Annotated in this window: 204 protein-coding genes, 5 tRNA genes, 1 other RNA gene, 2 pseudogenes and 1 riboswitch (1 of these 213 only partly in view); of the genes and pseudogenes, 99 read left to right on the forward strand and 113 right to left on the reverse strand. The window is 59.2% G+C overall.

The genetic code is table 11. The annotated features are described in order from the left end of the window. Nucleotides 1-857: the beginning of an ABC transporter transmembrane domain-containing protein gene (locus tag BMS17_RS05215; RefSeq protein ID WP_077430570.1), read on the reverse strand. Its footprint begins 922 nt before the window's first position; only the first 857 of its 1,779 coding nucleotides appear in the window; the start codon lies at nucleotides 855-857; its stop codon lies off the left edge, out of view. A gap of 252 nt (nucleotides 858-1,109) precedes the next feature. On the opposite strand from BMS17_RS05215, the gene BMS17_RS05220 reads away from it, so the two are divergent. Continuing rightward, complete coding sequence (locus BMS17_RS05220; protein ID WP_046027000.1) at nucleotides 1,110-1,289, forward strand: PA1571 family protein; 180 nt, start codon at nucleotides 1,110-1,112, stop codon at nucleotides 1,287-1,289. Nucleotides 1,290-1,455: 166 nt separating this feature from the next. Here the strand turns inward: BMS17_RS05220 and pdxB are convergent, their stop codons facing one another. Beyond that, complete coding sequence (gene pdxB, locus BMS17_RS05225; RefSeq protein ID WP_077430571.1) at nucleotides 1,456-2,598, reverse strand: 4-phosphoerythronate dehydrogenase PdxB; 1,143 nt, start codon at nucleotides 2,596-2,598, stop codon at nucleotides 1,456-1,458. 324 nt (nucleotides 2,599-2,922) lie between these two features. On the opposite strand from pdxB, the gene BMS17_RS05230 reads away from it, so the two are divergent. Then, entirely contained in the window at nucleotides 2,923-4,332 is a 1,410-nt protein-coding gene (locus tag BMS17_RS05230) for an MATE family efflux transporter (protein ID WP_046027002.1), read from the forward strand. A 48-nt stretch (nucleotides 4,333-4,380) separates the two neighbouring features. On the opposite strand, the gene tusA is transcribed toward BMS17_RS05230, so the two are convergent. Continuing rightward, nucleotides 4,381-4,632, reverse strand: a complete 252-nt coding sequence (gene tusA, locus BMS17_RS05235; protein ID WP_046027146.1) for a sulfurtransferase TusA — start codon at nucleotides 4,630-4,632, stop codon at nucleotides 4,381-4,383. 208 nt (nucleotides 4,633-4,840) lie between these two features. Next, entirely contained in the window at nucleotides 4,841-5,914 is a 1,074-nt protein-coding gene (gene rlmM / locus BMS17_RS05240) for a 23S rRNA (cytidine(2498)-2'-O)-methyltransferase RlmM (protein WP_046027003.1), read from the reverse strand. Between the two features lie 222 nt (nucleotides 5,915-6,136). Here rlmM and acnA point away from each other — a divergent pair, with 222 nt between their 5' ends. The 3 genes from acnA (at nucleotide 6,137) to BMS17_RS05255 (ending at nucleotide 11,482) form a co-directional block, all read left to right on the forward strand. Further along, complete coding sequence (acnA, locus tag BMS17_RS05245) at nucleotides 6,137-8,878, forward strand: aconitate hydratase AcnA (protein WP_077430572.1); 2,742 nt, start codon at nucleotides 6,137-6,139, stop codon at nucleotides 8,876-8,878. A gap of 143 nt (nucleotides 8,879-9,021) precedes the next feature. Next, nucleotides 9,022-9,813 (forward strand): CPBP family intramembrane glutamic endopeptidase, encoded by a 792-nt coding sequence (locus tag BMS17_RS05250; RefSeq protein WP_077430573.1) that lies wholly within the window; start codon nucleotides 9,022-9,024, stop codon nucleotides 9,811-9,813. A 103-nt stretch (nucleotides 9,814-9,916) separates the two neighbouring features. Beyond that, complete coding sequence (locus BMS17_RS05255) at nucleotides 9,917-11,482, forward strand: PAS domain-containing methyl-accepting chemotaxis protein (protein WP_046027006.1); 1,566 nt, start codon at nucleotides 9,917-9,919, stop codon at nucleotides 11,480-11,482. A 204-nt stretch (nucleotides 11,483-11,686) separates the two neighbouring features. On the opposite strand, the gene BMS17_RS05260 is transcribed toward BMS17_RS05255, so the two are convergent. Next, a complete protein-coding gene (locus tag BMS17_RS05260; protein WP_046027008.1) occupies nucleotides 11,687-12,364 on the reverse strand; it encodes an alpha/beta fold hydrolase in 678 nt (225 codons plus the stop codon). A gap of 97 nt (nucleotides 12,365-12,461) precedes the next feature. Between BMS17_RS05260 and ccoN (BMS17_RS05265) the strand changes: the two genes are divergently transcribed. The 8 genes from ccoN (BMS17_RS05265) (at nucleotide 12,462) to ccoP (BMS17_RS05300) (ending at nucleotide 19,363) form a co-directional block, all read left to right on the forward strand. Further along, nucleotides 12,462-13,886, forward strand: coding sequence for a cytochrome-c oxidase, cbb3-type subunit I (ccoN, locus tag BMS17_RS05265; protein ID WP_046027009.1), 1,425 nt, complete (start codon nucleotides 12,462-12,464; stop codon nucleotides 13,884-13,886). A 10-nt stretch (nucleotides 13,887-13,896) separates the two neighbouring features. Continuing rightward, nucleotides 13,897-14,505 (forward strand): cytochrome-c oxidase, cbb3-type subunit II, encoded by a 609-nt coding sequence (ccoO, locus tag BMS17_RS05270; protein WP_077430574.1) that lies wholly within the window; start codon nucleotides 13,897-13,899, stop codon nucleotides 14,503-14,505. 3 nt (nucleotides 14,506-14,508) lie between these two features. Continuing rightward, a complete protein-coding gene (locus BMS17_RS05275; protein WP_077430575.1) occupies nucleotides 14,509-14,709 on the forward strand; it encodes a cbb3-type cytochrome c oxidase subunit 3 in 201 nt (66 codons plus the stop codon). Further along, nucleotides 14,706-15,659 carry a cytochrome-c oxidase, cbb3-type subunit III gene (gene ccoP / locus BMS17_RS05280; RefSeq protein ID WP_046027012.1) on the forward strand — a complete coding sequence of 318 codons (954 nt, stop codon included), beginning with the start codon at nucleotides 14,706-14,708 and terminating at the stop codon, nucleotides 15,657-15,659. Before BMS17_RS05275 ends, ccoP (BMS17_RS05280) begins: the two co-directional genes overlap by 4 nt. A 482-nt stretch (nucleotides 15,660-16,141) precedes the next feature. After that, nucleotides 16,142-17,584, forward strand: a complete 1,443-nt coding sequence (gene ccoN, locus BMS17_RS05285) for a cytochrome-c oxidase, cbb3-type subunit I (protein WP_046027013.1) — start codon at nucleotides 16,142-16,144, stop codon at nucleotides 17,582-17,584. Continuing rightward, a complete protein-coding gene (gene ccoO, locus BMS17_RS05290) occupies nucleotides 17,584-18,192 on the forward strand; it encodes a cytochrome-c oxidase, cbb3-type subunit II (RefSeq protein ID WP_027921709.1) in 609 nt (202 codons plus the stop codon). The genes ccoN (BMS17_RS05285) and ccoO (BMS17_RS05290) overlap by 1 nt, the downstream gene beginning before the upstream one ends. 5 nt (nucleotides 18,193-18,197) lie before the next feature. Beyond that, nucleotides 18,198-18,383 (forward strand): CcoQ/FixQ family Cbb3-type cytochrome c oxidase assembly chaperone, encoded by a 186-nt coding sequence (locus BMS17_RS05295; protein WP_003175465.1) that lies wholly within the window; start codon nucleotides 18,198-18,200, stop codon nucleotides 18,381-18,383. Further along, entirely contained in the window at nucleotides 18,380-19,363 is a 984-nt protein-coding gene (ccoP, locus tag BMS17_RS05300) for a cytochrome-c oxidase, cbb3-type subunit III (RefSeq protein ID WP_046027014.1), read from the forward strand. Before BMS17_RS05295 ends, ccoP (BMS17_RS05300) begins: the two co-directional genes overlap by 4 nt. A gap of 82 nt (nucleotides 19,364-19,445) precedes the next feature. Here the strand turns inward: ccoP (BMS17_RS05300) and BMS17_RS05305 are convergent, their stop codons facing one another. Then, nucleotides 19,446-20,435, reverse strand: coding sequence for a metallophosphoesterase (locus BMS17_RS05305; protein ID WP_046027015.1), 990 nt, complete (start codon nucleotides 20,433-20,435; stop codon nucleotides 19,446-19,448). 464 nt (nucleotides 20,436-20,899) lie between these two features. On the opposite strand from BMS17_RS05305, the gene ccoG reads away from it, so the two are divergent. The 8 genes from ccoG to BMS17_RS05345 all read left to right on the forward strand — a co-directional run bounded on the left by ccoG (nucleotide 20,900) and on the right by BMS17_RS05345 (nucleotide 29,500). Then, on the forward strand, nucleotides 20,900-22,315 hold the full coding sequence (ccoG, locus tag BMS17_RS05310; RefSeq protein ID WP_046027016.1) for a cytochrome c oxidase accessory protein CcoG: 1,416 nt from the start codon (nucleotides 20,900-20,902) through the stop codon (nucleotides 22,313-22,315). 11 nt (nucleotides 22,316-22,326) lie between these two features. Next, on the forward strand, nucleotides 22,327-22,866 hold the full coding sequence (locus tag BMS17_RS05315) for a FixH family protein (RefSeq protein WP_046027017.1): 540 nt from the start codon (nucleotides 22,327-22,329) through the stop codon (nucleotides 22,864-22,866). 127 nt (nucleotides 22,867-22,993) lie between these two features. After that, nucleotides 22,994-25,444, forward strand: coding sequence for a heavy metal translocating P-type ATPase (locus BMS17_RS05320; RefSeq protein ID WP_077430576.1), 2,451 nt, complete (start codon nucleotides 22,994-22,996; stop codon nucleotides 25,442-25,444). 24 nt (nucleotides 25,445-25,468) lie between these two features. Beyond that, nucleotides 25,469-25,687, forward strand: a complete 219-nt coding sequence (gene ccoS, locus BMS17_RS05325) for a cbb3-type cytochrome oxidase assembly protein CcoS (RefSeq protein ID WP_027921715.1) — start codon at nucleotides 25,469-25,471, stop codon at nucleotides 25,685-25,687. Next, nucleotides 25,680-26,363: a sulfite exporter TauE/SafE family protein gene (locus BMS17_RS05330; RefSeq protein WP_046027019.1), complete on the forward strand. Its 684-nt coding sequence runs from the start codon at nucleotides 25,680-25,682 to the stop codon at nucleotides 26,361-26,363. Before ccoS ends, BMS17_RS05330 begins: the two co-directional genes overlap by 8 nt. 253 nt (nucleotides 26,364-26,616) lie before the next feature. After that, a complete protein-coding gene (hemN, locus tag BMS17_RS05335) occupies nucleotides 26,617-27,999 on the forward strand; it encodes an oxygen-independent coproporphyrinogen III oxidase (RefSeq protein ID WP_046027149.1) in 1,383 nt (460 codons plus the stop codon). Between the two features lie 138 nt (nucleotides 28,000-28,137). After that, nucleotides 28,138-28,872 carry a fumarate/nitrate reduction transcriptional regulator Fnr gene (fnr, locus tag BMS17_RS05340; protein ID WP_046027020.1) on the forward strand — a complete coding sequence of 245 codons (735 nt, stop codon included), beginning with the start codon at nucleotides 28,138-28,140 and terminating at the stop codon, nucleotides 28,870-28,872. Nucleotides 28,873-28,951: 79 nt separating this feature from the next. Further along, entirely contained in the window at nucleotides 28,952-29,500 is a 549-nt protein-coding gene (locus tag BMS17_RS05345) for an adenine phosphoribosyltransferase (RefSeq protein WP_077432169.1), read from the forward strand. 137 nt (nucleotides 29,501-29,637) lie between these two features. Here BMS17_RS05345 and BMS17_RS05350 read toward each other — a convergent pair whose 3' ends face one another. From BMS17_RS05350 to dnaX, 5 genes are all read right to left on the reverse strand, one after another. Then, nucleotides 29,638-30,786, reverse strand: a complete 1,149-nt coding sequence (locus tag BMS17_RS05350; RefSeq protein ID WP_077430577.1) for an acyl-CoA dehydrogenase family protein — start codon at nucleotides 30,784-30,786, stop codon at nucleotides 29,638-29,640. A gap of 183 nt (nucleotides 30,787-30,969) precedes the next feature. Beyond that, a complete protein-coding gene (gene recR, locus BMS17_RS05355) occupies nucleotides 30,970-31,572 on the reverse strand; it encodes a recombination mediator RecR (RefSeq protein WP_046027022.1) in 603 nt (200 codons plus the stop codon). A 65-nt stretch (nucleotides 31,573-31,637) separates the two neighbouring features. Further along, nucleotides 31,638-32,672 (reverse strand): NADP-dependent oxidoreductase, encoded by a 1,035-nt coding sequence (locus BMS17_RS05360; protein WP_046027023.1) that lies wholly within the window; start codon nucleotides 32,670-32,672, stop codon nucleotides 31,638-31,640. 261 nt (nucleotides 32,673-32,933) lie between these two features. Then, complete coding sequence (locus BMS17_RS05365; protein WP_027921723.1) at nucleotides 32,934-33,272, reverse strand: YbaB/EbfC family nucleoid-associated protein; 339 nt, start codon at nucleotides 33,270-33,272, stop codon at nucleotides 32,934-32,936. A 67-nt stretch (nucleotides 33,273-33,339) separates the two neighbouring features. Then, the gene (dnaX, locus tag BMS17_RS05370) at nucleotides 33,340-35,430 is read right to left on the reverse strand and encodes a DNA polymerase III subunit gamma/tau (RefSeq protein ID WP_077430578.1); all 2,091 of its coding nucleotides are present in this window, start codon (nucleotides 35,428-35,430) and stop codon (nucleotides 33,340-33,342) included. Nucleotides 35,431-35,573: 143 nt separating this feature from the next. On the opposite strand from dnaX, the gene BMS17_RS05375 reads away from it, so the two are divergent. Beyond that, nucleotides 35,574-36,320 carry an ABC transporter substrate-binding protein gene (locus BMS17_RS05375; RefSeq protein ID WP_046027025.1) on the forward strand — a complete coding sequence of 249 codons (747 nt, stop codon included), beginning with the start codon at nucleotides 35,574-35,576 and terminating at the stop codon, nucleotides 36,318-36,320. 123 nt (nucleotides 36,321-36,443) lie between these two features. On the opposite strand, the gene BMS17_RS05380 is transcribed toward BMS17_RS05375, so the two are convergent. After that, entirely contained in the window at nucleotides 36,444-38,141 is a 1,698-nt protein-coding gene (locus BMS17_RS05380; protein ID WP_077430579.1) for a bifunctional diguanylate cyclase/phosphodiesterase, read from the reverse strand. Nucleotides 38,142-38,443: 302 nt separating this feature from the next. Here BMS17_RS05380 and BMS17_RS05385 point away from each other — a divergent pair, with 302 nt between their 5' ends. Next, complete coding sequence (locus BMS17_RS05385) at nucleotides 38,444-38,758, forward strand: helix-turn-helix domain-containing protein (RefSeq protein WP_046027027.1); 315 nt, start codon at nucleotides 38,444-38,446, stop codon at nucleotides 38,756-38,758. A gap of 183 nt (nucleotides 38,759-38,941) precedes the next feature. Here the strand turns inward: BMS17_RS05385 and ffs are convergent. From ffs to BMS17_RS05415, 6 genes are all read right to left on the reverse strand, one after another. After that, an RNA gene (ffs, locus tag BMS17_RS05390) (signal recognition particle sRNA small type) lies at nucleotides 38,942-39,038 on the reverse strand. Between the two features lie 306 nt (nucleotides 39,039-39,344). Beyond that, on the reverse strand, nucleotides 39,345-40,511 hold the full coding sequence (locus BMS17_RS05395; RefSeq protein WP_046027028.1) for a putative zinc-binding metallopeptidase: 1,167 nt from the start codon (nucleotides 40,509-40,511) through the stop codon (nucleotides 39,345-39,347). Between the two features lie 154 nt (nucleotides 40,512-40,665). After that, on the reverse strand, nucleotides 40,666-43,023 hold the full coding sequence (gene ligA / locus BMS17_RS05400; protein ID WP_046027029.1) for an NAD-dependent DNA ligase LigA: 2,358 nt from the start codon (nucleotides 43,021-43,023) through the stop codon (nucleotides 40,666-40,668). A 166-nt stretch (nucleotides 43,024-43,189) separates the two neighbouring features. Further along, entirely contained in the window at nucleotides 43,190-44,044 is an 855-nt protein-coding gene (gene zipA / locus BMS17_RS05405; RefSeq protein ID WP_077430580.1) for a cell division protein ZipA, read from the reverse strand. 258 nt (nucleotides 44,045-44,302) lie between these two features. Then, complete coding sequence (gene smc, locus BMS17_RS05410; RefSeq protein WP_046027031.1) at nucleotides 44,303-47,791, reverse strand: chromosome segregation protein SMC; 3,489 nt, start codon at nucleotides 47,789-47,791, stop codon at nucleotides 44,303-44,305. A gap of 2 nt (nucleotides 47,792-47,793) precedes the next feature. Then, nucleotides 47,794-48,453, reverse strand: a complete 660-nt coding sequence (locus BMS17_RS05415; RefSeq protein ID WP_046027032.1) for a GntR family transcriptional regulator — start codon at nucleotides 48,451-48,453, stop codon at nucleotides 47,794-47,796. A gap of 265 nt (nucleotides 48,454-48,718) precedes the next feature. Between BMS17_RS05415 and xdhA the strand changes: the two genes are divergently transcribed. From xdhA to guaD, 4 genes are all read left to right on the forward strand, one after another. Beyond that, complete coding sequence (xdhA, locus tag BMS17_RS05420; protein ID WP_077430581.1) at nucleotides 48,719-50,173, forward strand: xanthine dehydrogenase small subunit; 1,455 nt, start codon at nucleotides 48,719-48,721, stop codon at nucleotides 50,171-50,173. Continuing rightward, the gene (gene xdhB / locus BMS17_RS05425; RefSeq protein ID WP_046027034.1) at nucleotides 50,166-52,565 is read left to right on the forward strand and encodes a xanthine dehydrogenase molybdopterin binding subunit; all 2,400 of its coding nucleotides are present in this window, start codon (nucleotides 50,166-50,168) and stop codon (nucleotides 52,563-52,565) included. The genes xdhA and xdhB overlap by 8 nt, the downstream gene beginning before the upstream one ends. Before the next feature lie 118 nt (nucleotides 52,566-52,683). Further along, nucleotides 52,684-53,529, forward strand: coding sequence for a xanthine dehydrogenase accessory protein XdhC (gene xdhC, locus BMS17_RS05430; RefSeq protein WP_046027035.1), 846 nt, complete (start codon nucleotides 52,684-52,686; stop codon nucleotides 53,527-53,529). Nucleotides 53,530-53,553: 24 nt separating this feature from the next. Beyond that, nucleotides 53,554-54,858, forward strand: a complete 1,305-nt coding sequence (gene guaD / locus BMS17_RS05435; protein WP_077430582.1) for a guanine deaminase — start codon at nucleotides 53,554-53,556, stop codon at nucleotides 54,856-54,858. Between the two features lie 177 nt (nucleotides 54,859-55,035). Here guaD and BMS17_RS05440 read toward each other — a convergent pair whose 3' ends face one another. After that, nucleotides 55,036-55,800, reverse strand: a complete 765-nt coding sequence (locus BMS17_RS05440; protein WP_077430583.1) for a GntR family transcriptional regulator — start codon at nucleotides 55,798-55,800, stop codon at nucleotides 55,036-55,038. A gap of 390 nt (nucleotides 55,801-56,190) precedes the next feature. Between BMS17_RS05440 and BMS17_RS05445 the strand changes: the two genes are divergently transcribed. Beyond that, nucleotides 56,191-57,381: a benzoate/H(+) symporter BenE family transporter gene (locus BMS17_RS05445; protein WP_046027038.1), complete on the forward strand. Its 1,191-nt coding sequence runs from the start codon at nucleotides 56,191-56,193 to the stop codon at nucleotides 57,379-57,381. A gap of 156 nt (nucleotides 57,382-57,537) precedes the next feature. On the opposite strand, the gene BMS17_RS05450 is transcribed toward BMS17_RS05445, so the two are convergent. Continuing rightward, entirely contained in the window at nucleotides 57,538-57,882 is a 345-nt protein-coding gene (locus tag BMS17_RS05450) for a YggL family protein (protein ID WP_007971486.1), read from the reverse strand. Between the two features lie 235 nt (nucleotides 57,883-58,117). Between BMS17_RS05450 and dacB the strand changes: the two genes are divergently transcribed. Then, nucleotides 58,118-59,578, forward strand: coding sequence for a D-alanyl-D-alanine carboxypeptidase/D-alanyl-D-alanine-endopeptidase (dacB, locus tag BMS17_RS05455; RefSeq protein ID WP_046027039.1), 1,461 nt, complete (start codon nucleotides 58,118-58,120; stop codon nucleotides 59,576-59,578). A 142-nt stretch (nucleotides 59,579-59,720) separates the two neighbouring features. Here the strand turns inward: dacB and BMS17_RS05460 are convergent, their stop codons facing one another. Beyond that, nucleotides 59,721-62,120, reverse strand: a complete 2,400-nt coding sequence (locus BMS17_RS05460; RefSeq protein WP_077430584.1) for a GGDEF domain-containing protein — start codon at nucleotides 62,118-62,120, stop codon at nucleotides 59,721-59,723. A gap of 142 nt (nucleotides 62,121-62,262) precedes the next feature. Beyond that, a complete protein-coding gene (gene rlmKL / locus BMS17_RS05465; RefSeq protein ID WP_046027041.1) occupies nucleotides 62,263-64,533 on the reverse strand; it encodes a bifunctional 23S rRNA (guanine(2069)-N(7))-methyltransferase RlmK/23S rRNA (guanine(2445)-N(2))-methyltransferase RlmL in 2,271 nt (756 codons plus the stop codon). Nucleotides 64,534-65,062: 529 nt separating this feature from the next. Between rlmKL and rmf the strand changes: the two genes are divergently transcribed. After that, nucleotides 65,063-65,278 carry a ribosome modulation factor gene (gene rmf / locus BMS17_RS05470; RefSeq protein WP_003223300.1) on the forward strand — a complete coding sequence of 72 codons (216 nt, stop codon included), beginning with the start codon at nucleotides 65,063-65,065 and terminating at the stop codon, nucleotides 65,276-65,278. A 292-nt stretch (nucleotides 65,279-65,570) separates the two neighbouring features. On the opposite strand, the gene BMS17_RS05475 is transcribed toward rmf, so the two are convergent. Next, entirely contained in the window at nucleotides 65,571-66,590 is a 1,020-nt protein-coding gene (locus BMS17_RS05475; protein WP_046027042.1) for a quinone-dependent dihydroorotate dehydrogenase, read from the reverse strand. Between the two features lie 229 nt (nucleotides 66,591-66,819). Here BMS17_RS05475 and BMS17_RS05480 point away from each other — a divergent pair, with 229 nt between their 5' ends. The 8 genes from BMS17_RS05480 (at nucleotide 66,820) to cobA (ending at nucleotide 78,599) form a co-directional block, all read left to right on the forward strand. Beyond that, nucleotides 66,820-68,031 (forward strand): CmpA/NrtA family ABC transporter substrate-binding protein, encoded by a 1,212-nt coding sequence (locus BMS17_RS05480; protein WP_077430585.1) that lies wholly within the window; start codon nucleotides 66,820-66,822, stop codon nucleotides 68,029-68,031. A gap of 15 nt (nucleotides 68,032-68,046) precedes the next feature. Beyond that, entirely contained in the window at nucleotides 68,047-68,622 is a 576-nt protein-coding gene (locus tag BMS17_RS05485) for an ANTAR domain-containing response regulator (protein WP_046027044.1), read from the forward strand. Nucleotides 68,623-68,991: 369 nt separating this feature from the next. Further along, a complete protein-coding gene (locus BMS17_RS05490; RefSeq protein ID WP_046027045.1) occupies nucleotides 68,992-70,203 on the forward strand; it encodes a NarK/NasA family nitrate transporter in 1,212 nt (403 codons plus the stop codon). 7 nt (nucleotides 70,204-70,210) lie between these two features. Further along, the gene (locus tag BMS17_RS05495; RefSeq protein WP_077430586.1) at nucleotides 70,211-71,881 is read left to right on the forward strand and encodes a bifunctional protein-serine/threonine kinase/phosphatase; all 1,671 of its coding nucleotides are present in this window, start codon (nucleotides 70,211-70,213) and stop codon (nucleotides 71,879-71,881) included. 452 nt (nucleotides 71,882-72,333) lie between these two features. Beyond that, on the forward strand, nucleotides 72,334-74,787 hold the full coding sequence (nirB, locus tag BMS17_RS05500) for a nitrite reductase large subunit NirB (RefSeq protein ID WP_077430587.1): 2,454 nt from the start codon (nucleotides 72,334-72,336) through the stop codon (nucleotides 74,785-74,787). Next, a complete protein-coding gene (nirD, locus tag BMS17_RS05505; protein ID WP_077430588.1) occupies nucleotides 74,784-75,101 on the forward strand; it encodes a nitrite reductase small subunit NirD in 318 nt (105 codons plus the stop codon). The genes nirB and nirD overlap by 4 nt, the downstream gene beginning before the upstream one ends. Then, a complete protein-coding gene (locus tag BMS17_RS05510) occupies nucleotides 75,101-77,818 on the forward strand; it encodes a nitrate reductase (RefSeq protein WP_077430589.1) in 2,718 nt (905 codons plus the stop codon). Before nirD ends, BMS17_RS05510 begins: the two co-directional genes overlap by 1 nt. A gap of 10 nt (nucleotides 77,819-77,828) precedes the next feature. After that, on the forward strand, nucleotides 77,829-78,599 hold the full coding sequence (gene cobA / locus BMS17_RS05515; RefSeq protein ID WP_046027050.1) for a uroporphyrinogen-III C-methyltransferase: 771 nt from the start codon (nucleotides 77,829-77,831) through the stop codon (nucleotides 78,597-78,599). Nucleotides 78,600-78,669: 70 nt separating this feature from the next. On the opposite strand, the gene BMS17_RS05520 is transcribed toward cobA, so the two are convergent. The 8 genes from BMS17_RS05520 to ppsA all read right to left on the reverse strand — a co-directional run bounded on the left by BMS17_RS05520 (nucleotide 78,670) and on the right by ppsA (nucleotide 86,859). After that, nucleotides 78,670-79,713, reverse strand: coding sequence for an OmpA family protein (locus BMS17_RS05520; RefSeq protein WP_046027051.1), 1,044 nt, complete (start codon nucleotides 79,711-79,713; stop codon nucleotides 78,670-78,672). Nucleotides 79,714-79,820: 107 nt separating this feature from the next. Then, nucleotides 79,821-80,411, reverse strand: coding sequence for an RNA polymerase sigma factor SigX (gene sigX, locus BMS17_RS05525; RefSeq protein WP_010456518.1), 591 nt, complete (start codon nucleotides 80,409-80,411; stop codon nucleotides 79,821-79,823). An 87-nt stretch (nucleotides 80,412-80,498) separates the two neighbouring features. Continuing rightward, a complete protein-coding gene (locus BMS17_RS05530; protein ID WP_008048604.1) occupies nucleotides 80,499-81,323 on the reverse strand; it encodes a mechanosensitive ion channel domain-containing protein in 825 nt (274 codons plus the stop codon). A 2-nt stretch (nucleotides 81,324-81,325) separates the two neighbouring features. Then, nucleotides 81,326-81,574 (reverse strand): hypothetical protein, encoded by a 249-nt coding sequence (locus BMS17_RS05535; protein WP_046027052.1) that lies wholly within the window; start codon nucleotides 81,572-81,574, stop codon nucleotides 81,326-81,328. Nucleotides 81,575-81,637: 63 nt separating this feature from the next. Further along, a complete protein-coding gene (locus BMS17_RS05540) occupies nucleotides 81,638-82,633 on the reverse strand; it encodes a zinc transporter ZntB (protein WP_046027053.1) in 996 nt (331 codons plus the stop codon). Nucleotides 82,634-82,657: 24 nt separating this feature from the next. Further along, the gene (rraA, locus tag BMS17_RS05545) at nucleotides 82,658-83,149 is read right to left on the reverse strand and encodes a ribonuclease E activity regulator RraA (protein ID WP_046027054.1); all 492 of its coding nucleotides are present in this window, start codon (nucleotides 83,147-83,149) and stop codon (nucleotides 82,658-82,660) included. A gap of 149 nt (nucleotides 83,150-83,298) precedes the next feature. Next, entirely contained in the window at nucleotides 83,299-84,288 is a 990-nt protein-coding gene (locus BMS17_RS05550) for an alpha/beta fold hydrolase (RefSeq protein ID WP_046027055.1), read from the reverse strand. A gap of 195 nt (nucleotides 84,289-84,483) precedes the next feature. Then, nucleotides 84,484-86,859 (reverse strand): phosphoenolpyruvate synthase, encoded by a 2,376-nt coding sequence (gene ppsA, locus BMS17_RS05555; RefSeq protein WP_046027056.1) that lies wholly within the window; start codon nucleotides 86,857-86,859, stop codon nucleotides 84,484-84,486. A gap of 174 nt (nucleotides 86,860-87,033) precedes the next feature. Here ppsA and BMS17_RS05560 point away from each other — a divergent pair, with 174 nt between their 5' ends. Further along, on the forward strand, nucleotides 87,034-87,852 hold the full coding sequence (locus BMS17_RS05560) for a pyruvate, water dikinase regulatory protein (protein ID WP_046027057.1): 819 nt from the start codon (nucleotides 87,034-87,036) through the stop codon (nucleotides 87,850-87,852). 113 nt (nucleotides 87,853-87,965) lie between these two features. Here BMS17_RS05560 and BMS17_RS05565 read toward each other — a convergent pair whose 3' ends face one another. Then, nucleotides 87,966-89,375: a PLP-dependent aminotransferase family protein gene (locus BMS17_RS05565; RefSeq protein WP_077430590.1), complete on the reverse strand. Its 1,410-nt coding sequence runs from the start codon at nucleotides 89,373-89,375 to the stop codon at nucleotides 87,966-87,968. 137 nt (nucleotides 89,376-89,512) lie between these two features. Between BMS17_RS05565 and BMS17_RS05570 the strand changes: the two genes are divergently transcribed. Next, a complete protein-coding gene (locus BMS17_RS05570) occupies nucleotides 89,513-90,397 on the forward strand; it encodes a DMT family transporter (protein WP_175649010.1) in 885 nt (294 codons plus the stop codon). Here BMS17_RS05570 and prpD read toward each other — a convergent pair. The 6 genes from prpD to BMS17_RS05600 all read right to left on the reverse strand — a co-directional run bounded on the left by prpD (nucleotide 90,390) and on the right by BMS17_RS05600 (nucleotide 99,026). Then, a complete protein-coding gene (gene prpD, locus BMS17_RS05575; RefSeq protein ID WP_077430591.1) occupies nucleotides 90,390-91,874 on the reverse strand; it encodes a 2-methylcitrate dehydratase in 1,485 nt (494 codons plus the stop codon). The two genes, BMS17_RS05570 and prpD, sit on opposite strands and share 8 nt — an antisense overlap. Before the next feature lie 202 nt (nucleotides 91,875-92,076). After that, complete coding sequence (gene prpF / locus BMS17_RS05580) at nucleotides 92,077-93,267, reverse strand: 2-methylaconitate cis-trans isomerase PrpF (RefSeq protein WP_077430592.1); 1,191 nt, start codon at nucleotides 93,265-93,267, stop codon at nucleotides 92,077-92,079. A gap of 66 nt (nucleotides 93,268-93,333) precedes the next feature. Next, nucleotides 93,334-95,928, reverse strand: a complete 2,595-nt coding sequence (gene acnD, locus BMS17_RS05585) for a Fe/S-dependent 2-methylisocitrate dehydratase AcnD (RefSeq protein ID WP_077430593.1) — start codon at nucleotides 95,926-95,928, stop codon at nucleotides 93,334-93,336. Between the two features lie 184 nt (nucleotides 95,929-96,112). Further along, nucleotides 96,113-97,240 carry a 2-methylcitrate synthase gene (prpC, locus tag BMS17_RS05590; protein ID WP_077430594.1) on the reverse strand — a complete coding sequence of 376 codons (1,128 nt, stop codon included), beginning with the start codon at nucleotides 97,238-97,240 and terminating at the stop codon, nucleotides 96,113-96,115. Nucleotides 97,241-97,422: 182 nt separating this feature from the next. Continuing rightward, nucleotides 97,423-98,313, reverse strand: coding sequence for a methylisocitrate lyase (prpB, locus tag BMS17_RS05595; protein WP_027922545.1), 891 nt, complete (start codon nucleotides 98,311-98,313; stop codon nucleotides 97,423-97,425). Further along, complete coding sequence (locus BMS17_RS05600) at nucleotides 98,310-99,026, reverse strand: GntR family transcriptional regulator (RefSeq protein WP_371916721.1); 717 nt, start codon at nucleotides 99,024-99,026, stop codon at nucleotides 98,310-98,312. The genes prpB and BMS17_RS05600 overlap by 4 nt, the downstream gene beginning before the upstream one ends. Before the next feature lie 301 nt (nucleotides 99,027-99,327). On the opposite strand from BMS17_RS05600, the gene BMS17_RS05605 reads away from it, so the two are divergent. The 4 genes from BMS17_RS05605 to pabB all read left to right on the forward strand — a co-directional run bounded on the left by BMS17_RS05605 (nucleotide 99,328) and on the right by pabB (nucleotide 103,954). Beyond that, nucleotides 99,328-99,864 (forward strand): ATP-dependent zinc protease, encoded by a 537-nt coding sequence (locus tag BMS17_RS05605; protein WP_046027065.1) that lies wholly within the window; start codon nucleotides 99,328-99,330, stop codon nucleotides 99,862-99,864. Between the two features lie 5 nt (nucleotides 99,865-99,869). Next, nucleotides 99,870-101,405 (forward strand): inactive transglutaminase family protein, encoded by a 1,536-nt coding sequence (locus BMS17_RS05610; protein ID WP_046027066.1) that lies wholly within the window; start codon nucleotides 99,870-99,872, stop codon nucleotides 101,403-101,405. After that, nucleotides 101,405-102,391 carry an alpha-L-glutamate ligase-like protein gene (locus BMS17_RS05615; protein ID WP_046027067.1) on the forward strand — a complete coding sequence of 329 codons (987 nt, stop codon included), beginning with the start codon at nucleotides 101,405-101,407 and terminating at the stop codon, nucleotides 102,389-102,391. The genes BMS17_RS05610 and BMS17_RS05615 overlap by 1 nt, the downstream gene beginning before the upstream one ends. Nucleotides 102,392-102,616: 225 nt before the next feature. After that, a complete protein-coding gene (gene pabB, locus BMS17_RS05620; RefSeq protein WP_046027068.1) occupies nucleotides 102,617-103,954 on the forward strand; it encodes an aminodeoxychorismate synthase component I in 1,338 nt (445 codons plus the stop codon). A 126-nt stretch (nucleotides 103,955-104,080) separates the two neighbouring features. On the opposite strand, the gene thrH is transcribed toward pabB, so the two are convergent. Further along, nucleotides 104,081-104,698, reverse strand: a complete 618-nt coding sequence (gene thrH, locus BMS17_RS05625; protein ID WP_033055708.1) for a bifunctional phosphoserine phosphatase/homoserine phosphotransferase ThrH — start codon at nucleotides 104,696-104,698, stop codon at nucleotides 104,081-104,083. Between the two features lie 173 nt (nucleotides 104,699-104,871). On the opposite strand from thrH, the gene BMS17_RS05630 reads away from it, so the two are divergent. Next, complete coding sequence (locus BMS17_RS05630; RefSeq protein ID WP_077430595.1) at nucleotides 104,872-105,612, forward strand: phosphoadenylyl-sulfate reductase; 741 nt, start codon at nucleotides 104,872-104,874, stop codon at nucleotides 105,610-105,612. A gap of 134 nt (nucleotides 105,613-105,746) precedes the next feature. Here the strand turns inward: BMS17_RS05630 and BMS17_RS05635 are convergent, their stop codons facing one another. Next, complete coding sequence (locus tag BMS17_RS05635) at nucleotides 105,747-106,670, reverse strand: LysR family transcriptional regulator (protein WP_077430596.1); 924 nt, start codon at nucleotides 106,668-106,670, stop codon at nucleotides 105,747-105,749. Nucleotides 106,671-106,795: 125 nt separating this feature from the next. Here BMS17_RS05635 and BMS17_RS05640 point away from each other — a divergent pair, with 125 nt between their 5' ends. Beyond that, a complete protein-coding gene (locus BMS17_RS05640; protein ID WP_046027070.1) occupies nucleotides 106,796-107,542 on the forward strand; it encodes a 3-oxoacyl-ACP reductase family protein in 747 nt (248 codons plus the stop codon). Nucleotides 107,543-107,611: 69 nt separating this feature from the next. On the opposite strand, the gene BMS17_RS05645 is transcribed toward BMS17_RS05640, so the two are convergent. Then, the gene (locus BMS17_RS05645) at nucleotides 107,612-108,307 is read right to left on the reverse strand and encodes an HAD-IA family hydrolase (RefSeq protein ID WP_046027071.1); all 696 of its coding nucleotides are present in this window, start codon (nucleotides 108,305-108,307) and stop codon (nucleotides 107,612-107,614) included. A gap of 251 nt (nucleotides 108,308-108,558) precedes the next feature. On the opposite strand from BMS17_RS05645, the gene BMS17_RS05650 reads away from it, so the two are divergent. Next, nucleotides 108,559-113,415, forward strand: a complete 4,857-nt coding sequence (locus BMS17_RS05650) for an RHS repeat-associated core domain-containing protein (RefSeq protein WP_077430597.1) — start codon at nucleotides 108,559-108,561, stop codon at nucleotides 113,413-113,415. Then, the gene (locus tag BMS17_RS05655; protein WP_046027073.1) at nucleotides 113,412-113,807 is read left to right on the forward strand and encodes a hypothetical protein; all 396 of its coding nucleotides are present in this window, start codon (nucleotides 113,412-113,414) and stop codon (nucleotides 113,805-113,807) included. The genes BMS17_RS05650 and BMS17_RS05655 overlap by 4 nt, the downstream gene beginning before the upstream one ends. A gap of 759 nt (nucleotides 113,808-114,566) precedes the next feature. Here BMS17_RS05655 and BMS17_RS05665 read toward each other — a convergent pair. From BMS17_RS05665 to BMS17_RS05695, 7 genes are all read right to left on the reverse strand, one after another. After that, nucleotides 114,567-114,779, reverse strand: a complete 213-nt coding sequence (locus BMS17_RS05665) for a hypothetical protein (protein WP_046027074.1) — start codon at nucleotides 114,777-114,779, stop codon at nucleotides 114,567-114,569. A 105-nt stretch (nucleotides 114,780-114,884) separates the two neighbouring features. Then, a complete protein-coding gene (locus BMS17_RS05670) occupies nucleotides 114,885-115,070 on the reverse strand; it encodes a hypothetical protein (RefSeq protein ID WP_046027075.1) in 186 nt (61 codons plus the stop codon). A gap of 123 nt (nucleotides 115,071-115,193) precedes the next feature. After that, the gene (locus BMS17_RS05675; RefSeq protein WP_046027076.1) at nucleotides 115,194-115,661 is read right to left on the reverse strand and encodes a glycine zipper domain-containing protein; all 468 of its coding nucleotides are present in this window, start codon (nucleotides 115,659-115,661) and stop codon (nucleotides 115,194-115,196) included. A 112-nt stretch (nucleotides 115,662-115,773) separates the two neighbouring features. Continuing rightward, nucleotides 115,774-116,145 carry a bacteriocin gene (locus BMS17_RS05680; RefSeq protein WP_046027077.1) on the reverse strand — a complete coding sequence of 124 codons (372 nt, stop codon included), beginning with the start codon at nucleotides 116,143-116,145 and terminating at the stop codon, nucleotides 115,774-115,776. 333 nt (nucleotides 116,146-116,478) lie between these two features. Beyond that, entirely contained in the window at nucleotides 116,479-116,667 is a 189-nt protein-coding gene (locus tag BMS17_RS05685) for a hypothetical protein (RefSeq protein WP_046027150.1), read from the reverse strand. Between the two features lie 144 nt (nucleotides 116,668-116,811). Beyond that, nucleotides 116,812-117,132, reverse strand: a complete 321-nt coding sequence (locus BMS17_RS05690) for a YbjQ family protein (RefSeq protein WP_046027078.1) — start codon at nucleotides 117,130-117,132, stop codon at nucleotides 116,812-116,814. Nucleotides 117,133-117,249: 117 nt separating this feature from the next. Continuing rightward, nucleotides 117,250-117,861, reverse strand: a complete 612-nt coding sequence (locus BMS17_RS05695; protein WP_077430598.1) for a hypothetical protein — start codon at nucleotides 117,859-117,861, stop codon at nucleotides 117,250-117,252. Between the two features lie 286 nt (nucleotides 117,862-118,147). Between BMS17_RS05695 and BMS17_RS30605 the strand changes: the two genes are divergently transcribed. Further along, on the forward strand, nucleotides 118,148-118,369 hold the full coding sequence (locus tag BMS17_RS30605) for a short-chain dehydrogenase (protein WP_077430599.1): 222 nt from the start codon (nucleotides 118,148-118,150) through the stop codon (nucleotides 118,367-118,369). Between the two features lie 259 nt (nucleotides 118,370-118,628). Here the strand turns inward: BMS17_RS30605 and BMS17_RS05705 are convergent, their stop codons facing one another. Together BMS17_RS05705 and BMS17_RS05710 are read right to left on the reverse strand one after the other, a co-directional pair. Beyond that, entirely contained in the window at nucleotides 118,629-119,015 is a 387-nt protein-coding gene (locus BMS17_RS05705; RefSeq protein ID WP_046027079.1) for a Rap1a/Tai family immunity protein, read from the reverse strand. A gap of 251 nt (nucleotides 119,016-119,266) precedes the next feature. Then, nucleotides 119,267-119,356: transfer RNA gene (locus BMS17_RS05710), tRNA-Ser, on the reverse strand. Nucleotides 119,357-119,664: 308 nt separating this feature from the next. Between BMS17_RS05710 and BMS17_RS05715 the strand changes: the two genes are divergently transcribed. From BMS17_RS05715 to BMS17_RS05725, 3 genes are all read left to right on the forward strand, one after another. Further along, entirely contained in the window at nucleotides 119,665-120,354 is a 690-nt protein-coding gene (locus BMS17_RS05715) for a crotonase/enoyl-CoA hydratase family protein (RefSeq protein WP_077430600.1), read from the forward strand. 215 nt (nucleotides 120,355-120,569) lie between these two features. Beyond that, nucleotides 120,570-121,292 carry a 1-acyl-sn-glycerol-3-phosphate acyltransferase gene (locus tag BMS17_RS05720; protein ID WP_046027081.1) on the forward strand — a complete coding sequence of 241 codons (723 nt, stop codon included), beginning with the start codon at nucleotides 120,570-120,572 and terminating at the stop codon, nucleotides 121,290-121,292. Nucleotides 121,293-121,439: 147 nt separating this feature from the next. Next, nucleotides 121,440-122,411 carry a magnesium and cobalt transport protein CorA gene (locus BMS17_RS05725; RefSeq protein ID WP_046027082.1) on the forward strand — a complete coding sequence of 324 codons (972 nt, stop codon included), beginning with the start codon at nucleotides 121,440-121,442 and terminating at the stop codon, nucleotides 122,409-122,411. 83 nt (nucleotides 122,412-122,494) lie between these two features. On the opposite strand, the gene BMS17_RS05730 is transcribed toward BMS17_RS05725, so the two are convergent. From BMS17_RS05730 to BMS17_RS05740, 3 genes are all read right to left on the reverse strand, one after another. After that, nucleotides 122,495-123,217: an amidotransferase gene (locus BMS17_RS05730; protein ID WP_046027083.1), complete on the reverse strand. Its 723-nt coding sequence runs from the start codon at nucleotides 123,215-123,217 to the stop codon at nucleotides 122,495-122,497. Nucleotides 123,218-123,312: 95 nt separating this feature from the next. Then, nucleotides 123,313-125,457 (reverse strand): 3-hydroxyacyl-CoA dehydrogenase NAD-binding domain-containing protein, encoded by a 2,145-nt coding sequence (locus BMS17_RS05735; RefSeq protein WP_077430601.1) that lies wholly within the window; start codon nucleotides 125,455-125,457, stop codon nucleotides 123,313-123,315. Nucleotides 125,458-125,485: 28 nt separating this feature from the next. Continuing rightward, entirely contained in the window at nucleotides 125,486-126,691 is a 1,206-nt protein-coding gene (locus tag BMS17_RS05740; protein WP_077430602.1) for an acetyl-CoA C-acetyltransferase, read from the reverse strand. Between the two features lie 580 nt (nucleotides 126,692-127,271). On the opposite strand from BMS17_RS05740, the gene BMS17_RS05745 reads away from it, so the two are divergent. After that, nucleotides 127,272-128,093: a cytochrome c gene (locus BMS17_RS05745; protein ID WP_077430603.1), complete on the forward strand. Its 822-nt coding sequence runs from the start codon at nucleotides 127,272-127,274 to the stop codon at nucleotides 128,091-128,093. Between the two features lie 122 nt (nucleotides 128,094-128,215). Here BMS17_RS05745 and BMS17_RS05750 read toward each other — a convergent pair whose 3' ends face one another. The 10 genes from BMS17_RS05750 to BMS17_RS05795 all read right to left on the reverse strand — a co-directional run bounded on the left by BMS17_RS05750 (nucleotide 128,216) and on the right by BMS17_RS05795 (nucleotide 137,241). Beyond that, on the reverse strand, nucleotides 128,216-129,025 hold the full coding sequence (locus tag BMS17_RS05750) for a transglutaminase family protein (RefSeq protein WP_046027087.1): 810 nt from the start codon (nucleotides 129,023-129,025) through the stop codon (nucleotides 128,216-128,218). Beyond that, nucleotides 129,022-129,972, reverse strand: coding sequence for an alpha-E domain-containing protein (locus BMS17_RS05755; protein ID WP_046027088.1), 951 nt, complete (start codon nucleotides 129,970-129,972; stop codon nucleotides 129,022-129,024). The genes BMS17_RS05750 and BMS17_RS05755 overlap by 4 nt, the downstream gene beginning before the upstream one ends. Nucleotides 129,973-129,984: 12 nt before the next feature. Next, a complete protein-coding gene (locus BMS17_RS05760) occupies nucleotides 129,985-131,394 on the reverse strand; it encodes a circularly permuted type 2 ATP-grasp protein (RefSeq protein WP_077430604.1) in 1,410 nt (469 codons plus the stop codon). 396 nt (nucleotides 131,395-131,790) lie between these two features. Continuing rightward, nucleotides 131,791-132,132: a ribonuclease E inhibitor RraB gene (locus BMS17_RS05765; protein ID WP_027922513.1), complete on the reverse strand. Its 342-nt coding sequence runs from the start codon at nucleotides 132,130-132,132 to the stop codon at nucleotides 131,791-131,793. 213 nt (nucleotides 132,133-132,345) lie between these two features. Further along, on the reverse strand, nucleotides 132,346-132,579 hold the full coding sequence (locus BMS17_RS05770; RefSeq protein WP_046027089.1) for a hypothetical protein: 234 nt from the start codon (nucleotides 132,577-132,579) through the stop codon (nucleotides 132,346-132,348). Between the two features lie 160 nt (nucleotides 132,580-132,739). Then, nucleotides 132,740-133,615 (reverse strand): polyamine aminopropyltransferase, encoded by an 876-nt coding sequence (gene speE / locus BMS17_RS05775; protein WP_046027090.1) that lies wholly within the window; start codon nucleotides 133,613-133,615, stop codon nucleotides 132,740-132,742. Between the two features lie 262 nt (nucleotides 133,616-133,877). Next, the gene (locus BMS17_RS05780; protein WP_046027091.1) at nucleotides 133,878-134,069 is read right to left on the reverse strand and encodes a PLDc N-terminal domain-containing protein; all 192 of its coding nucleotides are present in this window, start codon (nucleotides 134,067-134,069) and stop codon (nucleotides 133,878-133,880) included. Nucleotides 134,070-134,151: 82 nt separating this feature from the next. Then, the gene (locus BMS17_RS05785) at nucleotides 134,152-134,682 is read right to left on the reverse strand and encodes a hypothetical protein (RefSeq protein WP_046027092.1); all 531 of its coding nucleotides are present in this window, start codon (nucleotides 134,680-134,682) and stop codon (nucleotides 134,152-134,154) included. A gap of 105 nt (nucleotides 134,683-134,787) precedes the next feature. Next, complete coding sequence (locus BMS17_RS05790; RefSeq protein WP_046027093.1) at nucleotides 134,788-135,306, reverse strand: ankyrin repeat domain-containing protein; 519 nt, start codon at nucleotides 135,304-135,306, stop codon at nucleotides 134,788-134,790. A 96-nt stretch (nucleotides 135,307-135,402) separates the two neighbouring features. Next, nucleotides 135,403-137,241, reverse strand: coding sequence for a long-chain-acyl-CoA synthetase (locus tag BMS17_RS05795; RefSeq protein ID WP_077430605.1), 1,839 nt, complete (start codon nucleotides 137,239-137,241; stop codon nucleotides 135,403-135,405). Between the two features lie 340 nt (nucleotides 137,242-137,581). On the opposite strand from BMS17_RS05795, the gene BMS17_RS30890 reads away from it, so the two are divergent. Continuing rightward, on the forward strand, nucleotides 137,582-137,860 hold the full coding sequence (locus BMS17_RS30890) for a DUF3509 domain-containing protein (RefSeq protein ID WP_046027152.1): 279 nt from the start codon (nucleotides 137,582-137,584) through the stop codon (nucleotides 137,858-137,860). A gap of 206 nt (nucleotides 137,861-138,066) precedes the next feature. Here BMS17_RS30890 and mtnC read toward each other — a convergent pair whose 3' ends face one another. Genes mtnC through aroC form a run of 5 tightly spaced genes read right to left on the reverse strand, consistent with a single transcriptional unit; the run spans nucleotide 138,067 to nucleotide 142,201 of the window. Beyond that, entirely contained in the window at nucleotides 138,067-138,750 is a 684-nt protein-coding gene (gene mtnC, locus BMS17_RS05805; RefSeq protein ID WP_077430606.1) for an acireductone synthase, read from the reverse strand. 4 nt (nucleotides 138,751-138,754) lie between these two features. Beyond that, entirely contained in the window at nucleotides 138,755-139,300 is a 546-nt protein-coding gene (locus tag BMS17_RS05810) for an acireductone dioxygenase (protein WP_077430607.1), read from the reverse strand. A gap of 12 nt (nucleotides 139,301-139,312) precedes the next feature. Continuing rightward, on the reverse strand, nucleotides 139,313-139,933 hold the full coding sequence (locus tag BMS17_RS05815; RefSeq protein ID WP_046027097.1) for a methylthioribulose 1-phosphate dehydratase: 621 nt from the start codon (nucleotides 139,931-139,933) through the stop codon (nucleotides 139,313-139,315). Further along, complete coding sequence (locus tag BMS17_RS05820; protein WP_175648952.1) at nucleotides 139,930-141,081, reverse strand: MFS transporter; 1,152 nt, start codon at nucleotides 141,079-141,081, stop codon at nucleotides 139,930-139,932. The genes BMS17_RS05815 and BMS17_RS05820 overlap by 4 nt, the downstream gene beginning before the upstream one ends. Before the next feature lie 28 nt (nucleotides 141,082-141,109). Then, a complete protein-coding gene (gene aroC, locus BMS17_RS05825; RefSeq protein WP_046027098.1) occupies nucleotides 141,110-142,201 on the reverse strand; it encodes a chorismate synthase in 1,092 nt (363 codons plus the stop codon). 84 nt (nucleotides 142,202-142,285) lie between these two features. Between aroC and BMS17_RS05830 the strand changes: the two are divergent. Both BMS17_RS05830 and BMS17_RS05835 read left to right on the forward strand, forming a co-directional pair. Continuing rightward, nucleotides 142,286-143,285 (forward strand): annotated as a pseudogene (locus BMS17_RS05830) (alpha/beta hydrolase). Nucleotides 143,286-143,380: 95 nt separating this feature from the next. Further along, complete coding sequence (locus BMS17_RS05835; protein WP_046027100.1) at nucleotides 143,381-144,172, forward strand: hypothetical protein; 792 nt, start codon at nucleotides 143,381-143,383, stop codon at nucleotides 144,170-144,172. 127 nt (nucleotides 144,173-144,299) lie between these two features. On the opposite strand, the gene prmB is transcribed toward BMS17_RS05835, so the two are convergent. Then, a complete protein-coding gene (gene prmB / locus BMS17_RS05840; RefSeq protein WP_046027101.1) occupies nucleotides 144,300-145,208 on the reverse strand; it encodes a 50S ribosomal protein L3 N(5)-glutamine methyltransferase in 909 nt (302 codons plus the stop codon). A gap of 239 nt (nucleotides 145,209-145,447) precedes the next feature. Here prmB and BMS17_RS05845 point away from each other — a divergent pair, with 239 nt between their 5' ends. The 5 genes from BMS17_RS05845 (at nucleotide 145,448) to BMS17_RS05865 (ending at nucleotide 148,221) form a co-directional block, all read left to right on the forward strand. Further along, nucleotides 145,448-146,038, forward strand: a complete 591-nt coding sequence (locus BMS17_RS05845) for a cysteine hydrolase family protein (protein ID WP_046027102.1) — start codon at nucleotides 145,448-145,450, stop codon at nucleotides 146,036-146,038. 131 nt (nucleotides 146,039-146,169) lie between these two features. Then, complete coding sequence (locus tag BMS17_RS05850) at nucleotides 146,170-146,490, forward strand: hypothetical protein (RefSeq protein WP_046027103.1); 321 nt, start codon at nucleotides 146,170-146,172, stop codon at nucleotides 146,488-146,490. 74 nt (nucleotides 146,491-146,564) lie between these two features. Next, nucleotides 146,565-147,122, forward strand: coding sequence for a Smr/MutS family protein (locus tag BMS17_RS05855; RefSeq protein WP_046027104.1), 558 nt, complete (start codon nucleotides 146,565-146,567; stop codon nucleotides 147,120-147,122). 77 nt (nucleotides 147,123-147,199) lie between these two features. Then, a complete protein-coding gene (gene folE, locus BMS17_RS05860) occupies nucleotides 147,200-147,745 on the forward strand; it encodes a GTP cyclohydrolase I FolE (RefSeq protein WP_003204506.1) in 546 nt (181 codons plus the stop codon). Nucleotides 147,746-147,849: 104 nt separating this feature from the next. Continuing rightward, a complete protein-coding gene (locus BMS17_RS05865; protein WP_046027105.1) occupies nucleotides 147,850-148,221 on the forward strand; it encodes a glutathione S-transferase N-terminal domain-containing protein in 372 nt (123 codons plus the stop codon). A 63-nt stretch (nucleotides 148,222-148,284) separates the two neighbouring features. Here the strand turns inward: BMS17_RS05865 and BMS17_RS05870 are convergent, their stop codons facing one another. Then, the gene (locus BMS17_RS05870; RefSeq protein WP_046027106.1) at nucleotides 148,285-149,451 is read right to left on the reverse strand and encodes a PLP-dependent aminotransferase family protein; all 1,167 of its coding nucleotides are present in this window, start codon (nucleotides 149,449-149,451) and stop codon (nucleotides 148,285-148,287) included. Between the two features lie 82 nt (nucleotides 149,452-149,533). Between BMS17_RS05870 and BMS17_RS05875 the strand changes: the two genes are divergently transcribed. Then, nucleotides 149,534-149,980, forward strand: coding sequence for a MarR family winged helix-turn-helix transcriptional regulator (locus BMS17_RS05875; protein ID WP_046027107.1), 447 nt, complete (start codon nucleotides 149,534-149,536; stop codon nucleotides 149,978-149,980). A gap of 312 nt (nucleotides 149,981-150,292) precedes the next feature. On the opposite strand, the pseudogene BMS17_RS05880 reads toward BMS17_RS05875, so the two are convergent. Further along, a pseudogene (locus tag BMS17_RS05880) lies at nucleotides 150,293-151,058 on the reverse strand (IS110 family transposase). A 312-nt stretch (nucleotides 151,059-151,370) separates the two neighbouring features. Here BMS17_RS05880 and BMS17_RS05885 point away from each other — a divergent pair. Both BMS17_RS05885 and BMS17_RS05890 read left to right on the forward strand, forming a co-directional pair. Next, on the forward strand, nucleotides 151,371-152,720 hold the full coding sequence (locus BMS17_RS05885; protein WP_077430608.1) for an NCS2 family permease: 1,350 nt from the start codon (nucleotides 151,371-151,373) through the stop codon (nucleotides 152,718-152,720). Between the two features lie 63 nt (nucleotides 152,721-152,783). Next, nucleotides 152,784-153,410, forward strand: coding sequence for a LysE family translocator (locus tag BMS17_RS05890; protein ID WP_077430609.1), 627 nt, complete (start codon nucleotides 152,784-152,786; stop codon nucleotides 153,408-153,410). Between the two features lie 193 nt (nucleotides 153,411-153,603). Here BMS17_RS05890 and uraH read toward each other — a convergent pair whose 3' ends face one another. Beyond that, a complete protein-coding gene (gene uraH / locus BMS17_RS05895; RefSeq protein WP_046027110.1) occupies nucleotides 153,604-153,957 on the reverse strand; it encodes a hydroxyisourate hydrolase in 354 nt (117 codons plus the stop codon). Between the two features lie 422 nt (nucleotides 153,958-154,379). Between uraH and puuE the strand changes: the two genes are divergently transcribed. The 8 genes from puuE to BMS17_RS05935 all read left to right on the forward strand — a co-directional run bounded on the left by puuE (nucleotide 154,380) and on the right by BMS17_RS05935 (nucleotide 162,421). Next, on the forward strand, nucleotides 154,380-155,306 hold the full coding sequence (puuE, locus tag BMS17_RS05900) for an allantoinase PuuE (protein ID WP_046027111.1): 927 nt from the start codon (nucleotides 154,380-154,382) through the stop codon (nucleotides 155,304-155,306). Then, nucleotides 155,303-155,818 (forward strand): 2-oxo-4-hydroxy-4-carboxy-5-ureidoimidazoline decarboxylase, encoded by a 516-nt coding sequence (gene uraD / locus BMS17_RS05905; RefSeq protein ID WP_077430610.1) that lies wholly within the window; start codon nucleotides 155,303-155,305, stop codon nucleotides 155,816-155,818. The genes puuE and uraD overlap by 4 nt, the downstream gene beginning before the upstream one ends. An 89-nt stretch (nucleotides 155,819-155,907) precedes the next feature. Beyond that, nucleotides 155,908-156,903: an allantoicase gene (alc, locus tag BMS17_RS05910; protein ID WP_046027113.1), complete on the forward strand. Its 996-nt coding sequence runs from the start codon at nucleotides 155,908-155,910 to the stop codon at nucleotides 156,901-156,903. Nucleotides 156,904-157,031: 128 nt separating this feature from the next. Beyond that, nucleotides 157,032-157,535, forward strand: coding sequence for an ureidoglycolate lyase (locus BMS17_RS05915; protein WP_008146154.1), 504 nt, complete (start codon nucleotides 157,032-157,034; stop codon nucleotides 157,533-157,535). Nucleotides 157,536-157,585: 50 nt separating this feature from the next. After that, complete coding sequence (locus tag BMS17_RS05920) at nucleotides 157,586-158,887, forward strand: urate hydroxylase PuuD (RefSeq protein ID WP_077430611.1); 1,302 nt, start codon at nucleotides 157,586-157,588, stop codon at nucleotides 158,885-158,887. A 138-nt stretch (nucleotides 158,888-159,025) separates the two neighbouring features. Then, entirely contained in the window at nucleotides 159,026-160,384 is a 1,359-nt protein-coding gene (locus BMS17_RS05925) for a nucleobase:cation symporter-2 family protein (RefSeq protein ID WP_046027115.1), read from the forward strand. An 88-nt stretch (nucleotides 160,385-160,472) separates the two neighbouring features. Continuing rightward, nucleotides 160,473-161,258 carry an outer membrane protein OmpK gene (locus BMS17_RS05930; RefSeq protein WP_046027116.1) on the forward strand — a complete coding sequence of 262 codons (786 nt, stop codon included), beginning with the start codon at nucleotides 160,473-160,475 and terminating at the stop codon, nucleotides 161,256-161,258. A gap of 377 nt (nucleotides 161,259-161,635) precedes the next feature. Further along, nucleotides 161,636-162,421 carry an outer membrane protein OmpK gene (locus BMS17_RS05935; protein WP_046027117.1) on the forward strand — a complete coding sequence of 262 codons (786 nt, stop codon included), beginning with the start codon at nucleotides 161,636-161,638 and terminating at the stop codon, nucleotides 162,419-162,421. A gap of 140 nt (nucleotides 162,422-162,561) precedes the next feature. Here the strand turns inward: BMS17_RS05935 and BMS17_RS05940 are convergent, their stop codons facing one another. Both BMS17_RS05940 and BMS17_RS05945 read right to left on the reverse strand, forming a co-directional pair. Further along, complete coding sequence (locus BMS17_RS05940) at nucleotides 162,562-163,734, reverse strand: patatin-like phospholipase family protein (RefSeq protein WP_077430612.1); 1,173 nt, start codon at nucleotides 163,732-163,734, stop codon at nucleotides 162,562-162,564. Between the two features lie 35 nt (nucleotides 163,735-163,769). Further along, the gene (locus tag BMS17_RS05945; protein WP_046027119.1) at nucleotides 163,770-164,702 is read right to left on the reverse strand and encodes a lipid A biosynthesis lauroyl acyltransferase; all 933 of its coding nucleotides are present in this window, start codon (nucleotides 164,700-164,702) and stop codon (nucleotides 163,770-163,772) included. A gap of 118 nt (nucleotides 164,703-164,820) precedes the next feature. Between BMS17_RS05945 and minC the strand changes: the two genes are divergently transcribed. The 7 genes from minC (at nucleotide 164,821) to BMS17_RS05975 (ending at nucleotide 171,718) form a co-directional block, all read left to right on the forward strand. Then, nucleotides 164,821-165,558, forward strand: coding sequence for a septum site-determining protein MinC (minC, locus tag BMS17_RS05950; protein WP_046027154.1), 738 nt, complete (start codon nucleotides 164,821-164,823; stop codon nucleotides 165,556-165,558). 201 nt (nucleotides 165,559-165,759) lie between these two features. Then, nucleotides 165,760-166,572 (forward strand): septum site-determining protein MinD, encoded by an 813-nt coding sequence (minD, locus tag BMS17_RS05955; RefSeq protein WP_046027120.1) that lies wholly within the window; start codon nucleotides 165,760-165,762, stop codon nucleotides 166,570-166,572. After that, the gene (gene minE / locus BMS17_RS05960; protein WP_007944431.1) at nucleotides 166,572-166,826 is read left to right on the forward strand and encodes a cell division topological specificity factor MinE; all 255 of its coding nucleotides are present in this window, start codon (nucleotides 166,572-166,574) and stop codon (nucleotides 166,824-166,826) included. Before minD ends, minE begins: the two co-directional genes overlap by 1 nt. Nucleotides 166,827-167,007: 181 nt before the next feature. Then, the gene (locus tag BMS17_RS05965) at nucleotides 167,008-167,643 is read left to right on the forward strand and encodes an RluA family pseudouridine synthase (RefSeq protein ID WP_077430613.1); all 636 of its coding nucleotides are present in this window, start codon (nucleotides 167,008-167,010) and stop codon (nucleotides 167,641-167,643) included. A gap of 189 nt (nucleotides 167,644-167,832) precedes the next feature. Beyond that, the gene (locus BMS17_RS05970; RefSeq protein WP_077430614.1) at nucleotides 167,833-169,122 is read left to right on the forward strand and encodes a M18 family aminopeptidase; all 1,290 of its coding nucleotides are present in this window, start codon (nucleotides 167,833-167,835) and stop codon (nucleotides 169,120-169,122) included. A gap of 159 nt (nucleotides 169,123-169,281) precedes the next feature. Then, nucleotides 169,282-169,458 carry a hypothetical protein gene (locus BMS17_RS30320; RefSeq protein ID WP_175648953.1) on the forward strand — a complete coding sequence of 59 codons (177 nt, stop codon included), beginning with the start codon at nucleotides 169,282-169,284 and terminating at the stop codon, nucleotides 169,456-169,458. 76 nt (nucleotides 169,459-169,534) lie between these two features. Beyond that, a complete protein-coding gene (locus tag BMS17_RS05975) occupies nucleotides 169,535-171,718 on the forward strand; it encodes a mechanosensitive ion channel family protein (protein WP_077430615.1) in 2,184 nt (727 codons plus the stop codon). On the opposite strand, the gene BMS17_RS05980 is transcribed toward BMS17_RS05975, so the two are convergent. Continuing rightward, nucleotides 171,694-172,407 (reverse strand): UTRA domain-containing protein, encoded by a 714-nt coding sequence (locus tag BMS17_RS05980; RefSeq protein WP_077430616.1) that lies wholly within the window; start codon nucleotides 172,405-172,407, stop codon nucleotides 171,694-171,696. The genes BMS17_RS05975 and BMS17_RS05980 overlap by 25 nt on opposite strands. A 361-nt stretch (nucleotides 172,408-172,768) precedes the next feature. Between BMS17_RS05980 and BMS17_RS05985 the strand changes: the two genes are divergently transcribed. The 6 genes from BMS17_RS05985 (at nucleotide 172,769) to BMS17_RS06010 (ending at nucleotide 178,143) form a co-directional block, all read left to right on the forward strand. Next, nucleotides 172,769-173,833 (forward strand): ABC transporter substrate-binding protein, encoded by a 1,065-nt coding sequence (locus BMS17_RS05985; protein ID WP_077430617.1) that lies wholly within the window; start codon nucleotides 172,769-172,771, stop codon nucleotides 173,831-173,833. Nucleotides 173,834-174,018: 185 nt separating this feature from the next. After that, nucleotides 174,019-174,825 carry an alkaline phosphatase family protein gene (locus tag BMS17_RS05990; RefSeq protein ID WP_046027126.1) on the forward strand — a complete coding sequence of 269 codons (807 nt, stop codon included), beginning with the start codon at nucleotides 174,019-174,021 and terminating at the stop codon, nucleotides 174,823-174,825. Next, nucleotides 174,822-175,667 (forward strand): ABC transporter permease subunit, encoded by an 846-nt coding sequence (locus tag BMS17_RS05995; RefSeq protein WP_077430618.1) that lies wholly within the window; start codon nucleotides 174,822-174,824, stop codon nucleotides 175,665-175,667. Before BMS17_RS05990 ends, BMS17_RS05995 begins: the two co-directional genes overlap by 4 nt. Further along, a complete protein-coding gene (locus BMS17_RS06000) occupies nucleotides 175,654-176,454 on the forward strand; it encodes an ABC transporter permease (protein ID WP_046027128.1) in 801 nt (266 codons plus the stop codon). Before BMS17_RS05995 ends, BMS17_RS06000 begins: the two co-directional genes overlap by 14 nt. Then, nucleotides 176,451-177,455 (forward strand): ABC transporter ATP-binding protein, encoded by a 1,005-nt coding sequence (locus BMS17_RS06005; protein ID WP_046027129.1) that lies wholly within the window; start codon nucleotides 176,451-176,453, stop codon nucleotides 177,453-177,455. Before BMS17_RS06000 ends, BMS17_RS06005 begins: the two co-directional genes overlap by 4 nt. A 34-nt stretch (nucleotides 177,456-177,489) precedes the next feature. Further along, nucleotides 177,490-178,143, forward strand: coding sequence for an HAD family phosphatase (locus BMS17_RS06010; protein ID WP_046027130.1), 654 nt, complete (start codon nucleotides 177,490-177,492; stop codon nucleotides 178,141-178,143). Between the two features lie 114 nt (nucleotides 178,144-178,257). Here the strand turns inward: BMS17_RS06010 and BMS17_RS06015 are convergent, their stop codons facing one another. Further along, nucleotides 178,258-179,220: a zinc-binding dehydrogenase gene (locus tag BMS17_RS06015; protein ID WP_046027131.1), complete on the reverse strand. Its 963-nt coding sequence runs from the start codon at nucleotides 179,218-179,220 to the stop codon at nucleotides 178,258-178,260. A 139-nt stretch (nucleotides 179,221-179,359) separates the two neighbouring features. On the opposite strand from BMS17_RS06015, the gene BMS17_RS06020 reads away from it, so the two are divergent. Together BMS17_RS06020 and BMS17_RS06025 are read left to right on the forward strand one after the other, a co-directional pair. After that, on the forward strand, nucleotides 179,360-181,441 hold the full coding sequence (locus BMS17_RS06020) for a carboxy terminal-processing peptidase (RefSeq protein ID WP_175649011.1): 2,082 nt from the start codon (nucleotides 179,360-179,362) through the stop codon (nucleotides 181,439-181,441). 146 nt (nucleotides 181,442-181,587) lie between these two features. Then, nucleotides 181,588-183,378: a bifunctional diguanylate cyclase/phosphodiesterase gene (locus BMS17_RS06025; protein ID WP_046027133.1), complete on the forward strand. Its 1,791-nt coding sequence runs from the start codon at nucleotides 181,588-181,590 to the stop codon at nucleotides 183,376-183,378. A 165-nt stretch (nucleotides 183,379-183,543) separates the two neighbouring features. Here the strand turns inward: BMS17_RS06025 and BMS17_RS06030 are convergent, their stop codons facing one another. From BMS17_RS06030 to BMS17_RS06090, 13 genes are all read right to left on the reverse strand, one after another. Next, complete coding sequence (locus BMS17_RS06030; protein WP_077430619.1) at nucleotides 183,544-183,861, reverse strand: hypothetical protein; 318 nt, start codon at nucleotides 183,859-183,861, stop codon at nucleotides 183,544-183,546. A 357-nt stretch (nucleotides 183,862-184,218) separates the two neighbouring features. After that, entirely contained in the window at nucleotides 184,219-184,635 is a 417-nt protein-coding gene (locus tag BMS17_RS06035) for a hypothetical protein (RefSeq protein WP_046033389.1), read from the reverse strand. A gap of 9 nt (nucleotides 184,636-184,644) precedes the next feature. Continuing rightward, a complete protein-coding gene (locus tag BMS17_RS06040) occupies nucleotides 184,645-185,664 on the reverse strand; it encodes an RHS repeat-associated core domain-containing protein (protein ID WP_077430620.1) in 1,020 nt (339 codons plus the stop codon). A gap of 20 nt (nucleotides 185,665-185,684) precedes the next feature. Continuing rightward, nucleotides 185,685-186,002: a hypothetical protein gene (locus BMS17_RS06045; RefSeq protein ID WP_077430621.1), complete on the reverse strand. Its 318-nt coding sequence runs from the start codon at nucleotides 186,000-186,002 to the stop codon at nucleotides 185,685-185,687. A gap of 576 nt (nucleotides 186,003-186,578) precedes the next feature. Next, nucleotides 186,579-187,004, reverse strand: coding sequence for a hypothetical protein (locus BMS17_RS06050; RefSeq protein WP_256577144.1), 426 nt, complete (start codon nucleotides 187,002-187,004; stop codon nucleotides 186,579-186,581). Nucleotides 187,005-187,291: 287 nt separating this feature from the next. After that, nucleotides 187,292-187,666: a hypothetical protein gene (locus BMS17_RS06055; RefSeq protein ID WP_077430622.1), complete on the reverse strand. Its 375-nt coding sequence runs from the start codon at nucleotides 187,664-187,666 to the stop codon at nucleotides 187,292-187,294. Between the two features lie 43 nt (nucleotides 187,667-187,709). Further along, nucleotides 187,710-188,129, reverse strand: a complete 420-nt coding sequence (locus BMS17_RS06060; RefSeq protein WP_077430623.1) for a hypothetical protein — start codon at nucleotides 188,127-188,129, stop codon at nucleotides 187,710-187,712. Continuing rightward, on the reverse strand, nucleotides 188,126-192,793 hold the full coding sequence (locus BMS17_RS06065) for an RHS repeat-associated core domain-containing protein (RefSeq protein ID WP_077430624.1): 4,668 nt from the start codon (nucleotides 192,791-192,793) through the stop codon (nucleotides 188,126-188,128). Before BMS17_RS06065 ends, BMS17_RS06060 begins: the two co-directional genes overlap by 4 nt. Nucleotides 192,794-192,985: 192 nt before the next feature. Continuing rightward, nucleotides 192,986-193,393, reverse strand: a complete 408-nt coding sequence (locus BMS17_RS06070; protein WP_046032938.1) for a sel1 repeat family protein — start codon at nucleotides 193,391-193,393, stop codon at nucleotides 192,986-192,988. Continuing rightward, complete coding sequence (locus tag BMS17_RS06075; protein ID WP_007898892.1) at nucleotides 193,394-193,765, reverse strand: hypothetical protein; 372 nt, start codon at nucleotides 193,763-193,765, stop codon at nucleotides 193,394-193,396. Further along, a complete protein-coding gene (locus BMS17_RS06080; RefSeq protein WP_046032946.1) occupies nucleotides 193,762-194,103 on the reverse strand; it encodes a helix-turn-helix domain-containing protein in 342 nt (113 codons plus the stop codon). The genes BMS17_RS06075 and BMS17_RS06080 overlap by 4 nt, the downstream gene beginning before the upstream one ends. Nucleotides 194,104-194,217: 114 nt before the next feature. Further along, the gene (locus BMS17_RS06085; protein WP_046032937.1) at nucleotides 194,218-194,673 is read right to left on the reverse strand and encodes a YkvA family protein; all 456 of its coding nucleotides are present in this window, start codon (nucleotides 194,671-194,673) and stop codon (nucleotides 194,218-194,220) included. A 294-nt stretch (nucleotides 194,674-194,967) separates the two neighbouring features. Beyond that, entirely contained in the window at nucleotides 194,968-195,681 is a 714-nt protein-coding gene (locus BMS17_RS06090; RefSeq protein WP_008060887.1) for an FKBP-type peptidyl-prolyl cis-trans isomerase, read from the reverse strand. Between the two features lie 267 nt (nucleotides 195,682-195,948). Between BMS17_RS06090 and BMS17_RS06095 the strand changes: the two genes are divergently transcribed. After that, the gene (locus tag BMS17_RS06095; RefSeq protein WP_077430625.1) at nucleotides 195,949-197,757 is read left to right on the forward strand and encodes a di-heme-cytochrome C peroxidase; all 1,809 of its coding nucleotides are present in this window, start codon (nucleotides 195,949-195,951) and stop codon (nucleotides 197,755-197,757) included. Then, nucleotides 197,754-198,887 (forward strand): catalase family protein, encoded by a 1,134-nt coding sequence (locus BMS17_RS06100; protein ID WP_046032935.1) that lies wholly within the window; start codon nucleotides 197,754-197,756, stop codon nucleotides 198,885-198,887. The genes BMS17_RS06095 and BMS17_RS06100 overlap by 4 nt, the downstream gene beginning before the upstream one ends. A gap of 145 nt (nucleotides 198,888-199,032) precedes the next feature. Here the strand turns inward: BMS17_RS06100 and BMS17_RS06105 are convergent. From BMS17_RS06105 to BMS17_RS06120, 4 genes are all read right to left on the reverse strand, one after another. Next, nucleotides 199,033-199,109 (reverse strand) — tRNA-Asp (locus tag BMS17_RS06105). Between the two features lie 18 nt (nucleotides 199,110-199,127). Then, nucleotides 199,128-199,203: transfer RNA gene (locus BMS17_RS06110), tRNA-Val, on the reverse strand. Between the two features lie 199 nt (nucleotides 199,204-199,402). Beyond that, nucleotides 199,403-199,479, reverse strand: a tRNA-Asp gene (locus tag BMS17_RS06115). Between the two features lie 19 nt (nucleotides 199,480-199,498). Then, a tRNA-Val gene (locus BMS17_RS06120) sits at nucleotides 199,499-199,574 on the reverse strand. Between the two features lie 161 nt (nucleotides 199,575-199,735). On the opposite strand from BMS17_RS06120, the gene rdgC reads away from it, so the two are divergent. From rdgC to sugE, 3 genes are all read left to right on the forward strand, one after another. Beyond that, entirely contained in the window at nucleotides 199,736-200,656 is a 921-nt protein-coding gene (rdgC, locus tag BMS17_RS06125; protein ID WP_046032934.1) for a recombination-associated protein RdgC, read from the forward strand. A gap of 175 nt (nucleotides 200,657-200,831) precedes the next feature. Further along, a complete protein-coding gene (locus BMS17_RS06130) occupies nucleotides 200,832-201,797 on the forward strand; it encodes a bile acid:sodium symporter family protein (RefSeq protein WP_046032933.1) in 966 nt (321 codons plus the stop codon). 118 nt (nucleotides 201,798-201,915) lie between these two features. Then, nucleotides 201,916-202,230: a quaternary ammonium compound efflux SMR transporter SugE gene (sugE, locus tag BMS17_RS06135; protein WP_027922462.1), complete on the forward strand. Its 315-nt coding sequence runs from the start codon at nucleotides 201,916-201,918 to the stop codon at nucleotides 202,228-202,230. 124 nt (nucleotides 202,231-202,354) lie between these two features. On the opposite strand, the gene BMS17_RS06140 is transcribed toward sugE, so the two are convergent. The 4 genes from BMS17_RS06140 to BMS17_RS06155 form a co-directional block, all read right to left on the reverse strand. Continuing rightward, nucleotides 202,355-204,229 (reverse strand): MFS transporter, encoded by a 1,875-nt coding sequence (locus tag BMS17_RS06140; RefSeq protein WP_077430626.1) that lies wholly within the window; start codon nucleotides 204,227-204,229, stop codon nucleotides 202,355-202,357. A 98-nt stretch (nucleotides 204,230-204,327) separates the two neighbouring features. Then, entirely contained in the window at nucleotides 204,328-205,479 is a 1,152-nt protein-coding gene (locus tag BMS17_RS06145; RefSeq protein WP_077430627.1) for a TDT family transporter, read from the reverse strand. 105 nt (nucleotides 205,480-205,584) lie between these two features. Continuing rightward, nucleotides 205,585-205,896, reverse strand: a complete 312-nt coding sequence (locus BMS17_RS06150; protein ID WP_046032930.1) for a cupin — start codon at nucleotides 205,894-205,896, stop codon at nucleotides 205,585-205,587. Nucleotides 205,897-205,938: 42 nt separating this feature from the next. Continuing rightward, a complete protein-coding gene (locus tag BMS17_RS06155) occupies nucleotides 205,939-207,132 on the reverse strand; it encodes an MFS transporter (RefSeq protein ID WP_077430628.1) in 1,194 nt (397 codons plus the stop codon). Nucleotides 207,133-207,284: 152 nt separating this feature from the next. On the opposite strand from BMS17_RS06155, the gene BMS17_RS06160 reads away from it, so the two are divergent. Beyond that, on the forward strand, nucleotides 207,285-207,821 hold the full coding sequence (locus BMS17_RS06160) for a TetR/AcrR family transcriptional regulator (protein ID WP_046032928.1): 537 nt from the start codon (nucleotides 207,285-207,287) through the stop codon (nucleotides 207,819-207,821). A 153-nt stretch (nucleotides 207,822-207,974) separates the two neighbouring features. Next, a complete protein-coding gene (locus tag BMS17_RS06165; protein ID WP_077430629.1) occupies nucleotides 207,975-211,445 on the forward strand; it encodes a PAS domain-containing hybrid sensor histidine kinase/response regulator in 3,471 nt (1,156 codons plus the stop codon). A 28-nt stretch (nucleotides 211,446-211,473) separates the two neighbouring features. On the opposite strand, the gene rmuC is transcribed toward BMS17_RS06165, so the two are convergent. Both rmuC and BMS17_RS06175 read right to left on the reverse strand, forming a co-directional pair. Beyond that, nucleotides 211,474-212,838 (reverse strand): DNA recombination protein RmuC, encoded by a 1,365-nt coding sequence (gene rmuC, locus BMS17_RS06170; protein ID WP_175649012.1) that lies wholly within the window; start codon nucleotides 212,836-212,838, stop codon nucleotides 211,474-211,476. 175 nt (nucleotides 212,839-213,013) lie between these two features. Continuing rightward, nucleotides 213,014-213,337, reverse strand: a complete 324-nt coding sequence (locus BMS17_RS06175) for a sel1 repeat family protein (RefSeq protein WP_077432170.1) — start codon at nucleotides 213,335-213,337, stop codon at nucleotides 213,014-213,016. A gap of 952 nt (nucleotides 213,338-214,289) precedes the next feature. On the opposite strand from BMS17_RS06175, the gene BMS17_RS06185 reads away from it, so the two are divergent. The 3 genes from BMS17_RS06185 to BMS17_RS06195 all read left to right on the forward strand — a co-directional run bounded on the left by BMS17_RS06185 (nucleotide 214,290) and on the right by BMS17_RS06195 (nucleotide 216,690). Next, nucleotides 214,290-214,514, forward strand: coding sequence for a hypothetical protein (locus tag BMS17_RS06185; protein WP_019407963.1), 225 nt, complete (start codon nucleotides 214,290-214,292; stop codon nucleotides 214,512-214,514). A 275-nt stretch (nucleotides 214,515-214,789) separates the two neighbouring features. Further along, nucleotides 214,790-215,272, forward strand: coding sequence for a hypothetical protein (locus BMS17_RS06190; RefSeq protein ID WP_046032924.1), 483 nt, complete (start codon nucleotides 214,790-214,792; stop codon nucleotides 215,270-215,272). A gap of 146 nt (nucleotides 215,273-215,418) precedes the next feature. Beyond that, a complete protein-coding gene (locus BMS17_RS06195) occupies nucleotides 215,419-216,690 on the forward strand; it encodes an OmpP1/FadL family transporter (protein WP_046032923.1) in 1,272 nt (423 codons plus the stop codon). A gap of 90 nt (nucleotides 216,691-216,780) precedes the next feature. Here BMS17_RS06195 and BMS17_RS06200 read toward each other — a convergent pair whose 3' ends face one another. The 14 genes from BMS17_RS06200 to cobO all read right to left on the reverse strand — a co-directional run bounded on the left by BMS17_RS06200 (nucleotide 216,781) and on the right by cobO (nucleotide 228,176). Continuing rightward, complete coding sequence (locus BMS17_RS06200; RefSeq protein WP_077430631.1) at nucleotides 216,781-217,332, reverse strand: glutathione peroxidase; 552 nt, start codon at nucleotides 217,330-217,332, stop codon at nucleotides 216,781-216,783. A 55-nt stretch (nucleotides 217,333-217,387) separates the two neighbouring features. Continuing rightward, nucleotides 217,388-217,510 (reverse strand): hypothetical protein, encoded by a 123-nt coding sequence (locus tag BMS17_RS30615; RefSeq protein WP_256577145.1) that lies wholly within the window; start codon nucleotides 217,508-217,510, stop codon nucleotides 217,388-217,390. Further along, nucleotides 217,507-218,715, reverse strand: coding sequence for an MFS transporter (locus BMS17_RS06205; protein ID WP_077430632.1), 1,209 nt, complete (start codon nucleotides 218,713-218,715; stop codon nucleotides 217,507-217,509). Before BMS17_RS06205 ends, BMS17_RS30615 begins: the two co-directional genes overlap by 4 nt. A 53-nt stretch (nucleotides 218,716-218,768) precedes the next feature. Further along, complete coding sequence (locus tag BMS17_RS06210; protein ID WP_046032920.1) at nucleotides 218,769-219,173, reverse strand: MarR family winged helix-turn-helix transcriptional regulator; 405 nt, start codon at nucleotides 219,171-219,173, stop codon at nucleotides 218,769-218,771. Nucleotides 219,174-219,227: 54 nt separating this feature from the next. Next, entirely contained in the window at nucleotides 219,228-219,959 is a 732-nt protein-coding gene (locus BMS17_RS06215) for an adenosylcobinamide-GDP ribazoletransferase (RefSeq protein ID WP_046032919.1), read from the reverse strand. Nucleotides 219,960-219,961: 2 nt separating this feature from the next. Next, nucleotides 219,962-220,537: an alpha-ribazole phosphatase family protein gene (gene cobC, locus BMS17_RS06220; protein ID WP_077430633.1), complete on the reverse strand. Its 576-nt coding sequence runs from the start codon at nucleotides 220,535-220,537 to the stop codon at nucleotides 219,962-219,964. Then, nucleotides 220,534-221,589, reverse strand: coding sequence for a nicotinate-nucleotide--dimethylbenzimidazole phosphoribosyltransferase (cobT, locus tag BMS17_RS06225; protein WP_077430634.1), 1,056 nt, complete (start codon nucleotides 221,587-221,589; stop codon nucleotides 220,534-220,536). The genes cobC and cobT overlap by 4 nt, the downstream gene beginning before the upstream one ends. Next, the gene (gene cobU / locus BMS17_RS06230) at nucleotides 221,586-222,107 is read right to left on the reverse strand and encodes a bifunctional adenosylcobinamide kinase/adenosylcobinamide-phosphate guanylyltransferase (protein ID WP_046032916.1); all 522 of its coding nucleotides are present in this window, start codon (nucleotides 222,105-222,107) and stop codon (nucleotides 221,586-221,588) included. The genes cobT and cobU overlap by 4 nt, the downstream gene beginning before the upstream one ends. A 147-nt stretch (nucleotides 222,108-222,254) precedes the next feature. Further along, a complete protein-coding gene (locus BMS17_RS06235) occupies nucleotides 222,255-223,706 on the reverse strand; it encodes a cobyric acid synthase (RefSeq protein ID WP_077430635.1) in 1,452 nt (483 codons plus the stop codon). Further along, nucleotides 223,703-224,695: a threonine-phosphate decarboxylase CobD gene (gene cobD, locus BMS17_RS06240; RefSeq protein WP_077430636.1), complete on the reverse strand. Its 993-nt coding sequence runs from the start codon at nucleotides 224,693-224,695 to the stop codon at nucleotides 223,703-223,705. Before cobD ends, BMS17_RS06235 begins: the two co-directional genes overlap by 4 nt. Beyond that, nucleotides 224,688-225,596 (reverse strand): adenosylcobinamide-phosphate synthase CbiB, encoded by a 909-nt coding sequence (gene cbiB, locus BMS17_RS06245; RefSeq protein ID WP_046032913.1) that lies wholly within the window; start codon nucleotides 225,594-225,596, stop codon nucleotides 224,688-224,690. The genes cobD and cbiB overlap by 8 nt, the downstream gene beginning before the upstream one ends. Then, a complete protein-coding gene (gene bluB / locus BMS17_RS06250; protein ID WP_077430637.1) occupies nucleotides 225,593-226,243 on the reverse strand; it encodes a 5,6-dimethylbenzimidazole synthase in 651 nt (216 codons plus the stop codon). Before bluB ends, cbiB begins: the two co-directional genes overlap by 4 nt. Then, complete coding sequence (locus tag BMS17_RS06255) at nucleotides 226,240-227,568, reverse strand: cobyrinate a,c-diamide synthase (protein ID WP_046032911.1); 1,329 nt, start codon at nucleotides 227,566-227,568, stop codon at nucleotides 226,240-226,242. The genes bluB and BMS17_RS06255 overlap by 4 nt, the downstream gene beginning before the upstream one ends. Further along, nucleotides 227,565-228,176 (reverse strand): cob(I)yrinic acid a,c-diamide adenosyltransferase, encoded by a 612-nt coding sequence (cobO, locus tag BMS17_RS06260; protein WP_027922439.1) that lies wholly within the window; start codon nucleotides 228,174-228,176, stop codon nucleotides 227,565-227,567. The genes BMS17_RS06255 and cobO overlap by 4 nt, the downstream gene beginning before the upstream one ends. An 80-nt stretch (nucleotides 228,177-228,256) precedes the next feature. Then, nucleotides 228,257-228,492, reverse strand: a riboswitch (cobalamin riboswitch). A gap of 156 nt (nucleotides 228,493-228,648) precedes the next feature. Here cobO and BMS17_RS06265 point away from each other — a divergent pair. Both BMS17_RS06265 and BMS17_RS06270 read left to right on the forward strand, forming a co-directional pair. Then, nucleotides 228,649-229,233, forward strand: coding sequence for a hypothetical protein (locus BMS17_RS06265; protein WP_077430638.1), 585 nt, complete (start codon nucleotides 228,649-228,651; stop codon nucleotides 229,231-229,233). 67 nt (nucleotides 229,234-229,300) lie between these two features. Further along, nucleotides 229,301-230,614 (forward strand): sorbosone dehydrogenase family protein, encoded by a 1,314-nt coding sequence (locus BMS17_RS06270; protein WP_077430639.1) that lies wholly within the window; start codon nucleotides 229,301-229,303, stop codon nucleotides 230,612-230,614. Nucleotides 230,615-230,686: the final 72 nt, after the last annotated feature.

Consider the following 230,686-nt stretch of genomic DNA (forward strand, 5'->3'; position numbering starts at 1 on the left):
AAAACAAATGCCGCCAGTTCACCGGACGAGATCCGACCGGCAATCACATCCATGCCGCCGACCCACAACATGACGCCCACCGCGCCCAACACCAGCACGATCACCAGCGTAATCAGCCAGGCTCGCTGGAAAATACGTTTACGAGCCGTGTTGAACGCCTCTTCCACCGTCACGGCGAAACGCTGCTCGTCCTGGACCTGATGGTTGTAGGCCTGCACCGTCTTGATCTGGCCGAGGGTTTCAGCGACGTAGCTACCGATGTCAGCGATACGGTCCTGGCTCAGGCGCGACAGACTGCGCACCCGACGCCCGAAAATCAGAATCGGGGCGATGACCAGCGGTAATGCGACCACCACGATGCTGGTGAGTTTGGGGTTGGTGATGAACAGCAGCACAATCCCGCCGATGATCATCAGCGTGTTGCGCAGGAACAGCGACAACGAAGAGCCGATCACCGATTGCAGCAACGTTGTATCGGCGGTCAGCCGCGACTGGATCTCGGAACTGCGATTGTTTTCATAGAACCCCGGATGCAAGTAAATCAGATGGTTGAATACTTGCCGGCGGATGTCAGCGACCACGCGCTCGCCGATCCACGACACCAGGTAAAAACGCGCAAAGGTGCCGACCGCCAGCCCGACCACCAACACCATGAACAAGCCGATGGACTGATTGAGCAAGTGCGGTGATCGGGTCATGAACCCCTGATCCACCACCATGCGAATGCCCTGCCCCATCGACAAGGTAATGCCGGCGGTGACAATCAATGCGAGCAGCGCGCCAAGGGCTTGCCAGCGGTAAGGCACAAGAAAGCGACTGGTCAGGCGGATCGCACGGCGGTAACGGGCAGAGAGCATCGGAGTATCCAGTATGCAAAGGTTGTAGCCAGCCTACACCGCCAGCGGTTGAACCCTGTAAATCACAATGAGTCAGGTTAAATATGACCGCGACGACTAGTCTCTAGACGCTATTGGTCTAAAGTCCGGGTAGCAACGTTTTTAAATTTCTGGTGGACTGATGTTTCCGTCGGGAAAGATCGCAGGGAGTTGTCATAGCCCGGTCACCTGAGGGTTTTAGAGTAAGCACACAACCTGATGAGGAGACAGGCCATGTCCTTGCAACACAGCAGCGATGACAAGATTCAAGTGATCCGCACGCAGCCAGACCAGTCTCTGGGTTGCTCGATTATCGATGAACAGGGCCGCGAAGTACCGATCACTGAAGACATGATCCAGCAAGCGTGCAGCGAACTGGAAAAGCGATTGGTCAAGCCTGCCAAACAAAAGTGATATAGCCACCGTCTTCTTGACCCGGCCCTGAAGGGCCGGGTTTTTTATGGGTGATTTTTGAGGGTGCTGCGCACCCTATCGCGGGCAAGCCACGCTCCCACAGGTTGGGTGGATGACTCAAGATCTGTGGGAGCGTGGCTTGCCCGCGATAGGGCCGACTCGGTCCCTAGACTGTCACAGCACCCAACGCCGCCACGATCTTGTGCAATTGAGCTGACTCGCCCTCAATCCGCACCTGCAACCCATCAATCTCCCGACGCGACGGATAGTGTTTGCGCAGCGCATCAAACGCTGCGCGCTGTTCGCTCACATTACCGACCAGGCTGCGCCGAAAGTCCGCATCGTCACGGCGCGGGTCGTACACGCCACGGCACAACATGGCCAACGCCCACGCCGGGTCTGCTTGCGCATTCAAGGTCACTTGCGACAACCAAGGCGCCGGCAGCAAATCATTCAGGCTGATGGGCGCCGGTTGCCCGAGAAACTCGCAATACGCTTGATAAATCTGCGCCGTCCCACGCTGTTTGCCATCAAGGCTGTATCCGGCAATGTGCGGTGTTGCCAGTACACACAGCTCAGCCAACGCTACATCGACTTCAGGCTCGCCTTCCCAAACGTCGAGCACGGCTTGCAGGTCTTCGCGCTCCAGCAACACCTGGCGCAGGGCGGCGTTGTCGACCACCGGGCCACGACTGGCGTTGATCAGCCAGGTGCCAGGCTTGAGCTGGTTCAAACGGTTTTGATCAAACAGATGCCAGGTCGACTGCGCGCCGCTTTTCTTCAAGGGCGTGTGCAGACTGATGACATCGCACTGCTCGATGATCTGTTCGAGGCTGACGAAGTCGCCGCCTTCAGCCGCTTGCCGGGGCGGATCGCACACCAGCACTTTCCAGCCCAGGCCTTTCAGGACCTTGACCAGTCGCCCACCCACTTCGCCGGCACCGACCACGCCATAGGTGCGCGGGGTCAGGTCGACCCCTTCGATTTCAGCCAGGGTCAACAGGCTGCCCAGCACATAGTCGACGACGCCCCGGGCGTTGCAGCCGGGCGCGCTGGACCAGGTGATGCCGGCGCGCTGAAAGTAATCCAGGTCCAGGTGATCGGTGCCGATGGTGCACGTACCGACAAAACGCACGTTGCTGCCTTCGAGCAAGGCACGATTGACGTTGGTCACTGAGCGCACCAGCAACACATCGGCTTGTTCGACGGTGGCGCGGTCGATGGACCGTCCCGGTACCCGGCGGATTTCACCGAAACCTGAGAAGAAGGCATCGAGCAGCGGGATATTTTCGTCGGCAACAATCAGCATGGCAGGCTCCTTTGGCGGATCGGCAGTGTAGGCGCAGATGCCTGTACTGAGCCAGCAGGCATTGCGCATCCTTGTAGCAGCTGGCGAAGCCTGCGTCCGGCTGCGCTGCAGTCGTAAAACCTGAGTTTGCAGTCTTACTGAAACACCGCATCGTCTGACTTTACGACTGCTTCGCAGCCGGACGCAGGCTTCGCCAGCTGCTACAAGGCATGTCGCAACGTCCGGAATATGATTACAAATCCCTAACACAGGACTTTTCCTGACCACTGCGTCAGGGCGTAGAATGCGTCGCCTTGCGCATTAAAACCTTTGGACGTTTCGCCCTTGAATTCCGTGACTGACCACCCCGCCACACTCTCCCTCACCCGCCCGGCCCGGGTTCGCCTGGAGCTGAAAAACCTGCTCACGCTGGCGCTGCCGATCATGATCGCGCAACTGGCGACCACCGCCATGGGCTTTGTCGATGCGGTGATGGCAGGCCGGGTCGGGCCTCGCGATCTGGCGGCCGTAGCGCTGGGTAACTCGATCTGGGTCCCGGTGTTTCTGCTGATGACCGGCACCCTGCTGGCAACCACACCCAAAGTCGCCCAGCGTTTTGGCGCCGGCACCCACAGCGAGATCGGCCCGATTGTGCGTCAGGCCCTTTGGCTGGCCTTGGTGGTCGGTTTGATGGCGACCGGCATCCTGTTCAGCGCCGAGCCGATCCTGCACATCATGAACGTCGATCCCGAATTGATCGGCCCCTGCATGCAGTACTTGCACGGCATCGCCAGCGGTTTGCCCGCCGTCGCCTTCTATCATGTATTGCGCTGTTTCAGTGATGGCCTGGGCCGCACGCGCCCGGCGATGGTGCTTGGCCTGTGCGGGCTGGCGCTGAATATCCCGCTGAATTACGTCTTCATCTACGGCCACTTCGGTGTGCCGGCCATGGGCGGTGTCGGCTGCGGGTGGGCCACCGCGATTGTGATGTGGGTGATGGCGCTGGGCATGGCCGGCTGGGAGCGCTGGGCGCCGGCTTATCAGTCGAGCCAGTTGTTCAGTCGTTTCGACTGGCCACAATGGTCGGTGATCAAACGCTTGCTGGGCATCGGCCTGCCGATCGGCATCGCAGTGTTCGCCGAGTCGAGCATTTTTGCGGTGATTGCGCTGCTGATCGGCAGCCTCGGCGCCACCGTGGTGGCCGGGCACCAGATCGCCCTGAACTTCAGCTCGCTGGTGTTCATGATCCCTTATTCCCTCGGCATGGCCGTGACGGTCCGGGTCGGCCAGGCCCTCGGTCGCCAGGAGCCACGCGAGGCACGTTTCGCCGCCGGTGTCGGCATGGGCACGGCGCTGGCGTATGCCTGCCTTTCCGCAAGCATGATGTTGTTGCTGCGCGAGCACATTGCAGCGATCTACACCGCTGACCCGACGGTGATTCGCGTGGCTGCCATGCTTATCGTGTACTCGGCGTTGTTCCAGTTTTCCGATGCGATCCAGGTGACAGCGGCCGGCGCTTTGCGCGGTTATCAGGACACGCGCGTGACAATGATCCTGACCCTGTTCGCTTACTGGGGGATTGGTTTGCCGGTGGGTTACGCGCTGGGCCTGACCGATTGGTTCGGCGCGCCGAGCGGCCCGAGCGGCCTGTGGCAAGGTTTGATCGTGGGCTTGAGTTGCGCAGCCGTGATGCTGTCGATCCGCCTGGCGCGCAGTGCACGCAAGCGAATTCGCATCAGCCATTCGGCGGGATGAGCGAATACAAAAAAGGGCCTGCGTTTGCAGGCCCTTTTTTTGTGCCCGTTAATCGAGCTTCTTGCGAATCCAGTAGAGGTAGGTGCCAGCCTCTTCGTGCTGCCCCACCAACTCGTGGTCGAGAAACACGCAGAACTTGGGAATGTCGCGACGGGTCGACGGGTCGGTGGCGATCACCTTGAGCAGACCGCCAGGCACCAGGTCACGGATGTGCTGGTGCAACATCATCACTGGCTCCGGGCAATTGAGGCCGGTGGCGTCGAGCGTGCCGTCAACCGGCGTATCAAACATTTCACTCATGATTAACTCCTGAAACTGGCCGGCATTGTCGCGCATTGCCGGGTGTTCGGTCATCTGTGGCATACCGCCGCCCCTGTGGGGGTCAGCTGTTGTGGGAGCTGGGCTTGCCCGCGATGGCATCAACCGGGTTCGACGTCAAACCGAGTCGCCTGCATCGCGGGCAAGCCCGGCTCCCACAAAAGCTCTTTCCCACAGAGGTCCGTGAGAATCAGCGGGACTTGGGTTTCTTCACATCCAGCCGACGCAAATGGCAGGTCACTTCTTCGCGATCGTGGTACAGCTGTTTGCAGCCGATCTCGACCCGGATACCGCGCTCCTTGAAGCCGTCGGCGATGCGTTCCAGCAAACGCTTAACTTCAGCGTAACGCTGTTTCATTGGCAGTTTGAGGTTGACCACCGCTTCCCGGCAATGCCCCTCGCCAATCCACTCCTCCAGCATCGCAGCGTTACGCGCCGGCTTCTCGACGATGTCGCAGACCATCCAGTCCACCGGCTGGCGAGGCTTGAAAGTAAAACCGTCGGCCATCAAGTGTTGCACCAGCCCGGTGTCCATCAAGCTTTCGGCCATCGGGCCGTTGTCGATAGCGGTCACCAGCATGCCGCGATTGACCAGTTGCCAGGTCCAGCCGCCGGGGGCAGCGCCAAGGTCAACGCCGGTCATGTCACTGTGCAGACGCTCATCCCACTGATCGCGTGGGATGAAGTGATGCCAGGCCTCTTCCAGCTTCAGCGTCGAACGGCTCGGGGCCTCACGCGGAAATTTCAGGCGCGGAATGCCCATCGGCCACATCGCCGAGTTGTTTGACTCGGCCAGGCCCATGAACACTTCACGGCCGCTCTTGAACGTCAGCAGCAGGCGCGGTTTGTGCGCATCTTCCACCAGTTTGCCGGCGGCCATCAGCGCCTTGCGCAGGTGACCTTCGAATTTCTTGCAGAAGTTCGACAGTTCCTTGCCATCGTTGGTGTCGACCATTTCCAGCCACAGGCTGCCGCACAGCGGAAAGTCCGCCATGTGCGCGAGGATTACGCTGATGCGGTCGGTTTCCGGCAGGTCGATGAAAATTCCGCGAGCCCATTGGCGCGGGAAGATCAGCTCGGCGAAACGCTGGCCACGCATCAAGCGTTCGGCGCCGTCTTCTTCGGTGCAGATGAACTCGGCGCAGGCGCTGGCGGTTTTGGCCTTGGCATAACCGGCCACGTTCAGACGCGCCGCGTGTTCAGAAATCTCGGAACAGACTTCGCCTTCGAAGCCCGGCCGGCAATGCATAAAGAGGGTGTTCATTTTTACTCCTGGGCAGATGGCGAGACATTCAACCACTGCGCGATGCCCAGACTTGCGTTGAAGCAAAGCCTGTCACGAAAACCGGCGCATGATAGCCGAGTTCGGAACCTTGGACTTGGCCATAGAGTCCAGTTATTAGCCAGCTACTCAAAACAGGGCTAGGTTTAATGCTCTGCCCATCCCCTCAGTCCGTAGCCGTGCGGACTTAAAGGAGTGATCGTAATGCCCTCTCTCGATAGCCTGAAAACCCTTAAAACCCTGCAAGTCGACGACAAGACCTACCACTATTTCAGTCTGCCCGAGGCCGCCAAGAGCCTCGGTGATCTCGACACATTGCCCATGTCGTTGAAAGTACTGCTGGAAAACCTGCTGCGCTGGGAAGATGAAAAAACCGTCACCGGTGCCGACCTCAAGGCGATTGCCGCGTGGCTCAAGGAGCGTAGCTCCGACCGCGAAATCCAGTACCGCCCCGCCCGCGTACTAATGCAAGACTTTACCGGCGTTCCCGCCGTGGTCGACCTGGCAGCCATGCGCGCCGCCATGGCCAAGGCCGGCGGCGATCCGCAGCGCATCAATCCGCTGTCGCCGGTGGACCTGGTGATCGACCACTCGGTGATGGTCGACAAATTTGGCAGTTCCAGCGCCTTCGAACAGAACGTCGACATCGAAATGCAGCGCAACGGTGAGCGTTACGCGTTCCTGCGTTGGGGCCAGAGCGCATTCGACAACTTCAGCGTAGTGCCACCGGGCACCGGGATCTGCCATCAGGTCAATCTGGAATACCTGGGCCGCACGGTCTGGACCAAGGACGAGGACGGTCGTACCTATGCCTTCCCCGACACGCTGGTCGGCACCGACTCCCACACCACCATGATCAACGGCCTTGGCGTCCTCGGCTGGGGCGTCGGCGGAATCGAAGCGGAAGCAGCGATGCTCGGCCAACCCGTGTCGATGCTGATCCCCGAAGTGATCGGCTTCAAGCTCACCGGTAAACTCAAGGAAGGCATCACCGCCACCGACCTGGTGCTGACCGTCACCCAGATGCTGCGCAAGAAAGGTGTGGTCGGCAAATTCGTCGAGTTCTACGGTGACGGCCTCGCCGACCTGCCGCTGGCCGATCGCGCGACCATCGCCAACATGGCCCCGGAATACGGCGCCACCTGTGGCTTCTTTCCGGTAGACGATGTGACGCTGGAGTATTTGCGTTTGTCCGGCCGGCCGCCGGAAACGGTGAAACTGGTCGAGGCGTATAGCAAGGCTCAAGGCCTGTGGCGCTTGCCGGGCAAGGAACCAGTGTTCACCGGCAGCCTGGCGCTGGACATGGCCAATGTCGAAGCCTGCCTCGCCGGGCCAAAACGTCCACAGGATCGCGTTTCATTGCCCAATGTCGCGCAGGCGTTCACCGACTTCATCGACCTGCAATTCAAACCCACCAGCAAGGAAGTAGGTCGCCTGGAAAGTGAAGGCGGCGGCGGTGTCGCAGTAGGCAATGCCGATCTGGCCGGTGAAGCCGACTACGAACACGGCGGCCAGACCTATCGATTGAAAAACGGCGCGGTGGTGATTGCCGCGATCACCTCCTGCACCAACACCTCCAACCCGAGCGTGATGATGGCGGCGGGTCTGGTGGCGAAAAAGGCCATTGAAAAAGGCCTCATGCGTAAACCGTGGGTCAAGAGCTCACTGGCGCCGGGCTCCAAAGTGGTCACTGACTACTACAAGGCAGCGGGCCTGACACGCTATCTCGATGAGTTGGGTTTTGCCCTTGTCGGGTACGGCTGCACCACCTGCATCGGCAATTCCGGCCCGCTGTCGGAGCCCATCGAAAAAGCCATCCAGGCCGCTGACCTGACCGTTGCCTCGGTTTTGTCGGGCAACCGCAACTTTGAGGGACGTGTACATCCACTGGTGAAAACCAACTGGCTGGCCTCCCCGCCGCTGGTCGTCGCGTATGCGCTGGCCGGTACCGTGCGCATCGACATCAGCAGTGAGCCGCTGGGCAACGACAAGGAGGGCAACCCGGTGTACTTGCGCGACATCTGGCCGAGCAGCAAAGAGATCGCCGACTCGGTGAATCAGGTCAACACCGCCATGTTCCACAAGGAATACGCCCAAGTATTTGCCGGCGACGAACAATGGCAGGCCATCCAGGTCCCGCAAGCAGCGACCTATGTCTGGCAGGATGACTCGACTTACATTCAGCATCCGCCGTTTTTCGATGGCATCGGCGGACCGCCACCCGTGGTCAAGGACGTCGCCGAAGCCAGAATCCTTGCCCTGCTGGGTGACTCCGTAACAACCGACCACATCTCCCCGGCCGGCAATATCAAGGCCGACAGCCCGGCCGGACAGTACTTGCGCGACAAAGGCGTGGAGCCGCGCGACTTCAACTCCTACGGCTCCCGCCGTGGCAACCACGAAGTGATGATGCGCGGCACCTTTGCCAACATTCGTATCCGCAACGAAATGCTCGGCGGCGAAGAAGGCGGCAATACCTTCTATATCCCCACGATGGAGAAAATGCCGATCTACGACGCGGCCATGCGTTATCAAGCGTCGGGCACGCCGCTGGTGGTGATTGCCGGCCAGGAATACGGAACCGGCTCAAGCCGCGACTGGGCAGCCAAGGGCACCAACCTGCTGGGCGTAAAAGCGGTCATCGCCGAAAGCTTCGAACGGATTCACCGCTCCAACCTCGTCGGCATGGGTGTGTTGCCGTTGCAGTTCAAACTCGATCAGAACCGCAAGATCCTGAAACTGAGTGGCAAGGAGACGCTGGATATCCTCGGATTGACTGGCGTAGAGCTGACGCCGCGGATGAACCTGACACTGGTCATCACCCGCGAAGATGGCAGCAAGGAAAAGATCGAAGTGCTGTGCCGGATCGACACGCTCAATGAAGTCGAATACTTCAAGTCCGGGGGGATCTTGCATTACGTGTTGCGGCAACTGATTGCCTCTTAAGCGCTTGCTGACACAGACACCGCCTTCGGGCGGTGTTTTTGTTTGTGCCGCGCGCGCCCCTATAATCCCCCCGCTTTTGTAGGCTCGGCACAAAACCACCGAGGCCCGAGACGTTCCGCAAAATTTGTACACAAGGACTTCACATGCTCGCCCTGCCATGGAGCTACCTGGCCCTGCTCTCCCTCGGCTACGCCCTCGCTTTGACCTACGGCCAACTTGGCTGGATGGCCGTTGTTTCCGTGGCGTTGCTGCTAGTGGCCGGTGTTGCCGTCCGCCAACAAAAACTCCCCGTCGCCCACTACCTCGGTCACGGTCTGTTCGTGATCCTGGCCCTGGCGCTGGCATTGCACTGGCTTCCCGGTTTCTATAACGGTCGCGGCATTGCCCCTCAACGCCTCACCGACGATGCCGTGCCTTTTTCAATGTATTTGAATCAGGACAAACCCCTGATCGGCTTCTGGCTGCTATTGGCTTGTCCGTGGATTGTCGGCCGGCGTTCTTTACGACTTGGAATCTACGCCACTGCCCTCGCCCTGACGCTCAGTGCCGTGCTGGCCTTGGGTGGCGCGTTGCTGTTGGGCATGATCAGTTGGGCGCCGAAGTGGCCGGATCACGCCTGGCTGTGGCTGCTGAATAATCTGCTGCTGGTCACCCTCGTGGAGGAAGCCCTGTTTCGCGGGTATCTGCAGGGTGGCCTGAGTCGTCGCTTCCAGCACCTGCCCCATGGCGAAAACCTCGCCTTGTTAATGACCTCATTGCTGTTTGGCCTCGTGCATCTGGGGGCGGGCTGGCAATGGGGGCTGCTGGCCAGTCTCGCCGGTGTCGGGTACGGCCTGGCCTATCGCTTCGGCGGCCTGGGTGCAGCCATCGCCACCCATTTCGGCCTGAACCTGCTGCACTACGCGTTCTTCACTTATCCCATGCTCGCGGGCTGAGGCAATTCTCGTTTTGCGACGCACTGCTGATTATTAAAAAATAATTTCAACTAATGCCTGCCACCGCCGACAACCTTTCAAAGCCTTGCAGATTGAGAAAGCCATGCGTAACAACCAGCCCATTACACAACGCGAACGGACCTTCCCGGCCCAGCAACGGTTGATTTCCACCACCGATGCCAAGGGCGTGATCACCTACTGCAACGACGCGTTCGTGGAGATCAGCGGGTTTTCTCGTGAGGAACTGGTCCGCGCACCGCACAACCTGGTCCGTCACCCCGACGTTCCGGCCGCGGTGTTCGCGCACATGTGGGACACACTCAAACAAGGCTTGCCATGGATGGGCATCGTCAAGAATCGCTGCAAAAGCGGTGATCACTATTGGGTTAACGCCTACGTGACACCGATTTTCGAAGGCAAACAGGTGATCGGTTACGAGTCGGTGCGGATCAAGCCCACTGCCGAACAGATCCAGCGTGCCGAAGCACTCTACCAACGCATCAACCAAGGCAAGTCGGCCATCCCCTCCACTGATAAATGGCTGCCGGTGCTTCAGGACTGGCTGCCGTTCATTCTGGTCAGCCAGCTAAGCTTCATGATCGGGGCCACGTTGACGTCGCAATGGGGTTTTGCCCTGGCCGCCGGCCTGTCGGTGCCGCTGGGCCTGATGGGGTTGAGCTGGCAACAGCGCGGCCTCAAGCGCCTGCTGCGCCTGGCCGAACAGACCACGTCCGACCCGCTGATCGCGCAGATGTACACCGACAGCCGTGGCGCTCAAGCGCGACTGGAAATGTCGATCCTCAGCCAGGAAGCTCGCCTGAGAACCTGCCTGACCCGTCTGCAGGACACCGCCGAGCACCTGACCGATCAGGCGAAACAGTCCGACGCCCTGGCGCACAACAGCTCCAGCGGCCTGGAACGCCAGCGCGTGGAAACCGAGCAAGTGGCCACCGCCGTCAACCAGATGGCGGCCACCACTCAGGAAGTCGCCAGCCATGTACAACGCACCGCGGACGCCACGCAGGAAGCCAATCGCCTGACCGGTCGCGGCCGCGACATCGCCGGGGAAACCCGCGAAGCCATTCAGCGCCTGTCGGTGGTAGTCGGCGAAACCGGCCTGACCGTGACCCAATTGGCCAAGGACAGCGACGAAATCGGCGGCGTGGTCGACGTGATCAAAGGCATCGCCGACCAGACCAACCTGCTGGCTTTGAACGCGGCCATTGAAGCGGCCCGCGCCGGTGAAATGGGGCGTGGTTTTGCGGTGGTGGCTGACGAAGTCCGCCAACTGGCGCAACGCACCAGCGAATCCACCGGGCAGATCCATAGCCTGATCGCCAAGCTGCAACAAACTGCCAGCACGGCCGTGCAGACCATGGAAGCCGGGCATCGTCAGGCTGAAGAAGGCGTGGCACGGGTGCTGGAAGCGGACCAGGCGCTGGTGGGCATCAGCGAAGCGGTGGCCAACATCACCGACATGACCACCCAGATCGCGGCAGCGACCGAAGAGCAAAGCGCGGTGGCCGAAGAAATCAGCCGCAACATCAGCAACATCTCGCAATTGGCGGACCAGACGTCCGAGCAAGCGCAGAACTCGGCATTGCTGAGTGAAGAACTGACGAAGACCGCGAATACCCAGTATTCGTTGGTGGAGCGGTTTAACCGCTGATTGCACTGGTGAGACCAAAAACCCGGACAGCGAAAGCTTCCGGGTTTTTTGTGGCCGCTCTGAAAGGTGTGCATCAAGGACTGGCCTCATCGCGGGCAAGCCCGCTCCCACAGGTTCTGTGTCGGGGATGCGATGTATGCCACGCAGTGAAAAACTGTGGGAGCGGGCTTGCCCGCGATGAGGCCATAACGGCTGGCGACAATCTCACTGAAGAAACGCGACAACCTTCCCCGCCGCAGCCGCCAAATGCTGCTCATGCGTAAACCCCGACGCCTTCAACGGCTTCAAGTCATGATCCCCCGCCGCCAGCCACATCACCTCGATGTTCGGCGATAGCGCGTAACCCTCGACCGCCTCCCGATTGCCCAGCGCATCCCGCTCGCCCTGCACAATCAACGTCCGCGTCTTCAACCCGGCCAGATGTTCGACCCGCGGTTTCTCGGGCTTACCCACCGCATAGAACGGATAACCCAGGCACACCAGCGCCTCCGCGCCCAACTCATCCGCCAGCAAACTGGCCATCCGCCCGCCCATGGACTTGCCACCGATGGCCAGCGGCCCAGTGACATGACGTCGCACTTCGCCATACACCTCGCGCCAGCATTCCAGCAGTTTCGGCGCCGGATTGGGTGGGCGTTTACCGCCGTCGGTGCGCCGCTGCGCCATGTACGGGAACTCAAAGCGCAACACGTTGACGCCTTGCGCAGCAAGGCGTTGCGCCATATCGCTCATCCAGTCGCTGTCCATCGGCGCACCGGCACCGTGGGCGAGAATCAGCGTCGCCGAGGCCGGCGTGACAGCCGCATTCCATAACCATCCATGATCGCGCGTGCACTGCGCCCATTGATCCCCGTCAATACTGGCCTTGTGCTGTTTGTCCATGCTTGCCTCGCTTTTAGTCTGCCTATAACTCCAGGCGAAGGGAGCGTCATTGCCTTGCGAGACGCCTTCACTTCGGCTGAACCGTGGATGGGGAACCATGAACACTTCTATCAGTACCGCCTACAACTACAAGGTGGTCCGCCAATTCGCCATTATGACGGTGGTGTGGGGCATCGTCGGCATGGGGCTCGGGGTTTTTCTCGCGGCCCAATTGGTCTGGCCCGAACTCAACTTCAATCTGCCGTGGACCAGTTTCGGCCGGTTGCGCCCGTTGCACACCAACGCGGTGATCTTCGCCTTCGGCGGTTGCGCCCTGTTCGCCAGTTCGTTTTATTCGGTGCAACGTACCTGCCAAACGCAGCTGTTCGCGCCGAAAATTGCCGCGTTCTGCTTCTGGGGCTGGCAACTGGTGATCCTGCTGGCAGCGATCAGCCTGCCGCTGGGTTACACCAGTTCCAAGGAATACGCCGAGCTGGAATGGCCGATCGACATCCTGATCACCATCGTCTGGGTCGCCTACGCCATCGTGTTCTTCGGCACGCTGGTCAAGCGCAAGACCAAGCACATCTATGTCGGTAACTGGTTCTTCGGTGGGTTCATCATCACCGTGGCCATTTTGCACCTCGTCAACAACATGGAATTGCCGGTCAGTTTCACCAAGTCCTACTCGGTGTACGCCGGTGCGACCGATGCCATGGTGCAGTGGTGGTACGGCCACAACGCCGTGGGCTTTTTCCTCACCGCCGGTTTCCTCGGGATGATGTACTACTTCGTTCCGAAGCAGGCCGAACGTCCGGTGTATTCCTATCGCCTCTCCATCGTGCACTTCTGGGCGCTGATCACCCTGTACATCTGGGCCGGTCCGCACCACTTGCACTACACCGCGCTGCCGGACTGGGCACAGTCGCTGGGCATGGTGATGTCCTTGATTCTGCTGGCACCCAGCTGGGGCGGGATGATCAACGGCATGATGACCCTGTCGGGCGCCTGGCATAAGTTGCGCAGCGACCCGATCCTGCGCTTCCTCGTGGTGTCGCTGGCGTTCTACGGCATGTCGACCTTCGAAGGCCCGATGATGGCCATCAAGACCGTCAACGCACTGTCTCACTACACCGACTGGACCATCGGCCACGTTCACGCTGGCGCTCTGGGCTGGGTGGCGATGATTTCCATCGGTGCGCTGTACCACATGATTCCGAAAGTCTTCGGCCGCGAGCAGATGCACAGCATCGGCCTGATCAACGCGCACTTCTGGCTCGCTACCATCGGCACCGTGCTGTACATCGCCTCGATGTGGGTCAACGGCATCGCTCAGGGCCTGATGTGGCGCGCCGTCAACGAAGACGGCACGCTGACCTACTCCTTCGTCGAAACGCTGGTGGCCAGTCACCCAGGCTTCATCGTGCGGCTGGTAGGCGGGGCGATCTTCCTCAGCGGCATGTTCCTGATGGCTTACAACACTTGGCGCACCGTGCGGGCCTCGCAGCCTGCCGACGTCGCCGCTGCCGCGCAGATGGCTTGAGGAGTCCGCCATGAAACACGAAACAATCGAAAAAAACGTCGGCCTGCTGCTGTTGCTGATGGTACTGGCAGTGAGCATCGGCGGCCTGACCCAGATCGTCCCGCTGTTCTTCCAGGACGTGACCAATAAACCAGTGGAAGGCATGAAGCCCTACACCGCCCTGCAACTGGAAGGTCGCGATATCTATATCCGCGAAGGCTGCGTCGGCTGCCACTCGCAGATGATCCGCCCGTTCCGCGCTGAAACCGAACGTTACGGCCACTACTCGGTTGCCGGTGAAAGCGTCTGGGATCACCCGTTCCTGTGGGGTTCCAAGCGTACCGGTCCGGACCTGGCCCGGGTCGGCGGACGTTACTCGGAAGACTGGCACCGCGCGCACTTGTACAACCCGCGCAACGTGGTGCCGGAATCGAAAATGCCCGCCTACCCGTGGCTGGTGGCCAATCAACTCGACAGCAGCCACACCGAAACCAAGATCAAGGCAATGCGCACCCTTGGCGTGCCGTACACCGACGACGACATCACAGGCGCCGTCGCCTCACTCAGGGGCAAGACCGAAATGGATGCCCTGGTCGCCTATCTGCAAGTGCTCGGCACTGCCATCAAGAGCAAGAGGTGAGCCATGGTCATTGAAATGAGCACTGGAATGATCCGCGGCCTGGGCACGGTCGTGGTGTTTGTGGCTTTCGTCGGGCTGACGTTGTGGGTGTTCAACAGCAAGCGCAATCCGGAATTTGCCGAAGCATGCCTGCTGCCGTTCGCCGACGAACCGAAACCCGATGACGCCACCCAAGAACCTGAAACAAGGAGTACCCGGCCATGACCACCTTCTGGAGTACGTGGATCTGCGTGCTGACCATCGGCAGCCTGATCGGCCTGACCTGGCTGCTGATCGGCACTCGCAAGGGCGAAACCAAGGGCAGCGTCGACCAGACCATGGGCCACAGCTTCGACGGCATCGAGGAATACGACAACCCGCTGCCGCAGTGGTGGTTCATGCTGTTTGCCGGCACGTTGGTGTTTGCCGTGGGTTATCTGATCCTTTATCCGGGCCTGGGTAACTGGAAAGGCATCTTGCCGGGCTATGAAAACGGCTGGACCGGCGCGCATGAATGGGAAAAGGAGATGGCCAAGGCCGACGCGAAGTTCGGGCCGATCTTCGCCAAATTCGCCGCCATGCCCGTGGAAGAGGTGGCCAAGGACCCGCAAGCGCTGAAAATGGGCGGCCGCCTGTTTGCGTCCAACTGCTCGGTCTGCCACGGCTCGGATGCCAAGGGCGCGTTCGGCTTCCCGAACCTGGCCGACAGCGATTGGCGTTGGGGCGGCGCGGCGGACACCATCAAGACCACCATCATGGGCGGGCGCATGGCCGCAATGCCGGCCTGGGGTGAAATCCTCGGCGAGGCGGGTGTGAAGAATGTCGCCGCGTATGTGCGTCATGACTTGGCCGGCCTGCCGTTGCCTGCCGACAACGGCGCCGACCTGCAAGCCGGACAGCAACTGTTCAGCACCACCTGCACCGCGTGTCACGGGGCAAACGGCCAGGGTACGCAAGCCATGGGCGCGCCGAACCTGACGCACCCAGCCGGTTTCATTTACGGTACGAGCCTGACGCAGCTTGAACAAACGATTCGTCATGGCCGCCAGGGCCATATGCCGGCGCAGAACGAATTGCTCGGCAACGACAAAGTGCAATTGCTGGCGGCTTACGTGTTCAGCCTGTCCCACGGGTTGAACACCGAGCGTTTGCAGGCTGAAGGCAAGAACGAGTAAATCTGGACCGCTCTGCTGCCGCATTCTGCGCAATGCGGCAGTTCCCTGCCCCTTTGCGACTCATTGTCGCACCCTCCCCCTGCTCTTTCTTTCGGTTCGCCAGATTCGGGTCTAAGCTTGCTCCGTGCGGACTGGCATGAGCCGGTTCCGGGTCGTTTTTAGCCGATGTGTTCGACAATTCTGTCCGATGACAACCCGCAAAGGCTGGTAGATACCGGCTGTCGCGCCAATTGCCATCGGTCACTGGATCGTTGCGTTTCAACACACTCCGTTACATCTGACCTGGCCCCCTCATCATTTTCGTTCGCTGCGACATTTTGCCCACGGGCAATTTTGTCCTTACGCGGCGCATGGAAAGGCCGCAGAATCAGCTTTTGAAAGCATTGACCCAGGTCATGGCGCGTTGCAATGACCCCCTGCTTTCTCCATACTTGCGGCCGATTTTTACTCCTAATAAAACACCCAAACCGTGGAACCTTAGAATGAGCACAGCAATCAGTCCGACTGCTTATAACTATAAGGTAGTCCGCCAGTTCGCCATCATGACGGTGGTCTGGGGGATCCTTGGCATGGGGCTCGGTGTCTTCATCGCCTCACAGCTCGTATGGCCGGAATTGAACTTCGGTCTGCCGTGGACGACTTTTGGACGCCTACGCCCGTTGCACACCAACCTGGTGATTTTCGCCTTCGGTGGTTGTGCACTGTTTGCCACTTCTTATTACGTCGTGCAGCGAACCTGCCAAACGCGACTGATTTCCGACAGCCTCGCAGCCTTCCACTTCTGGGGTTGGCAAGCGGTGATCGTCGGTGCAGGCATCACCTTGCCGTTGGGTTACACCACCACCAAGGAATACGCTGAGCTGGAATGGCCTCTGGCAATTTTGCTGGCCATTGTCTGGATCGTTTACGCACTGGTGTTCTTCGGCACCATCGTCAAGCGCAAGACCAAGCACATCTATGTCGGTAACTGGTTCTACGGCGCGTTCATTGTCGTGACCGCGATGCTGCACATCGTCAACCACATGTCGCTGCCGGTCAGCCTGTTCAAGTCCTACTCGGCCTACTCGGGTGCGACTGACGCGATGATCCAGTGGTGGTACGGCCACAACGCCGTAGGTTTCTTCCTGACCACCGGCTTCCTGGGGATGATGTACTACTTCGTTCCGAAGCAGGCCGAGCGTCCGATCTACTCCTATCGCCTGTCCATCGTGCACTTCTGGGCGCTGATCACCCTGTACATCTGGGCCGGTCCGCACCACCTGCACTACACCGCTCTGCCGGACTGGGCACAATCGCTGGGCATGGCGATGTCGATCATCCTGCTGGCTCCGAGCTGGGGCGGCATGATCAACGGCATGATGACCCTGTCGGGCGCCTGGCATAAGCTGCGCACCGACCCGATCCTGCGTTTCCTGGTCGTGTCGCTGGCGTTCTACGGCATGTCGACCTTCGAAGGTCCGATGATGGCCATCAAGACCGTCAACTCGCTGTCTCACTACACTGACTGGACCATCGGCCACGTACACGCCGGTGCCTTGGGCTGGGTAGCGATGATCTCGATCGGCGCGATCTACCACATGATCCCGAAACTGTTCGGTCGCGCGCAGATGCACAGCACTGGCCTGATCAACACGCACTTCTGGCTCGCGACCATCGGTACCGTTCTGTACATCGCGTCGATGTGGGTCAACGGCATTACCCAGGGTCTGATGTGGCGTGCAATCAACGATGACGGCACCCTCACCTACTCGTTCGTCGAAGCGCTGCAAGCCAGCCACCCTGGTTTCATCGTTCGCGCCTTGGGCGGTGCGTTCTTTGCCAGCGGCATGCTGTTCATGGCCTACAACGTATGGCGCACCGTACGTGCCTCGAACCCGGCTGAAGCTGCAGCCGCCGAACAGATTGCTGTAGTTGGAGCTCACTGATGAAGCATGAAGCAGTCGAGAAGAATATTGGCCTGCTGGCCTTCTTCATGGTTATTGCCGTCAGCATCGGCGGCCTGACCCAGATCGTTCCGCTGTTTTTCCAGGACGTCACCAACAAGCCGGTCGAAGGCATGAAGCCGCGTCCCGCCCTTGAACTGGAAGGCCGCGACATCTACATCGCCAACGGTTGTGTCGGCTGCCACTCGCAGATGATCCGCCCGTTCCGCGCTGAAACCGAACGTTACGGCCACTACTCGGTTGCCGGTGAAAGCGTCTGGGATCACCCGTTCCTGTGGGGTTCCAAGCGTACCGGTCCGGACCTGGCCCGTGTCGGCGGTCGTTACTCCGATGACTGGCAGCGTGCGCACTTGTACAACCCGCGCAACGTCGTGCCTGAGTCGAAAATGCCGGCGTACCCGTTCCTCGTGGAAAACAAGCTCGACGGCAAAGACACCGCCAAGAAAATGGAAGTCTTGCGCACGCTCGGCGTTCCTTACACCGACGAAGACATCGCCGGTGCCAAGGATGCTGTGAAGGGCAAAACCGAAATGGACGCGCTGGTGGCCTATCTGCAAGGCCTGGGCACCATCATCAAAAGCAAACGGTGATTTAGATGGATATCGGGATGATTCGTGGCCTGGGCACCGTTGTTGTGATGGTGGCCTTCATCGGTCTGGCGTTGTGGGTGTTCAGCCCCAAGCGCAAGTCGGAGTTTGAAGACGCGACCTTGCTGCCTTTCGCGGATGATCCCGAAGCCATCAAGCACGTCGAGCAAGCTTCTAGGAGTAACAAAGAATGACTACGTTCTGGAGTCTGTACGTCACAGTCCTCAGTCTCGGCACCATCTTCGCCCTGACCTGGCTGCTGCTGTCCACCCGCAAGGGTCAGCGCACCGAGCAGACGGATGAAACGGTTGGCCACTCCTTCGACGGGATCGAGGAGTACGACAACCCACTGCCAAAATGGTGGTTCATGCTGTTCGTGGGCACCATCATTTTTGCCCTGGGTTACCTGGTGCTCTACCCGGGCCTGGGCAACTGGAAAGGCTTGCTGCCGGGTTACAACTACCTGGATAACGAGAAGCAGACCGCGTTCGCCAACGGCCAGGCCGGCTGGACCGGCGTTCACGAATGGGAAAAGGAAATGGCCAAGTCGGACGCCAAGTTCGGCCCGATTTTCGCCAAGTTCGCGTCCATGCCTATCGAAGAAGTCGCCAAAGACCCGCAAGCCTTGAAGATGGGTGGCCGCCTGTTCGCCTCCAACTGCTCGGTTTGCCACGGTTCCGACGCCAAAGGCGCTTATGGCTTCCCTAACCTGACCGACGCCGACTGGCGCTGGGGCGGCGAGCCGGAAACCATCAAGACCACCATCATGGGCGGCCGTCACGCGGTCATGCCGGCGTGGGCTGACGTGATCGGCGAGCAAGGCGTTTCCGACGTCGCGGCGTTTGTCCTGACCAACCTCGATGGCCGCAAACTGCCGGAAGGCACCAAGGCTGACCCGGTTGCCGGTCAAAAGCTGTTCGCTGCCAACTGCGTGGCCTGCCACGGTCCGGAAGGCAAAGGTACGCCAGCGATGGGCGCACCCAACCTGACCCACCCGGCCGCGTTCATCTACGGTTCGAGCTTCGCTCAATTGCAGCAGACCATCCGTTACGGCCGTCAGGGCCAGATGCCTGCGCAAGAGCAACTGCAAGGCAACGACAAGGTTCACTTGTTGGCTGCTTATGTCTACAGCCTCTCTCACGGTGAGAAGGCTCCGGCGGCAGACGCTCAGTAAGGCAAACGCCTGATGCAACAAAAAACGGCCCCGCCAATGAGAATTGGCGGGGCCGTTTTCGTTGAAGATAATCAGTGAAGGTTTACTTGACTGGAATCGTTTTCACGAAGGTGCGGCTCGGCCAGTGGTTCCCTTTGACAAGGTCAACGGTCACGGATTTGCGGTCCTTCGAAAAGTTGGCAATCAAGTACGTCTGCTGTGAAGCTGCGCCGCTCAGGAACAAGGGCACATCGCCCAAAAAGTATCCACCGTGAAATCCCCCGGCGTCCTCGTGTATATGACCTGCGAAGACAGCGGTGACCTTGTAATCCGCGACGATCCTGCGGAATCTGGCGACCTGTTCCGTGCTGCCTTTCCAGTAACTTGGTTTATGCATGTTAAGAATGATGATCTGACCTTTGGAGCGTGCTTCTTTCAAATCCTGCTCCAGCCAATCCAGCGAGTCCGTTATCTCGAAAGTAGTCGGGTTCAGAGGGTGGTAAATTCGGTCCGTGTACGTCGGTTCGTTATTCAATTGAACAAAATGTACATCCCCGACATCTCTGGACCAAGCGAGGCTTCCGGAATACAACCTGTTAAAGAAAGGACCACTGATCTTCAAATCAAAACTCCCAACTTTGTCGCGATGGTGCGCCTCAAAATCGGTAATACTGCCCGCAGCACAACTATTGGAAAAACAATCAAGACCTTCATAATCATGATTACCCAATCCGTATACAAAATCGCTACCGAAATACTTCTTCTGCACCGAGCGGATATAGGAACGCTGCCAGCCATGACCATACGCCGTGATATCACCGTTGATCATGACGGGAACTTCCAACCATGGACGGCTCTTCCTGAAATGAGCAATGTCGGAGTACTGACTTTCGATCAGCGTTCTGGATCGGGCCTGTTGTTCAGAATCTGACTCTTCTACACCCGCGTCCGTTTTGTCAGTCCAGGGGTATTGCGGATCAGATGTAAATATCGCGAACTCAGGATTTTTCGTGCTCGGCACATACGCAGCATTACTGACTAGCGAGATCATCGCGAGACTGACAATCAAACAACTTTTAACTAACAACATCATTGAATTCCATTTCCATTAAACTAAACAAGAACGGCGACTCTTCGCCGAAAACAAACTTATGTCAAAAGACCGAAGATTAAAATACGTAACAGCCATCTAATTAATGAATAGTATTTCAGAAACCGCAAGCACCAAAATTATTAAAGCTGGGTGTTTTTATATAAAACAGCAAAACCGGTGCCGAACATACAGAAGCGAAAGGTCTGTCCGGTCGCCCACCTACCAGAAATCAGCAGATCGATGAACCTCATCGCCAAAAATTCGTCCATACTTCTGAAGTCAATTGATCTGAATCATGTTTTGTTACATTCGCTACACCATTCATGATTTTCCACCAACGCGACTAAAGGTCGCACCCTTGAGCTAGAGCTTCAGGCGTATCATTGGGCCACTGCAACAGCCCTTTTTGACCGCGGTCGGCATGTACTGACCGGGGCATTTTTCCACTGCCGTGGGATGCAACGATGAGCAATCAGATTCCGGTACACGACGTTACTCCACCCAACAAGAACGCGAACAACAGCGTCGACCTCTACGCCTCTCGGGAAAAAATCTACACCCGCGCCTTCACCGGTTTGTTCCGCAACCTGCGAATGATGGGCGGCGCCTTTTTGTTTTTGTTGTATTTCGGCACGGTGTGGCTGAACTGGGGCGGCCATCAAGCCGTCTGGTGGAACCTGCCGGAGCGTAAATTCTTTATTTTTGGTGCGACCTTCTGGCCTCAGGATTTCATCCTGCTGTCGGGCATTTTGATCATCAGTGCCTTCGGCCTGTTCTTCATCACCGTCTACGCCGGCCGGGTCTGGTGCGGCTATACCTGCCCGCAAAGTGTCTGGACATGGATTTACATGTGGTGCGAAAAGGTCACCGAAGGTGACCGCAACCAGCGCATCAAACTCGACAAGGCGCCCATGAGCGCCAACAAGCTCCTGCGCAAATTCAGCAAGCATTCGATGTGGTTGTTGATCGGGTTTGTCACCGGCCTGACCTTCGTCGGTTACTTCTCGCCCATCCGCGAACTGGTTTTCGACTTTTTCACCGGCGAAGCCGATGGCTGGTCGTACTTCTGGGTCGGCTTCTTCACCCTTGCCACTTACGGCAATGCCGGTTGGCTGCGCGAACAGGTGTGCATTTACATGTGCCCCTACGCTCGTTTCCAGAGCGTGATGTTCGACAAAGACACCCTGATCGTCTCCTACGATCCGCGTCGTGGTGAGTCCCGCGGGCCTCGCAAGAAAGGCATCGACTACAAGGCGCAAGGCCTTGGCGATTGCATCGATTGCACCATGTGCGTCCAGGTCTGCCCGACCGGCATCGACATCAGAGACGGCCTGCAAATCGAGTGCATCGGGTGCGCGGCCTGTATCGACGCCTGCGACGCGATTATGGACAAAATGGACTACCCGCGCGGCCTGATCAGCTACACCACCGAGCACAACCTGTCCGGGCAAAAAACCCATAAACTGCGTCCGCGCCTGATCGGCTATGCCGTGGTGCTGCTGGCGATGATCTCGTTGTTGATCACCGCGTTCTTCATGCGTTCGCTGGTCGGTTTCGACGTCAGCAAAGACCGCGTGCTGTACCGCGAGAACGCCGAAGGCCGGATCGAAAACGTCTACAGCCTGAAAATCATGAACAAAGACCAGCGCGACCATACCTACGTGCTGGAAGCCACTGGTTTGCCGGACCTCAGGCTGCAAGGCAAGCGCGAGATCAAAGTCGCCGCCGGGGAAATTTTCAGCCAGCCGGTGGAACTGTCCAGCGCACCAGAACAACTGCCATCGAGCACCAACGAGGTGAAATTCATCCTCAAGGATGCCGATGACAACAGCGTTCATGTTGAAGCCAAGAGCCGATTCATCGGCCCACAAATTCGTTGAGAGAAGTGATCATGCCCGCAGCAACTGCCGCAAGTCCTTGGTACAAGCACCTTTGGCCGTGGATCATCATCGGGATTCTGGCCTGTTCGGTGACCCTGACCTTGTCCATGGTGACTATCGCGGTGAACAACCCGGACAACCTGGTGAACGACAACTACTACGAGGCTGGCAAAGGCATCAACCGCTCGCTTGACCGTGAACTGCTGGCCCAGACCCTGCAACTTCACGCCAGCGTTCATCTGGACGGCGTGACCGGCGAAGTCGACCTGCACTTGAACGGCAACAGCCAACCGAAAACCCTGGAACTGAACCTGATCTCGCCGACGCAGCCGGAGAAGGATCGCAAGATCACGCTCGCGCGTAGCGAAACAGAGCAGGGCCGCTACATTGGCCAAGTGAACGACAAGGTCGATGGCCGTCGCTTTGTGGAACTGCTAGGGGTTGAGGGTGACAAAACCTGGCGCCTGTTCGAAGAAGAACAGGTCAGCCACGACAAAGACCTGCTGCTGGGCGATGAGCCGCTGCAAGGCGCGGAAGACCTGAAGAAGTAAGACCCTGCGCTTCGCGCATCGCGGGCAAGCCCGCTCCCACAGTGGATCGCGGTCTCCTGTGGGAGCGAGCTTGCTCCGGGCGGCGTTCCGACGATGAAGCCCTCCCGAACGATATAGACTCCACTTCATGACCAGTCCAACCCCCTGCTACCACTGCGCCCTGCCCGTCCCGGCCGGCAGCCGCTTTACCGCTGCGGTCCTGGGTGAAACCCGTGAGTTCTGCTGCCCGGGTTGCCAGGCCGTGGCCGAGGCCATTGTGGCCGGTGGGCTGGAAAGCTATTACCAGCATCGCAGCGAGTCATCGGCCAACCCCGAAGCCTTGCCGGTGCAGTTGGTGGATGAACTGGCGCTGTACGACCGCGCCGACGTGCAAGCGCCGTTCGTGCGCCACGACGGCGAACTCGCCGAGACCACGTTGTTGATGGAAGGCATCAGTTGCGCCGCGTGCGGATGGTTGATCGAGAAACACCTGCGCAGCTTGCCGGCCGTGGCCGAAGCACGCTTGAACCTGTCCAACCATCGCTTGCACGTACGCTGGGCTGACGCACAATTACCGTTGAGCCAGATGCTCAGCGAATTGCGCCACATCGGTTATGCCGCCCATCCGTATCAAGCCGACCGCGCCAGCGAACAATTGGCCAGTGAAAATCGCCTGGCCTTGCGTCAGCTCGGTGTCGCGGGGCTGCTGTGGTTCCAGGCAATGATGGCAACCATGGCCACCTGGCCGGAATTCAACATCGACCTAAGTCCCGAACTGCACACCATCCTGCGCTGGGTCGCGCTATTTCTGACCACCCCCATTGTGTTTTACAGCTGCGGGCCGTTTTTCAAAGGCGCCATGCGCGACCTGCGCACCCGCCACCTGACCATGGACGTTTCGGTGTCATTGGCGATTGGCAGCGCCTACCTCGCCGGAATCTGGACCTCGATCACCGGCGTCGGCGAGCTGTATTTCGATGCCGTGGGAATGTTTGCACTGTTCCTGCTCGCCGGCCGCTATCTGGAGCGCCGAGCCAGAGAGCGCACCGCCGCCGCCACCGCACAACTGGTCAATCTGCTGCCCGCTTCCTGCCTGCGCCTGGGCGCGGATGGCCAGAGCGAGCGTATCCTGCTCAGCGAATTGCGCGTGGGCGATCAGGTGCTGGTGCACCCTGGCGCGATTCTGCCAGCTGACGGCAAAATCCTCGACGGCCATTCGAGCATCGATGAATCGCTGCTGACCGGCGAATACCTGCCGCAACCGCGCACGCCGGGCGATGCAGTGACCGCCGGCACACTGAACGTTGAAGGCGCGTTGACGGTGAAAGTTTTGGCACTGGGCCACGACACGCGCCTCTCCGCCATTGTCCGTCTGCTGGACCGGGCGCAGGCCGAAAAACCGCGCCTGGCGGAAATCGCCGACCGCGCCGCCCAGTGTTTTTTGCTGCTGTCGCTGATTGCCGCCGCCGCCATTGGCCTGTTGTGGTGGGAGCTCGATTCATCCCGGGCCTTCTGGATTGTGCTGGCGATGCTCGTCGCCACCTGCCCCTGCGCCTTGTCGCTGGCAACCCCGACGGCACTGACCGCGGCCACCGGCACGTTGCACAAACTCGGCCTGCTGCTAACCCGCGGCCATGTTCTGGAAGGCCTGAACCAGATCGACACGGTGATCTTCGACAAGACCGGGACCCTGACTGAAGGGCGCCTCGCTTTACGTTCAATCCGCCCGCTGGGCGTGCTCGACAGCGACCAGTGCCTGAGCCTCGCCGCTGCACTGGAAAACCGCTCCGAACACCCGATCGCCCGTGCGTTCGGCCGTGCGCCACTGGCCGCCGAAGAAGTCCACAGTACGCCGGGGCTGGGTCTTGAAGGCATGGTCGGCGTACAACGATTGCGCATTGGCCAACCAGGTTTTGTCTGCGAACTCAGTGGTGCAGCCGTGCCATCGATGCCCGATGAAGCGGGTCAATGGCTGCTGCTCGGCGACAGTCAGGGCCCCCTGGCATGGTTTGTCCTCGACGACCGTCTGCGCGCCGATGCCCCAGCGTTGCTGCAAGCCTGCAAGGCGCGTGGCTGGCGCACCTTGTTGCTGTCCGGCGACAGCTCGCCGATGGTCGCCAGCGTCGCCGCCGAACTGGGCATCGACGAGGCCCGAGGCGGTTTGCGTCCGGACGATAAATTGCAGGTCTTGCAACAATTGCACAAGGAAGGCCGCAAGGTGTTGATGCTCGGTGACGGGGTCAACGACGTGCCGGTGCTGGCCGCTGCCGACATCAGCGTGGCGATGGGCTCGGCCACCGATCTGGCGAAAACCAGCGCCGATGCCGTGTTGTTGTCCAACCGCCTCGACGCGCTGGTGCAAGCCTTCAGCCTGGCCCGGCGGACACGTCGGGTGATCATCGAGAATCTGTTGTGGGCCGGGTTGTACAATGGCCTCATGTTGCCGTTCGCCGCCCTTGGCTGGATTACTCCGGTTTGGGCCGCCGTCGGCATGTCGATCAGTTCGCTGACCGTGGTGCTGAACGCCCTGCGCCTGACTCGCCTGCCGAGTGCGCCTGCTGCCCACACCACGCCAGAAACCCGCCCGCTGCCGGCCTGAGCCGCGCGGGCATGGAGTCCACCCATGCCAGCTCTTTACGTGATGATCCCGGCCGCGCTACTGATCGTGGCCATCGCCGTGTACATCTTCTTCTGGGCAGTCGACAGCGGTCAGTACGACGACCTCGACGGACCAGCCCACAGCATTCTGTTTGACGACCAGGATCCGGCACACAAGGCGGCGGTCGACGAAGCCAGCGGCCATCCGGCCAAACCCGACGACAAGGCGCCGCCTCATGCTTGAATTGGCGCCCCTGCTGGTGTCTGCGGTGATTCTCGGATTGCTCGGGGGCGGCCATTGCCTGGGGATGTGCGGCGGCTTGATGGGCGCGCTCACCCTGGCGATTCCCAAGGAGCAACGTAGCCGGCGCTTTCGACTGCTGCTGGCCTACAACCTGGGACGAATTCTCAGCTATGCAACGGCCGGGTTGCTGATCGGCCTGGCAGGCTGGGCCGTGGCGAACAGTCCGGCGGCGATGTTTATGCGGGTAATTGCCGGCTTGCTGCTGATTGCCATGGGCTTGTACCTGGCGGGTTGGTGGAGCGGCCTGACCCGCATCGAAAGCCTGGGTCGCGGCCTGTGGCGGCATATCCAGCCGATTGCCAACAAATTGTTGCCGGTGTCGAGCCTGCCCCGCGCCTTGCTGCTGGGCGCGCTCTGGGGCTGGCTGCCGTGCGGGTTGGTTTACAGCACATTGCTGTGGTCGGCGAGCCAGGGCAATGCGCTGGACAGTGCGTTGTTGATGCTCGCGTTCGGCCTGGGCACCTGGCCGGTGCTGCTGGCCACGGGCCTGGCGGCTGAGCGGGTGACGGCGCTGTTACGCAAACGCAGCGTGCGCATGGCTGGCGGGTTACTGGTGATCCTGTTCGGCATCTGGACCTTGCCGGGGCCACATCAACATTGGCTCATGGGCCACTAGTTCGCAGTCCTGTAGCAGCTGCCGAGCCCGCGAGGCTGCGTTCGGCGGCGAAGCCGTCGTGAAATCAGGCAGCGCGGTCTTTCAGGAGGATCTGGGGCTCAGGGTTTGCGACGGCTTCGCCGCCGAACGCAGCCTCGCGGGCTCGGCAGCTGCTACAAGCCCATGCTCACCGTTGATGCAAATCAAGATGCCCCATCGCCGCACCCCCTAGACTCGCTGCCACTGCCAGCCTATCCGGGGGAATGCCCGCATGATGCTCGACGCCATTCGTTGGGACACCGATTTGATCCGCCGCTATGACCTGGCGGGACCGCGCTACACTTCCTATCCGACCGCTGTGCAATTCAATGGTCAGGTCGGCACGTTCGACCTGCTCCATGCGCTGCGCGACAGCCGCAAAACCCTGCGTCCACTGTCGCTGTACGTGCACGTGCCGTTCTGCGCGAACATTTGCTACTACTGCGCCTGCAACAAAGTCATCACCAAGGACCGCGGCCGAGCCCGACTCTACCTGCAGCGCCTTGAGCAGGAAATCCAGCTGATCGCCTGCCACCTCGACCCGACACAGAAAGTCGAACAACTGCACTTTGGCGGTGGCACCCCGACCTTTCTCAGCCACGATGAACTGCGCCAACTGATGGCGCAGTTGCGTAAAAGCTTCAACTTGCTGGACGACGATTCCGGCGACTATGGCATCGAGATCGACCCTCGCGAAGCCGACTGGTCGACTATGGGCCTGCTTCGCGAGCTGGGTTTCAACCGGGTCAGCATTGGCCTGCAAGACCTCGACCCGGCCGTGCAACGGGCCGTCAATCGCCTGCAAAGCCTGGAAGAAACCCGCGCGGTAATCGACGCAGCCCGGACTCTGCAATTTCGTTCGATCAACATCGATCTCATCTACGGCCTGCCAAGACAGACACCGGAAAACTTTGCTCGCACGGTCGATGAGGTTATCAATCTGCAACCGGATCGGCTCTCGGTGTTCAACTACGCACACCTGCCGGAACGCTTCATGGCGCAACGGCGCATCGACATTGACGAATTGCCGACACCGGCACAGAAACTGGAAACGCTGCAGCGCACCATCGAACAACTGACCGCGGCCGGTTACCGCTACATCGGCATGGACCATTTCGCCCTGCCCGACGACGAACTGGCGATTGCCCAGGAAGAATCGACTCTGCAGCGCAACTTTCAGGGCTATACCACCCACGGTCATTGCGATTTGATCGGCCTTGGGGTGTCAGCCATCAGCCAGATCGGTGATCTGTACTGCCAGAACACCAGCGACCTGGCGCAATACCAGAACACCCTGGCCACGGCTCAATTGGCCACTAGCCGCGGCCTGGTGTGTAACGCCGATGACCGGTTGCGGCGGGCGGTGATACAGCAGCTGATCTGTAATCTCAGCCTGGAGTTCGTCGACATCGAACACGACTTCAACATCGACTTTCGCGGCTACTTCGGCCAATTGTGGCCGCAACTGCAGACCATGGCCGATGATGGCTTGATCACGCTCGACAACGAACGAATCAGCGTGTTGCCGGCCGGTCGCTTGTTGGTCCGCTCGGTGTGCATGGTGTTTGATGCGTATCTGCAACACCTCAGCCACCAGCGGTTTTCCCGGGTGATCTGACTTCTTTGCCAGGGAGGCAGCGTTCAGCATTGACTCAAGGCCAGGTTGAGATGCGACAAAGTGGCACACTCTGGCCTGAATGCCCTTCCGTGGGTTACCCTTACGTCTTATGTGTGTTTTCCCACAAGGATTGAAGAAATGTCTGAGCCAGTCAAATTGCGCGCTCATAACCAGGTCCATTGCAAGGACTGCAGTCTTGCCCCCCTGTGTTTGCCGCTTTCGCTGAATCTGGACGACATGGATGCGCTGGACGAAATCGTCAAACGTGGCCGCCCGCTGAAAAAAGGCGAGTTCCTGTTTCGCCAGGGCGACGCCTTCGATTGCGTCTACGCGGTACGTTCCGGCGCCCTCAAGACCTTCAGCCTGAGCGACGGCGGTGAAGAGCAGCTCACCGGTTTCCACCTGCCGAGTGAACTGGTCGGCCTGTCCGGCATGGATACCGAAACGCACCCTGTTTCCGCGCAAGCGCTGGAAACCACCTCGGTCTGCGAAATTCCTTTCGAGCGCCTCGACGAACTGGCACTGCAACTGCCGCAATTGCGCCGCCAGTTGATGCGCGTCATGAGCCGCGAGATTCGCGACGATCAACAAATGATGCTGCTGCTGTCGAAAAAAACCGCCGATGAGCGCATTGCCACTTTCCTGGTCAACCTGTCGGCACGTTTTCGCGCCCGCGGCTTTTCGGCCAACCAGTTCCGTTTGAGCATGTCACGCAACGAAATCGGCAATTACCTTGGGCTGGCGGTCGAAACCGTGTCCCGGGTCTTTACCCGCTTCCAGCAGAACGAATTGATCGCCGCCGAAGGCAAGGAAATCCGTATTCTCGACCCGATCCAGCTCTGCGCGTTGGCCGGCGGCACCGTCGAAGGTTGATTGTAACCATTGCGGCTGAGCGAAACGGTTCAGCCGCCGTTATACTGCGACGTTTGCAGCCTGCCAGGACACCTCGATGATGGTCTTCGACTCCTTCGACATCAAATCCCTGATCCGCCCCGTGATCGACTTCCCCAAGCCGGGCGTGATCTTTCGTGACATCACCCCGTTGTTCCAGTCGCCGACGGCCCTGCGCCTGGTGATGGACAGTTTTGCTCATCGCTACGTCGAGGCCGATTTCACCCACATCGGTGCGATGGACGCGCGTGGATTCCTGATCGGCTCGGTGCTGGCGTATCAGTTGAACAAGCCACTGGTACTGTTCCGCAAGCAAGGCAAGCTGCCGGCCGATGTGCTGGCCGAAGGTTATGCGACCGAATACGGCGAAGCGTTCCTCGAAGTCCATGCCTACAGTCTGTGCGAGGGCGATTCGGTGGTGATGTTCGATGACCTGATCGCCACCGGTGGCACGTTGATTGCGGCAGCAAACCTGATTCGGCGCATGGGTGCGCGGGTGCATGAAGCGGCAGCGATCATTGATTTGCCGGAGCTTGGCGGATCGCAGCGACTGGAAGACATGGGCATTCCTACGTTCTGCCTGACGCAGTTTGCGTTGAGCGATAAGTAAACGGTGCCTGTACCGACGCCATCGCGAGCAAGCTCGGCTCCCACAGTGATCTATGTCGTATACACGATTTGTGTCCGGCGACATTCTCCTGTGGGAGCCGAGCTTGCTCGCGATGACGCCAGCCACTACACCGCCGATTAAAGCCCCATCTGCTTACTGATGATCTCGTTCATCACTTCCCGCGTCCCGCCACCAATCGACAGAATCCGGTTATCGCGGTACAGCCGTTCCACCAGGCTTTCACGCATATAGCCCAAACCACCCAGGATCTGCACCGCATCGTTGACGATCCGGTCAGCCGTGTCGGTGGCAAAATTCTTGGCCATTGAAATTTCCTTGATCACACTCTGCCCCGCCGCCATTTTCGCCGCCTGGCGATAGGTAAATTCCCGGGACACTTCCAGCGCTGTCGCCATCTCGGCGAGGCGGTGTTTGATGACCTGGAACTTGCCGACAGGCCTACCGAAGGCTTCGCGCTGGCGGGCCCACTTCAGGCTCTCCTCCAGCGCAAGCTGCGCGGTCATGTTGGCCATCAACGCCAGCGCCAGTCGCTCACTTTGAAAGTTACCCATGATGCAGGCGAATCCCATGTTTTCGACGCCGATCAGATTACCCACGGGCACACGACAATCGTCAAAGAACAATTCGGCGGTGTCCGACGCCCACCAGCCCATTTTCTTCAATTGACGACCGACAGAGAAACCGGGCGTGCCCTTCTCGATCAGCAACAGGCTGATACCGCCAAAACCCGGCTCGCCGGTGCGCACCGCGACGGTGTAGAAATCGGCGCGAATGCCGCTGGTGATAAAGGTCTTGCTGCCGCTGACCCGGTAAAACTCGCCGTCACGCACGGCGCGGGTTTGCAGGTTGGCGACGTCGGAACCGCCGCTGGGCTCGGTGACGGCCAGGGCACTGATCTTCTCGCCGGCCAGCACTTGCGGCACCACGCGATCACGGACTTCAGGCCTGGCCCACTTGAGGATCGGTGGCAAGCCGATGTCCAGCGAACCGAGACCGGCTACAAGCCCGCCGGAGCCACAGCGCATCAGTTCTTCGCTGGCCGCGACCTTGGCAAACAGATCACCTTCATGACTGCCGCCGAGTGCCTCGGGGTAGCCAATGCCCAGAATCCCGGCAGCACCGGCCTTGAGGTAGAGCTCACGGGGAAAGCTTTCAGCTTCCTCCCACAGATCAATGTCCGGGAGAATCTCACGCTCGACGAAACGTCTGACGCTGTCTCGGACCAATTGGTGGCAGGGATCGAAGTATTCCTGAAAGGCAGGCATCGGCGAACTCCACTGAAGGTTCAGCGAAGTTAACCGAGCGCTTGCTTGGTTTTCAACAGGAATGTGTGGAACAGGGTGACCGAGGTAAGCCTTTCGCGAGCAGGCTCACTCCTACAGGGGCTCTGTGAATGCCACAAATCCCGTGTGGGAGCGGGCTTGCCCGCGAAGAGGCCCGTTCAGGCACTAGAGGGCTATCGGCTTACGCCCGGCAAACGAATGCGCCAACGTCCCGCCATCCACCAGCTCCAGCTCGCCACCCAATGGCACACCGTGGGCGATACGCGAGGCAATCAGGCCTTTATTACTGAGCAACTGCGCAATGTAGTGCGCCGTCGCCTCGCCTTCTACCGTCGGGTTGGTGGCGAGGATGACTTCAGCAAAGGTACCGGCCTCTTCAATCCGCGCCATCAACTGCGGAATACCAATCGCCTCAGGCCCGAGGCCATCAAGCGGCGACAAATGCCCCTTGAGCACGAAGTAGCGGCCGCGGAAGCCCGTCTGCTCCACCGCATAGACGTCCATCGGCCCTTCCACCACGCACAACAAGGTGTCGTCGCGACGGGTATCCGCGCACTGCGGGCACAGGTCATCTTCAGTCAGCGTGCGGCACAGGCGGCAATGGCCCACCCCTTCCATGGCCTGGCTCAAGGCCAACGCCAGTCGCGAACCACCGCTGCGATCGCGTTCAAGCAGTTGCAGCGCCATACGCTGGGCGGTTTTCTGACCCACGCCCGGCAAAATTCGCAGGGCGTCGATCAGTTGGCGAATCAAAGGGCTGAAGCTCATGGGGAAACGTCCGACAAAACAACGAGACGCGGTTTATACCCGCGCCTCTCATTAGCGTCAAATACTCAGTCTTGCGCGACCCGCACCACCAGTTTGCCGAAGTTGCGCCCTTCCAGCAGACCGATGAACGCTTCGGGTGCCTGCTCCAGCCCGTCGACCACGTCCTCGCGGAATTTAACCTTGCCGTCGCGCACCCATGGCGCCATGGCACTGATGAATTCCGGCTGGCGGTCACCGTAGTCGTCGAACACGATGAAGCCCTGAATACGCACGCGTTTGGTCAATAGCGTGCGCTGCAACAGCGGCAGGCGATCCGGGCCTTTCGGCGCCTCGGAGGCGTTGTAACCGGCAATCAGGCCGCACAGTGGAATGCGGGCCTTGGCATTGAGTAACGGCACTACCGCGTCGAACACATGACCGCCTACGTTCTCGTAATAGATGTCGATGCCATTGGGACAGGCTTTGGCCAGTAGCTCGGCGAAATCAGCCGCCTTGTGATCGATGCAGGCATCGAAGCCCAACTCCTCGACCACGTAACGGCACTTCTCTGCACCACCGGCCACACCCACTACGCGCAGGCCCTTGATTTTCGCCACCTGCCCGACCACCGAGCCCACCGCGCCGGATGCCGCCGCGACCACCAGGGTTTCGCCGGACTTCGGCTGACCGATGTCCATCAAGCCCATATAAGCCGTCATGCCCGGCATTCCCAGTACACCGAGGGCCATCGACGGACTCGGCAATCCGGACGGCACCGGGATGATGTTGCGACCGTCACTGATGCTGTGGCTTTGCCAGCCGGTAGCGCCTACCACGATATCCCCTTCCTGGAATTTTGGATTCAACGAGCGCTCGACCCGGCTGACAGCCCCACCGGTCATGACCTCGTCGATTTCTACCGGTGCTGCGTAGGACGGCGCGTCACTCATGCGCCCGCGCATGTAAGGGTCCAACGACAAGTAGAGGGTTTTGAGCAATAACTGGCCGTCAGTGAGGTCCGGCAACGCCTCCCTTTCCAGGCGGAAATTCTCTGGCGTCGGCGCGCCGACCGGGCGGGACGCCAGGACGATACGTTGGTTGAGGGTCAATGCTTGAGGCATGTGAGCGTCTCCTTTGATCGAGAATTGGGCGGTATAGGGAAGCAGACCTTTGTGGCAGCATCGGGTTCGAAGTTTCCTCAGCTTTACAGAGGTGACTTCATCGCGGGCAAGCCATGCTCCCACAGGATTCAGGTGATCCCTGTGGGAGCGGGCTTGCCCGCGAAGGCTGCCTCAAGACGTCACACTTCAACAGCAAGAAACAAAAATGCCAGGCGCGATGCCTGGCATTTTTTTGTAGCTCATCCGACGCGCTTTAGCGAATCAGAATGGCAGCTTCATGCCCGGCGGCAATTGCATGCCAGCGGTCATGCCGGACATTTTGTCCTGGCTGTTGGCTTCGATCTTGCGCACAGCGTCGTTGACGGCGGCGGCAACGACCGCTTCCAGCATTTCCTTGTCGTCTTCGCTCAGGCCTTCGACCAGGCTTGGGTCGATGGTCACGCTCTTGACGTCATGACGACCGGTCATGACCACGGTGACCATATCGCCGCCGGCTTTACCGATGACTTCAGCATTGGCCAATTCTTCCTGCATCTTGGCCATTTTTTCCTGCATCTGCTGCGCCTGCTTCATCAGGCCGGCCATGCCACCTTTCATCATGGGAATCACCTCGAAAGTACTTGGATTAAAACAGCGCCCGGCCCATGTGACCGAACGCCTTCAGTTATTAGCCCTGACTGACCAGAGCGTCGACAGGTTCAATAGTATCGTTACGGATCACCGCACCGAACTGCTGCATCATTTGCTGGATGAACGGATCACCGTGGATCGACTCTTCGGCTTCGCGCTGACGGTTGGCACGGCGCCTGGACGCGGCCTGGGCCGGGGTTTCCTGTTCCGGCTTGATCAGTTCCATGGTCAGGGTCAGTGTGCGCCCGTGAAACTGGTTCAGTGCATCGTTGAGACGACGCTGCTGGGTCGCGTTGAACAAGGCGCTGTGGGCCGGGTCCAGGTGCATCAGCCAGTGATCGCCCTCGACGGATATCAGTGTGCAGTTGGCGGCGATGCTGCCCGTCATGCCGGAGATCGGCAGTTTCGGGAACAGCTCCAGCCATTGCAGCGCCAGGCCCGTGGCCGGCATTGCAGCGGGTTCCGGCTCCGGTTCCGGCGCGGGTTCGGCGGTATGTTCGCTCGCCAGCTCATCGAGATAACTGTAGGCCGAATCCATGTCCGGCTCGATGTAATCCTCGTCCAGCGGCGGCTCGTCGTCCAGGTCCATGCCCGGCGTGGCGGCATCGACTTGGGCCACGGAAGGTTCCGGGATGGGCGCAGCGGCCCATTCCTGCGCATCCGGCACCACGCTGTCCGGCGTCGGCAGCGGCATCGGTGGCAAATCCGGCTGCTCGCCAGCAGTTTCCAGAACTGGCTCAACAGCAGGTTGCTGGACAACTTCAGGCTCGACCGGATCATTCCACGGCAGGTCGACGACGGCTTCGACCGCCACCGGCGCAACGACTGGCTCGGGCACCACAACGGGTGCAACCGGCTCAGGCTCGGGTGCTGGAGCGGGCGCAACAACGGCCGCGACTGGCGCAGGCGAAGGCATAACAGGTGCTACTGCCGCAGCGACTACCGGCGCAACAACCGGCGCGGCAGCCACTGAATTTGCGGAATCAACTGTGGCCTGGCTGATCCCCACTGGCTTTAGCGGTTGCCTCGGGGCGTCGGCGGTGTCTGCCGGGCGGAAGGCAAGCATCCGCAGCAGGACCATTTCAAAGCCACCACGCGGGTCGGGGGCCAGCGGCAAATCGCGGCGACCGATCAGGCCCATCTGATAATAAAACTGCACGTCTTCGGCCGGCAATGCCTGGGCCAGCGCCAGCACCCGGTCACGGTCGCCGTGACCATTGTCGACGCCTTCAGGCAAGGCCTGGGCGATGGCGACACGGTGCAGCACGTTGAGAATTTCCGAGAGCACGCCGTTCCAGTCCGGGCCTTGTTCAGCCAAATGACGGACACCTTCGAGCAACGCCTTGGCGTCACCTTCGATCAACGCATGCAAAACGTCGTAGACCTGGCCGTGATCCAGCGTGCCGAGCATCGCCCGCACGTCGGCGGCCATGACCTTGCCTTCACCAAAAGCGATGGCCTGGTCGGTGAGGCTCATGGCATCGCGCATCGAGCCATCGGCGGCACGGCCCAGCAACCACAGTGCATCATCTTCGAACGGCACGTTCTCGACACCCAGCACGTGGGTCAAATGCTCGACCACACGTTCCGGCGTCATGTTCTTCAGGGAGAATTGCAGGCACCGCGACAGAATGGTTGCAGGAAGTTTCTGCGGATCGGTCGTCGCCAGGATGAACTTGACGTAGGGTGGCGGCTCTTCAAGGGTTTTCAACAACGCATTGAAGGAATGGCTGGAGAGCATGTGCACTTCGTCGATCAGGTAGACCTTGAAGCGCCCGCGGCTTGGGGCGTATTGCACGTTGTCGAGCAGTTCGCGGGTGTCCTCGACCTTGGTCCGGCTCGCGGCGTCGATCTCGATCAGGTCGACAAAGCGCCCCTCATCGATTTCGCGGCACACCGAGCACTCGCCACACGGTGTCGACGTGATACCTGTTTCACAGTTCAGGCATTTGGCGATGATGCGTGCGATGGTGGTCTTGCCGACCCCCCGCGTACCGGTAAACAAGTAGGCGTGGTGCAGCCGCTGGCTGTCCAAGGCATTGATCAGAGCCTTGAGCACATGGGTCTGGCCGACCATTTCGCGGAACGAGCGCGGACGCCATTTACGTGCAAGAACCTGATAACTCATCGAAAACCGTCGCAACTAAGGAACAGAAGCGGCTAATGCTAGCGGAGCAAGGCCAAAATTGCATCCGGTGTGCTCGTCTAATCTGGCTAAGCTGCGCGTTTGGGGCTTTAATCGGCTCGGGTTTCAGTTGTACTGGAGCGTTTATGCGTTGTGCCTTGGGGGCATTGCTGTGGATAAGTCTGAACGTCGCCGCCGCCGAGACGCCGCTGCGTTTTGTCATCCCCGACAGTTGGGCCATGCCAATGGTGCAACTGGATCACGGCCGCCCGACCCAGGGCATCCTGTATGACGTGATGCTCAGCCTCGCCACCCAGGTCGGAGTACCCGCCGAGTTTCATGTAATGCCTCGGGCACGTGTACAAGGCGCCATGGAGCATGGCGACGTTGATATCCGCTGCTACGCCGCGCAGTCCTGGCTTCCGAATCAGTCCGGCGACTACATCTGGAGCATTCCGCTGTGGTTTCAACGCGACGTGCTGACCAGCCAGCAAGACCCTCCTGCCTCCGTGCTGCCTGCCAATTTGTCACGCCAACCCATCGGCACAGTGCTGGGCTATACCTATCCGACGCTGCAACCATTGTTTGATGCCGATCGCCTGCACCGCGAAGACGCGCGCAATCAGGAACAAGTGCTGGAAAAACTCAACGCCGGGCGCTATCGCTATGCCGTGAGCAATCAATGGACACTGGATTGGTTCAATCAGCGCCTGCTGCCCGAGCGGCAGCTCAAAGCAGTGGCCGTGGTGCAGGAACAGCGGGTCGGTTGCTACATACGCAATGACCCCAAGGTGCCGGTGCAACGAATTCTGCGCACCTTGTTGCGAATGAAAATGTCGGGGGAAATCGATGACTACATTCGTCTGTATATTGGCACCCCCGCAAGCCTGTAGCAGCTGGCGAAGCCTGCGTCCGACTGCGCAGTAGTCGTAAATCCTGTATCCACGGTACATCTGGAAAACTGCGTCGCCTGATTTTACGACTGCTGCGCAGTCGGACGCAGGCTTCGCCAGCTGCTACAGGGACGTCACCAGCCGCCATTGCGCCGGTGCGACAAACGCCGCCACCCAGCCAGGCACCTCTTCAGGTGGCATGGGTCTCGCGATGAAATAACCCTGGGCAATCTCGCAGCCCATTTGCAACAGCAATTCACCGTGCTCAACGCTTTCCACCCCCTCGGCGATCACTCGTCGGCCAAACGCCCGGGCCAGCCCGATCACGGCAGTGGTCAGCGCCAGATCATCGCAGTCATCAAGCATGTCGCGAATGAACGACTTGTCGATCTTGATCGTTTGCGTGCGCAAACGCTTGATGTAGCTCAGCGACGAATAACCGGTGCCAAAGTCGCCCAGTGAAAACTGCACCCCCAGCGCCTGACAGGCCTGCAAACATGCCGTGACATGATGAATGTTCTCAATGGCGACTGACTCGACGACTTCCAGGTCAAGCATCTGCGGGGGAACGTGGGCATGCCTTGCCAGCACCTGTTTGAGCCGCTCAACAAAATCCGCTCGCTGAAAATGCCGTGCCGCGACATTGACGCTGATCGGCCAGCTCTGCCCCATCTGCTGCCAGCGATGCAGCTGCAACAGGACCTGATCCATCACCCATTCGCCGATGTCGATGATCAGGTCCGTCTCTTCTACCGGCGGCAGGAAATCCCTGGCCCGCAGCATGCCGTTTTGTGGATGGTCCCAACGCAACAGCGCCTCGAAACCGACCACCTCGCCCAACCGCATGTTGACCTTGGGCTGGAAATGCAGGCGCAACTCACCGGCCGTCAGCGCCTGACGCATGCGCTGGACAGTCTGGTGAGTTGCCTTGATCTCACGATCCCGGGACACATCAAACAGATGAAAACGGTTGCGTCCACGCTGCTTCGCCACGTACATGGCCTGATCGGCATGACGCAACAGGGTTTCGGCGTTTTCGTTATCGAGGGGAAACAGCGTGACACCAATGCTGGCGAACACATGGATGTCCTTGCCGTGCAGCGAGTACGGCGCCGAAACCGCCCCCAGCACCCGGTTCAACGCCGCACGCAATTGCGGTAGATCGCGAATATGACGCAGCACCAGCACAAACTCGTCGCCGGCCAATCGCGCCACCACATCCTCGCCGCGCACGATGTCGCGCAAACGCCGGGCCACCTCGACCAGCAACACATCGCCGCTGGCATGACCGTAGCCATCGTTGACCGCCTTAAAACCGTCGAGATCAAGCATGCACACCGCCAACGGGATGTCTTCCTGTCGGGACATCGCCAGTGCCTGATCCAAAAGGTCCGAGAGATACGCTCGATTGGGCAATCCGGTCAGCGCGTCATGCCCTACCCGCCATTGCAAGACGTGCAGCAACTCGCGCTTTTCACTGATGTCGAACCGAATCGACAGGTATCGATCGACCCGTCCGGTGGCATCGTCGAGCACCGGCACCATGGTGCTGTCGACCCAGTAAAGGCTGCCGTCCTTGGCGCGATTGCAGATTTCCCCCTTCCACACACCGCCCAACGCAATGGTGCGCCACATGGCAGAAAAGAAATCGGTGGGATGTTGGCCGGAATTGAGGAGACGATGATTCTGGCCGATCAGCTCTTCACGGCTATAGCCAGACACGTCACAGAATTGGTCATTGACGTAGGTGATCCGTCCTTCCAGATCCGTCTCGGAAAAAATGGCGGCGGCATCCACGGCCCTTCGGTATTTATCATCCATGAATCAGGCTCGTTGTCGCTGGCGGAGGGGTGGCGCAAACACGTTTCATCCCGAGACCCGTAGGCGATGGTTCCCGCAGAACCGCAGATCAATCAGGCGAAAAACCTCGTGCAAGTCTGACGAGGGAGCGCAATGCTGACAGCTTCACATCGCCCAATCTCCGGAATGGCGTCACCCAATGCCGCTCAAGGGTGGCAATTCTACGAAACGCATCACATTTTGCAAGACAAGGTGATGAAACATGCCGTTGTCTAATGTAAAAATCTATCGTTAAGTTCTTGATTCTAAATTGGAATTGAGCAATGCAAATTTCAAGTTTGGGTCCAGCCATCCGACGCTACCGCAAGGTCGCGGGGCTTACTCAGGCTGAACTCGGTGAAAAGACCGGCTTTGACCCCAAAACCATCAGCCGCTTTGAAACGGGCACCTATACCCCCAGCGTGGAAGCGTTGTTCCTGCTTGCCGACGTGCTGGGTGTGAAGCTGGCCGCTTTTTTCGCAGACCTGGGCGATGAAGATGAGCAGCGGGCGTATCTGTTCGGTGTCATACACAAAGCCACCCCGAAGGAACTGGGAAAGCTGATTGCAGCGGTTGACCAGGCCTTGTCCAAGCCTTAGTGCATAAATGACAAAAGGAGGCCGACTTGTCTGATGCGACAGGTCGGCCTCCTTTTTTATTGTGCGCTCCGAAAATCGGAAACGACGAAACACCGCCCTGGACGTGATCCATGGCAGAGAAGACAAATAAGTATTTTCAAACCGATAACGCGAGAGAGGGCTCGCGTGGCGTTAAGGTGGTAACCCCACCAGCCACACCCCGGCACACAATGTTCCCGCTGTGGCTGCTGCCTTCCGGCTCTGACCAGGTTCACGGGTAATCGTTGCGGGGGGACCGATGGGGTCACCATAACGACGCTCACCTGACGGCGAGCCGCGCCATTGTACCTATCTGAGACGAAGTTACAACCGTTGGTGCGGATTAAAAAATATGAGCCGCTTCAAGGACATGCAATGCCTCTGAAACACCGCTGTCTGTAGCAGCTGCCGAGCCCGCGAGGCTGCGTCCGGCTGCGAAGCAGACGTAAAATCAGAGGACGCGGTTTTTCAGATAAACCACGATCACCCAACAGGCGACTGCTTCGCAGCCGGACGCAGCCTCGCGGGTTCGACAGCTGCTACAAGCGGACGTCCAATTGAGCGATCGTCACAGCTCCTGCATCACCTCATCCGCCCTGCCGCCCTCTTGCTGGATCACCAAGTGAATAAAATGCAGCTTGACGATCACCGCCGGCGGCAACACGAACGGATAGAAATCCGGCTGCCCCATGCTGCGCGAAAGCTCATTGAGCATGCCGGCCAGTTCGATCCATGCATTGACGAACGACAGGAACGCCCCACCGCCGGGATGCTGTGGATCGTAGAGTGTGCTTAGGGGAAATGGCTGGTAATCAAGATCCATTTCCCGCGCACTCATGCCGAATCCCAGAGCGGTGTCCACCGCATCCATCATGTGCAGGTAGTGCGCCCAGGTTTCCGCCCAGTCTTCCCAAGGGTGCATGGTCGCGTAAGCACTGACGCACTGTTGCTGCCAACCCTGCGGCGCACCTTGCTGGTAATGCCGCTCCAGCGCCGCTGCGTAACTGGCGCGCTCGTCCCCGAACAGCCCGCGAAAGGGTTCCAGCCAATGGCTGTTGGCGATCAGCCGATCCCAGTAGTAATGCCCGACTTCGTGGCGAAAATGCCCGAGCAACGTGCGATACGGCTCGTGCATTTGCACACGGACCTGCTCACGGTGGGCGTCATCGGCTTCTTTGATGTCGAGGGTGATCAGGCCATTGGCGTGACCCGTGGTCGGCAGCTTGCCTTCGAGGTCGATACCGACGAAATCAAACGCCAGACCGCTTTGCTCGTCGACCGTTTTGGGAGTTACCTGCAAACCCAAGTCGAGCAACTGCGCGACCAGGCGCCTCTTGGCCGTTTCCACCTTGCGCCAGCGTTCGTGATTTTCGGTAATCGACAGGTCCGGGATGGTGTGATTCAGGCTGCAAGCAATGCATAGCGCATCGTGGTCGTTGGCCGGGAGCAGCCAATTACATGCGGCAGCGGAGTCGAGATTGGCGCAGCGGCGAAACACACCGGCTTGCGGATCGGCGTCGACCAGCCAGGTATCCGCCTGTAAACCCGGTTGCAGCGACGACAGACGCCCCTGCTCGGGCTGATAACCGAGCGCCGCCGAACAGGCCAGGCACTGACTGTTGCGAAAGAACAGCGATTGCCCGCATCGACACTGCCAGACCTTGCTGTTGCGCGCGCTTTCGCCCATGAAAGGCGCGGCGATGCGCGAGCTGAGCTGTTCAAAGAAGCGGTACATGGCGATCTCTCCCTGGGGCTTGCCAAGACTAGATCATTGTCGCGCGAAGATCGTTCCCACGTTCTGCGTGGGAATGTCGCCCCGGACGCTCCGCGTCCGCTGTGACGCAAAGCGTCACGGGATGCGCTACCACGCGGAGCGTGGGAACGATCGACTAAACAGAAATACCGTGTTGTTTCAGGAATTCGACAAACGCTTCTTCATCCAGCACTTTCAAACCCAACTCATTGGCCTTGGCCAGCTTCGAACCGGCACCCGGCCCGGCCACCACGCAATGGGTCTTGGCCGACACCGAGCCCGCCACCTTGGCGCCGAGGCTTTCAAGCTTGTCCTTGGCGATGTCGCGGCTCATCAACTCCAGCGAACCGGTCAGCACCCAGGTCTGCCCAGCCAGTGGCAAGCCTTCGACGACTTTCTTCTCGCTCAGCCAGTGCATGCCGAAATCGCGCAACTGCTGCTCGGCCGCCTGCGCAAGCTGGCGATTGTCTTCAACGGCAAAAAACTCGCGAACTGAATTGGCCTGCTTCTCTGGCAGCGCCTGACGCATGTCCAGCCAGTCAGCGCTCATCACCGCTTCCAGCGACCCAAACTTGTCCGCCAGCTTCTGTGCCCCGCCCGGCCCCACCGACGGAATGTGCAACTTGTCGAGGAAGCCGCCCAGCGTGGTACTCGCGGCAAACTCAGCACCGAGCTCGCCCTGATCCTGAATCTGCAGGCCGTGCTTGAGCAGTTCCGCGATCACCTGCTGGTTGTGCGCATCTTCAAAGAAACTGTGGATCTCATACGCCACTTCCAGGCCGACATCCGGCAAGTACGTGAGCACTTGCGGCAACGCCTGCTGAACCCGCTCCAGCGAACCGAGAGAGCGCGCCAGCACCTTGGCCGTCTCCTCACCGACATCAGGAATCCCGAGCGCATAGATAAAGCGCGCCAGGCTCGGCTTCTTGCTGTCCTCGATGGCGCTCAGCAGTTTGTTGCTCGACAGTTCGGCAAAACCTTCCAGGTCGACGATGTCGTCGAACTTCAGGGCATACAGATCGGCTGGCGAACTGACCAGGCCTTCGTCGACCAGTTGCTCGACGCTCTTGTCACCCAGGCCTTCGATGTCCATCGCGCGACGGGAAACGAAGTGAATGATCGCCTGCTTGAGCTGCGCCCCGCAGGCCAGACGACCGACGCAGCGGTACACCGCGCCTTCGCTGACGGTCTCGCGACCTTTACTGCGCTTGACCAATTGCGTGCGCTCGACGTGTGAGCCGCACACCGGGCACTGCTCGGGAATCTGCACCGGCCGGGCATTTTCCGGACGGCGCTCGAGCACCACTTGCACCACTTGGGGAATCACATCTCCGGCGCGACGGATGATCACCGTGTCGCCGATCATCAGGCCTAAACGCGCGACTTCGTCCATGTTGTGCAGCGTCGCATTGGCCACGGTGACGCCGGCCACCTTGACCGGTTTCAAGCGCGCCACCGGCGTGACAGCGCCGGTACGACCGACCTGGAATTCCACGTCGAGCAACTCGGTGAGCTCTTCCATGGCCGGGAATTTGTGCGCGATCGCCCAGCGCGGCTCGCGAGCGCGGAAGCCCAGCTCACGCTGCGAGGCGATGCTGTTGACCTTGAACACCACGCCGTCGATCTCATACGCCAGGGCGTTGCGGCGCTCGCCGATGTCGCGGTAGTAATCCAGGCATTCGTCGATGCCGTGCGCCAGTTTCAGCTCGTGGCTGATCGGCATGCCCCACACCTGGAGTTGCTTGAGATTGCCGATGTGCGTGTCGGCGATGTCCGCCGAAATCTGGCCGATGCCGTAGCAGCAGAACTCCAGCGGGCGGTTGGCGGTGATCTTGGAGTCCAGCTGGCGCAAGCTACCGGCGGCGGCGTTACGCGGGTTAGCGAAGGTCTTGCCGCCGACTTCCAGTTGCGTGACATTGAGCCGCTCGAAACCGGCCTTGGACATGAACACTTCGCCGCGCACTTCCAGGGTCGCAGGCCAGCCAGTGCCGTGCAGCTTGAGCGGAATGTTGCGCACGGTGCGCACGTTGATGCTGATGTCTTCGCCAGTGGTGCCGTCACCGCGCGTCGCGCCGCGTACCAGCACGCCGTCCTGATACAGCAAGCTGACCGCCAGGCCATCGAGCTTAGGCTCGCAGCTGTATTCCACCGCCGCGCCGCCACCGAACAGATCACCGACCGGTAGATCCAGGCCTTCTGTCACCCGGCGGTCGAACTCGCGCATGTCGGTTTCTTCGAAGGCGTTGCCAAGGCTGAGCATCGGTACTTCGTGACGCACTTGCGTGAACGCCGACAACGCTGCACTGCCCACGCGCTGGGTCGGCGAATCGCTGGTGATCAGTTCGGGATGGTCCGCTTCAAGGGCTTTGAGCTCGTGGAACAAGCGGTCGTATTCAGCGTCCGGAATACTGGGCTCGTCCAGCACGTGGTAACGGTAATTGTGCTGATCCAGCTCAGCGCGCAGCTCTAGAATGCGGTTTTTGGCGGCGGTCATGGGTGTTCTCTCATAAAGCAAAAGAGCAGCCGAGGCTGCTCAATCTGTTAAATCATTGTAGGAGCACGGCTTGCCGGCGATGGCGTCTTTGAGATCGCCATCGCGAGCAAGCTCGGCTCCTACAGGGTACGGGAGACGCGGCGCAGTCCCCCATACGTTGTCAATTTCAACGCTTCTGGGTCAGGGCGCGACGCTCGAATTCAACGATGCGCTGACGGTAGTGCTCAATCGTCTGGGCGGTCAGCACGCTGCGCTGGTCGTCTTTCAGTTCGCCGTTCAGTTCCTGGGACAGTTTGCGCGCCGCGGCCACCATCACATCGAAGGCCTGCTTGGGATGACGCGGGCCTGGCAGACCGAGGAAGAAGCTCACCGCCGGGGTGCTGAAATGATCGATGTCATCCAGATCAAAGACGCCCGGCTTGACCGCATTGGCCATTGAGAACAGCACCTCGCCATTGCCGGCCATGCTTTCGTGACGGTGGAAGATGTCCATTTCACCGAAACGCAAACCGCTTTCCAGAATATTCTGCAGCAACGCCGGGCCTTTGAAACCGGCAGCGTCGCGGCAAATTACGCTGATCACCAACACTTCTTCCGCTTGCGGCTGATCTTTTTCGCTGACCGCTGGCGAGGCCTTGGTGTCATCCGGGAAATCGTCGTCACGGCTGCTGAAGCTCGGGCCGCCGTCCAGATCCAGGCTGAGGTTCATGTCGCCTTGCGACGGCTCGCCATGGCCGCGCTTGCCACGCTTGGAACCCGATTCGCGGGGCTCACGGGCAGGCATGCTCACCGACGGCAGATCGTGCTCGTCCAGTTGTGGTTCTTTGTGGTTGTCCAGCACGCGCGGCGGGCCCAACAGCTCGGCGCTGGTGTCCTCGTCCGGCAGATTGGACAAACTTCGGTCAAGACGGAATTTCAGTTTTCCCTTGCCACCGCGCATACGGCGCCAGCCATCAAAAAGAATACCGGCAATGACAATAATGCCGATGACGATCAGCCACTCGCGCAGACCGATTTCCATGTAATCCCGTGCCTCTATAAAAAATGCTGAAAAATAAGGGGTTTACAACCTGTAAACCGCTTTAAAACGTGGCGCCAACTCTATGTTCTGACAGGCGTTTTGCCCACGTATACGAAAAATTGACATTAAACTAGCACGACCAAAGGCAACTTTACACCGTCTGTCACAGTGGCTTTAGCGAATATGTCGATTGGCCAGCAAGTCAGGGCAAGTAAAAACATCCTACAGCCTTGTAATACCTGCCCTACAGACGCCAACTCAGGCATCCACCATCGCCATCGCCTCCTCGACATCCACCGCCACCAGACGTGAGCAACCCGGTTCATGCATCGTCACACCCATCAGTTGTTCAGCCATTTCCATGGCGATCTTGTTGTGGGTGATGTAGATGAACTGCACCGTCTGTGACATTTCCTTTACCAGCCGTGCGTAGCGTCCAACGTTAGCGTCATCCAGTGGTGCGTCAACTTCATCGAGCATGCAGAACGGCGCCGGGTTCAATTTGAAGATGGCAAAAACCAGGGCCAATGCCGTCAGCGCTTTTTCGCCACCGGAGAGCAAATGGATGGTGCTGTTCTTCTTCCCTGGCGGCTGCGCCATGATCGTTACCCCTGTATCGAGTAGATCTTCGCCCGTCAGTTCCAAATACGCGCGACCTCCACCGAAAACTTTTGGGAAAAGCGCCTGTAAACCGCCATTGATCTGATCAAAGGTATCTTTGAAGCGGTTACGGGTTTCCTTGTCGATCTTGCGAATCACGTTCTCGAGCGTGTCCAGCGCCTCCACCAGATCATCGTTCTGCGCATCCAGATAACGTTTACGCTCCGATTGTTGCTGGTATTCGTCGATGGCCGCGAGGTTGATCGCACCGAGACGCGAAATACGCGCGGCAATGCGTTCGAGTTCTTCTTCGGCATCCTTCTCGTTGGCCTCGGCCGTCAGCGTGGCGAGCACACCGTGAAGGTCGTAGCCGTCTTCCAGCAACTGCTCTTCAAGGGCCTTGCGGCGCACGGTCAGGGCTTGCCATTCCATGCGCTGGCCTTCCATTTGCCCGCGAATCAATTGCGATTGCTGCTCGGCCTGATTACGCCGTTTTTCGGCATCGCGCAGTTCGCGGTCGGCGTCTTCCAGGGCGATCTGCGCGGTCTTGAGTTCTTCGTCGACGGTCATGCGCTTGTCGAGCAACTCTTCCAGTTTCAACCGCAACTCTTCCAGGGGCGCCTCGCCCTCTTCCAGGTTCAGGTTGAGTTGTTCGCGTTTTTCGGTCAGGCGCTCGGATTGCATTTCCAGGCGCTCCAGCGCCTGTCGCGTCGAGTCGTGTTGCGCCTTGAGCGAACCGAGGCGCACGGCCAATTGATGCGCGTGATCCTTGTGCTGCCGGGCTTCCTGACGCACCCGATCCAGTCGCTCGCGCAGGCTGTCGCGCTGGGCCAGCAGCAACTCGCGCTGTTCGGTGTCCAGCGCCATGGCGTCAAGGGCTTCCTGCAATTGCAGGCGCGCCTCACCGATATTCTCGTGCTCCAGCGCACGCTGCTCACTCAGCTCGGCCAGCTCTTCGTCCAGACGTGTGCGCCGCAACGTCAGTTGTTCGACCTTGGCTTTGCCGGCAGACAGTTGCGCTTTCAATTCACCTTGCTGACGCGCTTCGTCTTGCAGCAGACGACGCAAATGCTCGCGCCCGTTTTCCTGCTGACGCTGTTGCGCCCGCAGATTTTGAAGTTGGGTTTCCAGTGTTTCGACCGTGGCTTCGCGTTCTTCGCGTTCCTCGGTCAGGCGCTGGATTTCCTGCCCTCGCGCCAGCACACCGCTTTCCGCTTCGCTGGCCCGGCGTACGCGTAAAAAGTGTCGGCCGACCCAGTAGCCATCACGGCTGATCAGGCTCTGCCCGGCACTCAATTGACCGCGCAGTGCCAGTGCCTGTTCGAGGCTATCGACCGGTTTGACCTGCCCCAGCCACGGCGACAAATCAATTCGCGCCTCGACCTTGTCGAGCAAACTGCCCGGTACGCGCACGCCGTCGGTGGCCGGGCTGAGCAAGCGCAAATCGCCTTGGGCGAAACCCGCCAGATCGAAGTCGCCAAAGTCGTCCACCAGCACGGCTTGCAGGTCGGCGCCCAGCACGGTTTCCACCGCCAGCTCCCAACCCGCTTCCACCTTCAAGCCTTCGGCCAGGCGCGGGCGATCCGCCAGGTGCTGTTCGCGCAACCATTCGGCGGTGCCGGTGCCCGGATCGAGCGCGGCCTGCTGCAAGGCTTCAAGGGAGGCCAGTCGACCGTTGAGGCGCTGCAAATCGCCTTGAGCCTGTTGCTGATTGTGCAGGGCCAATTGCAACTCTTGACGCAGTTGCTCAAGGCGTTCGACCTGAGCCTCTTCACTGGCCTGCAAATCTTCAAGCGTGGCTTCACTGGCGGCCAGCTGCTCGCTGAGCTCCATGATCGCCGCATCTTCCGGGTCCGCCGAGAGCAACGCACGCTCTTCGCCCAGCCGCTTCTGGCGGTCGGCCAAACGCTCTAGGCTGGTTTCCAGCTGCTGGATGCGTGACTGCTGCACTTCGGATTGGCGACGCGGCTCGGCGGCAGTGAGGTTGAACGTGTCCCACTGCTCCTGCCAGCCGTGCATGGTGGTTTCAGATTCTTCCAGCGCGGCGGCGGCCTCTTCGGCGGCGGCGCTGGTGACTTCCTGTTCCGGGGCGAGCAGGTCGAGCTCTTCGCCCAGGGTCAGCAACAGCGTGCGGTCGTGGCCCAGGTGAGATTCGGTTTCCAGACGCGCGCGCTCGGCCTCCTTCAAATCGTCTTGCAGCTGACGCAGACGCTGTTGGCCGTGCTGGATGCTCTGCTCGACCCGGGCGATATCGCCGCCGACCGAATAGAAACGTCCCTGCACCAGATTGAAGCGTTCAGACAGGTCATGGTGCCCGTCGCGAAAGCGTTCGATGCTCGCATCGGCATTGCGTTGCTCGGCGACCAAGGCTTCGAAGGTGACTTCCTGGTTGCCGATCACCGCTTCACGCTGACCGACCTGCTCGTTCAGCGCCTGCCAGCGCAAGGCTGACAACTGGGCCTTGAGCTGACGCTCTTCGCCTTTGTATTCCTGATACTTCTTCGCGGCCTCGGCCTGGCGGTGCAGGCGTTCGAGTTGTCGCTCCAGCTCTTCGCGCAGGTCAGTCAGGCGTGCGAGGTTTTCGTGAGTGCGACGGATGCGGTTTTCAGTTTCGCGCCGGCGCTCCTTGTACTTGGAGATGCCTGCCGCTTCTTCAATAAAGTTGCGCAGGTCTTCGGGCTTGGATTCGATCAGCTTGGAGATCATCCCCTGCTCGATAATCGAATAGCTGCGCGGGCCCAGGCCGGTGCCGAGGAAGATGTCGGTGATGTCGCGACGCCGGCATTTGGTGCCGTTGAGGTAATAGGTGGTCTGGCTGTCGCGCGTCACTTTGCGGCGAATGGAAATTTCCGCATAGGCGGCGTATTCGCCGAGCAGGGTGCCGTCGGAGTTATCGAACACCAGTTCGATACTCGCCTGGCTCACCGGTTTGCGGCTGGTCGAACCGTTGAAGATGACGTCGGTCATCGACTCGCCGCGCAAGTTCTTCGCCGAACTCTCGCCCATCACCCAGCGTACGGCGTCGATGATGTTGGACTTGCCGCAACCGTTCGGCCCGACGACTGCCGCCATGTTACTGGGGAAGTTCACCGTGGTTGGATCGACGAAGGATTTGAACCCCGCCAGCTTGATGCACTTGAGCCGCACGCTTAGGCGTCCGTCAGGGCAGAGATCACCAGATCGCAACTGCGCTGGCCGTAAGCGGTCAGCACTTCACGGATCTGCGCAAAATCGCGGGCAATCACGGCTGCGAGCAAGCGCTCGAACAGTTCCAGATACTCGCTCATCGACGCCTTGCGCTGATCCAGGGCAAGGAAGTAAGCACGGCTCATGGCTGGCTGCAGATTCTCGACGGTTTCCTGCAGATACGGATTGTTGGCAAATGGATACGTGGCGCGCATCACGCTGAAACTGTCGTCGACGAAGGTGTGGATGTCCTGGCGTTCGTAACTGGCAGCCAAACGCTGCTGTATTTGCACGAACGGCGCCAGGTCGGCCTGGACTTTCCAGCCACTGGCCACGGCATTGGCGAGCAGGATGTACATCTCGCCCATCAGCGTGCACAGGCTCTGCACCTTGTGCGGGGTGAGCTCGGTCACATGGGCGCCACGTCGCGGCAGGATCGCGATCAAGTGACGGCGCTCAAGGATCAGCAAGGCTTCGCGGACCGAACCGCGGCTGACATTGAGAGCCAGCGTGACCTTCTGTTCCTGAATGCGCTCCCCGGGCTTCATTTCGCCGCGAATGATGCGTTCGGCGAGGTGGTGAGCAATTTGCTCGGCGAGGCTGTCCGGCGCCTTGAACGTCATGGTTGTCCTTCAAACTCTTCGATCTGCACAAGCGGCGCAGTGTAGCGCACTTGATAGGTCATGGCGCAGGGCCCACTCGGCGGTTTTGGCACGATTCAAGCAAAAAGCAGGCAAGTGCGCGAGGGTCAATAATGAATAAATGAGGTGTTAACCGACAAAATGCTTTTTCCTGACCTTCAAGTCAGAAAAACATTGACCGAAAAGTCAGACCTGCTAAATTCGCTTCAAGTGGGTTAACAACAATAATGAGTCTGCGAGGCCTTCCGTGATCCAGTTTTTACTTAACCAGGAACTCCGTAGTGAGCACGCCCTGGACCCAAACCTGACCGTGCTCAATTATCTGCGCGACCATGTGGGCAAACCCGGCACCAAAGAAGGCTGCGCCAGCGGTGACTGTGGCGCCTGCACCGTGGTGGTCGGCGAGTTGCAAACGGATGACGATGGCCGCGAACACATTCGTTATCGCAGCCTCAATTCGTGCCTGACGTTCGTCTCGTCACTGCACGGCAAACAATTGATCAGCGTTGAAGACCTCAAGCACAAAGGCCAACTGCACAGCGTGCAACAAGCCATGGTCGAGTGCCACGGTTCGCAATGCGGCTTCTGCACCCCCGGCTTTGTCATGTCGCTGTTCGCCCTGCAAAAGAACAGTGATCAACCGGACGCGCACAAGGCCCACGAAGCGCTGGCTGGCAACCTGTGCCGCTGCACCGGCTACCGACCGATCCTGGAAGCGGCCCAACAGTCCTGCTGCGGTAAAAAACCGGATCAGTTCGACGCCCGTGAAGCAGAGACCATCGCGTGCCTGAAAGCCATCGCCCCCACCGCCATCGGCGAACTCAACAGTGGCGACAAGCGCTGCCTGGTGCCATTGACTGTCGCCGATCTGGCCGACCTCTATGACGCTTATCCACAAGCCCGCCTGCTGGCCGGCGGCACGGACCTGGCGCTGGAAGTCACGCAGTTCCACCGTACCTTGCCGGTGATGATCTATGTCGGCAACGTCGCCGAGATGAAGCGCATCGAGCGCTTCGACGATCGCCTGGAAATCGGCGCCGCCACCACCCTCTCCGATTGCTACGAAGCGCTGAACGTCGAATACCCGGACTTCGGCGAACTGCTGCAACGCTTTGCGTCCCTGCAGATCCGCAACCAGGGCACCCTCGGCGGCAACATCGGCAACGCCTCGCCCATCGGCGACTCACCTCCCCTGCTGATCGCCCTCGGTGCGCAGATCGTGCTGTGCAAAGGTGAAACCCGTCGCACCCTGGCGCTGGAGGATTACTTCATCGATTACCGGGTGACGGCGCGCCAGGAAAGCGAGTTCATCGAGAAGATCATCGTGCCGCGTGCCAGCGCCGAACAACTGTTCCGCGCCTACAAGGTGTCCAAGCGTCTGGACGATGATATTTCCGCGGTCTGTGCCGCGTTCAACATCCGTGTGGAAAACGGCGTGATCGCCGATGCCCGCGTGGCCTTCGGCGGCATGGCGGCCATCCCGAAACGTGCCAGCACCTGCGAAGCCATGTTAGCTGGCGCGCCGTTCAACAGCGCCACTGTCGAGCGCGCCTGCGCCGCACTGGCCGAAGATTTCACCCCGCTGTCGGACTTCCGCGCGAGCAAGGAATACCGCCTGCTCAGCGCGCAGAACCTGCTGCGCAAATACTTCATCGAACTGCAAACACCGCACATCGAGACTCGGGTGACCGCTTATGTCTAATCATCACGCTGTAGAGAAGACCCAAGCCGAACTGGCTGAACTGTTCGCCAAGGACCTGACCACCGGTGTCGGCCGCAGCGTCAAGCACGACAGTGCCGCCAAGCATGTGTCCGGTGAAGCGCAGTACATCGATGACCGCCTGGAATTTCCGAACCAGCTGCACGTTTACGCACGCCTGTCGGACCGCGCCCACGCGAAAATCATCAGCATCGACACCGCGCCCTGCTACGCCTTCGAAGGCGTGCGCATCGCCATCACTCATGAAGACGTGCCAGGCCTGAAAGACATCGGCCCGTTGCTGCCGGGCGACCCGTTGCTGGCCATCGACACCGTGGAATTCGTCGGTCAACCGGTGATCGCCGTCGCGGCGAAAGACCTGGAAACAGCGCGCAAAGCCGCGATGGCCGCAATCATCGAATACGAAGATCTGGAGCCGGTACTGGACGTGGTCGAAGCCCTGCGCAAACGCCACTTCGTGCTCGACAGCCACACCCATCAACGCGGCGACTCAGTCACTGCATTGGCCACCGCTGAACATCGCATTCAGGGCACGCTGCACATCGGCGGCCAGGAACACTTCTACCTCGAAACCCAGATCTCGTCGGTGATGCCCACCGAAGACGGCGGCATGATCGTTTACTGCTCGACCCAGAACCCCACCGAAGTGCAAAAACTGGTGGCCGAAGTGCTGGACGTATCGATGAACAAGATCGTCGTCGACATGCGCCGCATGGGCGGTGGTTTCGGCGGCAAGGAAACCCAGGCAGCGAGCCCGGCGTGCCTGTGTGCCGTGATCGCGCACCTCACCGGTCAACCGACCAAGATGCGCCTGCCGCGTGTCGAAGACATGCTGATGACCGGCAAGCGTCACCCGTTCTACGTCGAGTACGACGTGGGCTTCGACAGCACCGGTCGCCTGCATGGCATCAACCTCGAACTGGCTGGCAACTGCGGTTGCTCGCCGGACCTGTCGGCGTCGATTGTCGACCGTGCGATGTTCCACTCCGACAACTCGTACTACCTGGGCGATGCGACCATCAACGGTCACCGCTGCAAGACCAACACCGCGTCGAACACGGCCTATCGCGGCTTCGGCGGACCGCAAGGGATGGTCGCCATCGAAGAAGTGATGGACGCGATTGCCCGTCACCTGGCCCTCGATCCGCTGGCCGTGCGCAAGGCCAACTATTACGGCAAGACCGAGCGCAACGTCACCCATTACTACCAGACCGTCGAGCACAACATGCTCGAAGAAATGACCGCCGAACTGGAAGAAAGCAGCCAGTACGCCGAACGCCGCGAAGCGATTCGTCGCTACAACGCCAACAGCCCGATCCTGAAAAAAGGCCTGGCGCTGACCCCGGTCAAATTCGGCATTTCGTTCACCGCCAGCTTCCTCAACCAGGCGGGTGCGCTGATCCACGTCTACACCGACGGCAGCATCCACTTGAACCACGGCGGCACCGAAATGGGCCAGGGTTTGAACACCAAGGTCGCGCAAGTCGTGGCCGAAGTGTTCCAGGTAGAAATGGACCGCGTGCAGATCACCGCGACCAACACCGACAAAGTGCCAAACACCTCGCCGACGGCCGCTTCCAGCGGTGCCGACCTGAACGGCAAGGCTGCACAGAACGCCGCCGAAACCATCAAGCAGCGCTTGGTCGAATTTGCCGCGCGCCAGTACAAAGTCAGCGAAGAAGACGTGGAATTCCACAACGGTCACGTGCGGGTTCGCGATCACATCCTGACGTTTGAAGCGCTGATCCAGCAGGCGTATTTCGCTCAGGTGTCACTGTCGAGTACCGGCTTCTACAAGACCCCGAAAATCTACTACGACCGCAGTCAGGCCCGTGGTCGTCCGTTCTACTACTTCGCCTTTGGCGCCGCGTGCTGCGAGGTGATCGTCGACACCCTGACCGGCGAGTACAAAATGCTGCGCACCGACATCCTCCACGACGTCGGCGCCTCGCTGAACCCGGCCATCGACATCGGCCAGGTCGAAGGCGGATTCATTCAGGGCATGGGGTGGCTGACCATGGAAGAGCTGGTCTGGAATGCCAAAGGCAAACTGATGACCAACGGCCCGGCCAGCTACAAGATCCCGGCCGTGGCGGACATGCCGCTGGACCTGCGGGTGAAGCTGGTGGAGAACCGCAAGAACCCGGAAGACACGGTGTTCCATTCCAAGGCCGTGGGCGAGCCGCCGTTCATGCTGGGCATTGCGTCGTGGTGCGCGATCAAGGACGCCGTGGCGAGCCTGGGTGACTACAAGCATCAACCGAAAATCGACGCACCGGCGACGCCGGAGCGGGTGTTGTGGGGCTGTGAGCAAATGCGCCAGTTGACGGCAGTGAAGGCTGTTGAGGCCGAGACCGAGTTGGCTTCGCTTTAAGACCGCAGTGCGGCCATCGCGAGCAAGCTCGGCTCCCACAGGGATTGCACGAAACCTGTAGGAGCATGGCTTGCCAGCGATGAGGCCCGAACAGACAACAAAAGATGTCGAGGTGAATATGTACAACTGGATCGACGCCCTCGCCGACCTGCAATCCCAGGGTGAACCCTGCGTGTTGGTAACCATCATCGAAGAGCTCGGCTCGACGCCGCGCAATGCCGGTTCGAAGATGGTCATCAGCGCAACCCAGAGCTTCGACACCATCGGTGGCGGGCACTTGGAATACAAAGCCATGCACATCGCCCGCGACATGCTCGCCAGCGGTAAGCAAGACACACATCTGGAGCGTTTCAGCCTGGGCGCCAGCCTCGGCCAGTGCTGCGGTGGCGCGACGGTGTTGCTGTTCGAACCGATGGGCCAGGTCCAGGCACAGATCGCCGTATTCGGTGCCGGCCACGTTGGCCGCGCATTGGTGCCACTGCTCGCCAGCCTGCCTTGCCGGGTACGCTGGATCGATTCGCGCGAAGACGAGTTCCCGGAACAGATCCCCCACGGCGTGCGCAAAATCGTTTCCGAAGAACCTGTGGATGAAATCGACGACCTGCCCGCCGGCAGCTACTGCATCGTCATGACCCACAATCACCAACTCGACCTCGAACTCACCGCCGCCATCCTCAAGCGCAACGACTTCGCCTACTTCGGCCTGATCGGTTCGAAGACCAAACGGGTGAAATTCGAACATCGCCTGCGCGACCGTGGTTTCGACAGCGGCGTCGTGCAACGCATGCGCTGCCCGATGGGTATCGGCGAAGTCAAAGGCAAGCTGCCTGTGGAAATTGCCATCTCCATCGCCGGCGAAATCATCGCCACCTATAACGCGAATTTCGGCCAGCAGACCGCCAGCGCCGGATCATCGATTGCCAAACTGCTGCCTGCTTCACGCCGCAGCCAAGCCTCCAATTGATAAGCCTAAAAACCGAGAGCCCCCATGCCTTTGACTCGCAAAGCTTACCGCGCCGCCATCCTGCACAGCATTGCCGACCCTGCTGAAGTCGGCATTGAAGCCTCGTACGAGTATTTCGAAGACGGCTTGCTGGTGGTCGACAACGGCCAGATCAGCGCGCTCGGCCACGCCAGCGACTTGCTGCCGACCCTGCCGGCCGACATTGAAATCACCCATTATCAGGATGCGTTGATCACCCCGGGTTTCATCGACACCCACATCCACTTGCCGCAAACCGGCATGGTCGGTGCCTACGGTGAACAACTGCTGGACTGGCTCAACACTTACACCTTCCCGTGTGAAAGCCAGTTCGCCGACAAGGCCCATGCGGACCAGGTGGCGGACATTTTCATCAAGGAACTGCTGCGCAACGGCACCACCACCGCACTGGTGTTCGGTAGCGTGCATCCACAATCGGTGAACTCATTCTTCGAGGCCGCCGAACAGTTGGACCTGCGCATGATCGCCGGCAAGGTGATGATGGACCGCAACGCCCCGGACTACCTGACCGACACCGCCGAATCCAGCTACGTCGAAAGCAAGGCATTGATCGAGCGCTGGCACGGCAAGGGTCGCCTGCATTACGCCGTCACCCCGCGCTTTGCGCCGACCAGCACCCCGGAACAACTGACCCTCGCCGGCCAACTGCTCAGCGAATTCCCTGACGTGTACATGCAGACCCACATCAGCGAAAACCTGAAGGAAATCGAGTGGGTCAAGGAGCTGTTCCCCGAGCGCAAGGGCTACCTCGACGTTTACGATCACTACCAATTGCTGGGTGAACGCTCGGTGTTCGCTCATGGCGTGCACCTGTGCGACGACGAGTGTGCGCGGCTCGCGGAAACCGGCTCGGCCATCGCCTTCTGCCCAACGTCGAACTTCTTCCTCGGCAGCGGTTTGTTCAATCTGCCGATGGCCGAGAAGCACAAGCTCAATGTCGGCATCGGCACCGATGTGGGCGGCGGCACCAGTTTCTCGCTGCTGCAAACCCTCAACGAAGCCTACAAGGTCATGCAACTGCAAGGCGCGCGCCTGAGCCCGTTCAAGTCGCTGTACCTGGCCACACTCGGCGGCGCTCGCGCGCTGCGCCTGGAGGACAAGATCGGTACGCTGAAACCGGGTACCGATGCCGACTTCCTGGTGCTGGATTATAACGCCACGCCGCTGCTGGGCTATCGCTTGAAGCAGGCCAACAACATTGCCGAGACGTTGTTTGTGTTGATGACGCTGGGGGATGACCGGACTGTTCTGCAGACGTATGCGGCGGGGAATCTGGTGCATCAGCGCTAAGGTATTCCGGGCTGATCGTTCCAACGCTCTGCGTGGGAATGCCTCTAGGGACGCTCCGCGTCCAGTGACGCGGAGCGTCACGGGCTGCATTCCCACGCAGAGCGTTGGAACGATCAGACGCTCAAAAAAATCCCCCGCAGTCTTCAGGCTACGGGGGATTTTTTTGTCCCGGGTCTATCAGAGTTTCGCGGCCGACCGCCCTGGCTTTTTGGACTGCAACAAATGCGAGAACACCGCGTGCAAATCATCCGACGCGCTTTCTTCGTCGAGGTTGAGTTTGCTGTCGATGTGATCCATATGATGCATCATCAAATTCACCGCCAGCTCAGCGTTGCGCGCTTCGATGGCGTCGATCAGTTGGGTGTGTTCATCGTAGGAACAGTGGGAACGGTTGCCACTTTCATACTGGGCGATGATCAATGAAGTCTGCGATACCAGGCTGCGCTGGAAGCTGATCAATGGCGCGTTCTTCGCCGCTTCGGCGAGTTTGAGGTGGAATTCACCCGACAGACGGATGCCCGCACCGCGATCGCCACGGGAGAAGCTGTCGCGCTCATCGTTGACCATTTGCCGCAACTCGGCGAGCTGCTCGGCGGTGGCATGCTCCACCGCCAGTTCGGTGATGGCCCGCTCCACCAGACGTCGGGCGAAGAACACCTGACGGGCCTCTTCGACGCTCGGGCTGGCGACGACCGCGCCACGGTTCGGACGCAGCAGCACCACGCCTTCATGGGCCAGGCGCGAGAGTGCGCGACGAATGATGGTGCGACTGACCCCGAAAATTTCCCCCAGCGCTTCTTCGCTCAACTTGGTGCCGGGCGCCAGGCGCTGTTCGAGGATGGCCTCGAAGATATGCGCGTAGACAATATCGTCCTGGGTACCGCTGCGGCCGGCTTTGCCTGCTCGCGGTTGTTTCTTGAGGGGCTGCAACTGTTCGTTCATGGGCACTCGAGTCGGGGAGAACTGCGGCGAATTGACGGTGACTGTAATACGGCACAGTGGGTCGCTGGCAAGTATCGCGTAAAAAACACCGCGATTGTACACAATGGATGGTGGCAACACGACTGTACGGCTGTTTGTCGCTTCCGCTGTATTGCAACGATCCGCTACGTTTGAGTTTAGGCTTGAACGCAGAATCCGCGCGTTAACCCGATCCCTGTAGCAGCTGGCGAAGCCTGCGTTCGGCTGCGTAGCAGTCGTAAAACCTGAATACGCGGGCTCCCTTATACGCCGTGCCGGCTGATCTCACGACTGCTTCGCAGCCGAACGCAGGCTTCGCCAGCTGCTACAAAGGGCCTGGGCATCTCCACTAGAACAAGGAACAACGCCGTCATGAACGACGCCACGCACACGCAGCTCCGTCCCTTGGCCGACACCTCGCCATCGGCCATCGTCGCCGGTTTCATTGCGATGATGACCGGCTACACCAGCTCCCTGGTCCTGATGTTCCAGGCCGGACAAGCGGCGGGCCTGACCAGTGGGCAGATTTCGTCGTGGATCTGGGCGATCTCGATTGGCATGGCGGTGTGCTCGATCGGTTTGTCCCTGCGTTATCGCACCCCCATCACCATTGCCTGGTCGACCCCCGGCGCCGCGTTGCTGATTACCAGCCTGGGCGGTGTGAGTTATGGCGAAGCCATCGGTGCCTACATCACCTGCGCAGTGCTGGTGACGATTTGCGGCCTGACCGGCAGCTTCGAACGGCTGGTGAAAAAGATACCAGCCTCCCTGGCCGCGGCGCTGCTGGCAGGGATTCTGTTCAAGATCGGCAGCGAAATCTTCGTCGCCGCCCAGCACCGCACCGGGCTGGTGCTGGGCATGTTCTTCACGTACTTGCTGGTCAAACGCCTGTCGCCGCGTTATGCCGTACTGGCCGCGCTGTTGATCGGCACCGCATTGTCAGGGGCCATGGGGCTGCTCGACTTCACTGGTTTCCATCTGGAAGTGGCCACGCCGGTCTGGACCACCCCGCATTTCTCCCTGGCTGCAACCATCAGTATCGGTATTCCGTTGTTCGTGGTGGCCATGACCTCGCAGAACATGCCGGGCATCGCCGTCCTGCGTGCCGATGGCTACACCGTGCCGGCCTCACCGCTGATCACCACCACCGGCATCGCCTCGTTGCTACTGGCTCCGTTCGGCTCCCACGGCATCAACCTCGCGGCCATCAGCGCGGCGATCTGCACCGGGCCGCACGCCCACGAAGATCGCAACAAACGCTACACGGCAGCAGTGTGGTGCGGGATTTTCTACGGGATTGCCGGAGTGTTCGGCGCGACGCTGGCGGCGCTGTTTGCCGCATTGCCGAAAGAGTTGGTGCTGTCGATCGCGGCACTGGCGCTGTTTGGCTCGATCATCAATGGCTTGAGCATTGCCATGACCGAAGTGAAGGAGCGGGAAGCGGCGTTGATTACCTTTATGGTCACGGCGTCAGGGCTGACACTGTTTTCCATCGGTTCGGCGTTCTGGGGGATTGTGGCGGGGGTGGTGACGCTGGTGATTCTGAATTGGCGTAAAAGTTAAACGCTTCGCAGCCTCGTTTCACTCGACAGCTGCTACAGGACGACAAAATCCATGTAGCAGCTGTCGAGTGAAACGAGGCTGCGTGCATTTAATCTGCACATAAAAAAAACGGCGACCCTTGGGTCGCCGCTTTTTTTAAGACAAAAATCTATGACATCAAGCTACCGGATTGATCGGCTTTTCCGGGTACCAGACGTCCAGCAGCGGGCTGACTTCAACGCTGGTCAGCTCGGTGCGGCCTTTGAGCCAGGCTTCAACGGCAGCGCGCTGTTCAGCGCTGACCGAGCCACGCTTCTGCAGGCAAACCAGACCGTAGTCGTCGCCGCCAACATAGCCCAGACCGTTGGCTTCCATGGCTTCTTTGAGGAACGCGTCGAGGAAAGCATCAATGGCTTCATCAGCCAAATCTTCTTTGAAATCCAGGTTCAGTTCGAAACCCAGCTCTTGAAATTCATCGACGCACAGTTTTTTGCGCAGACGCTGGGAACGGTTAGTCGCCATTGGAACAATCCTCAAAAGTAATAACGGGCGGCACTTTAGCAGTTTAAGCCGCTTATTGCCCGACTCTCTGGCCGCCAATGCTGACCGTCGGTAAAAAAATAGCGGTTTAGAGGGGTATCGCAAGGCACAAGCCATCAAGCCTTGGGGCATAATGCCGACACGTTCATGACCACTGAGGGATTTTTATCGCCATGCCCTCGTCTTTTTCCCCCTCGCCTGTAGGGTTTTACTGCACATGATCAAATCTTTGCGTCCATTGCTGCTGGCCGGTTTCATTCTTCCCCTGGCCCTCTCCGTTTCCGCCGCTCCAATCAACACTGCGCTCTCGCCCAACGTCGAAAAAGCCCTCAAGGCCAGCAAATTGCAGGACAGCGCCTTGTCGCTGGTGATGATTCCGCTCACCGGCCCAGGCACTCCCACCGTTTTCAACGCGGATGTTTCGGTCAACCCAGCCTCGACCATGAAGCTGGTCACCACCTATGCGGCGCTGGAAATGCTCGGCCCCAACCACCAGTGGAAAACCGAGTTCTACACCGACGGCACCCTCAGCGGTGGCATCCTCAACGGCAACCTCTACCTCAAGGGTGGCGGCGATCCAAAGCTGAACATGGAAAAACTCTGGCTGCTGATGCGTGACCTGCGCGCCAACGGCGTGACGCAAATCACTGGCGACCTGGTGCTGGACCGCAGCTTCTTCACGCAACCGCAATTGCCCGAGTTCAACGACGATGGCAATGACGAGAACAAGCCGTTCCTGGTCAAGCCCGACTCGCTGATGGTCAACCTCAAGGCGCTGCGCTTCGTGGCGCGCAACGACAATGGCCGTGTGCTGGTGTCCGTCGAACCGCCGATTGCCAGCATCCGCATCGAAAACCAGGTCAAGGCCCTCAACTCCAAGCAATGCACCGGTGGCGTGCGTTACAACCCGGTAACCCAGGCCGATGGCAGCGTGACCGTGACCGTCGGTGGCCAGTTGGGCGATGGTTGCAGCTCCCAGACCTACCTGTCGCTGCTTGACCATGCGACCTACACCGCTGGCGCCGTGCGGGCAATCTGGAAAGAGCTGGGCGGCAGCATTCAGGGCAAGGATGTATTGGCGCCGACCCCAAGCAATGCCAAATTGCTGGCCCGCGCGTTTTCGCCGGACCTGGCGGAAATCATCCGCGACATCAACAAATACAGTAACAACACCATGGCTCAGCAACTGTTCCTGAGCCTGGGCCAGAAGTACCGCACGGACGCCGACGGTGACGACGCCAAAGCCGCGCAGCGTGTGGTTCGTCAGTGGCTGGCGAAGAAAGGCATCACCGCGCCGCACCTGGTGATGGAGAACGGTTCCGGCCTGTCCCGCGCCGAACGCGTCAGCGCTCGTGAAATGGCGTCGATGCTGCAAGCCGCCTGGCACAGCCCGTACTCCGCCGAGTTCATTAGCTCGATGCCGATTGCCGGCACCGACGGCACCATGCGCAAACGCCTGAAGACTACTGCGATGCGCGGTGAAGCCCACGTCAAGACGGGCACCCTGAACACTGTGCGCGCCATCTCCGGCTTCAGCCGCGACGTCAATGGCAACACGTGGGCCGTGGTGGCGATCCTCAACGACAAGGCACCGTTTGGCGCGTCGTCGGTACTGGATCAGGTGCTGCTGGACTTGTATCGCCAGCCGAAACTGCCGGAAACGGCTTCGGTGTTGTAACCCCCCGATCCGATCGTTCCCGCGCTCTGCGTGGGAACGCATTCAAGAGCGGACGCAGAGCGTCCATGAGGCATTCCCACGCAGAGCATGGGAACGATCAAATGTTGGCGCGGGCTTGCTCCCACATCGACTGTTTCCGGTTTTAGCTTGTCTGCGTCTCGACCCGATCCCGACCGGCCTGCTTCGCCGCGTAAACCCCCGAATCCGCCCGCAACAACAGCGCATCCGCGCCCTCTCCGACCTGCCAACTGGCAATCCCGAAACTCGCGGTAACGAACCCCACACCCTCGATCGGTGAACTGCGCAACCCTTGCCACAACTGCAAGGCCAGCACTTGCGCCTGCTCGCTGTCGGTGTCCGGGCACAACACCATGAACTCCTCGCCACCGAGGCGACAGAACACGTCTGTGCGCCGCAGTCGATGACCGATGCGCTCGCACACCACCTGCAACACCCGATCCCCCACGGCATGGCCATGTTGATCATTGATGCGTTTGAAGTGGTCGATGTCGAGCATGATCACCGACAACTCGCCCCCTCCGCGTTCGACGCGGGCCATTTCGGTGGTCAGGCGCTCCTGGAAGTAGCGGCGGTTATGAATCCCGGTCAGCGAATCGGTGATCGACAGCGCACGCAATTCTTGTTCTACCCGTTTCAAATCGGAGATGTCGGAAACGTAGCCATGCCAGAGCACGCCGCCACCGGGCTGCTCTTCAGGGGTCGCCTCACCGCGAACCCAGCGCAGGCCGCGCATGGGCAACTGCACGCGGTATTCCTCGCGCCACGGGCTGAGGGTGTCCGCCGACGCCCGGATCGAGGCTCGGACCCGGGTCGTGTCTTGTGGATGAATGCGCGTGAAGATCGATTCGGCGTTGAACAGCAGCACGTCCGGCTCGAGTTCGTAGATCTCGCGGATACCGTCGCTGGCATAGATCACGCTGAAGCGCCCATCGAATTCCATCTTGAATTGATAGATGCCGCCGGGGACATGGGCACTGAGTTTCTTCAACAACAGGTCCCGCGCCGCCAAGGCCTCATGGACGCGTTTGCGTTCGGTAATGTCGATGCAGATCGCCAGGTGACCGACCCACAGACCTTGCTCGTCGAGTACCGGGGTCGCCAGCATGTTGACCGCCAAATGGCTGCCATCGCGGCGCACCAGCGTCCACTCCCGTGCGGCGTTACCAATTTCATCGCCGTCTTTGACCAACATCGCCTGACAGGTTGGAATCGGTTTTCCATACCTCGCGCTCAACTCCGCCGCCCGTGCCACCAGCTCTCGGGGGAAATGCAGGTTTTCCAGAGTCATGCGCCCCACGACCTCAACGCCGGCGTAACCCAACATCTGCTCGGCACCGGCATTGAACGTGGTGATGACCCCGCGCAGATCGGTGGCGATGATCGCCACCTGGGTCGCCGCATTCAACACGCCACGCAACTGGCCGTGAGTGCCACGTAACTCCTGCTCGCGGGCGCGCAACTCCTCGGTCTGTTGCTCAACCATTTTCAGCGCTCGCTGACGCTGGCTGACCAACACGTACAGCAATGCGCTGACCAGCAGACTGAGCAAGCCGCCCAGCACTATCAGGGTCGTCACCGAGGAATGGTTGGCTTGTATAAAGGCTTCGCTGGGCTTGATGTCGACCTGATAGTCGTGATCGGCCATTCGCAATAGTCGGCTCGCGGACAAATCACTGGCCGCCGGTCCGTTGAAGGACTCGTAAAGCACTTCGTGCTGGTTGACGATCGACAAGTCGAGAATGCGGACCGAGAGATAGTCGTAATTGGCATCGGGCAAGCCATCCGCCAGCAACTGACGCATGCTGATCACCGCCATGACATAACCGTAGGGTTTTACCCCTGCGCCGCTTGGCGTGTTAAACACAATCACCGGGGCCACCAGCAGCACGCCACGCGCATAGGCCGGCTCGATACTGACCAGATGCATGGGCTGCGACACCGCCAGGCTGCCGCGTTTATCCGCTCGCTCAAGGGTCGCCCGACGCATCGGCTGAGCCCATAAGTCGTAACCCAGCGGCGAGCCCAGTCGGCTTAGCGTCTGGCTGTAAAGCACCACCACGTATTCATCGCGTTCAGCGGCCAATTGCAATTGACCATCGCTGGCGAGTTCACGAACGGTGAAATCGCTAAAGCCCTCGTCACGCACCTTGCGCTCGAACTCTGCGCGCTCGGCACGCGTCACGCGGGCCGCGAATGAATAGGCTTGAGCGCGGTGCAACAGGGGTTTGGTGAAACCGTCGAACTCCTCGCGGGAGACCGAGTCGGAATTGGCGAAGAACCGGCGCAGGCTGTCGAGGCGCTGCTCCTGGTCCTGAAATCGTTCTTCAATGCGGCTATAGCGTTCACTGGCCAGCAGTTGGAAGCGTTGCTTGAGTTGATGGCGAAACACGTTGACCGTCGACCAGGCCAACAACCCCGTCAGAACACACCCCATAAGCAACACCAGCAGCGCGACCAGCCAGGCCGACACATCTTCGCTGATAAAACCCAGGATCTTGGGGCGCACGGCGTGTAACGACATAAACGCAACTCACAACGCCAGGTGCGGGAAAGCCCATTGGCCATGAGAGAGTTATAGCTATTAGCCACTAATTTGACCAGCACTGAAAGAAGCCACAGAGCCTTTAAAAATCAAGGCCCTGTGGATCCAATCCACACAGCTATCAACGTGCGGTGATTTTCCATGCGCGGTGGATCTTGCCGTTGCGGGCGAAATCCGGATCGATGGTCTGGGCGGTGATTTCTTCGACCGCGTAACGCTGCGTGAGGTTTTCCTCCAGCGCGAACTTGCGGAAGTTGTTGGAGAAGTACAACACGCCACCGGGTGCCAGGCGTGCCATCGCCAGGTCGATCAGTTGCACCTGATCGCGCTGCACGTCGAAGATCCCTTCCATGCGCTTGGAGTTGGAGAACGTCGGCGGGTCGATGAAGATCAGGTCGTACTCGTCACGGCAGGCGTCGAGCCAGACCATCACATCGCCCTGCTCCAGACGGTTCTTGTCAGAGAAACCGTTCAGCGACAGGTTGCGACGCGCCCAGTCCAGATAGGTTTTCGACAGGTCGACGCTGGTGGTGCTGCGTGCACCCCCCTTGGCGGCGTGAACGCTGGCCGTCGCGGTGTAGCAATACAGGTTGAGGAAGCGCTTGCCGGCCGACTCTTTCTGAATGCGCATGCGCATCGGGCGGTGGTCAAGGAACAGCCCGGTGTCGAGGTAGTCAGTCAGGTTGACCAGCAGCTTCACGCCACCTTCGTTGACCTCGACGAACTTGCCCTGCGCGGCTTGACGCTCGTATTGCTTGGTGCCGCTCTGACGCTCGCGACGCTTGACCACTACACGGCTCTTGTCGATGTTCAAGGCCTGCGGAATAGCGGCCAAGGCATCGAACATGCGTGCCGAGGCTTTTTCCGGATCGATGGATTTCGGCGCCGCGTATTCCTGAACGTGGACCCAATCCTGATACAGGTCGATGGCCATCGAGTATTCCGGCATGTCGGCGTCATACACGCGATAGCAGTCGATGCCTTCGCGCTTGACCCACTTGCCCATGGCTTTCAGGTTTTTTTGCAGGCGATTGGCAAACATCTGCCCGCCTTCGCTCAAACGCGGCTGCTCGATCACCGGCGCAGGTGCTGGTGTCGGTTTGATCGGGTTGCCGTTTTTGTTGTACTTGCGCTCTTCTGGCTCGCTCGGTGCCTGATCGTAAGCCGCCTGCTCGCGCTCGACCTGACGCTGCTCAGGGGTGCGACGCTCGCCCGTGACGAACTGGTCTGGCGTGACCTTGATCAGCAGCAGCTTGCACGGCAATGCGCCGTTCCAGAACGAATACTGCTTGTGACTGCGAATGCCCATGCGCTTGCCCAGATCCGGGGCGCCGGTGAACACTGCGGCTTCCCAGTTCAAGCAGGCCTGACGCAGACGCTCGCCGAGGTTCTGATAGAGGTAGAGCAAGCTCGCCTCGTCACCCAGACGCTCGCCGTAGGGAGGGTTGCAGATCACCAGGCCTTTCTGGTTCTGGTCCGGACGCGGCTCGAACGTACCGACTTCGCCTTGGTAGATCTTGATCCACTCGCTCAGGCCGGCACGCTCGACGTTGTTGCGGCCCGGTTGAATCAGGCGCGGGTCGGCTTCGTAACCGCGAATCCACAGCGGTGGCTTGGCCAGGCCGGCAGCGCAACGTTCGGTGGCTTCCTCGTGAAGCTTTTTCCACAGCGCCGGAACGTGGCCCAGCCAATGGGTAAAGCCCCACTGCTCGCGACGCAGGTTCGGTGCCATATCAGCGGCGATCATCGCGGCTTCAACCAGGAACGTACCAACACCGCACATCGGGTCAGCCAGCGCGCCGCCTTCGGCCGCAATGCGTGGCCAGCCGGAACGGATCAGGATCGCAGCCGCGAGGTTTTCCTTCAGCGGCGCGGCGCCCTGCTGCAAGCGATAACCGCGCTGGTGCAGGCTGTGACCCGACAAATCGAGGGAAAGAATCGCTTCGCCACGGTCCAGGCGCAGGTGAATGCGCAGGTCCGGGTTGAGTTTATCGATCGACGGACGGTCGCCTTGCGGGGTTCGCAACTTGTCGACGATGGCGTCCTTGACCTTCAAGGCACCGAAGTGGGTGTTGTCGATGCCCGAGCCGTGGCCGCTGAACTCGACGGCCAGGGTGCCGGCGTTGAGCATGTGGTCTTGCCACTCGATATCCAGCACGCCGTGGTACAGGTCTTCGGCGTCCTTCATCGGGAAACGCTTGAGCACCAGCAGCACCCGGTTCGCCAGACGCGACCACAGGCACAAGCGGTAAGCGGTTTCCATGGTGGCCATGCCGCGCACGGCCGAGGTGTGCTCGCGTGCCTCTTCAAGGCCAAGCCCGACGGCTTCCTCGATGAGCAGGCCTTCAAGGCCTTTTGGGCAGGTGAGGAAGATTTCGAATTGGTCGGACATGGGAATTTCAGAGCCTTTGGCGAAGTGAACCGGCAACGCATTGCCGATCCGGTTTTCAATCAGGCGCTTTTCTCGAAGAGCGCCCGCGTGGCACGAAGGTGTGCCGTCCCACCCCTGCTGCTCGGGTTAAAAGAGCTTAGATGCAAGGACAGATAAAATAGTTGATGCAACAAAATGTCATAAAGCGACCCTTCGTCGAATAATGCTTCCACCAACAGAAGTCATTCTCACTAAGGGATTACTCCCGTCATCCTGCGGGGGGCCGATCATACAGGGCTTTTGCCAATCAACACCGGGCATTCATCGTGATGCTTATGGCCTTAGCATCTTTATGGTTACGTTCTTATGACAAAACGATCATTCCCTCGATGTGACGCATTGGTTAGAACTCAACACAGGTTGACGCCGCAACGACGTCAACACCTTGGCTCGTCACGCCGGCAGCGAGCCCCCAACGGCAGAGTTTTTCTGCCAGACCTCAATAGAGGTCGACGCGATAAATACAGTCAACAAGTGAGGGCAACACCCTATGAGAAGACTTAAGCGTGATCCGTTGGAAAGAGCATTTTTGCGCGGATATCAATATGGCGTTGGTGGCAAATCCCGTGAGCTTTGCCCATTTACTCTACCGTCGGTACGCCAAGCCTGGATTAACGGCTGGCGAGAAGGACGCGGCGACAACTGGGACGGTATGACCGGCACTGCGGGAATCCACAGACTCAACGAACTTCACGCCGTCGGCTAATTTACAGGGCCAAACACTCCGACACGACAATCTGATGACTGACTGAATTAACCACGCACGTCCCATCCGGACGGCGGGCTCCGGCCCAGGGGCTCCTTCGAGGAGCCCTTTTTTATGCCTGCGTTCTAGCCAAACACCATCCCTGTAGCAGCTGCCGAGCCCGCGAGGCTGCGTCCGGCTGCGAAGCAGTCGTGAAATCAGACACCGCGATTTGCAGAGGCACCGTGCATGCAGGTTTGACGACTGCTGCGCAGCCGGACGCAGCCTCGCAGGCTCGGCAGCTGCTACACAATCAGCGCAGGGCTGCGATGGCGTCTACAGACTCACGAATCAGCGCCGGGCCTTTGTAAATGAAGCCGGAGTAAATCTGTACCAGGCTCGCACCTGCCGCGATTTTCTCTGCCGCGTGCTTGCCTTCGGTGATACCGCCCACGGCAATGATCGGCAAGCGACCCGCCAGTTCCGCCGCCAGTACTTTCACGGTGTGAGTGCTCTTGTCGCGAACCGGTGCACCGGACAGACCGCCCGCCTCGTCACCGTGCTCCATGCCTTCGACGCCGACGCGGCTGAGGGTGGTGTTGGTGGCGATCACTGCGTCCATGCCGGTTTCAATCAGCGCTTGTGCGACCTGCGCCGTTTCTTCGTCGCTCATGTCCGGCGCGATCTTGATCGCCAGCGGCACGTGTTTGCCGTGGCGCAAGGCCAGTTCTGCGCGGCGCGTGGCCAGATCAGCGAGCAACTGCTTGAGCGAATCACCGAACTGCAGGCTGCGCAGGCCCGGTGTGTTGGGCGAGCTGACGTTGACCGTCACATAGCTGGCATGGGCATAGACCTTGTCCAGGCAAATCAGGTAATCGTCGACCGCACGTTCAACCGGAGTGTCGAAGTTCTTGCCGATGTTGATACCCAGCACGCCCTTGTATTTGGCGGCGGCGACGCGGGCCAGCAGGTGATCGACGCCCAGGTTGTTGAAGCCCATGCGGTTGATGATCGCCTCGGCTTCGGGCAGGCGGAAAATCCGTGGCTTCGGGTTACCGGGTTGCGGACGCGGGGTGATGGTGCCGATTTCGACAAATCCAAAGCCCAACTGGGCGAAACCGTCGATGGCCGCGCCGTTTTTGTCCAGGCCGGCGGCCAAACCGACCGGGTTCGGAAAATCCAGGCCCATGACCGACACCGGCATGTTCGCCGGAGCTTTGCACAGCAAGCCGTTGAGGCCCAAACGCCCACCCGCGCCGATCAGGTCCAGGGACAGATCGTGGGAGGTTTCCGGGGAAAGTTTGAACAACAGCTGACGGGCCAGGGTGTACATGGGCGGGTTTGACTCTGGGCTACGAAAAGTGGCGGCAATTATAGCCGCGCATCGGCGTCGCAGGCGAGGCACGCGACAAAATCAGCCCGCGATGGCATATGCCTTGCACCACCACCGCTATCAGCACTCATGCCAACGGCGGGATGGGTCGAAAGACAAAGGCGTCGTCACTGGCCCTTGCTCTGGCAAGCCGCCCGGTACGGCGTTTTTTTATGGAAGGTGCTTAACGATGATTGAAGTTCCAGCCACCCCCCTGGCCTGGGTCAATGGCAGCGATGCCCCGGAAAAGACCGACATCAATCTCGGCTTCATGGCCCTGAGCGACTGCGCCTCGGTCGTGGTCGCCGCCACCCAGGGGTTCGCCCAGCCCTACGGCCTGACCCTGAACCTCAAGCGCCAGTCGTCCTGGGCCAACCTGCGCGACAAACTGGTCAGCGGCGAACTCGACGCCGCGCACAGCCTGTACGGCCTGATTTATGCGGTGCACCTGGGCATCGGCGGCGTAGCCTCGACTGACATGGCCGTGCTGATGGGGCTGAACCAGAACGGCCAGAGCATCAATCTCTCCCACGGTTTGCAGGCGCTGGGCGTGACCGGTCCTGAAGCACTCGACCGACACGTGCACCAAACTCGCCCAAAACTCACGTTCGCCCAGACATTTCCCACCGGCACCCACGCCATGTGGCTGTATTACTGGCTGGCGAGCCAGGGTATCCATCCGTTGCAGGATGTCGACAGCGTGGTGGTACCGCCACCGCAAATGGTCGCGCACCTGCAAGCGGGGCGTATCGACGGTTTTTGCGTGGGTGAGCCATGGGCCGCCAGCGCGGTGCAGCAAAACCTGGGGTTCACAATGGCGACCTCCCAGACCATCTGGCCCGACCACCCGGAAAAAGTCCTCGGCTGTACCCGTGCGTTTGTCGAGCACTACCCCAACACCGCGCGGGCCTTGGTGATGGCGATCCTGGAAGCCAGCCGCTTCATCGAGCAAAGCACGGAAAACCGCCGCAGCACCGCGCAACTGTTGAGTGCGCCCGACTACCTCGACGCCCCTCTGGACTGCATCGAGCCGCGTCTGCTGGGCGATTACGCCGATGGCCTGGGCAATCGCTGGCAGGACCCGCACGCACTGCGTTTCCACGCCGGTGGCGAGGTCAACGTTCCGTACCTGTCTGACGGCATGTGGTTCATGACTCAGTTCCGGCGCTGGGGTTTATTGCGCGACGACCCGGATTACCTCGGCGTGGCCCGTCAGGTCCAGCAGTTGGACCTGTACTGCGAAGCTGCCACTGCCGTCGGTGTCGCCGCTTCGGATCAAGACATGCGCAGCAGCCAGTTGATCGACGGCAACGTCTGGGACGGTTCCGATCCGGTCGGCTATGCCCGCAGTTTCAAGCTGCACGCGATGAGCGACAGCTCTTACCGATTCGCCCACCGCTGACAGGAGACTGCGAACATGTTGCGTATCCTGCTGATCAACGACACTGCGAAAAAAGTCGGTCGCCTGAAAGCCGCGCTGACTGAAGCCGGATTCGAGGTGATCGACGAATCGGGTTTGACCATCGACCTGCCCGAGCGCGTCGAAACGGTGCGCCCGGACGTGATTCTGATCGATACCGAGTCACCGAGCCGCGATGTGATGGAACAAGTGGTGCTGGTCACCCGCGATCAGCCACGGCCGATCGTCATGTTTACCGATGAACATGACCCCGGCGTGATGCGTCAGGCGATCCAGTCCGGGGTCAGTGCCTACATCGTCGAAGGCATTCACGCACAACGCTTGCAGCCGATTCTCGACGTGGCCATGGCGCGGTTTGAAAGCGACCAGGCACTGCGCGCCCAATTGCATGCCCGCGACCAGCAACTGGCCGAGCGCAAGCGTATCGAGCTGGCCAAGGGCTTGTTGATGAAGATGAAGCATTGCAACGAGGAAGAGGCCTACACCCTGATGCGCCGCCAGGCCATGAGCCGCCAGCAGAAACTGATTCAAGTGGCGGAGCAGATCATTGCCATGAGTGAGTTGCTCCAGTAACCGATCTCCCGAACCTGGCACAGATGATCGTTCCCACGCTCCGCGTGGGAATGCATCCCGTGACGCTCCGCGTCACAGCGTGAAGCGGATGCAGAGCGTCCACGGCGGCGTGACCACGCGGAGCGTGGGAACGATCTCCACCAGGTCTCGGTTGTTGGCACAGATTTGGCTATGTAATCACCACAGGTAACCAACGGCGGTTGCCCCACCTACGACAAAGACGTCGCTCACCTCATTTGCCCCTGGCGAATCGGGTAGCGGCGTTTTTTCGTTTTGGCCCCACAGCCCGGGGCCGGTGGTGCGGCCCAAAGGCGCCCCACCTGCTAGCTCATGACTCCTTCTCGAGACTCTTCACAGCTGAGGTGCGCGATGAATTCAAGCTTCTGGAAATCCGGCCATACCCCGACCCTGTTCGCGGCCTTTCTCTATTTCGACCTGAGCTTCATGGTCTGGTACCTGCTCGGCCCGTTGGCTGTGCAGATCGCCGCCGACTTGCACCTGACCACCCAACAACGCGGGCTGGTGGTGGCCACGCCAATCCTGGCCGGGGCCGTACTGCGCTTTATCATGGGCATGCTGGCGGATCGTCTGTCGCCAAAAACCGCCGGGCTGATCGGCCAGGTGATCGTTATCTGCGCACTGTTCGGCGCCTGGAAACTCGGGATCCACAGCTACGAGCAAGCGCTGGTGCTGGGCCTTTTCCTCGGCATGGCCGGTGCGTCCTTCGCCGTCGCCCTGCCGCTGGCGTCGCAATGGTATCCGCCGCAGCATCAAGGCAAAGCCATGGGCATCGCCGGAGCGGGCAACTCCGGCACGGTTCTGGCGGCATTGATCGCCCCGGTACTGGCGGCGGCATTCGGCTGGAGCAACGTGTTCGGCTTCGCCCTGATCCCGCTGATCCTGACCATTATCGTCTTCGCCTGGCTGGCGAAAAACGCACCGGAGCGGCCGAAAGCCAAATCCATGGCCGACTACTTCAAGGCCTTGGGTGACCGCGACAGCTGGTGGTTCATGTTTTTCTACAGCGTGACTTTCGGCGGTTTTATCGGCCTGGCCAGCGCCCTGCCCGGCTACTTCAACGACCAGTACGGCCTGAGCCCGGTGACCGCCGGTTACTACACCGCGGCCTGCGTGTTCGGCGGCAGCCTGATGCGTCCTTTGGGCGGCGCACTGGCCGACCGGTTCGGCGGTATTCGCACGCTGCTCGCGATGTACACCGTGGCCGCCGTCTGCATCGCGGCGGTGGGTTTCAATCTGCCGAGCTCCTACGCGGCGCTGGCACTTTTCGTCTGCACCATGCTCGGTCTGGGTGCAGGTAACGGCGCGGTTTTCCAGTTGGTGCCGCAGCGTTTTCGTCGGGAGATTGGTGTAATGACCGGTTTGATCGGCATGGCCGGCGGCATCGGCGGCTTCGCGTTGGCGGCCGGCATGGGCGCGATCAAGCAAAGCACCGGCAGCTATCAACTGGCGTTGTGGTTGTTCGCCAGCCTCGGTGTTCTGGCCTGGTTCGGCTTGCACGGGGTGAAACGTCGCTGGAGAACCACCTGGGGTTCGGCCGCCGTGACGGCGGCTCGGGTCTGACGCCTCAATGAGCCTGCAATTGAGTTTTGCCGAAGCCAGCGCCACGGGGCCGCGCGAGGAAAACCAGGACGCCCTGCGCCTGGTGACGCCCGCCCCGGCCTTGGCGGCGAGCAAGGGTTACCTGTTCGCCATTGCCGATGGTGTCAGCCAATGCGCCGACGGTGGCCTCGCCGCCCGCTCGACCTTGCAGGCCCTGGCGCTGGATTATTACGCCACCCCGGAAACCTGGGGTGTCGCCCAGGCATTGGACCGTCTGCTGCTGGCGCAAAATCGCTGGTTGCAGGCCAATGGCGGTGGGCAGCCGCTGCTGACCACCGTCAGCGCCCTGGTCATGCGCGGCAGGCGTTTTACCTTGGCCCATGTCGGCGATTGCCGCGTGTACCGCTGGCACGCGGATCAGTTGCAGCGCGTCAGCGAGGATCACGTCTGGGACCAACCGGGCATGCAACATGTGCTCAAACGGGCGCTGGGCCTCGACCAACATCTGGTGCTGGATTTTCTCGATGGCGAATTGCGCCTCAATGAAAGTTTTGTCCTGCTGAGCGATGGCATCTGGGCCGTGCTGGGCGATACGGCCATTGCCGCTATTTTGCGCGATCAGCCCGATCTGGACAGTGCCGCACAGACCTTGGTCAGCGCGGCGCACCTGGCCGGCAGCCAGGACAACGCCAGCGCCCTGTTGGTGCGCGTTGACGCCCTCGGTGAAACGAGCATCGGCGACGCACTGATTCATTTGCAGCAATGGCCGCTGCCTCCTGCACTGAAACCCGGTCAGTCCTTCGAAGGCTGGCAGGTCGAGGGGATCGCCGGCCAGAGCCAGCAGTCACTGCTCTACCGAGTGCGCGATGGGCAACAGCAACCCTGGCTATTGAAAACCTTGCCCGGTGCGCTGCGCGACGATCACTTGGCCGGGCAGGCACTGCTGTCGGAGGAATGGTTTCTCAAACGCGTGGCCGGACGGCATTTCCCTGAAGTCCATGCCGCCAGTCAGCGTCAGCATTTGTACTACGTGATGCGTGAATATTCCGGATCGACGCTGGCAGAACTGCACGCGGGTGTCGGACCACTGCCACTGGCTCAATGGCAAGACCTGGCCGAACGCCTGCTCCGCGCCGTGGGGCTGCTGCATCGCCGACAAATCCTGCACCGCGACATCAAACCGGACAACCTGCTGCTGGGGGACGACGGTGAGCTACGCCTGCTGGACTTCGGCCTCGCCTACTGCCCGGGCTTGTCCGAGGATCAACCCTCGGCCCTGCCCGGAACACCCAGCTATATCGCACCGGAAGCCTTTCGCGGGGGCATCCCGACGCCGCAACAAGACCTGTATGCCGTCGGCGTGACGTTGTACTGGCTGCTGACCGGGCACTATCCCTACGGCGAAATCGAAGCGTTTCAGCGGCCCCGGTTTGGTGTACCGGTGAGCGCCAGTCGCTACCGGCCGGATGTGCCCGACTGGATCGCGCAGTGTTTGCAACGGGCTGTCGCAGCGGATCCGCTTGTGCGCTTTGAAACGGCGGAAGAATGGTTGCTGGTACTGGAGCAAGGCGAGCGGCGCAGTTTGAGCGTGCGCCCCAAGCCGTTGCTGGAGCGCGAGCCGTTGAAAGTCTGGCGCACGATGGCGCTGGTGTCGTTGGTGGTTAATCTGGCGTTGCTGTTTCTAGTGGTTCATGGCTGACACAGATCCCTTGTAGCCGCTGGCGAAGCCTGCGTCCGGTTGCGAAGCAGTCGTAGGCCCTGCACATAGGGTGAACCTGGCACACCGTGTCGTCTGAAATTGCGACTGCTTCGCAGCCGGACGCAGGCTTCGCCAGCGGCTACAGAAGCCGCGCCAATTGCGGGCGACGTGCATTGAATCGGTGCAAAAACGCTCCTGCCAAAGTCCGAAACCACGACTAAACCCAACAAACCCGTTGACCTGGAGCACTTGGCACAACCACTGCATTACCTTCTTCACCACACATAAAGCCCGGCCTTCAACGTAGAAGGCTGCGCTGCCCGAGAGAACGGGACAAGGACAAAGGCGTCCTCGCTAGGCAACTAGCGGGACGCCTTTTTTTGTTTGCGCAAAATTGTCGAGCAAGACCTGAAAGCCCTGATGAGGCGGGTCTGAACTCCCCGGAGAACCTGATGAAAAAACTAAAACTGGTGATGATCGGCAACGGCATGGCCGGGGTTCGCACCCTGGAAGAACTGCTCAAGCTGAGCAACGAGCTGTACGACATCACGGTCTTCGGCGCCGAACCTCATACCAACTACAACCGCATCCTGCTGTCGCCAGTACTGGCCGGTGAGCAGACGTTCGAAGAGATCGTGCTCAACGACCTCGACTGGTACCTGGAAAACAACATCAAGCTGTTGCTCAACCGCAAAGTCGTGGAGATTGACCGGGTCAAACGCCGCGTCATCGCCGAAGACGGCACCGAGGCGGAATATGATCGCCTGCTGATCGCCACCGGTTCGACCCCGTTTATTCTGCCGATCCCCGGCAACACCTTGCAGGGTGTGATCGGCTACCGCGACATCGCCGACACCCAGGCCATGATCAACACCGCCAAGACCCACAAGCACGCCGTCGTCATCGGCGGAGGCCTGCTGGGCCTGGAAGCCGCCAACGGCCTGATGCTGCGCGGCATGCACGTGACCGTCGTACACATCGGCGAGTGGTTGCTGGAACGACAATTGGACAAGACCAGCGGTCAACTGTTGCAAACCGCCCTCGAAGCGCGCGGCCTGCACTTTCGCCTGCGCGAGCAAACCCAGGCGCTGCACGACGGGGGCAATGGCCGGGTCGGGTCGGTTGAATTCAAGAACGGCGACATCATCCCCGCCGACCTGGTGGTGATGGCCGCTGGCATTCGCCCCAACACCGAACTCGCGGAAAAATCCGGCATCCCCTGCAACCGCGGGATTCTGGTCAATGACACGATGCAAACCTACGACCCGCGGGTCTACGCCATCGGTGAATGCGCCAGCCATCGCGGCATCGCCTACGGCCTCGTCGCACCACTGTTCGAGCAAGCCAAGGTCTGCGCCAACCACCTCGCCCAATTGGGCTTCGCCCGCTATCAAGGTTCAGTGACGTCGACCAAATTGAAAGTCACCGGCATCGATCTGTTTTCTGCCGGCGACTTCATGGGCGGCGAAGGCACGGAAACCATCACCCTCTCCGATCCGATCGGCGGGATCTACAAAAAACTGGTGATCAAGGATGACGTGCTGGTCGGCGCCTGCCTGTACGGCGACACGGCCGATGGCGGCTGGTATTTCCGGCAGATTCGTGAGAGTCACGCCATCGACGAGATCCGTGATCACCTGATGTTCGGTGAAAACGCTCTAGGTGACGTCGGGCATCAAGGTCAGGACAAAGCCATGAGCATGGCCGATACCGCCGAAGTGTGCGGTTGCAACGGCGTGTGCAAAGGCACCATCGTCAAGGCGATTCAGGAGCACGGACTGTTCAGTGTCGACGAGGTGAAAAAACACACCAAGGCTGCAAGTTCATGCGGCTCCTGCGCAGGGCTGGTGGAGCAGATCCTGATCAACACCGTGGGTGGCGCGGCGGACGTCAAACCGAAAAGCGAAAAAGCCATCTGCGGATGCAGCGACCTCAACCACGGCCAAATCCGCCAGGCCATCCGCGAGCAACATTTACTGACCATTGCCGGGACCATCAGCTACTTGAACTGGCGCACACCGAATGGCTGCGCCACGTGCCGCCCGGCCCTCAACTACTACCTGATTTCCACCTGGCCGGGTGAGGCAAAGGACGACCCGCAATCACGCCTGATTAACGAACGCGTCCACGCCAACATTCAAAAAGACGGCACCTATTCGGTTGTCCCGCGGATGTGGGGCGGCGTGACCAACCCTTCGGAACTGCGGCGCATCGCCGACGTCGCCGACAAGTACAACGTACCGATGGTCAAGGTCACCGGTGGCCAGCGCATCGACTTGCTGGGGATCAAGAAACAGGATTTGCCGGGCGTCTGGAAAGACCTCGACATGCCATCCGGTCACGCCTACGGCAAATCCATCCGCACCGTGAAGACCTGCGTTGGCAGCGAGTTCTGCCGCTTCGGCACCCAGAACTCCACCCAATTGGGCATCGAACTGGAGCATGACCTGTTCAACATGTGGTCACCGCACAAAGTGAAACTGGCGGTCTCCGGTTGCCCACGCAACTGCTCGGAAGCGGGCATCAAGGACGTAGGAATCATCGGCGTGGATTCCGGCTGGGAGATGTACATCGGCGGCAATGGCGGGATCAAAACCGAAGTCGCCGAGTTCTTCGTCAAGCTGAAAACCGCTGAAGAAGTTCGTGAATACAACGGCGCGTTCTTGCAGCTCTATCGCGAAGAAGCCTTCTACCTGGAGCGCACCGTGCATTACCTGCAACGGGTCGGCATGGAACACATCAAGAAAGCCGTGCTGGAGGACCCGGTGCGGCGCAAGGCACTCAATGATCGCCTGCAATTCTCGCTGTCGTTCGAGCAAGACCCGTGGAAGGAACGCCTGGCGCAGCCGCAGCTGAAAAAAGAGTTCGACGTCATTCCGTTGAAGAACCTGGAGGTGCTGGCATGAACTGGCTGGATATCTGCGCACTGGAAGACATCAATGCCCTGGGCTCGCGGATCATTGCCGGGCCGAAAGGTGATATCGCGATTTTTCGTACAAGCGACGATGAGGTTTTCGCCCTCGACGACCGCTGCCCACACAAGGGCGGGCCGCTGTCACAAGGCTTGGTGTACGGCAAACGCGTGGCCTGCCCGCTGCACAACTGGCAAATCGACCTGGAAACCGGCGAAGCCCTGGTCCCTGACATCGGCTGCGCCCACCATCACTCGGCACGGGTCGAGAATGGTCGGGTGCTGCTGGCCCTGCGGGAAGCAAGCTGATGAACCGTCAAATCACCGCTTCTACCTGCTGCTATTGCGGCGTCGGCTGCGGTGTGCTGATCGAACATGACGGCGAGCGCATCCTCGGCGTCAGTGGCGATCCGGCCCACCCGGCCAACTTCGGCAAATTGTGCAGCAAGGGATCAACCCTGCATTTGACCGGTGACCTGACTGCGCGAGCGCTCTATCCCGAACTGCGCCTGGGCAAAGGCCTGGCACGCAGCCGCACCGACTGGGACACCGCCCTCGATCATGCCGCCAGCGTTTTCGCCCGGACCATTGCCGAACACGGCCCGGACAGCGTGGCGTTCTACATTTCCGGGCAATTGCTGACCGAGGACTATTACGCCTTCAACAAACTGGCGCGGGCGTTGGTGGGCACCAACAACATCGACAGCAATTCGCGACTGTGCATGTCGTCGGCGGTGGTCGGCTACAAGCGCAGCCTGGGCGCCGATGCGCCACCGTGCAGTTATGAAGACCTGGAGTTGAGCGACTGCGTGATGATCGTCGGCAGTAACATGGCCTACGCCCACCCGGTACTTTTTCGTCGACTGGAAGAAGCCAAATCCTGCCGACCACAGATGAAAGTCATCGTCATCGATCCGCGTCGCACCGACACGTGCGATCTAGCTGACCTGCACTTGGCGATTCTTCCCGGGACCGATGTCGCCCTGTTCCACGGGATTTTGCACCTGCTGCTGTGGGAAGACTGGATCGACCGAGACTTCATCAAGGCCCACACCGACGGTTTGACCGAGCTGAAAAACCTGGTGCGCGATTACACACCGCAAATGGTTTCGCAGCTGTGTGGAATCAGCGTTGAGCAATTGCAGCAATGCGCCGAATGGGTCGGTACGTCACCGAGTTTCCTGTCGTTGTGGTGCATGGGGCTAAACCAATCTACCGCCGGCAGCGCCAAGAACAGCGCGCTGATCAATTTGCACCTGGCTACCGGGCAAATTGGCCGCCCCGGCGCAGGACCTTTCTCGTTGACCGGTCAGCCGAATGCCATGGGCGGGCGGGAAACCGGCAGTCTGTCGAACCTGCTGCCGGGGCATCGCGACGCCGCCAACCCTGAGCATCGTGCCGATGTAGCGGCTTACTGGGGCGTCGATCAACTGCCTGAGAACCCTGGGCTGACGGCCATCGAGTTGTTTGACCAGGTCGGCCGCGGAAAAATAAAAGCACTGTGGATCGCTTGCACTAACCCCGCACAATCACTGCCTGATCAGACGGCTGTGCGTGCGGCACTTGAAACCTGCCCGTTCGTGGTGCTGCAAGAAGCCTTTCGTACCACTGAAACCGCCGGGTTTGCCGACCTGTTGTTGCCCGCTGCGAGCTGGGGTGAAAAGGAAGGCACCGTCACCAATTCGGAACGGCGTATTTCCCACGTCCGCCGGGCAATCGTCGCACCTGGTTCCGCGCGCCCGGACTGGGCGATCACGGTGGATTTCGCGCAGCGGCTGGAAAAACATTTACGCCCCGAATCCTCAAGCCTGTTTGCCTTTGAAACACCGGCGCAGGTGTTCGACGAATACAAATTACTGACCCGCGGCCGTGATCTGGACTTGTCCGGGATCAGCCATGCGCTGATCGACCAGCTCGGCCCGCAGCAATGGCCATTTCCGACCGGCGCCCGCCAAGGTACCGCCCGCCTCTATCTCGACGGTATCTTCCCGACTGCCAGCGGCCGCGCGCAATTCGTCGCCGACCCGTATCGCGCCGCCAAGGAACAACGGGATGCGCGTTTCCCACTGACGCTGATCACCGGTCGCCTGCGCGATCAATGGCACGGCATGAGCCGTACCGGCACTGCGGCGCAGCTGTTCGGTCATGTCAGCGAAGCGGTGTTGAGCCTGCACCCGGACGAGTTGCGCAGGCATCGCCTGCAACCAGGTGACTTGATCAGCCTGAAAAGCCGTCGCGGCGCCGTGATCGTGCCAGTCTCCAGCGATGACAGCGTGCGCCCGGGGCAGGCGTTTTTGCCGATGCATTTTGGTGACCGCTTCCTCAAGGGAGGTGTAAACACCCTCACCCTTCCAGCCTTCGATCCACTGTCGAAACAACCGGAACTCAAGCACAGCGGTGTGCGCCTTGAGCCCGTGCATTTGCCATGGCATCTGTTTGCGCTGATTGAGGGAGACATCCCACAGCATTTTGAGAGCCTACGCACCCTCTGCGAGGCGTTTTCCTACGCCAGCCTCAGCCTTGCCGGCCGTGAGCGCCCCGCGCTGCTGATACGCGCTGCCAGCGCCTTGGCGCCAGACCCGAAACTGCTGCGTGACATTGATGAGTGCCTCGGGCTACTCGATGGACCGGTTTTGGCATACGACGATCCACGGCGCTCCATCGGCAAGCGAGTGCGGATCGAGAACGGGCGCATCACCGCTATTCGCCTGGCGGGTGAAACTCTCGCCCAACACTGGTTGCAAAGCCTGTGGCTCGAAGGTCGCGCCGATGAGCAACTGCGGCGCTGGCTGCTCGCGCCCCTGAGCGCACCACCGGGGCAGATCGATGCCGCCTCGATCGGCAACAAAACCCTGTGCAACTGCAAAAACGTCAGCCAAAACGCAGTCTGCGCCGGTATCCGCCGTGGCCTGGACTTGCAAGGTTTGAAACAGGAATTGGGTTGCGGCACGCAATGCGGTTCGTGCGTCCCGGAAATCAAGCGTTTGCTGGCTGCTACTGCGCAGCCGATCGCCGTCATCTCGTGAGGAAAACACTATGAGCGCAAAAGTCTGGCTGGTGGGTGCGGGTCCCGGCGACCCTGAATTACTGACGCTCAAGGCTGTGCGGGCACTGAGAGAAGCGGATGTGGTGCTGATCGACGACCTGGTCAACGAAGCGGTGCTGGAACATTGCCCCGATGCGCGGATTATCCCGGTGGGTAAACGTGGCGGCTGCCGCTCAACCCCTCAAGCGTTCATTCACCGCCTGATGCTGCGTTATGCCCGACAGGGCAAATGCGTGGTGCGGCTCAAGGGTGGCGATCCGTGCATCTTCGGTCGAGGTGGCGAAGAGGCGCAGTGGTTGCGCGAACGCGGGGTCGATACCGAATTGGTCAATGGCATCACCGCCGGGCTGGCCGGCGCGACGCAATGCGATATTCCGTTGACCTTGAGGGGCGTTGCCCGAGGAGTGACGTTGGTCACCGCCCACACCCAGGATGGCAGCAGCCTGAACTGGCAGGCACTGGCCCAAAGTGGCACGACGCTGGTGGTTTACATGGGGGTGGCGAAGCTCAGCGAGATACGCGAGCAATTGTTGGCAGGCGCGATGGCGGCGGATACGCCGGTGGCGATGATCGAAAACGCATCGCTGCCGCATCAACGGGAATGCCGCAGCACCCTGTCAGCCATGGAAGAAGATGCCGGCGCCTTTGAGTTGAAAAGCCCGGCCATTCTGGTGATCGGCGCAGTAGCGGCCAGTGCAACTCAAGCTCTGTGGGGGTGTGAGTCACCGCAAAAGCAAGTCAATCAGTCTGAGTATTTTTGACCTGCCTCACCAAATCGCAGACAAAGAAAAGCCCGGCCTAAGCCGGGCTTTTCTCAGAGCTGAAGGCTAATTACTTGCCTTGAGCTTCAACCTGCGCTTCTACGCGACGGTTTACAGCGCGACCTTCTGCAGTTTTGTTGTCAGCAACTGGGCGGGATTCGCCGTAGCCAACAGACTGAACGCGGGAGGATTCAACACCGTACTGGTTGGTCAGAACTTGTTTAACGGCGTTTGCACGACGCTCAGACAGTTTCTGGTTGTAAGCGTCAGGACCGACGTTGTCGGTGTGACCTTCAACAGTAGTGGTGGTCGATGGGTACTGCTTCATGAAATCAGCCAGGTTCTTGATGTCGCCGTAGCTGTTTGGCTTGACTACCGACTTGTCGAAGTCGAATTTCACGTCCAGCTCAACACGAACAACTTCAGCAACTGCCGGGCAGCCATCAGCGTCAACAGTTACGTTGGCTGGGGTGTCTGGGCACTTGTCAACGTTGTCGCACACGCCATCGTTGTCGCTGTCGGAGCAGACTTCTGGAGCTGGGGCTGCAGCGACTGGCTTGTTGCCGCCACCGAAGTTCACACCCAGACCAACGGATGGGATGTAGTCCCACTTGCCGTTGTCCAGTTTGTAGTCAGCTTCTACGCCAGCACGTGCGTAAACGTTTTCTACGAAGTAGTACTTAACGCCAGCGCCAGCAGTCAGGAAAGTCGACTGGTCACGGCCAGTGTGGCCGTTAGCGGCTACGTTGGTCATGCTGCCGTGCTTAACACCACCTTGAACGTAAGGACGCAGAGCGTCGCCAGCGTTGTTGAAGTGGTACTGAGCGTTCAGACCGAAGCTGTCGCCTTCGATTTTCTGGTTGCCAGTGTTGTTGTTCGAACGGGTGTAATCTTCAGCGTTGTAGGTCAGGTTCAACGATACGTCGTCGGTCAAGAAGTAACCGATGGAGGCGCCAGGAGTGTAACCGTCTTCAACGTCTTTAACGCTGTCGTTGTACTTCTTCCCGTAGTTGAGCTCGCCTTCAACTGCGCCTTGGCCTTGTGCCAGAGCGCCGAAAGAAGTAGCGGCAATAAGAGTACCAATGGCCAAGCCCAAGGTGTTTTTCAGTTTCATCCGTTAAATCCCCATCTGGTGATTGTAAAGCAGTCCCTCAAACCGGGGGACAACTCGGCGGCAAGTCTATCAGAACTTGCCTACACGTAAGAGATATTTGCGCTGAACTAAGTTTCAGCAATGCCTGCAAATTTCTCACGCAATTTATCTAGAGCACGTTTATACCGCATTTTTGTCGCACTCAAACCCATATGCATGATATCCGCGATCTCTTGAAATTCCAGCTCTGCGACAAATCGTAGCACCAGAATTTCACGGTCAATCGGATTTACATACACCAGCCAGCGATCAAGTCCACCCTTATCCTCGGGTTTCGGCGTCTTCTCTTCAGACGCTTCCTCGAGGGGGTCCAGACTCAAAGCGTCCATCAAGCGACGCTTTCGCCGTTCCTTCCGATACTGTGTGATGCATTCGTTGTACGTGATGCTATATAGCCATGTCTTGAACTTCGATTTACCCTCAAAGTTCTTCAGGCCATACAGCACCTTCAACATGACCTCCTGACAGACATCATCTGCGTCGCGATCGTTCCCAAGGTATCGGGCACAGACGTTAAATAATGTTCGCTGGTAACGCCGCATCAGTTCTTCATAAGCGCGCGTTACGTGAAACAGCTCGGTGTGCGAGCGCGCGACCAACTCCTCATCAGAGAGCTCGCGGGGGTCGTAGCGCGTGGAGAGCGATTGAGCTTTATTCAAAACAAGTCGGGCCGACAGTCAGGTCAATGTCCGCCGCAGCCCATTCAGGGCATTTTGCGGCGGCGTACATTAGCAGGGTTTGCCGGGTTAGCGGCTACTCACATGCTGCTCCAAGAGAATCCGATTGGAGAGAGAGACTAGCTCACCTTCATCGGTCAGCAATGTGGTTTTAACCGTGCCGATCTCTTCGATCTGGCCTTCGACCTCACCAACACGCACTTGTTGCCCAACCTGATACAACTCACGCACATAGATTCCCGCAAGAATCTGACCGGCAATTTCCCGGCTTCCCAAACCCATGGCCAACGCTACCGCCAGACCAACGGTAATCAATACGATAACGATCACATGGTTGAGCAGGTCAGTCTTGACCTCCAACTGGCTGATCGCTACCGAGATACTGATGATGATCACCAGGCCCTGAGCAATACGTCCCAACCCGGAAGCATAGTCCAGACCTACGCCTTCTGCTGCGCCGCGCACCAATCCATTGGCCAGTTGTGCCAGCAAGACACCTACCAGCAGGACCAGCGCCGCACCGAATACCTTCGGCAAATAGAGCGCAAGCATATCCAGCGTAGCTGAAACTCGTTCAAGTCCAAGGGATTCTGCTGCAGAAACCAGAAAAATAAGCAGAACGAACCAATAGACAATCTTGCCGATCAAGGTAGAGATCGGTACTTGAAGACCGGCCCGGGACAGTAATTTAGTCAGACCGGTACCGCCCATCAGGCGATCAAGACCCAGTTTGGCCAGCAGCTTGGACAGCAAAGTGTCCAAAAGTTTCGCCACGACAAAACCCAACAGCAGCACAACCAGTGCGCCGAACAGGTTCGGAATGAAGTTCGCAACCTTGGTCCATAACGCAGTCATTGCAGTGACGAGGCTCTGAGTCCAGAGATCAAGTTCCATATTCAATCAGCCTTATCAGCAGTGCGAACGGTAGGTTTACGGTGACGGGATACCGGCGAGATGTGGGCCGAGCCGTTATTGAGGGCGATCATCAGCGCGGGCAACCAGCGGCCCAGCAGGCTGAACAGATCACCGGCGCCGACCTGGCGATTGGCGGTTTTCAGTACACGCCCAAGGCACGCATCGTCGTCCCGGGTGGACGGTGATGCATTGAGCATGTCGCGCAAAGACTGTTCAAACGGATCGTGCATACGCACCTCTCGTGATGTCTGTGAAAGACGCGGTCAAATTTGCTCGGGTCACATGCCGCATGCTCAGACCCAGCGCAAACGTCGAAATAACCACCACTGCCCGACCGCCACCGAAACCATCATCAGGCACGCAATCAGGAAGCCATACGGACTGGCCGAGAACGGAATCCCACCCACATTAATCCCCAGAAGACCGGTCAAAAAACTCATCGGCAAAAAGATCCCGGTGATGATCCCGAAGCGGTACATCGTGCGATTCATCCGCACGCTCAAGCGTCTGTCTTCAGCCTCGAGAACCAGGCCCACCCGCTCGCGGGTCAATTCCAGCTCTTCCAGATACCGGGTCAGGCTGTTGTTCAATTCGTTCCAGTAATCCGCATCGTCGTCGACGAACCAGGGCAATTTGATCCGTGTCAGCTGACCGAATATATCTCGCTGCGGCGCCAGGAATCGTTTCAGCGCTGCGGCCCTGCGACGGATCTGCAAAATGGCTCCGTGCTCGGGAGTATACCGTTCGTCGGCATCCAGTTTTTCCTCTTCGTCATCGACCACTTCCGAGAGGCAACTGACCAGATCCTGCACTTTGTTGGTGAGGTACTGCGCCATATAGAGAACGAGTTCGGAGGCCGTTTTTGGCCCTTTGCCTTCGGCGAGCTGCACCAGCAATTCATCGGTTGCGCGCAATGGGCGCAATCGCAAGGAAATAACACGCTGGGCCGATGCAAAAATCCGCACCGAGACCATGTCTTCCGGTTCAGCGCCGGGGTTCAGGTTGACCCCGCGCAGAAACAGCAACAGTTCGGCATCCGGCAACGGCAACAGGCGCGGCCGGGTGTTTTCTTCGAGCAGAAGGTCACAGCTGAATTCACTCAAACCACTGGATTTACGCAGCCAGGTCTGAGTTTGCGGGTGACTGCGATCCCAGTGCAGCCACAGACTTTCATAAGCCTGAAGCTGCAAGTCATCGAGTTCAGTCCGGGCTATCGAACGCGCACCGCCTTTACCGTCCAGCACCAGGGCATGCACCAGGCCCCATTGCGCGTTTTCTTCCTCGAACATCCTCACTCCTTTGTTGGCAACGCTTTATTCAGGCATTTTCAGCGGGCTTGGCGAGATAATCACGCCATTGTTGTCCGCATAGATGTAATGGCCTGGATGGAACGTCACGCCCGCAAAGGTCACCGCAACATTGAGATCGCCAATACCGCGCTTGTCGGTTTTCATCGGGTGACTGGCCAGCGCCTGAACGCCCAGATCGGTCTGTGCAATGACGTCGACATCACGAATGCAACCGTAGATCACCAGCCCTTCCCAACCGTTTTTCGCAGCTTTCTCGGCCAGCATGTCGCCCAGCAAAGCACGACGCAGTGAACCGCCACCGTCGACGACCAATACTTTGCCATTACCCTTGAGTTCGACCTGCTCTTTGACCAGCGAGTTGTCTTCGAAGCACTTGATGGTCACGATTTCGCCGCCGAAAGAATCACGGCCACCGAAATTGCTGAACATCGGTTCCAGCACCTGCACCAGCTCCGGATAGGCGTCGCACAGGTCAGGCGTGAGGTAATGGTTCATCGAGAAACTCCTGTAAAAAAGAAGACAGTCGAGTTGGCCGCGCTGAATGAAACGTTAATTCAGTCACTGAAAATGACCAGAACAGCACAATGCGTCATATCTTAGCCTCAAGCCGACCAGAGCGAAATGCCCTTGTTAGAGCATCGGGCTCAAATGGCCGCGGCCAGATCCGGCTTGTCGCCCAACAATGGCGTCAGTTGATCGCCCAACCAACGGGCCACCAACGGCCAGACCTCTGCCTGAGCCGCTTTGCTGACGAGCATTTCCACGTGACCGAAATTGTCGCCAAAGCCATGCTCACGCCCAAGGTTCATGAACCGCTTGTGTTCGCTACCAATCTGCTCGAACAGTTTGTGGCATGCCCACGTCGGGTCCTGATGATCGCCAACCGCGCTCACCGCCAACACCGGCACCTGAACGTTGGCCAATCCAGCCCACCAGTCCTTGTCGGCATCGCCAAAGCGCCCGAACAAACCGTACCAACGCATGCTTTCCAGGGCCAGGCCAATCGGCTCGTCTTCCGGGCCACGTTTGAGCCGTGAGCCCGACAGTTGCGCAAAGCGCTTGAGAATGAAGCGTCCACCCCACTCCACCGGCGGTATTTTCAACGGCCAATAGGTGCGGCTGACTTGCGTGCCGAAAAACGCCGCAGACGCCACCACAGGCTCACCGATGTACTCACCGCCCAATGCCGCCGCCAGGGTAATCCCGCCCAGCGAGTGACCGATCCAATGCGGGACCTGGCCACTTTGCTCGCGCACAAAAGCACCGATGGCCGGCAGGTCGTAACGAGCGTAGTCGGCGACGCGGTTCTTGCGGTAGTTTTGATTGCGCTGGGACAGGCCATGGCCGCGCATTTCCGGAATCCATACATCAAATCCCAGACGCGTCAGATAAGCGCCCAACCCCAAGCCTTTGGGGGAAAACCAGAAGCGTCGATTGGAAAAGCTGCCGTGCAACAGAATCACCGGCACGCCACGCACCGCCGTTTCATCGGCCATGCCCAGTCGCGTGACGGCCAATTCAACGGTGCCATCAGGGCTGTTGCCCGGCTTCAAACGGTAAACGTCTTCGCTCAGATCGCCGCGCCGTTCGGCGCTGATCAGGGCGACAGGAAATAGGTTGCTGCTGCTTTGCATAATGCTCTTGCACAAAAAAGGGCGGCATCCCCAAGGAGCCCGCCCTACTTGAATCTTAAAGGCAGCGTTCACCGACCACGCTGCCAATCATTGTAGGAGCGAGCCTGCTCGCGATGGTCGCCAACGATAACGCGTTCATGCTGAACAAAACGCGGCGTTCTGCAGTCCATCGCGAGCAGGCTCGCTCCTACAGGATCAAGCCTGCGCCTGACCCTCAGCCAGGAAGAACCAGGTTTCCAGTACGGAATCGGGGTTCAACGAAACGCTTTCAATGCCCTGCTCCATCAGCCACTTGGCCAGGTCCGGGTGGTCCGAAGGACCCTGACCGCAAATGCCGATGTACTTGCCGGCCTTGTTGCACGCGGCGATGGCGTTGGCCAGTAGCTTCTTGACCGCCGGATTACGCTCATCGAACAGGTGCGCGATGATCCCGGAGTCACGGTCCAGGCCCAGCGTCAGCTGAGTCAGGTCGTTGGAACCGATCGAGAAGCCGTCGAAGAATTCGAGGAACTCTTCAGCGAGGATCGCGTTGGATGGCAGTTCGCACATCATGATGATGCGCAGACCGTTTTCGCCGCGAGCCAGACCGTTTTCGGCCAGCAGATCGATAACCTGGCTGGCTTCGCCCAGGGTACGGACGAACGGCACCATGATTTCGACGTTGGTCAGACCCATCTCGTTGCGCACGCGCTTGAGGGCGCGGCACTCGAGTTCGAAGCAGTCACGGAACGATTCGCTGATGTAACGCGAGGCGCCACGGAAGCCCAGCATCGGGTTTTCTTCTTCTGGCTCGTAGAGCTTGCCGCCGATCAGGTTCGCGTATTCGTTGGACTTGAAGTCCGACAGACGCACGATGACCTTTTTCGGGGTGAACGCTGCAGCCAGGGTGCTGATGCCTTCGACCAGTTTGTCGACGTAGAAATCGACCGGATCGTTGTAACCGGCGATGCGCTTGTCGACGCTGTCCTTGATGTCCTGCGGCAGGCCGTCGTAGTTCAACAGCGCTTTCGGGTGAACACCGATCATGCGGTTGATGATGAACTCCAGACGGGCCAGGCCCACACCGGCGTTCGGCAGCTGCGCGAAGTCGAAGGCACGGTCGGGGTTGCCGACGTTCATCATGATCTTGAACGGCAGGTCCGGCATGGCGTCGACGGAGTTCTTCTTGATGTCGAAGCCCAGTTCGCCTTCGAAGATGTAACCGGTGTCGCCTTCAGCGCAGGAAACGGTCACGCCCTGGCCGTCTTTCAACAGCTGGGTGGCGTTGCCGCAACCGACCACGGCCGGGATGCCCAGCTCGCGAGCGATGATCGCCGCGTGGCAGGTACGACCGCCACGGTTGGTGACGATGGCGCTGGCGCGCTTCATGACCGGCTCCCAGTCCGGGTCGGTCATGTCGGAAACCAGAACGTCGCCCGGCTGGACTTTGTCCATCTCGGACACGTCCTTGATGATGCGAACCTTGCCGGCGCCAATGCGCTGGCCAATGGCACGACCTTCAACCAGCACGGTGCCGGTTTCTTTCAACAGGTAACGTTCCATGACGTTGGCCTGGGTACGGCTCTTCACGGTTTCAGGGCGAGCCTGAACGATGTAGAGCTTGCCGTCGTCGCCGTCTTTGGCCCATTCGATGTCCATCGGGCACTGGTAGTGCTTCTCGATGATCATCGCTTGCTTGGCCAGCTCGCTGACTTCGGCGTCGCTCAGGCAGAAACGTGCGCGATCAGCCTTGTCGACGTCGATGGTCTTGACCGATTTACCGGCCGTGGCGACTTCGCCGTAGATCATCTTGATGGCTTTGCTGCCCAGGTTGCGGCGCAGGATGGCTGGGCGACCGGCGGCCAGCGTGCCTTTGTGGACGTAGAACTCATCCGGGTTCACGGCGCCTTGTACGACGGTTTCACCCAGGCCGTAGGCGCCGGTGATGAACACCACGTCACGGAAACCCGATTCGGTATCGAGGGTGAACATCACACCGGCAGTGCCGGTTTCGGAGCGGACCATGCGCTGAACGCCGGCCGACAGGGCCACCAGCTTGTGGTCGAAGCCCTGGTGCACGCGATAGGAAATCGCACGGTCGTTGAACAGGGAAGCGAACACCTCTTTGGCGGCGCGGATAACGTTTTCCACACCACGGATGTTCAGGAAGGTTTCTTGCTGACCGGCGAAGGAAGCGTCCGGCAAGTCTTCGGCGGTAGCGGAAGAGCGCACGGCCACGGCCATGTCAGGGTTGCCGGCCGACAGCGTGGCGAACGCGGTGCGGATCTCGGCGTTGAGCTTCTCGGGGAATTCGGCTTCCATGATCCATTGACGGATCTGGGCGCCAGTGCGGGCCAGGGCGTTGACATCGTCGACATCCAGGGCATCGAGGGCGGCGTGGATCTGATCGTTCAAGCCGCTCAGTTCCAGAAAATCACGATAAGCCTGAGCTGTCGTGGCGAATCCACCGGGCACCGAAACACCGGCACCTGCCAGGTTACTGATCATCTCGCCCAGGGATGCGTTCTTGCCCCCCACATGCTCAACATCGTGTTTGCCGAGCTTATCGAGGGAAACTACGTACTCTACCAAGGTGATCTCTCCACTAACTGTGTTGGAAAAGCTCAGGAGCCGGCTGCTCGGAGGAGCGTTTGCCAGCTGTATGGCCTGGACCTGGAAAATAAGTGAGAATGCGGGCCACTGGCGGCCAACAAACCGCGCCTATCATATCCAAGATTCGTCTTTAGCTTAAGGCCCAAGGTGCAAATGAAACGATCTGCTTTCTTTATTTCCGACGGGACAGGCATCACAGCCGAAACCCTGGGTCAAAGCCTCCTGGCGCAGTTCGAAAACATTACCTTCAGCAAATTCACGCGACCGTATATCGATAGCGTGGATAAAGCGCGGGCCATGGTACAACAAATCAACAAAGCCGCCGAAAATGACGGCTTCCGGCCGATTATTTTCGACACCATCGTCAACCAGGACATTCGTGAGATTCTCGCGACCTCAAATGGTTTCATGATCGACATTTTCTCGACGTTCCTGGCACCGCTTGAACAGGAATTGACCGAGCATTCTTCCTACACCGTCGGCAAATCCCATTCCATTGGCGCCAACACCAACTACATGGAGCGTATCGAGGCCGTGAACTTCGCCCTCGACAACGACGATGGTGCCCGCACGCACTATTACGACAAGGCCGATTTGATCCTGGTCGGCGTGTCGCGTTGCGGCAAAACCCCGACATGCCTGTACATGGCCATGCAATTCGGTATTCGCGCGGCCAACTACCCGCTGACCGAAGACGACATGGAGCGCCTGACACTGCCGAACGCCCTGCGCGCCCATCAACACAAGCTGTTCGGCCTGACCATCGACCCGGACCGCCTCACCGCGATCCGCAACGAGCGCAAGCCCAACAGCCGCTATTCGAGCTATGCCCAGTGCGAGTTCGAGGTGCGAGAAGTGGAAAACCTGTTCCGCCGCGAGAACATTGCGCACATCAACTCCACGCATTTTTCCGTCGAAGAAATCTCGGCGAAAATTCTCGTGGAGAAAGGTGTGGAGCGGCGGTTCAAGTAAATTTTTGGCGCCTGTCAGGGCGCCTTCGCGAGCAAACCCGCTCCCACATTTGACCGAGTTTCTTCAGGATTAATGCGGTCAAATGTGGGAGCGGGCTTGCTCGCGAAGAACGATTACGCGGTCTCTGCCAATGCCCCGGCCAGCGCTTCAAACCCTCGCAACAACAATCGATCATCCCCCGCCGAGTTACACACACTCGCCCGAACACACTGCGCAACGGCGGCATGCCCAACCGCAAACGCCTCCGCGGTCGCCACCCGATAATTTTTCTCCTTGAGCTCCGCCGCAATCTGCGACGCCCGCCACGGTTCGGGCACTTCGATCCAGAAATGCGGACTGTGGGAATGAGTCTTGTACACCGCCCCTTCCAGCAACCCCGCCACCAATGATTTACGACGGCTGATCTCGGCAATTTGCTGCGCCAACAACTGCTCGGCCATGCCGTTTTCTATCCACAGGCTCGCCACTTCCAACGTCAACGGACTGGCCATCCAGCAGGTCCCGCGCACCGCGGCGCTCAAGCGCCCGATCAACGGCTGCGGCGCGTGCAGATAGCCAACCCGTAACCCTGCTGAAACAGCCTTGCTCAAACTTCCGATCAACACCGAGCGCTCCGGGGCGAAATGGCTCAGCGGCAACGGTCGATGTTGAGCCAATACCGCGTGGGCTTCGTCTTCGAAGATCAGCAGATTGTGCTGACGACACACCTCTGCAATCGCCTCGCGTCGTGCGACGGACATCACCGCAGCCGTAGGATTCTGGATCGTCGGCGTGCAGTACAACGCAGAAACCCGGTGCTGACGGCAAATGTCCTCCAGCGCTTGCGGCATCAGCCCTTCATCGTCCATCGCGATGCCGATGAGTTTGATCCCCAGCATCCGTGCAACACTGATCAACCCCGGATAAGTCAGGTGTTCCGTCACCAACGTATCACCGGATTTGAGCAGCGCCATCAGGGCACACAACAGACCGTGCTGGCCGCCATTCACGCAGACAATCTGATCCGCGTGCGGCGCAAACGCACCGTGCTGAAGCCAACGTGCACCCGCCTCGCGGTAGTGCTGCAAACCGACATCGGCGGTGTAGCCGCTGACGCGCTGCATCGCTGCAGAATCGAGCGACACGGCGTGCAGACTCTGGGTCAGAAACAGCGCCTCCTGTCCCGGAATCGGCTGATTGCGGCTCATGTCAAAAAACGGCTGCGGTTCGTCGCTGACATTGCGAAAGCCTGCGTCTCGCACACGCTCCATCCCTTGCTGACGCACATACGTCCCGTCACCGACGCGAGCGACTACCACACCGATTCGTTCGAGTTCGCCGTAAGCGCGACTGACGGTGCCGATGGTCACACCGACGCTATCGGCCAGCAGTCGATGGGGCGGCAATTTGCAGCCGGGTTCGATCAAGCCGTCGACGATGCTTTTGTGCACGGCATCGGCAAGGCGCTTGTACTTCACGCCCACACCATTGGCCAGCCCGTCGCGCAGAATTGACACCATGGCAATACTTGTTTTGACAGTCATTGATGCCCCGAATAGCGTGCTGAAAACAGGTGCAATCATGGATAGACCGTTTACAGATGCAGGTCAATTCCGCCGACTCCGGGAGCTCGATCATGTCCGTCGCCATCAGCACGTCTTCAACCCCTGCAAAACCCTGGCTGGCCGCGCTCGTTACCAGTGTGTTGTTCCTGATCGTGTGCCTGAGTTGGGGCACGACCTGGCTGGGGATCAAGATTGCCGTTGAAACGGTGCCGCCATTGACCGCGGCCGGGTTGCGCTTCCTGATGGCCTTTCCACTGTTCCTGACCTTCGCGCTGTTGCGTCGTGAACCGCTGCGATTTCCGAAAAAAAGCCGCTGGTTTTTTGTGTTCGTCACGCTGTCGTACTTCAGCCTGCCGTACTACTTGCTCAACTACGGCGAGATGCACGTTTCGTCTGGGCTGACCGCCCTGCTGTTCAGTTGCATGCCTGTGTTCATCCTGGTGTTTTCGGCGTTGTTCCTGCGGGAAAAAATCTACCCTTCACAGGTACTCGGCATCGCCATTGGCTTCGGCAGTTTGTTCATGATTATTCGCAGCCAGGGCCTGCATCTGGACCATGCCGAATTGTTCGGAGTGTTGGCCATTCTCTGCGCCGCAGTGATGCATGCGTTGTGTTATGTGGTGACCAAAAAACACGGCACGGCGATCAGCGTGATCACCTACAACACCTTGCCTATCGGCATTGCCGGATTGATGTTGTTCGTCGCCGGACTGACGGTCGAAGCGCCGGTGTTTACGGCGATCAGCCTGCGTTCATGGAGTGCCCTGCTCTATCTCGGGCTGGTGGCCTCGGTGGGTGGTTTTATCGTTTATTTCCTGCTGCTCAAACGGCTGAGCCCGATCATTTTGTCGTTCGTGTTTATCATCTTTCCGGTGTTCGCCGTGATCATCGGCGCCTGGTACGAGGGGCAAACCTTGTCCCGGGAACTGATGATCTACTCGGCGATTTTGCTGACAGGGTTTGCGATCACCAAACTGCCTGTGGAAAAGTGGCTCAGATGACCAACAAATCCATGAAGCGGTTGACCGGCATGGCTTCGAGGGCAGTCTGATCCTTGCACAGCGTAACAATCTGCGCACTGCGCTGAGCGGTAAAACGCGTCGCCAGATTCGCTTTGAACTTGTCTTCCAGCAGCGGGATACCGTCGGCGCGACGACGGCGATGACCGATTGGATACTCCACCACCACGTTCTCGGTGCTGGAGCCGTCCTTGAAGAACACTTGCACCGCATTGGCAATGGAGCGTTTGTCGGCTTCCAGGTATTCACGGGTGAAGCGCGGGTCTTCGACGATGACCATTTTCTCGCGCAGCACATCGATGATCGGATGCGCCGCGTGGAAGTCGTCTTCGTAGTGCTCGGCCACCAGAGTGCCGAACGCCAACGGCACGGCGGTCATGTACTGGAGGCAGTGATCGCGGTCAGCGGCGTTGGCCAGCGGGCCGACTTTGGAAATGATGCGGATCGCCGACTCGTGGGTGGTGATGACGATGCGGTCAATCTCGTGCAGACGATTGCGAACCAGCGGGTGCAACGTCACGGCGGCTTCACAGGCGGTTTGTGCATGAAACTCCGCCGGGAAGCTGATTTTGAACAGCACGTTTTCCATCACATAACTGCCGTACGGCCGCGAGAAACTGAAGGCTCGTTTGTCTTCAGGCTTGAGCGCCAGATCGTTGTTGGTGTGGCTGAACAATACGTCGTAAAAGCCCCATTGCTTGGCCGTCAGCACACCGGGAATTCCCATCTCGCCACGCATCGCGATGTCTGCCAGCCGCACGCCACGACTGGTCGCATCCCCGGCCGCCCAGGACTTACGCGAGCCGGCATTTGGCGCATGCCGATAGGTGCGCAGCGCCTGGCCGTCGGCGAATGCATGGGACAACGCCGACAACAATTGCTCGCGATTGGCGCCCATGAGTTTGGCGGTGACGGCAGTCGAGGCCACTTTCACCAGCACGACGTGATCGAGGCCTAAGCGATTGAAGGAGTTTTCCAGGGCGATCACGCCTTGAATTTCGTGGGCCATGATCATCGCATCCAGCACCGCGCGAACAGTCAGCGGCGCCTCGCCATTGACCAGACGTTTTTGCGAGAGGTGATCGGCCACCGCGAGAATCGCGCCAAGGTTGTCTGACGGATGCCCCCATTCGGCGGCGAGCCAGGTGTCGTTGTAATCGAGCCAGCGCACGGTGCAGCCGATATCCCACGCCGCTTTGACCGGATCAAGTCGATAAGGGGTGCCCGGCACACGAGCACCGAACGGCACGACGGTGCCTTCGACGATAGGCCCCAGGTGTTTGGTGCATTCGGGAAACCGCAGGGCCAGAAGACCGCAGCCGAGTGTGTCCATCAGGCAGTTGCGGGCGGTGTCGAGGGCTTCTTGGGATTCGATTTTGAAGGTAAGGACATAGTCGGCAATGTCCTGTAGGACACGGTCGTACTCGGGGCGGATGTTCTGGTCGACGTTGGCACTCATGTTCGATTCACTCTTGAAGTGGTTCGTTGATGGGACCTCGGTTCAGGGATCAGTCTCGGTTGGTGTAACCATTCTTGTTATTGAAATGCAATAACCTGTGGGAGCGGGCTTGCCCGCGATAGCGGTGTATCAGCCGACATCAATTTCGGATGTGCGGGCCTCATCGCGGGCAAGCCCGCTCCCACAGGGTTTAGCGTTTATCTCAGAACGAATCACCCGGTACACGGACGTAACCTTCCATCAACACCCGCGCACTGCGGCTCATGATGGCTTTTTTCACGACCCATTCACCGTTGACCAGACTGGCTTCGGCACCGACACGCAGCGTGCCCGACGGATGCCCGAAGCGCACCGCGTTGCGTTCGACACCGCCGGCGGCGAGGTTCACCAACGTGCCGGAAATAGCGGCCGCCGTGCCGATGGCCACCGCTGCGGTGCCCATCATCGCGTGGTGCAATTTGCCCATCGACAGCGCACGCACCAACAGGTCGACATCGCCCGCCTCAATCGCCTTGCCGCTGGACGAAACGTAGTCCGCCGGTTTGGCCACGAAAGCCACTTTCGGGGTGTGTTGACGCTTGGCCGCTTCGTCGATGTTCGAAATCAGGCCCATGCGCAATGCGCCATAAGCGCGGATGGTTTCGAACATCAGCAGCGCTTTCGGATCGCTGTTGATCGCGCCTTGCAACTCGGTGCCGGTGTAACCGATGTCCTGGGCATTGACGAAAATCGTCGGGATGCCGGCATTGATCATGGTCGCCTTGAAGGTGCCGACGCCGGGTACTTCGAGGTCATCCACCAGGTTGCCGGTAGGGAACATCGAACCGCCGCCGCCCTCTTCTTCCGCTGCCGGGTCCATGAATTCGACCTGCACTTCGGCGGCTGGAAAGGTCACACCATCGAGTTCGAAATCACCGGTTTCCTGCACTTCACCGTTGGTGATCGGCACATGGGCAATGATGGTCTTGCCAATGTTGGCCTGCCACACGCGAACCACGGCCACGCCGTTGTGCGGAATGCGGCTGGCTTCGACCAGGCCGTTACTGATGGCGAACGAACCGACCGCTGCCGTCAGGTTGCCGCAGTTGCCGCTCCAGTCGACGAAAGGCTTGTCGATGGACACCTGACCGAACAGGTAATCAACGTCGTGATCGGCCTTGAGGCTTTTCGACAGGATCACGGTTTTGCTGGTGCTGGACGTCGCACCGCCCATGCCGTCGATTTGCTTGTCGTACGGGTCGGGGCTGCCGATCACGCGCAGCAGTAAAGCATCGCGGGCCGGGCCTGGAACCTGTGCCGCTTCGGGCAGATCTTGCAGGCTGAAAAACACGCCTTTGCTGGTGCCGCCACGCATGTAGGTGGCAGGGATTTTGATCTGAGCTGCGTGAGCCATGTGCTCGTTACTCCTTACCTTGAAAACAGACACGGGACTTGAAGTCCCGTGTCTGTACAGCGTGTGTTAAACGGCGACTGCCGACTCTTCGAGGAAGTCCTGGGCAAAGCGTTGCAACACGCCGCCCGCTTCGTAGATCGACACTTCTTCGGCGGTGTCGAGGCGGCAGGTCACCGGCACATCGACGCGCTCGCCGTTCTTGCGATGGATCACCAACGTCAGCTCGGCACGCGGTGTGCGCTCGCCGATCACGTCGTAGGTTTCACTGCCGTCGATGGCCAGGGTGTGACGGTTGGTGCCGGCCTTGAACTCCAGCGGCAACACGCCCATGCCCACCAGGTTGGTGCGGTGAATGCGCTCGAAACCTTCGGCGGCAATCGCTTCCACACCTGCCAGACGCACGCCCTTCGCGGCCCAGTCACGGGACGAACCCTGACCGTAGTCGGCGCCGGCAATGATGATCAGCGGCTGCTTGCGTTCCATGTAGGTTTCGATGGCTTCCCACATGCGCATGACCTGGCCTTCCGGCTCGACACGTGCCAGCGAACCCTGCTTGACCTTGCCGTTTTCCAGAACCATTTCGTTGAACAGTTTCGGGTTGGCGAAGGTTGCGCGTTGCGCGGTCAGGTGGTCACCACGGTGAGTCGCGTAGGAGTTGAAGTCCTCTTCCGGCAGGCCCATTTTCGCCAGGTATTCGCCGGCGGCGCTGTCGAGCATGATCGCGTTGGACGGCGACAGGTGATCGGTGGTGATGTTGTCCGGCAGCACTGCCAGCGGGCGCATGCCCTTGAGCGGACGAGCGCCGGCCAGCGCGCCTTCCCAATACGGCGGACGGCGGATGTAGGTGCTCATTTCGCGCCAGTCGTACAGCGGCGCGACTTTCGGGCCGGTGTCTTCGTGGATGGCGAACATCGGAATGTAGACCTGGCGGAACTGCTCCGGCTTCACCGATGCCTTGACCACGGCGTCGATTTCTTCGTCGCTCGGCCAGATGTCTTTCAGGCGGATTTCCTTGCCATCGACCACTGCCAGCACATCTTTTTCGATGTCGAAACGGATGGTCCCGGCAATGGCGTAAGCGACCACCAATGGCGGCGAAGCAAGGAACGCTTGCTTGGCGTACGGGTGAATCCGGCCGTCGAAGTTACGGTTACCGGAGAGCACCGCCGTGGCGTACAGATCGCGGTCGATGATTTCTTGCTGGATCACCGGATCGAGTGCGCCAGACATGCCGTTGCAGGTGGTGCAAGCGAAGGCGACGACACCGAAGCCGAGCTTGTCCAACTCATCGGTCAGGCCGGCTTCATCCAGATACAGGGCGACGGTTTTCGAACCCGGGGCCAGGGACGACTTGACCCATGGCTTGCGGGTCAGACCGAGCTTGTTGGCGTTGCGCGCCAGCAGGCCGGCAGCGATCACGTTGCGCGGGTTACTGGTGTTGGTGCAGCTGGTGATGGCGGCGATGATGACGGCGCCATCGGGCATTTGACCCGGTACATCGTCCCATTGGCCGGAGATGCCTTTGGCGGCCAGATCCGAAACCGCCACACGGGCGTGCGGGTTGCTCGGGCCAGCCATGTTGCGCACGACCGTGGACAGATCGAAGGTCAAGCCGCGCTCGTATTGCGCGCCTTTCAGGCTGTCGGCCCACAAGCCAGTGGTCTTGGCGTAATGCTCGACCAACTGCACCTGATCGTCTTCACGGCCGGTGAGTTTGAGGTAGTCGATGGTTTGCTGGTCGATGTAGAACATCGCAGCCGTGGCGCCGTATTCCGGGGCCATGTTGGAAATGGTTGCGCGGTCGCCGAGGGTCAGCGCGGCGGCGCCTTCACCGAAGAACTCCAGCCATGCGCCAACGACTTTTTGCTTGCGCAGGAACTCGGTCAACGCCAGCACCATGTCGGTGGCGGTGATGCCCGGTTGCAGCTTGCCGGTCAGTTCAACGCCGACGCTTTCCGGCAGACGCATCCAGGAAGCACGACCGAGCATGACGCTCTCGGCTTCCAGGCCACCCACACCGATGGCGATCACACCCAGCGCATCGACGTGCGGGGTGTGGCTGTCGGTGCCGACGCACGTGTCGGGGAACGCCACGCCGTCACGTACCTGGATCACCGGAGACATTTTCTCCAGGTTGATCTGGTGCATGATGCCGTTGCCTGGCGGGATCACGTCGACGTTCTTGAACGCCTTTTTGGTCCAGTTGATGAAGTGGAAACGGTCTTCGTTGCGACGGTCTTCGATGGCGCGGTTCTTCTCGAACGCCTCTGGATCGAAACCACCGCGCTCGACGGCCAGGGAGTGGTCGACGATCAATTGAGTCGGCACCACCGGGTTCACTTGCGCAGGATCGCCGCCTTGCAGGGCGATGGCGTCACGCAGGCCGGCGAGGTCGACCAGTGCGGTCTGGCCGAGAATGTCGTGGCACACCACACGGGCCGGGAACCACGGGAAATCGAGGTCGCGCTTGCGTTCGATGAATTGCTTCAGGGAATCGCTGAGCGTGGCCGGGTCGCAGCGACGCACCAGGTTTTCCGCCAGCACGCGGGAGGTGTACGGCAGGGTGTCGTAGGCGCCGGGCTGGATGGCCTCGACCGCCGCGCGGACGTCGAAATAATCCAGATGGCTGCCGGGAAGCGTTTTACGGAATTGTGTGTTCATCGTCAGGACTCGGGTCACGGTAGTTACAAAGGGTGGGGCCTGGCATTGCATTGAAACCGATCCCCTGTAGGAGCCGAGCTTGCTCGCGATGACGGACTGACATTCAACATTGATGTCGACTGATACACCGTCATCGCGAGCAAGCTCGGCTCCTACAGGTTTGCGGTTAGCCGGCCGCCACCATTCAGCGTTGTTCGATTGGCACGAACTTGCGCTGCTCAACGCCGGTGTACTCGGCGCTTGGGCGGATGATGCGGTTGTTGGCGCGCTGTTCGTACACGTGTGCAGCCCAGCCAGTCAGGCGCGAGCAGACGAAAATCGGGGTGAACAACTTGGTCGGAATGCCCATGAAGTGGTACGCCGAGGCATGGTAGAAGTCGGCGTTCGGGAACAGTTTCTTTTGCTCCCACATGGTCTTGTCGATGGCTTCGGAAACCGGGAACAACACCTTGTCGCCCACTTCGTCCGCGAGTTTTTTCGACCAGCCCTTGATCACTTCGTTGCGCGGATCGTTGTCCTTATAGATCGCGTGACCGAAGCCCATGATCTTGTCCTTGCGCTCGAGCATGCCGAGGGTGCCTTCGATCGCCGCTTCCGGCGAGCTGAAGCGCTCGATCATTTCCATCGCCGCTTCGTTGGCGCCGCCGTGCAGTGGACCGCGCAGCGAACCGATTGCAGCCGTGATGCAGGAAAACAGGTCCGACAAGGTGGACGCGCAAACACGCGCAGTGAACGTCGAGGCGTTGAACTCGTGCTCTGCGTAGAGAATCAGCGAAACGTTCATCACCTTGACGTGCAACTCGCTCGGTTTCTTGCCGTGCAGCAGGTGCAGGAAGTGGCCGCCGATGGATTGCTCGTCGCTCACGCAGTCGATGCGTTTGCCTTCGTGGCTGAAGCGATACCAGTACGTCATGATTGCCGGGAACGCGGCCAGCAGACGGTCGGTTTTGTCGTGTTGCTCGGAGAAGTTGTTCTCCGGCTCCAGGTTGCCCAGGAACGAGCAGCCGGTACGCATCACGTCCATCGGGTGGGCGTCGGCGGGGATGCGTTCCAGTACTTCTTTCAAGGCTTGCGGCAGGTCACGCAGCTTGCTCAGTTTGGCGACGTAGGCGGCCAGTTGCACTTTGCTTGGCAGTTCGCCGTAGAGCAGCAGGTAAGCGACTTCTTCGAATTGCGCGTCCGCCGCCAACTCACGAACGTCATAGCCACGATAGGTCAAACCGGCGCCCGACTGGCCCACGGTGGACAGTGCGGTTTGCCCGGCAACCTGGCCACGGAGCCCGGCGCCACTGAGTACTTTTGCTTCGGCCATTGCTGTCTCCAGTATTTTTTGAATTTGTCAGGGAATCTGCAATTTCTTTCAGATTTACATCGCACATCCGTAGCAGCTGTCGAGCACCGCGAGGCAGCGTCCGGCTGCGAAGCAGTCGTAAATCATCGCCTGATTTGGCGAGTCCTTCGGGCTCGGCAGCTGCTACATGATTGCGTCCTTCATTACTTCTTCGCGGCGAACAACGCATCGAGCTTTTGCTCGAAGGTGTGGTAGTCGATGCGATCGTAAAGCTCCATGCGGGTCTGCATGGTGTCGATGACATTCTGTTGCGTGCCGTCGCGGCGGATAGCGGTGTAGACGTTTTCCGCGGCTTTGTTCATCGCACGGAAGGCGGACAGCGGGTACAGCACCAGCGATACATCGGCACCGGCGAGTTGCTCGGTGGTGTACAGCGGTGTTGCACCGAATTCGGTGATGTTGGCCAGGATCGGGGCTTTCACACGGCTGGCGAACAGCTTGTACATGTCCAGTTCGGTGATGGCTTCCGGGAAGATCATGTCGGCGCCGGCCTCGATGCACGCAGCCGCGCGATCCAGGGCAGACTCCAGGCCTTCGACGGCCAGGGCGTCGGTACGGGCCATGATCACGAAGCTGTCATCGGTACGCGCATCAACGGCAGCCTTGATGCGGTCGACCATTTCCTGCAACGACACGATTTCTTTATTTGGGCGGTGACCGCAGCGCTTGGCGCCGACCTGGTCTTCGATGTGAACGGCTGCGGCGCCGAACTTGATCATCGACTTCACGGTGCGGGCAACGTTGAACGCCGAAGAACCGAAACCGGTGTCCACATCCACCAGCAGCGGCAGGTCGCAAACGTCGGTGATGCGACGCACGTCGGTCAGCACGTCATCCAGGCCAGTGATGCCCAGGTCCGGCACGCCGAGGGAGCCGGCAGCCACCCCGCCACCCGACAGGTAAATGGCCTTGAAACCGGCGCGCTTGGCCAGCAACGCGTGGTTGGCATTGATTGCGCCGACCACTTGCAATGGATGCTCGCTGGCGACCGCATCGCGGAAACGCTGGCCTGGAGTGCTCTTGTTCAAACTCATGACTCACCTCGTTTGGCTGTCGGGTTAGCGCCGTCCTGGTAATGACGGGCGATATTGCGTTTGGAGGCGCCGATGTGACGGCGCATCAACAACTCGGCCAGCTCACCGTCACGGTCGGCGATGGCATCGAGAATTCGGTGGTGCTCGGCAAACGCCTGATGTGGGCGATTGGGTACGGTGGAGAACTGGATGCGGTACATGCGCACCAATTGATAAAGCTCGCCACAGAGCATTTGGGTCAGCGTGCGATTGCCGCTGCCCTGGATAATCCGGTAATGGAAGTCGAAATCGCCTTCCTGCTGGTAGTAGCCACGTCCGGCCTGAAACGCCTCGTCGCGCTCATGGGTTTCGAGGACCCGACGCAGTTCGTCGATTTCTTCAAGGGTCATGCGCTCGGCAGCGAGACGGCAGGCCATGCCTTCAAGGGATTCGCGGATCTCGTAGAGCTCCAGCAGCTCGGCATGATTGAGCGAAACCACCCGTGCCCCGACGTGCGGCACACGCACCAGCAGGCGCTGGCCTTCCAGGCGATGGATCGCCTCGCGCAGTGGCCCGCGGCTGATGCCGTAGGTGCGCGCCAGTTCCGGCTCGGAGATCTTGCTGCCCGGGGCGATATCACCCTTGACGATGGCCGCCTGAATACGCCGGAAGACGTTTTCGGAAAGCGTCTCCGAATCGTCTTGCGTTGTGAGCGGGGGATCCAGTTGATCCAGCATATTGTCGACACCTTGAAAGCTGATGCGGCAAAAACTAGCGAAAACCGGCCGCGCAGTCAAAGGTTAATTGGATATTGTCGACAATCGTCTAATAACCTGCCGCACCATAACAAAGCAGCACTACCATTTATAGCCGCCTGCCAGCGCTGGCGCCATCAAGCCACCGTGCTAGAATGCCGCCCGCAATTGTTTGTGACATCTGCATTGTTTGTCACAAATGGCTGATAGGCATACGAGGGAGCTTGCGCAGCGATGCCAGGGCCTTGAATCAAGTACGGACCGCTGCGCGCCAGGATTTATGAGACTCAAGCTTCTCCCGACATTCCTTTATCTACTGTGTCTGCCCGGTTTTGCCGCGGCGGCGGGGAAAACGGTGTACGGCCTCAACGAGTACGCCTCCCTGGATGGCATCAACCTTGAAGTCGCGGCCAAACTCGACACCGGGGCGAAAACCGCTTCATTGAGTGCCCGCGACATCAAACGCTTCAAACGCAATGGCGAATCCTGGGTGCGCTTCTATCTAGCCATCGACACCGCTCATTCGCACCCGATCGAACGGCCACTGGCCCGGGTCAGCAAGATCAAGCGCCGGGCCGGTGACTACGACCCGGAAGAAGGCAAGAAGTACACGGCCCGCCCGGTGATCGAGCTGGACATCTGCATGGGTTCGGCTTTACGCAGCATCGAAGTGAACCTGACCGACCGCAGCGCCTTCCAATACCCGCTGTTGATCGGCTCCGAAGCGCTCAAGCGCTTCGACGCGCTGGTTGACCCCAGTCTTAAATACGCTGCTGGCAAACCCGCCTGCGCCACCGACGCTCATACCGCAGAGTAATTCCAATGCGCTCTCTTACCCTCCATCTGAAACTGCTGATCACCATCCTGGTGGTGCTGGGCATTTCAGTTACGGCCTATCAGATCTTCGTGCTCGGGATTCCCGTGACCGAAGACGCCACCGACGACTTGTGGAACATCGACGCCAAGGTCGAGTTCGTCGCCAGTGCCAAGGATCCGGTCAAGATCCAGATGTTCGTACCGCCACTGAGCCGCGATTTCGTCAGCCTCAACGAGAGCTTCATTTCCAACAACTACGGCGTCGCCGTGAACCGTATCGACGGTAACCGCAAGGTCACCTGGTCGGCGCGTCGGGCCAAAGGCAATCAAACCCTTTATTACCGCCTGGTGCTGACCAAACGCTACACCGGCGAAAAATCCAAGATCAAAGGCCCGACCTTCCGCGACAGCATCGCCGTCGAAGGCCCGGAAAAAATCGCCGCAGAAGCCCTGCTCGCCCCGATTCGCCAGCACTCGGCCGACGTCGAAACCTTCATCGGTGAAGCTATCAAGCGGGTCAACAACGTCAGCGACGACAATGTGAAGTTACTGCTGGCCGGCGATCCTTCCTCCGCCCACAAAGCCAAAATCGTCGAGCTGGTGCTGTCCATCGCCCACGTGCCGGTGGAAAAAGTCCACACCATTCGCCTGGTGGCCGACCAGCCGCAAATCCCTGAACTGTGGTTGCGCAGCTTCAATGGCACCGACTGGCTGTACTTCAACCCGGAAACCGGTGAACAAGGCCTGCCGACCGACCGCCTGCTGTGGTGGACGGGCGATGAAAACCTGATCACGGTCGATGGCGGCAAAAAAGCCAACGTGACCTTCAGCCTGAACAACAGCGAAATGAACGCCATTCGCCTGGCCAAGCTGACCGACGAAAACACCGACGCCAGTTTCCTTGAGTACTCGCTGTACGGCCTGCCGCTGCAAACCCAGCAGACATTCATGATCATGGTGATGATCCCGATTGGCGTGCTGGTGATTCTGATCCTGCGCAACCTGATCGGCATTCAGACGCTCGGCACCTTTACCCCGGTGCTGATCGCCCTCGCCTTCCGCGAAACCCAGCTCGGTTTCGGCATCATGCTGTTTACGATCATTACGGCGCTGGGGCTGTCGCTACGTTCCTACCTTGAACACCTGAAGTTGCAAATGCTGCCCAGACTCTCGGTGGTACTGACCTTCGTGGTGGTGCTGATTGCGGCCATCAGCCTGTTCAGCCACAAACTGGGCCTGGAGCGCGGGCTGTCGGTGGCGCTGTTCCCGATGGTGATTCTGACCATGACCATCGAACGCCTGTCGATTACCTGGGAAGAACGCGGCTCTGGGCACGCCATGAAAGTGGCCATCGGCACCCTGTTCGCAGCGTCCCTGGCGCACCTGATCATGACCGTGCCGGAGCTGGTTTACTTCGTGTTCACCTTCCCGGCGATCCTGTTGATCCTGGTGGGTTTCATGCTGGCGATGGGTCGCTATCGCGGCTACCGCTTGACCGAACTGGTGCGTTTCAAGGCTTTCCTGAAGAAGGCTGACGCCTGATGTTCGGCTTCTGGAAGACCTGGAAGGCCCTGGAAGCCCGGGGCATCATGGGGATCAATCGGCGTAACGCCGACTACGTGCTCAAGTACAACAAGCGCAGCCTGTACCCGATTGTCGATGACAAGATCATCACCAAGGAACGTGCCATCGCCGCCGGCATCCATGTGCCGGAACTGTATGGCGTGATTTCTACCGAGAAAGAAATCGACAACCTCGACGAGATCATCGGCGGGCGTACCGACTTCGTGATCAAACCGGCCCAGGGCGCGGGCGGTGACGGCATCATTGTGATTGTCGACCGTTTCGAAGGCCGCTACCGCACGGTGTCCGGCAAGATCATCAGCCATGAGGAGATCGAGCACCATATCTCCAGCATCCTGACCGGCCTGTATTCCCTGGGCGGTCACCGCGACCGTGCGCTGATCGAATATCGGGTGATCCCGGACCAGATTTTCAAGAGCATCAGCTACGAAGGCGTGCCGGACATCCGCATCATCGTGTTGATGGGCTACCCGGTGATGGCCATGTTGCGCCTGCCGACCCGGCAATCCGGCGGCAAGGCCAACCTGCACCAGGGCGCCATCGGCGTCGGTGTCGACCTCGCGACCGGGGAGACACTGCGCGGTACCTGGCTGAACAACATCATTACCAAGCACCCGGACACCACCAACGCCGTCGATGGCGTGCAACTGCCCTACTGGGACGGTTTCATGAGACTCGCTGCCGGCTGTTATGAGCTATGCGGGCTGGGTTATATCGGGGTCGACATGGTCCTGGACCAGGAAAAAGGCCCGTTGATCCTTGAACTCAATGCCCGACCGGGCCTGAACATCCAGATCGCCAACGATTGCGGCCTGACATTGCGCACACACGCGGTTGAAGCACGCCTGGAAGAATTGAAGGCGCGCGGGATCACCGAGACGGTTCGTGAGCGGGTGGAGTTTGTGCAGGAGATGTTTGGGCATATTCCGGCGGTTGAGGGCTGATCAGAGACCGAGTCGCGGCCTTCGCGAGCAAGCCCGCTCCCACACTCGATTTGTGTAGCACCGAAGATCAAATGTGGGAGCGGGCTTGCTCGCGAAGGCTGACCGCCAGTCACTACCCCCCCCAACCCTGCCTCCAATCTACCCAACACCGACATCCCCTCTAGGAGCAAATCCTGCAGAGGACTACAATCGCCACCCCGCCTCGATGGCTGACCCGCCCCGCCCATGTTGACCTGTTCCGTACACCCGCTCCCCTATCGCGCCAATCCCGCCGAGTATTTCGCGGCGATTCGTCATGCACCCGGCGCCGTGCTGCTCGACAGTGGCCGGCCGAGTGCCGAGCGTGGCCGCTTTGATCTGCTCAGCGCCTGGCCGCTGGCGCAATTGGCCGTGCTGCCGGACGAAAGCGGCAACGACTTCCTGCAACGCCTGCGCGAGAATCTGGCGCAACTGGGCGAAGCGAATGTTCCGTTTGACCTGCCCTTCGCCGGCGGCCTGATCGGTTATCTGAGCTACGACTTCGGTCGGCACCTGGAACATCTGCCGAGTCAGGCACAAGACGATTTGCAATTGCCCGACGCGCGTTTCGGGCTGTACGACTGGGCCTTGATCAGCGATCACCACTTGAAGACCAGCCAACTGGTGTTTCATCCGTCGTTGATCGACAGCGAATGCCAGCGTCTGATCGCGCTGTTCAGCCAGCCGACGGCTGATGCCGTGGCCCCCTTCAAACTGAACGCGCCGATGAGTGCCGACCTCAGCGCTGACGAATACCGCCAGGCGCTGGAGCGTATCCAGCAATACATTCAGGCCGGTGATTGCTATCAGGTCAACTTCGCCCAGCGCTTTCGCGCACCCTGCGAGGGCGATTCATGGACCGCTTACTGCGCGCTGCGGGCGGCGTGCCCGACACCCTTTTCCGGTTTCCAGAGCCTGCCCGACGGCGGCGCGGTACTGAGCCTGTCACCGGAGCGTTTCGTCAAAGTCAGCCAACGCCATGTGGAAACCCGCCCCATCAAAGGCACCCGCCCTCGCGGCCTGACCGCCACCGAAGACGCAGCGAACGCCGCCGAATTGCTGGCCAGCCCCAAGGATCGCGCGGAAAACCTGATGATTGTCGACCTGCTGCGCAACGACCTCGGCCGCACCTGCCGCATTGGCTCGGTGCGCGTACCGGAATTGTTCAGCCTGGAAAGCTATCCGAATGTGCATCACCTGGTCAGCAGCGTGACCGGTGAACTAGCCGATGACCGCGATGCGCTGGACCTGATCGCCGGCAGCTTCCCCGGCGGCTCGATCACCGGTGCGCCGAAGATTCGTGCGATGCAGATCATTGATGAGCTGGAGCCAACCCGTCGCGGCTTGTACTGCGGCTCGTTGTTGTACCTGGATGTGCGCGGCGAGATGGACAGCTCCATCGCGATTCGCAGCTTGTTGGTCAAGGATGGGCAGGTGTGTTGCTGGGGCGGCGGCGGGATCGTCGCCGACTCCGAGTGGCAGGCTGAGTACCAGGAGTCGATTACCAAGGTGAAGGTGCTGCTCGATACCCTGCAGAACCTTTAAAAGCATCGTCGGAACGCCGCCCGGACCAAGCCTTGCTCCTACGGGTTCTGAGTCGTTCCGACTTCCGGCGTACGACACAAAATCTGTAGGAGCAAGGCTTGCCCGCGATGGCGTCCTCGAAAACGATTACAAACTCAATGCCCGGTTCGAAGCCTTGATGAACTCCTGCTTCAAGTCCTCAAACGTATGCACCGCCGGGAACTGCGGGAACTCGCGGATCACATTGTCCGGCGCGTGGAACAGAATCCCGGCGTCCGCCTCACCCAGCATCGTGGTGTCGTTGTAGGAGTCGCCCGCCGCAATTACCCGGTAGTAAAGGCTCTTGAAGGCCAGGACCGACTGACGCTTGGGATCTTTCTGACGCAACTGATAGCTCGTCACCCGACCGGAATCGTCAGTAATCAAGCGATGGCAGAGCAGCGTCGGAAAGCCCAGTTGGCGCATCAGCGGCTGGGAAAACTCGTAGAACGTGTCCGACAGAATCACCACCTGAAAGCGCTCACGCAGCCAGTTGACGAACTCAATGGCGCCATCGAGCGGCTTCAGCGTGGCAATCACTTCCTGAATGTCGGTGAGTTTCAAACCGTGCTCGTCGAGGATGCGCAGGCGTTGCTTCATCAGCACGTCGTAATCGGGAATGTCCCGAGTGGTGGCCCGGAGCGATTCGATCCCGGTTTTTTCGGCGAAAGCGATCCAGATTTCCGGGACCAGTACACCTTCAAGATCCAGACAGGCAATTTCCACAAGACACTCCCATTTGTATTGATTATTGAGTCGAGCGAGCAAAAAGACTGCCGAACTCTAGCGATTCAAGCTGACGGGCGCAACGCAGAGGGCGCGCCAGTAGCCGCAGGATTTTGTTACCATCTGGTCCATATAGAGCGCCCAGCGCCACCGACCTGTAGGAAGCCGCCCTGATGAGCCCAACGTTCGACGTCGTGGAACTCGCCACGACCTATGCCAACAAATCCGCCCAGGACATCCTGAAACTCGCGTTCGCCGAGTTTGGCGATGACCTGTGGATATCTTTCAGCGGTGCCGAAGACGTGGTGCTGGTGGACATGGCCTGGAAACTGAACAAGAACGTCAAAGTGTTCAGTCTCGATACCGGCCGCTTGCACCCGGAAACCTACCGTTTCATCGATCAGGTGCGTGAGCACTACAAGATCGACATCGAATTGGTGTCGCCGGACTACACGAAACTTGAACCGTTCGTGAAGGAAAAAGGCCTGTTCAGTTTCTACAAGGATGGCCATGGCGAATGCTGCGGCATCCGCAAGATCGAACCGCTGCGCCGCAAGCTGTCCGGCGTAACCGCTTGGGCCACTGGTCAGCGCCGCGACCAAAGCCCAGGCACTCGCAGCGCCGTAGCGGTGCTGGAGATCGACACCGCGTTCTCGACACCCGAGCGCACCCTGTACAAATTCAACCCGTTGGCGCAGATGACCAGCGAGGAAATCTGGGGCTACATCCGCATGCTGGAGTTGCCGTACAACAGCCTGCATGAGCGCGGCTTCATCAGCATTGGCTGCGAACCGTGCACTCGCCCGGTGCTGCCGAACCAGCACGAACGCGAAGGTCGCTGGTGGTGGGAAGAAGCAACGCAGAAAGAATGCGGGTTGCACGCGGGGAATATCATCAGCAAATCCAAAGGCTGATTCCGCCTGACAGACTGCCCTTGTGGGATCGGGGCGGGCAAGAGCCCGGCTCCCACAATGGATCTGTGACGTTCACTAATTCCTGTGGGAGCCGGGCTTGCCCGCGATGGCAGCACCTCGGTTCCAAGGCAGGCTCAAACCGCACTAAACCGCCGGCTCAACCCCTGCTCCGCAAACTGCTCAATGATGAAATCCACAAACGCCCGGGTCTTGCCCGGCAACAGTTTGTGTTCCGCGTAATAGATCGAAATGTTGCCATCGTCGACATACCAGTCCGGCAACACCCGCTGTAGCTTCCCGCTTTCCAGATACCCCGAGGCAAACGGCATGCTCACCAGCGCAATCCCCAGTCCTTGGGCCGCCGTTGCGCACGCCGCTTCCGAATCGCTCATGGTCATTCGCGCCTTCAGCGTCAACGGGCTGTGTTGCTCCGTGCGGCTGGTCAACTGCCAGGAACGCACCCGGCCGGTCTGCGGGGAACGAATCAGGATGCCATCGTGGCGCTTCAAGTCGTCTGGCTCGATGATCGCTTCGTGTGTGCTCAAGTAATCGGATGACGCCACCAACACCCGGTGCGCCGGTGTCAGCTTGCGTGCCACCACGCCTTGGGGCAGTTCGAATCCACCGCCAATGGCCGCGTCGAAACCTTGCGCGATCAAATCGACCTGGCGGTTTTCGAAATGCCAGTCCGGATTGATCGCCGGAAACCGCCGCAAAAACTCGCCCAGAAACGGCACCACATACAATCGTCCAAACACCGTGCCCATGCTGACCTTCAACGTCCCCGCCGGCCGCCCTTCGGCGCTGGCCAGATTGGCGACGGCATTCTGGATGGTGTGCAGGCTGGAGCTGACTTCGTTGAGAAACAGCTGGCCGGCCTCCGTCAGTGTCAGGCTGCGCGTGCTGCGCTGAAACAGCCGCACGCCGAGCCGCGCCTCAAGTTTGGCAACACTCTTGCCCACGGCGGCCGGGGTCAGACTCAAGCGCCGGGCGGCTTCGGCAAAGCTGCCCACCTCGGCACTGCGCACGAAGCATTCGATACTGCTGAAGGTTTCCATAGGCGCCACTATAAACTTTTGGTTTACACAGACTATCGTAATTACCGTCTACTCAGCGTGTAATCCGCAATCGATACTAGGCTCCATCAACCGGGGCATCTCGCTTCGGGACTTTGGAGATCGATATGACTACTCAGAACCTCAGCGGCAAAGTGGCTTTGATTCAAGGCGGATCTCGGGGTATCGGCGCAGCCATCGTCAAACGCCTGGCCGCTGAAGGCGCGGCAGTTGCCTTCACCTACGTCAGCTCCACGGCCAAAGCCGAAGAACTGCAAAACAGCATCACAGCCAACGGCGGCAAAGCCCTGGCCATCAAAGCGGACAGCGCCGACGCCGAGGCCATTCGCAACGCTGTGAGCGCTACCGTCAAAGCCTTCGGTCGCCTGGACATCCTGGTCAACAACGCCGGCGTGCTGGCCGTTGCCCCCCTGGAAGACTTCAAGCTCGAAGACTTCGACCAGACCCTCGCCATCAACGTGCGTAGCGTATTCATCGCCACCCAGGCCGCCGCCCAACACATGACTGAAGGCGGTCGCATCATCAACATCGGTAGCACCAACGCTGACCGCATGCCCTTCGCCGGTGGCGGCCCGTACGCCATGAGCAAGGCAGCGCTGGTCGGCTTGACCAAAGGGCTGGCCCGCGACCTCGGCCCACGCGGCATCACCATCAACAACGTGCAGCCCGGCCCGGTCGACACCGACATGAACCCCGCCGACGGTGACTTCGCAGAAAGCCTGATCCCGATGATGGCGGTGGGTCGTTATGGCAAAGCCGAAGAAATTGCCAGCTTCGTTGCCTACCTCGTCAGTCCAGAAGCCGGCTACATCACCGGTGCCAGCCTGACCATCGACGGTGGTTTCGGCGCCTGACCCTCGGCTTGATCAAGACAAAAACGCCGGCAACCCTGATCAGGTTGCCGGCGTTTTTTGTTTATCGCTTCAGGTCCATTCCAGGGCCGGCAAACCACACGCGCTCGGCGTGAAGGCTTTCAGCGAACGAAGAATGCCATCGGCATGTGCGTATTTTTCGTCAGCCATGGCCGCGTCCGGGATCGCAATAGCAGTCATCCCCGCCGCCTTCGCCGCAGTGACCCCGAACGGCGAATCTTCAAACACCAGGCAGTCCTCAGGCGCAACACCCAGGCGGCGCGCCGCCGTGAGGAAGATATCCGGTGCCGGCTTGGCTGCGCCTACTTCCGGGTCATCGGCCGTCACGATGAAATCGAACAGCGCGAACCAGTCACGGTGCAACGTGGTTTTCTGGCCGAACGACTGGCTCGAAGAACTGGTACCGACTGCGATCGGAATACGGTTGGCCTTCAAGTGCCGAACCAGCTCCTGCGCACCGGGCATCGCCAGCGCCGTAGGAAAACGCTCACGCATCAGCGGCTCGCGGATCACCAGGAACTCTTCGGCGGTGATCGGCAGATCAAGCGCCTCGACCACGTACCGCGCCAGATCACCCGCCCCACGCCCGATGATGTTCTGCTTGATGCTCCAGTCGAACACCCGGCCGTAACGCGCGGCAATCAGGGACGTGACCTCGGTATAAATGCCCTCGGTGTCCAGCAGCAAACCGTCCATGTCGAAAATCACAGCCTTGATCGGGCCGAACGTGTTGAGCGGTGCATTCATCGCATCTGATCCGTTTTCAAATGACACCCCAGAGACGGCTCAGGTACGGCCGGGTCCGTGATCGATTAAAGGATTCAGCAGCATAGCGAGCGCGGCTGACGTTGGGCAACGGGCAATGCCTGGCCGTTACAAAAAGTGCTCGTCGTCATTTAGCGAATCCCCCTACATAAAACGCCTCCTTTCCCGACTTCTTTACCCGTTGATCCCAAGCAAAGTCTCGCGCTCATCTTGATCTGCGCGAGGGACTGCGAATGTTCGTACCTGACAAGGTACTGGCCTTGAATAACGCCATCGGCTTGCTGGTGGTCGCCGCCATGGACCCCAAACAGCCGAACGTCGAGGCGCTGCTCGCTGATTTTCGCCTTTGTCTCAATGATTACGACGCGTGGGCCGAGAGTTTCTGGACTGGCAAGGCACTGGAGATCGAACAGGTATTCAAGGTCGGCAACGATGTCCGGCTGATCGCACCGAAGCACTCCACTGCGCCCATCAGCTCAACCGTCGGCGCATGCCCGGCCAGCGGCCCGTTGACGCTGGTGCACATGTTCGAGGCCGCGCGATTCGTCCCCATTGGCAATACGCCCGTGACGCTGGAGCCGTTGAACGCTGACGGCACCTATGGCGAGCCGGTCAACCACGAGATCGGTCCCAGCGGCATCCTCGAAATTCCCAAGTGTGAGCGCGGCCAACGTTACCGCATTACCTTCTTTCCAAACGTTTCCACCGAACACGTCAAAGCGCTGTACGCCTCTTATCAAAGCGTCATCGGCGAGCTGGAAGGCTGGCTGCGCAACGAATGGGCGAATGAATTCGAGGCTTCCTGGGTCGAGTTCGCCGAGGCGGGTTTCATCAAGCGCTACGGCCTGCTGCAACAGGCTGACTGGCGAGGCTTCGAGAATGCGCTGAACGGTTTGTGGGACGACGTGAAGCAGATATACGAGCTGATCGCGGACCTGCAAGCCAACAGCCAAAAGCTCCTTGAGTACCTGACCGAGACCGAGCTTGAAACACTGCTGAAGGCCTCGGCGGAGTCGATCGCCAATCTGTTGCTGATGCTGAGTGACGAGCCGTTGATGTTCATTCATCTCGCGGCGTTTACCAGCTGGGTGCGGATGCTGCCGCCACATCACGCTGCAGAGGTTGTGGCGGAAATTCGCACAGGCATTTTGATCGGTTTTCTCCTGGCGCGATTTACCGGCACCAAAGGACTGAAACTCGGCATCAGTGCCAAGGTGCTGAACAAGCTCAAATCGGAACGGGCGCGCAAATGGCTGGCTGCCGCGAGTTTGCGGCTGGCCGCTCAATCCGACCTGACGCCCCATGCGGAGGTATTCAAACCCCTTGCGGTCAACGCCCGCACTGCTGCGCTGAATCCCGCACCTGCGCTGCCATTACAGATAAGTGCCGGCTCTGCACCCATAACACAGGTGGAAAATCCGCTCGCCATCGCTCGCAAAAAATCCGCAGCCACCACCCGCCTCAGCCGACACGAACACCGTGACGACGCCTCCGAACAGGCGAAAAACCCCAATGGCGACAGCGCCGACTGCGGGCCGCTGACCTGTACGAACGGTTGCCCGGTGTCGATGGTCACCGGCGAAGAGTTGCTGACCCTGGAGGATGGTTCGCTCAATGGCTTGCTGCCCTTTGCGTTCACCCGGTTGTACCGAACCAGCGCCGTGGAATTCGATTGCGGGCTGGGCTGGGGCTGGAGTCATTCGTTGGCGCATCGGCTGGAGCTGGACGCTGAACACGTCGTCTGGATCGACCATGAAAACCGCCGTACGACGTTTCCGCTGCCCAGCCAGGAACGCCCGGCCATCCATAACAGTCTGTCGCGGGCCGCGATTTATCTCGGGGATCAGCCAGAGGAATTAGTGCTCGCATTGGCTGGCGAGACGGTGCGGTTTTATCACTTTTGCACTGGGCGGCTGACCACGATCAGTGACGCCTACAACAACCGCTTGCACGTCACCCGCGATCGTCAGGATCGCATTCAGCGCCTCGATAACGGTGCAGGCCGTTCGCTGCTGTTGCGCTACGAGCGCCGGCACATTGTTGCCGTCGAGTATCAATCGTTTCATCCCGCCGACACGGCCAATGACGTCTGGCGTACTGAGCAAACGCTGATTTCCTACCGCTACGACGCCCGCCAGCGACTGATCGAAGCGACCAATGCCGCCGGTGAAAGCGAGCGGTACGACTACGACGACCACCACGTGATTCTCCAGCGGCAACTCGCCGGCGGGGCAAGTTTCTTTTGGGAGTGGGAACGGTCGGGCAAAGCGGCCCGATGCATTCGGCACTGGGCGACGTTTTCGCAGATGGATACACGCTATGCCTGGGACGACAACGGTGGCGTGCGGGTTAAAAGCGTCGATGGCAGCGAAGAAGCCTACGTCCATGACGATACGGCGCGGTTGGTGCGTCGGGTTGAGCCAGAGGGTGCCGAGTATCTCAAGACTTATGACCACAAGGGTCATCTGATTGCCGAACAGGGGCCGCTGGGAGCGATCACTCAATACCGCTACGACGAGATCGGGCGGCTGATTGCGCTGATTCCACCTGAAGATGAGCCAACGTCCTACGAATACCGCAACGGTTTCCTGCATGCGTGCTCTCGCGGTAAAGCCGTATGGAAATATCAACGCAATGCTCAAGGCGATGTCACCGAGGCCATCGATCCCGATGGCCAAACCACCCATTACCACTACGACACCCAAGGACGGCTGCTCTCGATTCGTTTTCCGGACAGCAGTCGCCAGATTTTCGTTCGGGATGCACTTGGGCAACTGATCGAAGAAACCCTGCCGGACGGCGGTCAGCGGCGGTTTTCCTACGATGTTCTGGGACGGAAAATAACCTTTCAGGACGAATTCGGCGCTGTCACTCACTACCAACGGGACGCCGTTGGCCGACTGATCCAGACAACTCTTCCTACTGGCGCCAGTCGAGCCTTCAGTTACAACGCCTACGGCAAGATCACTGCCGAACGGGATGAACTGGGTCGTGTCACGCGTTTTGAGTACGACGATGAGTTGCACCTGGTCAGCCGCCGGATCAACCCCGACGGCACACACCTGCGTTACCGCTATGACAACGCACGGCTGCTGCTGACCGACATCGAGAACGAGTCCGGTGAACGTTATCGACTGGACTACACCGCCAGTGGATTGGTCCGACAGCAAACCGGTTTTGATGGTCGACGCACGGCGTATGCCTACGACCTGAATGGCCATTTACTGGAGAAAACCGAGTACGGCGATGACGGCTCGAAGCTGATTACGCGCTACCAGCGGGACTCGGCCGGTCGGTTGCTGATCAAAACCCTGCCTGACGGCACCAAGGTTGAATATTGCTACGACAGCCTCGGTCGGCTGGTCAGCGTCGACGACAGCCAAGACCACCCACTGGAGTTCGAATACGACACCCAGAACCGCCTGATCACTGAACACCAGAGTTGGGCCACGTTGCGTTATGGCTACGATGCCTGCGGCCGGCTCAATCACCTGCGCCTGCCGGACAACAGCAAACTCAGCTACCACCGCGCCAAAGGTGGCGCGCTGACCGCCATCGACCTTAACGGCACACGCCTCACAAGCCACACCTCCCGATTCGGTCGCGAGTTACAACGCCAGCAAGGCCTGTTGCGCAGTCAGTACGACCACGACGAACAAGGCCGCCTGAAAGCCCACGCTGTCAGCCAACACCAACAGTCGCTGTACCGGCGCGACTACACCTACACCGCCAACGGCAATCTCGACTACATCGCCGACACCCGTCATGGCCAACGCAACTACCAATACGACCCTCTCAACCGCCTGATCCGGGTCCGTCACTCGCGCGATCAACAACCCGAAAGCTTCGCCCACGACCCCGCCGGCAACCTGTTGATGCAGGACCGACCCGGCCCGGCAGCCGTCAAAGGCAATCGTCTGTCGATGCAAGGCGACCGTCACTTCGACTACGACGCCTTCGGCAACCTGATCCGCGAACGCCGCGGCACCGCGCAAAAACTCGTCACCGAATACCGCTACGACTGCCAGCACCGGCTCATCGGCGTCACGCTGCCCAATGGCACCTGCGCGACCTACCGCTACGACGCCTTCGGCCGCCGCATCCGCAAAACCGTCGACGGCAAAACCACCGAGTTTTTCTGGCAAGGCGACCACCTCATCGCCGAACACAGCCAGGAGCATCACCGCAGCTACCTCTACGAACCCGGCACCTTTCGCCCCCTCGCCATGCTCGACGGCAAAGGCCCGCGCCAGGCCTGCCCGTTCTACTACCAACTCGACCACCTCGGCACCCCGCAAGAACTCACCGATTACAGCGGCGACATCATCTGGGCCGCGCAATACACCGCCTACGGCCGCCTGACCCGACTGAACCGCGATACCCACCAGGTGCTGGACCAACCGTTGAGGTTTCAAGGGCAGTACTTCGACGCGGAGACAGGCCTGCATTACAACCGGCATCGTTACTACAACCCGGATATCGGGCGGTACCTGACACCGGATCCGAGTGGGTTGGCGGGCGGGATTAACGGGTATCAGTACACGCGGAACCCGACGGGCTGGGTTGATCCGTTGGGGTTGAATGAATGTCCTGGGGCGGATGGGTGCAAGAGGCCGGGGTTTGGGGAGGAGGATCCGGCGGGGAAGGTTAGGGTTGATGAGAGTGCGCCTTCACTTCCTTCCTCGACAGAAGAAAGCGAGTATCTATATCGCGGTGATCTGCGTAAGCCCGACGAAATTTTTGATACTGGATTCTTGAGCAGAGGAGATAGTAATGACTTATTACTTCACGTTTGGGACAACAAAAACCCTCCGAGCAATTTTATCAGTACATCTACTGACCCAGAGATAGCGATAGACTTTGGCACTGAATACAGGACAAAAAATGGCTATATGTACACACTCAAAAGGGTTTTTGGTCATGACGTCAACAAGGAGTTGCACCCCAACGATATCCCTTACAACTACGAAGATGAGATAGCTATTCCTAGAAAAGTAAAGACCGAAGACATTTTAGGCGCTACACCACTAAAAAAAGACGGCAGCTATGTTGGGCATTCGATACCGAATCCACAAAGGAAACGACCATGACAATTGAAAAGATCTCTATCTTAATCGGTGACAAATTAGAGATTGCAGTACTCGATTACGATGTAGATTCACCTGCTATCCAAATAACACTAGAGAATGGCTGGACAAAAAAATCCTCAGGACTTGATATTTATGAATGCCTTGGAAAAATAATCAAATCGCTTCCTGATGTTAAATTTCTATGTAAAGGCGCAAAAATAAACGTGCGGCCGTCCAGCATGTCCTCACAGATGAGTTGTGGGATCATGGCCTACGAGCACAAGCTAGGCGTCCGAGCCTCAAGAAAGGACCTCGTCAATATCTTTCAGTATGACGACCAAGACATTATTAATGACCCAAAGATGCAAACCGATTTTTTCTACCGCTGGTTAGAATCACTAAAAAATAGTTAACAAACAAAACACACCATCTTGAATCCGAAAACACCTATGAAAGCATTTGAAATAGCCACGCACTCCAAGGGAGTCCACTTGCACCACTGTTTACCCATTCACGAATGTCATCGCAAATGTCTGCAGGCCTAGTGGCGTACGAGCTCAATTTAGGTATACCCACGGATCCTGAGGACATGGTGAGAATATTCGACTATGAGGAAAATTAAATTACCAACGACACCCAGTTGCAACAAGAACTCTACAAACGCTGGATCGAGTCGCTATCAAAATAGATGTTTACACCTATTTATAGTGCACTAGCTTTAGGGCTAGAGTCATGACAACAAAAGACGTGTAAAGCCCAACAAATAGCTGGGCTTTGATAGTTCAAGCACTTTTTCGTGCTGACCACCATTGTCCTTTTCGACATCGCTAGCTCCTGCATCACCAGAACGACCAGATCCTCCAGCCCCACCACCTCTCCCCATCGAACCTCCACCACTCACCGCCCCCGGGGAAGTACTGCTCCCATTGGCTTCCCCACCATTCCCACTATTAATAGAGCCGGGCGGTAGCGCGTTGCCATTCGCAAAATTCGTATTCATTTCAGTGGACGGAGGCATCCCGCCTTTATCCACAGGCGCATCGTTCCCGTAAGACTGGGCAAATCCAGTCAACGAGCTAACCGACAACAGCCCGCAACGGCCAAGGCTGCAAACTTTGAACCGATCCTGGTGCATCTCCTTAAAAAGGAGCCGCACAATCGACGAGCGGTTTCTAGCTCGGTTCACCCGAGTAATCATCACCGGCAATGTCCGGATCTTCAGGATCAGCCTCGACATCACCGCGCTTCACATCATCAGCGGGCACTTGTTCCACCGCTGTATCGTCATCCGGCGGACGTTGATCGCGACTCAGCGAGTCGGTCGGCGAAGGCAGCGGATACTCTGGAGTGTCATCAATGTCGGGGTTTTTCGGATCAGCGTTCATAAGCACCTCTCCAAGGACCTGAAGAGCAGGTCCTGATATTTCGAGGTGGCAGGTTATGCATGGGTTCGATGAAAGAGACGTTCGGTCAACGAGACCGCACAAAGATCAATCTTCGTCGTCTTCATACTCGTCTTCGTACTCAAGATTTCCCACATCACCCGCGTCATCGGAATCATTGAGCGGCACCGTGGCGTCGTCAATCAATGAACCTGGATCTTCATTGCCAGGATCATTGATGAACGGAAGCCCACTCGGGCCTTTTTGTTCTTTGCCTTCGGTTTCCGGCGTCATGGCAGGCCTCGCAATTATTGGGGGGTATATAAAGTTCGAGAGTAGCTGCCGCCATTCGTTCCGGCTTGCCAGGCACAGATACGAAAAGCCCGGCGCTAGGCCGGGCTTCTACTCGTTGGCGAGTTAGTGATGCTTGTTTTTGTGCTTATGCTTGTGTCCGTTACCGGAATGGGAGCTGCCATGATTATTGTCGTCGCCCAGGTTGTTACCGACGGCACCACCCGCGGCACCACCCAGGCCAGCACCGATGGTCGAACCGGTAGAGCCGCCTAGGCTGTTGCCAACCACCGAGCCGCCTGCTGCGCCCAAGCCGCCGCCAATGGCCGCCTCATTGCGATTGCCTTTTTCCGCGCCGACCGCGCTCCCTGCCGCGCCGCCGACACCGGCGCCGATGGCCGCGCCCGTGCTGCCGCCCAATTGTCCGCCGACGACATTACCCAACGCCCCGCCCAGGCCGCCGCCCACCGCAGCGGTGCCGTCGTTGGCCGCCATTGCACCTTGAGCCGCCAACAGTCCCACCACAAACACGGACAGCGCCAAACGTCGAGCGTTGATGCTTGTACACTTTTTGCCATTGTTAACCGGGGTCATGGGAAGCCTCGTATTCTTCTGGGGTATATGAGCTTCGAGGCTTTGTTTAAAGAATCGTTCATAAACGAAAAAGCCCGGCATTTAGCCGGGCTCTTCAATAGGCCGATCAGGATCAGTGACGCTTGTGACCTTTGGCCATGTTGCTGCCTACGCCGCCGCCCAGTGCACCACCCAAACCTGCGCCGATGGTAGAACCGGTCTTGCCACCCAGGCTGTTGCCGATCACCGAACCACCCGCTGCACCCACACCGCCACCAATGGCGGCTGAAGTGCGGCTGCCTTTGCGTGCGGTAGCAGCACTGCCGGCTGCGCCCGCTACGCCAGCACCAATCGCTGCGCCGGTGCTGCCGCCCATGCTTTGGCCGACCACATTACCCAGCGCGCCACCCAGACCACCGCCGATTGCGGCGGTGCCATCGCTGGCAGCCATCGCACCTTGAGCAACCAGAAGCCCAAGAACCAGGGAAGGCAGTGTTAAACGCATGACGAAACCTCAAAAATAGGGGGAAAAAGAAAGCCGGGGATTAAATGCTGTCACGCAGTAAACGTCCACACAAAAACCACCGCACCGCTCAATCAGCGACGGTTGGACAGCTTTTATGGGAAAGGTTTTATGACAGGCAAAAAAAAGCCCGCTGGGGAACGGGCCAGGTACTGCTTTCTAACGGATGGTTTGAGCCTACGGTGGTGGCTGTGAAAAGTATGTGAAAAAGTAAACGGCATCATTACCGAACGTCGGCACTTCAGGTTTCAACCGGTAATCGAGATTTCACACATGAAAAACCCCGCTCGATGGCGGGGTCTGTCCGGTTAACGATTACTTCCTGGAAGGCGCCGCCACTCTCGGCAGAAATTTGGCCTTCGGCCCTCTGGGCGTCGTCGATTTCACTTTGCTGGTCTGGATCGGGTCTTCCCCAAAGCCCGCCACATACTCTGTCTGGCCGCATTTAACGCAATTGTTGATCGGAAATTCAGCCCCGTCGTCTTCGATATACGGATCAGCCATACCTCTTCCCCTCTCAAATGGATCGACACCGGCAAAGCCCTTTGCCTGAATAATATCGATCACCAAGGGTTTTGAGACTAGTCGGTCATTACCGGACTTGGAATTCAGATTTCCGCGTGCCCGACGAATGGCCCACGTTTCACCTCATCTCAGTTTCACCGCCGTCCCTGTCACAAACACCACCACCATCCCGCCCTTGCCTGCCGGCATGCTGATCTCAAAATCAAGCCCCACCACCGCGTCCGCCTGAAGTGCTCGCGCCCGCTCCTTGATTTCGTCGGTCGCCTGAATCCGCGCTTCCTTCAACGCTCGCTCCAACGTCTGGGAACGCCCACCAAAAAAATCCCGCATCCCGGCAAACATGTCGCGAACAACGTTTATGCCCTGCACCGACTCGGCGCTGACGATGTCCAGGTAAGCGGTGATCTGGCGGCCTTCGATGGCGTGAGTTGTGGTGGTGATCATGGCGTCGTTTCCTGGAACAAAAAATATAATTAGGGGGAGACACTCTGGCCCTCAGAGATGGAAGGGACGTTACACGCAGGGGTCGTTCCTCGCGCCGTCCTTGTAATACCAAGCGTTTCAGCAACTGCTGACAGGGGAAGTACAAGAACCGCATATTTCGGAATGAAATGGATTAGGTTTGCCTGTCACCCCACGATCAAACTGAAGAAGCCATTGTTCAAGTCGCAAGATAACCTCGGCGGAGGAGGTACATTTGTGACCTGGCCCGGCTTTCACTATCGGCTGTAAATCGTCGGGCAGCAGTTTTGCCTCTGCACCGAAATACCAAAACTCCTTTGAAACCAGCACATTTAAACCTTTCAAATCCCTCGTTATGTGCGATTCATCATGGTGAGGATTACTACGCTGATACCAACTGCCATCCTCGTCCAACACATAGATATTGTCCCCGTGAAAGCTCCACTCTGTTTTTATGGAGGACGGGATTTTCACCGCGTATTGAGGGTCTAGCCCGTACTGCTCAAGTGTACAAACGGTATGAATCTTTGCCGCATAAATAAGCTTTCCGCGCAAACCAGCCTTGGCGGAGCCAGTGCCCACAAGCCAACTCCCCTCCTTGGCGTGCATTCTTATCGCAGGCTTGCACGTCGCCAAAGTGCAGATCCCGCCAAAAGGATTGGGAGCAAAACCGAAGTCATGGGTAATCACATAAGAATAAATGCGGGACATAGGTCATCTCATAAATAAAGAGGAGAGCTATCCAATCAGAAAAGGGGCCGCGAGGGATTGATCCCAGGTCATTGGCTTTTTAGCGGCAATACAAATGACTTGGCGCCCAAGCGGTACGAGGAGGGGACATGGTATCGATCCATTCGAGGGGTTCGGGCAGTCTAACAGGTAGGTGGCGAGGCTGAAGACCGGTTCGCCAACCTGCGTACAGCCGCCACATTTCGTTTGGCGACGAATGTGTGATGGTTCTCCCTAATTCAATTGGAACCTCACTCCGAACTAATATTTGGCGCTTATCAGTAACACCGACGATCAAACTACCTTGTTCGTCGATACCACCAAACCTCTGCATATCCTGCTCGACGCCGCAGGCTATCGAATCAGAACTTTCACTCAACTGCTGGAAAACCTCACGATGCGCGGTGATATAGCCAGCGACTCGGTAATCCTCAGCGACTTCGCATTGCTTTGCGCTATCCCATCACGGGATGGGTGTGATGTGATGTGATGTGATGTGATGAACGTGATTGGGCGGCGGCTGGATAAAATACCGGGGGGATAAACAATAGGCGACCATCAAGTCGCCCATTTTTGATATAAACAGACATTTGACGCGCCGAATCTAAAATATATCTGTCATCATTTTTGTCCGGTCACTTTTTGGTCCGAAGTTTAATTAACCCACCCTTGAATGGGTTATATTTTTTATCAGCCCGGATACCCCTAGCCCAGAGTCAATACGCCGTCAGTGGCGATAGTCCCCAAAATCACTTACAAGGGTAAGCTTCCTTGAGAGCAGACCATACCAAGCCTGTTCTATATAAATTTAACTGCGCCGGATGATTTTTCAAATACTTAACCACAACACGCACTAGCTGACTGTTCGTTACACTACCAGGCACACAAAATTTAATACCATCATTAAGTTCCTCACTGAGCAAAGAAAATGTGCCGTAAACTCCCTGCACAAAGCCCATGCACATACCAGCATCGATGCGATCATAGTCTGGTTCTGAGTCTGCTACCTTAATGTACTGCTGACACTGGCTCAGCAACTCATTACCATCATACTTAGGGTCTTCTGCATTTGCAGTGCTACTAACCCCGGCAAGCACCGCCCCTACAATGCCAACCACCATCAAGCCTGCTTTCATCGTGCATCCCTATCTTTATTTATGCTGGCGTCAACATCGCCCCACTTCGGAGAACCGAGTGTAGAGCATAGGCTGAAATCGGACCAACGGTAGCTATCGAGGGATTTGGCGAGCAAAACGAGAGTGTCGGAACAGCGAAGGGACTGGATCGGAGTGACGGAAGGCGGGATGGGATGAGTAGTACAATTGAGTAGTGCGACTGAAAAATAAAAACCCCCGTAACTCATCGAATTACAGGGGTTTTCTGAATGTGGCGGTGAAGGAGAGATTCGAACTCTCGATACAATTTCTTGTATACACACTTTCCAGGCGTGCTCCTTAAGCCACTCGGACACTTCACCGTATCTCGTCAAACATGTTCTGTCTGTCGAGGCGCGCTAATGTAGTCGAAACCTTTTCTGATGGCAAACTTTTTTTGCAGAATTTTCATGCGCTTAGCGTTTTAGTCGTTCCGGCGGGTTCCGGGCCATGGCAAACCTGCCAATCTCTGGCTTCGCCCTTCCTTCTATATAGAGAGGAATACGCGACGGGTGTGGCCGGCTACGCTTTCCCGACGGGGAAAGGGTGACTGGCGGGTCAGTCACGGCGCTTTACCTGGCCTGCCGTGGTGGGTAACGTCAGCCCCAACTTTCATACAAGGAATAGCGTCATGAGTGAGTTGATTTCCTACCATCTCGAAGACGGTATCGCGACCCTGACCTTGAGCAATGGCAAGGTCAATGCCATCTCTCCGGACGTGATTGCTGCGTTTAATGCTGCGCTGGATCAGGCCGTGACTGATCGTGCGGTGGTGATCATTACCGGTACGCCCGGGATTCTGTCGGGTGGTTATGACTTGAAGGTGATGACGTCCGGCCCTAAAGAAGCCGTGGCGTTGGTCACGGCCGGTTCGACACTGGCCCGTCGCCTGCTGTCGCACCCGTTCCCGGTGATCGTCGCGTGCCCTGGGCATGCTGTGGCCAAGGGCGCGTTCCTGCTGTTGTCGGCGGATTACCGCATCGGTGTCGATGGCCCGTTCAGCATTGGCCTGAACGAAGTGCAGATCGGCATGACCATGCACCACGCCGGTATCGAGATCGCACGTGATCGCCTACGCAAGTCGGCGTTCCACCGTTCCGTGATCAATGGCGAGATGTTTAACCCGCAGAGCGCTGTCGATGCCGGTTTCCTCGACGCGGTGGTGTCGGCCGAAGAGCTGCAAGGCGCAGTGTTGGCGGCGGCTCGTCAGCTGAAGAAGATCAACATGACCGCGCACAAGAACACCAAGTTGAAAGTGCGCAAGGCGTTGCTGGAGACGCTGGACAACGCGATCATCCTGGATCAGGAGCATTTGGGTTAAGCCCAAAACTCGCTGCACCGAAAAGCCCGACCGTCGTGTCGGGCTTTTTCTTACACATCGCGATGAAAGGTCTGTAACCGCTCTAGTATGCGACTGACCAACAAGTCGGAAACATGCGCACAAATATCGCCTATCTCCCCCTTCTATAGCGGCAATTGCCGAAAACAGTGCACATCCGTACACTGCGCCACCTTTTGTCCCGGTGGGGCCTGTAAATGCTGTTTGTGTTTCGTATGTTCTTGATGGGCCTGCACTTTATTCTGGCCGGAGTGCTTGGGGTGCTTCTGGGCCTGTGTCGCCCGTTCAACCCGGACAACAGCCGTTTGTGCGCACGCCTGTATGCGTGGCCGGCGATGTGCATTTTGCGTTTACGGGTGAAGGCTGACGTCGGGCCATTGATGGATAAACCCGAGAGCTGCGTGATTATTGCCAATCACCAGTCCAACTACGACCTGTTCGTATTCGGCAACGTGGTGCCCCGCCGCACCGTGTGCATCGGCAAGAAAAGCCTCAAGTGGGTGCCGCTGTTCGGGCAGTTGTTCTGGCTGGCCGGGAACGTGTTGATCGACCGCGGCAATGCGCACAAGGCGCGCCAGTCGATGCTGACCACCACGCACACCTTGCAGCATGAAGACACGTCTATCTGGGTGTTCCCGGAAGGCACGCGCAACCTTGGCGAAGAGCTGCTGCCATTCAAGAAAGGCGCGTTCCAGATGGCGATTGCTGCCGGTGTGCCGATCGTGCCGGTGTGCGTCAGCAGTTACGTCAAGCACATGCGATTGAACCGCTGGCGCAGTGGGAAGATTCTGATTCGTTCGTTGCCGGCAATTCCGACGGTGGGATTGAGCCTGGACGATATGCCCATGCTAATGGACCAGTGCCGCGAACAGATGCGCGAGTGCATCGCTTCGATGGATCGGCAACTGCAAGCCGCGTAAAAAGAAACCCGCCTGGTGCGGGTTTTCTTTTACCTGCGAACTTTCGCCTGCGAACGATGCAGAGTTTGCTCACTCTCAAGCAGTAGACAAGGCTAAGCTGAAGATTGCCTGCCATTGCCACCTGCTAAAAAGAAGTGAACTTGAATCATGGGTAGAGTTGTTGCTGCTGCGGTTTACAGCGCCGGTAAGAAAGTCACCAATATCACCTTGGATGAAGGCGCAGCCTGGGCCGCAAAGCCCGGCCATTTTGTCTGGATCGGCCTCGAAGAGCCAGACGCCCAGGAACTGGCCAACCTGCAACGCCAGTTCAACCTGCATGAACTGGCCATCGAAGACGCCCTGGAAAAACACAGCCGACCGAAGCTCGAAACCTTCGGCGATGCACTGTTCATCGTCACCTACTCGCCGATTCGCAAGGAAGGCAAACTCGAATTCATCGAGACGCATATCTTTGCCGGCAACGGTTACATCATTACCGCACGCAATGGTCACTCCGCGTCCTACGCCTATGTCCGACAGCGTTGTGAGGCGCGTCCGTTATTGCTTGAGCACGGGGAAGATTTCGTCCTCTATGCCCTCCTCGATTTCGTGATTGAAAACTACCAGCCGATGGGCGAAGCGATTCATGCCGAGATTGATGAGCTGGAGCGCAACGTGTTGTGCAGCGCGCTGAATGAACATGACATCCAGAAGCTTCATGGCCTGCGCCGGGACGTCTTGCGCCTGCGTCGTTATGCGGCGCCGATGGTGGAGATCGGTGAAGAGCTGCAGAAGCTGAGCTTTCCGTTTATCGACAAGAACATGCGCCCCTACTTCCGCGATGTGCAGATCCACGTCACACGACAGATGGAAGACCTGACGACTTTGGCCGACATTGCCAGCCAGACGATCGAAATTGGCGTGCTGCTGGAGGCTTCACGTCAGAGCGTGGTGCAGCGCAAGTTTGCAGCGTGGGCGGCGATTCTGGCGTTTCCGACTGCAGTGGCCGGGATTTACGGGATGAACTTCCAGAACATGCCGGAGCTGGCGTGGCAATACGGGTACTTCGGGGTACTGGGGTTTATTGCCGTGGGGTGTACGGGTTTATGGGCGAGTTTCAAGAAGTCGGGGTGGCTTTAGTCAATACCGAGTCGTCTGTGACAATCGCGAGCAGGCTCGCTCCCACAGGAAATCAGCATTGTGGGAGCTGGCATGTGTTGGCATTAAACCGTTTCTGGCTTGTGCGCCACAAACCGCATCATCCACTCCGCCACCGTAGCGCCATGATGCTCATGCTCAAGGCTGGCTACACCTTTGGAGTAGATTTGCTCGCCCAGTGCTTGCTGGCGGATTTCCAGCAGCGCTCGCGAGTAATCGTGAATGAATTCCGGATGCCCTTGGAAACACAACACCTGATCGTTGATGTGGTAAGCCGCGTACGGGCAGAAATCGCTCGAGGCGATGACTGTGGCGTTTGCCGGTAGCGTCGTCACTTGATCCTGGTGGCTGATCAGCAAGGTCAACTCTTCCCTGACCGGGCTCATCCACGGTGCTTTCGCCGCCAGTTTGTAACTGTGGGTGCCGACGCCCCAGCCTTGGCTGGCACGTTCGCTTTTGCCGCCCAGCAACAACGCCAGCAACTGGTGGCCGAAACACACGCCCAGCAGTTTGTCGCCGCGCTCGTAACGGGTCAGCAGGTACGTCTTGAGGGTTTCGATCCACGGGTCGGTGCCGAAAGAGTCGGCCTTGCTGCCGGTGACCAGATAAGCGTCGAAGATCAGATCATCGCTGGGGTATTCGCCCTGCATCACGTTGTAGACCGTGAACTCGGCCGCGATAGGCTGCTGCGAAAACAGGTGTTTGAACATCTGCCCGTAGCCCTGATATTGGTCGACCAATTCTGGACGCAGGATGTCGGTTTCCAGAATGCAGATGCGTAACGACATAAAAAATACCTGACACGTGATGGGAATAATGCACACCCCAGAGCCTGCCTCGAAACACTGTTCCAAGGCAAGCCCCGCGAGGCGTCATCGGTCCCTTAAAACGCCTCCCCTTTGGCGGCTTTATCCAGCAACAAGGCCGGTGGATTGAAACGCTCGCCATACTGCCCAGCGAGGTATTGGGCTCGGGCGACGAAGTCTTTCACCCCGTACTGATTGATGAATTGCAGCGCGCCCCCCGTCCACGCGGCAAAACCGATGCCGAAGATCGAGCCGATGTTGGCGTCTGCGGTCGACATCAGCACGCCCTCCTCCACGCAGCGCACGGTTTCCAGGGCTTGCACGAACAACAGGCGATCACGCACATCCTTGGGAGATATCTGCCTGTCTGGCTGCTCGAAACGGCTTTTCAGCTCGGGCCACAGATGTTTCTGGCCAGCGGCCGGGTAATCGTAGAAACCGCCTCCTGCCGCTTTGCCGGGCCGTTTGTATTCGTTGAGCAGCAAGTCAATCACGGCAAAGGCCGGGTGCTCAATCAGCGGTTTCCCTTCGGCTTGCAGGTCTTTGGCCGTTTGCTGGCGGATATGGCTCATGAGGCTGAGGGAAACTTCGTCAGAGATCGCCAGTGGTCCGATGGGCATGCCGGCCTTGCGGGCTTCGGTTTCAATCATCGGTGCACTGACGCCTTCGCCGAGCATGGCGATGCCTTCATTGGTGAAGGTGCCGAACACCCGCGAAGTAAAGAAACCGCGACTGTCGTTGACCACAATTGGAGTTTTCTTGATTTGCAGGACGAAATCGAACCCGCGAGCCAAGGTTTCGTCGCTGGTGTTCGCGCCTTTGATGATTTCTACCAGCGGCATTTTCTCTACGGGGCTGAAGAAATGCAGGCCAATGAACTTGGTCTGATCCGGTACAGCCGTGGCCAGGCCGCTGATCGGCAAGGTCGAAGTATTGGAGGCGATCACCGCCGCCGGGCCGACGACTTTTTGCGCGGCCGAGGACACTTTGGCCTTGAGCTCGCGGTCTTCGAATACCGCCTCGATGATCAGGTCGCAACCGGTCAGGTCGGCATCGCTTTCAGTGGTCACGATCCGCGCCAGAATCGCCTCGCGCTGCTCGGGGAGTAGCTGGCCCCGCGCGACTTTTTTGTCCAGCAGCGCCGCCGAATGGGCCTTGCCCTTCTCGGCTGCCGCCAGGTTGATGTCCTTGAGCACCACTTCAATGCCCGCCGATGCGCTGACAAATGCAATGCCGGCGCCCATCATCCCGGCACCGAGCACGCCGACTTTTTGCGTCACATAAGGGGCAAAACCCTGTGGACGCGAACCGCCGGCGTTGATTTCGTTGAGCTGGAACCAGAACGTGCCGATCAGGTTTTTAGAGATTTGACCGGCGGTCAATTCGGTGAAATAGCGGGTTTCGATCAGGTGCGCGGTGTCGAAGTCCACCTGAGCACCTTCAACGGCTGCGCAGAGAATTTTCTCCGGCGCCGGCATGCAGCCTTGGGTTTTACTGCGCAGGATCGATGGCGCGATGGCGAGCATCTGCGCGACTTTCGGGCTGGACGGTGTGCCACCGGGGATCTGATAGCCCTTCACGTCCCAGCGTTGTACCGCCGTCGGATTGGCCAGAATCCAGGCCCGTGCCTTGCTGAGCAGCTCGCCAGAATCTTTCGCCAACTCGTCAATCAAACCCGCTTGCAATGCCTGTTGTGGCCGGACTTTTTTGCCCTCCAGCAAGTAGGGCAATGCTTTCTCAATGCCCAGCATCCGCACCATGCGCACCACCCCGCCGCCGCCCGGCAACAGACCCAGCGTGACCTCCGGCAAGCCAAGTTGTACGGACGGATTGTCCAGCGCCACGCGGTGGTGGCACGCCAGGCAGATTTCCCAGCCGCCGCCCAATGCTGCGCCATTGATCGCCGCCACCACCGGTTTGCCGAGGGTTTCCAGGGTGCGCAATTGACCTTTGAGGGTCAGCACCATGTCGTAGAACGCTTTGGCTTCGGGTTTGCCGACCTTGATCAGTTCATTGAGGTCGCCACCGGCGAAGAACGTCTTCTTCGCCGAGGTGATGATGACCCCGGCAATGCTGTCTTTTTCAGCGACCAGGCGAGCGACGGAGGCCTCCATGGCTTCGCGGTAGACCGCGTTCATGGTGTTGGCGCTCTGGCCCGGCATGTCGATGGTCAGGACGACAATCTGGTCCTGACCCTTTTCGTAACGAATGGCTTCAGTCATGAACATGTTTCCTTGGAAGTCGGGGGGCTCAGAGGCGTTCGATGATGGTGGCGATGCCCATGCCGCCGCCGACACATAGCGTCGCGAGGCCATAGCGCAGGCGCCGGGTTTCCAGCTCATCGAGCAGCGTGCCGAGAATCGCGCACCCCGTGGCGCCCAGCGGGTGGCCCATGGCGATAGAACCGCCGTTGACGTTGACCTTGTCCGGGTCGATGGCCATGTCCTTGATGAACTTGAGCACTACCGAGGCAAACGCCTCGTTGACCTCGAACAGGTCAATGTCTTCGACCCGCAGGCCGGCCTTGGCCAGTGCTTTGCGGGTAGCCGGCGCCGGGCCGGTGAGCATGATGGTCGGGTCGGTGCTGGTGACCGCCGTGGCGACGATCCGTGCCCGCGGCTGCAAGCCCAGCGCCCGGCCCTTGGCTTCGGAACCGATCAGCATCAGCGCCGCACCATCGACGATCCCGGAACTGTTGCCGGGCGTGTGTACGTGACTGATCCGTTCGACGTGGCTGTAGACGCGCAACGCCGTGGCGTCGAAGCCCATTTGCCCCATCATTTCGAAACTCGGCTTGAGCTTGCCCAGGCCTTCCAGCGTGGAATCGGCCCGAATGAACTCATCGTGATCGAGCAGGATGATGCCGTTCTGATCCTGCACCGGTACCAGTGACTTGTTGAACGAACCATTCGCCCGCGCCCGCGCGGCTTTCTGCTGCGAGTGCAACGCGTAGGCATCGACGTCCTGGCGGCTGAAACCTTCAAGGGTGGCGATCAGGTCAGCACCCACGCCCTGCGGGGTGAAATGGCTGTGCAGGTTGGTTTCCGGGTCCAGCGCCCAGGCCCCACCGTCGCTGCCCATCGGCACGCGAGACATCGACTCGACGCCACCGACCACCACCAGATCTTCGAAACCGGAGCGCACCTTCATCGCGCCAAGGTTCACCGCCTCCAGCCCCGAAGCGCAAAAGCGGTTGATCTGCACGCCCGAGACGCTGACGTCCCAATCCGCCACTTGGGTCGCGGTCTTGGCGATATCGGAGCCTTGATCGCCAACCGGCGTCACGCAGCCAAGCACGACGTCATCGACCTGGCTGGTGTCGAGCGAAGTACGCTGCTGCAACGCCGTCAGCAACCCGGCCACCAGATTGACCGGTTTGACGCTGTACAAGGCGCCATCGGCTTTGCCTTTACCACGGGGCGTGCGTAATGCGTCGAAAATCAAAGCGTGGGTCATGACGTCCTCGAACCTGGGCAGTGGGTAAATGCGAGTTCTTACCTTATGCCGAGCCGCCGCGGATTCAATGACCGCAGCGCTCATCGACGTTGACGCACACGCTCAGACGGACGGTAGTGAACTACCGAATTAACCGATTCAGGAGACGGAGCTGTCTAGCAAACGGGCGCCCAAGAAGCTGGCAATAGGCCTCATGCCTTTTTAAGAGCTTTTAATGGCAGCTCCATACGAAATGGATCTAAACCGCGGCTGACGCGGGCTCTAAGGTGAAGTGTACGAAGTTGTCGTCGGGTTTTGCCGAGGCGCTCGTCTGACAGGAAGTGCAACGCTCTGCCGTCATGGAGATATGCAGGCAGGCATCAGGAAATAACAAAAAAGGCGGTCAAGCCATGTTCAAACATTCGAAAGTACGTCAAGCCGGGCTCATTCTTTTCGCCACTACGCTGTTGTTGATTTTGCCGAACCTGACCAAGGTGATTGGCTGACTCAAGCGCCAAGAATTTATCGCCATCTTAAAATTGTGACCGGCTCGCTACCCGGGCCAGCGTGGGTGTGCCAACCTTTATGGCACTTGCACGACATGGACGGCGATCTATTGAAAACGCTCACACTGCTCGGGGCCTTGCTGCTCAGCACGCCTCTGTTTGCCGCACAGCTGAACCTTGAGCTGGGCGCGAACAGCCGCACCTGGCAAACCGGGGAACTGCTCAAGCACCCTAAAATCCAGACCCTTCACATTGCCGACGACGTTTCCTACAAACGCGAGATGAACTATCAAGCCGTGCCGCTGGCGGCGTTGTTGACCGGCATCAAGCCTGATGACCACCTGCAAGCCGTGGCGCTGGATGGGTTTGCCGCCGAGCTGGCCGCCGCCCCGTTGCTCAACACTCAGGGCGCGCAGGCGTGGCTGGCGATTGAAGACCCGGCCAAACCATGGCCGGCATTGTCTGAAGGCAAACCGGGTGCCGGGCCGTTTTATCTGGTCTGGACGAATCCAAAAGCCGGCAACATCAGCCCGGAGCAATGGCCGTTCCAGGTCGCCAGCATCAAGCGCCTGGCGCCGGTGACGGAACGCTTCCCTGCCCTGCTGCCTGATCCCGGGTTAAAAGCCGATGATCCGGTCAATCAAGGTTTTGCGCTGTTTCAGAAGAATTGCCTGGCCTGCCATCGACTGAACGGTGCCGGGGATGCGCAGTTCGGGCCAGATCTGAATATTCCGTACAACCCGACCGAGTATTTTGGAGCGGATTTCCTGAAGCGGTATATCCGTGATCCGCAGAGCTTGCGCCAGTGGCCGCAGGCGAAGATGCCGGGGTTTTCCGCGCAGGTATTGCCGGATGGGGATCTGGAGAAGTTGGTGGGGTATTTGAAGCACATGGTCGGGCGCAAGGTTAAACCGTAACCGATCGTTCCCACGCTCCGCGTGGGAATGCCTCAATGGACGCTCTGCGTCCGCTTCGGTGGGACGCGGAGCGTCCCGGGCTGCATTCCCACGCAGAGCGTGGGAATGATCAGCGTGCAGGTTTACTGCTGCTGGACAGAGATAACCGGCATCGGTGTCGGCGACACAAACACTTTCGCATGCATCTGTTCACACCCGCCGCCCCGGCGCATCCCGCGCACCGGGCAGGCATCCAGATAATCCAGGCCTACCGCCAGTTTCAAGTGACGTTCCGGCCGGGCCAATTCGTTGGTCACGTCGAAGCTGTACCAGGCGTCATCCAGCCAGGCTTCCGCCCAGGCGTGACTGGCCAGGTGTTCGCTGTTCTCGCTGTACAGATAACCCGAGACATAACGCGACGGAATGCCCAGGCTACGCGCGCAGGCGAGAAACGCATGGGTGTGGTCCTGACAGACGCCGGAGCGCCCGGCGAAGGCCTGAGCCGCACTGGTGTCGACTTCGGTTGAGCCCGGCGTGTAGGTCATGTGCTGGTTCAAGCCATGCATCAAGTCGATCAGCGCCGTGCGATCCCGGCGTGTTTTGCACTCTTTTTGCGCGAATGCGCGCAAGGCTTCGTCGGGCTCGGTCAGGCGAGTAAAACGCAGGAACGGCAGCGCCGATTGGCTTTCATGCTCGGCTTCACTCAGTTCGTCGATGTCCACCTGGCCACGGGCGCCGATGATGATCGCCTCGTGCGGCTCGTCCATGGTCAGCACGTGCAGGATGTTGCCGAACGGATCGAGTTGCGCGCGCACCGGGCGCGGCAGGTCGAGTTGCCAACTGAGCACGTGCTGGCGCTCGCTGTCGTGGGGTGTCAGTCGCAGGTACTGGATGCTCGCCCGCACCTGATCTTCATAGTGATAGGTGGTTTCGTGGCTAATGGAAAGTCTCATGCAGCCTCCAGGTAAGAACTGTGAATGGCGTTGCCCAACTGGCGCACCAGCGGGATGAATTCGGTCAGCCAGGCGTGCAGGCCTTCGTCGAGAATTTCGTTGATACCGGTGTAGCGCAGGCGCGCGTCGATTTCAGCGGCCAGACGCTGTGCGGGACGGCCATTGGCTCCCGGCAGACTGGCAAGGATCTGGTCGATTTCTTCGGTGCAGGCGCGCAGCGAACGCGGTACATCCGCCCGCAGTAACAGCAACTCAGCCACATGCCGGGCACCGGGCGCGTCGCGGTAGATCTCGGTGTACGCCTCGAACGAAGACAGCGCCCGCAGCAAGGCACTCCACTGGTAATAGGCGTGCGCCGTGCCGTCACTGACGGCTTCGGCCTGATCGCCGGCCATTTCGTAGCGAGCGTCGAGCAGGCGCAGCGTGTTGTCCGCCCTTTCGATAAACGTCCCCAGGCGAATGAAGCGGAACGCATCGTTACGCATGATGGTGCCGTAGGAAGCACCGCGAAACAGATGGGAACGTTCCTTGATCCACTCGCAAAAGCGACTCATGCCGTAGCGACTCAAGCCCTGCTCGGCAATCCCGCGAATTTCCAGCCAGGTGGCGTTGATGTTTTCCCACATGTCGGCGGTGATTCGCCCACGCACCGCATGGGCACTGGCCCGCGCCGCGCCGAGACAGCTGTAGATGCTGGCCGGGTTGGCGGCGTCGAGGGCGAAGAAGTGCAGCAGCCGTTCGGCATGCAACTCACCATGGCGCTCCAGGTAATCGTCCAGGGTGCCGGTGATCAGCAACGGCATGGCGAGTTCGTGCAGGCCGTTGCCGCGACCATCCTGCGGCATCAACGACAGCGAATAACTGATGTCGAGCATCCGTGCGAGGTTTTCCGCCCGCTCCAGGTAACGTGACATCCAATACAGATCCGAGGCAGTTCTACTTAACATGGCAGGCTTCCTTCAATCCTCGACCACCCAGGTGTCCTTGGTTCCGCCACCCTGGGAGGAATTCACCACCAGAGAGCCTTCACGCAGGGCGACACGGGTCAAACCGCCGGGCACGACCCGGGTTTCGCGGCCAGACAAAACAAACGGACGCAGGTCGATATGGCGTGGCGCAATGCCGTTTTCGACAAAGGTCGGACAGGTCGACAGGGACAACGTCGGTTGCGCGATGTAGGCGTGCGGCTTGGCTTTGATCCGCTCTCGGAACGACTCGATTTCCGCCGTCGTCGCCGCCGGCCCCACCAGCATTCCGTAACCGCCCGAGCCCTGGGTTTCCTTGACCACCAGATCCGGAAGATTGGCCAGTACGTGGGACAGCTCAGACGGGTTGCGGCACTGGAACGTCGGTACGTTCTTCAGGATCGGTTCTTCGTCGAGGTAGAAACGGATCATGTCGGTGACAAACGGATACACCGACTTGTCGTCCGCAACGCCCGTACCGATGGCGTTCGCCAGCACGACATTGCCGGAGCGGTACGACGACAGCAGCCCCGGAACGCCCAGCATCGAGTCTGGATTGAAGGCCAACGGGTCGAGGAATGCATCGTCGAGGCGACGGTAGATCACGTCGACGGCTTTCGGGCCGTCCGTGGTACGCATGAATACTTTGTCGTCACGCACAAACAGGTCCGCGCCTTCCACCAGTTCAACCCCCATCTCCCGAGCCAGAAAGGCATGCTCGAAAAAGGCGCTGTTGAAACGACCCGGCGTCAGCACCACCACGCTCGGATTGTCGATCGGGCTGGAGCTTTTCAGCGTGTCCAGAAGCAGATTCGGATAGTGATCGATGGGCGCGATGCGTTGTGCCGCGAAGAGTTCGGGGAACAGCCGCATCATCATCTTGCGGTCTTCGAGCATGTAGCTCACGCCGCTGGGTGTGCGCAGGTTGTCTTCGAGCACGTAATACGTGCCGTCACCGTCGCGCACCAGATCGACGCCAGAGATGTGCGAATAGATATCGCGATGCAGGTCCAGCCCCTGCATTGCCAACTGGTATTGCTCGTTGGCCAGTACTTGCTCGGCCGGAATGATGCCGGCCTTGATGATGCGCTGCTCGTGATAGAGGTCGGCAAGGAACATGTTCAATGCCTTGACCCGCTGAATGCAGCCGCGTTCGACGACCCGCCATTCGCTGGCAGGGATGCTGCGGGGGATGGTGTCGAAGGGAATCAGGCGCTCTGTCCCCTGCTCGTCCCCGTAGAGCGTGAAGGTAATCCCGGCGCGATGAAATAACAGATCGGCCTCGCGTCGCCGTTGTGCCAAAAGCTCGTCAGGCGTTTCGGCCAGCCAACGGGCAAACTCCCGATAATGCGGGCGGACCTGGCCGCCGGCATCGTACATTTCATCAAAATAGGTGCGGATCATGCCGTACTCCTTGTCACCCGGACATCCAGACCTTCGCAAGGCCCGTGCCAGCGGCATAAACGCTTTGATATCAATCAGTTGGATTTTCACACCGCCAATACCGCACCAATCCTGTGCAGCAAACGCCCCAACCTGATTGCCCCCGCTTCATTGCAAGGCGACGTTGTCGCCTATCACCAGCATAGTCAGAGTTGATTTCACTGCCCGGTTTCGGCCCGGGATAATCCGCGCATTCGCTGGAAAAACAGCCCGAACTTCCCTTTAGCCGCCTGCTCAGGCGGTTTTTTTTGCCTCGGATTCTTGTTTCAGGGTTTTGCCAGCAGCGGTTTACTGCGCCCATAAACCAAAACGGCCAACCCGAAGGTCAGCCGTTAGTGCGTGTCACTGTTCATAGGATTATGCGAGTAGCCCTCGTACCTCCTGCTTGACGCCCCATCCTTCAATGATGCCGCCCAGAGGCTCGACCACGGCCTCGAAACCTTGCTCGAAATCGCCGATGTCATCATAAGTGGCGTACATGACCTTGCTCAGTTCGAGTGCCCATGCGCCATCGTCGCGCACACTGATTTGCGCATTCAGCGATTCGCCACGGTAATGACCTGCTGCTCTGCGGGCCCGCTCCTCGTCGGGAAAAATGGCGTAGAACTCGATGGGGTGGAATCTTGAAAAGTCGAAACCGCCTTCTTTCATGCGGCGCAGCACCGAGCTGCTGATGTCTTCTTGATAGGCTGTGCTCATGAAACGTCCCCCTCATAGTGATGGATAGACTTTCCGTATTCCCGGCACACGCAACCGAATGGTGCGTGCGATGCGGCAACCTCGTTGCCGGTGGGAAGCAAGCATGTAGCTGACAAGACCAGACCTTAGCGATCCATTCGCTGATCTCGATTGCAGAGTAGCCTCAAGAGAGAGCCGCTGCCAAGGCCTGGATGAGAATGAGACAGGAGGTGTTCAGATTGGCGTGATGCCGAGGATTTGGATGCTGTTCTGGGCTTTGAGGCTTTTGACGCCGGCATCAACGGTTCGTCCTTCCAGATCATTCAGATCCAGTTCGGCGGCCACAGGAAGAAGCCTGGCCTTGATGAGTTTGGCGGCTTCCTCGTTGTCCGGGCACTCGTCGCACTCAAAGACTTCGTCGATGGTTTCGCCGTGATCATCCACGAAAGTGATTTTCCACTTTTGCATCAGTGCCTCCTCGATAAAACCCATGGATGGGCTTACAAGCATCTCGACCTTGTTAGCAGGCTAATTGTTCCACTGACGCGCTCCAGGACAGATGAAAAAAAGGGCCGGCAGCGGTGTGTTTTCACACCACCGCAAACGGCCCTTTCTGATTGACGCGGGATCAGTCGTTGCTTGGCTTGTTCACAGCCTGCAGGACGTATTGCGGCAAGGCAAAAGCGCCGATGTGGATCTCTGGATTGTAGTAACGGGTGATGATGCCGCTACCGGCAAAGCGCTGCTGCAGGGTTTCGCGGGACAGTTTGCGATAAGCGGTATTGGTCGCGCCCCAGGCAAACGTCATCGAGCCGCCGATGTAGGTCGGCACGGCCGCCTGGTAGAAGTGCCAATCCGGGAACAGGCTGCGCAGGCGCCCGGCGGTGGTTTTGACTTCTTCGATCTGCATGAACGGCGTGCCGTTCTGGGTGACCAGAATGCCGCCTTCGTTCAGGCAGCGTCGGCAGGCCTGGTAGAAGTTTTCCGAGAACAGCACTTCGCCCGGACCGATCGGGTCGGTGGAGTCGGAAATGATCACGTCGAACTTTTCAGTGGTGGTGGCGACGAAACGCATGCCGTCGTCGATCACCAGGTTCAGGCGAGGATCTTCGTACGCACCTTTGGAGTGGTTTGGCAGGAATTCCTTGCACATGTCGACCACGGTGCCGTCGATTTCGACCATGGTGATGTGTTCGACGCTGCGGTGCTTGGCCACTTCACGCAGCATGCCGCCGTCGCCGCCACCGATGATCAGCACGCGCTTGGCGCTACCGTGCGCCAGGATCGGCACGTGGGTCAGCATTTCGTGGTAGATGAATTCGTCGGCTTCGGTGGTCTGGATCACGCCGTCCAGTGCCATTACCCGGCCCATGCGCGGGTTTTCGAAAATCACCAGGTGTTGATGCTCGGTGCGCACTTCGTGCAGCAGTTTTTCCATGCGAAAACGCTGGCCATAGCCTTCGTAGAGGGTTTCCAGGTAGTCGCTGGTAGGGGTGGTGCTCATGGGAAGTGCTCCGATGAATGCGGGTGGCAACGGACGGTTACCCGCCCATGATGGCCAATCGATTGGCTCGATTGACCGGGAAAGGCGCGCATTCTACGTCGCCGAAGATGACAGGTCGAACCTCTTGATCGGCTCACCCCAATCCTGTGGGAGCGGGCTTGCCCGCGAAGCAGACGACGTGATCTGTCAGTTGCACCGCGATATCGTTCATCGCGGGCAAGCCACGCTCCCACAGGTTCAGTGTCGTTTTTTGGGAGACCCGTCAGAATTTGACGTTGCCCCGTGGCCCGGCGATGGCCCAGATGATCAGGCCCAGCACCGGCAGAAAGGCGATCAACAACACCCAGAGGATTTTCATCCCGGTGGTGGCACCACTTTTAAACACGTTGATGATGGCCCAGATGTCCAGGACAAAAATGATCAACGCAACAAGGCTGTTGAACGTGGAACCCATGGTGACGCTCCCAAAGAGTGATAAGCCCTCTTAGGATAGACGGTCGTCGCGAGGGTTCCTTTTTATTGACAGTGTCTGGGTGTCAGACGTGGATGGCCACTTTCAGCGCTTCCAGCGATGGCGCGGCAGCGATGCCGACTTCGGCGCACAGCTCCAGCACGCGAGGAATGTCGTTGCCGTAGACCAACACCACTTGCAGCTCATCGTCGAGCAACTGGCTGAAATTCATCAGCGTGTAGCCGCCGTTTTCCTTGTTCATGCTGCCCATCTGCACCTGAATACGGTTGAGCGCGGTCAGGGCTTCGGTTTTGGCCAGTTGCTTGGGTTTGATATTGAAATCAACGCCTGGGCCGAACGAGGCGACGATCTGCGCGAACAGGTCCACGTAGGTATCCGCCTGGAACAGCACCGTCTCCGGCAGGCTGCCGACCACCACCCATTCGCCCAATGGAATCGGGAACGTGTCGTCGTAGTTGATATCCGGATTGGCCGTCAGAAAAGCTTCAGGATCGGCGTAGGCCTGGGCCGCTTCGTCCGCGACCTTGAGGATTTCGTCGTCGCTCATGCACCCGGAGCTGATTTTGCTGATGAGTTCGACGAGTGCGGCTTTCATGGCGACGGATCCTGTAGCGAGTGAATTTTGAGGGCGCGAAGGATAGCGCATTCAGGAGGGATTGCGGACCTGTGGTGAGGGAGCCAGCTCCCTCGCCACAAAAGGTCAGCCGAGCAGCTTTTCCAGCTGAGCGATGGTATCGACAGCGCCCAGGGTTTTCGCCGCATCGAGTGCCGACACGCCGTTGGCGTCCTTGGCTTTCGGATCGGCGCCTTTGCTAATCAGGTAGTCCACGATGGCAACGCGGTTGAACATCGCGGCCATCATCAAAGCAGTACGGCCATCAAACGATGAACCTTCCACTTGCGCGCCACCGTCGACCAGTGCCGTGACCACTGCCAGATCGCCCTTGAACGCCGCACCGGCGATCGGGCTCTGGCCGTTGTCGTTGCGAATTTCCGGGTCGGCCTTGTGTTCGAGCAGGACTTTCACGGTCTCCACGTGGCCATGGTAGGCGGCCAGCATCAGCAAGGTGTCGCCTTTGTGGTTGCGCAGGTTAGGCGGCAGGCCTTTGGTCAACAGCGCAGCCATCATGGCCGCATCGCCCTCGCGCGCCTTGTTGAATACCTGTTCGGCAAATTCAGCGGCTTCTTCGGGGGTCATCTGGCGGCTTTGGTCTGACATCGGGGGCTCCCTGTTGGGTTATTCGCAAAGCCGACAGTTTCCCGAGCGGCCCCCACGCTGTCACTTGTTTTTTCTCAAGGGCCGCCATAGCCACATTCAATAGCGGTACTTGCCACCCTGGATATCCGCCAGCACCTGCTCGGTCACTTGTACGTAAGTCTGGGTGCCGGGTAGCCAGGCATAGATCGGGTCGTCGCCGGTTTTGCCTGGGTCGAAGGCTTCGTCCTTGAGCCGGGTCTTTTGGTATTTGAACGTCCCGGTGGTCTCCATTTTCACTTTCACCCGCAAGAACAGCGGCACCGCATAGGCCGGCATTTGCTGGCGAGCAAATTCCAGCAGTTCGCTGAAGTCCAGGGTGGCCAGGGATTCAGCCGGCGTAATTGCCGCCATCCCGGCACGCCCGTTGGTGTTCTGCACTTCCACGCCATACGCCACGGCTTCGGCGATGTGCGGGTGTTGCAAGAGGATATTTTCGACTTCTGTGGTCGATACGTTTTCGCCCTTCCAGCGGTAGGTATCGCCCAGCCGATCGACGAATTGCGCATGGCCGAAACCGATGTTGCGCAGCAGGTCACCGGTGTTGAAGAAACGGTCGCCCTTCTGGAACACGTCATGCAATACGACTTTTTCGGTCTTTTGCGGATCGGTGTAGCCGTCCAGCGGCGCCTTGTCGTCGATCCTGGCCAACAGCAAACCCTGTGCACCCTTGGGCACTTTGCTCATGAAACCCTTGGCATTGCGAATCGGCTGACCGCTGTCGTGGTCGTAAGCCACCAATTCCCAGGCCATCAGCGAGAAACCGATGGTGTGGTCAAAGTTGAGGATATTGGTGAACCCGATGTTGCCGTCGCTGGCCGCGTACAGCTCGCAGATGTGGTCGATGGCAAAACGGGTTTTGAAGGCGTCCCAAGCGCCGGGACGCAGACCGTTGCCGACCATTTTTTTCACGGTGTGCTGGCTGTCGTCGGCGCTCGGTGGCTGATCCACCAGATAGCGGCACAGCTCGCCCACGTAGCCGAGGGTGGTCGCGTGGTATTTGCGGACGTCGCTCCAGAACTGGCTGGCGCTGAACTTGCGTCGAATGGCAAACCCCGAGGCGCCACTGATGGCCGAGCCCCAGCACACGCAGAGCCCGGTCGCGTGATACAGCGGCAAAGTGCAATAGACGATGTCGTGCGGCTGCATGTCGAGGGCGATCAGGCCGAAACTGGCGGAGCTGCGCATCCAGCGCCCGTGCTTGAAGACACCGGCCTTGGGCAATCCGGTGGTGCCCGAGGTGTAGATATAGAAACAAGGATCGTCGAAAAAAACCTGCTGGCTGCTGGCCGGGTTGTCGTCGATCGCGTCGGCACTGGCCGTCATCAGGTTGACGAAACCATCGGGGGCAATGCCCGGATGGCTGTAGGTGTCTTGATCGGCGACGTACCAGGTTCGCGCTGGCGCGATGGACACCCGTTCGCGGACTTGCGAAAACGCCGGGACCAGTTCGCCACCGACAATGATCGCCACGGGCGCCACTAGGTTCAGGCTGTGCGCCAGCGTATCGCGGGTCTGCGAGGTATTGAGTAAAGCGCTTATCGCGCCGACCTTGGCCACCGCCAGAATCGTTACCAGCAATTCCGGGCGGTTCTCGATGAAGACCGCGACCACGTCACCCTTGCCGATGCCTTGGGCAATCAGATGATGCGCAATACGGTTGGCCCATTGGTTGACCTGCGTATAGCTCAGCGTGACATCGCCCTGCAGTAATGCGGGCCCCTCGGGGTTGCGCAACGTCGCCTGCTCGAAACTCCAGCCCAGGCCACACGGTTGGGTCGGATCCTTGACGTTGGCGACTTTCAGGCCCTTCACCACGCGGGGAATGGCTTTGGCGATCGTCGGCAGTTTGCGGAGCATCATGCCCCAGGTAATCGTGTCGTTCGACGTGCGTTTCATGCGTGCTCCCGCTGATTTTTTTATTGTCGGGCGGCGTTTATAGAGGCCGAAAATACGTCAGCGGTTCTGGCGCTGTACACGCGGTTTTTGCAATGTTTTGTATCCGCCCAGCGACGGATGAATCGTGAACATCGACGCGCCGATTGGTTCCATTCAATCATCGCTCATCTTTCAAAATGCAGGATGCACGATGGCCATTCATGCAGATTGCACGAAACCGAAAAACAGCAAGATTATTAACTTATTGATTTACAACGACTTTATAAAAATCAGGTACTGGCACAATCACTGCAACCTCCTCTCCATGCTTGCCAATCATGTGCAAATGGAGCTGATCGACATGAACCTGATCCAAGAAAAATTTTCGTCCCTGTTCTCCAACTTCGAAGTCACCACCCAACCGCGCCCGGACGGCGGGATTCTGCTGACCCTGCGCAGCACAGAAGGCAAAGTGTTTAAACGTTCGATTTCCTACCAGCAATTGCACGCTGGCGATCAGCTGTCGTGGGTAATCAGTGCGATTCGCCGTGACTTGGCCGAACAGGCCAGCGAATTGCCGCAGATCTCCATGCTGCAAAGCCAGCAACGGTTTGCGCTGCCGACTTATCACACGGCGTAAACCGCGCCAGCGCTAAAACAAACAGGCCGTGAGAGCTTTCGCTTCACGGCCTGAGTTGTTTCTGGCGCTGCATACAATATCTGGTTGCACACCAACCCTGTAGGAGCCGAGCTTGCTCGCGATGGCGGTGTGTCATTCAACAACAATGTTGACTGACGGGGCCTCATCGCGAGCAAGCTCGGCTCCCACAGGTTATGTGTGTTGTCCTAAAAGGTGGTGGGGTTTATCCGCTCGAAACTGTCGACGGTTACATGGCCCGCCAACTCCCCGCCCTCTCGCGCCAACCCGCATGTCGCCATCCCGGCCGTGCGCGCAGCGTCCAGCTCTTCGACGATGTCGGACAGAAACAGAATCTGCGAAGGCTCAAGGCCAATGGCCTGGGTGATGCGCTCATAAGACTGCGCCTCACGCTTGGGACCGGACGTGGTGTCGAAGTAACCGCTGAACAGCGGCGACAAGTCACCCGCCTCCGAGCAACCGAAAATCAGTTTTTGCGCCTGAATCGAACCCGACGAATATACAAACAGTTGATAGCCTTCCTGATGCCAGCGCTTGAGCGCTTCAACGGCATCCGGGTAAACGTGGCCCTTCAACTGCCCCGCCTGATAACCCTGCTCCCAGACCATGCCTTGCAATGCCTTGAGCGGCGTGGCTTTACGGTCTTCGGCGATCCAGCCCAGTAGTATCTCGATCACGCGCTCAACGTCGGCGTCCGGTTCATTGCTGTCACGGCGAACGGCGGACAGTTGTTCAGCCACATCGGCGCGCCCGGCGTGCTGACGGACAAAATCCGGCAGGTGTCTGGCGGCGTAGGGAAACAACACGTCGAACACAAAACTCACCGCGCTGGTGGTGCCTTCGATGTCGGTGAGCATCGCTTTGATCGGCATCGGTTCAGTCCTCAAGACGCGGGAAGCGGTTGGCGATGTCTTCGCCGGTGAAATTGGCCACCCAGCCTTCAGGGTTGTTGAACAGGCGGATCGCGACGAAATGCGGATGCTCGCCCATGTCAAACCAGTGCGGCGTGCCCGCCGGCACCGAAATCAGGTCGTTCTTTTCGCAGAGTACCGCGTAGACGTAATCACCGATGTGCAGGGTAAACAAACCACGACCGGCCACGAAAAACCGGACTTCGTCTTCGCCATGACGGTGCTCGTCGAGGAACTTGGCACGCAGTTCGGCTTTTTGCGGGTGATCGCTGTTCAGGCTGATGACATCGACGGTGATGTAGCCGCGTTCGGTCATCAGCTTGTCGATTTGTTCCTGGTAGGCGGCGATCACTTCTTCCTGACTGGCGCCAGGCTGGATCTTCGCCGCCGCTTGCCAGCGGTCGAAGCGCACGCCCTGCTCGGCCAGCGTCGAGGCGATGTCTTCGAAATGGGTCAGCACCTTGTTCGGTAAGTCAGGGCTTGAGACGTGGTAAACGGACAGGCTGCTCATCAGGGCAACTCCTTAACGGTTAAGGATCGCGCGCGTCTTCAACTCGCACTCGAACAAAAATTCAAAGGCCTCGATCTGCCGCAACGCATCGCTCATCCGTGCGCCCCAGGTATAGAGGCCATGACCGCGAATCAGGTAGCCGACGCAATCGGGGTGGGCGTCCAGCCAAGGCTGCACCTCGGCGGCAAGGCGCGCAATATCCTGATCATTGTCGAAAATCGGTACCCGTACCCGAGACTCGTGGGTTGACACGCCGCTGAAGGCTTTTTGCAGTTCGTAGTCTTCGAACTCGATGAAGTCTTCCGGCGTCAGGCGCGACAACACCGTGGCGTTGACCGAATGGGTGTGCAGCACCGCGCCGATCTCCGGGCGCCAGTTGTAAAGCTGGGTATGCAGCAAGGTTTCGGCCGACGGTTTTTTCCCCGGCTCCAGGCTGTTGCCCGCCAGGTCGGTGGCCAACACATCATCCAGACCCAACTGACCTTTGTGCTTGCCGGACACGGTCAGCAGCGCTTCGCTCGGCGACAGGCGCGTCGAATAGTTGCTGCTGGTGGCCGGTGACCAGCCGCGGCCATACAGAAAACGCCCGGCGTCGATGATTTCCTGGGCAAGGTGTTCACGGGTAAGGCTCATGGCCTGTCCTCTTGCAGAAGTGTGGCAATGATAACGGCAGCCGCCAGGGCTGCGAGGCTTGCAATACTAAAGGTCAATGTGGCGCCCAAGGCATTCCAGCTGTAGCCGGAATACAGCGCGCCCAATGCGCCACCGGTGCCGGCCAGCGCGGCGTACAACGCCTGGCCCTGGCCCTGCTGGCGTGCGCCAAAGCTACGTTGCACGAACTGGATGGCAGCTGCGTGAAAGCTGCCGAAGGTCGCCGCGTGCAGCACCTGGGCAAACAGCAACACCCACAGATGGTCGGCAAATGACCCCAGCAGCAGCCAGCGCAGTGCCGCCAGCAGAAAACTCGCCATCAACACCCGGCGCACCGAGAAGCGCATCAGGATTTTACTCATGGCCAGGAACATCAGGACTTCGGCGACCACGCCGACCGCCCAGAGCATGCCGATCACGCCACGGCTGTAGCCCAATCGCTCCAGGTGCAAGGTCAAAAACGTGTAGTACGGACCATGGCTCAACTGCATCAACGCCACGCAGCCATAAAACGCCAACACGCCGGGGCTGCGCAATTGCGTGAGGAAGCCCTCGCCCGCCAGCCGCTCACCCTGGACCGGTTGCGCATTGGGCACCCACAGGCTGCTGAGCACGATCCCGGCCATGATCAACACCAGCGCGGCCGGATAGATGTCGAGGCTGAGCCATTCGAACAACCGCCCCAGCGCGACCACGGTGATGATGAAGCCGATCGAACCCCAGAGGCGAATCTGGCTGTAGCGCGCAGTCTGGCCTTTCAAGTGCGCCAGGGTGATGACTTCGAATTGCGGTAATACCGCGTGCCAGAAGAACGCGTGCAACGCCATGACCATCGCCAGCCAGGCGTAGGTCTTGCTGACGAAAATCAGCGAAAACGTCAGCAACGTGCACACCGCGCCGAAGCGCACGATGGCCAGGCGTCGGCCGGTGTAATCACCCAGCCAGCCCCAGATGTTCGGTGCCACGCAGCGCATCAGCATCGGGATCGCCACCAGTTCGCCGATCCGCGCGCTGGAAAAACCCAGGTGATCGAAATACAGCGCCAGAAACGGCGCCGTCGAACCGAGCAAGGCGAAATAGAACAGGTAGAAACTGGAGAGCCGCCAGTACGGGAGCGCCGCCACAGTCATCAGACTGCAGCGACTTCAAGGCCAGCCATTAAAGCTGACCCAGCACCGGTGTGCTCACACGCACATCGGCGTTCTGCCCGCGATGGCGCAGCAGATGATCCATCAGCACGATGGCCATCATCGCTTCAGCGATTGGCGTTGCACGAATACCGACGCACGGGTCGTGACGGCCCTTGGTGATGACTTCCACCGGGTTGCCATGGATGTCGATGGAGCGACCCGGCGTGGTGATGCTCGATGTCGGCTTCAGCGCCAGGTGCGCAACGATCGGCTGACCGGACGAGATCCCCCCCAGAATGCCGCCAGCATTGTTGCTGAGGAAACCTTCCGGGGTCATTTCATCACGATGCTCAGTGCCGCGTTGGGCGACGCTGGCGAAACCGGCGCCGATTTCCACGCCTTTGACCGCGTTGATGCTCATCAGCGCATGGGCCAGTTCAGCGTCGAGGCGGTCGAAGATCGGCTCGCCAAGGCCTGGCATGACACCTTCAGCCACGACGGTGATTTTCGCACCGACCGAATCCTGATCGCGACGCAGCTGGTCCATATAGGCTTCCAGCTCCGGGACTTTGTCCGGATCAGGGCTGAAGAAGGCGTTCTCTTCGACCGAATCCCAGGTCTTGAACGGGATTTCAATCGGACCGAGCTGGCTCATGTAGCCGCGAATGACGATGCCCTGGGTCGCCAGGTACTTTTTCGCAATGGCGCCTGCCGCCACGCGCATCGCCGTCTCGCGCGCCGAGCTGCGACCGCCACCACGGTAATCGCGCTCGCCGTATTTGTGGTGGTAGGTGTAGTCGGCGTGGGCCGGACGGAACAGATCCTTGATCGCCGAGTAGTCCTTGGACTTCTGGTCGGTGTTGCGAATCAGCAGGCCAATGGAGCAGCCGGTGGTGCGACCTTCGAACACGCCGGAGAGGATTTCGACTTCGTCCGCTTCCTGGCGTTGAGTGGTGTGACGGCTGGTGCCGGGCTTGCGCCGATCCAGGTCGCGCTGCAGGTCCTCAAGGGAAATTTCCAGGCCCGGCGGGCAGCCGTCGACAATGGCGACCAACGCCGGACCATGGCTTTCGCCCGCGGTGGTGACAGTGAACAGCTTGCCGTAGGTATTGCCGGACATGCAGGACGCTCCGTGAAATAGAACCTGAATACGTAATGCGCGCCAGTATACGCAGGCTACCCAAGTAGTTCATCCTCGAACCTTATGGGTGCCTGCGAGTCCAACCGGCATCTTTGTGAATGATGGCGTGATGATGCTGCGAGTTCTAGCCTTGAGCCTTACCCTGATATCTGGCTTTGCCCAGGCCACTGTGTTGCAACGGCCCATTACATTGGACACCGGCAGCGGTGAGCTATTCGGCTCGTTGTTGCTGCCAAAATCCGACAATCCCGTACCGGTTGTCCTGATCATTTCCGGCTCCGGCCCTACGGATCGTGACGGAAACAATACCGATGGCGGGCGCAATGACAGCCTCAAACGGCTGGCCTGGGTGCTGGCCAAACACAACATCGCCAGCGTGCGTTACGACAAACGCGGCGTGGCGGCGAGCCTTGCAGCCACGCCGGACGAGCGCAATCTGTCGGTAGAGGCCTATGTCGCCGACGCTGAAGCCTGGGGCGAGAAACTCAAACATGATCCACGTTTCGGCCCATTGATTTTGCTCGGCCACAGCGAAGGCGCCTTGATCGCCACGTTGGCGGCACCGAGTGTCGATCCTGCGGCGGTCATTTCCCTGTCCGGCAGTGCTCGACCGGTCGATCAGGTGTTGCGCCAGCAGTTGAGCAATCGCCTGCCGCCCGCCCTGATGCAGCGCAGCAATGAGCTGCTCGACAGCCTCAAGGCCGGGCACATTGACGAAAACGTGCCGCCACCGCTCCAGGTGATTTTCCGCCCAAGTGTACAGCCGTACCTGATTTCGCTGTTCCGTCAGGACCCGGCGGCAGCGTTCGCCAAGTTGAAGATGCCGGCGCTGATCATTCAGGGCAGCAACGACATTCAGGTCGGCGTCGGTGATGCCAGGCTGCTGAAGGCCGCCAAACCGGACGCTGAACTGGCGCTGATCGAAGGCATGAACCACGTCATGCGCATCGTGCCCAACGATGTAAAACGGCAAATGGCCTCTTATAAAGATCCGCAATTGCCGCTGGCGGCCGAACTGGGCACTCGCATCCTCGGGTTTATTGACGGACTTCGCACCAGTTAAGCGCCGTTTGCCCTCCAGTCCTGTCAAAAACGGCCGATAAGCCTTTGTCGCCAGCGCAATGGCTGGCGGCAGGGCTTGGACAGGATCTCGCCGTTATGACTGATACCCAGACTTCACCCGACACCACCGCTGAAAAAGACGCTCCTACAGCGGTCGAGCTGCCGTGGGCGGACGTCCACGTCGAGCACCACAAGATGCTCCGTCTGGCGCCGCTGAAAACCGACCGCAACACCGGAGGTCGGCCACTTCGCTTTGTCGAATTCGGCTATGCCGAACGCAACAACAAAGAGCAGAGCCTGATGCGCATGAGCATCACCCTGCCCGGCCAGCGTGTGCGCAAAGAACAGAATCATCTGGACGTGTGGGTCGATCACACCACCAAACGTGTGCATTTCGGGCCCGACAGCGGCTTGCAGATTGAACCGATGAACCGTGGCATCGGCCGCTTCATGGCGGCTCAAGGGATTACCTGGGCGAAGAAGCGCTGGTCCGGCTACACCGTCGACGGCACGGACCTGAACAACAAGGATGCGTTGAACGAAGACACTCGCCTGCGTCGCGATCACTTCCTGAAGGCGCATGGTTTTGAAGTGGTGTATGCCGATGCCCAGCATTTGAAGGGCAGCGTCAAAGACGTGCAGGTGGGTGATCTGTCGGGCGAGTGGAACACTGAAAAACTGCAACTGGTGGAAATTCTCGAAGCCGCGCAGATGCTTCAGCAGGCCGAGCAGAATCTGGCCGAGCAAGAAGTGAAGCTCAAGACGCACGAAGAAAAGGTCAGCAAGTACAAGCGTGAAGACGCCGGGCTGCGCTTTACCATTACGTGTCTGGTGGCGTTTGCGGTGTTTCAGGCGGGGTTGTTGATCTGGATTGCGACACACCGGTAAAGATTCAGGACCGAGGCGTGCCCATCGCAGGCAAGCCATGCCTCCCACAGGTTTTATGTTGTGCTCAAGTTATGTGGCACACCCAAAACCTGTGGGAGCACGGCTTGCCCGCGATGGCGTCCTCAGGTCAGACGCGGGAAGCGAACAAGGCCTGATGTTCGCGGCATTGTTCCGCCGTCAACATGAACACCCCATGCCCGCCACGCTCGAAATCGAGCCAGGCGAAATCGACTTCCGGGTACAGCGCCTCGACGTGAACCTGGCTATTGCCCACTTCGACAATCAGCAAGCCCTTCTCGGTCAGATGATCCGCCGCTTCTGCGAGCATGCGGCGCACCAGGTTCAAACCATCATCGCCACAGGCCAGTCCCAGCTCGGGCTCGTGTTGATATTCGTCCGGCATGTCGGCGAAATCTTCCGCATCGACGTAGGGCGGGTTCGACACGATCAGGTCGAAACGCTGACCCGGCAAACCATCAAAACCATCGCCCTGAACGGTGTACACCCGCTCATCGACACCGTGGCGCTCGATGTTCTGATTGGCCACCTCCAGCGCTTCGAACGACAGATCGGCCAACACCACTTCGGCGTTCTGGAACTCGTAGGCACAGGCGATGCCGATGCAGCCGGAACCGGTGCACAGGTCCAGAATGCGCGCAGGCTCGGTGCCCAGCCATGGCGTGAAGCGGTTTTCGATCAGTTCGCCAATCGGTGAACGTGGAATCAGCACACGCTCGTCGACAATGAACGACATGCCACAGAACCATGCTTCGCCCAGCAAGTAGGCGGTCGGGATGCGTTCTTCGATGCGGCGCTTGAGCAAGCGTTGCAGATTGACCAGCTCGTCTTCTTCCAGCGCGCAGTCGAGGTAGCTGTCGGCAATTTCCCACGGCAAGTGCAAAGCCCCCAACACCAACTGACGGGCTTCGTCCCAGGCGTTGTCGGTCCCATGGCCGAAAAACAGATCCTCCCCATGGAAGCGGCTGACGGCCCAACGGATATGGTCACGCAGGGTACGAAGGCGGGAAGTGATCACGGCGGCAAACTCCAGAAAAAACGACTGGCAATTCTAACAGCCAAAACGCGCCACGACGACGCAGGAAAAACACCGGAGCAGATGTAGGACCGATCCCTTTTTTCCGCTGGCTATTGAACAAATCGAGTAACTTGACAAGGCTGCAAGCCAGCAAAGACGGCGCCTACGATAGTAGCGATTCACAGAACCGCTCAGCCAGAGGACAATGTCGCAAAAGCCCCACTCCAAGGAGCCCCAGAATGTCCGTTCCAAAAACGATGTTTCAACTCAGCGGCCGCGGTTATGCAGCCGCCAATCTGAGCCATGCGACGCTTGTTATTATCGATGCCCAGAAAGAGTACCTCAGCGGCCCGCTGGCCCTGAGCGGCATGGACGCTGCCGTCGCGAACATCAAGCAATTGCTCAACGCTGCCCGCGCCGCCGGCCGGCCAATTGTGCATGTACGCCACCTCGGCACGCTGGGTGGGTTGTTTAACCCGCAAGGCGTCGGTGGCGAGTTCATCCCGGGGCTTGAGCCACAGGCTGACGAAACCATCATCGGTAAAATGCTGCCGAGCGCGTTCCACGGCACCGAACTGGCCAAACGCCTGGAAGACCTTGGTGCCCTTGACCTGATCGTCTGCGGTTTCATGAGCCACTCCAGCGTCAGCACCACGGTGCGCGCCGCCAAGAACCTGGGCTTTCGTTGCACCCTGGTCGAAGACGCCTGCGCCACGCGCGACTTGCCTTACAAGGGTGGCGTACTGACTGCCGAGCACGTTCATCAGACCGAAATGGCGATCATGGGGGATAACTTCGCTACCCTCGCGCTCACTCACGAACTGATTTGATCGGCACTCGATGTGCGGCCAATACTGCCGCTCATCCGCAAAAGTCTCTCATTTGCCGCAATTGTCTTAGCCTCAGGAACATCCCGGTCAACTCCCGGTCGAAGGGCCGATACCCATTGAGGAAGGTCGGAATGAAGTTATCCGATGGTTTTGACGCTCGGCGCTTGCGGCCTAAAGGCCAACGCAACTGGCGTTTTCGAATTGGCGCCGCGTTTGCCGCATTGCTGGCAACCTGCGGTGTGTTGCTCGCCATGGCCGCCGCTGCCAGCCTGTTTGGCCACGTACCCGCGCTGGGTGAATTGAACGCCAGCCGGACCGCAGCGGCAGTGATTCTGGCGGTCGGCCTGTTCGTGCTGTACCTGGGCGTGTGGCTGTGGCGGCGTTGCCGGCGGCGTGCACGTCAGTCGCGCGAGCTGAACATGTCCCCGCACCTGATGAAAAAACACGACTGAACCGACGGCCTGGCTTTTTGCCGGGCCGTTTCGTGATTACTTGGGTAAACTGGCCGCCCTTCGCGGAGGCTGACATGCAAGACGACGATTTTTCCCTGTTCAAAAGTGCGATCCAAGGCGTCAAGCCGATCAAGCACGATCGCGCCGAAACCGGCAAACCCAAGGCCGACCGCGCGCAAATCGCCAAGCTGCGTCAAGCCGCGACCATTCGCACCGATGCCACCACCGTTGATGGGCTGTCCGATCAGTTCGTCATCGACGTCGGCCCGGAAGACGAATTAATGTGGGCCCGTGACGGTGTGCAGGAAAGCCAGATGCGCAAACTCAAGATCGGGCAGATTCCGTTCGAGGGCAGCCTCGACCTGCACGGCATGAACGTGGAAAAAGCGCGAGAAACCCTTTGGGCCTTTCTCGCCGAAGCCACCAAATTCGAAATTCGCTGCGTGCGCGTCACCCACGGTAAAGCCGTGCGTCTGGACGGCAAGCGGCCGATGATCAAGAGTCACGTCAACACCTGGCTACGCCAGCATCCACAGGTGCTCGGTTTCACTTCATGCCAGGCAAAACATGGCGGCGCGGGAGCAGTGTATGTAATGCTCAAACGCACCATGATGGAAGGTCGCGACGAGTAAAGCTGTCGCGTCGCTCTTGCAGCACCGTGTTTGCCACCGTACCCTTGCCCTTTGCGTAAAATCCCACAGGTAGTTTCATGTCCCTGGAACAGAATTACACCGCGATCCTTGGCCAACTGGGCGAAGACGTCTCCCGCGAGGGCCTGCTCGACACGCCAAAACGTGCCGCCAAAGCCATGCAGTACCTCTGCCGCGGTTATGAACAGACGCTCGAAGAAGTCACCAACGGTGCCTTGTTCAGCTCCGACAACAGCGAAATGGTGCTGGTCAAGGACATCGAGTTGTACTCGTTGTGCGAACACCACCTGCTGCCGTTCATCGGCAAGGCCCATGTCGCTTATATCCCGAGCGGCAAAGTATTGGGCCTGTCGAAAGTCGCGCGCATCGTCGATATGTACGCCCGCCGCTTGCAGATCCAGGAAAACCTCAGCCGCCAGATCGCGGATGCGGTCCAGCAGGTCACCGGCGCCCTGGGCGTTGCGGTGGTGATCGAGGCCAAGCACATGTGCATGATGATGCGCGGTGTGGAGAAACAGAATTCGTCGATGATCACCTCGGTGATGCTCGGTGAGTTCCGCGAAAACGCGGCCACCCGCAGCGAGTTTCTCAGCCTGATCAAGTAACGGGCCGCACGAAGAAAACCGGTATTCATCGCCGGTTTTTTTTCGTCCGCAAAAAATCAGGTAAGCTGCGCGCCCTTCTTCATTCGCACCGTGAGGCTTTCAACGTGTTCGTAAAAGCGCTTCGTGTCGGCCTTGGCCAACTGATCATCTTCATCGACTTCATCACCCGTCCGGGCAAGAAGCAGCGCCCTGCCGCTGCTCAGGCTCAGGTCGAAGCGGCCGCCAAGGGCCTGACACTGTATCAATTCCACGCCTGCCCGTTCTGCGTGAAGACCCGCCGCTCCCTGCGCCGCCTGAACGTGCCGGTGGCCCTGCGCGATGCGAAGAACAACGAGCAGGATCGCCAGACGCTGTTGGAACAAGGTGGCAAGATCAAAGTGCCGTGCCTGCGTATCGAAGAGAACGGCCAGACCACCTGGATGTATGAGTCCAAGGTGATCATCGACTATCTGGATAAGCGATTCGCGGCTGCCTGACACCGCAAACTCCAGACAAAAGTAAACCGGCCCTTGAGCCGGTTTATTTGTTTCTGCCCCCCCTCAGGCTGCTTTAGCCGCCAGAGCCTGACGCACGACCGCCGCCAATCGCTTCAGCCCTTCATCCAGTCGAGCCGGGTCAATGTGACTGAAGTTCAGCCGCAGATGCCCGTGATGGTTGTCCGGCTCGGGAAAGAACGGTTCCCCCGGCATGAATGCCACGTCATTGTCCAACGCCGCATTGAGCAGGGTTCGTGTGTCCATTGGCTGTTTCAACGTCAGCCAGAAAAACAACCCACCCTGGGGCACGTTCCAGTCCGCCAGATCGGCAAAGTGCGTTTGCAGTGCTGCTTCAAATGCGTCTCGACGGCAGCGGTAGAAGTTGCGCAACTCACTCAGGTGTTGCTGGTATTTCTCGGTGCCGATCCATTGCAGCGCTTGCCATTGGCCAATCCGGTTGGTGTGCAGGTCCGCCGATTGCTTGAGCTTCAACAAATGCGGAAACAGGTCTGGGCTGGCAATCAGGTAACCGACACGCAGGCCCGGCAACAGGGTTTTCGAGACGGTGCCGGTGTAGATCCAGCTGGCTTTCTTCAAGCGACTGACAATCGGCGTGGCGCTGGCGCCGTCGAAGGTCAATTCACGATAAGGCTCGTCTTCGATCAGGGTCACACCGAACTCGTCGAGCAATGCCGCCACGGCATCGCGCTTGGCCTCGCTGTAACGCACTGCCGATGGGTTCTGGAACGTTGGAATCAGGTAGATGAACGCCGGACGATGTTTTTCCAGGCGTGCGCGTAACTGCATCAGGTCCGGGCCATCCGCTTGCTGCGGCACGGTGATGCAGTCGGCACCGAACAGCTGGAAGATCTGCAACGCCGCCAGATACGTCGGTGCTTCGAGCAATACCTCGGTGCCTTTATCGATATAGAGCTTGGCCGCCAGATCGAGGGTTTGCTGGGAACCGCTGACCACCAGCACCTGACTCGCCTCGCACGGCACGCCCAGCCCCCGTGCCTCTGCTGCCAGGGCTTCACGCAATGCGGGTTCGCCTTCGCTCATGCCGTACTGGCCCATGGACAACGGCAAGTCGGCCCATTCCACCTTCGGCAACATGGCTTCGGCCGGCAAGCCACCGGCAAACGACATCACTTGCGGACGTTGAGCGGCCGCGAGGATTTCTCTGATCAAAGAACTTTTGAGGCGCGAGACACGTTCGGAAAAAGCCATGAGAGTCACCGGTAGCGAGGCCTGAGGAAAATGAGTCAAACTTGTTGACCGAAATTACGACAGACCTGGCGGATACGTCAACATGATTGACCTTAAAAACCCGACATCCCAGCAACAGGCCATGGAAGCGTTTTTCTTTGGCTACCAGGCGTTCACCGCCAAAGCCGATGAAATGCTCGAACGTCGCGGCTTGAGCCGGGTGCATCAACGCATCGTGTTTTTCATCGCCCGTTATCCGAACCTCAGCGTGAAGGAGTTGCTGGCGCTGCTCGGCGTGAGCAAGCAAGCGCTGAACATGCCGTTGCGTCAGTTGGTAGAGATGCATTTGGTGAACAGTGTTGCGTCAGAAACTGACAAGCGGAAACGCCTGCTGGAGTTGACTGAGGATGGCGCGCGGTTCGAGCAATCGCTGCGGCGTGAGCAGGTGAAATTGCTGGAGCGGGTGTTTGCCGAGGCTGGGGAGACGGCGGTGAATGGGTGGTTGGCGGTGAACAAGGCGCTGGGGCAAACCCAGGTGCTTGCGGACTGAGTGTTCTGGTTGATGGATTTGTAGTGGGTGGTTTGGCCCCTTCGCGAGCAGGCTCACTCCTACATCTATGGTTACCCCCTTTTCTGCAATACTGTTTTTGATGTCGTGTTTGGCTTGCTTTCATCTATCCGGCGTCTGAGTGGGGCTGTCACCCCGCGCCTCGATGAGAATCGATGCCCAACGACCCTAATTAGTGGAACGGCCTTTGAGCCGTGTAGGAGTTCAGGGTTGTCGTCAGGCCGGTTGGCCGTTCACGTCATCAGTTATCCAGCATCGCAAAACCAGGTGGGTGGTGCTCGGGTGACAGCGGGGTCAGGCGTTCATCGCGGCTGGCCCCGCATCGAATTCAGTGTGATGCGCCGCAATTGCCCAGGCGATTCTTGCCAGCTTGTTGGCCAGCGCGCAGACCACGAGATTGGAGTGATGGCGGGAGGCTAATAGTTGACGGACCCAGTCCGCCAGRGCRCCTTTCTGTCGTTCCAGCTGTATCAAGTACACACGGGCGCACTGGATGAGCAGGCGCCTCTGATTTCGATCGCCGCGCTTGCTGATGCCCAGCAACACGGTTTTGTCGCCCGTGCCGTGCTGTTTGGGTACCAGCCCGATCGACGCCGCATAACCTCGGCCGCATTTGAACTGTTTGCCATCGCCCAACTCGGCAGCCAGGGCGCTGGAGGTGATCGGGCCGACACACGGCATGGTCATCAAACGAGCCGCCAGATCATCTTCAGCGGCCCGGCATTCCAGGGGGCACGAAGCGCATCGTGGGGCGAGACGCCGCCTCGCAGATCGCTTCGGCATCAGCGAAGTCGTTCTTGTTGCTTTTCACGTAAGGGCGCACGAGATGAGGAGCAATGAGCTTGGGCGTATGCCCCAGTTTGGCGACTTCCTGCGCCATGAAATGGGCGCCGCCACAGGCTTCCATCACGACGGTGCAGGGTTCCAGTTTCGCCAGATATTGGGTGAGCGCTGCCCGCGTAAACTTTTTGCGGTAAAGCTCATGACCATGATCATCTTGAGCATGCAGATGAAAGGAGTGTTTTCCGAGGTCGATGGCGGCAATAGCTACGTTGTTCATGGCAATGATCTCCGATGAGCCCCCTGTGAAAGCTTAGTGGGCGATCACAGGGGGCAGCGGGGGTAGCCATTTCATTAGGGGAGCGTGGCTTGCCCGCGATGGCGTCCTTCCTGGCGATATACCCCTATCGCCAAATATTTCGTCGACAAAATCAAAAACATTATTTGCTTTCTTTGTATACAAAAGCATAATCCACTTCGTGCGAGTTTCTGACCGTACGGTCAACAAATTCGCAAGTGCCTCAAAGGGCCGCTGCCACCCTCATGGGTCCGGCCCTGGAAATAACAATAAAACTCTTGAGGAGTACTCGCTGTGGAAAGCCGCAAATCCGAAGCATCGACGCTGGAACTCTCGCCGCCGTTACGCAATGGCTGGCTTGAGCGCATCTTCAAACTCACCTTGCATGGCACCACGGTGAAGACCGAGCTGATTGCCGGTCTGACAACCTTCATCACCATGGCTTACATCATCTTCGTCAACCCGAACATCATGGCCGACGCCGGCATCGATCACGGCGCCGCGTTTGTCGCCACCTGCATCGCCGCTGCATTGGGTTGCCTGCTGATGGGCCTGTACGCCAACTGGCCGGTCGGCCTGGCGCCGGGCATGGGTCTGAACGCCTTCTTTACCTACACCGTGGTCGGCACCATGGGCTACAACTGGGAAACCGCCCTCGGTGCGGTGTTCGTGTCCGGTGTGTTGTTCATGATCCTGACCTTTTCGCGGATTCGCGAATGGCTGCTCAACAGCATTCCGGTCAGCCTGCGCTTCGCCATGGGCGCCGGCGTGGGGTTGTTCTTGGGCCTGATCGGCCTGAAAACCGCAGGCATCGTCGTCGATAGCCCGGCAACCCTGATCAAGCTCGGCTCCCTGCGCGAACCCGGCCCGCTGCTCGCCGCCGTTTGCTTCTTGATGATCGCCATCCTCAGCTACCACAAAGTGTTCGGCGCGATCCTCATCAGCATCATCACCGTGACCCTGGCTGGCTGGGGTCTTGGCCTGGTGCATTACGAGGGCATCATGTCCGCCCCGCCGAGCCTGGCCCCGACCTGGATGGCCATGAACCTCGCCGGCGTCTTCAACGTCAGCATGATCAGCGTGGTCCTGGCCTTCCTCTTTGTGCACATGTTCGACACCGCCGGTACGCTGATGGGCGTGGCCCAGCGCGCCAACCTGGTCGGCGCTGACGGCCGGATCGAAAACCTCTCCCGCGCGATGAAAGCTGACAGTGCCTCCAGCGTATTTGGTGCGGTTGTGGGTGTTCCGCCGGTTACCAGCTATGTGGAAAGCGCTGCGGGTGTTGCGGCGGGTGGGCGCACAGGCCTTACTGCGGTGACCGTCGGCGTGCTGTTTATCGCGGCGATGTTCTTCGCCCCCCTGGCCGGGATGATTCCCGCCTACGCCACCGCTGGCGCGCTGATTTATGTGGCGATGCTGATGATGGGCGGCATGAAGCACATCGAATGGGACGAAGCGACCGACAGCATTCCGGCGATCGTCACTGCCATCATGATGCCCCTGACCTTCTCGGTCGCCGACGGCATCGCACTGGGTTTCATCACCTACGTGGCGCTGAAGGCCGGTACCGGTAAATACAAGGAAATCTCCGTCAGCTTGTGGGTGCTCTGCGCGATCTTCATCGCCAAGTTCATCTTCTTGTAAGCGGTCCTCGTTTCAACCCGCCTCACCCACCGGGTGGGGCTTTTGCACATTTGGAGGAAAGTGATGAGTCTGGAAACCTGGCTGCTGTTCAGCGGCGCTGCGCTGGTAGTGATCCTGATCCCGGGGCCGCTGTCTTTGCTGATGATCAGCAACAGTCTCAATTACGGTTTGCGCCGTTCTTACCCGGCGTTTCTCGGCGGTGTCATTGCCTCGATTTGCTTGCTCAGTGCCTCGGCGCTGGGCCTGGGCGCCTTGCTGTTGGCGTCGGAACAACTGTTCAGCGCGCTGAAAATCGTCGGCGCGCTCTATCTGTTCTACCTCGCCTGGCAGAGCTGGCAGCAATCGCGCCAGCCATCGGTGGGTGCCGAAGTGCCTCAGGCGGCGCCAGTGCCGCGCTTTCGTGCGCTGTTCGGGCGCGCGTTTGTGTTGGGCGCGAGCAACCCGAAAGACATTCTGTTCTTTGCCGCCTTCCTGCCGCAGTTCCTCAGCGCCGAGCAGCCGTTCCTGCCGCAGTTGCTGGTGATGATTGCGACCTGGACCGTACTCGACCTGCTGTGCAAGTTGGCCTATGGGCTGGGCGCACATGGCGCGGCGCGGTATCTGCGTAGTGGCAAGGGGCAGAGCTGGTTTAACCGGGTGAGTGCGGGGTTGTTTGGTGGTGCAGGCGCTGCATCTTTGTTGAGTCGCTAAGAGCATCGCGAGCAAGCCCGCTCCCACAGGGTTATGTGAGCGCCACAACTCCTTGTGGGAGCGGGCTTGCCCGCGATGGCGTCGGCACAGGCAACATTTCTCCAGACGAAAAAAAGCCCGCAGTGTGAGCGGGCGAAAGACCAAAGAAGCTATATGCGCAGTCGCTTCCAGGTTGTGGCAGCTGCTTGGGGGATCAGCTGCCGCGGTACGTGGAATAGCTATAGGGCGAAATCAGCAGTGGCACATGGTAGTGATCCTGCTCGGCAGAGATGCCAAAACGCAGCACCACCACATCCAGAAATGCCGGCTCCGGCAGCGCAACGCCACGGGCGCGGTAGTAATCGCCCGCATGGAACTGAACCTGATAGACCCCGGTACGGTAGTCATCGCCTTGCAGCAGGGGTGCATCGACCCGACCGTCGCTGTTGGTTATCGCGCTGGCGACCAATTCCAGCTGCGATCCTTCAACGCGGTACAACTCGACCTTGATCGAGCTGCCCGGGCAACCGTGTGCTGCGTCCAAAACGTGTGTAGTCAAACGTCCCATTGATTCTGCGCGCCTGCCTGCGTCAAGCAGTCAGACCTCGCGCCTCCCGAAGTCAGTTAAAAAGGAGACCGCACCGGTTCGGAGCACGAAACGCTGCGGCGAGCGATTGATTAAGACACTTTTCAAAAAAATTGTACACAATAAAAACGACATATTTACCTCGACGCCCGCCAGTCGGGAATTTCCGGCGAATTTGCGCCACCTCATAAGATCAGAGGAGCCTCTACCATTTAGCTGACCGGTCAGGCAGGTTTCTTGCAGTATCATCAATTCATGACAGTTCGCGAAAAATGCAAAAATTCAGGCTTACAAAGTGAATATAAAGTTGTATACAATCAGCCCATCGCTGTGACGCCAGCCTGGCACTCAATGTTCAGGCACGTCGCGCCAACGTCATCACCGAATTAAGAAGGAAGACTGCAGTGAGCGCTGACTACCCACGCGACCTGATCGGTTACGGCAGTAACCCTCCTCACCCACATTGGCCGGGGAACGCCCGCATTGCCTTGTCTTTCGTACTCAATTACGAAGAAGGCGGCGAGCGCAACATCCTGCACGGCGATAAAGAATCCGAAGCCTTCCTCTCCGAAATGGTCTCGGCGCAGCCGCTGCAAGGCGCGCGCAACATGAGCATGGAATCGCTTTACGAGTATGGCAGCCGTGCCGGTGTCTGGCGGATCCTGAAGCTATTCAAGGAATTCGACATTCCACTGACCATCTTCGCCGTGGCCATGGCCGCCCAGCGCCACCCGGACGTGATCCGCGCGATGGTCGATGCCGGCCACGAGATCTGCAGCCACGGCTATCGCTGGATCGACTACCAGTACATGGACGAAGCCCAGGAACGCGAGCACATGCTCGAAGCGATCCGCATCCTCACCGAAATCACCGGTGAACGTCCGCTGGGCTGGTACACCGGTCGCACCGGCCCCAACACCCGCAAGCTGGTGATGGAAGAAGGCGGTTTTCTCTATGACTGCGACACCTACGACGACGACCTGCCCTACTGGGAACCCAACAACCCGACAGGCAAGCCGCACCTGGTGATCCCGTATACCCTGGACACCAATGACATGCGCTTCACCCAGGTCCAGGGTTTCAACAAGGGCGACGACTTCTTCGAATACCTCAAAGATGCGTTCGACGTGCTGTACGCCGAAGGCGCCGACGCACCGAAAATGCTCTCGATCGGCCTGCACTGCCGCCTGATCGGCCGTCCGGCGCGTCTGGCATCGCTCAAGCGCTTTATCGAATACGCTAAAAGTCATGAACAGGTGTGGTTCAGCCGTCGCGTCGACATCGCTCGCCACTGGCACGAAACCCACCCGTACCAAGGGGCTGCGAAATGAGCACCTTTCAAACCGTCAAACCTTCGAGCCTGAGCCGTGACGCGTTCGTCGCCGCTTTCGCCGACATCTACGAACATTCGCCATGGGTGGCCGAGAAGGCCTTTGACCTGGGCCAGGACGCTTCGATCGACGAGATCGAAACCCTGCACCAGCGCATGAGCGACATCCTGTTGAGCGCCGATCACGCAAGCCAGCTTGCCCTGATTAACGCTCACCCGGACCTGGCCGGCAAAGCTGCCGTCCAGGGCCAGCTGACCGAAGCCAGCACGAACGAACAGGCTGGCGCCGGTATTCACCAATGCACGGCCGAAGAGTTCCAGCGCTTCACCGAGCTGAACGACGCCTACAAAGCCAAGTTCAAGTTTCCCTTCATCATGGCGGTAAAAGGCAGCAACCGGCATCAGATCCTCGCAGCGTTCGAAACGCGCATCCACAACTCGGTCGACACCGAATTCAAATGTGCGCTGGCAGAGATCAACAAGATTGCCCTGTTCCGATTACTGACCCTATAGCAAGCCTGGCCCGAGTGGATTCAAGAACGCTGACTCACCCAGGGCCTCGCAAGCATCCCAAGCCAACTTATTAAAGGCAGACAAGAAGAATGAAAGCTTACGCCGTACCTTTCGAGAAGTTCGTCAACCTGGCCGATGCCCGTTTGGGCACCAAAATCATCTCGGTCACCGATGACTGGTTCGCAGACGCCAACCGTCTGTTCCAACCGACCCCGGCCGTGTGGAAGGAGGGCGTGTTCGATGACAACGGCAAGTGGATGGACGGCTGGGAGTCGCGCCGCAAGCGCTTCGAAGGCTACGACAGCGCGGTGATCCGCCTGGGCGTACCGGGCTCGATCAAAGGCGTCGACATCGACACTTCATTCTTCACCGGCAACTTCCCGCCGTCTGCCTCCCTGGAAGCCTGCTTCCTGGCTGAAGGCGAGCCGACCGAAAACACCCAGTGGGTTGAAGTTCTGTCCGCCGTCGAACTGCAAGGCAACAGCCACCACTTCCACGAAATCAACAACGATCAGGCGTTCAGTCACCTGCGCTTCAACATCTACCCGGATGGCGGTGTCGCCCGTCTGCGCGTGTACGGCGTACCGCACCGCGACTGGTCGGCTGTTGGCGACAACGAGCAAATCGACCTGGCCGCAGCCCTGAATGGTGGCCGCGCCCTCGCCTGCTCCGACGAACACTTCGGCCGCATGAGCAACATCCTCAACCCGGGCCGAGGCATTAACATGGGCGACGGCTGGGAAACCGCACGTCGTCGCACGCCAGGCAATGACTGGGTGATCGTCGCGCTGGGTCATGCCGGCGAGATTGAAAAAGTCATCGTCGACACCCTGCACTTCAAGGGCAACTACCCGGACACGTGCTCGATCCAGGGTGCCTTCGTGAAGGGCGGCACCGACAGCCAGATCGAAACCCAGTCGCTGTTCTGGCGCGAACTGCTGCCGGCGCAGAAACTGGAAATGCACGCCGAACACACCTTCGCCGAGCAGATCAAGGCGCTGGGCCCGATCACCCACATCCGCCTGAACGTGTTCCCGGATGGTGGTGTGAGCCGCCTGCGCGTTCTCGGCAAGGTCGCTAAATAAGCGCTGAACCCAATCGCGGGCAAGCCCGCTCCCACAAGGAACTGTGGTGTACACAAAACCTGTGGGAGCGGGCTTGCCCGCGATAGCAATAGAACAGACAACAACGAATTCAAGGTAAGAAGACCAGCATGCGCACACTGACGATTGAACCGCTGACCAAAGAAGCCTTCGCCCCTTTCGGTGACGTGATCGAAACCGACGGCAGCGATCACTTCATGATCAACAACGGTTCGACCATGCGTTTTCACAAACTGGCGACGGTTGAAACCGCGAAGCCAGAAGATAACGCGATCATCAGCATCTTCCGCGCTGACGCGCAGGACATGCCGCTGACCGTCAGCATGCTGGAGCGTCACCCGTTGGGCAGCCAGGCGTTTATACCGCTGCTCGGCAACCCTTTTCTGATCGTGGTCGCGCCACTTGGCGATGAACCTGTATCAGGCTTGGTCCGCGCCTTCGTCACCAACGGCAGGCAGGGCATTAATTACCATCGCGGCGTCTGGCACCACCCGGTGCTGACGATCGAAAAGCGGGATGACTTCCTGGTGGTTGATCGCAGTGGCACAGGCAATAACTGCGATGAGCATTTTTTCAAAGAGGATGAGCGTTTGATCCTCGCCCCCCACCAATAAGAGAAGGTCTGATCACTCGACAACAGAGTGACAGGCGAGAGGTAAAGACTGTGGAAGCACATCTGTTGGAATGGCTGAACCTGAGCGTGCGCTGGGTTCATATGATTACTGGCGTGGCCTGGATCGGTGCGTCGTTCTATTTCGTCTGGCTGGAAAACAACCTCAATCGGGTCAACCCGAAAAGTGGGCTGGCTGGCGACTTGTGGGCAATCCACGGTGGCGGTATCTACCACCTGGAAAAATACAAACTGGCTCCACCGACCATGCCGGACAACCTGCACTGGTTCAAATGGGAAGCCTACTTCACCTGGATGTCGGGGATCGCGCTGCTGTGCGTGGTGTTCTACTCCAACCCGACGCTCTACCTGCTGGCACCGGGCAGCGCCCTGAGCGGTCCTGAAGGCGTACTGTTGGGCATCGGCTCACTGTTCGTCGGCTGGTTCGTCTACTCCTTCCTGTGTGACTCGGCCCTGGGCAAACGCCCTGCCCTGCTCGGGTTCATCCTGTTCGTACTGATCATTGGCGCGGCCTACGGCTTCAGCAAAGTGTTCAGCGGACGCGGTGCTTACCTGCACGTCGGCGCGATCATCGGCACCATCATGGTCGGTAACGTGTTCCGCATCATCATGCCGGCGCAGCGCGCACTGGTGGCGGCGATTGCCGAGAACCGCACGCCCGATCCGGCACTGCCGGCCAAAGGCCTGCTGCGTTCGCGTCACAACAACTACTTCACCTTGCCGGTGCTGTTCATCATGATCAGCAACCACTTCCCGAGCACTTACGGCAGCCAGTACAACTGGCTGATCCTGGCCGGGATCGCGGTGTTGGCGGTGTTGGTGCGTCACTACTTCAACACCCGTCACGACAGCCACAAGTTCGCCTGGACATTGCCAGTCGCGGCAGTTGGTATGATCAGCCTGGCTTACGTCACCGGTCCCGCACCGATGACCAGCCCGGACGTGGCCAAGGCCCCGGCAAAAATCGAATACCAGCCGCTACCGGAAACGGCGCTGGGTGGTGGTTTGAAACCTGCTGAAACCAAGCCCGCCGAAGCACCCGCCGCCGCACCGGCGCAAGCGTCCAACGCAGGCCCTGGTTTCGACAAGGTGCACAGTGTGATTCAGGAGCGTTGCGCGGTTTGCCATTCGGCCAAACCAACCAGCCCGCTATTCAGTGCCGCCCCGGCCGGCGTGATGTTCGACACCCCCGAGCAAATCCGCCAGAACGCGGCGCGGATCCAGGCTCAAGCCGTCACCAGCCAGATCATGCCACTGGGCAACATCACTCAGATGACCCAGCAGGAACGTGACCTGATCGGCGCCTGGATTGTTCAGGGAGCACCGACCAACTAAGTAGCAAAAGCATCGCGAGCAAGCTCGCTCCCACAGGTTTTGCATTGTCTGTGTGGGAGCTGGCTTGCCTGCGATTGGCCGCAACGCGGTCTACCTGATGCACAAAATCACAAGAATAAAAAAGATCCGAGGTGTTGCATGTCCGAGCTATCCGCAGCGCGCATCCCCGACGCACCCGCCATTCAGCGTTTGCCCCTTTTGCAACTGATCCTGGTCGGTCTGCAACATGTTCTGCTGATGTACGGTGGCGCCATCGCGGTGCCGCTGATCATCGGACAGGCCGCTGGCCTGAGTCGTGAAGAAATCGCCTTCCTGATCAACGCCGACCTGCTGGTCGCCGGCATCGCCACCATCGTTCAGTCGCTGGGCATCGGCCCCATGGGCATTCGCATGCCGGTGATGATGGGCGCCAGTTTCGCTGCGGTCGGCAGCATGGTCGCCATGGCCGGCATGCCCGGAATCGGTCTACAAGGGATCTTCGGCGCAACCATCGCCGCCGGGTTCTTCGGCATGCTCATCGCGCCGTTCATGTCCAAAGTCGTACGCTTCTTCCCGCCGCTGGTGACGGGCACGGTCATCACCTCGATCGGTTTGTCGCTGTTCCCCGTGGCCGTGAACTGGGCCGGTGGCGGCGCGAGCGCCGCTCAGTTCGGTTCCCCGATTTACCTGGCCATCGCCGCGCTGGTGCTGGGCACCATTTTGCTGGTGCACCGTTTCATGCGCGGTTTCTGGGTCAATATTTCCGTGCTGATCGGCATGTGCCTGGGCTACGTGATCTGCGGTGTGATCGGCATGGTCGACCTCAGCGGCATGGCCAACGCGCCGTGGGTTCAGTTCGTCACCCCACTGCATTTCGGTATGCCGAAGTTCGAACTCGCGCCGATCCTGTCGATGTGCCTGGTGGTGGTGATCATCTTCGTCGAGTCCACCGGGATGTTCCTCGCGCTGGGCAAAATCACCGGCCAGGAAGTCTGCCCGCGAATGCTGCGTCGCGGCTTGCTGTGTGATGCCGGCGCCTCGTTTTTCGCCGGGTTCTTCAACACCTTCACCCACTCCTCTTTCGCGCAGAACATCGGCCTGGTGCAGATGACCGGCGTGCGTTGCCGCTCGGTCACCATCGTTGCCGGCGGTTTGCTGATTGTGCTGAGCCTGCTGCCCAAGGCCGCGTTTTTGGTCGCATCGATTCCGCCAGCAGTGCTGGGCGGTGCGGCGATTGCGATGTTCGGCATGGTCGCAGCGACCGGAATAAAGATTCTCCAGGAAGCTGACATCGGTGACCGTCGCAATCAGTTGCTGGTGGCGGTGAGCATCGGCATGGGGCTGATCCCGGTGGTACGCCCGGAGTTTTTCGCCCACCTGCCCCTGTGGATGAGCCCGATCACCCACAGCGGTATCGCGATGGCCACCCTCAGCGCGCTGACGCTGAACCTGCTGTTCAACATCCTGGGTGGCGCAGAACGCGCAGCCATCAACGACTGCCACGCACACACCCATTGATCTGACGAACAACCAAGGGGGCCCGCCTGTGGTCAGCCCCCTGGCCACAACCTGCGCCTCGAACAATAAAAACAAGAGGGAGCAACAGATGATTCGGACACAAACCAACGTGCTGTTGAGTGGTGGCCTGTTGGCCGCGAGTCAGGCCATGGCTGGCGATTTACTGCTGTGGCAAACCAACAGCCTGAGCTATTTGTATGGCAAGGATTTCGTGGTCAACCCGTCGATCCAGCAGACGATAACCTTCGAACACGCCGACCGCTGGAAGTACGGCGATAACTTTCTGTTCGTCGACAGCACCTGGTACAACGGCGAAAAAGACCGGAACAAAGGCGCCCACGCCTATTACGGCGAGTTCAGCCCACGCCTCTCCTTCGGCAAAATCCTCGATCGCCGTTTCGAATTCGGCCCGATCAAAGACGTGCTGCTGGCCATGACCTACGAAAGTGGCGAAGACGACACCGAGGCCTACCTGATCGGGCCCGGCTTCGACCTCGCTGTCCCGGGCTTCAACTTTTTTACCTTGAACTTCTATTACCGTCAGACCGAAGGCTCGCGCCCCGGCGACGATGTCTGGCAAGTCACCCCGGCCTGGTCCTACACCCTGCCATTGGGCAACTCGAACGTGTTGATCGACGGCTACATCGATTGGGTGGTGGACAACGACCAGAACTCACACGGCACCTATCACGCCAACCTGCACTTCAACCCGCAGATCAAATATGACCTGGGCAAAGCCCTGGGCTGGCGTGAGAAACAGGTGTACGTCGGCGTCGAATACAGCTACTGGAAAGACAAATACGGCATCGAGAACACCTCTAACTTCGACACCAATGAAAACACCACCAGCCTGCTGGTGAAGGTGCATTTCTAAGATGACCGGCAACCGTGCCCCAAACCTGTCGTCGGTGCGCTGTTGCGGGGCACTTGAGACCTGGCCAAGGAGTCAGTATTCTCCGCGGCCGCCTGAATCCGCTTTAAAAAAAAGCCCGGATTTAACTCCTGACCAGAAGGCCAACTTATCCCGGCTCTGGACGGTACCAAGGCATTCCACCCCCCCCTCTCAATCGACTGTTCTTGAGCAGCCGAGCGGGAGTTTTTTTGCTTTTTGAAAGCCTTGGCGCAGCTCTTGCTAACAGCATTAAAGCTGACCGATTGGATGATTTTTTACCGCTACAGAAACAGGCGCCACACCAGAGCGCCGACCTTAAAAAAATAACGTGGAACCACCTACTTTTTGGGAGCAACCGAATGAAACGTACGTGCACTAGCCTGATGTTGGCGGGATCGATGCTGGCCGGGGGCCAGGCCATGGCCGGCGACTTGCTGCAATGGCAGACCAACAGCCTGACTTACCTCTACGGTAAAGAATTCAAGGTCAACCCTGCCATTCAGCAGACCGTGACGTTCGAACACGCCGATGGCTGGAAATACGGCGACAACTTCTTCTTTATCGACAAGATCTTCTACAACGGCAAGGAAGACGCCTTTGCGGGCAAGAACACTCACTACGGTGAGCTCAGCCCGCGCTTGTCGTTCAACAAGATTTTCGACCAGAAATTCGAACTCGGCCCGATCAAAGATGTACTGCTGGCCATGACCTACGAGTTTGGTGAGGACGATACCGAGTCCTACCTGATCGGCCCGGGTTTCGACCTGGCTATTCCGGGCTTCGACTACTTCCAGTTGAACTTCTACAACCGTCACACCGAAGGCGATCGCCCAGGCGACAACGTCTGGCAAATCACCCCGGTCTGGTCTTACACCATTCCAGTGGGCAGTTCGAGTGTGCTGATCGACGGTTACATGGACTGGGTCGTCGACAACGACGTCAACAGCCGAGGCGAATACCACGCCAACCTGCACTTCAACCCACAGGTCAAATATGACTTGGGCAAGGCGCTGAATTTCGGTGCGAAGCAGCTGTATGTCGGTGTTGAATACGACTACTGGAAAAACAAATACGGGATCGAAGATTCCGGTGCCTTTACGACCAATCAGAACGTGACGAGCCTCTTGGTGAAGTTCCACTTCTGATCCGGCTGTAAGTGGCGTCTGCGAGGACGCCATCGCGGGCAAGCCACGCTCCCACAGGGTTTCAGGTCGTTCTCAAATTGTTTAAACGACACAAAACCCTGTGGGAGCGTGGCTTGCCCGCGATGGCCGCACCACAAGTCTCAAGCCGGGACCACAGACTCCACCAATCCCAGAAACCGGCAAAGCTCCCCACGCTTGGCCAACGCATCGCGTCGCCCCAGCTCAATCAATTCGCTGCAATACCCCGCCTCGAACAGCAAATAGCTCAACACCCCCGCCCCGCTCGTCTTCGTAGCCCCAGGTCCACGCAGAAACAGGCGCAACGCTGCCGGTAATTCCTGCCGATGCCGCGCCGCAATCTCGTCGATCGGCTGACTCGGCGAAATCACCAGCACGTCTACCGGCGCCACGCCCAGCGCACGGGTCGGCGTACCATCGGGCATCAAGTGACTGAACTGATTCAGACGCTGCAACAGCTCGATGTCGCTTTCCAGGCTATCAATGAACGTACTGTTGAGCATGTGCCCGCCAATCTGCGCCAGCGTCGGCTGTTGCCCGGTGTAGGTGCGTTGCAGCGGTTGCTGCGGGTCGACGCCACGCGGGTTGCCGCTGACACCCACCACCAGCACGCGGCTGGCGCCCAGGTGCAGCGCCGGGCTGATCGGGGCGGATTGGCGCACGGCGCCGTCGCCGAAGTACTCCTCGCCGATTTTCACCGGGGCGAACAACAGCGGAATGGCGGAGCTGGCCAGCAAATGTTCGACACTCAATGCAGTCGGAACGCCGATGCGCCGATGACGCAACCACGAATCGATAGTGCCGCCGCCCTGATAGAAGGTGACGGCCTGACCGGACTCATAGCCAAACGCAGTCACCGCCACCGCCTGCAATTGCTTTTGCGCAATGGCCTCGGCGATGCCGGCCATGTTCAGTTTGTCATTGAGCAAACCGCGCAGCGGCGAACTGTTCAGCAATGCCACCGGCACCTGAGCGCCGATGCCCAACAAGCTATGACTGACAAAGCGGCTGGCCTGGCTGATCACGCCGGGCCAATCGCTGCGCAATACCAGATGGCTGCGAAAGCCCTGCCAGAACGCCGTCAGTTTTTCGATCGCGCCGCGAAAATCCATCGCCCCACTGGCGAGGCTGACGGCGTTGATCGCCCCGGCCGAGGTGCCGACGATCACCGGAAACGGGTTACTTGCGCCCACCGGCAACAGCTCGGCAATCGCCGCCAGCACACCCACTTGATACGCCGCCCGAGCCCCACCGCCGGAAAGAATCAACCCTGTAACCGGTTCAGCAGGACTCATCGCAACACTCCATGGCGCTTAAAGGGATCGGTCACTCAACCGCGTTTTTTGTACAGCTTCGGCTCGCCCGGTGGACGGCTCTTGAAGCGGCGGTGAGCCCAGAGGTATTGCTCCGGGCATTCGCGCAAGGCGCCTTCGACCCACTGATTGATGCGGATGCAATCGGCCTCTTCGGTTTCGCCGGGGAACCCTTCGAGTGGCGCATGAATCACCAGTCGATAGCCGCTACCGTCCGCCAGGCGCTCCTGAGTGAACGGCACCACCAACGCCTTGCCCAACCGGGCAAACTTGCTGGTGGCGGTGACCGTCGCGGCCTGAATGCCGAACAGCGGCACGAAAATACTTTGTTTGGCGCCGTAATCCTGGTCCGGCGCGTACCAGATCGCCCTGCCCGCGCGCAGCAATTTGAGCATGCCGCGCACATCGTCGCGCTCTACGGCCAGCGAATCGAGGTTGTGCCGCTCGCGACCACGGCGCTGGATGTAGTCGAACAGCGGATTTTTGTGTTCGCGGTACATGCCGTCGATGGTGTGCTGCTGCCCCAACAGCGCCGCGCCGATTTCCAGCGTGGTGAAATGCACCGCCATCAGGATCACGCCCTTGCCCTCGAGCTGAGCCTTTTTCAGGTGCTCCAGCCCTTCGACATGGGCCAGTTTGGCCAGGCGCTGACGCGACCACCACCAACTCATCGCCATTTCGAAGAAGGCGATACCGGTGGAGGCAAAGTTTTCCTTGAGCAGCCGCTTGCGCTCGGCGGGCGATTTCTCAGGGAAACACAGTTCGAGATTGCGTTTGGCAATGCGCCGTCGGTCGCCGGCCAGGCGATACATCACGGCCCCCAAGAGGCGACCGATAAACAGCAACGCCGGATACGGCAACTGCACAACCAGCCACAACAGCCCCAAGCCACACCACAGCGGCCAGAAACGCGGAGAAAGAAATGCTGTTCGAAAACGCGGGCGATCCATTAAAGGTTCCGGAAAGACAATGGCCGGGCATTCTACATCGTTCGACCCGGCTTGCGGCTTGCGGGCGTTCTCGTTATAAGTCTCGGCACTTTTAGTGACAAGCCGTTGTATGCCGACCATGAGCCAAACCGAACTGCAAGACCAGGATCCCGTGTTCCAGTTGAAGGGCAGCATGCTTGCCATTACGGTGCTGGAACTGGCCCGCAACGACCTCGAGAACCTTGATCGGCAACTGGCCGCCAAGGTCGCACAGGCACCCAACTTTTTCAGCAACGCCCCGCTGGTGCTGGCCCTGGACAAGCTCCCGGCCAGCGAAGGCGCGGTGGACTTGCCGGCCCTGATGCGTGTCTGCCGTCAACACGGCCTGCGTACTCTGGCCATCCGCGCCAGCCGCATCGAAGACATCGCTGCCGCCATTGCGGTCGATCTGCCGGTGCTGCCGCCGTCCGGTGCCCGTGAGCGCCCGCTTGATCCGCTCGAAGGCCAGGTGAAGAAAAAACCGGAAAAACCACCGGAACCGACTATCAAACCGACGAAAATCATCACTTCGCCCGTACGCGGCGGTCAGCAGATTTATGCACAAGGCTGCGATCTGGTGGTGATTTCCTCGGTCAGCCCGGGTGCGGAACTTCTCGCCGATGGGAACATCCATGTATACGGCCCTATGCGCGGCCGGGTATTGGCCGGCGTCAAAGGCGACACGAAAGCCAGGATTTTTTGTCAGCAAATGAGCGCTGAACTGGTGTCCATCGCCGGCCACTACAAGGTTTCCGAGGATCTGCGTCGCGATCCCTTGTGGGGTGCGGGCGTACAGGTCAGCCTGTCCGGCGACGTGTTGAACATCATTCGGCTTTAACGGATACTGCCGCATTTTCCAAGCATCTCTAAAACGTAGCGAAAACGGCTCAAACGAAGTAGGAAAACGGCCAAAGGCAGTGTTTACCGGAGGTAAACCCCGCCCAGGACCGTATTCCAGCCAAGGCTGTCCGACTGCAGTAGTTTTTCAAGAGATGTTTTTCAGGGGCTAAAAGTCCTTTTTCCTTAGGGGTGAAACACCTTGGCCAAGATTCTCGTGGTTACATCCGGCAAGGGTGGTGTGGGTAAGACCACCACCAGCGCCGCTATCGGTACCGGCCTCGCTCTGCGTGGTCACAAAACAGTTATCGTCGACTTCGACGTCGGCCTGCGTAACCTCGACCTGATCATGGGTTGCGAACGCCGCGTCGTGTATGACTTCGTCAACGTGGTCAATGGCGAAGCCAACCTGCAACAGGCGCTGATCAAAGACAAACGCCTGGAAAACCTTTACGTACTGGCCGCCAGCCAGACTCGGGACAAAGACGCGCTGACCACTGAAGGCGTGGAAAAAGTCCTGATGGCGTTGAAAGAAGACTTCGAATTCGTGGTCTGCGACTCTCCGGCGGGCATCGAGAAAGGCGCCCACCTGGCCATGTACTTCGCTGATGAAGCGATTGTCGTGACCAACCCGGAAGTGTCCTCGGTACGTGACTCGGACCGCATGCTCGGCTTGCTGGCCAGCAAGTCCCGTCGTGCCGAACGTGGTGAAGAGCAGATCAAGGAACACCTGCTGATTACCCGCTACCACCCGGAACGTGTCGAAAAAGGCGAAATGCTCAGCGTCGAAGACGTCAAGGAAATCCTTTCGATCAAATTGCTCGGCGTGATTCCGGAATCCCAGGCGGTGCTCAAGGCTTCCAACCAGGGCGTGCCAGTGATTCTTGACGACCAGAGCGATGCAGGTCAGGCCTACAGCGACACGGTTGATCGCCTCTTGGGCAAAGAAAAGGAACATCGTTTTCTCGATGTAACGAAGAAGGGATTCTTCGAGCGCCTGTTTGGAGGTAGGTAATGAACATTTTTGACTTCTTTCGTGCCAACAAGAAGCCAAGTACCGCATCGGTAGCGAAAGAGCGTCTACAGATTATCGTGGCGCATGAACGCGGCCAGCGCAGTACCCCGGACTACCTGCCAGCCTTGCAGAAGGAATTGGTCGAAGTGATCCGCAAGTACGTCAACATCGGGTCCGATGACGTGCACGTCGCTCTGGAAAACCAGGGCAGTTGCTCGATTCTGGAACTCAACATCACCCTGCCGGATCGTTAATCGATCCAGCGGTAGCCACGGCGGCTCAGGCTTGCGCCCCTGTAGGAGCCGAGCTTGCTCGCGATGACGGTTTTACATTCAACGACGATGTTGAATGAACTACCGCTATCGCGAGCAAGCTCGGCGCCTACAGGGTGCGAGGTTCTGAGCCGCCGTTGGCGTTTGTTACGAGGCTGTTTTAATGCCGTTGTCCAACGTTCACATCATCCATCAGGACGCCGCCGTACTGGTGGTGAACAAACCGACCCTGTTGCTCTCCGTGCCCGGCCGGGCCGATGACAACAAGGACTGCCTGATTACCCGCCTGCAGGAAAACGGCTACCCGGAAGCGCGAATCGTCCATCGTCTGGACTGGGAAACCTCCGGCATCATTCTGCTGGCCCGCGACCCGGACACCCATCGCGAGTTGTCTCGGCAATTTCACGATCGCGAAACCGAAAAGGCCTACACCGCCCTGTGCTGGGGCCAACCGGAACTGGACAGCGGCAGCATCGACTTGCCACTGCGCTACGATCCGCCGACCAAGCCTCGTCATGTGGTCGACCACGAATTCGGTAAAAACGCCCTGACATTCTGGCGTGTGCTGGAGCGCTGCGGCGACTGGTGCCGCGTCGAACTGACGCCGATCACCGGCCGCTCGCACCAACTGCGCGTGCACATGTTTTCCATTGGCCACCCGCTGTTGGGTGACGGGCTCTACGCCCACGAGCAAGCCCTGGCCGCCTGGCCGCGCCTGTGCCTGCACGCCAGCATGCTGAGCTTTACTCATCCGCAAACCGGCGAACGTTTGCGCTTCGAGTGCCCGGCACCGTTCTGACAGCCGATGATTAACCTGTAGGAGCTGAGCTTGCTCGCGATAGCGGTCTGTCAGCCGACATCCACGTTGAATGTGGCATCGTCATCGCGAGCAAGCTCGGCTCCTACAAGTGATTTTCCACACCCGCAGCCCACCGCCAATTCTCTGACCAATACGTTAAACTGGCGCCACTGCTGTCTGGAGCTTCTTATGCGCGAAGAGTTGAACCAAGGCCTGATCGACTTCCTCAAGGCCTCCCCTACCCCGTTCCATGCCACCGCCAGCCTTGTTCAACGGCTGGAAGCGGCGGGCTATCAACGCCTCGACGAACGCGAGCCATGGACCACCGAAGCCAACGGTCGCTACTACGTCACCCGTAACGACTCCTCGATCGTCGCGCTCAAGATGGGCCGTCATTCGCCACTGCATGGCGGTATTCGCCTGGTGGGCGCGCACACCGACAGCCCATGCCTGCGGGTCAAGCCCCAGCCGGAGCTGCAACGCCAGGGTTTCTGGCAATTGGGCGTCGAAGTCTATGGCGGTGCGTTGCTGGCGCCGTGGTTCGACCGTGACCTGTCCCTTGCCGGCCGCGTGACCTTCCGCCGTGATGGCAAGGTCGAAAGCCAGTTGATCGATTTCAAGGCGCCCATCGCCACCATCCCCAATCTGGCCATTCACCTCAACCGTGAAGCCAACATGGGCTGGGCGATCAACGCGCAAACCGAACTGCCGCCGATCCTTGCGCAATTCGCCGGTGACGAGCGCGTGGACTTCCGCGCCGTACTGACCAATCAGTTGGCGCTCGAGCATGGTTTGAACGCCGATGTCGTTCTTGACTACGAGTTGAGTTTCTACGACACCCAAAGCGCTGCGGTCATCGGTCTGCATGGTGACTTCATCGCCGGGGCGCGCCTGGATAACCTGCTGTCGTGCTACGCCGGCCTGCAAGCTTTGCTGACCGCCGAAACGGACGAAACCTGTGTGCTGGTCTGCAACGATCACGAAGAAGTCGGTTCCTGCTCGGCCTGCGGCGCCGATGGCCCGATGCTCGAGCAGACGTTGCGTCGCCTGTTGCCTGAAGGTGACGAGTTCGTGCGTACCATCCAGAAATCCCTGCTGGTGTCGGCCGACAATGCCCACGGCGTGCACCCGAACTACGCCGATAAGCACGACGCCAACCACGGCCCGAAACTCAACGCCGGCCCGGTGATCAAGGTCAACAGCAACCAGCGCTACGCCACCAACAGCGAAACCGCCGGCTTCTTCCGCCACCTGTGCATGGCCGAAGAAGTACCGGTGCAAAGCTTTGTGGTGCGTAGCGACATGGGATGTGGCTCGACCATCGGCCCGATCACCGCCAGCCACCTGGGCGTACGTACCGTGGACATCGGCCTGCCGACGTTTGCCATGCACTCGATCCGCGAACTGTGCGGCAGCCACGACCTGGCGCACCTGGTCAAAGTCCTGAGCGCGTTCTATGCCTGCCAGGAATTGCCGTAGCCGCTGAAAGGCTTCGCGAGCAGGCTCGCTCCTACTGGTTGATACGAATCATGTGGGAGCGAGCGCTCTGCTCAGACCGGCTCATTTCTGATACACATCACCCTCGGTCACCCAAAAGCCACCTAGACTTAAATTATCCCTCCTGACAAGGCTGTCTCCATGATCTCGTTGTCTTCGTTTCACGCCATGCTGATCCCGATCCTCGCCGGGATGATCCTGCTGGCCCTCGGCTTCAACTTTCGTGACAAAAACGCCGGCGTGTTTGCCATGTGGATCGGCATGATGACGATCCTCGCCACCGTGGTGATTAAAATCCTCGCCAAACTCAACGAATAAATCCTCCCCTGGCTCGCATTGATTTAGACGGGCTCGTACACTCGGCCAATCCGTTCATCCCGAGGTTGACCGCCTAGTGCTCGCTCGTCTTTTCGCCCTGCCGTGTTTCTTCCTTGCCTGCCTCTTGGTGCTGCTGCCGATGGCACCTGCCCAGGCGGCCGGTTTGCCGAGCTTGCTCGGCGGTTCGACGAAAGCCCAGCCAGAGGCGCAAGTCCCATTGGGGCAATCGCTCGACGAAGTCATCAAGTCGCTGGAAAACGATCAGCAGCGCACCAAGCTGCTCGCGGACCTGAAGAAGCTGCGCGACGCCACCAAAAAAGCCCAACCCGCCGCCGAAGAAGGCGTACTGGGCTTGATCGGCGGCACGTTGGCCACGTTTGAAAAACAATTCTCCGGGGCCGATAGCCCGCTCAATCGCTGGTCTGAAGAGTTTGGCCTGGCTCGCGATGAGCTGTCTGCGTTGCTGCTTCCCGCCAGTGAATGGCTGCCGATCATCTTCGCCTTCGCCATGATCCTGATGGTCTGGAGCCTGTTGGCAGCAGCCCTGATCTGGGTCAGTCATCGGGTGCGGATGCGCTTCGGCCTGACCGAAGAATTGCCGCAACACCCCAAGGCGCTGGACATGTTGCGCTTCGCCCTGCGCAAGCTCGGGCCATGGATGATCGCGTTGGTGATCACCGTCTACATGAGTTACGCCCTGCCCTCATCGCTGGGCAAAAGCCTGGCCATGGTGCTGGCTTATGCGCTGGTGGTCGGCACCTGTTTCTCGGCAATCTGCGTGATCGCGTTCTCCCTGCTCGACGGCCCGCACCGCCACCGCGCCTTGTACATCCTGCGTCACCAGGCGTTCCGGCCGTTATGGCTGATCGGCAGTTTCGCCGCGTTCGGTGAAGCGCTGAACGATCCCAGACTGGTCGCCGGCCTTGGCAGTCATCTGGCCCACACGGCCGCGACGGCCGCCAACGTCCTGGCGGCGTTGTCCACCGGGCTGTTCATCATGCGGTTCCGCCGGCCGATCGCGCATTTGATCCGCAATCAGCCGCTGTCCCGACGCCTGACCCGGCGCGCCCTGAGCGATACCATCGAGATCCTCGGCACCTACTGGTATGTCCCGGCACTGGTGCTGGTGGGCGTCTCGCTGTTCGCCACGTTCGTCTCGGCCGGCGACACCAGCACCGCCTTGCGTCAGTCGCTGATCTGTACCGTGCTGCTGGTGTTGTGCATGGTCATCAACGGGCTGGTGCGGCGCCATGCCCTCAAACCGCAACGCGGTGTGAAGCGCCACGCGCTGTATTCGGAACGGCTGAAAAACTTCTTCTATACCCTCGCCCACTTGCTGGTGTGGCTGGCGTTCATCGAACTCGGCCTGCGGGTCTGGGGCATGTCGTTGATCTCGTTCACCGAAGGTGAAGGCCATGAGGTCAGCGTCAAACTGTTCAGCCTTGCCGGCACGCTGATTTTCGCCTGGCTGATCTGGATCCTCAGCGACACCGCCGTGCACCACGCGCTCACCCGTTCACGCAAAGGCCTGGCCAATGCCCGCGCGCAGACGATGATGCCGCTGATCCGCAACGTGTTGTTCGTGGCGATTTTCATTGTCGCGCTGATCGTCGCGCTGGCGAACATGGGCATGAACGTCACGCCATTGCTGGCCGGTGCCGGTGTCATCGGCCTGGCCATCGGTTTCGGCGCTCAGTCTCTGGTGGCAGACCTGATCACCGGACTGTTCATCATCATCGAAGACTCCTTGGCCATCGACGACTACGTGGACGTCGGCGGTCACTTGGGCACCGTCGAAGGGTTGACCATCCGCACCGTGCGCCTGCGGGACATCGACGGCATCGTCCACACCATTCCGTTCAGCGAAATCAAAAGCATCAAGAACTACTCCCGGGAATTCGGCTACGCCATTTTCCGCGTGGCCGTGCCCGCCAGCATGAACATCGATGAAGCCATCAAGTTGATGCGCGAAGTCGGCCAGAAAATGCGCACCGACCCGCTGCAACGGCGCAACATCTGGTCGCCGCTGGAGTTCCAGGGGGTTGAAAGCTTCGAGTCCGGCAACGCGATTCTTCGCGCCCGGTTCAAAACCGCGCCGATCAAACAGTGGGAGGTTTCACGGGCATTCAACCTGTCGCTCAAGCGTCATCTGGACGACGCAGGGATGGACCTGGCGATGCCGCGCATGAGCGTGCAGGTGGTGACCGCTGGTGGTGGACCGCAGACCGAAAACGATCAGACCACATCCACCCCGACGTGAATCGCATCATGACGCCAAAACTCCAGGTCACAATCGATCAGCCGCTCATGCTGATCGTAGTTGACCCGGGCGATGCGCAGTCCCGGGCTGCCCACTGACACCCGTAGCGCGGCGGCCGCATCCGCTGAGAGCGACGTTGGCACAATTTCGAAACGCACCCGCCCGTAGTGCAAATCGTAATGCCGTGCGTACAACTCGGTGATCGACTGATTCAAATCAAACTCGAGAATCCCCGGAAAATACTGCGGGTTCAAATAGTGCTCCACGTACAACACCAGCCGCTCATCAATGCGTCGCGCGCGGCAAATCTGGATCACGCTCGACAGCGCCGGCAATTGCAACCAGGCGCACACCGCCGCTGACGCCGGCTGCAACCGCGCCGAAATCACCTCGGTGGACGGCACCCGCCCCTGCGCGCTGACCATCGCGTGAAAGTGACTGCGCTGCATCAGGTTATAGGCCAGACGTGGCGGTGAAACGAACCAGCCGCGACGCTCCTCGCGATAAATCTGCCCCTGCGCTTCCAACTGCAACAGCGCCTCACGCACGGTAATCCGCGTGGTCCCGAACAACTCACTGAGCTTGCGCTCGGCCGGTAGCTTGCTGCCGGGCGGCAACAGACCGTGGTCGAGCTGTTCCTGCAGGACCTGACCTATGGCTGTCACCGCTTTTGTTGCCTCATCACGCATCAACGTTACCTATCTGGACTAGACCAGCACAGTTTCGGGGCAGAACCGCACTGTAACCCCGGCTCATTTTCATCCTGCAAGCGTAGGCAGTGCAGATGACTGATCGATGACAAAGCTACCCAACGGTCATGCCCACGGTCGCTTCAAGCCCTGCAATACATCGGCCAAGTCCCTTGTTCACCGGGCCTTTGCCCATGGTCTACGCTTATCTGGCACCTGCCAATACCGGGCAAATAATTGTGCTGCCGGGCGACGACCGACATGAAAGTGTCATCGAGCCCACCTAAATTGGCTCAGGTATTGCTGACCTAGACCAACACAACCGCAATCGCAGCGTTGAAAACGCCCAAAGGAGCTTCGGATGAAAAAGCTTTTCCTGGCATCACTGTTAGGCTCGACCATTGCCATGTGCACCGCCGCCATGGCGGCTGATGATTTGAAAACCCTCGAAGCCGCTGCGAAAGCGGAAGGCGCCGTCAACAGCGTCGGCATGCCCGATGACTGGGCCAACTGGAAAGGCACCTGGGAAGACCTGGCCAAAACCTACGGCCTCAAGCACATCGACACCGACATGAGCTCGGCACAGGAAATCGCCAAGTTCGCCGCTGAAAAAGACAACGCCAGCGCCGACATCGGTGACGTGGGCGCAGCGTTCGGCCCGATCGCGGTCAAGCAAGGTGTGGTTCAACCGTACAAACCGACGACCTGGGCACAGGTGCCAGACTGGGCGAAAGACAAGGACGGCAACTGGGCCCTGGCCTACACCGGCACCATCGCGTTTATCGTCAACAAGAAGCTGCTGCACGGCTCGGAAGCACCGACCAAGTGGGCTGACCTCAAGGGCGGCAAATACAAGGTTTCCATCGGTGACGTGAGCACGGCGGCCCAGGCGGCCAACGGCGTTCTGGCTGCGGCACTGGCCAACGGCGGCGACGAGAAAAACCTCAAACCTGCCCTCGATCTGTTCGCAGACATCGCCAAGCAAGGTCGCCTGTCCATGGCCAACCCGACGATTGCCACCATGGAAAAGGGTGAAATCGAAGTCGGCGTGGTCTGGGACTTCAACGGCCTGAGCTACAGGGCCAAGATGGCCAACCCGGATGACTACGTAGTGCTGATTCCATCCGATGGTTCGGTGATTTCCGGCTACACCACCATCATCAACAAATACGCAAAAAACCCGAACGCCGCCAAGCTCGCCCGCGAATACATCTTCAGTGACGCCGGCCAGATCAACCTGGCAAAAGGCAACGCGCGTCCGATCCGTGCCGAGCACGTCAAACTGCCGGAAGACGTGAAGTCCAAGCTGCTGCCTAACGAGCAGTACAAAAAGGTCACGCCGATCAAAGACGCCGATGCATGGGAAAAGACCTCCAAAGCCCTTCCTCAGATGTGGCAAGAAGAAGTCATCATCAATATGCAGTAATGCGGTAGATCCCCATCTGGAGATCTAATGGAGATCCCTGTGGGAGCGAGCTTGCTCGCGATGGGCGGACTGACCGTCAACATTGATGCTGACGGATCCTCCGCCATCGCGAGCAAGCTCATCCCACATGGGATTGAATTGACTTCAAGATTTTCGACATCCTGTTTCGCGGAGTTTTTGCCCCTATGAAGCACAACGTCATCCTTGTCGTGCTCGACGGCCTCAATTACGAGGTCGCGCGCCACACCATGGGGCACCTGCAGGCCTACGTCGGCGCAGGACGCGCAGCGCTCTACAAACTGGAGTGCGAACTGCCGGCCCTGTCTCGCCCCTTGTACGAATGCATTCTCACCGGCGTCCCGCCGATCGAGAGCGGCATCGTTCACAACAATGTCTCGCGCCTGTCCAACCAGCGCAGCATCTATCACTACGCCACCGACGCCGGCCTGAAAACCGCTGCGGCGGCTTATCACTGGGTCAGTGAGCTGTACAACCGCTCGCCGTTTATTGCCGCACGGGACCGTCACACCGACGACGAGAACCTGCCGATCCAGCACGGTCACTTTTACTGGAACGACCACTACCCGGATTCGCACCTGTTCGCCGACGCCGAAAACCTGCGCTTGCGTCATGCGCCGAACTTTCTATTGATCCACCCCATGAACATCGACGACGCCGGGCACAAACACGGCCTCGACACCCCGCAATACCGCAACAGCGCCCGTTCGGCCGACATCATCCTGGCCGACTACCTGCGCACCTGGCTCGACGCCGGTTATCAAGTACTGGTGACGGCCGACCACGGCATGAACAACGACCGATCCCACAACGGCCTGTTGCCGGAAGAACGCGAAGTGCCACTGTTTGTCCTCGGCGATGCGTTCAGCTTGAACACCAGCGCTACGCCGAAACAGACTGAAATCTGCGGCACCGTCTGCGAACTGCTGGGCGTCGCCCACGACAAACCTGTGTGCCGGGAGCTGCTCAAGTGAATGCCAATACCCGTGGCAAGTGGCTGGCGGCGTTGTGTCTTGTGCCCTATGTACTGTTCTTTATCGTGTTCGAAATCGCCCCGCTGATCTGGGTGATGATCAACAGCCTGGAATCGGAAGAGTTTGGCTGGGGCCTGGCCAACTTCACCAAGATCTTCAATTCAAAGTTCTATTTGCAGGCGATCCAGTACAGCCTTGAGATCAGTTTCTGGTCCAGCGTATTCGGGATCATCATCGCGGTGCTTGGCGCCTACTCCCTGCGTCGGGTCGACTCGAAACTGCGCAACTTCGTCAACGCCTTCGCCAACATGACCAGTAACTTCGCCGGCGTACCACTGGCCTTCGCGTTCATCATTCTGCTGGGCTTCAACGGCAGCTTCACCATCATGCTCAAGCAGGCCGGGATCATTCAGGACTTCAACCTGTACTCGAAAACCGGGCTGATCATTCTCTACACCTACTTCCAGATTCCGCTCGGCGTGTTGCTGCTCTACCCGGCGTTCGATGCCTTGCGCGAAGACTGGCGCGAGTCCGCCGAACTGCTCGGAGCCAGCGACTGGCAGTTCTGGCGGCACATCGGTTTGCCGGTGCTGACGCCAGCGCTGCTCGGCACATTCGTGATCCTGCTGGCCAACGCCCTCGGCGCCTACGCGACGGTGTATGCACTGACCACCGGCAATTTCAACGTGATGACCATCCGCATCGCGGCAATGGTGTCCGGAGATATTTCCCTCGATCCGAATCTGGCCAGTGCCCTGGCGGTGGTGTTGGTGGCGTTGATGACCCTGGTGACCATCGTGCATCAGCTGCTGTTGAAGAGGAGTTACCATGTCTCGCGCTGAACTGGGCCCCGTGGGCGTTTACCACCGCGTCGTGGTGTACCTGCTGTTTGCCATTCTGTTGTTGCCGCTGCTCGGCACGTTCATCTATTCGATCTCCAGCAGTTGGTCGGCAACTATCCTGCCCAGCGGCTTCAGCATCAAATGGTACGTGCAGCTGTGGAGCGATCCGCGCTTTCTGAACGCTTTCGGTCAATCGCTACTGGTCTGCGTCGGTGCGCTGATCCTGTCGGTGGTGCTGATTCTGCCGCTGCTGTTTGTGGTGCATTACCATTTCCCGAAACTCGACGCATTGATGAACATTCTGATCCTGCTGCCCTTCGCGGTGCCGCCGGTAGTGTCTTCGGTGGGGCTGTTGCAACTCTACGGGTCGGGGCCTTTCGCGATGGTCGGCACGCCGTGGATTCTGATTGGCTGCTATTTCACGATTGCCCTGCCGTTCATGTACCGGGCCATCACCAACAACTTGCAAGCGATCAACCTGAGCGACTTGATGGACGCGGCCCAACTGCTCGGCGCCAGCACCTGGCAAGCGGCCTTCCTGGTGGTGCTGCCGAACCTGCGCAAAGGCTTGATGGTGGCGTTGCTGCTGTCGTTCTCGTTCCTGTTCGGCGAGTTCGTGTTCGCCAACATCCTCGTCGGCACCCGCTACGAAACCCTGCAGGTCTACCTCAACAACATGCGCAACAGCAGCGGCCACTTCACCAGCGCACTGGTGATTTCCTACTTCCTCTTTGTGCTGGTTCTGACCTGGGCGGCCAATATCTTGAACAAGGACAAAAGCGAATGAGCTATGTGAGCGTCCAACATCTTCAAAAGAGCTACTCATCATCAAGGCAGGCCGGCACCACAGTATTCAGCGACATCAACTGCGAAATCCAGAAAGGTGAATTCGTTACCCTGCTCGGCCCGTCCGGTTGCGGCAAGTCCACGCTGCTGCGCTGCATCGCCGGCCTGACCTCGGTCGATGGCGGCAAGATCCTGCTCGATGGCCAGGACCTCGTTCCCCTGAGCCCGCAGAAACGCGGAATCGGCATGGTGTTCCAGAGCTATGCGCTGTTTCCGAACATGACGGTGGAACAAAACGTCGCCTTCGGCCTGCGGATGCAGAAGGTCAACGCCGACGACAGCCAGAAGCGCGTCGCCGAAGTGCTCAGTTTGGTGGAGTTGAACGACTTCGCCGCTCGATATCCGCATCAACTGTCCGGCGGCCAATGCCAGCGCGTCGCCCTCGCCCGTTCACTGGTGACCCGGCCACGCTTGTTGTTGCTGGACGAACCGCTGTCAGCCCTCGATGCACGGATTCGCAAGCACCTGCGCGAACAGATCCGTCAGATCCAGCGTGAACTGGGCCTGACCACGATCTTTGTCACACACGATCAGGAAGAAGCGCTGACCATGTCAGACCGGATTTTCCTGATGAATCAGGGAAAGATCGTACAAAGCGGCGACGCCGAAACCCTGTACACCGCCCCGGTGGATGTCTTTGCCGCCGGTTTCATCGGCAACTACAACCTGCTGGATGCCGACAGCGCCTCGAAGCTGCTGCAACGGCCGATCAGCCACCGCATCGCCATTCGCCCGGAAGCCATCGAGCTGAGCCTGAACGGCCAACTGGATGCCCAGGTGCGCAGCCACAGTTTGCTGGGCAACGTGATTCGGTACCGGGTCGAAGCCCGTGGTGTGGAATTGGTGGTAGACGTGCTCAACCGCTCGGCGGCCGACCTGCATCCCGATGGTCAGCGCCTGGCGCTTTCCATCGATCCGACGGCCCTGTGTGAGGTAGCCTGATGACCTTGCTGATGTTGAAGAGAGAACTGCACTAATGGCCCTGGCAATTTTTGATCTGGATGAAACCTTGATCCACGGCGACTGCGCCACCCTCTGGAGCGAGCAAATGGGTCGACTGGGCTGGGTCGATCCCGAGTCGTTCATGCGTCAGAACAACGAACTGATGGACGCCTACAGCCACGGCAAGTTGCGGATGGAGGACTACATGACCTTCAGCCTGGAACCGATGATCGGCCGCACACCGGAAGAGGTTGAGCACTTGGTCGGGCCTTGGGTGGAGGACTTCATCGAGCCGATTATCTTCAGCGACGCCACCAAGGCCATCGCCGCCCACCGCAAGGCCGGCGACCGGATTCTGGTGATCTCGGCGTCCGGCACGCACCTGGTGAAGCCGATTGCCAATCGCCTGGGCATCGACGAGATTCTCGGCATCGAACTGGAAGTGGCGCATGGCGTGTACAGCGGCCACACCGTGGGCACGCTGACCTACCGCGAAGGCAAGATCATCCGATTGCTGGAGTGGCTGGATGCGGAAGAGGAAAACCTCGAAGGCGCGAGTTTCTACTCGGACTCCCGTAACGATTTGCCGTTGTTGCTGAAGGTAGATTTCCCACACGTGGTAAACCCGGATCCGGTGCTGCTTGGGCACGCCGAAAAAGCCGGCTGGCCGATCCATCTCTGGAAGTAACATAAATTACCTTGTGGGAGCGTGGCTTGCCCGCGATGAACGATGACGCGGTCTGACTGATACACCGCGTCGCCTGAATCGCGGGCAAGCCACGCTCCCACAGGTTTTGTATTGTCAGACCAAGCTTTCGTCGATCACCAGCACCAGCTTCCCCGCCACCGTGTTGGTCGCCAACTCGGCAAACGCCGCTTCGGCATCCTTGATCGGGAACGTCCTGGCCAACTGCGGGCTCAAACGCCCCTCGGCAAACAGTGGCCAGACGTGCTGGCTCAAATCGCTGAACAAGTCCGCCTTGAACTGATCGTCGCGACTGCGCAAGGTCGACCCCAGCAGTTGCACACGCTTGGCCAGCACTTGCGCCAGGTCCAGCTGCGCCTCACGGCCGCCCATCAGGCCGATCAGCACCCAACGTCCATCACGGGCCAGCAGCTTGAGGTTCAGCGCCGCATAATGACCGCCAACCGGGTCGAGGATCACATCGAATGGCCCCAGGTCATTCAAACTGTCCAGGCCACCCTTGCGCACCACCCCGCCCTGCGCCCCCAGCGCCTCACAGTAAGCCAGACGCTCGGCAGAACCGACGCTGACCCAGCACGGGTTGCCAAACGCCTTGCACAGCTGAATGGCGGCTGAACCAATTCCACTTGCTCCGGCGTGCAGAAGAACTTTCTCACCCGGTTTAAGCGCCGCGAGTTGATACAAATTCAGCCAGACGGTTGCATACACTTCGGGCAGTGCTGCCGCCTCGACCAGTGACAAACCGTCTGGCACTGGCAACACATGCCGTCCGTCGACAACTACCTCTTCGGCCATCCCGCCCCCGGCCAGCAAGGCGCAAACCCGATCTCCGACCTGCCAGGAAGACCCCGGGCCGACCTCGCTGATCACCCCTGAACACTCAAGACCCAGTACTTGACTGGCCCCGGGCGGTGGCGGATACAGACCCGCTTTCTGTAACAAATCGGCGCGATTGAGACCCGCAGCCGCCACGCGAATGCGAACTTGTCCTACATCGCATGTAGGACTGGGCTCTTCAAGCCACTCCACTTGACCGTCAACGCCTTGCAATGCTTTCACAGTGCCTCCATAGTGAGTCTGGACTGAGCCCGTAGCTGTAGCCTCGGGCTTTCTTGCATTATGCGACCGGCCCTTGTGGATCCGGCGACTTCAAAGACGGCCTAATATGCGTGATCAATTGTCCCCGCGTCGAATCAGCATGAAGCATTTTTTCCCTGGCACCGCCCTAGCCCTATTCATTGGTATCGGCCTGTTGCCGCTATCGACCAATACGTTTGCAGCCAATAGCTGGGACAAGCTTCAGCCTGATCGTGACGAAGTAATCGCCAGTCTGAACGTCGTCGAATTGCTCAAGCGCCATCACTACAGTAAGCCGCCGCTCGATGACGCGCGCTCCGTGATCATCTACGACAGCTACCTCAAGCTGCTGGACCCGTCGCGCAGCTACTTCATGGCCAGCGACATCGCGGAATTCGACAAATGGAAAACCCAGTTTGACGACTTCCTCAAAAGCGGCGACCTGAACGCCGGGTTCACCATCTACAAGCGCTACCTGGACCGCGTCAAGGCGCGTCTGGACTTCGCCCTTGCCGAGTTGAACAAAGGCGTCGACAAGATCGATTTCACCACCAAGGAAACCTTGCTGATCGACCGCAAGGACGCGCCTTGGCTCAAGTCCACCGCCGAACTCGACGACCTGTGGCGCAAACGCGTCAAGGACGAAGTGCTGCGCCAGAAGATCGCAGGCAAGGACTCCAAGCAAATCCAGGAAACCCTGACCAAGCGCTACAAGAACCAGTTGGCGCGCCTGGACCAGACCCGCGCGGAAGACATCTTCCAGGCGTACATCAACACCTTCGCCATGTCCTACGACCCGCACACCAACTATCTGTCGCCGGATAACGCGGAGAACTTCGACATCAACATGAGCCTGTCCCTGGAGGGCATCGGCGCTGTGTTGCAGAGCGATAACGACCAGGTGAAAGTCGTGCGTCTGGTGCCGGCAGGCCCGGCCGACAAAACCAAACTGGTTGCTCCGGCCGACAAGATCATTGGTGTTGCCCAAGGCAACAAAGAGATGGTCGACGTGGTCGGCTGGCGTCTCGACGAAGTGGTCAAGCTGATCCGCGGCCCGAAAGGCACCGTGGTGCGCCTGGAAGTCATTCCGGCCAGCAATGCGCCTAACGACCAGACTTCCAAGATCGTGCCGATCACCCGCGAAGCGGTGAAGCTTGAAGACCAGGCCGTGAAGAAGTCCGTGCTGAACCTGAAACAGGACGGCAAGGACTACAAGCTCGGCGTCATCGAGATTCCGGCCTTCTACCTGGACTTCAAAGCCTTCCGTGCCGGTGATCCGGACTACAAGAGCACCACGCGCGACGTCAAGAAACTGCTGACCGAGCTGCAGAAGGAAAAAGTCGACGGCGTGGTCATTGACCTGCGTAACAACGGCGGCGGTTCCCTGCAGGAAGCCACCGAACTGACCAGCCTGTTCATCGACAAGGGCCCTACTGTTCTGGTGCGTAATGCCGACGGCCGTGTCGACGTGCTGGAAGACGAAAACCCGGGCGCGTTCTACAAAGGCCCGATGGCGTTGCTGGTCAACCGCTTGTCCGCCTCGGCTTCGGAGATTTTTGCCGGCGCCATGCAGGACTACCACCGCGCGTTGATCATCGGCGGCCAGACCTTCGGCAAAGGCACCGTGCAGACCATTCAGCCGCTGAACCACGGCGAACTGAAACTGACCCTGGCCAAGTTCTACCGGGTTTCCGGCCAGAGCACCCAGCATCAGGGCGTACTGCCGGACATCGATTACCCGTCGATTATCGACACCAAGGAAATCGGCGAAAGCGCCCTGCCGGAAGCCATGCCGTGGGACACCATCCATGCGGCCATCAAGCCTGCGGTCGACCCGTTCAAACCGTACCTCTCGCAACTCAAGTCCGAGCATGACGTGCGTTCGGCCAAAGACGCGGAGTTCGTGTTTATCCGCGACAAACTGGCCCTGGCGCAGAAACTGATGGCAGAAAAAACCGTCAGCCTCAATGAAGCGGATCGTCGTGCACAACACACCGATATCGAAGCCAAACAACTGGCCATGGAAAACATCCGTCGCAAGGCCAAGGGCGAAGAGCCGCTCAAAGAGCTGAAGAAAGAAGACGAAGACGCCATCGCGGCCGAGCCGGACAAGACCAAGCCAGAAGACGACGCCTACCTGAGCGAGACCGGTCGGATCCTGCTGGACTACCTGAAACTCAACAGCGCGGTCGCCAAGCACTAAGTTGTTACAATCACGATGATGGCAATTTAATGCTGACGCTCCCCGGAGCGTCATCAAACAGTCATCATTCTGTCGTGAAATAAGGGACTGGGAGCACCTCTGAAAAGAGGCTGCTCCCAGTCCTTTTTTATCGCCCCGAGATTGCCATGACCATGACAGAACAGCTGAGTGCCTTGAGTTCCATACTGGCTCAAAGCGGCTTGCACAGCCTGTTCCAGCCGATCATTTCCCTCTCCGAGCGACGCATTGTCGGCTATGAAGCCCTTACTCGCGGCCCTTCGAACAGCCCGCTGCACTCCCCCATCGCCTTGTTCTCCGTGGCGCGCCAGGCCGGTCGCTTGAGCGAGCTGGAAATCGCTTGCCGTGAAAGTGCTTGCCGACGTTTCAACGAACAGCAACTGCCAGGCAAGCTGTTTCTCAATGTCTCCCCGGAATCCCTGCTCGAAGCCGCCCACCAGCCTGGGCGCACGCTGCAACTGCTGCAGGATTTCGGTATTCCACCGAGTCAGGTGGTCATCGAACTCACTGAACAGACCCCGACCGACGATTTCCAGTTGCTGCAAAACGCGCTGCATCACTATCGGGCGATGGGCTTTTCCATCGCACTGGATGATCTGGGGGCGGGGTATTCAAGCTTGCGATTGTGGTCCGAGCTGCGTCCGGATTACGTGAAGATTGATCGCCATTTCATCGACGGGATTCACCAGGACGCGCTCAAACGCGAATTTGTCGGCTCGATCCTGCAAATCGCCAAAGCCTCGCGGGCCCAAGTGATTGCCGAAGGTATCGAATTGCCGGAAGAGCTCGCGGTGTTGACCGAGATGGGCGTCGACCTGGTCCAGGGCTATTTGCTGTGCCGTCCTCAGGAGCACCCGCCCCGGGATGCACGTAACCTGATGCCCAAACACGACAGCACCGCCGTCGCGCTTAACGACGAAGGCAGCGACCTCAGTGCCCTGCTCAACGACCAACCGGCCGTGTCGCGCGATACGCCGACCGCCACCGTGCTGGAAGCGTTCCGCCGCCAGGCCAACCTGAACTCCCTGGCGGTGCTCGACGAGCAAGGCCACCCCTGCGGCATCGTTCACCGGCATTCGCTCTCAGACGCGCTACTCAAGCCGTTTGCCACCGACCTGTTCGCGCGCAAACCGATCAGCCGCTTGATGAACGACGACTTTCTGGCCGTGGAAATGAGCCAGTCACTGCAACAGGTCAGTCGCCTGATCACCAGCCGCGCCCGCCAGCGCATCGAAGAAGATTTCATCATCACCCTCAACGGCAGTTATCTGGGACTGGGTCGGGTCATTGATGTACTCAAACTGATTACCGAACTAAAAATCCAGCAAGCCCGCTACGCCAACCCGCTGACCCTGTTGCCCGGCAACGTACCGATCCAGCAATGCCTGACGCGGTTGCTGCAACAGGAGCGCGAGTCGATCATCTGCTACGTCGACATCGACAGCTTCAAACCCTTCAACGACATCTACGGCTACGGCCGTGGAGACGAAGTCCTGTTGTGCCTGGCGCAATGCCTGAATGACCGCGTCGACCCTTCCCGCGACTTCGTCGGCCATATCGGCGGCGACGACTTCCTGCTGGTGCTCGGCCCGGAAGACTGGCGAAAACGGTTGAACCAGTTGCTGGACGACTTCCACAGCCAATGCCGACGCTTCTACCGTAGCGAACATTTGGAAGCCGAGTGCTTTATTGCGCCGAACCGTCAGGGTGTGCGGCAGGAGTTTCCATTGTTGTCATTGTCGATCGGCGTGGTCCATTTGCATCCACAGGCCTGTGGACAACTCGATGCGAGCCAGTTGGCGGAGATGGCATCGCAGGCTAAACACCATGCGAAGAATGTGCAGGGGTATAGCGTGCATGTGATTGATAGTTTGGCGGTGCCAGCAGCCGAAGAAACGCTAATGGCCGGACACCGCTAACCCGACCATTCCCACGCTCCCGCATGGGAATGCCTCCAGGGACGCTCCGCGTTCCAGTCACGCCACCGGTGTCGAGCCGGGCACCCGTTTGACGCAGAGCGTCATGGGCTGCATTCCCACGCAGAGTGCGGGAACGATCATTCAAAAAGCAGTGAGTCGAGACGCCTAAGGCGTTGCCCGCAACCGCCGCCCGATCACATCCAGCACATCACAGCCATCGCGCAACGGGATGGCGCACAGCAAGGCAAAATCGCTGAGGATGAAGGATTCGCACTCGACCGAACCGCGCATCGACATGTTCTCCAGCACCTGCGTGACGGCGCGAATTCGATAGTTGGCGGCGTCGTATAAAACATTGAGCGGCGCGTGGGTATCGACGAACAGGGTTGGCATGTCGGTGCAGTTGCTGGTGAGGGCCATGAAGCGGTTGTCGGGGTGGGGGATTGGTTTTTCATAGGGTGGATCGGGGTGAAGATTTTTCATTATTGAAACCTCTGGTAGTGAACGGTCGCTACCATCGGCCTTCCTACAGGCTTGGGTGGCAGCTATGCACGGGGTAGGAATATCGAGACCAGAGAACTCGACCACACCGAAGCGTGCCCGCGCACGGCCGCCGCAACTGATCTTACGGACGCATGTTGACGGCCGCAATTCAGGTGTCGACGCCAAAGCGTCCTCTCTAGTCTTGAAGGGTTCCTACACCCTGCCACTGAATGTTCAGTGACCACCAGAGACTATCGATGGAAAACATTTCACACCAGTTCATGGAAACCGCCGCGACTTGAAGGAAACTTCCGACGGTCTTGCCCAGAAATTTCGCGTCCGTCTCAAAAACGCCGACTACCAAGTGGATTGGTCTTCAAGACTGGCTTTTTTAAGGTCTTCTTTCCACTCTTCTCTTGCGTATTTATATACATCTTCAAAGAAGCCTCGAGGATCGACTATCTCCGTCTCATCCCAAGCCATAGACGTATTTGCCTCATAATCACTTTCAAACTGTGTAGAAAAATCAAAATTCGACTGTGCTAGAGCATCCTCAAGAATCTTAAACATCAAAAATCGATGCCTATATGGCAAATACTCAAGCTTACCTAACAGAAACACCCTAATAATTTTTTCTCTATCAGCACTATCATTCGGGTTATATACCCACAATGCCTCACCAAGTGTTTCCTCACGATCAAAAATAGAGATACCTCCCAACCAGTACAAAAGCGTTGGCTCAAAAGGAAGGTCATACAAAGGCCACTTCAACATTTCATTATCCTAATCCGGGAACGCAGTATAGGGTTTGACAAGACCACCCTGACGAAACCTGACCTCTGAGTAATTCAACTCATCTACATACTGCGGATTATCTAGATCTTTTTTATTTGGTTTATAGCCTCTACCACCTGCCGGCATTTCCTTCCTTACAACGGGATCCCCTGTTTGGGTAAAACCCGTGGGAGCAGGTGGATTTCGACTCATCCTAGAAACCGCATCATTTATCGCATTCATCTGGAGTAACCAGCTTCTGAACTGGGAACTTGGATTAATTCTCTCCTTTTTTCCTTTTTTTGTTGGATGACTCCCATCAATCGATCTCTGCTTTAGCGCCGCGTCTGGAATTTCGGGATTATGCTTCGCGACAGTATGCATGTCGTAATCTTCCTCCCATTCCAAAACTCGCCGCTTCGCATTTGCCTCTGCCAACTCATCAATCCGCACCCTCCGCTGATTTCCCCTCAGCTTTGGCAGCGGCGGCTCACCTTCATCAACCCTAGCGCCAGTCGTATCATCCGGCGCCGAACACCCAGGCTTATTCGGCGGCGGGCAGTTCCCGCTCAACCCCAACGGATCAACCCATCCCGTCGGGTTCGGCGTGTACTGGTACTGATTCAGCCCACCCGCCAACTTGATCGGGTCCGGCGTCAGATACCGCCCAACATCCGGATCATAGTACCGATGCCGGTTGTAGTGCAGACCACTCTCGGCATCAAAATACTGCCCCTGAAAGCGTAGCGGTTGCTCAAGCTGCTCGCCTCCGCCGAACGCCAGGCGCGTGACTTTGCCGTAGGCGTTGTACTTCGCCGACCAGACGATTTGATAGTTTGGCGGTGCCAGCAGCCGAAGAAACGCTAATGGCCGGACACCGCTAACCCGATCATTCCCACGCTCCCGCGTGGGAATGCCTCCAGGGACGCTCCGCGTTCCAGTCACGCCACCGGTGTCGAGCCGGGCACCCGTTTGACGCAGAGCGTCATGGGCTGCATTCCCACGCAGAGCGCGGGAACGATCATTCAAAAAGCAGTGAGTCGAGACGCCTAAGGCGTTGCCCGCAACCGCCGCCCGATCACATCCAGCACATCACAGCCATCGCGCAACGGGATGGCGCACAGCAAGGCAAAATCGCGGAGGATGAAGGATTCGCACTCGACCGAACCGCGCATCGACATGTTCTCCAGCACCTGCGTGACAGCGCGAATTCGATAGTTGGCGGCGTCGTATAAAACATTGAGCGGCGCGTGGGTATCGACGAACAGAGTGGGCATGTCGGTGCAGTTGCTGGTGAGGGCCATGAAGCGGTTTTTGGGGTGGGGGATTGGTTTTTCGTAGGGTGGATCGGGGTGAAGATTTTTCATTATTGAAGCCTCTGGTAGTGAACGGTCGCTACCATCGGCCTTCCTACAGGCTTGGGTGGCAGCTATGCACGGGGTAGGAATATCGAGACCAGAGAACTCGACCACACCGAAGCGTGCCCGCGCACAGCCGCCGCAACTGATCTTACGGACGCATGTTGACGGCCGCAATTCAGGTGTCGACGCCGGAGCGTCCTCTCTAGTCTTGAAGGGTTCCTACACCCCGCCACTGAATGTTCAGTGACCACCAGAGACTATCGATGGAAAACATTTCACACCAGTTCATGGAAACCGATACAAGTTGAAGGAAACTTCCGATGGGCTTGCCCGGAAAATTCTCAGTTATCAAGAGCACCTTAAACACCACTACTCAGTCCGATGTACTGGCAATCAACGCGCTGAGGATGCGACGTTTAGGATTCCAGATAGTCAAACACCACACCCCCCACCACTCCAAACCTTCGTTGAAGTAATCACTCCACGATTCGCGCCCTGGAATTGCATCAGAGTTATTGACCCATTCTCGCTTAAATCCCTTAACCCAATTTATTACTACAACATCATCCTGTTCTTCGAGGCCTAGAGCCTGACACCACTCATGGAATAGTGCCTGAGCTTCAAGCTCTCCTCGTTTGAATTCAGTTCGATAAGGTGGCTCACGGAAAGAACCGTAAATGCCAGCGGTCCTCGCTCATAATCTTCGACCAAAATGAGATTATGTATTTCTTCCCGACTCAAAACATTAGCCACAGCCTTATCTAGCTCCCAACTGATAGCTGGATCTCCGGGGTTTATATATTCGGGATTTTTTATCAAATCGTTATGCCAATCCCACGAATCTTTCATGAGCTTTTCGTGAAGCCCCGTCAAAGCTTGCCGATGAATTGATTCGTCGACTGTCACATTTATCTCAGGGCGGAGCACGACAAAATTGAAAACGCAGCCAGCGTCATCCATCCGATGAAGAAGCGATTTACTTTTTTCTACGTCAATTACTTTCAACACTAAAAATACACCTTACCCGAAACAAAATAAATTCTTCTTCGCTGTCAACACTCGCAAACAAAACTCACAAAAAGGAGAACAAGTAAAAGAGGACAGATCTATTTACTCTACGCCCGTAAATTTTGTAACTTCTGCCTCAAAAATGGTCAGAAATTTGACGGATTTATTTGTTACTCCGTAGCAACACCTTCGAAGCTTGCAGCAAAAATAAACCCGTCCTCTTTGTTCGCCTGCCAGCCAATTGAGAATATATCCGTCCCTCGCTGCTCAAAAATCCGGGACCAAAATCAAAAAGCCACATCAATACGAACTACATTTAGTTTAATAAATTTTTGGTTAAAAAACGGGTAGCCATAATGAATATCTTGAGCATCGAAACCAATAAAAGATCTTAATACGACACCATCTAAATAGCCCGCTAACACACATGAAAAACTGTCATCCCCCATTTCAACTCCGACATATTCATCCTGGCTTACTTCCATGCTGATGTTATCAGGCAAAACCAATTCAAAATCAACCTCGTAAGTTTTACCGATTCCAATTTTAAATGGGCAGAAGTTAATAAAGCATTGGACTATGACGCCATTGACAAGCAAAACAACCGCCTCTTCGACGACCTCGTCAATCTCCATGACAAGCGCACTATACTTTTTAGTCATTTACCGGCCATCAAAATCGATACTTTAGATAAACAACACATCCTCACCATTTAACTGCGCTCTTAAAGTAGAGCTTCGACATAGAGCCAGAAACACCCTCTACCTTTCCGAGACTAATATATTCATTGAAGTCTCGCTTTAGCGCACCCTGATCTATGTATTTAGGGTGTAACAGAGGAACTTCACATGCGTAAATGTATAGTCTCCACACATCAAATCCATCGACTCGCTCGCCTGGCCCGTAATCGAAATCAACGCATATCTCCGGAAAATACACCCTACAACCAACACCATGCAATTCGTAATTTATGCCATCTAAAATTTCACCTCGCTGCGGAATTTCCTTTGCTCGCCACAGCCGCAGAATAGATTTTTTACCAAATCGTTCCTCAAGCAAGTCTGTAGCTTTTTCTACCTGAGCCAGAAAGTCATCAATCAAACATTCTAAATCTTCGTTTTTCATCTTCTTGCCCTCACCAATCTATCATGCCCTACATTATCGGCAGACTCTTTAACTTCATCGATACTATTGAAAATACTGTGATGGCTTACAATATCTTTAATCAATACGATACTGACTTTAGTGTGGGTTTGTCTGGCCGCAGAAGCCCTATGGTGCCCATCGACTATATAGCGGTTGCCATTATGTTCCACAACATCAATTGGCCAATCGTCGTCATATCCTTTTTTTTGCATTTTTCCAGCTATAGCTTCTACTTGCTTGGTGGAAGTTTTACCCTCTATTGAATGAGTTCTTTTTAAACTGCCTGGATCTACTCCGCTGATTATTGTAGGAAGCGCCGGTTCACCCTCATCAACCCTAGCGCCAGTCGTATCATCCGGCGCCGAACACCCAGGCTTATTCGGCGGCGGGCAGTTCCCGCTCAACCCCAACGGATCAACCCACCCCGTCGGGTTCGGCGTGTACTGGTACTGGTTCAGCCCACCCGCCAACTTGATCGGGTCCGGCGTCAGGTACCGTCCAACATCCGGATCATAGTACCGATGCCGGTTGTAGTGCAGGCCGCTCTCGGCGTCGAAGTACTGCCCTTGAAAGCGTAGCGGCTGCTCAAGCTGCTCGCCTCCGCCGAACGCCAGGCGCGTGACTTTGCCGTAGGCGTTGTACTTCGCCGACCAGACGATTTCGCCGCCAAAATCGGTCAGTTCCTGCGGCGTGCCGAGGTGGTCGAGTTGGTAGTAGAACGGGCAGGCCTTGTGTGGGCCTTTGCCGTCGAGCATCGCCAGCGGTCGGAAGCTGCCGGGTTCGTAGATGTAGCTGCGGTAGTGTTCGCGGCTGCTTTCCGCGATGAGGTTATCGCCTTGCCAGAAGAATTCGGTGGTGTGGCCGTCGACGGTTTTGGCGATGCGGCGGCCGAAGGCGTCGTAGCGATAACTTGAGTTGCGACCGTCCGGGGTGGTGACGCCGATGAGCCGGTGCTGGCAGTCGTAGCGGTAGTCGGTGACGAGTTTCTGTGCGGTGCCGCGACGTTCGCGGATCAGGTTGCCGAAGGCGTCGTAATCGTAGTGGCGGTCGCCTTGCAGGAGCAGGCGATTGCCCCGCACGTTGGCGGCGCCGGGTCGGTCCTGCATCAGCAGGTTGCCGGCCGGGTCGTGGGCGAAGCTTTCCGGTGGGTCGTCGCGAGTGTGGCGCACGCCCGTCAGGCGGTTGAGCGGGTCGTATTGGTAATTGCGCTGGCCGTGGCGGGTGTCGGCAATGCTGTCGAGATTGCCGTTGGCGCTGTAGGCATAATCGCGTCGATACAGCGATTTCTGCCGTTGGCTGACAGCGTGAGCCTGCAAACGACCCTGATCGTCGTAGGCATATTCGCTGAGCAACTGGCCTTGCTGGCGACGCTGCTCGCGACCGAAGGCAAACTGATGGCTGGTGAGCCGCGCGCCGTTGAGGTCTATGGCGGTGAGTGCGCCGCCCTTGGCGTGGTGGTAATCGAGTTTGCTGCCGTCGGGCAGGCGCAGGCGATTGAGCTGGCCGCAGGCGTCGTAGGCATAACGCAGCGTGCCCCAGCCCTGATGTTCGGTGATCAGCCGGTCCTGTCGGTCGTACTCGAATTCCAGCGGGTGGTCGTGGCCGTCGTCGACGCTAATCAGCCGACCGAGGCGGTCGTAGCGGTAGGCGACCTGAATGCCGTCGGGCGGCGTTTTGACCAGCAAGCGCCCGGCCGCATCCCGTTCATACGCGGTAACGAGCTGCGAACCATCAGCACCGAACTCGGTTTTCTCCAGCAGGTGCCCGTTGAGGTCGTAGGCGTACGCGGTGCGTTGGCCGTCGAAGCCGGTTTCCTGTCGGATCAGGCCACTGGGCGTGTAGTCCAGCTGATATTTTTCACCGGATTCGTTCTCGATTTCCGTGAGTAACAGCTGCGCGTTGTCGTAGCGATATTTCAGCTGAGTGCCATCGGCGTTGAGGCGGCGGCTGACCAGGTGCAGATCGTCGACGTACTCGTAACGCGTGACGCGCCCCAGTTCGTCGCGTTCGGCGGTGATTTTTCCGTAGGCGTTGTAGCTATAGGCGCGACTGGCGCCTGTCGGCAGGGTCGTCTGGATCAGTCGACCGACGGCGTCCCATTGGTACTTCGTGACCGCGCCATGTTCGTCCTGACGGGTAAGCTGCCGCCCCAAGGCATCGTAGGAAAAGCGCAGTTGACCACCGTCCGGCAAGGTCTCTTCGAGCAATTGCCCCAAGGCATTCCAGACGAATACATGGCGGCTGGTGTCCGGGTAGCGGGTCGACAGCAAACGTCCTTGGGCATCGTAGTGGTAATGGGTGGTTTGGCCATCGGGGTCAGTCGCTTCGGTGACGTCGCCCTGAGCGTTACGGTGGTACTTCCAAATGGCTTGGCCGCGATAGCGCGCATGCAGGAAACCGTTGCGGTACTCGTAGGCCGTTGGCTCGTCTTCTGGCGGAATCAGCGCCACCAGGCGTCCGACTTCGTCATAGCGGTATTCGGTGACGGCGCCGAGCGGGTCCTGTTCGGCGATCAGCCGCCCTTGCTCGTCGTAGGCCTTGAGCTGTTCGCCACCGTCCAGGTCGACCTTGCGCACCAGCCGCGCACGCTCGTCGTGGACGTAAACTTCTTCGCTGCCATCGCTGTTGTGGACGGTGACGCTGCCAGCGTCATCCCAGACATAGCGCGCGTCCATCTGCGCAAACGACGCCCAGTGACGGATGCAGCGCGCGGCCTTGCCGGAGCGCTCCCACTCCCAGAAAAAACTCGCCCCCCCAGCCAGTTGCCGCTGGAGGATGACGTGTTGGTCGTCGTAGTCGTAGCGCTCGCTTTCGTCGGCGGCGTTGGTCGCTTCGATGAGTTGCGCGCGTTCGTCGTAGGCGTAACTGACCAGGGTTTGCTCGGTCTGCCAGGACTCGTCGTGGGTCTGCGCCGGGGTAAACACCTGGTAGTCGACGGCAACCAGATGGCTGCGTTCATAGCGCAAGCGCAAGGCGCGGCCGGCACCGTTGTCGAGGCGCTGAATGCGTTCCTGGCGGTCGCGGGTGATGCGCAAGCGGTTGTCGTACGCATCGCTGATCGCCGTGAGTCGGCCGTGGTGAAAGTGGTAAAAGCGCGTGTCGTCACCGGCCTGGGCGAGGATCAGTTCTTCCGGTTCGGCCCCGAGGTAAATCGCGGCGCGCGACAGGCTGTTGTGGATTGCCGGGCGCTCGGTGCTCGGCAGCGGGAACGGAGTGCTACGGTTTTCGTGGTCGATCCAGGTGACAGTGTCGGCGTCGATTTCCAGTCGATGGGATAAGGAATGACTCCAGCCGAAACCGAGGCCGCTATCGAGCTCGGCAGCGCTGGTGCGATAGAGCCGGGTGAAGTCGAACGGCAGGAGGCCATCCAGCGTACCGTCAGTGAGGGTCAGCAGTTCTTCGCCGGTGACCATCGACACCGGACACTTGTTGGTGGCGGTGTTAGCGGCGGAATCGGCACTGTCGCCGTTGGGGTTTTTCGCCTGATCCGGGACGTTGTCGTGGTGTTCGTTTTGCTTGAGGGCGGTGTTGCGTTTGGCATTCCAGCGCAACTGCATGCGGCCCTTTTTAAGACCCGCCGCCACACCACGTGCGGCGACGGTTTTGTAGCGGTCGACGTAGGTCGTGAAGCGGTTGATGATCGTGAAGATCGCTTTGACGAAGCCCGTTACTGCGCTGACGAACCGCGCACCATGGTGGGCCAGGCGCAGGCCCAGATAGGCAATGCCAGCGCCCGCACCGGCGAAGGTCAAGACGATCCCGATCAGCAGGTCGATGAGCAATTGCACCACGGCTGCCGAAACAACTTCGGCGGTTTTACCGACGATCTCGCTCGGCGGCAGCATCTCCAACCACAGGCTGGCCGTGCGCAGCAGCAAACACAGCGCCGCTTCGTCACTGGCCAGCAGTTGGACCGTTGCCATCACCTCCGGCGCGGTCTTCGCGAGTTTGACCAGCTCGGCAGCACCACTGCCCAATCGCTTAACGAACTTACCGGGATCTTGAAGGATGTCCGACAGCAAGCTGATGCTGTCCCACACGCCGACCACCGCCGCCCAACTCCCGGCGAGCATGCCGTTCCCCGCCGCGGCAAAAGTCGATTGCGACCACTGCGGCTTGAACCCCTCCCACTCCTTGCGCAGCCACCCGTCCAGCTCTTTGCTCAGGCCGTCGTAGGCGGAAAAAAGCTCATCAATTTGCTCAGGCGCCACTTCGCTTTGAACTTGAACGCGGTAGAACTTGCCGGGTGTACCTTCGAACTGCCCTTTGCCGTTTTCATCGAGCCTGACCGGCGTGATCTTGCCGCCCTCCACGGCAATGACATCTACCTGAATATTCCCCAACGGAATGTCATAAACCGACTCGAACTTGCTCTCGATCTGCAGAATGCCGCCTGCCGGACACTGCGCCACATTGGACAGAAAATCCGCATCGCCACTGCTCACCGCCGTCGTGGTACTGCCCAGTTTGATCAGCCGTTCCATACCCATCAGCGCAGGCATATCCACGGCGTGACTGGCCGTGTCCGCCGTTCGGTTAAACCAGCGCTTGAGCTGTTCGCGGTATAGCGAAAGCGTGTCTGGAAAACTGTCGAGTTCCTGCTCGATGCGGGCGATGTGCGGGTGAACAATCGGGTCAATCATGGGCAGTCCCTCGCGCAGAAAATGGGCGCGCGAGACTGTGCCGGGGATCAAACCGGAAAGAAGTCAGGGAAGTAGGCGATGGCCGTAGGGAAAATCTCTAATTCGCCCTCACAAAACGTCAGACAGGCACAAACAAAAACGTGGCGTGAGGTTTCCCTCACGCCACGTTCATTTATCAGACAGTTTTTGGGGTTACTGCGTAGGGCCGCGAGCCGCCAACTCTTTCAATTTGAGCTCGGCCAATGGATGCCCGGCCTTGGCGGCCATGCCCCACCAGCGCGCGGCTTCGAGTGGGTCCGGCGCCTTGCTCGGCGTGCCGGCCAGGCTGATCACACCGACCTGGTAGGCGGCCTTGCCGTCACCCGCCAACGCCGCCAGGCGCAGCAGTCGAACGCCCTCTTCACGAGCACCCAGCCCGACACCGCGAAAGGTCAAAATGTGGCCATAGAAGCTCTGAGCGCCAACGTCACCCAGGTTCGCCATGCGTGCGAACTGGCCTTCGAGCCAGTGCCAGCCCCGCGGCTGGCGCACAAACCATGACCAATGAAACAAACGGCGAGCCAGCCAGTAACCAGCCCGCGCCTTGAGCTTTAAAAACACTCAGGCCTCTGCCGATTCGGGGTATTCGTATTCGAACACTCGCACCACTTCCGATGCATGCCAGGACGCGGCGGCGACACCGTCAGACGGCCCGGAAAAACGCCCCAGACGCTCGACACATTCGAAGAAGCCGGTGCGCGGAAGACGGCTGGCACCCTGGCTGATCACCAGCGAACTACGCAACGGCTGTTCGGCCCTCGCATCCAGTGCGGCCAGATGTTCAAGGGCTGCCGTCAGGGTTTGCATGGCCGGCGTGGGCAATTGCAAGCGCTCCAGCAACGCTCGATACGTCAAGAGATGGCGCTGACGTCGCGCCTGATCCAGCTCCCCAAGCAATCCGTCCCAATGTTGACGACTGATGCGTACGCTCACGATTCATCCCTCCACCCTGGCACCGTCAATTCCCAGGCCAGGCTGCGGCGAATCGCAGCGTCGGGTTGACGCTCGCCACTTTCGATCAAGGCCAGATAAGACGGGCTGATGCCTACCGTGCGGGCCAACGCTTCAATGGCGATGCCCTTCCCTTCGCGCAAACTGCGTAGTTGATCCAGACCGGGAAGAAACGGGTCTGGTGTTGCCACGTGAGGCACTGGCGCTTCGCGTGGCGGTTGCTCGTTGATGCCTGCTGCTTTCAGTAGAGCCTGATATTGAGCCCACGGTAAAACTGCATACTCGGGCTCGCCTTCGCGTGTGATTATCTGAATATCCATGACTTCCCCGTAGGACAACGACACTTAGCGAGTCGGCACTTTTCCCTAGAAGTGTAATCCTAACAGCGGCCAAGGTCGCGCGGGGGTATGAATAAAGGGGGATTCTCAATCAGTTCAGTGTTTTCTCGGGCCCTGAAGCTGAAGTTTTTCCGGGGTGTCAGGCAGACGCTCGACCACCGCCAGCTTTTCCGGCACCTGACGTTTGCGCCAGAGGCGGAAGGCGTTGAGTTCGTCGTCGAGCACTTTCATCAGCCAGGCCAGCACTGCGATGTCATCGAGCATGCCGAACACGGGAAGGAAATCCGGAATGGCATCCACCGGACTGAGGAAATACATCAGGCCTGCGACCACCGAGATCAGCGCCTTCGGGCTGATGGCACGGTACTCCCCACGCCAGTAGGCCAGGCACAGTGCCTGCAACAAGCGCAAATCGTCTTTGACCTTGCCCAGACGATTACCCTGGCTGGCACCTTTGCTGGCAACAGCGAACAGCAGCGTCGGCAAACGCCCGCGTGCGAGCAGGCGCCCGGCGAGTGGCAAGAATCGAGCGAAACTCCAGGGTGCTTTCATCATTCCTCCCACTGAAATGTTATCCACACAAATTGTGGATAACCTTGTGAACAGAGCTGCATTTCACGGCTGAAACCCCCGTTTCATAAGGGTCTCGCTCAGATCGGGCGTTTTTTACTCACATAAAAAAACCCAAGATTTCATTGACTTGGAGCGCCGGCGCCGCTAGCACGGGCCTCTTCAATGGCTATGACTCCAGCGTACAGCAACCGTTCGCTTTGTTTACCTTCGCTAAACGCCAGATGCAACAACGCCCCGCATTAAGCGAGGCGTTGTTGTCAAAGCAGACGCAGATTACTTGGCGGCGTCTTCTTTGGCTGGATCTTTGATCGCCAGCAGTTCCAGGTCAAATACCAGCACCGAGTTGGCTGGAATTGCCGGGCTTGGGCTTTGGGCGCCGTAAGCCAGTTCGCTAGGGATGTACAGTTTGTACTTCTCGCCAACGTGCATCAGTTGCAGGCCTTCGACCCAACCCGGGATCACACCGCTAACCGGCAGATCGATCGGGCTACCGCGCTCGACGGAGCTGTCGAAAACGGTGCCGTTGGTCAGCTTGCCGGTGTAGTGAACGGTCACTACATCAGTCGGCTTAGGCTGTGCGCCATCGGCTTTCTTTTCCACTTCGTATTGCAAGCCCGAAGCGGTGGTCACTACGCCGGCCTTCTTGGCGTTTTCTTCGAGGAACTTCTTGCCGGCAGCGGCCGACTCTTCGCTCATCTTGGCCATACGCTCTTCAGCACGCTTTTGCAGCGCGGCGAAGGCTTCGACCAGCTCCTCGTCTTTGAGTTTCTGCTCTTTCTTGCCGACGGCATCTTCGATGCCCTGGGCTACGGCCTTGGAATCCAGGTCATCCATGCCTTCTTGAGCCAGGCTTTTGCCCATGTTCAGGCCAATGCCGTAGGAAGCTTTTTGCGCCGGAGTTTTCAGCTCTACGCTGGTCTGCGAATCACAACCCGCGAGTACCAGGCTAACCAGGGCTACCGCCGCCGCCAACCGATGCTGTTTCATGCTATTTCCTTGTTCATGCGCCTAAAGGGCAATCGAGTAAAGCCGCGAGCTTATCAGGCGGCCACGACCAATGGCTACCGGCATGAGAGCGGGAAACTTCTGATAAGTTCAGGTGTTTTAACCCATTTGAGCAATGGGATGATGAAGCTTCTGTCATCTGACTCCTACAGACACTGATCCCGGATCCCATAACATGGCGTAATGGCCACTTGCCGCACCTCAGACACTGAGGCATAAGAGAGCTACAACTCGACAAGGAAGTTCATCTTGCGCCTCTTATCTCGCCTCTTAATGCTGGTCGCTGTATTGCTGGGTCTTGGCCTGACCGTAGCGTTGTACTACGTCGCCAACCCCAAGTTACCGAGCTGGTCGCCCGCTCAACAGGTGCATTACCTGGAGCAATGGAGCGCAGAGGACCGCCAGACTTACTATTTCACCCCTCAAGGCACTCAGGTCAAAGGCTTGCACTATGACTGGTTCAACGCCCTCGAGCTGCCCTTCTCGCAGCAACGATTCGCTTCGCCGGACTACCTCGCACGCTTTGGTTTCCTGATCGACCCTGGCCTGAAAGCCACACCCGACAACCCCGGCAATCTGCCCGTCGGGTTTGCCCGTCACAAAAACCCCGGCAGTCAGGACGAGTTTCTCGACATCACGTGCGCGGCCTGCCACACGGGCGAATTGCGCTTCAAAGGCCAGGCGATTCGCATTGACGGTGGCTCGGCACAGCATGTGTTGCCTTCCAGTGTGCCTACATTGAAAGGGGGTAGTTTCGGACAAGCGCTGGTCGCCAGTCTGACCTCGACTTACCTCAACCCCTGGAAATTCGAGCGCTTCGCCCGCAACGTGCTGGGCGAGGACTACGACGCCCGACATCAACAGCTGCGCAATGACTTCAGGGCGTCTCTCCTGACCTTCGTCAAAGTTGCCTGGAACGACACCCACCGTGGGCTCTACCCCACCGAGGAAGGACCGGGCCGCACCGACGCCTTCGGGCGCATCGCCAATGCGGCCTTCGGCGATGCGATTTCCGCCGACAACTACCGCGTGGCTAACGCCCCGGTGGACTACCCGCAGCTGTGGGACATGTGGACGTTCAATTGGGTGCAATGGAACGGTTCGGCGCAACAACCCATGGCCCGCAACATCGGCGAATCGTTGGGCGTGGGCGCCACCCTGAGCTTCTTCGATGCCAGCGGCCAGCCGCTTAAAGGCGATGAGCGCTACCCGTCGAGTGTCCGACTGCGCGACCTGCACCATATCGAACAAACCCTGCAACGACTCAAACCACCGGCCTGGCCTGAAGCACTGCTCGGCGCAGTCGACAAGCCCCTGGCCGCCAAGGGTCGCGAGTTGTTCAGTGAAAATTGCGCCGGTTGCCATATACCGCGCTCGGTCGAAAGTGACGGACGCTGGGTGCAGCATCTGAAAATGCTGCCGGTGGATGTCATTGGCACAGACCCGGGGGCCGCCAACAACATTGCCGACCATCGTTTTGACTTGAGCGCCTTGCAATGGGATGTGACTGAGCTGAAACAACTGGACGTTCACCTACAGCCGACACCCACTGAACCGCTGGACTTGAGCAAGCTGTCGTCGGCCAAAGGGTTGGCCTACATCACCGCTTTCGTCGGCAACCGCGCCTACCGCGACGCGAAAATTCCCACGGCGGAACAACCTGCCATGAATGGTTTCGGCCTGCCGATTGGTGTGCGGGAATTGCGCGCCTACAAGGCACGACCGTTGGCGGGTGTCTGGGCGACGGCGCCCTTTCTGCACAACGGCTCAGTACCGAGCATTTATCAATTGCTCTCGCCTCAGGATGAACGCGCCACCACCTTCTATAAAGGTACGTTCGAGTACGACCCCCAACACCTTGGTTATCGCACCGAGGCCTTTACCGATGGCTTTGTGTTCGACACACGCATCACCGGCAATCACAACAGCGGCCACGAGTTCCGTGCCGGCCAGCGCGGCAATGGCGTGATTGGTCGTCTGCTGCTGCCAGAGGAACGCTGGGCGCTGCTGGAATACCTGAAAGTATTGGGCGGCCCGCTGGAGACACAATTGCCATGAGCACACTTTGGATGCGCTTGGGCGCTTTCCTCGGCAAAACCCTTCTGTGGCTGCTGGGTCTTGGCGTGCTCGCCTGGGCGCTGGCCACGGCATGGTTTGCCTGGCAGCACAGTGGCCCGGTTTCGGCAGATGAATTGATTCCGGAAGGCGAAGCCGCAATGACCCAGGACGTGATTCAGACGGCCGTGCGCATTGTCGATCAACACCGCGAGCCCACCCGCTACCTGCGCGACGCCCATGCCAAGGCGCATGGCTGCGTGAAAGCCGACGTTCAGGTGTTGCCGGACCTGGCTGGAGAGATGCGCCAAGGTGTGTTCAGCGAGCCCGGCAAAACCTGGCAAGCGACGATGCGCCTGTCCAACGGCAATGCGTATCCGCAGTTCGACAGTATTCGCGATGCCCGGGGCATGGCGATCAAATTGCTTGATGTGCCTGGTAAACAACTGCTCGCCGACCAACAGCGTCGCGCCGAACAGGACTTCGTGATGTTCAGTCACCCGAATTTTTTCGTCAGCGATGTCGCCGAGTATCGTCAGAATGTGGCGGCTCAGGCTGACGGCAAGAAGCTGATGGCGTTTTTTCCGGGTTGGGACCCGCGCAGTTGGCAAGTTCGCCATCTGTTTATCGCGTTGGCGACCTTGTCGCCTGCTCCGGAAAGTCCAACCCGGACCACCTACTTTTCGGTGTCGCCCTACAAGTTTGGTGAAGCCAATGCCAAGTTCCGGGTGATACCGGACCCGGATAGCTGCCCGGCCTACACCCTGCCCGCGCAAAACCAGAAATTGCCGAACTTTCTGCGCAACGCGCTGAACCAGCAATTATCTACGGATCGGGTGCCGGCCTGTTTCGTCTTGCAGATTCAGCGCCAGGACCCAAGCCACTACATGCCCATCGAAGACACCAGCATCGAATGGAGTGAAAACGAGGCGCCGTTCCAGACCGTGGCGCGGATCAAAGTCCCCGCGCAGGACTTCGACACGCCAGCGCTGAACCTGCAATGCGACAACCAGTCGTTCAATCCGTGGTTTGGCCTGGAGGCTCATCGGCCGATTGGCGGCATCAACCGTCTGCGTAAGGCGGTGTATGAAGCCGTGAGCGACTACCGGCACAGTCGCAACGCTCAGCAATAAGCCGATAGAAACGAAAAAAGCGACCCGTACAGGTCGCTTTTTTTGTGGAGGCCCGGCAATTGCCAAACCCCGGACAGCAAAAAGCCCGCATTAAGCGGGCTTTCTGTGTGGTGACCTGGCGTTCAGTGTTCCAGGTTACCGAATATGGCGCAGCGGACGGGACTCGAACCCGCGACCCCCGGCGTGACAGGCCGGTATTCTAACCGACTGAACTACCGCTGCGCGTAGCGTTGAAAGTAATGGTGGGTGATGACGGGATCGAACCGCCGACATTCTGCTTGTAAGGCAGACGCTCTCCCAGCTGAGCTAATCACCCTTTACCTTCGTTGCGGGGCACATTATGCCACAGGTTTTCGTAAAGTGTTGATTTAATTGAATAATTTTTCAAATAAATCTGAAAACCAGTGAAACGACGCAACCCACAGGAACAACATGCAAACTTCAGACAGAAAAAAACCCGCGTTAGCGGGCTTTTCCGTGGTGACCTGGCGTTCAGCGTTCCAGGTTACCGAATATGGCGCAGCGGACGGGACTCGAACCCGCGACCCCCGGCGTGACAGGCCGGTATTCTAACCGACTGAACTACCGCTGCGCGTAACACTGAATGCGAATGGTGGGTGATGACGGGATCGAACCGCCGACATTCTGCTTGTAAGGCAGACGCTCTCCCAGCTGAGCTAATCACCCTTCACGTTCGGTGTGGCGCGCATTCTACGGAGCGACCTCACCTCTGGCAAGCACTTTTTTAAATAATTTTCTCAGGCCTTCCAAAGGCTTAGCGAAGGGTTGGCCTATGGCGCCGCTAAGAGAATAATGCCCACCTTTGTATATAAGGAGAGACTTACCCCATGTGGTTCAAAAACCTGCTTATCTATCGCCTGACCCAAGATCTGCCTGTTGATGCCGAGGCGTTGGAAACTGCACTGGCCACCAAACTGGCGCGTCCATGTGCAAGCCAGGAGTTGACCACCTACGGTTTCGTCGCGCCATTCGGTAAAGGCGAAGATGCGCCGCTGGTTCACGTCAGCGGCGACTTCCTGCTGGTCTCGGCGCGTAAAGAAGAACGCATTTTGCCGGGCAGCGTCGTGCGCGACGCTGTGAAGGAAAAGGTCGACGAGATCGAAGCCGAGCAAATGCGCAAGGTCTACAAAAAGGAACGCGACCAGATCAAGGATGAAATCATCCAGGCTTTCCTGCCTCGTGCCTTTATTCGCCGCTCCTCGACGTTCGCCGCCATTGCACCGAAGCAGGGCCTGATCCTCGTCAACTCGGCCAGCCCGAAACGTGCCGAAGACCTGCTGTCCACCCTGCGCGAAGTGATCGGCACCCTGCCAGTACGTCCACTGACCGTAAAAATGTCGCCGACCGCCACCATGACCGAATGGGTCACCACGCAGAAAGCGGCGGACGATTTCTTCGTGCTGGACGAATGCGAGCTGCGTGATACCCACGAAGACGGCGGCATCGTGCGCTGCAAGCGTCAAGACCTGACCAGCGAAGAAATCCAGCTGCACCTGAGCACCGGCAAAGTGGTCACTCAGTTGTCGCTGGCCTGGCAGGACAAACTGTCTTTCGTGCTCGACGACAAGATGGTGGTCAAGCGCCTGAAGTTCGAAGACCTGCTGCAAGACCAGGCCGAACAGGACGGCGGCGAAGAAGCCCTGGGTCAACTGGACGCCAGCTTCACGTTGATGATGCTGACTTTCGGTGACTTCCTGCCGGCACTGGTAGAAGCGCTGGGCGGCGAAGAGACGCCGCAGGGGATCTGATAACAACCGGTTTCTACTAATGAAACCGAACTAATTGTGGGAGCCGGGCTTGCCCGCGATGGCGATCAGTCAGCTATCAATCGGCTGACTGATACACCGCTATCGCGGGCAAGCCCGGCTCTCACAATGATTGAATTCCACCCTGGGATTGCTACTGAATAATAAGGATCAAGCCATGCGCACACTGGCTGCATTGAGTCGTTTTGTCGGCAACACTTTTGCTTACTGGGTATTGATTTTTGCAGTCGTGGCGTTCCTGCAACCGGCCTGGTTCATCGGCCTCAAAGGCGCGATCGTGCCGCTGCTGGGGTTGGTGATGTTCGGCATGGGCCTGACCCTCAAACTTGAAGACTTCGCCGAAGTCGCCCGCCATCCGTGGCGCGTGGCCTTGGGCGTGGTTGCCCATTTCGTGATCATGCCCGGCGTGGCGTGGTTGCTCTGCCAGGCGTTCCACTTGCCACCGGAAATCGCCGTCGGCGTTATCCTGGTCGGTTGCTGCCCAAGCGGTACCTCGTCGAACGTGATGACCTGGCTGGCGCGCGGCGATCTGGCGCTGTCGGTGGCCATCGCCGCCGTCACCACCCTCCTCGCCCCACTGCTGACCCCGGCACTGATCTGGCTGCTGGCGTCGGCCTGGTTGCCGGTGTCCTTCATGGAGCTGTTCTGGTCGATTCTGCAAGTGGTGCTGTTGCCGATCATTCTTGGCGTGGTGGCTCAACGCGTGCTCGGCGCCAAGGTGCGTCATGCCGAGGAAGTCTTGCCGCTGATTTCGGTGGTGAGCATCGTGATCATCGTCACCGCCGTGGTGGCCGCCAGCCAGGCGAAGATCGCCGAGTCCGGCCTGCTGATCATGGCGGTGGTGATGCTGCACAACAGCTTCGGGTATCTGCTGGGTTACTTCACCGGGCGCCTGTTCAAGCTACCATTGGCGCAACGCAAATCCCTCGCGCTGGAAGTCGGCATGCAAAACTCCGGCTTGGGCGCTGCGTTGGCCAGTGCCCACTTCTCCCCGCTGGCGGCGGTGCCGAGCGCTTTGTTCAGCGTGTGGCACAACATTTCCGGGGCGTTGCTCTCAACGTATTTCCGTCGCATGAGCGAGAAAGAAGATCGAAAACTGGCGGCACGGCCCGTCGCCGACTGAGCCACAACTTGATCCCCGGATTAATGATTGGCACTCTATGGCGCATTGCGAGGACGACCTCGCGGCTCGATCGAGTCATTAATCTGGGGACGACCCCGTCAATCGATGGAGGTCTTTCATGTCCTGGATCATCCTGTTTTTCGCCGGCCTGTTCGAAGTCGGCTGGGCCGTCGGCCTGAAGTACACCGACGGTTTCAGCCGCCCCCTGCCCACCGCTTTGACCGTTGCAGCCATGGCCATCAGCCTTGGCTTGCTGGGCCTTGCCATGAAGGAATTGCCGCTGGGTACGGCCTATGCGATCTGGACGGGCGTGGGTGCCGTGGGCACGGTGATCGCAGGGATCATTCTGTTTGGTGAGTCGATGGCGTTGTTTCGGCTGGCCAGTGTGGCGTTGATCATTGCCGGGTTGGTTGGGCTCAAGGTTAGCGCCTAGGCCACTGACGCCATCGCGGGCAAGCCCGGCTCCCACAGGGTCCTTGGAGCGCCTAAAATCTGTGGCACAACACAAAACCTGTGGGAGCCGGGCTTGCCCGCGATGAGGCCCACACAAACTCCAACTATCTAACGGTGCCGCGCAACTCGCCGACCATCGCCTGCAACGCCGCCGGCTGCGCCGCCTCAACGGCCACCGCCGGCCCCGCCACCAACGTCACCCGCGACCACAACCGGCGAAACAACCCCTTGCCCGGATCACGGCTGAAGAAACTCCCCCACAAGCCCTGCAACGCCAGCGGAATCACCGGCACCGGTGTCTCTTCGAGAATCCGCGTCAACCCGCCCTTGAATTCGTTGATCTCCCCATCAGCAGTCAATTTGCCTTCCGGGAAGATGCACACCAACTCGCCATCCTTCAGATACTGCGCTATCCGCTTGAAGGCTCTTTCGTAGATTTGAATGTCTTCCTGACGACCCGCTATGGGAATTGTCCCGGCCGTGCGGAAGATAAAGTTCAGCACCGGCAAGTTGTAGATTTTGTAATACATCACAAAGCGAATCGGCCGACGCACTGCGCCGCCGATCAGAAGTGCATCGACAAAGGACACGTGATTGCACACCAGCAACGCCGCGCCCTCATCGGGAATCAGATCAAGATTGCGATGCTCCACGCGGTACATGGAGTGACTGAGCAACCAGATCATGAAACGCATGCTGAATTCGGGGACAATTTTGAAGATGTAGGCGTTGACGCCGATGTTCAGCAGCGACACCACCAGGAACAGCTGCGGAATCGACAGTTTGACCATGCTCAACAACACGATCGAGACAATCGCCGACACCACCATAAACAGCGCGTTGAGAATGTTGTTGGCGGCAATCACTCGTGCCCGCTCATTCTCGGCGGTGCGCGACTGGATCAGCGCATACAGCGGCACGATGTAGAAACCGCCAAAGATCCCCAGACCCAGGATGTCGATCAGCACCAGCCAGGTGTGGCCAAACCCGAGGATTTCGACCCAGCCATGGCCCGTCACGCTGTCCGCAATTCCACCGGAATGCCACCACAGCAGCAGGCCAAACACGGTCAGGCCAAACGAGCCGAACGGCACCAGGCCTATCTCGACTTTGCGCCCGGAGAGCTTTTCGCACAGCATCGAGCCGAGCGCGATACCGACCGAAAACACCGTCAGAATCAGGGTCACCACGGTTTCGTCGCCGTGCATCCATTCCTTGGCATAGGCCGGAATTTGCGTCAGATAAATCGCCCCGACAAACCAGAACCACGAGTTGCCGACGATCGAACGCGACACTGCCGGGGTCTGCCCCAGGCCCAGTTTCAAGGTGGCCCAGGATTGACTGAAGATGTTCCAGTTCAGGCGCATTTGCGGTGAAGCCGCCGCCGCCCGTGGAATGCTGCGACTGGCCAGGTAACCGAGCACCGCAACGCCAATGATCGCGCTGGAGACGATCGGCGCGTAGTGACTGGACGACATCATGATGCCGGCGCCGATGGTCCCGGCGAGAATGGCCAGGAAGGTCCCCATTTCCACCAGCCCGTTACCGCCGACCAGTTCTTCTTCGCGCAGGGCCTGGGGCAAGATCGAGTATTTCACCGGTCCGAACAGCGCCGAGTGGGTGCCCATGGCAAACAGCGCGACCAGCATCAATGACAGATGATCGAAGAGAAAGCCGACTGCGCCGACCGCCATGATGACGATTTCGCCGAGCTTGATCAGACGGATCAAACGGTCCTTGGCGAACTTCTCGCCGAACTGCCCGGCCAGCGCCGAAAACAGAAAAAACGGAAGGATGAACAACAGCGCACAGAGGTTGACGTAGATCGAGCGGTCACCGTCGATGGTCAGCTTGTACAAAATGGCCAGGATCAACGACTGCTTGAAGATATTGTCGTTGAACGCCCCGAGGGACTGCGTCACGAAAAACGGCAGGAAACGCCGGGTGCGGAGCAAGGTGAACTGTGAGGGGTGACTCATCTTCCATGTGTCCCTGATGTTAGGTAGCGAGTGGCGTGGATACGGTTATTGGAATGTCGAACGTCGATCCAGGCCACACATTACCTAATCTTTGCAGGTTATTTCTTTAATCCTGCAATGCATGGCGAGACGAACAGCTCACCGCGCCAGGCGCCTTTCAGCGTGCGTTGGGCAACGATCATCCACATCACCACCAGCAGGGCCACCAGCACGCAGCCAAAGACACTGAAGAACGTCAGGTTCAAGGTGCTGGCCAGTTTCAACGTCGTCAGCGAGTAAACACCCAACGGGAAGGTAAACCCCCACCAGCCGAGGTTGAACGGAATGCCGTCGCGCAGGTAGCGCACGGTGATCAGCACCGCGATCAGCATCCACCACAAGCCAAGCCCCCACAGCGTGATCCCGGCCACCAGCCCCAGGCCGGCGGCGACTTCCCCTATGCCCGGCAGACCGTTGGCGGCGAAGATTGCCGGTGCGTCGGCCCCCAGCAGCAACATGCCCAGTGCCCCAGTACCAATCGGGCCCAGCGCCAGCCAGCTCGAAGCAGCCATGTTTTCGTGGGGCAGTTTATGCAGCGCCATGCGCAACAACAGGATCGTCAGAATGCTGAACGCGACCGGCAGGGAAAAGGCCCACAGCACGTAGCTCGTCACCAGCACCACCAGTTGCGAATGAGCGTCCACCAAGTGCGGCGCCAGCAAACCACCGCTGGCCGCCGCGACTTCTGCGGCCACCACCGGCAACAGCCAAACGGCGGTCATCTGGTCGATGCTGTGTTCCTGACGAGTGAACATCATGTAAGGAATCAGTACGCCGCACGCGAGCGACATCGCCACATCCAGCCACCAGAGCATTTCGGCGACATGAATCACACCGTCGTCCCAGCGCGGCAGGCCAAACACCAGGAAGCCATTGATGATGGTCGCGAGGCCCATCGGGATGGTGCCGAAAAACATCGACACGGTGGAGTGGCCGAAAATGCGCCGGGCTTCGTCGAAGAACAGCACCCAGCGGGCCGCGTACATGACGCTGAACAACACGAACAACAAAATATTGAACAGCCACAGGCCTTCGGCGAGCGCGCGCAAGCCGGGTATGGCGACGGGCAATTGCGCCAGCGCCAACGCGAGCACGCCGGTGCCCATGGTCGCGGCAAACCAGTTGGGTGTGAACTGACGGATGACTTCACGCGGGTGCTGCAAATGGCTTAAGGGTTTGAAACCGGTTTTGACGCTATTGGGGCATGTCATGGCGAACTCCTGTCCTCTGATGAGGTAGAGCCCATGGTAGAACCGAATAGAATATCTATATAACGGGTAATATCTCTAACTGTTATCTGTTTTGCAGATATAGAGTCAAATACTGCCTTCTGATTCGATCACCAATATCCGTGCCGCGCCCTGCGGATGGGCCACATGCTCGGTGCCGACGGACGCATAAAAAATGTCGCCGACGTCGAGCAGCGCTGCCTTCTCGATGCCCTCTTCGCGGTAACGCATCTGCACCTGCCCATCCAGCACCACGAACACTTCCTGGCCATCGTTGACGTGCCATTTATAAGGCTGATCGGTCCAGTGCAAACGCGTGGTGATGCCGTTCATGTTGGCGATGTCCAGCGCCCCCCAGGCACGGTCAGCGGTGAAGGATTTGCTGCGGATGATTTTCATCGGGGCGGTCCGTCGAATGAGTGGCGAGGCCTAGGCTAACGATCAACGCACATCAGCGCCACAGACTTTCAATGAGCGCTGAAGCATCAGGGCCAGTAACGCGCCAACGGACAACACAATCAAAATCAGGCCATACCCATCGGTTGTTGCGACCAACCCGAAGGCTCGGATCAGATTCCCCGCCAGCAACGATGGCAAACAGAACGCCAGGTAACTGAGTACATAAAACGCCGACATCAACCCTGCGCGCTCATGGGGTAAAGCCAACGGCACCAGACTGCGCACGGCCCCCAGAAAACCGGCACCGAAGCCACATCCAGCGACAAGCGTACCCAGGAAAAACAGCGACAGGCTGGCGCTGTGCACGCCCAGTAACACCAGGACAATGCCCATCGGCAGCAGACTCGCCCCCAACCGTAGCGCCAGGGCGGCAGGTCGATTGCGCAGGGTGAAAATCATCAATGCCCCGGTGAGTGTCAGCGCGGCAACGGTCGAGCCGGCAATCAGGTTCGAGGTGGAACCGGTGGCCGCGCGTACCAACGAAGGCGCCAGGGACGCATAAAAACCACCGAGCGCCCACGTCGCGGTGTTGAGCGGCAACACCCGCCACAAGGTGGGGCGCGCCTGAACCGGCACATGCAGGGTCGGTCGCAATGACGCCCATGCCCCGGCCTGTCGCGAGACACTTTCCGGTAAACGCCAGCTGTACAACGCCTGCAACGCAAACAGAACCAGCAGCAGCCAGTAGGTCAAGTGCAGCGGCGCCGGGGCAAATTCTGCCAGTAAGCCGCAGCCCATACCGCCGAGGGCCATGCCGATCAACGGCGCAACGCTATTGATCAACGGCCCTTGCTGGCGGTCAGTGTCCAGCAGCGTGGCACTGAGCACCGCGGTTGCCATGCCGGTGGCAAACCCTTGCAGCACCCGCGCGCTGATCAGCCACGTGACGCTGTCAGCGTAGATAAACAGCAACATCGCCAGAGCATTCAGCACGACCGCGGTGAAAATCACCGGTTTGCGCCCAAGGTAATCCGACAGCGACCCGACCGTCAGCAGCGCGGCCAGCAGGCTCAAGGCATAGACGCCGAAAATCAGGGTCAGGGTGGCCGCCGAAAAATGCATCTGCTCCTGGTACAAGCGATACAACGGCGTCGGCGCCGTGGAAGCCGCCAGAAAACTGAGTAAAGTGATCGCCAGGAACCCCAGGCTGGCACGGTTTGAATGGGAACTGGACATCAGCACACTCCGCAAAAGCTAATTTTTTGCTTTTGCGGAGTGTGCTACCGACCAAAGCTTAAAGCAAATTCTTTGTGTTAAGGTCCGCTGCATGGCTTTTACCACCCATGCCCAGCTAGTCAGCGGGTTGCGGCGAGAACAGGAAACACGCAATGACAGGCCCCACTTTACGTCCCGGCGGCCGAAGCGCCCGGGTGCAGGAATCAATTCACAAAGCCGTGCACGCACTGCTCGAAGAGCAGGACCGCGCCAGCGTGACCGTGCCGCAAATCGCAGCGCGCGCAGGGGTTACGCCGTCCACCATCTATCGACGCTGGGGGGATTTGTCAGCGCTGCTGGCGGACGTCGCGCTCGCCCGTATGCAACCGGAAACCGAGTCGGCCAATACCGGCAGCCTCTCGGGTGATGTGCAGGCCTGGGCGGAACAGTATCTGGACGAGATGAGCTCCGAACCCGGTCGCAACATGCTGCGCGACGTTCAATCAAGCCTCAAACCCAGTTATTGCGCGACGATCATTGGCGGACAGTTACAGCTGATTCTGGATCGCTACCCGAATGAGCCCAAACCGGATGTCGATCGGCTGATCAACATGGTGGCGGCGCCCATTGTGTTTCGTATCCTGTTTGCGCAGGCGCCGCTGGAGGTTGAGGAGCTGCATCGGTTGATCGCGATTGCGTTGAACCAGTAAGGGCTTGCTCGCAAAGGGCCCCGAAAAGACACCCTTGATCCCCCTGCGCCCCCGCGCCAAGTCTCGACCTTGGTCGACACTGACTAACCGGGGCGGTCGTGCGAGACTGTCTGACCGGGCGGGAGTCCCGGCTGTCTTTTGTCTGGAGTTCCCATGTCGCTGTCCAGCGGGCTGATCGCCGCCGTCGCCCTGGCCTATATGGCCATCATGTTCGCCATCGCCTTTTACGGTGACCGTCGCAGCACACCGTTGCCGCCGCGAGTGCGCGCCTGGGTGTACAGCCTGTCGCTGGCCGTTTATTGCACCAGTTGGACCTTCTTTGGCGCCGTGGGCCAGGCCGCGGAACAGCTCTGGTCGTTCCTGCCGATTTACCTCGGGCCGATCCTGCTGTTAGTGGGCGCGCCCTGGGTCCTGCAAAAAATGGTGATGATCAGCAAGCAGGAAAACATCACCTCCATCGCCGACTTTATCGCCGCCCGTTACGGCAAATCTCAGTCGTTGGCGGTGGTGGTGGCGCTGATTTGCCTGGTGGGCGTGCTGCCCTACATCGCGCTGCAGCTCAAGGGCATCGTGCTTGGCGTGAACCTGCTGATTGGCGCGGGCGCCGACGCCATGGGGGTTCGCGCTCAGGACACGGCGCTGATTGTGTCGCTGGTGCTGGCGCTGTTCACCATTGTCTTCGGTACCCGCAACCTCGATGCCACGGAACACCACCGTGGCATGGTGCTGGCGATTGCATTTGAATCACTGGTCAAGCTGTTCGCCTTTCTTGCCGTCGGCGCGTTCGTCACGTTTGGTCTGTACGACGGTTTCGACGATCTGTTCAACCAGGCCATGCTCGCACCGCGCCTGGAGCAATACTGGAAGGAAACCGTCAATTGGCCCTCGATGGTGGTGCAGACCGGCGTGGCGATGATGGCGATCATCTGCCTGCCCCGGCAGTTCCACGTGACGGTGGTGGAAAACATTGATCCTCAGGATCTGCGCCTGGCCAAATGGGTGTTCCCGGCCTACCTGGCGTTGGCTGCACTGTTTGTAGTACCCATCGCCCTCGCAGGCCAGATGCTGCTGCCCAGCTCGGTGTTGCCGGACTCCTTCGTCATCAGCCTGCCCCTGGCGCAGGCTCACCCCGCCCTTGCCTTGCTGGCGTTTATCGGTGGCGCTTCGGCGGCAACCGGCATGGTGATCGTCGCCAGCGTGGCACTGTCGACCATGGTGTCCAACGACATGCTGTTGCCATGGTTGCTGCGACGCAATAATGCCGAGCGGCCGTTCGAAGTGTTCCGCCAGTGGATGCTCTCGGTGCGCCGCGTGAGCATTGTGGTGATTTTGCTCCTGGCCTACGTCAGTTATCGCTTGCTGGGTTCGACCGCCAGCCTGGCAACCATCGGCCAGATTGCCTTTGCTGCCGTGACGCAACTGGCCCCGGCCATGCTCGGCGCGCTGTACTGGAAACAGGCGAATCGCCGGGGCGTGTTCGCGGGCCTCGCCGCCGGGACGTTCCTCTGGTTCTACACCCTGATCTTGCCGATAGCGGCCCTCAGCCTCGGCTGGTCCCTGAGCAGTTTTCCTGGGTTGGCCTGGCTGCACAGCAACCCGATGAACCTGCCGATCACCCCACTGACCCAAGGCGTGGTGCTATCGCTTGCGGGTAATTTCACGTTGTTCGCCTGGGTGTCCGTACTGTCGCGCACGAGGGTGTCGGAGCATTGGCAGGCGGGCCGATTCATTGGCCAGGAAATCAGCGCGCGCCCCAGCGCCCGTTCGATGCTGGCGGTGCAGATCGATGATCTGCTGCAACTGGCGGCGCGTTTCGTCGGCGAAGAACGGGCGCGCCAGAGCTTCATCCGATTCGCCTACCGTCAGGGTAAAGGCTTCAACCCGAATCAAAACGCCGACGGTGAATGGATCGCCCACACCGAACGTTTGCTGGCGGGTGTACTGGGTGCTTCCTCGACACGCGCGGTGGTAAAAGCCGCCATCGAAGGCCGAGAAATGCAACTTGAAGACGTCGTGCGGATCGCCGACGAGGCGTCGGAAGTGCTGCAGTTCAACCGCGCCCTGCTGCAAGGTGCCATCGAAAACATTACCCAGGGCATCAGCGTGGTCGACCAGTCTCTGAAACTGGTGGCCTGGAACCGGCGTTATCTGGAGCTGTTCAATTACCCGGATGGACTGATCAGCGTCGGCCGGCCGATTGCCGACATCATTCGCTACAACGCCGAGCGCGGCTTATGCGGCCCCGGCGAAGCCGAAGTGCACGTCGCCCGCCGTCTGCACTGGATGCGCCAGGGTCGCGCCCATACCTCTGAACGGCTGTTCCCCAACGGGCGGGTAATCGAGCTGATCGGCAACCCGATGCCCGGTGGTGGTTTCGTCATGAGTTTCACCGACATCACCGCGTTCCGCGAAGCCGAACAGGCGCTGACCGAAGCCAACGAAGGCCTGGAGCAGCGGGTGACCGAGCGCACCCACGAGCTGTCGCAACTCAACGTCGCGTTGACCGAAGCCAAGGGCACCGCCGAGTCCGCCAACCAATCGAAAACCCGTTTTCTCGCAGCCGTCAGCCACGACTTGATGCAACCACTGAACGCCGCGCGCCTGTTCTCCGCCGCCCTGTCCCACCAGGACGATGGCTTGTCCGCTGAGGCACAGAAGCTGGTCCATCACCTGGACAGCTCATTGCGCTCTGCCGAAGATTTGATCAGTGACCTGCTGGACATTTCCCGTCTGGAAAACGGCAAGATCAACCCTGACATCAAGCCATTCGCGCTCAACGAACTGTTCGACACGCTCGGCGCCGAGTTCAAGGCGCAGGCTCAGGAACAAGGGCTGACGTTCAACGTTCGCAGTAGCACATTGCGGGTCGACAGCGACATCAAACTGCTGCGACGAATTCTGCAAAACTTCCTGACCAATGCATTTCGCTACGCCAAAGGGCCCGTGCTGCTCGGCGTTCGCCGGCGCAAGGGAGAGTTGTGCCTGGAGGTCTGGGATCGGGGACCGGGCATTGCGCCAGACAAGCTGCAGGTGATTTTCGAAGAATTCAAACGCCTCGACAGTCACCAGACTCGTGCCGAGAAAGGCCTGGGGCTGGGTCTGGCAATTGCCGATGGCCTGTGTCGCGTCTTGGGACACACGCTGCAAGTTCGCTCCTGGCCGGGGCGCGGCAGTGTGTTCAGTGTCAGCGTGCCGCTGGCCCGGGCGCAAACCGTCGTGGCGACACCGACCGCTGAACTCAACGGCCATGTGTTGAGCGGCGCGCAGGTGCTGTGCATCGATAATGAAGACAGCATCCTGATCGGCATGAACAGCCTGCTGACGCGCTGGGGTTGCCAGGTCTGGACCGCGCGCAATCGGGATGAATGCGCAGCGCTGCTCGAAGACGGTGTACGCCCGCAACTGGCGCTGGTGGACTACCACCTCGATCATGGCGACACCGGGACGGAGCTGATGGCGTGGCTGCGCACCCAAATGGGAGAGCCGGTGCCAGGCGTGGTGATCAGTGCCGATGGCCGGCCGGAGATGGTGGCACAAGTGCATGCGGCGGGGCTGGATTATTTGGCCAAACCGGTGAAACCGGCGGCGTTACGGGCGCTGCTGAGTCGGCATTTGCCGTTGTAGCGCGACAGGCCGCGCCCTAACTGAAAATTTACTCGGGCAACTCGACCAGGCCATCCACATCGGTCATCGCCCGCTCCAGCAAATCGGCCGGCAAACTCTTGCTGGCTCGCGCGCCGAGCAACTTCAATTGTTCGCTGCGACTGACCAGATTTCCGCGCCCCTCTGTCAGCTTGTTGCGCGCAGAGCTGTAGGCTTTGTCCAGTTGCTGCAAGCGATTGCCGACTTCGTCCAGGTCCTGGATGAACAACACGAACTTGTCGTACAGCCACCCCGCTCGCTCGGCGATTTCACGGGCGTTCTGACTTTGCCGTTCCTGCTTCCACAGGCTGTCGATGACCCGCAGCGTGGCCAACAACGTGGTGGGGCTGACGATCACAATGTTGCGGTCGAAGGCTTCCTGGAACAGTGTCGGCTCGGCCTGCAAGGCGGCGGAGAACGCGGCCTCGATCGGTACGAAGAGCAAAACAAAATCCAGGCTGTGCAAGCCGTCGAGCCGTTTGTAATCCTTGCCGGCCAGGCCTTTGACGTGATTGCGCAGTGACAGGACATGCTGCTTGATGGCGATCTGGCCGATGGTGTCATCTTCAGCCGCCACGTATTGCTGATAGGCCGTAAGGCTGACCTTGGAGTCGACCACCACCTGCTTGTCGCCCGGCAGGTAAATAATCACATCCGGCTGGAAACGCTCCCCGTTCGGGCCCTTGAGGTTGACCTGGGTCTGGTACTCACGACCCTTCTCCAGGCCCGCGTGCTCCAGCACTCGCTCGAGAATCAGCTCGCCCCAGTTGCCTTGGGTTTTCTGCCCTTTGAGCGCACGAGTGAGGTTGGTGGCTTCGTCGCTCAGGCGCAGGTTCAGCTGCTGCAGGCGCTCCAGCTCCTTGGCGAGCGAGAAACGCTCGCGGGCTTCGGCCTGATAACTTTCCTCGACGCGCTTTTCGAAGGACTGAATGCGTTCCTTCAGAGGATCAAGCAACTGACCCAATCGCTGCTGGCTGGTTTCGGCAAAGCGCTGCTCGCGCTCGTCGAAAATCCTGCCCGCCAGTTCTGCAAACTGCGCCCGCAGCTCATCTCGCGAACCTTGCAGGTCACTGAGGCGCTGCTGATGGCTTTCCTGCTGCTCACGCAGTTCGGCCTTGAGGGAGGCCGCCTGGGTGTCCAGGCGACGCAGCTCAGCCTCTTTGCCGGAGCGTTCAATGTTCCAGGCATGGGCCGCATCGCGGGCGTCGTCGCGCTCGATTTGCAGCAGTTCGACTTCACGGCGCGCGGCGGCGAGGTCTGCTTGTCTGGCGGCGTTAGCCTGGCTCAGATCAGCGACTTCATCGCGACACGCATCGAGTTGGGCGTTCAAGCCGTCCTGCGCCAGTTGGGCCATGGCCAGCCGTTCTTCCAGCAGTGCAACCTCGGCCTGCGAGGAGCTCGCACGGCGCTGAATTTGCCAAGCCAGTACCAGCAATGGCAGGCCAGCGCCCGCCAGACCGAGTAATAGGCTGGTCAAGTCCATAGCCATAGAGATTCCTGCTGATGAGATAAAGCTTGAAGGTTAACCAAGGCAACCGGACTTGGACAGCTCAGTCTTCGATCAGGCCCAGTTCCTGTAGGGCGCGTGTATCTCCTGCTCGCGCGGCTTGGCGCAACAGGTCCTGGCCGATGCGGCGATCACGGGCATTGCCGCATTCGCGGCACATCAATTGCCCGAGACGGCTTTGCGCGGCCACGACGCCTTCACGGGCAGGCTGTTTAAGCAAACGCCCGGCGAAGTGCTTGATGTTGGGGTTATCCCCAAGGCGTGGACTGTCCAGCAACCACTCTGCCACGCGCATTGAAAAGCGCTTGGGCGGGGTAACACTTGAGGGCGTTGAGGTAGCAGGGTTTGATACTGAGCGAAACTTCATAAAGCACTGTAGGGCAAATCCGAAGGCGCGCAACTCTACTCTTTTTTTCTTACAGGTAAAGCCCAAAAAAACCCGGCACGCCCGTGCTAGAGCAAGCGCTCGGGACAATCCACAGAAGCTGTGGATAACTCAGTGGACAACCGCCCTTGAACTCGCGCAAAGCCCTGTGGAATGGGGCTCGCAGTCAAACTGACGATTTTTTCACCAGTAAAAAAAAGCGATGTTTTTCATTGACTTAAATTTTCAACACAGGCACCCACTGCGACTGAGGCGTGGATGACAGTGGGGTTACAGTCTGCGCAACTTATGTGCACAAGTACCTACGAGGCGGTTATATCGCTGCCCTTTTTCGGCGCATATTTGCCTGGCTTCTGGGGATAAACCGGGAAAACCCTTGATCCAGGCAGATCGCGGCCCGATGAACGACCGCCACCACCGGTCGGAATGTGGACGATTGCGGGGCACATCGTCCGACCTCACGAATTCTTTTTGCTAACACACTTCCTTTCTGAAATTCAATCCGTTAGTATCCGCGGCGTTAGTACCAAGCTGAAAGTCAATTCTGGTCGAACAAATCCTCGCGGTCAGCCTTCCCTCAAGAGAAGCCTCCACCGACAAAACAGGATCGACCACCTCGATGGTTTCCAGGTAAACCTTGCGCCAACACAGCCTTCGAACAAAAGCGAAGGGTGTTGCGAAGCTCACTTACTCTGACCGAACCAGCCTGCAAATTGATCAGGATCTTCACCCCGGGCCCAGAACCTTTGCCCTTGATGTGTTGCCTGCCCTCCTAAGTACCTACCTGCCAGCCCAAGCGCGCCAATTATCAGCGCTTCAAACTGGCTGCTTTGTTCCAGTCGGGTTCTTCGTTCGACCAACGGTGGTCGTCGTCACTGGAACGTTTTAATTTTGCACGGCTCTTATCCGTGTCGCTTGTAGGAACACCAACACTATGTCTACTCAAATCCACACTCAGGATGCCATCCGCACCCTAACCAACGCTTTTGCACCAATGAACTGCCTGATCATGGCCGCTCGCAAAGGCTGCTTCAGTTTCACCCTGGTCAACGAACACGGCATCGCTCGTCACAGCGAACGCCTGTACCCCGATCAATACTCCAGCGCAGAGCCGCTGCAGGCCGTGATCGAGCGTACCCGCCAGGCATTGATCGCCTGAGACGCCAGAAAGACTGAAAAACCGAAAAGCCCTGCTCAAAAAGCGGGGCTTTTTATTACCCGTTATTTCTCTTTTCACCCCCAGCGGCTAAGCACTAACCGATATAACGGTTATAACTCGAAGCTGGAAATATTTTAAAAACAGTCCTTTACAACGCGAATATGACACTACACTTCAACTCAAGCGGCGTGATCCGCTTCCGGCGAGCCTGATTCGATCCACCGCTGCCAAGGCCCCTTCAGGTATCGCCGCCCACTTCATGTTTCGAGGGCTTTATGGGTATCGCTGCCAGCGAACTGTGCCGTTATGTGATTCGTCCGACACTGATTTACCTCGGACGCCATAGCGCAACCGCCGAATCCCTGCTGCTGGGCATCGCCGCCAGCCAGTCTGCCCTTGGTTCCGCCCTGCATGACCGCCGTGGCCACGGCCTCTACCGAATCGCCGAACCCCGCCACCAGGCACTCTGGGATCATTACCTGGCCCTGGACCCCGAACGCGCGAGCCTCGTGCGCGGCCTGGCCAGCCAACATGCCTTTCTCAGTGGGCCGCACCTGGAATTGACCGTTAACCTGCGTTACGCCACCGCCATCGCCTGGCTGCTGGTAGAAGAACAGAACACACCCCTCCCCGCCGCCGATGACTTGTTGGGCATGGCCCGCATCTGGCGTCAGACCTTTCAGCCTCAAGGACGCCTGCGCGACTTCACCTGCGCCTGGCAAACTTGTGTTTCACCACTGAATCAGGTCGCTTGCTGACCCACCAGTTCTGAAAGATCGTGCAACCGGTCGCGAATCTGGTCGGATTGTCCTACAAAACCGCTCTAACTCAAGCCATACAGCCTATAGCGCTGGGACGAAAATGTTGGTAGTTTTCGCCCCGGTGATCACCAGGAGTTCTAATAATGAAAAAAGTAATGCTCAAAACTACCCTTAGCCTCGCCGTTACCCTGGCATCCACCCAGATCTTTGCAAGTGGCTTCGCCATTAACGAACAAAGCATTAGCGGGATGGGTACAGGTTTTGCCGGGCGATCTTCCGCTGCCGATGACGCAAGTACAATTTTTGGCAACCCTGCCGGCATGTCCCGCATCAAGCGTGAACAAGTCACCGGCGGTGTTGCGATGATCGACGCACACACTGACATCAGCCACGCAAGCTCCTTCCCGAACGGCGGCAGCAACGACGGCGACATGGTACCGTTCATCGCCGTACCTATGGGCTACTACGTCAAGCCAATCGACGACCACTGGGCCTTCGGTATTGGCGTGTACGCGCCGTTCGGTCTGGTAACCGACTACGAAAACAACTTTGCCGGTCGTTACTTCGGTAGCAAGAGCGAAGTAAAAATCGCCACTCTGCAACCGACTGTCAGCTACGCCTTCAACGACAAGGTTTCCATCGGTTTCGGCCCGACCATCAACCGCATCGACGGCACCCTGGAATCGAACCTGTCGATCACCCAGGCCGCGCCAGATGGCAAGGTCAAGATCAAAGGTGACGACACCGCGCTGGGCTACAACATCGGCGTGCTGGTTCAAGCCACCGACAGTACTCGCGTCGGCCTGACCTACCACTCGAAAGTGAAGTACAAGCTCGAAGGCAGCACCAAGGTCAACTACGGCGTGCTGGGCCTGATCGGCCAGAACCCGAATCAGAAATACGACGCTTCGCTGGACGTGACCACGCCTGAATCGGTGGACTTCTCGGTTACTCACCAGCTCGACGACAAGTGGACTCTGTACGCAGGCAGTACCTGGACTCGCTGGAGCCGCCTGAAAGACATCACCGTCGAAAACAGTGGTGTTCCAACCGTTCTGAACGGCCAATTCGGTACCATCACCGAAGAACAGAACTGGCACGACACCTGGGCTCACGCCATCGGCGCGTCCTACCAGCTGAACAAGGAATGGGTACTGCGTGGTGGTCTGTCCGTTGACCAGGCACCGACCAACAACGTCGACCGTTCCCCACGCATCCCGACGGGCGATCGCAAGGCATTCAGCCTGGGCGCTGGCTGGAGCCCGACCAACGACCTGACCATCGACCTGGCGTATTCGTACCTGCGTGAAGAGTCGGTCAAGATCAACAACTCCAACGACCGTGGCCAGACCTACAACGCCAAGTATGAAAACTGGGCGAGCGGTTTCGGTCTCGGCGCAACTTACCGCTTCTGATGATTCACGGCGAACCTGAACCACTCGCCGGCTGAATCAAAAAAGCCCCGCTCTCTGGTTACAGAGGCGGGGCTTTTTAGTGGGCGTCGATCAGGGCTGGGAAGCCAGGGCTTGCTCCACTGCAGCGATGAACTCGGGATCGTCAGGCTTGGTCAGGCTGGAGAAATTGGCGATGACGTTGCCTTTGCGATCAACCACGTATTTATAGAAATTCCATTTGGGCGCGCTGGTCTGTTTGGCCAGAACCTTGAACAGGTGCGTCGCGTCTTCGCCTCGCACTGACTGCGGTTCGGTCATGGTGAAGGTCACGCCGTAATTCACGTAACAGACCTTGGCGGTCTCGGCGGTGTCCTTGGACTCTTGCTTGAAATCGTTGGACGGAACGCCAATCACCTCCAGCCCCTGCCCCTTGAAGCGCTGATTGAGCGCCTCAAGGCTTTTGAACTGTGGGGCGAAACCGCAGTGGCTCGCGGTATTGACCACCACCAGCGGCTTACCTTCAAACCGTTGGCACAGGTCGATGGACTCCTTGGCGCGCAGCTTTTGCAGTGATCCTTGCAACAGCTCCGGGCACTCGGCCGCGCAGGCCAGCCCGGTAAACGTCACCAGCAACGCGGGGACTGCAATCCAGCGCATCAGCATGTCGGTGCATCCTTGATAAGTCGTCAATAGCGACGTTACTCGCCCTCGCCGCTCGCTAGCAAGCACCCATGCCCAGCTGCATCAACGCGAGCCCGCCCTGATGCCAGCCCCACCATGACAACGCCAGCAACAAGGCGCAGACAACCGCTAGAGCGATCCGCGGCCACAGACTGTTCATATCGCACTCATTAGTGATTGCAGCCGCGCTACCGGTCGCTCACGCACCGGCCAGTTGAGGGCAGCGGCCGCCAGACTCAAGAGAATTGCCACTTGCCAAATCAAGTCGTAACTCCCGGTTCGGTCATACACCACCCCGCCCAACCAGCCGCCCAGAAACGAGCCGAGCTGGTGAAACAGGAAAACAATCCCGCCGAGCATGGACAGGTTTCGCACACCGAACAAGGTCGCCACGGTGCCGTTGGTCAACGGCACGGTCGACAACCACAGGAAACCCATGGCCATGCCGAACAGGTATGCCGTGGTCGTGGTGACCGGCGCCCACAGGAACAGCGCAATCACCACCGCCCGCAGCAAGTACAAACCGGTGAGCAAGCGCGGTTTTGACATGCGCCCGCCAAGCCAGCCTGCGGTGTATGTGCCGAAGATGTTGAACAACCCGATCAGCGCCAGCACCGTCGTGCCGACCGTCGCCGGCAGGTGCTGATCCACCAGATACGCCGGCAAATGCACGCCGATGAACACCACCTGGAAACCACAGACGAAAAAGCCGAACGCGAGCAGCCAGAAACCCGAATGGGAACAGGCTTCACGCAGCGCTTCGCGGAGGGTTTGCTCGTGCCCCAGTGTCGGCAGCGGCTTGTCCTTGAGCATGCTCACCAACGGCACGATTAACGCCACCAACAGGCCCAGCACCAGCAACGCGGCGGACCAGCCGAGCCAACCAATCAACCCCAGCGTGCCCGGCAACATCGCGAACTGACCGAACGAACCGGCGGCACTGGCGATGCCCATGCCCATGCTGCGCTTCTCGGGCGGCACCGCACGCCCCACCACGCCGAGGATCACCGAGAACGAGGTGCCCGACAGACCGATGCCGATCAGCAGGCCGGCGCTCAGGGACAGGGTCACGGCGGAATCGGACAAGCCCATGAACACCAGGCCCAGCGCATACAACACACCACCGACCAGCACCACTTTGGCCGCACCGAAACGGTCGGCCAGCGCGCCGGTGAAGGGCTGCGCCAGGCCCCAGATCAGGTTTTGCAAGGCGATGGCAAATGCAAACGTCTCACGCCCCCAGCCGAACTCCGCGCTCATCGGCGCCAGAAACAGCCCGAAGCCGTGCCGCACGCCCAAAGACAACGCAAGGATCAGCGCACTCCCCAATAACACCCAACCGCAAGTACGCCACATCGATGTCATTTCTTATTCTCCGGTAGCGGGTATATACCCGCTTAAGATCGGAAAAACCGGCCTTACGCCAGTTCGTCCAGCAGTCGCAGCAAGGTTTCACGTTTCTCGGCGCCCAGGCGGTCAACCAACCGCTGTTGCGCCGCCTCCCAGGCCGGCAAGGCGGCCTTCAGTCGCTCGGCACCGGCCTCGGTGAGGCGAACAATGCGATTGCGCATGTCCTCGCCCTCGGCCAGCGCTACCAGCCCTTCGCCTTCAAGCACGCGCAAATTGCGCCCCAAGGTGCTGCGGTCCAGGCCCATGGCCTCGGCCAAGGTGGAAATACTCGGTTGATCCAGTCGTTGCAAATTACACAGCAAAGAATACTGGGCAACGTTGATTCCGAAGCCGTCCAGAGCGCCGTCGTAATGCCTGCTGACGCCACGGGCGGCGCGACGCAGGTTGATGCATAAACATTGGGAGTCGAGCATGGTGCGTGTATATACCCGTGGTTGTGTTAAATCAAGTTACATGATGTGGGAAGATTAGAAGATCGCCAAGCCCACCAGCACCGCCACCTCCAGCAATTCCAAGAGTGCGCCGGCGGTGTCGCCAGTCGTACCACCCAATCGCCGCACCATTTGCCGCCGTAAGCAGGCGAACACCACCGCCGCTAAAACTACCGCGACGACACCGCTCAGACCCGCGATCAATACACAGGCCAATGCGCTGACCGCCAACACCTGCTTACCGGCCAATCGCGGCAGATGATCGGCCAGCGCTTGCCCCAACCCGCCAGCGCGCACGTACGGCGTGGTCAGGAACAAACCCAGCATCGCGCTGCGGCCGATCAGCGGAACGATGACCAGGAAAATACTGTGCGGCTGCTCGATCAACGCCAGCAATGCGGCGAACTTCAGCAGCAGCACCAACACCAGCGTCACCACGGCAATCGGGCCGCTGCGCGGGTCCTTCATAATCGTCAGTGTGCGCTCACGGTCGCCGAAACCTCCGAGCCACGCGTCGGCACTATCGGCCAGACCGTCCAGGTGCAACCCGCCGCTGAGCAAGACCCAAACCGTCAGCAACAACGCCGCATGCAGCAACAACGGTGTGCCCAGCAACAGCCCATTCAGCGCCCACAGAATCGCGCCAAACAGCAGCCCCACCAGCGGATAAAACAGCAGCGACCGGCCCAGCTCCTGAGGCGTCGGCATGCCGGGCAGACGAATCGGCAGACTGCTCAAAAATTGCAGGGCGATCCAGAACGGCAGCATGTTCAGTTCGCTTCCTTGAGAATGACGCCGGCCTCGACGCTCAACGAAAACAACGCACCATGAGCGACTTCGACATTGAGCAACTGCTCCCGAGGCAACCCGCGCGCTTGCGCCAGCAACAAACGCATGACGCCACCATGGCTGATCAACAGAATCCGCTCGCCAGCGTAGGCCACGGACAGGCGTTCGATGGCCGCCAATACCCGAACGGAAAAATCTGCCACTCGCTCGCCATCCGGCGGTGTAAACGAATAGGGATCAGCCCAGAACTGCCCCAACGCCTCGGCATCGGTGTCCATCAACGCCGCTGCGCTCTGCCCTTCCCAGGCACCGAAGTGCAGCTCTTGCAGGTCTTTATCCAACTGCACCGGCAAACCCAGTTGCACACCGAGCTCTTCAGCGAAGCGCGCACAACGCTGCAACGGCGAACTGACCAAGCGGTCCCACGGCCCCTGCTCGATCACCGCCGCGCGCATCTGCTCCCAGCCCTTGGCGGTCAGCGCGTCGTCGAGACTGCCGCGCAACCCGCCACCGAGTTCGGTCTCACCATGGCGCAACACGTCCAGACGCAACGTCATACCGGACGATCCGCAACCGCCGCTTCGGCGAAGGTCGCCATCTGCCCGTGCAGATCGCAAGCCAGACGCAACAACGGCACGGCCAACGCGGCACCGCTGCCCTCGCCCAGTCGTAACCCCAGGTCCAGCAGGGGTTCGGCGTTCAGGCTTTCCAGTACATGACGATGGCCCGGCTCGGCACCCCGATGGCCAAACAACAACCACGAGCGGCACTCAGGATTCAAATGCACCGCCACCATTGCCGCGACGCTGCAAATGAATCCGTCCACCAGCACGGCCACACCTTCTTGCGCACACGCCAGGTACGCCCCCACCAGCGCGGCTATTTCAAAGCCGCCCAGATTGAACAGCGTCTGCAAAACGTCCCCGCGTTGAGCACTGTGCAGCGCCAACGCACGCTCGATAACCTGGGCTTTGTGATTGACACCCGCCGCGTCCAGACCGGTGCCCGGCCCGGCCAGATGCGCTACCGGGCAATCGAGCAAGGCACAGGCCAACGCACTGGCTGCGGTGGTGTTGCCAATGCCCATTTCGCCGCCGATGAACAACTGCGCTCCTGCCGCGAGGGCGCGCCGCACGCTGTCACGACCGGCGTGCAAGGCGAGTTCACCCTGGGCGGCGGTCATGGCCGGGCCTTTGACGAAATTCGCCGTACCGGGGCCAATGTTCAGATGACGCACACCCGACAGATTCAGCGTCGGCGTCACCGTACCCAGATCCACCACTTCAAGGGACGCGCCCAATTGCCGCGCCAATACGCTGATCGCTGCGCCACCGGTGACGAAGTTGTGCAGCATTTGCCCGGTGACTTCCTGAGGAAACGCCGACACGCCTTCCGCCACGACACCATGGTCACCGGCAAAAATCGCGATCCACAGTTGATCCAGACTGGGTTTGACTTGCCCCTGCAATCCGGCCAATTGCACCGCCACCGATTCCAGTCGACCGAGCGAGCCGGCCGGTTTGGTCAGCTGTTGTTGGCGCGCCATGGCCTGTTCGATGGCGTGAGCATCGATCGACTTGCACGGGTTCAGCCACCAGGATTGAGTCATAACGCAGTTCCTTTCAGGGTCAGGGGCAGGCCGGCGACGGTCAGGACGACACGTTGGCAGCGCTCGGCCAGAGCTTGATGCAGCCAACCGGCTTCATCGACGTAGCGGCGAGTCAATTCGCCCAGCGGCACGACACCCATTCCGGTTTCGTTGCTGACAAAAATGATTTCACCCGGCAATGAGGCCAGGCAGTCCAACAAGGCTTCGCGTTCAGCGTTGAGGCATTCGACGTCGTCGAGCATCAACAGATTGGTTAGCCACAGCGTCAGGCAATCGACCAGCAGGCAACGGTTGGCGCCAGCGGTTTCGCGCAGTACGCGGGCGAGCTCGATCGGCTCTTCGATCAAGGCCCATTCGGCGGGACGACGGGCGCGGTGATGGGCGACCCGGTCGTTCATTTCGCCGTCCAGCGGTTGGCTCGTGGCGATGTAGGTCACGGCCAGTTGGCTGTCTGTCGCCAGTTTTTCAGCCAGACGGCTCTTGCCGGAACGGGCGCCGCCGAGGATTAGTTGCAGCATGTTCATTCCTTTAAATCATCGGTGTCGTTGGGGGCCTCATCGCGGGCAAGCCCGCTCCCACAAGGATCGAGCCTGTTCGCAGATTTCTTGCCCTCCCACACAACCTGTGGGAGCGGGCTTGCCCGCGATGGCGGCCTCTAACTCAGCTCAAAACCCGCAGAGCTCTCGCAACAGCCCGGTATCCAGATGCTTCTCCACCAGATCCGCCAGCCGTTCGATATCGCGCTCGCGCAAGGCGTGGTAATCGACGTCCTGCACCTGCTGCAAACCGGCCCAACGCAACAACGCACCGCACGCTGCCGGCGATTCAAACAGGCCATGCAGGTAGGTGCCGAAAATCTGTCCATCGGCACTTTGCGCGCCATCGCAGCGACCATCGTCCAACTGCACGGCCGCGTTTTCCAACGCCGGCCCGGTGGTTACGCCCGCATGGATTTCATAGCCGCTGACCACTGCATCTTCCAGGGCCAGGCGACCGCGCACATTGCGCAATTGTTTCTCTTCTTCGAGTTGGGTCTGGAACGCCAGCAACCCCAGGCCAGCGCTGGAGCCCGGTGCGCCTTCAAGGCCCAGCGGGTCATGCACCTGTTCACCGAGCATTTGCAGTCCTCCGCAAATCCCCAGCACTTTACCGCCGTAACGCAGATGACGACGGATCGCCGTTTCCCAGCCATTGGCCCGCAGGTACGCGAGGTCGCTGCGTACGCTTTTCGAGCCCGGCAGGATGATCAGGTCGGCCGGTGGAATCGCCTGGCCGGGGCCGATGAATTGCAGGTCCACTTGCGGATGCAGGCGCAGCGGATCGAAATCGGTGTGGTTGCTGATGCGCGGCAACACTGGCACCACCACTTTGAGCACGTGGTCAGCCTTGTCGGTCTGGCGCTGATCGATGCCGTCCTCGGCCTCTAGGTGCAAGTCCATCACGTAGGGCAGCACGCCGATCACCGGTTTGCCGGTGCGCGCTTCCAGCCAGTCTAACCCCGGCTGCAGCAAGGCGATGTCGCCACGAAAGCGATTGATGATGAAGCCTTTGATCCGCGCCTGTTCAGTCGGTGACAGCAGTTCCAGCGTGCCCACCAGATGCGCGAAAACCCCGCCGCGATTGATGTCGGCAATCAGCACCACCGGGCAATCCACCGCTTCGGCGAAGCCCATGTTGGCGATATCACCGGCACGCAGATTGATCTCGGCCGGCGAGCCCGCGCCTTCGACCATCACCACCGGATACGCCGCACTCAAGCGTTCGTGGGAGGCCAGCACCGCTTGCATGGCGATGGTTTTGTAGTCGTGATAGGCGACCGCGTTCATCGTCGTGACGGCGCGACCATGGATAACCACTTGGGCGCCGGTGTCGCTGTTGGGTTTGAGCAGCACCGGGTTCATGTCGGTGTGGGGTTCGAGGTTGGCGGCCTGGGCTTGCACGGCTTGCGCGCGACCGATTTCGCCACCGTCAGCGGTCACCGCGCTATTGAGCGCCATGTTCTGCGGCTTGAACGGCACGACGCGCACGCCGTGGCGGGTCACCCAGCGACACAGCGCCGTCACCAGCGTACTTTTACCGGCGTCGGACGTGGTGCCCTGCACCATCAACGTCGTCATTTTGTTTCCTTGGCGTAGGCTTCGAAGGCTTGCTTGAGGCGCGCCCAGTCCGCTTCGTCGGCGGGCAAGCCAAAACGCAGGCTGCTGTTGTGAGCAAACAACCGCAGCAAAATGCCCTGCCGCGCCATGAACTCATGCAGTTGCTCAGCCTGTTCGGTGATCAACCACTGAAACAAAGCGCATCCCCCCTGAGGTTTAAAGCCCTGCTGTTCAAGCAGCCGCGCCAGACGCTCGCTGGCCTCCTCGCTGCGATGGCGCTGGCGGGCGTGCCCTTCGGTGTCCAGCAAACATGCCCGGCCAATCACCCGGGTCGGTCCGCTGACGGCCCAGGGCCCGACTTGCTCGGCGAGCAATTTAAGCAACTTGCGTTCTGCCAGCACAAACCCCAGCCGCACACCGGCCAGGCCAAAAAACTTGCCGAACGAACGCAGCACGATCAAGCCAACCTGATGAGTAAACGGTGCCAGGCTCAGCTGCGGCGTGTTGTCCATGAACGCTTCGTCCACCACCAGCCAACCACCGCGCGACGCCAGTCGAGTGTGCCAGTCGAGCAGACGGCCTGGCGTCAGGCTCAGGCCAGTCGGGTTGTTGGGGTTGACCACTACCAGCACGTCAAGGCTGTCGAGAAAGAAGTCGACTTCCTGCTCCAGCACTTCGCGCACGATATAGCCGCAGCGCCGCCAGGCTTCGGCGTGCTCGGCGTAACATGGCGACAGCACCCCGACCTTACCGGCACGGCGCAAACGCGGCAGCAGTTGGATAGCCATTTGCGAACCAGCCACCGGCAGCGCTTGCGCTGCACTGTAATAGTCGCAGGCCGCCTGCTCCAGGCCGTCATCGTTTTCCGGTAAACGGGCCCAGGCGCGCGGCTCGATATCCGGGATCGGAAAAGGCCACGGCGCCAGACCGGTGGACAGGTCGAGCCAATCGGTTTCCGCGATGCCGTATTCGAGCGCCGCCTTGCGCAACCGGCCGCCGTGCTCAAGCATAGAATTCAGCCCCCACGCAGAGAATCAGTAACCACAACCATACCCCGCGCTGGACCAATTGCCAGCCACGGTCAATGGAGTCGGCATCCGCCGGCACACCTTCGCCCAGTTGCGGACGCTGATGCAGTTCACCGTGATAAATCGCCGCTCCGCCCAACTCGACACCCAATGCACCAGCACCCGCCGCCATGACCGGGCCGGCATTCGGGCTGTCCCAGGTAGGGCCTTGCGTGCGCCAGCATTTCAACGCCAGACGGGTTTTACCCAGCAGCGCGTAGGTCAACGCCACCAGACGTGCCGGAATGTAGTTGAGGATGTCGTCGATCTTCGCCGCAGCCCAGCCGAATCGTTCAAAGCGTTCATTGCGATAACCCCACATCGCGTCCAGCGTATTGCTCAAACGGTAGAGCACCACGCCGGGCGCACCGGCCACGGCAAACCAGAACAACGCAGCGAACACCGCATCGCTGCCGTTCTCCAGCACCGATTCGGTGGCCGCGCGGGCGACTTCAGTCTTATCCAGTTCACTGGTCTGGCGGCTGACCAGATACCCGACACGCTTGCGCGCCTCTTCCAGATCATCACTGCGCAATGCCTTGGCCACCGGCTCGACGTGTTCACCGAGGCTGCGCAGACCAAGGGCACAATACAACGCAAGAATCTCGACGACCCAGCCAATATAAGGCGCCCAGGACAATGCCGTCGCCAGCAAGGTCAGCGGCAACACGGCCATCACCCACGCCGTGACGCCATGACTGCGCCAGCCGCGCCCGGCGGAATTGAAACGTTGCTCGATGCGATCGGCAAAACGACCGAACGCCACCAGCGGATGCCAGCGTTTGGGTTCACCCAGCAGCGCGTCCAGCGCAACCGCGGCGACACTCAATAACGCCACACTCATTGACTCACTCCCCAATAATTTTCATACAGCAACTCACTCAGCGGACGCGCTTGCGCCCAACCTTCGAGTACCAGCATCGGCGCCGGATAGAATTCCTTGACCGGCCCCAGGCAAAGAACCGCCAGCGGCTTGGCCCCGGCCGGCAGACCCAGCAGGTCCGCCAGCGCTTGCGGCTCGAACAGCGACACCCAGCCCATGCCCAGACCTTCCGCGCGCGCAGCCAGCCATAAGTTCTGGATGGCGCAGGACAGCGAGGCCATGTCCATTTCCGGCAAGGTGCGACGCCCGAAGATGTGGCGCTCGCGATCGTCCATCAGCGCGGCGACCAGCACTTCGGCACAGTCATTGATGCCTTCGACCTTGAGCTTCATGAATTCGTCGGTGCGCTCGCCGAGGGCTTCGGCAGTGCGCACGCGTTCTTCTTCCACCAGCAACTGGATCTTGTCGCGCAAGTCTCGGTCGCTGATGCGGATGAAACGCCAGGGCTGCATCAGGCCGACACTAGGGGCCTGATGCGCCGCTTCGAGCAGGCGTCGCAGCAGCTCGGGCTCGACCGTGCCGCCGCTGAAGTGACGCATGTCGCGGCGCTCGCCGATGGCGCGATAGACCGCTGCGCGTTCGGCATCGGAAAAAGCGTTGTCGCTCATGGCCGCTTCGCGAGCAAGTCGGCCTCAAGGTCCGGCGCAAACAGCGCGGCAATGGCCGATGGATTGGATGGAAAATAGAAGTGCACGTAAGACGCGGTCATCCGCCCCTCACGATAAACCGCCTCGGCGCCGCGACCGCCGTTCGGACTGAGGCCGCGCGCGATAGGCTCAAGCTCGGTGCTGGTCAGGGAGTGGTGATACGTGTGGCCGCGCAGCGAACCTTCAGGCAGTTCGACCGCTTGCAAAGCCAACGCGGCCAGACGCTTTTGCATCACCGCGTCCCCTTTCAACAAACCGACCAGCTCTGCACGAGTGCCCTCGACATCGGTCAACGAGTCGAGCAAGTACAGCATGCCGCCGCACTCGGCCAACAACGGTTTACCGGCCGCATGGTGCGCACGGATTGCGTTGAGCATCGGGGTGTTCTGTGACAATGCGACATGGTGCAATTCGGGATAACCGCCCGGCAGGTAGAGGCTGTCGGCGTCCGGTAATTGGCGGTCACGGATCGGCGAGAAGAACGAGAGTTCGGCGCCCATGGCTCGCAGCAAATCCAGGCTCGCGCCGTAAGTGAAGGCGAACGCTTCGTCACGGGCTACCGCAATGCGCACGCCCGCGAGCAACGGCTCGGCAACAATCACATCCGGGGCGGCAAACTCCACCGCCGGCGGCAATGCCACTTCACAGCTGCTGGCCAGCGCATCGGCTGCCGCGTCGAGCCGCAGGTCCAAATCATTCAACTCGCTGGCCTGAACCAGCCCCAGATGACGGCTCGGCAACTCGATTCCGGTTTCTCGCGACAACGCGCCATACCAACGCAAACCTTCGGTCAGGCTGCCTTCAAGCAATTGCGCATGCCGCAGTGTGCCCACGCGGTTGGCCAATACACCGGCAAACGGCAAATCCGCTTGATAGCGCGCCAGCCCTAACGCCAGTGCACCGAAGGTCTGCGCCATGGCAGTGCCGTCGATCACCGCGAGCACCGGCACTCCGAAGTGCCGCGCCAGGTCGGCGCTGGACGGCGTGCCGTCGAACAGCCCCATGACGCCTTCGATCAGGATCAAGTCGGCTTCAGCAGCGGCTTCCCACAGCAGTCGCCGACTTTCCTGCTCGCCGACCATCCACATGTCCAATTGATACACCGGCGCACCGCTGGCGCGTTCGAGGATCATCGGGTCAAGAAAGTCCGGGCCACATTTGAACACGCGCACCTTGCGCCCCTGATTGCGATGCAAACGGGCCAGCGCGGCAGTGACGGTGGTCTTGCCCTGACCGGAAGCCGGGGCGGCAATCAGTACCGCCGGGCAACAACGTGGCTGATTCACAGCTCGACGCCTTTTTGCGCTTTGATCCCGGCCTGGAACGCGTGCTTGATCACGCCCATTTCGGTGACGGTGTCGGCCAGCTCGATCATTTCCGGCTTGGCGCCGCGACCGGTGACCACCACGTGTTGCATCGGCGGGCGGGCCTGCAAGTCGCTGAGCACTTGATCGAGATCGAGGTAGCCGTGCTTGAGCGCGATGTTCAGCTCATCCAGCACCACCAGACCGATCGACGGATCGCTGAGCAACTCACGGGACACCGCCCAGGCCGCTTCGGCGGCAGCAATGTCACGCTGGCGGTCCTGGGTTTCCCAGGTAAAGCCTTCGCCCATGACATGGAAACGCACTTGCTCCGGGAAGCGGCGGAAGAACAGTTCTTCGCCGGTACTGTTGCGCCCCTTGATGAATTGCACCACGCCGCACTGCATACCGTGCCCCATCGACCGAGCGAGCATGCCGAATGCCGAACTGCTCTTGCCTTTGCCATTGCCGGTCAGCACCAGCAACAAACCGCACTCGTTGGGGGAATTGGCAATGCGTTCATCGATCACGGCTTTTTTGCGCTGCATGCGCGCCAAATGGCGTTCGTCACGATCAGGGGTATCGGTCATGGGGGAGCTCTCCGTTGAGGCTGGATAACGGCGGGCGGGCACAAGAATAGACGGCAAGAAGCCTGGCATCGCCCACCGTGATGCCGCTGGATGAATCAGGCCGGTCTCCGGGCTCATGAGCGGCGTGATGCCGGACTGCGCGCCTTCCCATATCGACAGTCGACACAGTGGCTCAAGGCGCAGCTTTCACTCATTTACCGTTGCGGGGGCAGCGCCGGGATCGTGACGTTTCGTCGTTTTACGATAGTCACTCACCGGCTTCCCTGTTTCACTCTGTCGGCCACTGCCACAGAGCACCTGAAACAAGCCGCGAAGGTTAGAGGGTTGGGGGTGGAGCGTCAAATGAAGACAAAGCTGCGGCGAGCGATATACTGCCGCCGATCAATTTACTGACGCCAATCTTGCACCACACTGTCAGCAGTGATATCAAAGCGCCACAAAACCCAACAACACAATTACAAGGGTGAGCAACATGCAAGGCATGATCATCAGCAATCCGAAGCTGGAATTCCTGCGGCCGGTGCTGGAGCGCTGGTTTGACTGTATCGACCGCTACAACACGGTGCGCGGTGATAACGACTCGCCTTATTGGCACGATGAAAAAGCCAACCTTGGCCTGCTCTCCGCAGCAGCCTGGATGGCGGAAATGGTCACGCTGCCAAACACGTCGACGCGCAAACAGAACGAAGAAGGTGAGCGCAATGCCCGCGCCGATCTGTTTATCGCAACCGCCGAAGAGCGCGCCTACCTTCAAGCCACTCAACGCTGGCCCAAGGTCAACAGCCTGAACCTGACGCAGGCACTGCAGGACATCACCAGCGATGCCAAACGAATCAGCTACGCCAGCGACCTGAAACTTGGTTGCCTGTTCGTTGCCCCGCAAAAAGCCCAGCAAAGCGCCACCCCTGAAGAACTTCAGGACATGGTCGACGATCTGCAAAAAGAACACTGCTGTGCCGTCGCCTGGTATTTCCCCTACGCCTATCGCAAGTTGCGCAACGAAGCCGGCAACTATCACCCAGGCGTTGCCGTGTTGTTCAAGGAAGCCCGCGGCTAATCGACGGAACCATCGCACGCTGAAGCTTCTCTATGATTAAGTCAGAGCAATCATAGGGAAGACCAGCATGCGCAAGTCCCCGCTCGCTATCGTCATCGTGCTCGCCGGAGGGCTTGCCGCCTGTGGTGAGACCTCCATACTGCAAGTCTCCGACGGCACCGGCCCGTCACCCAAGCTGCCTGAACCCAACAAAACCCTGATCCCGACGGTGAATATCGCCCCGGCGATCGGCTGGCCGAAGGGCGCGAAACCTACTGCCGCTGCCGGCACTCAAGTGGCCGCCTTCGCCGAAGACCTCGATCACCCGCGCTGGCTCTACGTGCTACCCAACGGCGACGTGCTGGTAGCCGAAACCAGCGCGCCACCCAAACCCGATGACGGCAAAGGCATTCGTGGCTGGATCATGGGCAAAGCCATGGGCCGTGCCGGCGCCAAAGTACCGAGCCCGAACCGCATCACCCTGCTGCGTGACAAGGACCACGACGGCATCGCCGAAACCCGCACGGTGTTCCTGGAAAACCTCAACTCACCCTTCGGCATGACGCTGGTCGGCAATGACCTGTACGTGGCCGACACCGACCGATTGCTGCGCTTTCACTACGAAAGCGGTGACACCGGGATCAAGTCGCCGCCTACCAAGGTGGTCGATCTGCCGGGAGGCACGCTGAATCATCACTGGACCAAAAACGTCATCGCCAGCAAGGACGGCCGCAAGCTGTACGTCACGGTGGGCTCCAACAGCAACGTCGGTGAAAACGGCCTGGATCAAGAGGTAGGTCGCGCAGCAATCTGGGAAGTGGACCGCGCCACCGGCAACCACCGGATATTCGCTTCCGGCATTCGCAATCCAAACGGGTTGGCCTGGGAGCCCCGCAGCGGTGCACTGTGGACGGCGGTCAATGAGCGGGACGAAATCGGCAGCGACCTGGTGCCGGACTACATCACCTCGGTCAAGGATGGCGGGTTCTACGGCTGGCCGTTCAGCTACTACGGTCAACATGTCGACATTCGTGTCGAGCCACAAAACCCGGACCTTGTGGCCAAGGCCATTGCGCCGGACTACGCAGTGGGTCCGCACACGGCATCGCTGGGGCTGACGTTCGCTGAAGGCACCAGCCTGCCCGCGCAATTCAAGGAAGGGGCCTTTATCGGTCAGCACGGTTCGTGGAACCGCAAACCGCACAGCGGCTACAAAGTGATCTTCGTGCCATTCGCAGGCGGCAAACCGACCGGGAAACCGGTCGATGTACTGACCGATTTTCTCAATAAAGACGAAGAGGCCATGGGTCGGCCGGTAGGCGTCGTGATCGACCAGCAGGGTGGCTTGCTGGTGGCGGATGATGTCGGGAACAAGGTGTGGCGCGTGTCAGCCGCTAAGTAACCGCCCCCCAACCCCCTGTAGGAGTGAGCCTGCTCGCGATAGCGTTGGGACAGTCACATCGATATTGACTGA

The organism is Pseudomonas sp. C9 (genome assembly GCF_002000165.1).
Taxonomy (GTDB): Bacteria; Pseudomonadota; Gammaproteobacteria; order Pseudomonadales; family Pseudomonadaceae; genus Aquipseudomonas.

Coding starts and splice junctions, on each gene's coding strand:
- BMS17_RS05220 (WP_046027000.1), top strand. CDS start 1,110: ATGTCCTTGCAACACAGCAGCGATGACAAGATTCAAGTGATCCGCACG.
- pdxB (WP_077430571.1), bottom strand. CDS start 2,598: ATGCTGATTGTTGCCGACGAAAATATCCCGCTGCTCGATGCCTTCTTC.
- tusA (WP_046027146.1), bottom strand. CDS start 4,632: ATGAGTGAAATGTTTGATACGCCGGTTGACGGCACGCTCGACGCCACC.
- rlmM (WP_046027003.1), bottom strand. CDS start 5,914: ATGAACACCCTCTTTATGCATTGCCGGCCGGGCTTCGAAGGCGAAGTC.
- acnA (WP_077430572.1), top strand. CDS start 6,137: ATGCCCTCTCTCGATAGCCTGAAAACCCTTAAAACCCTGCAAGTCGAC.
- BMS17_RS05250 (WP_077430573.1), top strand. CDS start 9,022: ATGCTCGCCCTGCCATGGAGCTACCTGGCCCTGCTCTCCCTCGGCTAC.
- BMS17_RS05255 (WP_046027006.1), top strand. CDS start 9,917: ATGCGTAACAACCAGCCCATTACACAACGCGAACGGACCTTCCCGGCC.
- BMS17_RS05260 (WP_046027008.1), bottom strand. CDS start 12,364: ATGGACAAACAGCACAAGGCCAGTATTGACGGGGATCAATGGGCGCAG.
- ccoN (WP_046027009.1), top strand. CDS start 12,462: ATGAACACTTCTATCAGTACCGCCTACAACTACAAGGTGGTCCGCCAA.
- ccoO (WP_077430574.1), top strand. CDS start 13,897: ATGAAACACGAAACAATCGAAAAAAACGTCGGCCTGCTGCTGTTGCTG.
- BMS17_RS05275 (WP_077430575.1), top strand. CDS start 14,509: ATGGTCATTGAAATGAGCACTGGAATGATCCGCGGCCTGGGCACGGTC.
- ccoP (WP_046027012.1), top strand. CDS start 14,706: ATGACCACCTTCTGGAGTACGTGGATCTGCGTGCTGACCATCGGCAGC.
- ccoN (WP_046027013.1), top strand. CDS start 16,142: ATGAGCACAGCAATCAGTCCGACTGCTTATAACTATAAGGTAGTCCGC.
- ccoO (WP_027921709.1), top strand. CDS start 17,584: ATGAAGCATGAAGCAGTCGAGAAGAATATTGGCCTGCTGGCCTTCTTC.
- BMS17_RS05295 (WP_003175465.1), top strand. CDS start 18,198: ATGGATATCGGGATGATTCGTGGCCTGGGCACCGTTGTTGTGATGGTG.
- ccoP (WP_046027014.1), top strand. CDS start 18,380: ATGACTACGTTCTGGAGTCTGTACGTCACAGTCCTCAGTCTCGGCACC.
- BMS17_RS05305 (WP_046027015.1), bottom strand. CDS start 20,435: ATGATGTTGTTAGTTAAAAGTTGTTTGATTGTCAGTCTCGCGATGATC.
- ccoG (WP_046027016.1), top strand. CDS start 20,900: ATGAGCAATCAGATTCCGGTACACGACGTTACTCCACCCAACAAGAAC.
- BMS17_RS05315 (WP_046027017.1), top strand. CDS start 22,327: ATGCCCGCAGCAACTGCCGCAAGTCCTTGGTACAAGCACCTTTGGCCG.
- BMS17_RS05320 (WP_077430576.1), top strand. CDS start 22,994: ATGACCAGTCCAACCCCCTGCTACCACTGCGCCCTGCCCGTCCCGGCC.
- ccoS (WP_027921715.1), top strand. CDS start 25,469: ATGCCAGCTCTTTACGTGATGATCCCGGCCGCGCTACTGATCGTGGCC.
- BMS17_RS05330 (WP_046027019.1), top strand. CDS start 25,680: ATGCTTGAATTGGCGCCCCTGCTGGTGTCTGCGGTGATTCTCGGATTG.
- hemN (WP_046027149.1), top strand. CDS start 26,617: ATGCTCGACGCCATTCGTTGGGACACCGATTTGATCCGCCGCTATGAC.
- fnr (WP_046027020.1), top strand. CDS start 28,138: ATGTCTGAGCCAGTCAAATTGCGCGCTCATAACCAGGTCCATTGCAAG.
- BMS17_RS05345 (WP_077432169.1), top strand. CDS start 28,952: ATGGTCTTCGACTCCTTCGACATCAAATCCCTGATCCGCCCCGTGATC.
- BMS17_RS05350 (WP_077430577.1), bottom strand. CDS start 30,786: ATGCCTGCCTTTCAGGAATACTTCGATCCCTGCCACCAATTGGTCCGA.
- recR (WP_046027022.1), bottom strand. CDS start 31,572: ATGAGCTTCAGCCCTTTGATTCGCCAACTGATCGACGCCCTGCGAATT.
- BMS17_RS05360 (WP_046027023.1), bottom strand. CDS start 32,672: ATGCCTCAAGCATTGACCCTCAACCAACGTATCGTCCTGGCGTCCCGC.
- BMS17_RS05365 (WP_027921723.1), bottom strand. CDS start 33,272: ATGATGAAAGGTGGCATGGCCGGCCTGATGAAGCAGGCGCAGCAGATG.
- dnaX (WP_077430578.1), bottom strand. CDS start 35,430: ATGAGTTATCAGGTTCTTGCACGTAAATGGCGTCCGCGCTCGTTCCGC.
- BMS17_RS05375 (WP_046027025.1), top strand. CDS start 35,574: ATGCGTTGTGCCTTGGGGGCATTGCTGTGGATAAGTCTGAACGTCGCC.
- BMS17_RS05380 (WP_077430579.1), bottom strand. CDS start 38,141: ATGGATGATAAATACCGAAGGGCCGTGGATGCCGCCGCCATTTTTTCC.
- BMS17_RS05385 (WP_046027027.1), top strand. CDS start 38,444: ATGCAAATTTCAAGTTTGGGTCCAGCCATCCGACGCTACCGCAAGGTC.
- BMS17_RS05395 (WP_046027028.1), bottom strand. CDS start 40,511: ATGTACCGCTTCTTTGAACAGCTCAGCTCGCGCATCGCCGCGCCTTTC.
- ligA (WP_046027029.1), bottom strand. CDS start 43,023: ATGACCGCCGCCAAAAACCGCATTCTAGAGCTGCGCGCTGAGCTGGAT.
- zipA (WP_077430580.1), bottom strand. CDS start 44,044: ATGGAAATCGGTCTGCGCGAGTGGCTGATCGTCATCGGCATTATTGTC.
- BMS17_RS05415 (WP_046027032.1), bottom strand. CDS start 48,453: ATGACGTTCAAGGCGCCGGACAGCCTCGCCGAGCAAATTGCTCACCAC.
- xdhB (WP_046027034.1), top strand. CDS start 50,166: ATGTCTAATCATCACGCTGTAGAGAAGACCCAAGCCGAACTGGCTGAA.
- xdhC (WP_046027035.1), top strand. CDS start 52,684: ATGTACAACTGGATCGACGCCCTCGCCGACCTGCAATCCCAGGGTGAA.
- guaD (WP_077430582.1), top strand. CDS start 53,554: ATGCCTTTGACTCGCAAAGCTTACCGCGCCGCCATCCTGCACAGCATT.
- BMS17_RS05440 (WP_077430583.1), bottom strand. CDS start 55,800: ATGAACGAACAGTTGCAGCCCCTCAAGAAACAACCGCGAGCAGGCAAA.
- BMS17_RS05445 (WP_046027038.1), top strand. CDS start 56,191: ATGAACGACGCCACGCACACGCAGCTCCGTCCCTTGGCCGACACCTCG.
- BMS17_RS05450 (WP_007971486.1), bottom strand. CDS start 57,882: ATGGCGACTAACCGTTCCCAGCGTCTGCGCAAAAAACTGTGCGTCGAT.
- dacB (WP_046027039.1), top strand. CDS start 58,118: ATGATCAAATCTTTGCGTCCATTGCTGCTGGCCGGTTTCATTCTTCCC.
- BMS17_RS05460 (WP_077430584.1), bottom strand. CDS start 62,120: ATGTCGTTACACGCCGTGCGCCCCAAGATCCTGGGTTTTATCAGCGAA.
- rlmKL (WP_046027041.1), bottom strand. CDS start 64,533: ATGTCCGACCAATTCGAAATCTTCCTCACCTGCCCAAAAGGCCTTGAA.
- rmf (WP_003223300.1), top strand. CDS start 65,063: ATGAGAAGACTTAAGCGTGATCCGTTGGAAAGAGCATTTTTGCGCGGA.
- BMS17_RS05475 (WP_046027042.1), bottom strand. CDS start 66,590: ATGTACACCCTGGCCCGTCAGCTGTTGTTCAAACTTTCCCCGGAAACC.
- BMS17_RS05480 (WP_077430585.1), top strand. CDS start 66,820: ATGATTGAAGTTCCAGCCACCCCCCTGGCCTGGGTCAATGGCAGCGAT.
- BMS17_RS05485 (WP_046027044.1), top strand. CDS start 68,047: ATGTTGCGTATCCTGCTGATCAACGACACTGCGAAAAAAGTCGGTCGC.
- BMS17_RS05490 (WP_046027045.1), top strand. CDS start 68,992: ATGAATTCAAGCTTCTGGAAATCCGGCCATACCCCGACCCTGTTCGCG.
- BMS17_RS05495 (WP_077430586.1), top strand. CDS start 70,211: ATGAGCCTGCAATTGAGTTTTGCCGAAGCCAGCGCCACGGGGCCGCGC.
- nirB (WP_077430587.1), top strand. CDS start 72,334: ATGAAAAAACTAAAACTGGTGATGATCGGCAACGGCATGGCCGGGGTT.
- nirD (WP_077430588.1), top strand. CDS start 74,784: ATGAACTGGCTGGATATCTGCGCACTGGAAGACATCAATGCCCTGGGC.
- BMS17_RS05510 (WP_077430589.1), top strand. CDS start 75,101: ATGAACCGTCAAATCACCGCTTCTACCTGCTGCTATTGCGGCGTCGGC.
- cobA (WP_046027050.1), top strand. CDS start 77,829: ATGAGCGCAAAAGTCTGGCTGGTGGGTGCGGGTCCCGGCGACCCTGAA.
- BMS17_RS05520 (WP_046027051.1), bottom strand. CDS start 79,713: ATGAAACTGAAAAACACCTTGGGCTTGGCCATTGGTACTCTTATTGCC.
- BMS17_RS05530 (WP_008048604.1), bottom strand. CDS start 81,323: ATGGAACTTGATCTCTGGACTCAGAGCCTCGTCACTGCAATGACTGCG.
- BMS17_RS05535 (WP_046027052.1), bottom strand. CDS start 81,574: ATGCACGATCCGTTTGAACAGTCTTTGCGCGACATGCTCAATGCATCA.
- BMS17_RS05540 (WP_046027053.1), bottom strand. CDS start 82,633: ATGTTCGAGGAAGAAAACGCGCAATGGGGCCTGGTGCATGCCCTGGTG.
- rraA (WP_046027054.1), bottom strand. CDS start 83,149: ATGAACCATTACCTCACGCCTGACCTGTGCGACGCCTATCCGGAGCTG.
- BMS17_RS05550 (WP_046027055.1), bottom strand. CDS start 84,288: ATGCAAAGCAGCAGCAACCTATTTCCTGTCGCCCTGATCAGCGCCGAA.
- BMS17_RS05560 (WP_046027057.1), top strand. CDS start 87,034: ATGAAACGATCTGCTTTCTTTATTTCCGACGGGACAGGCATCACAGCC.
- BMS17_RS05565 (WP_077430590.1), bottom strand. CDS start 89,375: ATGACTGTCAAAACAAGTATTGCCATGGTGTCAATTCTGCGCGACGGG.
- prpD (WP_077430591.1), bottom strand. CDS start 91,874: ATGAGTGCCAACGTCGACCAGAACATCCGCCCCGAGTACGACCGTGTC.
- prpF (WP_077430592.1), bottom strand. CDS start 93,267: ATGGCTCACGCAGCTCAGATCAAAATCCCTGCCACCTACATGCGTGGC.
- acnD (WP_077430593.1), bottom strand. CDS start 95,928: ATGAACACACAATTCCGTAAAACGCTTCCCGGCAGCCATCTGGATTAT.
- prpC (WP_077430594.1), bottom strand. CDS start 97,240: ATGGCCGAAGCAAAAGTACTCAGTGGCGCCGGGCTCCGTGGCCAGGTT.
- prpB (WP_027922545.1), bottom strand. CDS start 98,313: ATGAGTTTGAACAAGAGCACTCCAGGCCAGCGTTTCCGCGATGCGGTC.
- BMS17_RS05605 (WP_046027065.1), top strand. CDS start 99,328: ATGAGACTCAAGCTTCTCCCGACATTCCTTTATCTACTGTGTCTGCCC.
- BMS17_RS05610 (WP_046027066.1), top strand. CDS start 99,870: ATGCGCTCTCTTACCCTCCATCTGAAACTGCTGATCACCATCCTGGTG.
- BMS17_RS05615 (WP_046027067.1), top strand. CDS start 101,405: ATGTTCGGCTTCTGGAAGACCTGGAAGGCCCTGGAAGCCCGGGGCATC.
- pabB (WP_046027068.1), top strand. CDS start 102,617: ATGTTGACCTGTTCCGTACACCCGCTCCCCTATCGCGCCAATCCCGCC.
- BMS17_RS05630 (WP_077430595.1), top strand. CDS start 104,872: ATGAGCCCAACGTTCGACGTCGTGGAACTCGCCACGACCTATGCCAAC.
- BMS17_RS05635 (WP_077430596.1), bottom strand. CDS start 106,670: ATGGAAACCTTCAGCAGTATCGAATGCTTCGTGCGCAGTGCCGAGGTG.
- BMS17_RS05640 (WP_046027070.1), top strand. CDS start 106,796: ATGACTACTCAGAACCTCAGCGGCAAAGTGGCTTTGATTCAAGGCGGA.
- BMS17_RS05645 (WP_046027071.1), bottom strand. CDS start 108,307: ATGAATGCACCGCTCAACACGTTCGGCCCGATCAAGGCTGTGATTTTC.
- BMS17_RS05650 (WP_077430597.1), top strand. CDS start 108,559: ATGTTCGTACCTGACAAGGTACTGGCCTTGAATAACGCCATCGGCTTG.
- BMS17_RS05655 (WP_046027073.1), top strand. CDS start 113,412: ATGACAATTGAAAAGATCTCTATCTTAATCGGTGACAAATTAGAGATT.
- BMS17_RS05665 (WP_046027074.1), bottom strand. CDS start 114,779: ATGAACGCTGATCCGAAAAACCCCGACATTGATGACACTCCAGAGTAT.
- BMS17_RS05670 (WP_046027075.1), bottom strand. CDS start 115,070: ATGACGCCGGAAACCGAAGGCAAAGAACAAAAAGGCCCGAGTGGGCTT.
- BMS17_RS05675 (WP_046027076.1), bottom strand. CDS start 115,661: ATGACCCCGGTTAACAATGGCAAAAAGTGTACAAGCATCAACGCTCGA.
- BMS17_RS05680 (WP_046027077.1), bottom strand. CDS start 116,145: ATGCGTTTAACACTGCCTTCCCTGGTTCTTGGGCTTCTGGTTGCTCAA.
- BMS17_RS05685 (WP_046027150.1), bottom strand. CDS start 116,667: ATGGCTGATCCGTATATCGAAGACGACGGGGCTGAATTTCCGATCAAC.
- BMS17_RS05690 (WP_046027078.1), bottom strand. CDS start 117,132: ATGATCACCACCACAACTCACGCCATCGAAGGCCGCCAGATCACCGCT.
- BMS17_RS05695 (WP_077430598.1), bottom strand. CDS start 117,861: ATGTCCCGCATTTATTCTTATGTGATTACCCATGACTTCGGTTTTGCT.
- BMS17_RS05705 (WP_046027079.1), bottom strand. CDS start 119,015: ATGAAAGCAGGCTTGATGGTGGTTGGCATTGTAGGGGCGGTGCTTGCC.
- BMS17_RS05715 (WP_077430600.1), top strand. CDS start 119,665: ATGAGTGAGTTGATTTCCTACCATCTCGAAGACGGTATCGCGACCCTG.
- BMS17_RS05720 (WP_046027081.1), top strand. CDS start 120,570: ATGCTGTTTGTGTTTCGTATGTTCTTGATGGGCCTGCACTTTATTCTG.
- BMS17_RS05725 (WP_046027082.1), top strand. CDS start 121,440: ATGGGTAGAGTTGTTGCTGCTGCGGTTTACAGCGCCGGTAAGAAAGTC.
- BMS17_RS05730 (WP_046027083.1), bottom strand. CDS start 123,217: ATGTCGTTACGCATCTGCATTCTGGAAACCGACATCCTGCGTCCAGAA.
- BMS17_RS05735 (WP_077430601.1), bottom strand. CDS start 125,457: ATGACTGAAGCCATTCGTTACGAAAAGGGTCAGGACCAGATTGTCGTC.
- BMS17_RS05740 (WP_077430602.1), bottom strand. CDS start 126,691: ATGACCCACGCTTTGATTTTCGACGCATTACGCACGCCCCGTGGTAAA.
- BMS17_RS05745 (WP_077430603.1), top strand. CDS start 127,272: ATGGACGGCGATCTATTGAAAACGCTCACACTGCTCGGGGCCTTGCTG.
- BMS17_RS05750 (WP_046027087.1), bottom strand. CDS start 129,025: ATGAGACTTTCCATTAGCCACGAAACCACCTATCACTATGAAGATCAG.
- BMS17_RS05755 (WP_046027088.1), bottom strand. CDS start 129,972: ATGTTAAGTAGAACTGCCTCGGATCTGTATTGGATGTCACGTTACCTG.
- BMS17_RS05760 (WP_077430604.1), bottom strand. CDS start 131,394: ATGATCCGCACCTATTTTGATGAAATGTACGATGCCGGCGGCCAGGTC.
- BMS17_RS05765 (WP_027922513.1), bottom strand. CDS start 132,132: ATGAGCACAGCCTATCAAGAAGACATCAGCAGCTCGGTGCTGCGCCGC.
- BMS17_RS05770 (WP_046027089.1), bottom strand. CDS start 132,579: ATGCAAAAGTGGAAAATCACTTTCGTGGATGATCACGGCGAAACCATC.
- speE (WP_046027090.1), bottom strand. CDS start 133,615: ATGAGCACCACCCCTACCAGCGACTACCTGGAAACCCTCTACGAAGGC.
- BMS17_RS05780 (WP_046027091.1), bottom strand. CDS start 134,069: ATGGGTTCCACGTTCAACAGCCTTGTTGCGTTGATCATTTTTGTCCTG.
- BMS17_RS05785 (WP_046027092.1), bottom strand. CDS start 134,682: ATGAAAGCCGCACTCGTCGAACTCATCAGCAAAATCAGCTCCGGGTGC.
- BMS17_RS05790 (WP_046027093.1), bottom strand. CDS start 135,306: ATGTCAGACCAAAGCCGCCAGATGACCCCCGAAGAAGCCGCTGAATTT.
- BMS17_RS05795 (WP_077430605.1), bottom strand. CDS start 137,241: ATGAAACGCACGTCGAACGACACGATTACCTGGGGCATGATGCTCCGC.
- BMS17_RS30890 (WP_046027152.1), top strand. CDS start 137,582: ATGAACCTGATCCAAGAAAAATTTTCGTCCCTGTTCTCCAACTTCGAA.
- mtnC (WP_077430606.1), bottom strand. CDS start 138,750: ATGCCGATCAAAGCGATGCTCACCGACATCGAAGGCACCACCAGCGCG.
- BMS17_RS05810 (WP_077430607.1), bottom strand. CDS start 139,300: ATGAGCAGCCTGTCCGTTTACCACGTCTCAAGCCCTGACTTACCGAAC.
- BMS17_RS05815 (WP_046027097.1), bottom strand. CDS start 139,933: ATGAGCCTTACCCGTGAACACCTTGCCCAGGAAATCATCGACGCCGGG.
- BMS17_RS05820 (WP_175648952.1), bottom strand. CDS start 141,081: ATGACTGTGGCGGCGCTCCCGTACTGGCGGCTCTCCAGTTTCTACCTG.
- aroC (WP_046027098.1), bottom strand. CDS start 142,201: ATGTCCGGCAATACCTACGGCAAGCTGTTCACTGTCACCACCGCGGGC.
- BMS17_RS05835 (WP_046027100.1), top strand. CDS start 143,381: ATGACTGATACCCAGACTTCACCCGACACCACCGCTGAAAAAGACGCT.
- BMS17_RS05845 (WP_046027102.1), top strand. CDS start 145,448: ATGTCCGTTCCAAAAACGATGTTTCAACTCAGCGGCCGCGGTTATGCA.
- BMS17_RS05850 (WP_046027103.1), top strand. CDS start 146,170: ATGAAGTTATCCGATGGTTTTGACGCTCGGCGCTTGCGGCCTAAAGGC.
- BMS17_RS05855 (WP_046027104.1), top strand. CDS start 146,565: ATGCAAGACGACGATTTTTCCCTGTTCAAAAGTGCGATCCAAGGCGTC.
- folE (WP_003204506.1), top strand. CDS start 147,200: ATGTCCCTGGAACAGAATTACACCGCGATCCTTGGCCAACTGGGCGAA.
- BMS17_RS05870 (WP_046027106.1), bottom strand. CDS start 149,451: ATGGCTTTTTCCGAACGTGTCTCGCGCCTCAAAAGTTCTTTGATCAGA.
- BMS17_RS05875 (WP_046027107.1), top strand. CDS start 149,534: ATGATTGACCTTAAAAACCCGACATCCCAGCAACAGGCCATGGAAGCG.
- BMS17_RS05890 (WP_077430609.1), top strand. CDS start 152,784: ATGAGTCTGGAAACCTGGCTGCTGTTCAGCGGCGCTGCGCTGGTAGTG.
- uraH (WP_046027110.1), bottom strand. CDS start 153,957: ATGGGACGTTTGACTACACACGTTTTGGACGCAGCACACGGTTGCCCG.
- uraD (WP_077430610.1), top strand. CDS start 155,303: ATGAGCACCTTTCAAACCGTCAAACCTTCGAGCCTGAGCCGTGACGCG.
- alc (WP_046027113.1), top strand. CDS start 155,908: ATGAAAGCTTACGCCGTACCTTTCGAGAAGTTCGTCAACCTGGCCGAT.
- BMS17_RS05915 (WP_008146154.1), top strand. CDS start 157,032: ATGCGCACACTGACGATTGAACCGCTGACCAAAGAAGCCTTCGCCCCT.
- BMS17_RS05925 (WP_046027115.1), top strand. CDS start 159,026: ATGTCCGAGCTATCCGCAGCGCGCATCCCCGACGCACCCGCCATTCAG.
- BMS17_RS05930 (WP_046027116.1), top strand. CDS start 160,473: ATGATTCGGACACAAACCAACGTGCTGTTGAGTGGTGGCCTGTTGGCC.
- BMS17_RS05935 (WP_046027117.1), top strand. CDS start 161,636: ATGAAACGTACGTGCACTAGCCTGATGTTGGCGGGATCGATGCTGGCC.
- BMS17_RS05940 (WP_077430612.1), bottom strand. CDS start 163,734: ATGAGTCCTGCTGAACCGGTTACAGGGTTGATTCTTTCCGGCGGTGGG.
- BMS17_RS05945 (WP_046027119.1), bottom strand. CDS start 164,702: ATGGATCGCCCGCGTTTTCGAACAGCATTTCTTTCTCCGCGTTTCTGG.
- minC (WP_046027154.1), top strand. CDS start 164,821: ATGAGCCAAACCGAACTGCAAGACCAGGATCCCGTGTTCCAGTTGAAG.
- minE (WP_007944431.1), top strand. CDS start 166,572: ATGAACATTTTTGACTTCTTTCGTGCCAACAAGAAGCCAAGTACCGCA.
- BMS17_RS05965 (WP_077430613.1), top strand. CDS start 167,008: ATGCCGTTGTCCAACGTTCACATCATCCATCAGGACGCCGCCGTACTG.
- BMS17_RS05970 (WP_077430614.1), top strand. CDS start 167,833: ATGCGCGAAGAGTTGAACCAAGGCCTGATCGACTTCCTCAAGGCCTCC.
- BMS17_RS30320 (WP_175648953.1), top strand. CDS start 169,282: ATGATCTCGTTGTCTTCGTTTCACGCCATGCTGATCCCGATCCTCGCC.
- BMS17_RS05980 (WP_077430616.1), bottom strand. CDS start 172,407: ATGCGTGATGAGGCAACAAAAGCGGTGACAGCCATAGGTCAGGTCCTG.
- BMS17_RS05985 (WP_077430617.1), top strand. CDS start 172,769: ATGAAAAAGCTTTTCCTGGCATCACTGTTAGGCTCGACCATTGCCATG.
- BMS17_RS05990 (WP_046027126.1), top strand. CDS start 174,019: ATGAAGCACAACGTCATCCTTGTCGTGCTCGACGGCCTCAATTACGAG.
- BMS17_RS06000 (WP_046027128.1), top strand. CDS start 175,654: ATGTCTCGCGCTGAACTGGGCCCCGTGGGCGTTTACCACCGCGTCGTG.
- BMS17_RS06005 (WP_046027129.1), top strand. CDS start 176,451: ATGAGCTATGTGAGCGTCCAACATCTTCAAAAGAGCTACTCATCATCA.
- BMS17_RS06010 (WP_046027130.1), top strand. CDS start 177,490: ATGGCCCTGGCAATTTTTGATCTGGATGAAACCTTGATCCACGGCGAC.
- BMS17_RS06020 (WP_175649011.1), top strand. CDS start 179,360: ATGAAGCATTTTTTCCCTGGCACCGCCCTAGCCCTATTCATTGGTATC.
- BMS17_RS06025 (WP_046027133.1), top strand. CDS start 181,588: ATGACCATGACAGAACAGCTGAGTGCCTTGAGTTCCATACTGGCTCAA.
- BMS17_RS06030 (WP_077430619.1), bottom strand. CDS start 183,861: ATGAAAAATCTTCACCCCGATCCACCCTATGAAAAACCAATCCCCCAC.
- BMS17_RS06035 (WP_046033389.1), bottom strand. CDS start 184,635: ATGTTGAAGTGGCCTTTGTATGACCTTCCTTTTGAGCCAACGCTTTTG.
- BMS17_RS06045 (WP_077430621.1), bottom strand. CDS start 186,002: ATGAAAAATCTTCACCCCGATCCACCCTACGAAAAACCAATCCCCCAC.
- BMS17_RS06055 (WP_077430622.1), bottom strand. CDS start 187,666: ATGACTAAAAAGTATAGTGCGCTTGTCATGGAGATTGACGAGGTCGTC.
- BMS17_RS06060 (WP_077430623.1), bottom strand. CDS start 188,129: ATGAAAAACGAAGATTTAGAATGTTTGATTGATGACTTTCTGGCTCAG.
- BMS17_RS06065 (WP_077430624.1), bottom strand. CDS start 192,793: ATGATTGACCCGATTGTTCACCCGCACATCGCCCGCATCGAGCAGGAA.
- BMS17_RS06080 (WP_046032946.1), bottom strand. CDS start 194,103: ATGGATATTCAGATAATCACACGCGAAGGCGAGCCCGAGTATGCAGTT.
- BMS17_RS06085 (WP_046032937.1), bottom strand. CDS start 194,673: ATGAAAGCACCCTGGAGTTTCGCTCGATTCTTGCCACTCGCCGGGCGC.
- BMS17_RS06090 (WP_008060887.1), bottom strand. CDS start 195,681: ATGAAACAGCATCGGTTGGCGGCGGCGGTAGCCCTGGTTAGCCTGGTA.
- BMS17_RS06100 (WP_046032935.1), top strand. CDS start 197,754: ATGAGCACACTTTGGATGCGCTTGGGCGCTTTCCTCGGCAAAACCCTT.
- rdgC (WP_046032934.1), top strand. CDS start 199,736: ATGTGGTTCAAAAACCTGCTTATCTATCGCCTGACCCAAGATCTGCCT.
- BMS17_RS06130 (WP_046032933.1), top strand. CDS start 200,832: ATGCGCACACTGGCTGCATTGAGTCGTTTTGTCGGCAACACTTTTGCT.
- sugE (WP_027922462.1), top strand. CDS start 201,916: ATGTCCTGGATCATCCTGTTTTTCGCCGGCCTGTTCGAAGTCGGCTGG.
- BMS17_RS06140 (WP_077430626.1), bottom strand. CDS start 204,229: ATGAGTCACCCCTCACAGTTCACCTTGCTCCGCACCCGGCGTTTCCTG.
- BMS17_RS06145 (WP_077430627.1), bottom strand. CDS start 205,479: ATGACATGCCCCAATAGCGTCAAAACCGGTTTCAAACCCTTAAGCCAT.
- BMS17_RS06150 (WP_046032930.1), bottom strand. CDS start 205,896: ATGAAAATCATCCGCAGCAAATCCTTCACCGCTGACCGTGCCTGGGGG.
- BMS17_RS06155 (WP_077430628.1), bottom strand. CDS start 207,132: ATGTCCAGTTCCCATTCAAACCGTGCCAGCCTGGGGTTCCTGGCGATC.
- BMS17_RS06160 (WP_046032928.1), top strand. CDS start 207,285: ATGACAGGCCCCACTTTACGTCCCGGCGGCCGAAGCGCCCGGGTGCAG.
- BMS17_RS06165 (WP_077430629.1), top strand. CDS start 207,975: ATGTCGCTGTCCAGCGGGCTGATCGCCGCCGTCGCCCTGGCCTATATG.
- BMS17_RS06175 (WP_077432170.1), bottom strand. CDS start 213,337: ATGAAGTTTCGCTCAGTATCAAACCCTGCTACCTCAACGCCCTCAAGT.
- BMS17_RS06185 (WP_019407963.1), top strand. CDS start 214,290: ATGTCTACTCAAATCCACACTCAGGATGCCATCCGCACCCTAACCAAC.
- BMS17_RS06190 (WP_046032924.1), top strand. CDS start 214,790: ATGGGTATCGCTGCCAGCGAACTGTGCCGTTATGTGATTCGTCCGACA.
- BMS17_RS06195 (WP_046032923.1), top strand. CDS start 215,419: ATGAAAAAAGTAATGCTCAAAACTACCCTTAGCCTCGCCGTTACCCTG.
- BMS17_RS06200 (WP_077430631.1), bottom strand. CDS start 217,332: ATGCTGATGCGCTGGATTGCAGTCCCCGCGTTGCTGGTGACGTTTACC.
- BMS17_RS30615 (WP_256577145.1), bottom strand. CDS start 217,510: ATGAACAGTCTGTGGCCGCGGATCGCTCTAGCGGTTGTCTGCGCCTTG.
- BMS17_RS06205 (WP_077430632.1), bottom strand. CDS start 218,715: ATGACATCGATGTGGCGTACTTGCGGTTGGGTGTTATTGGGGAGTGCG.
- BMS17_RS06210 (WP_046032920.1), bottom strand. CDS start 219,173: ATGCTCGACTCCCAATGTTTATGCATCAACCTGCGTCGCGCCGCCCGT.
- BMS17_RS06215 (WP_046032919.1), bottom strand. CDS start 219,959: ATGCTGCCGTTCTGGATCGCCCTGCAATTTTTGAGCAGTCTGCCGATT.
- cobC (WP_077430633.1), bottom strand. CDS start 220,537: ATGACGTTGCGTCTGGACGTGTTGCGCCATGGTGAGACCGAACTCGGT.
- cobT (WP_077430634.1), bottom strand. CDS start 221,589: ATGACTCAATCCTGGTGGCTGAACCCGTGCAAGTCGATCGATGCTCAC.
- cobU (WP_046032916.1), bottom strand. CDS start 222,107: ATGCTGCAACTAATCCTCGGCGGCGCCCGTTCCGGCAAGAGCCGTCTG.
- BMS17_RS06235 (WP_077430635.1), bottom strand. CDS start 223,706: ATGACGACGTTGATGGTGCAGGGCACCACGTCCGACGCCGGTAAAAGT.
- cobD (WP_077430636.1), bottom strand. CDS start 224,695: ATGCTTGAGCACGGCGGCCGGTTGCGCAAGGCGGCGCTCGAATACGGC.
- cbiB (WP_046032913.1), bottom strand. CDS start 225,596: ATGAGTGTGGCGTTATTGAGTGTCGCCGCGGTTGCGCTGGACGCGCTG.
- bluB (WP_077430637.1), bottom strand. CDS start 226,243: ATGAGCGACAACGCTTTTTCCGATGCCGAACGCGCAGCGGTCTATCGC.
- cobO (WP_027922439.1), bottom strand. CDS start 228,176: ATGACCGATACCCCTGATCGTGACGAACGCCATTTGGCGCGCATGCAG.
- BMS17_RS06265 (WP_077430638.1), top strand. CDS start 228,649: ATGCAAGGCATGATCATCAGCAATCCGAAGCTGGAATTCCTGCGGCCG.
- BMS17_RS06270 (WP_077430639.1), top strand. CDS start 229,301: ATGCGCAAGTCCCCGCTCGCTATCGTCATCGTGCTCGCCGGAGGGCTT.